The organism is Bifidobacterium sp. ESL0763, assembly GCF_029433395.1.
GTDB lineage: Bacteria > Actinomycetota > Actinomycetes > Actinomycetales > Bifidobacteriaceae > Bifidobacterium.
In genome coordinates, this window is sequence record NZ_JAQTHW010000002.1 from 1326447 (window position 1) to 1557132 (window position 230686).

A 230686-nucleotide genomic window follows, 5' to 3' on the forward strand; every position below is an offset into this window, starting at 1 on the left:
AGATCGTCACCGGCGATTACGACTTCGCCCTCGAGCAGGAGATGCGATTCCCCGAGGAGGTCGAGGCACACCTTGAGGCCATGCAACGCTACCGCGAGCAGTCGAAGGAGGCCAACGCGGCGGCGGCGAGGGAATCCCGGCAAGCCGCCCGGGGGCTTCGCCAGATCGGCCTGACATTGCGGCAGATCGGCCAAGCCCTGGGCATCTCATACCAACGGGCCGGGCAGCTTGTCAAGGGATAGAAAAATAGAAGGTTCCGGCTCGCCGAGACGCCGGAACCGACGCGTCACAGCGAACGGGCGGACTTCATCACCATCTTCTCGGCGCTGAACACCAGCAGTCCGTCGCGCCCCAGCTCGTTGCCATAGCCGGAGGTCTTCACGCCGCCGAACGGCAGCTCGGGCATGCTGCCGGTGGTGTTGTTGACGTAGACCGAGCCGGTGTCGATCTGTGCGGCGACGCGGGCGCCGTGGTCGGGGTCGGCCGACCAGACGGAACCGCCGAGGCCGTACGGGCTGTCGTTGGCCAGATCGATGGCCTCCTGCTCGCTATGCACCTTGTAGACCGTGGCGACCGGTCCGAAGATCTCGTGGTCGTAGGCGGGGTTGCCCGGGGTGATGTCGGTGAGGATGATCGGCCGGACGAACTGGCCCGGCAGGTCGATTTCGGGGTACTGGTAGGCGACGGTGGCGCCGGCCTTGATGGCCTCGTCGATCTGCCCCAGCACCTTCTCCTTGGCGGCCTTGGTGCACAGCGGCGCGAACGTGGTGTCCGGGTCGAGCGGGTCGCCCGGCCGCACCTTGCTGAAGTAGTCGATCAGCGACTCCATGAACTCGTCGTAGACGCTGTCCATGACGATGAAGCGCTTGGCCGCGATGCAGATCTGGCCGGCGTTCTGCAGACGGGCATCGGGGGCCACCTTGTTGACATCGTCCATGTTGGCGTCGCCGAGCACGACGAAGGGATCCATGCCGCCGAGCTCCAGGGTGCTGGGCTTGATGGCCTTGCCCGCCTCCGCGGCGACGATGCTGCCTGCCGAGGCCGAGCCGGTGAGGGTGACGCCGCGCACGCGCGGGTCGTTGATGGCCTTGGCGACCTGGTCGTAGGTCAGGAACATATTGGTCAGCGCACCCTTCGGCACTCCGGCCTCGTTGATGACGTCGCACAGCATCTGCGCGGTGGCGGGGGTGTTGGAGGCGTGCTTGAGAATCATGGTGTTGCCCAGCATGAACGCCGGCGCGAAGGGACGCATGACCTGGTAGAACGGCGCGTTCCACGGCTCGACCGCCATGACGATGCCCATCGCCTGGTGCAGCACCTCGGCCTGCCCGGGGAACGAGGTCTCTACCGGGGTCGGCTTGAGCATCTCCTCGGCGTTGTCGGCGTACCAATCGGCGATCATCGCGGTGATCTCGAGCTCGCCCTTCGCCTCGACGACCAGCTTGCCCATCTCGGTGACGCAGGTCCTCACCAGCTCGTCGGCATGCTTGCGAATGTTGGCGGCCACAGCGTGCAGGATTGTGGCACGCTCGGCGATCGGCTGCTTCTTGGCGGCCTCGAAGGCCTGGTGGGCCTGGGCCAACGCGGTTTCCAGCTCCTCGTCGGTGGCGAATGGATAGGTCTTGACGAGTTCGTTGGTATAGGGATTGATTGTCTGATATGTCATCATTACCTCCTTGTAATTCTTACCATGCTACGCCATCGAGTCCGTCGATTCAGCGATTCTGATGAAATACATCAGTCTAAAATGTCACACTGGAGTAACGAACATTGCAGATCCGGCAGATAAAGCGGAGATCTTCATTAACGAAAGCGGTGTCGCTTGTCAAATTCTCGCTTCATAACCATGAATATTTGGAGAAATCTTTAGTATTCTGGACACAATTCGACATATTGTAAAGTTGTTAGTACGATTGACGTATGACAGCTAAAACTACAACAACAAGCGCAACGACGCGCATAGGCGTGGTCGATGCGGACCCATGCGCCCTGAGCTACATCGGCAATCTGGTGCAGCATCTGCAGAACCTCGACGGCCACCGGTTCGACCTATGGCAGACGACCAAGCCGAAGAAGGTCCTGCACCATTGCAAGTTCGGCCTGCAACCCACCGACATCCTGGTGCTCGACATGCGACTCGCCGGGCTTGTCGAGGAGATCAAGCTCTACGCTCCCGGAACCGCCATCATCGGCACCTCCACCCATGTCGAGGACAGCCTGGAATTCCTGCGCAGCCCCGAGCTGGTCTACACCGTGGTCGACAAGTTCGACATCCGGCGGGAGCTTTCCAAGGCCATCCACAGCGTCTACCAGGACATGGCGTTGAAGGCCAAGCGCAGCCCGGCGCCGCCACCGAGCGAACCCGGAAACCAGCAGACGCCAAGCGCCGACCCGCAAACGCGGCATCGCCCCGCCGACGGCAAGGAAGCCGTGGGTTCATCGGCAACAGGCAAAACGACGAGCGAGAAGAAGAAAAACCGCACTCAGACCGGCGGCTCCGTCGGCCTTCAGAGCCAGAAACTCAAAGCAAACCGGGCCTACCTGTCCTCGGTTCCGCTCTCCCCCAGCGAGAAGCGGATCATGACCCTGAGCCTCGCCAATTACAACCCGAGCGAGATCGCCTCCCAGCTCAAGATCGCCAGCAGCACCATCTATTCGCACCGTCACACCATCAAGCTCAAGCTTCGCGCCCACTCGTGGGCCGAGGCCACGCACATCTACCGGCAACGACTGAACGGCACGGGCTGAGCCCGCGGCGGTGTCGACAGCCGATCCGCCATTCGCTTGATGGCCGCATCCCGGGACCAATCCGGCATGCGGCCATCATCATTGCCATGACGAGCGGGAACAGGCGACCTCAGCGCTGGCCTGGCGAAAGCTCGAAGCCAAGCTCGTCGGCGGCGGCCGTAGGCACCGGGTCCTCGCACCAATATTCCTCGAGGTTCTCGTCGGTGGCCAGCGATCGGATCTCGGCCTTGTCGATGTAGACCTCGCCGCTCAGGTGGTCCGTCTCGTGCTGGAAGATGCGCGCGGGCCAGCCGTGCAGGCGTTCCTCGTGCCTGTTGCCGTCCTCGTCCTGCCAACGGGCGACGATGTCGAGCCAGCGGCGGCGCACGGCCTGGTAGCCAGCGAAGCTCAGGCAGCCCTCGTAGAAGCTGCGTTGCTCGCTTCCGACAGGTTCGTAGGTGGGGTTGATGATGGCGTGGAACGGGAACTCCGCGACCTCACGTGGATCGTCGGCATCGTCGGCCGGAGCCTCGCCACCGTCTTCGTCGGCGACGCGCACATGGTCCTCAACCACCGCGATGCGCAGTCCGAGGCCGATCTGCGGGGCCGCGAGACCGACGCCCGGCGCCTCGAGCATGGTGATGCGCATGGCCTCGATGAGCTTGGCAAGCGTGCGTTTGCTCAGCTGGCCGCGGTATTCCTCGGCGTCCTGGCGCAGCACCGGCTTCCCCATCTGCATGATGGGTAGGATTTTCTCCTTGCCGCCGGTCTTGATCAGGCGCTCGACGGCGCGGTTGAGCCCGAGGTCCACCTTCGCGTTGCGTGAGAACATCAGATCGCCAACTCTTCGGCGACCACGCCGGCCAGGCGCTGGCAGACCTCGTCGGCCTGCTGCTGTGTCTCCGCCTCGACCATCACGCGCACCAGCGGCTCGGTGCCGGAGGGGCGCAGCAGCACGCGGCCGGTGGAGCCGAGCAGCTTCTCCTCGCGCGCCACGGCGTCCTGCACCTTGGCGTTGGTGGGCGCGGCCTTCTTGTCGACGCCGGGAACGTTGATGAGCTGCTGCGGCAGCTGCGGGAAGTCCGCGGCCAGTTGCTTCAGGGACTTGCCGGAATTGACCACCTCACGGCACAGGGTCAGGGCGGTCAGGGTGCCGTCGCCGGTGGTGGCGAACTCGCGGTTGATGACGTGGCCGGACTGCTCGCCACCGAGCGAATAGTCGCCCTTGAGCATCTCCTCGAGCACATAGCGATCGCCGACGTTCGTCTCGACGGTGGCGATGCCCATGTCCTTGAGCGCCAGCTTCAGGCCGAGGTTGCTCATCACGGTGACCACGAGCGTGTCGTGGTTGAGCTTGCCCTCGCGCTTCTTGGCACGCGCGAGGATGCCCATCACCTGGTCGCCGTTGACCATGGTGCCGTCCTCGTCCACCGCCAGGCAGCGGTCGGCGTCGCCATCGAAGGCCACGCCCATCGTGGCGCCGGAGGCCTTCACCATCGCCTGCAGCTGCTCGGGATGGGTGGAGCCGGCCTTCTTGTTGATGTTGTAGCCATCGGGCGAGGCGTTGATCACCAGCACCTCGGCGCCCGCACGGCGCAACGCCTCGGGCGCGACCACGGAGGTGGCCCCGTTGGCGCAGTCGGCCACGATCTTCAGGCCCTTGAGCGGTTTGGGCTGGGTCTTGTCGGCGGCGATCGGCGCGATGGTGGAGACCAGATGGTTGATGTACATGTTGGTGGCGGTGTTGGTGTCGTGGCTCACGCGGCCGACGCCGGCGCCGGTCGGACGGTCCCAGTCCTTGCCCAGCACCGCCTCGATCTCGTCTTCCTTGGTGTCAGGCAGTTTGAAGCCGCCGCGGGCGAAGAACTTGATGCCGTTGTCGGGCATGGGGTTGTGGGAGGCGGAGATGACCGCACCCATCTCGACGTTGAGCACGCTGGTCAGGTAGGCCACGCCGGGGGTCGGGATGATGCCGGCGTCGATGACGTCGAAGCCGCCGGCGCTCATGCCCGCCGCGAGCGCGGAGGCGAGGAAGTCGCCGGAGACGCGGGTGTCGCGCCCGATCAGTGCGCGGCGGCGGCCCTCCTTGTGCTCGTTCTGCGTGCCGGAGGAATCGCCCAGCACACGGACCGCCGCGTCGCCCAGGTCGAGCGCCAGCTTCGCCGTCAGGTCCCTGTTGGCCAATCCACGAACACCATCTGTTCCAAACATATTGGGCATGCTGAGTCATCCTTCGTTTGCACACGAAAACATTTTGCTGGGACCCATCTTACTCAGCGCCCCACGCACCGCCCGCGCTCGCGCCAACACTGCCCCATTTCATCGCATTTCGCCAATCACGGCCATCGGCATCCGGATCGATCGAGCACACATGCAAACGAACACACATAAGAAAACCCTGCCGGGACATTGCCTCGGCAGGGTTTCGTTTCGCTGTTCGAGCCAACGGCGCGAACCGGTTAGCCCAGCGCGTCAACGGCGCGAACGGGTTACTTCAGGGCGGCGTTGTAGGCGGCGACCTTCACGGCGCGGCGGGAGGACTCGACGTTGCCGATGATGATGTTGCGCAGGGCGCGTGCGGCGTCCTGGTGGGCATCGAGCCACCCGTCACCCAGACGAACCAGCTCGGCGGCGTCCGCGTGGGCCGGGTAGAGGTCGTTCAAAAGCGACTCGGCCATGTGGAAGGTGCGGTTCTCCCAGATCCAGTCGGCGGTCTCGAAGTACTTGGCGGCGTAGGGCTCGGCGAGCTTGCCGCCCAGGTTGCCGGAGAAGCCGAGAGCGGCGGCCTCGAGCTGCGAGTTGGTCAGGCTCAGGTCGCGGATGGAGGCGTCCCAGGCCCACGCCTTGGCCTCGGCACTCGGCACGGAGGCCTTGGCGCCGTAGGCAAACTCGCGGTTGTCAGTGGTGTCGCGGAGCTTCAGTTCCGCATCGATCGCCTCGTTGTCCATCTCGCCGACGGCGGCGAGCGCCTTGGTGAGCGCCCAGCGCATGTTGTTGTCGATCTCGAGGCCCTTGAGCTTGAGCGCCCCGGAGAGCAGGCCCTTGACGTTGGAGATGAACGGGGCGTCGCCCTGCGCGCCATAGTCCAGGTAGGCGCTGACCAGCTGGAACTGCTCGTCGCTGCCGGCCTCGGCCTCGTTGGCCAGGTCCCACAGGCCCTCGGCCACATGCTGGCGCACGGCCTCGCGGCGGGCGGGCGCCACATATTGCGTGGCGGTGACCTTCAGGCAGCGCAGCGCGTAGCGGAAGGTGGTGGACTCATGCTCGGTGGAGAGCATCTTCAGGCTCAGGTCGAGGAAGCGCTCGGCCGGGAACTGCGCGTCGCGGGTCATGTCCCAGAAGGCCAGCCACACCACGGCGCGTGCCAGGGCGTCGTCGAACTCGAAGAGGTGCCCGGCGGCGAAGTCGCGCGACTTGGCGTCGAAGCGCAGCTTGGTGTAGGTCAGGTCGTCGTCGTTCAGGAGGATGAAGTCGGGACGGGCCTTGCCGGCGGCGTCGGCGGCCACGGTGGTCTCGCCGGTGACGTCGAGCTCGATGCGGTCGGTGCGCACGATCTTGCCGGTCGCCGCGTCGCGGTTGTAGAAGCCGATGCCCATGCGGTGCGCGCGCAGCACGGGGTGGTCGGCGGGCGCGGTCTGCGTCAGGGTCAGCGACTTGATGGTGCCGTCGCCGTTCTCCTCGACGTCGGCCGAGATGGTATTGATGCCGGATTCCTCGAGCCACTGCTTGCTCCAGGTCTTCAGGTCACGGCCGGACGCGGCCTCAAGCTCGACCAGCAAATCCTTCAACGTGGCGTTGTCGTACTGGTGCTTGTTCAAGTAGCTGTTGATGCCCTTGAAGAACTTGTCGCGGCCGACGTAGGCCACCAGCTGCTTCAGCACGGAGCCGCCCTTGGCGTAGGTGATGCCGTCGAAGTTGACCTCGGTGTCGTGCAGATCGTTGATCGGCGCTGTGATCGGGTGGGTGGTCGGCAGCTGGTCCTGGTTCAGGGCCCAGCTCTTCTCGCCGGAGGTGAAGGTGGCCCAGGAATCGGTCCAGTCGGTGGCCTCGGCGGTCGAAAGCGACGACATGAACTCGGCGAAGGACTCATTGAGCCACAGGTCGTTCCACCACTTCATCGTCACCAGATCGCCGAACCACATGTGCGCCAGCTCGTGCAGGACGGTGACGACGCGGCGCTCGGCCAGCGCGTCGGTGACCTTGGAGCCGAAGACGTAGGAGTCGCGGATGGTGACCATGCCGATGTTCTCCATGGCGCCGGCGTTGTATTCGGGCACGTAGATCTGGTCGTACTTGGCGTAGGGGTAGGGCACGCCCCAGGTCTTCGCGTAGAAGGCGAAGCCCTTCTTGGTGATGTCGAAGAGATAGTCGACGTCGTGGGCGAAATCGTCCTTCAGGGACTGGCGGCAGTACTGGGCCATGGTGACGGTGCGGCCGTCCTCGTTGGCGTAGTCGGTGTGCCACTCGGCGTACGGGCCGGCGCAGATGGCGGTGAGGTAGGAGCTCATCTTGGGGGTGGTCTCGAAGGTCCAGCGCTTGGTGTGCTCGGCCGGGTGCGACTGCAGCGTGCCTTCCTCGGTCATCGCATCAAGCTCGGCCGTGGAGGCGACCGGCATGTTCGAGGTGACCAGCCAGGAAGCGGGGGCGGTGACCTCGAAGTCGAAGGTGGCCTTGATGTCGGGCTGATCGAAGACGGCATAGACGCGGCGGGCGTCCGGCACCTCGAACTGGGAGTAGAGGTAGACGTTGTCGTCGGCCGGGTCGACCGAGCGGTGCAGGCCCTCGCCCGTGGTGGAGTACTGGCAGGAGGAGACGACCTTCAGGACGTTGTGCTCTTTGAGGTTCGGCATCTCGATGCGGCTGTCAACGTAGTATTTGGCCGGATCGAGCGATTCGCCGTTGAGCTCGATGAGGCTGACCTCGTCGGCGATCAGGTCGGCGAAGCTGGAGGATCCGGCCTTCGCATCGAAGGTGATCGTGGTGACCGCGGGGAAGTTCTTCGGTCCCCGGGTCAGATCGAGGTCGACGTGATAGCTGACCGGCCCGGTGATGATGGATTTGCGTTCCTCGGCTTCAACACGGGTGAGATTCGCTCCTGGCATTTCGCTCCTTTTGAGATGGGGAAATAAAGATATACCTCCATTATGCCAGCGGGAGCCGTCACCCCTCATTGCCAACAGCCGAATCGGGACCTCGTGTCCGGTTATCCTTCCACGGCCAGCCACGCCGTGGGGTGGCGGACGGGGCGGCCGGCGCATAATCTGGAATCGTCGTAATGGCGAGAGGGAAGCGGATGGCGCATCGATGAACATCACGTATGAGCGCTCGGGATGCAAGCAGTTCTTCAAGAAGCACCGTGGCGACGAGAAGACGGTCAAGGCCCGCATCGAAAAGGCTTTGGCGACGCAGCTGGAGACCGGGATGTCGAAGGTCAAGCGGGCGGTCTCGGCGCGGGTGGGCGGCCAGTGCGTCTACGAGTGCCGCATCAACCTCAGGCGCACCGGCTCGGCGCGCGTCGCCTTCGTCGTGCGCAATCCGGAGACCACGGGTGCCAGCCAAGGCGGCAACGGGCAGGGAGCCGACATCGACGTGCTGTTCATCTCCCCGGTGCTGCAGAAGGACGAGTTCACCCGCATGCTCGAACGCGACCTGAAGGAGGCCGGACTATGCGATTGATTCCCGTCAAGCAGGCACTGAGCATGATGGAGAACGCGACGCCGGCGAAATCGCAATACCGCAGGATCACCTTCCTGACCGCCAAGAAGGACCGTTCGCTGTGCCTCGAGCACGACGAGCACGGCCTGGTGCTGCATGAGCAGGGCTACCGCGACGAGAGCACGGCGTTCACCTCCGACAAGCACGACGCCCACGAATGCAAGCACGCCATCAAGCAGGCGTTCAAGCGCGAGTTCCCCCGCAGCCACAAGGTCTACTGCGCCACGGTGAAATAGCGATCCGACGGGTTAATGGCAGTCAAGAAACCTTGAGAAGATTTGAAAGACCGACACCGCTATGATAAGTTCGAAACATCGGTTGAGGCCGGTTCACTTCGAGGTATTTGCCCGGGTTCCAAAGCTTTGCCCCGTTGGGCCTCATCGATGAGGCGTCTATTCGTAGACTTCCTGATTATTACACGATTTGTGCGGGTCTCCGGCTTCGGCTGGCGGCCCGCATAAGTTTTTACGGCGAAGGGCGGCAGCCACCGGCATTCCAGTGGCTGCCGCCCTTGAGCGATTGCGCGTTAAAGAATCACCTATTCCCATATTCCTGCGGATAACGCCTGGCAAGCTGTGCGACCAGCAGATGGCGCGCGAGCCAGAGGGCGAGGAAAATCAGCGAGAAGCCGACGGTGACGTCGGAGAGGAAGTGGGCGCCCTGCATCATGCGGCTGACCATGACGACGAGCGCGTAGGCCAGGGCGACGGCGTAGACCACGCCCTCATGGCGATGGCTGCGGGGTCCCGCCAGCGCGAGCAGGCTCAGCGAGAGCGTGGACCCGGCGAACAGGGAGTGGCCCGAGGGGAACGACTTGATGTCGTCGGCGGCAGCGACGGCGGCGCGGAAACGCTTGCCGTTGGGGTGGTACCACGGGGTGAACAGGCCGGTGTCGCCCTGCATCGCACGGAAGCGCACGCGGCCCCAGGCGATCTTGGCGACCTCCAGCACCGCCATCGAGCAGATGAAGACGGCGACGATCGCGATGCCGGCCATGCGGTAGCGCCACCGCAGCTCCTGCGGGATCCGGCGGACGATGCAGGCGATGAGCACGGCGGCGATGACGCCGTAGGCCGCGCCGAAAAGACGGCAGTATTTGTAGCACAGCGCCAGCGCCACGAGCGTGCCGCCCAGGTAGACGAGCCCGGCGAGCAGCAGCCACGAGAGCCGCTCGCGGCCAAACTCGCAGGTCCAGAACACCAGCGCCGCACCGATCATCAGCACGGTCGCGCCGATGACCGGTGCCAGGCGTTCGAAGAAGGCCGAGAAGCCGTTGCCGGGCAGGTAGAGCGCCTGGTCGATGCGCAGGTCGGCGAAGGTGCCGACGACCAGCAGCACCAAGGCGCCGATGGCGGTGGCGGGAAATACTTTTTTCATGGGCTCGTTCCTTGTGATTGACAAATTCCCCGGCAGGCATGGAACCTACCGGGGAAATCATATACCATCACGCTCGGAACCGAGGTCCGGAGCGGGACGTCTCAGCGCACATCAGCGCCAATCGGCAGCGCCTCAGCGACCGGACGGGGTGCCGTCGATCACGTCGTGCGCGATGTCGGCGACGACCGGGACGATCATCGGCTTGCGGTGCAGCTGGCGCGAGACCCAGCTGCCGATCGTGCGGCGCATGATCTGCTGGAGCTTGTGGGTGTCGTGGGTGCCCTGCATCATCGCGTCCTCGAGCTGCTGGACGATCTGGCGACGCACCTTGTCGAGGTCGCTCTCGTCGTCGGGAATCGCGTTCATATAGACCTTCGGCCCGGAGATGACGTTCTTGGCGTCGGTGTCGACCACGGCGAAGATGGAGACGAAGCCCTCGGTGCCGAGGATCTTGCGCTTCTCGAGCTCCTCGTCGGTCAGCTCGCCGACGGTGTCGCCGTCGACGTAGACGTAGGCGCACGGCACGCTTCCGACGACCGCGGCCTGGCCATGGTAGAGGTCGACCACGTCGCCGTCGGTGGCCAGCACCACGTTGTTGGGATCGACGCCGGTCTTGACGGCCACCAGGCCGTTGGCGATCAGGTGGCGGTTCTCGCCGTGGATCGGCATGACGCACTTGGGCTTCAAAATGTTGTAGAAGTAGGTGAGCTCGCCCTGGTTGGAGTGGCCGGAGACGTGGATCTTGGCGTTGTCGCGGTTGACCACGCGCGCGCCCTTCTGGACGAGCTTGTTGATCATGCCGTAGACCTCGTTCTCGTTGCCGGGAATCAGGGAGCTGGCCATCACCACGGTGTCGAACTCGTTGATGGTGATGTCGCGGTGGGTGCCGTCGGCGATGCGGCCGAGCGCGGCCATCGGCTCGCCCTGCGAACCGGTGCACATGTAGACGAGCTTGTCGTCCTGGATGTCGTGGGCCTTCTTCAGGTCGACGACGGTGCCCTCGGGGATGTGCAGATAGCCCAGCTCGGAGGCGATGGACATGTTGCGCACCATCGAACGGCCGACGAAGACGACCTTGCGGCCGACCTTGTGCGCGGCGTCGACGACCTGCTGGACGCGGTGGACGTGGCTGGAGAAGGAGGCGACGATGATCTTGCGGGTGGCCTCCTTGAAGGCGCGCTCGAGCTCGGGGCCGATGGTGCTTTCCGGACGCACGAAGCCGGGGACCTCGGCGTTGGTGGAGTCGACCATCACCAGGTCGACGCCCTTCTCGCCGAGCTTGCCGAACTCCACCAGATCGGTGATGCGGTGGTCGATGGGCAGCTGGTCGAGCTTGAAGTCGCCAGTGTCGATGACGGTGCCGGCGGGCGTGTTGATGCACACGGCCAGCGCGTCGGGGATGGAGTGGGTGACGGCGACGAACTCGAGGTTGAACGGGCCGACCTTGAGCTTGTCGCGGCCGTTGACCTCAACGCAGCGCGGCTTCTGATGGTGCTCCTCGCACTTGGCCTTCACGAAGGCGAGCGTGAGCTTGGAGCCGATCAGCGGGATGTCCGGACGCAGCTTCAGCAGGTAGGGCACGCCGCCGATGTGGTCCTCGTGGCCGTGGGTGAGCACGAGCGCCTCGATGTCGTCGAGCCTGTCCTTGATGTAGTTGAAGTCGGGCAGGATGAGGTCGACGCCGGGCTGCTCCTCGTCGGGGAAGAGCACGCCGCAGTCGACCAGCAGCAGGTGGCCGTTGTATTCGATCACGTTCATGTTGCGGCCGATCTCGCCCAGGCCGCCCAGCGGCACGATGCGCATGGAGCCCTTGCGGTACTTCGGCGGGGCGATCAGCACGGCGTCCTGGGTGGGCGCGGTGCCGGGAGTGCGGTTGGCGCGCGGGTTACGGCGCCCGCCGCCACGGTTGTTGCGGCCGCGCCCGGAGTTGCCGGAACGCTTGGTGGACCTGGACGATCCGCGCTTGGAGCCGCGGGTGGTCGCCTTGTCCTCGCTTTTGCGGGCGCGGGCCCTGTTGGCGCTGCCACGACGGGTCGTGGTGGCCGTTGCTTGTTCTTCTGTATCTGTCATATTGCCTTGTTGATTTCTGTTATTTGGTGCCTGCGCCTATGCGCAGACGAGGTATGAAACGGCGGGTCGGCCAACCGGACGACGTGTCCGCTGACCTGTCCGCATGGTGGGTTCGCCTTCGGCGATGGCCAAGCCTTACCGGCCCGACTCGCCGAGGAGACCGGCCTCGACCATGCCCTGGCGCGCGCGCCAGTATTCGGCGGCCGTGGGGCCGACGTTCGGCAGGCGCATGAAGGTCTCGTCGAGCCAGCCGCGCTCATGCAGCGCGGCCTTGGCCATCACGCCCTGGAATCCGGTGCCGTTGATGGCGTCCACCAGCGGCGCCAGGCGCACCGCGATGCGCTGGGCGGCGTGGATGTCGCCGGTGTCGAAGGCCTTGGCGAGCTGGCGCATCGGCGAGCTGGCCACATGCGCGATCACCGAGATGATGCCCACGGCGCCGATCGACAGGAACGGCAGGTAGAGCGCATCGTCGCCCGAGTACCAGGTCAGCCCGGTCTCCATGCGCTTGCGCACCGCTCCGGCGATGTCGCCGGTGGCGTCCTTGACGGCCTTGATGTGCTTCAGCCCCGCGAGCCTGCGGTAGGTCTCGAGCTCGAGGTGCACGCCGGTGCGGCCCGGGACGTCATAGACGATGATGGGCTTCTCGGCGGATTCGTCGACGGCCTGGTAGTGCCTGAAGATGCCTTCCTGCGAAGGACGCGAGTAATAGGGTGCGACGACCAGCACCGCGTCGGCGCCGGCCTCCTGGGTCTGCTCGACCATGCGCACCGTGTGGGCGGTGTCGTTCGAACCCGCGCCGGAGATCACCGGCACGTCGACGGCTTGCTTGACCGCGCGCACCAGTCCGACCTTCTCGTCCATGTGGGTCACCGGGGATTCGCCGGTGGTGCCGTTGACGAGCAGGCCGTCCGCGCCGTCGGCGACCAGATGCCTGGCCAGCGCCGCGGCCGCCTCGTAATCGACGGAACCATCGCGATGCAACGGTGTGACCATGGCCGGAATGACCCGTCCGAATGGCGCCGGATCAAGAAGATGGATGGAGGACTCACTCATACTTCAACGCTACTTCGCGGGTGGGACGCGCCGGACTCACCGTTCGCCGCCGGCCGCTCCCCCATCGCGCGCGGGCGAGTCCGACTTGGCCGCCCCGCGCTTCCCGGCTGGATGTGGCAGGCCGACGGCCCACCACAGGTAGCGTTTCATCGGCACGACCAGCACGGCGATCGCCGCCATCGCGACCAGGACCAGCACGATGCCATACAGGTCCTGCCGCCATATGGGCCATGCCGGCAGCGCGACGTGCACGAGCCGCGCCGAAACGTGCTCGCACAGGTTGACCATGGGATTGTTGATGCAGTAGTAGATCAGCGTCGACTCCCCCACGAATCTGAAGGCCCGGAGCGGTGGGACCATCCTGGCGAGGCCGATGACCATGCCGATGCCGAACAGCGAGGCGACGACGTTGGCCAGTCCGAGCGCCGTCCATGGGCCGGATGCCGTGACCTTGTCCGCCCACCAAGCCGAGACGGCGAACGCCGCGCCGCCGAGCACGAACAGCAGCGCGCCCCATGCGCGGGTCAGGCGCAGCAGCCGGAGCCTCAGCGCATAGCCCAGCGCCAAATAGGCTGTGGAGCTCAACACACGGTTGAGCATGAAGGGCAGCGGGACCGCCACATAATGCCGCACCACCTGGTCGGCGAGCAGCAGCGCCACCGCGATCGGCACCAGGAAGCGGCCACGGCAGACCTTGAGCACGCACCAGAGCAGCAGCGAGGCGTTGAACAGCGACCAGAGGAACCACAGGCCGTCGGTGGTGTCGAAAAGCACCGGGATCTGGGCCCTGAGCAACACGAGCAGCGACGAGCGGACGCCGGCGCCGTCACCATGGCGCAGCCAGGAAATCAGTATCTCCGCCGCCTTCTTGACGAAGGTCAGGGCCGCGAAGCAATAGTAGGGCACCAGCAGCTGGTAGGCGCGGTGCCTGGCCAGCGCGGCGAAGGAGCGCTTCGTCGAGAAGAAGATGCCGCTGAGGAAGAAGAACGCGGGCATGTGGAACAGGTAGATGACCCAGATCGAGATGCTGGGACCGGGAATCCAGTCGGTGTTGAGATGGCCGTAGACCACCAGGAACATCGTGATGGCCTTGGCGACGTCGATCCACGCGACCCGTCGGCGCGGGGATGCCTTGCCGTCAACCTTGCCGTCGTGCGCAGGCTGTGCGGGTTCCCCGGCCGCCACAGCCGCCGACGAAGGTGCCTGGGCCGTATCCCCATTCATGGGATCTCCGCCCTTCGCCTCGGCCATGCCGTCGCCGTACCCCACGTCGCCTCCCTAACGGTTCAAGGAATCCACATCACCGGTCTCTGACTCACCAGCATAATGTTTCGGCACCACCACAGGCTTCCGGACCTCCTCATTCCTCATTGAACCGATATCGTCCGGCCGTGAAACCACGGCGCCTAATCCCTGCGTCCGCCCCGGCCGAAACGCTGCGGCCCGGGCAGGCCGACGGCCCACCACAGGTAGCGCTTCAGCAGCGGGACGAGCAACCCGACCAGCGCCATGGCGAGCAGGACGACGACCAGCCCCTCAGCGAACTGGCCGACGGCGGGCAGGGCGGCCGAGGCCACCGGAGACAGCTTGAAGACGGCGAGCTTGACGACCTTGAGCACGATGTCGTTGAGCGAATAGTAGATCAGGGTCGCGCGGCCGACGAAGGTGACCGCCCGCAGCGTCGGCAGCAAGCGGGAGATGCCGAGCAGCATGCCGGTGCCGAACAGCGAGGCGAGGATGGAGACCGCCCACGCCGACGTCCACCGGGTGGCGATCCAGGGCCGCGCGGAAAGCCATGCGAGGCAGAGGAAGACCGGCGTGCACACCAGCGCGAGGCAGGCGGCGCGGCGGCGGGTCAGCGCCAGCAGCGCCTTGCGGCAGGCGAAGCCCAGGGCGAGATAGGCCGTGGAGCTGAGCACCTGGTTGAGGGTGAAGGGCAGGGGCCGCGTGAGCACGTGGCGCACGGCGGCGTCGGCCACCAGCAGCACCAGGGCGATGGGGACGAGGAAACGCTCGCCGCACACCCGCACGATGCACCAGAGCAGCAGCGAGGCGGTGAAGAGCGACCAGAGGAACCACAGGCCGTCGGTGGTGTTGAGGATGATCGCCACGATGTCCTGGCCCAGGGTGCCCTCGCGCCCGGGGCGGCCGGCGTAGAAGGCGGGCAGCAGGCTTTTGCCCAGCGTCTGGCCGAGCAGCAGCGCGGAGAACGCATAATACGGTATGAGCAGCTGCCAGGCGCGGTGCCGGAGCAGATGCGGGAAGCTGGACCCGGGGCGGAAGAAGATGCCGCTGAGCACGAAGAACGCGGGCATGTGGAACAGGAAGATGGCGCCTATCGTCGGGGCGAGCGCGGGGAACCACGTGGCGTTGAGATGGCCGAAAAAGACCAGGAACATGGTGATGCCCTTGGCCGTGTCGATCCACGCGACCCGTTGGCGCGAGCCTGATGCGGACGATGACGATGGTACGGCCGAATGCGCGGACGACGGCTCGTCGTCCGCCGGTACGTCTGCAGCGGTATCGGCGGTTTCGGCAGCATCCGCAGTGGCGTCAGAAGAGCGTTCGGCCATGAGCGAGCCTTTCACACCACCTTGGCCATCGGATTTCAGCATATCGGCCTTTGAGATATCGGCTTTCGGCACGCCGGATCCTAGAGGTCGAGCAGCGTGTCGAGCCCCACGCTCAGGCCGGGGTGCGAGCCGGAGGCGATGGCGCGCACGGCCAGCAGGACGCCGGGCATGAACGAGGAGCGTTCGAAGCTGTCGGCGCGGATAACCAGCTGTTCGCCGGTGTTGCCCAGCAGCACTTCCTCGTGGGCGTTGAGGCCCTGCAGGCGCACCGCGTGGACGTGCACGCCGTCGACGACCTGGCCGCGCGAGGCGGCCTCGCCCTGGGTGCCGTCGGGCATCGGGGCCGACCCGGCGTCGCGACGCGCCTTGGCGATGGCCTGGGCGGTGTGGATGGCCGTGCCGGAGGGGGCGTCGACCTTGTCGGGATGGTGCAGCTCGATGACCTCGGCCGAGGTGAAGTACTTGGCGGCCCGGGCGGCGAACACGTCGGCCAGGACGGCGGAGACGGCGAAGTTCGGCGCGATGAACACGGCCTGGTCGGCGCGCGGGGCCTTGGCGAGCGCCGCCTTGACCTGCTCCATCTTTCCGTCGGTCCAGCCGGTGGTGCCCACCACCACGTCGACGCCCTGGGCTACCAGGCTCAGCACGTTGCCGAGTGAGGCGGAGGGGACGGTGAACTCGACGGCCACGTCGGTGTTGGCCGGGCTGACCGCGGCGATGTCGTCGCCGGCGCCAATCGTCTGGGCCACTTCCATGTCGTCGGCCGCCTTGACGGCCTCCACCACGCTGGCTCCCATGCGTCCCTGCGCGCCGATCACCGAAACTCGAATCATCGCAATTCCCTTCGCTGCAATGTGGTTCGCCCGCCCATGGCCAAGCGACAACAATGAATCCACCCGATTATAGCGCCCTACCGCATCGCGGGCGCAACCGGTTCCGCGCCCGCCCAACGAAATTGCCCCGATGCCTCCCAAGCAACAATGCGGCGGGAGGCCAGGGCAACGCCCCGGTCCCCCGCCGCATCGGGAAGAATCGCAAAGCCAGTGTTGGCGCCTACTTGTTCCTGAGCACGGCGTCGACTATGGCGCGGGCCTCAAGGCAGGTGTCCGTGATCCCCGGCCAGTCGTTGGCCTCGTGGCATGACGACGGGACCGCGAAGGAGCCGCCGATGGCGAAGACGTTCTTCTGGCCGATGTATTGGGCGGCATTGCCGAGATCGACGCCTCCGGTCGGCAGGAAATGCATCTCGGGGAACGGGCCGGCGAGCGCCTTCAACGTGTTCACGCCGCCATAGGCCTGCGCGGGGAAGAACTTCACATAGCGCAGTCCGCACTCGAACGCCTTGCCGACGTCGTAGGGAGTGGCCGTACCCGGCAGGATCAGGACGTCGTGTTCCAGGCACCAGTCCACTATCTCCTCGTCGAAGAAAGGCGTGACGATGCCGGAGCATCCCGCCTCCACGGATTGTTTCGCCTGTTCCACGCTACGCACGGTGCCCGCCACGAGGATGGCATCCGGGAACCTCTCATGGACCCTTCTCATCCCCTCGAGCGCATACGGGGACCTGAAGGTGACCTCCGCGACCGGTATCTTGCCGTCGACCAAGGCGCCCACGAGCGGAATCGCCTCTCCAGCGCTCTTCAAGGTGATGAGGGGAACGACCCCTATCTTCCCCACTGCCTCGATGAGCCGCTTGTTGTCATTGCTGTAATCTGCCATTTTCTGTTGCACCATTGTCATTCCTTAGATCTGATTGGACACCGCATACCGCGTCATCGCGCGCATCGTCGGTGCGTTCCGGTGAACTCCGCCAACTCGCGCGGCGTCGGGAGCCCTTCATTGTCGGAGATGGATTGCGTCTGCATGGCCCCAATCGCGCAGCCGCGTTCCATGGCCCGCCCCGCCGAGGCGCCTTCGAGCAACGACGAGAGCACGCCGGCCGCGAACCCGTCACCGGATCCGACGGTGTCGACGACATGGTCGAGGACGAAACCGGGCACATAGAGCCCATGCCCGCCATCCGTGCCATAGCAGCCGCGTGCGCCGTCCTTGACGATCGCATAGCCGGCACCGTTGTCGATGAAGGCCTGGCCCATGTCCTCGACGGATTTCACGCCGAAGAGCCGCTCGCCCTCGTGAACGCCGGGAAGCACCAGATCGGCCTGCGAGCAGAATTCCCGGGTCACCTCGCACATAGTCCGGTCGTCCGGCCACAACGACGGACGCAGATTGGGGTCGAACGAGATGAACACGTTGGATTGACGGGCCTTGCGCACCAGCATCCTCGACGCTTCCAGGGCGGAGGACGAGAGCGCTGGAAAGATACCGGTCAGATGCAGGATGCCCATGCCTTGGAAATCGAGCCTCTCCACATCGTCGCAGGTGATCCTCGAGGCGGGAGACCCCTTGCGGAAATAGAAGGTCTTGGGGTCATCGCCGTCGTATTTCGACTTCAGCATCGAGCCGGTGGGATGCGACGAATCCCTCGTCACCAAATGCGTGTCGACGTGATTGCGCTCCATGAAACCGAGTATCCGGTCCGCATACGGATCGCGGCCCAGTCTGGTCATGAACGCCGCTTCGGCCCCCATGCGCTTCAGCCCGATCGCCACATTGAGCTCGGCTCCCGCCACGGAAGCGGCGAACGAGCGCACCTGGCCCAGGCTTCCTCGCTCCTCGGCGGTGTATAGCGCCATCGCCTCGCCGACAAGCATGACCTTGCCGGCGCCGATGCCGGTGATATGAAAATCTTGTTGTTCCAATTGCTCTTTCCTGCCGTCACGCAAAGCCGATAAACCCCGGAACCGCACATTCCCTCTCCGCGCATCCGCAATGGCGAGGATGGGCGGAGAAGGATTGCCGTTGAGAAAAACAGGGATGTCCTCGGCGCCCGGCCCGCGAGCGGACCGGACGCCGAAGGCGGGAGAAACCTAGAACTTGTGCTCTTCCAGGTACTCACGGTCCACGACGATGCCGGTGCCGGGCGCCGTCGGCGGCACCCAGAAGCCGTTTTCGATGTGGCCGCCGGACTTGAAGATCCGCAGATCGGTCCAAGTGCCTCCGTCGGTCATCTCGGCCGCGTACACGTTCGGCACCGTGGTGATCAGGCTGGCGCACATCTCGAACATGAAGTGCGGGGTCATCGGCAGGTTGTGGGCACGGGCGGCGGCCGCGATGTCGAGATAGCCGGTGATGCCGCCGACTCGCCCAAGGTCGGCCTGCACATAGTCGCAGGAACCCTGCTCGAAGTGCTGGTTGAACTGGTTGAGGGTGTAGGTGTTCTCGCCGAGGGCGATGGGGGTGTTCACCCGCTCGCGCAGGATCTTGTGGCCCACGATGTCGTCGGAGGGCAGCGGCTCCTCGATCCACAGCAGGTTGAACTTCTCGAAGCGCTTGAAGGCACGGAGCGCATCGGGCAGCGACCAGCCCTGGTTGGCGTCCACGGCGAGCGGGAAGTCGGGAACCGCTTCCTGGATCTTGCTCAGGCGCTCGACGTCCTCCTCGAGGTCGGGCTTGCCGACCTTGACCTTCGCCGCCATGTAGCCGGCGGCCTTCCAGCGCTTGACCTGCTCGACGACCTCTTCGATCGACAGGTTGAGGTTGATGCCGGAACCGTAGACGGGGGCCTTCTGGCGGACCTTGCCGAGCATGTCCCACAGGGAGATGCCCAGGGACTTCGAAAGCAGGTCCCAGTAGGCGATGTCCAGCGCCGAAAGCGCATGGGTGGTGACGCCCGCTCCGCCGACGTCATGGATGTACTTGTAGGAGCGCTGCCACAGGCCGCGCGGGGAGACCGGCAGGCCGATCACGTCGGGAATCATCTCCTCGACGAGCTGCTTGATGGTCGCGCCGCACCAACCGGAGGTGTGGCTGAAGCCGGTACCCACGACGCCGTTGGAACCGGTGACGTCGGCGACGACGACCTCGATGTTCTCGACATGGTGGATCTGGTCGCCCCACGGCCCCTGCGGGAGCGGGACCCTCGCGGAGGTAAGCTTGATCGACTTGATCGTTGGCACTTCAGACATGATGATGTCCTTTCTTTTTTACTGCCGGCCCCAGCCAGGCGAGGCCGGCACATCTGTTGTTGGTATTGGCTCGTCCGCTTATGCCGGCCGAATCACTTGTTCTCGGCGGCCGCGGCGGCGAGCTGGCTGTTCTTCGTGTCCGAACCCTCTCCGTGGCCGAAGCCCTCGGGAAGGATGAAGGTGGCGGCGAGGAAGGCGATGATGGGGCCGATGGTGATGATCAGGTCGGCCTTGATGACGCCCAGGTTCTGGTAAAGCGTCGGGAAGACCCACAGCGTGACGAACGAGGCGAGCTTGACGAACACATAGGCGATGCCGCTGGCCGCGCCGCGATAGGCGGGCTTGGCGACCATCGAGCAAATGGTCATGCCGGACTCGGAGGACCAGTAGTGGCCCCAGAGCATGATGGCCGAGCCGATGATGATGATGACCATGCTGTTGTTGCGCCAGATGCCGAACACCTCGAGGAACACGCCGATCGCCACCAGGCCGAAGCCCCACTGGCTCAGGCCCTTGTGGCCGATCTTCGGCAGGGTGAGCGGGCCCATGAACGCCGAGATGGAGGCGATGATGTAGACGCCGAGCATCGCCAGGTTGTTCTGCACGATGGTGGCCACGCCCAGTCCGGCAAGGACGGTGGGCAGGTAGAAGGAGAACGAGTAGTTCTCGAAGGCCTGCACGAAGCAGGAGATCCAGCCGAAGATGGTGGAGTTGCGGGAGAAGGGCTCGCTGAACAGGTCCTTGACGGCCTCGCCCCAGGAGGGGGCGTGGATCTCGACGTCGTGGTCGGGAACGAGGCCGGCGAGCACGTCGCTGCCATAGTAGCTCTTCGCCGTGGCGCGGGCCTGGACGAAGCGGCCATGCTCGACGAACCATGTGGGCGACTCGGGAAGGTCACGCCTCATGAACAGCAGCAGGCCGGCGGGGATGGCGGGGATGGCCAGGATGATGCGCCAGGTGACGTTGGCGGGAAGGCTGCCGAGCTCGAAGAGCGTGACCATGACGATCGCGCAGAGGATGCCCAGAGAGAACATGAACTGCCAGCGGTTGCCCATGATCTCGCGCTTGCCCTTGGGCAGGATCTCCATCATATAGGTGAACCCGTTGGCGACGTCGGCTCCGACGGGGATGCCCGCGAAGCAGCGGATGAGCGCCAGCACCAGCATGTTGGGCGCCAGGCCCTGCAGGATCGCGCACACCGCGAACATCGACATGGAGGCGATGAAGATCTTCCTGCGGCCGAGCCGGTCGGTGAGCCAGCCACCCACGATGGAGCCGACGATGGCTCCGAGCTGGGTTCCGGCGGCGGTGAAGCCGAGCAGGAAGGCGCTGGGGTGGAAGACGTCTTTCAAATGCGTCATGATGAATGACATCGAGTAGATGTCCCAGGACTCGACCAGGAGGGCGGTGACCATCAGCCAACCGGCCTTGGACGAATGCTTGGCGGTGTGCTGTCCGAGGACCGCCTTCGCCTTCTCGATCGTGTCATAGATCGACAAATCAGTACTCATATCGAACCTTTTCAAAAGTAACAACACTGTTATCTATTGATTGGCCTGATCCCGGTCGACAATGCGGGCCCATACGGCTCCATCACCATACAGACAGGCTGTGTGTCCCATCCTTGCCACACGACTTCGATCGCCAATCAACGGCTATTGCATATTTCGCCATCGAAATATCTTTGGGAAATCAGTCCGATCCATGCGCGCCACTGCCGCGTGGACCTTCATTCCTTGATTCCCTGAATCCGACTTCCCTGGTCAAGATGATAACTTTGGCAAAACAGTATATACCTCCTTTCGGGATTCACCTGAGAATCACCTGAAATTTCTCTCGAAATGTGAGGCAACTCTCTTTGTACAGATGATATACATGTGATATACTAGCACCAACGAAGATGTTGTCAAAACAACGGCGTCTCGTATAACTCAACAACAACGAAGTGTAAGCGGATTTCATCTCACGCATATCGAGAACAAACCCATTGCATGGCATCGCTGAATTGAAAGGAAATTCAAGAGATGATTGGGCATCATTCGAACGAATTGGACAAACGAGCAATCGCGATGAGCAAGGCGCTGACCGCGGACGCCGTCGAGCACGCCGGCCATGGGCACCCCGGATCGGCGATTTCCCTGGCACCTATCGTCTACACGCTCTACCAGCGTTTCATCAACCACGACCCCAACGACCCGCATTGGGAAGGCAGGGACCGCTTCATCCTCTCCGGCGGGCACGCCTCGCTCAGCCAATACACACAGCTCTATCTTTCGGGCTACGGCCTGACCCTCGACGACATCAAGCACTACCGCTGCGGCAGCGACACCAGGACCCCGGGGCACCCCGAGTACCGCCTCACCCCCGGCCTGGAGATGACCACGGGCCCGCTTGGCCAGGGCCTGGCCTCCGCCGTCGGATTCGCCTACGGCCAGCGCTATCAGCGCGGCCTGCTCGACCCGGACGCCCCGGTTGGCCGGTCGCCCTTCGACCACCACATCTGGGTGATGGCCGGAGAGGGCGACCTGGAGGAGGGCGTCTCCTCCGAGGCCAGCTCTCTGGCGGGCAACGAGCGCCTGGGCAACCTCACCGTGATCTTCGATTCCAACAGGATCCAGATCGAGGGCGACACGAAGATCACCTTCGCCGAAGACGTGCTGAAGCGCTACGAGTCCTACGGTTGGTACACCGACGAGTTCAGCTTCATCCAGCCCGACGGCTCCTACAAGGAGGACATCGACGGACTGGCCGAGGTGATCGAGAAGGCGGAGAAGATCACCGACCGCCCGAAGTTCATCAAGGTCGACACGGTCATCGCCTGGCCCACTCCCGGCAAGGCGGGAGACGCCTCGACGCACGGCGCCCTGCTGGGCGCGAAGCCGACGGCCGACCTCAAGGCCCTGCTCGGGCTGGACCCGGACAAGACCTTCCAGGTCGACGAGGAGGCGCTGGCCCACGCGCGCGAGGTGGCGCAACGCGGCCTGAAGGCCCATGCGCAATGGGACGCCAGGTTCGACGCCTGGAAGAGCGCGAACCCGCAGAAGTACGCGCTCTACCGGCGCCTGCGCTCCGGCGGCCTGCCGGAGGGCTTCGACCAGGCCCTCGACGACCTGAAGCAGCGGTTCAAGGTGGGCGACGAGATCGCCACACGCCATTGCTCCGGCCATGTGCTCAACGCCATCGCCAAGGTGATGCCCGAGCTCTGGGGCGGATCCGCCGATCTCGGCAGCGCCAACATGACGGACCTCGAGGGCGCCGACTCGTTCGCCCCCGCGCAGTTCGCCACCAAGGAGCACCCGAAGGCCGGCCCCTACGGCCGCCAGATCCACTTCGGCGTGCGCGAGTTCGCCATGGGCGCCATCACCAACGGCATCCTGCTCGACACCGACACCCGGCCCTTCGGCGGGACCTTCTTCCAGTTCGCCGACTACGAGCGCCCGGCCGTGCGTCTGGCGGCGCTGATGAAGCTGCCGAACCTCTTCGTCTGGACCCACGACTCCATCGCCCTGGGCCAGGACGGACCGACCCACCAGCCGGTCGAGCACCTGGCCGCCATGCGCGCGATGCCCGACATGGAGGTCGTGCGCCCCGCCGACATGTTCGAGACCATCGAGGCCTATCGCTACTTCTTCGAACGCAAGCAGACCCTGCCCGTGGCCATGGTGCTTTCGCGCCAGCCGATCCCCAACCTGAAGGAGACCTCCGAGCTTGCGAGGGAGGGTGTGCGGCGCGGCGCCTACGTGCTGCGCGACACCGAGGGCGAGCCCGACGTGATCCTGATGGGCTCAGGCTCCGAAGTGCAGCTCGCCCTCAAGGCCGCCAAACAACTGGCCAGGCAGGGCGTCAAGGCCCGCGTGGTCTCCGTGCCGTCGATCGAGTGGTTCGAGGAGCAAAGCCCCGAGTACCGCGAATCCGTGCTGCCCGAATCCGTCGAGGCCCGCGTCTCGGTGGAGGCCGGCATCGCGATGCCCTGGTACCGGTACCTCGGCTCCTTCGGCATCCCGGTCTCCGTCGAACGCTTCGGCCTGCAGGGCGAGGGCCTGCAGAACCTGAAGGACGTCGGCATCACCGCCGAGCACGTGGCCGACGCCGCCAAGGCGTCCATCGAAAAGGTCGCCGCCCACCATGTTCGTCTGAAGGCATGAGCGCAACGTCTCGACGAAACACTTCATCCCTAAAGTCATCCATAACAGAGAAAGGAACATCATGGCATTCGACATGTCCAGTTTTTCATTGAAGGGCAAGGTGGCCCTGATCACCGGAGCGAGCCACGGCATCGGGCTCGCCATCGCATCGGCCTTCTCGGCCGCCGGCGCCACCATCGCGTTCAACGAGCGCAGCGAGGAAGGGCTGCGGAAGGGCCTGAAGGCCTATAAGGAGGCGGGCATCGACGTGCACGGCTACGTCGCCGACGTGACCGACGAGCAGCAGGTCGCCGACCTCGTCTCCTCGATCGACAAGGAGCTTGGCGGCGTGGACATCCTGGTCAACAACGCCGGCATCATCAAGCGCATCCCCATGCTCGACATGAGCGTGGAGGACTTCCGCCAGGTGGTCGACATCGACCTCAACGGCCCATTCATCGTCTCGAAGGCGGTGATTCCCGGCATGATCAAGAAGGGCCATGGCAAGATCATCAACCTGTGCTCGATGATGAGCGAGCTCGGCCGCGAGACCGTCTCGGCCTACGCCTCCGCCAAGGGCGGGCTGAAGATGCTGACCCGGAACATCTGCGCGGAGTACGGCGAGGCCAACATCCAGTGCAATGCGATCGGACCCGGCTACATCGCCACCTCGCAGACCGCTCCCCTGCGCGAGCGCCAGCCCGATGGATCGCGCCATCCCTTCGACAGCTTCATCATCGCCAAGACCCCGGCGGCCCGCTGGGGCACCACGGAGGACCTGCAGGGCCCGGCCGTGTTCCTGGCCTCCGACGCCTCCGATTTCGTCAACGGCCACATCCTCTATGTCGACGGCGGCATCCTCGCCTACATCGGCAAGCAGCCGGCCTGATAGCGGCGTCCGACAACATCAACATCATTTAAACGAAAGGAAACATCATGAGAATCGGTCTCATCAACGAGAACTCGCAGGCGTCGAAGAACGCCGTCATCTTCAAAGCCCTCAAGGAGGTCACCGACGAGAAGGGTTACGAGGCGGTCAACTTCGGCATGTATGGCAGGCAGGGCGAGCCCGAGCTGACCTACGTGCAGAACGGCCTGCTCGCCTCGATCCTGCTCAACACGCACACCGTCGACTTCATCATCACCGGCTGCGGCACCGGCGAGGGTGCGATCAACGGACTGAACGCGTTCCCGGGAGTCATGTGCGGCTGGGCCGTCGAACCGACGGACGCCTACCTGTTCACCCAGATCAACGACGGCAACGCGCTGTCCCTGCCCTTCGCGAAGGGCTTCGGCTGGGGCGCGGAGCTCAACCTCAAGCTGATCTTCGAGCGTCTGTTCGCCGAGGCTCCGGGCAGCGGCTACCCCAAGGAGCGCGCGGTCCCCGAGCAGCGCAACGCCGGCATCCTGAAGGGTCTGAAGAAGGACAACTACAAGCCGCTCATCCAGATCCTCAAGGAAATCGACCAGGACTTCCTGAAGGAGACGGTCTCGCGCCAGGAATTCAAGGATTACTTCACCGCCCACGCCGACGAGGGGGAGATCAAGGATTATGTGCTGAAGGTCTGCTCCGAGTAAGGCCACGTGCCCGGTCGGCAATCCCGGCCGGGCACCTTTCTTGAGATGGGAATCCGTCGTATGCGCGACCAACGTGCATGCGGCGGATTCGCATATGGGCACTCTCTCCGACCGGCCGGAACAGTCAGTCGAGAAGGAGGTTCACGTTTTCCTGGTAGACGGCCTGGTAGGCGGCGCCGGAGTTGGCGAGGTGGAGCTGGATCGCCTGCGCCGCGCCCTCCTCGTCCTTGGCTTCGACGCAATCGATGATGTCCATGTGCTCGATGTAGGTCTGCTTGATGCGGTCGGCCTCCAGCGAAAGCATGAACCGGGTGCGCTGGCTGAGCATCAGCAGGGAATCCATCATCGTGGTGATGAAACTGTTGCCGGCCACCTTCGTGAAATACATATGGAATCGGTAGTCGGAATCGTCGTGCAGCCAATCAGGGCTCGCTGAATCCCACGTCGACGGCTTCAGCGAGGCGCGGAATTCCTCAAGCGTCTCCCGGTCCACCTTCGCGATCGCCTTCCTGATGATGAAGGGCTCGACCAGCATGCGGGCCTCCAGCATGTCGTTCAGGTCGTGCAGCGACACCGGGCTGACGATGATGCCACGCCGGGCGAAGGACTGGACCATCTTCTCCTCGCCCAGCTTGTTGATCGCCTCTCGCACCGGTGTCCTGCTGAATCCCAGCTCATTGGCTATGCTCTTGTCGTCGATCACGTCCCCCGGCTTGAGCTCGCAGTATACGATTTTCTTTCGCAGATAATCGTATGCCACATCCTTTTTGCTCGCCGTCATAAATCCACACCTTCTCGTCAGAGGTCGCTAGTCAGATACGCCAATGAGTGCATAGTAAAGCAGTCGAATCGAACCTCTGGACCATTACCCACGTTGTCTATCGCAAATACAAACGATATAACACACTAGGAACAAACAATAGATATACCAGCTATTATCCCTTGGCTTTGTGACATTGTACACAGTTGGTCAAAGGAACATCCGCTTCCCCACCTTGCGGCTGCGCGGGACTGTCACCGACTCCGATCGGGGCGACGACGCCACCGCATGACGCCGACGCCAATGGCGAGAATGGACGCGCATGCCGCGATGATCGCCGGCGGAACAATCGACGCGCCCGTCGCGCTCAGCGATCCCTCTCCGCCGGCATTGCCTCGGGTACCCACGCCGGCCGGCACCAGTTCCCACCGGGCCTGCAAGGTGATGTCGGCGGTCACCGGCGTGCCGGTGAAATCGTAGGGCGTGGAAGCGCCCGCTTCGAACCAGCCGACGAAACGGTAGCCCGCGCGCGAGGGATCGGATGTCGGTTTGGTGGCATGGCCAAGGTAGTCGACGTGCTGCACCGGAACCGAGCCATCGCCATGGTTCAGGTCAAAGGTGACGTCGTATTGGTTGACCTTCCAGACGATCCTGGCCGTCACGTCGTCATCCGGCATCGAGGCGGGGAAGCCGGACTGCCAGGAACCCGAGGCACCCACCTTGTATTCCCAGTGGTCGAAGGAATGGCCCGTGGGACCGTCCGGCATACCGGTCGTCGGAGCCGCCAACGCGTCGCCGTAGCCGTGTCGCACCTGCCCGGTCGGCAGGCTGCCGCCCGTGCCACCGGAGATGTCGTAGCTCAGATAGTGCTGGTTGACATGCCACTTGGCATACATCGTCACGTCGCTGTCGGGCACCGTCGTGCCGCCGGCACCGAACGTCCAGTCAACCAGATTGTTTGACCGGTCCCGATATTGCCAACCATCCAGGGTATGCCCCGTCCATGCCGCCAGCGACGGGCCGGAAGCCACCGTGTCGGCATAGTGCACCTGCAGGTCGTCGGGAGCCGTGCCGGCGCCCCAGCCGTTCAGGTCGAAATGCAAGGTATGGTCGTTGCCGACCAAGTGCGGGCGGAACGTGACGTCGTCGCTGGGCATCGTGGAAAGCCAGCCCGAGTTCCAGGCCCCGGAACCGACCTTATGCTCCCACGTGCCGTCGAAATAGTAATGGTTGGGCGGTGTCGGCAGGTCGGCCTGCACCGGTGCCGTGAGTGCCGAACCGGAATCATGGTCCGTGGGCGCAGGCAGGTTGCCGCCCGTGCCGCCGTTGGCATCGAAGGACACGATCGGCTTGACCTTTTGCGTCACCGTGCCGGACAGGCCGGCCCCGGAGTTCGCGAACGCATACGACGCCTCGGTCATGCCCGGCGCGTACTGCCACTCAACCGTATGCGAACCGGCATCGTAGCGGCCGCCGGCCGGAGTGATACCGGAAATGTCAGTGACGTCCGAACCGTCGACGTTCTTCGCCGCGGGCACCTTGATCGGGCGGTCCGCGGTGGCGTCCAACGACACCGTCTGATTGTCGGCATATAGATAATCCTCTATGTGGGCGATTCCGGACAACGGCGAAAAATCGAGGATTTGATTATTGCTCAGGCTCAACAAATTCAAGTGGGTCAGTCCGGACAACGGACGCAAATCACTGATTCGATTCCCGTCGAGCATCAAGTTTCTGAGGCTGGTCAACCCCGCCAACGGAGTCAAATCACTGATCGTGTTGGATGTACCATTGGCATTGCCGTTCAAGACCAACTTGGTCAGGTTGGTCAGGCCTGCCAGCGGAGTCAAATCACTGACCCGGTTATTAGCTAGCCCCAAGCCTTGCAAGCCTGTCAAATGCTCCAACGGACGCAGATCACTGACCTGATCGTTCTCCAACCCTATGGTTTTGAGACTGGTCAGATGTTCCAACGGAGTCAGATCACTGATGGCGTTGTGTCCCAAGGATATTGTTTCCAGATGGGTCAGGTATTGGAACCCTTCCAGACTGGTGGCGCCGATGGGGCCAGGCGACACGTCCGTGGTGCTGTCGACCATGGCCTGGGTGAACACATCCGACGGGCTCGTCGCGCCGTTGACGACCTGCGATATGTGGGCCTGGACACCCGGATCCGGGAAACAATCGGCGATGGTGCTGGAACCCACCGTGCATGTGGAGCGCGGGCCCGCGCTCCCGGACTGGTCGCCGCGCTCCTCGGAAAGCGGCTGCCGCACACGCCGGTTCCGAGCCGTCTCCTGCCCGGTCACGGCCTTCGACCGGGACGGACTCGCGTCGGCGGGCAAACCGACGGCCATCGCCACCTGTGGCACCATCATCGACACCGCCGCCACCAACGCGATCAGTGCGGAAAGCACCTTCCCACGCGCCTCATGGATTCGGCGGCAACCGCGCGACACAGCATCCCTCAGCCAAGCCATAAGCCCATCCTCTCCTCTGAAACGGGCATAACCATCGGAAGTGATTAGTCTTTTATCAAAAGTATAGGACACCTCTTATTGAGACACAAATAGAATTAGACAAAATATGCCAAATGGGCCGCCGGCCGAAACCGACAGCCCATGCGAGCGACAACAACGGAACGACCCACAGACACGGCAGCCCGCCAGCCTATCCGATCCGCTCAGGCAACGTGCCTGCGCGCCAGGAACCAGCCCAGGGCGGCCAGGGGGACGGCGGCGAGGGTGGTGGCGATCGGCAGCAGCAGGCCGACGGAGGGACTCGAGACGTCGAGCACCATGCCCGCCAACGAGGAGCCGAGCGAACCGCCGACCGAGCCGGCGGTGGTGACCCACGAGAGGCCCTCCGTCAGCGAAGTGGGCGGCACGATGTCCTTGACGATGAGGTTGCCGGTGGCGAAGAGCGGCGAGACGAACAGGCCGGAGACCATCGAGCAGGCGCCGAGCAGGATGAGGTTGCCCATCAGCAGGTGGCACATCACGTAGCCGCAGGTCAGCAGCGCCAGGTAGACGACCATATGGCGCCAGTTGGAGCCCTTGGGCTTCTTCGAGCCGAAGACGAACGCGCCGATGCACGAGCCGAGGGCGAACATGGCCAGCTGCAGGCCGAGGAACTGCTCGCGGCCGATGGCCTTCATCATCGCGGTGACCGAGACGTCGAACTCGTTGAAGCTCATGTTGAAGACGACGAACACCACCAGCAGCGGGATCACGCCGGCGTAGAGCAGCACGCTCTTGGGCTTGGCGGCGTGGGTGTGCAGCACCTTGAGGCTCACGCCGTCCTCCTGCCGCTGGGTGCCCTCGGTGCCGCCGCGGTTGGCCAGGGCCTCGCGCACGTCCTCGTCGCTGGATGGGGCCGCGCCCACCGTCACGTTCTCGATGACGGGCGGCTGGGTGGCGTTGAGCGAGAAGAAGAAGGCGCCGCCCACGCCGCAAGCGATGGCGGGCACGAAGAGCTGCGAGACCGGGCTCACCGAGGTGGCGAGGAACGCGGCGAGGATGGGGCCCAGGATGAACACCATCTCGTCGATGCCCGCCTCCAGGGCGTAGGCGGTGTCGAGCAGGTCGGCGTCGGCCGGACCGCGCAGCGCGTAGGCCCAGCGGGTGCGCACCAGGGCGCCAAAGGAGAACTGGGTGAAGCCCATGAGCACCACCAGCACGAAGAGCACGGGAATCGGCACGCGCAGCCATGCGGCGAACGCGAAGACCAGCATCGCCACCACGGAGACCACCAGCGCGGGCCAGCCGACCTTGCGCTGCCCGAAACGATCGAAGAGACGGGCGTAGAACGGCGTGACGGCGGCGACGGCCAGGATGTAGACCGCGCTCATCGTCCCGGCGATGGTCCAGTTGTCGTACATGTGGTTGAGTGCCAGCACGATCCCGAGGCTCATCATCGAGATCGGCAGGCGCGCCACCGCCCCCGAGATGCAGAAGGACCTGGCGCCGGGTATGGAGAACAGGCGGACGTACGGCGACACGTGTTTCACCGAAGCCTCCCCACTACGTACGACAGCACTCACGACACTCCCCTCCCTTTCCTTGATGCGGCGCAATGCAGCCATGGCACCAACTTGCGAACTTGCCGGATCGACCGGCGATAATTGCCTTGATAAGACGACCGGGCCAGGGCGATCGCGATAAACGGATACCGGCCCCTCGATTGCTTATATGGCCAGTCTAGAAGCCACACTTGGACCATTGACAGCCGTGAGCATAATGACCGCATATCCATGCAAACGGCGGAATAACGGTGTTTTCGGGCAAGTGCGGCGATGGCCGGAGAAACCGGCCGGAAGCTCCGGGAAACGGGGACGACCGACCGTCAAAAACCTAGACAGATCAATGGTTTTTGATGAATAGTGAATAAGAGAACGAAACCGCCCGGGCCGCGCTCACTTGTTTGGCGACAGCACCTTCGAGGGAATAGCTGCATAAATATACATGTCGCCCTCGCGCCCGTCGCCGGGGTGGTCCTTGCCGAGACGCTCGGCGACCCGCTTCATGCCGTGGTGGTCGAAGAAGGTCAGGTCGCATGCCGAATCGGCGTGCAGATGGAACATCGGGACCTCGAAGCGCCCGAAGGAGCGCACGGCGCGGCCGAACAGCTCGCCGCCGATGCCCTGCCCGCGCGACTGCGGGTCGACCAGCAGCAGCCCGAGCTCGCCGGGAGCGGACTTCCTGATGCGGGTCTGGCGTTCCATGGCGGAGAGAACGCGACGGGCGGCGACGATGCGCCCCAGCTCCTGATGGCCGGCGGGCGTGGAATTCAGGCGCTCGTCGATCCTCGCCAGCTGTTGGGCGATGTCGGAGAAGAGGCGGGGCTGGCCCTCGACGCGGTAGAGCGCCACACCCAGGAGCCTGCCGCCCTGACGCGCGACCACGCCACCGGTGGAGGCCCCGAGGAGATTCAGGACGAAATGGTAGGAGCGCAGCAGCGAAAGCTTCCGGTCGCCCCTCATGGCCTCGGCGTGGTTCCATGTGCCGTCGAAGAGCCGGACGATCTCGTCGACGTCGCCCCAGATGACCGGCGCATAGATCACGTCCATCTCGATGCCGCCCTTACCGTTCCGTCGCATCCATCCACCTTTCACGGCGCATCCGCCTCAACCCCGGTGGCCCAAGCCCGCCGGGCGATCTCGCTGCCTCACACTTGCTGTCCCGCGCGCTGTTTCATCCACAGGCGCGCCAATACCTTGCCATATCGAATGGTTCTCAAAGAAATAGAAATACAGAGGCTCAATATAATAAACGGCTTCGATTGTTCCACCCAGAGCGCAACGGCGTGGCCCCGCAATCGTTACGGTTGGCGGGAACACGCCGAAAGCGGCCCGGTCAGTCGTTGTCGGAACCGGCGGGGACGCCCACGCGCAGCTCGGCGAGTATCTCGGCCTCGCCCTTGGGCTCGGCGGCGATCTGGCGGTCGCGCTCGTCGACGACGCTGACGTAATAGAGCGCCGCGTCGATCGCGTCGAGGGGCACGCCGGTGATCTTCGAGAACAGCAGGCGGTACATGTCGAGCTGGGCCAGCTTGCGCCCGACGTCCTCGCCCTTGGGCCGGCGGCCGGTCTTCCAGTCGATGATGGTGAAGCGCTTCGAAGCGTCGCGTTCGTCGAGCCCGCCGTGGAAGACGGCGTCGAGCTTGCCGTTGACGATGGTGCCGCCCAGCTGCGGGATCGAGACGACGATCTGCTGCTCGGCCGAATACGGGCGCCGCGTGGCCCAACGGCCCTCGGCCAAGCGCCTCTGCCAGGTGAGGATGCGACGGTCCTCGGCGCTCACGTCGGCGCTGTGCCGCTCGCGTTCGTCCAGGTCGGCGAGCATCGAGGCGCGGGTCTCCGGCTGCGGACCGGCGGCCAACGCCCCGTCCGCCTCGACGCCGAGCGAGGAGGAACCGGCCGGATCCCCTGCCCCGAGACCCGTCGCCCCGCCGCCGTCGAAGGCGTTGACGAAGCGTTCGGCCCAGGCGTGGAAGCGCGTGCCGGCCTGCGCCGCCGGCGAGGCGACGTGCGGGATCGGGCGCACTAGGCCGCGCCAGTATTGCCGGGATTCCCTCTCGCTCATCGTGCCGCTTCCGGCCTGCAGCGACGTGACGTTCTGCCGCCGGCCTTGCAGCACCTGGCGGCCACGGCGGCGCACCTGCTCGTCGAGCGCGGCGGCGGAGGCGGGCTTGCCCGCGATGCCGGCCGACCAGTCGATGGCCCCGGACTCGTCGCGGGGCACGAGGTCCCCGTCGGCCAGCAGCATCCGCGTGCGCTCGGCCAGCGATTGGCGCTGCGGGGAAGCGGCCTGGCCGCCACCGATGCCATTGCCATCTGTGTCTAGCGGGACCGCGGGGACGGTCGGTTCGGCGGCCATGTATTCGGCGGCCAGACGGACCTGACGTGCCGAGTAGTCGAGGCTGGCGCCGAGCCGCGGGCTCAGCGTGGCCGGCCAGGCCATCGTCTCACCGCCGGCCTGCTCGCGCACCGGCTCGCTCCATGCCTCGTCGACGATCAGACGCCGGTAGTCCGCGGCGCCCTCGCCGGCGAACAGGCCGTCGGGACGCGGGCAGCCGAGGGTATCGAGGCTCTGGGCGGCGGTATCGGTTTCGCCGTTGACGTCAGTATCGGTATCGGCATCCTCGGCCGCAACCGTACCGGCTTCGACGCCACCAACTTCACCGGCGCCACCGGCATCCGCGCTCTCCCCCGCCGCGATCTTGTCGTCGCGCATGCAAAGGGCGTCGCACACCTCGTCGAAGAAATTCGACGGCGCCTTGCTCCCCTTGGCGTCCGGGTCGGCGATCCTGCTCGGCGAGCTGTTGCGGCAGTAAGTGATCAGCACGTCCTCGCGGGCGCGGGTCAGGGCGACGTAGGCCAGGCGGCGTTCGTCGGCGTGCAGCCTGCGCCCGTATTCCTCGCTTTGCGACAGGTACCCGTCGCTCCCTTCGAATTCGTCGGCGTCGTCCATGGCGGCCAGGGCGCTGGCGAGGGGGCGCATGAGCCCGTTGGTCTCGTCAGCCAGGCCCTCGGCGTCTTCAATCGCGTCCAGCTGCGCCAACGGGTCTCCCCCGAGATCGGCGTCGTGCGGGAAGCGGGGCAGGATGGCGGCGTCGGCGCGCACGGGCACCGGCACGCTCGAAGGGTCGTCGAGCCAGGTCCGGGCCGTCTCATGGTATTGCGGAGCACGCCAGACACCGTCGACGGTGCCGCCGGGATGCTCCTCGTCGGCCTCGACCTTGAGGCCCTCGCCCTGGTTGCTGGGGAACGCGCCGCGCTGCATGTCGACGATGGCGACCGCGTCCCATTCCAGCCCCTTGGCCTGGTGGATGGTCATCAGCGCCACGTCGGCCGGCTCGCCGGGCTGCGAGGCGCCGGGGTCGTCGACGCTGTCGAGGGAATCGACCCAGCTGACGAACCCGCGCAGGGTGGGCGCCGAACCTTCGGTGATCTCATGGCTATAGGTGTCGCACAGGTCGACCAACGCGTCCATCGGCGAGCGCGCCATCGTCGGCGCCAGCCCCTGCCCGCGCATCGACTGGGCCACCACGGTGTCGACGTCGAGGCCGAGGGCGCGCACGGCGGCCCCGATGGTCTCGCTCAGTGAACGGTTCGCCGTCGCGGCCACCTGGCGCAGCACGGATCCGGCCGCCCGTATGGCCTTTAGCCCGGCCTCGCTGAACGAGCCGGCGACGGCGGGACGGGAGAGCAGTGTGTCCAGGTCCTCGTCGGCGAGCAGATCGGCGAGGAAGACCATGTTGGGCACCTGATCGCGGTGCTCGCGCACCAGCCTGGCGCGTTCCTCGCGAGTGGCGGCGTCGGGCACCACCCCGGCCTGGAGCAGGGCGCGGAAGCGGTAGTCGTCGTTGCGTCGCTGGGCGAGGCCGGCCAGGGCGTCGAGGTCCGGGCCCTCGAGGGCGAAGCGCGGGGTGGCCAGCAGCCGCATCAGCGCGTTGGAGTCGGTGTGGTCGGCCACCACATGCAGCAGGGCGAGCACGTCGCGCACCTCGGGGCGTTCGAGCAGGGCGGAATAGCCGACGGCCTGAGTGCTCAGTCCGGCGCGTTCCAGCCCTTCGACGTAGTCGGCCATCCGGGTCTTGCCGCGCAGCAGGACCGCCACATGCGGCCGCACGTCCTCGGCGTCGGGGTCGCTTGGCGTGTGGCGGGCGATCGCGGCCTTGGCGAAGCGCGCCACGGCGTCGACCTCCTGGCCGAAGGTGTCGAAGCCGAGGGCGGCGAGCGTGCCCTCCTTCGCGTTTTCCAGGGTCTTCAGCGGCGGCACCTGCACCTCGTGCATCACCGAGCTGGACCGGCGGTCGGCGGGCTGGCGCAGCGGGGCGGTCAGGTCGTTGGCGGCCTCGAGCACCACGCGGGCGTTGCGGCGGGTGACGCTCAGGGCGTGGGGCGGCGTGGTGGCGTCCATGCCGAAGTCGCGCTCGAACATGCGGAACGCCCCCGGGCTCGCTCCGCGCCAGGCGTAGATGGACTGGAAGGGGTCGCCCACGGCGTTGACGGCCGAGCGGCGCGGCCCCTGCACACCGGTGGCCTCGCCGCGGTCGGGGTGGAAAAGCGCGGCGATGAGCGCGGCCTGGGTGGTGGAGGTGTCCTGGTATTCGTCGAGCAGCACGTGCGTGTAGCGGCGGCGCAGCCGTTCGCCGATCGAGGGGAAGCGCGTCACCAGGGCATAGGCCGCCACGGTGAAGTCGCTGAACTGGGCCATGTTGAGCTCGCGCTTGCGCCTCTCGAAGCATTCGACCAGGGTGAGCAGGGTCTCGCGCCGGCGGACGATGCCGCGCAGCCCGGCGGCATGGTGGAGGGCCAGGGCGTGGTAGGCCGCCTTCGCCTCGGCCATGCGGCCGCGGTATTGCTCGTCGCTCTCACGCTTCTTGCGCCGCATCTTCTTGGCGCTGGGCACCTTGGGCATCTCCCCGTCGGTCTCCTCGTCGCCGATGAGGCCGTCGATGCGTTCGATGAACGCCTGGTCCCACCGCCGCACGCGCTCGATGCCCTGCGCCACGTCGGTGCAGCCCGGCCCGATCATCGATCCGCCGATGGCCTCGGCGAGCGCCAGCAGCTGCGTGACCACCGTGGAGAAGCCGCCGAATCCCTGGCCTCGCAGCAGGTCCATGTGCTCGTCGATGACGCTGATGGCCAGCTGGCGGGCGCCCGCCTGGCTCAGCGGCTGGGCGTTCTGGTCGAAGCCGACCAGCAGGCCGTATTGGCGCACGATCGACTGGAAGAACGCGTCGTAGGTGGAGACCTCCGGTTTCAGGAACGGGTTGGCCGAGGCGCGACCGGGCCTGGCCGCGACGGCGGCGGAGACGCGGGAGAGCAGTTCGGAGGCGGCCTTGCGGGTGAAGGTGAGCCCGAGGATCCGTTCGGGGGGCACGCCCCGGCCGATCAGCGCGATGATGCGCCGGGTCATGGTGTAGGTCTTGCCCGATCCGGCGCCGGCCACCACCAGCACGTCGGCGTTGTCGTCGGCGTTGACGACGGCGGCCTGCTCGGGGCTGTCGGTCGGCTCCGGACGCTTGGTGGCGTTGGTGTTGTTGGAGGCCATATCAGCCCTTCCTTACTTCGTAGACGGTATCGACCTCGCCGGCGCAGGCCGGGCAGACCGCGCTCATATGGCAGTGGGCCAGGTGGTCGGCCTGCGGGCGCGCCACGATGCGTTCGGAGCGCGAGGCGGCCGCGGTGTAGAAGATGCGGGCGATCATGGTCAGCGCCCAGACGGCCTGGGTGCCACGCAGGGCGACGAACTCGCTCCAGGCGCGCGCGCCCACCTCTTGCGGCGCCTCGGAGGGCAGCTCGGGGATGTCGGTGAGCTTGGCGGAGTCGCGATAGTAGCTGCGGGGCGTGAACGCGGTGTCGTTGAGGTGTCCGCCGGCGAAGAGCGGCGGCTGGAAGGTGCTCTCGTCGCCGCCGCTCTGCGCGGGAGCGGTGGCCTCGTCGACGTCGAACAGGGCGCTCTGGGCGATGTCGGGCATGCCGGCGAGCGCCTCGAGGCCATGCAGGCCGGCGCGTTCGGCGGTGCCGCGCAGCTGCTGCGACCGCTCTTCGTCACTGTTGCCCGCGGCGTGGCGTTCGGCCTCGGGGAAGGCGACGCCCAGCTGGTAGCAGACCAGCTGCAGGTCGTTGAACACCTGTTTGGGCCCGTGCTTGTGGCCGGTCTTCCAGTCGATGAGCCGCAGGCGCTCGTTGCCGTTCCCGCCCACGCGCCATTCCGCGCGGTCGATGCGCCCGGTGAGCCGGATGCGCAGGTCCTCGCGCATCCCCTCCGGCCATCCGCCGTTGAGCGCGCCCATGATGGCGGCGAGCTCGCCGCGGCTGATCGGGGTCACCGAGTCGATGGCGTTGTAGGCTTCCAGGACGTCGTCGAGGCCGAACATGGCGGCGAAGGAACTCTCGCACTGCGCCTGTTCGAGCCGGCCGACGGTGAAGTTCTTGGTGTTGCCATGCGGATAGCCCTGCTCGTTGGAAAGCACGAAGTAGGTGGCGATGTCGCCCAGCGCGTGCCCGGCGCCCTCGTCCTTGCGCTCGGCCTGATAGCGCTGCTCGGGGTCGGCGATCTCGGCTGGGTCGCCCGCCAGGGCGTGGTAGAGGTCCATCATGCGCGTGCGGATGGCCTCGATCCGCTCGGTGTCGTCATGCCCCTGCATGAAGTCGGCGGCGTCCAGTCCCAGCTCGCTGGCACGGCAGGCCACCTCGTGGATGATCGAGCCGAAGCTGGTGGCCGCACTCGAGGGCCGAGGACCGGCGAATTCGCTTTCCAGCATCCAGCAGACCGGGCAGGCCCAGATGCGGTCGACCTGCGAGGGCGAGAGCGTGACCGTGGGGCGGTCGGAGCTTGCGGTCGCGTTCATATCGGACTTGGAAGCGGCACCGGTGGTCTTGCCTGTATCCGTCTGGGAACCGTCACGCCTGCCCGTATGCGCTATGGCTCCCATATAGGGCCACTGGCCCGGGTCGGCCACGTCCAGCCCGGAATCGGCGAGCAGCGCCAGCGATGTGGCGGCGTCACGCACGCCCGCCTGGTCCACGTGTGCGGAGCCTTCCGGTTCCTGCGAGTCGCGCATCAGCTCGGCGCGCGCGGCAGTGACGATGCCGCGCGGGTCGGCGTCGAGCCCGGAGTATCGGTCCGCGCCTTCGAGCACGGCGTAGCGCACCGATTCCGGGTCGCGGTCGAAGCGCTCGGGCATATAGATATAGAGGAAGTCGGAGGGGGCGGTGTCGTCGCTCAACACGGCGCTGACCAGCAGTTTCGAGCCGGCCCGGGTGAGCGCCACCAGGAAGCTCTTCTGCTCGGCGCCCAGCACGCGCGCCAGCTCGGGATCACGGCCGGTGACGGCCTTCTCCCAGTCGTCGTCGAGCCCGCCGTCGAGCACCATGGCGGCCAGGTCCTCGCCGCCGAACAGGGTGTTGCGCGGCTTCAAGTTGGGCCAGACGTCCTGTTGCATCCGCACGATGGCGACCATGGGCCAGTGCCCGCCGGCCGAGCCCGCGGGGGTGGTGAGCGTGACGGCCTGGTCGATGGGCGCGACCTTGGCCAGCGAGTCGGCCTCGATGCGCATCGAACGCACGCCGGCGATGAAGTCGGCGACACTCTGCTTCGCGCCGGATCCGGCGGCATAGGCGAAGAGCCTCATCATCACGTCGAGCCGGTCGTTGGCGGCCCGGCCCTCGGCCGTGTTGGCGAGTGCCCTGACCTGCCAGCCGCGCGCCACATCGCAGGCGTCCCAGGCCAGCCCGAGCGCATATTGCGGCTCGTCGGCGGGCAGCGAGCCGAGCTTGCCCGCCACCTGCCCGACCAAGGCCCACACGTGCGCGAAGGCGCGGGCCGACGGACTGCCGCCGCCCACCTGGTCGATCATCCTGAGGATCATCTGGGCCGGGTCGTCGGAACCGGCTGCGGCGGCATCGACGTTTTCACGGTCGTCCTTGCCGTCATCCACGGCCTGGCGCGTATTCGCGTTACCGTCCTCCTGGCCGCCGAGGGCGAGCATCACATACATAGCCTCGACGCCGAAGGGCATCGGGCGGCCGGCGGCCGGGTCGACGATGCTGTCGTCGACGCCGACCTCTCCGTCGGGTTCGGTGTCGAACCCCTCACGCATCCCGCGCCACCGCTCGCGCAGCTGCGGCAGGGTGGCGGTCACGTCGACGTCCAAGGTCTCTTCGGAACTCGCCGCATCCCCCGTGGCGCCACCGTTCAGACCGGTTTCACCACTGCCCCCGTCCCGCCCCTCGTCCATGACGCGGGAAAGCGAGGCGATGGCCCGCATGATCGAGTCGACCGGGTCGAAGCGCGCAGGCGTCTCGCCGCCACGTTTCGACCGTGCCGCCACCAGCGGGCTCTCCATCAGTTCCCGTGCCCGCGAGCGCACGAAACGCGCCAGCCGCACGGGGTCGTCGGAGCGCGCGGCGGCACCGCGGCGACGCAGCTGGGCGAGCTCCACCAAGGCGAAGAGCCCCTGCACGCTCGGGTCGTCCTTCAGCGGTTTGGTGACCGCCGAGTAGCGCACGGGCACGCCGTCGCCGCGCAGCCGTTCGCCGAAGGCGCGGACCACGTCGTTGTCGTGGGCGATGACGGCCATGTCGTTCCACGGCACGCCCTGGACCAGATGGGCGCGCTTGATCCGGAAGACGATGTCGTCGAGCTCCTCGCGCTCGCTGCGGTAGAGGGCCGTGCCCACGCTGCCGTCGCGAAGTGTCGGCGAGGCGGCGTCCAACGGCGCGATAGGCAGGGCGCCGTCGAGCGCGGGCAGCTTGCCTGGGCGTTGGGCGACGGGCACGTCGGTGTCGCGCTCGCTGGCGATCGACAGGGAGACGCGCGAGGCGACCAGATCGAGATACGAGTGCCCGGCGTCCTTATTAAATGTGGCTGTATTATTCGCATCATTGTCATCGTCGGCATCGTCAGCGTCATCGCCGCCGGACCACGCGTCCAGCTCGACCGCCACCGCCGAGATGGGCGCCTGCCGCGCCCGAGCGAACAGGTATTCTGGGTAGGAGCCGCGGAAGGTCTGCACCGCCTCGTCGGGATTGCCAATCAGCGCAAGCCTCGTCCCACGCGCGGCGAGCGCCTCGAGGAAGGCGAGGCCGGCGAGGGTGAGGTCCTGGAAGTCGTCGGCCACCACCAGCGCCGGCAACGATTCGGCGCCGACACTGCCCACGGCCCGCGCGCCCTCGACAAGCAGCCGCGAGGAGTCGAGACGGAACTCGTCGGGGTAGCTGCGCGCGACCATGGCCGCGTATTCGCCCCGCAGCGCGAAGGCCAGCCGCCATTGCACGCCCAGCCGCTCGGTGCGTTGCGTGTGGTGTTCGGCCTCGCCCAGCGCCTCCAACGCCGCCGATTCGCGCCCGGCGTCGAGGCCGAGCTCGTCCATGCGCGCGAGCATGTCGCGCAGCTGCATCACCAACGTGTCGTCGATGCCCCTGGCGAAGAGCACGTCGCTGCCACCGATGCCCTGCGAGGTGGTCCTGGCCGCGGCGCCGCCGTCGTCGGACCGCTCGCCGTAGATCGTCTGCGCCCAGTCACGGGAGGCGAAATAGCGCCGTAGCAGCTCGCAGGTGCCGCACAACTCGCCGGCCTGCGCGTGGGCGATGTGCACCCCCACCACCGCGCGCAACAGGGCGTCCTGCTCGGCGCCGTTGAGCAGCTTGGGCTGCGGCCGGTCCGCCGCCTTGCGTTCAGCGCCGACCATGCGGAAGGCGATGGCCGAAAGCGTGGTCACCGGCCTCGCCCCGGAGCTCGTCCCGCGCGCCCTGATCACCCGGTCGGAAAGCCTGTCGGCGGCCTGGCGTCCCGAGACCACCATCGACACCCGTCCGTCGCCGAAGCGCCCGATGCCCTCGAGCGTGGCCCGCAGGCCAAACTCGGTCTTGCCACAGGCCGGAGGCCCGGTGACCACCACCGCGTGCGGGGCGTCGCCGGTCCCGTCGCCGTCTCCCCCGATCAGCCGGCGCACGGCGTCCATCGCCGTGCCGCCCTCGAAACGCCCTCGCCTGTTTGTCATCATCGTTCCAGTCTAGGTTCCCTCGTGCCCGAGCGGCAAAAAACGGGCCGGACGTGGTTTGGTCACGTCCGGCCCGATGGATTCAAGCCCCGCCGGCCGTCAATGAGAGCAAACGGCCGGCGGCGTTTCGATCAGATCATGCCTTCTGCTCGGCGAGCTGATCCTGGACATACTTGCCCTTGGCGCCGGTCTCCGGCAGCAGGACGAGCGGGATGAAGCTCAGCAGGAAGAGCACGCTCTCGATGGTGAGGTTGAGGCCCCAGTTGTCACCCGCGACCTTGCCGACGATCAGCGGCAGGAAGTAGGAGAGCAGCAGGCCCACGGTGCCGATGACGCCACCGGCGCTGCCCGCGTACTTGGTGCCGATCTCCTTGATGGCCGGGGTCATCGCCTGGATGATCGGGCCGGAGAGCGCGGTGAAGAAGCCGTTGAGCACGAGCATGGCCCACATGCCGATGCCCATGGGTACGTACCAGTTGGCGATCATGATCACGCCGCCGATGACGGTGGTGATCAGCAGGAACGCCTTGTTCTTGCCCATCTTGGTGCAGAAGGCCGGGCCCACGATGCAGGCGAAGAAGCTGCCGACGGTGATGACCGCCGCGAGGCTTCCGGCCAGCTGGGGGTTGACGCCCTTGCTGATCTGCAGCGCGCTGGGCAGGATGGTGGCGTAGCCGGTGGTCGAGGCCAACGTCAGGCCGTAGGCCAGGGCGATGAACCAGACGTTCTTGCTCTTCATGGCGGTGCCCAGATAGGTCATCACCGATTCCGGCTCGGGCATCTCGACGCCCTCGGGCGCGTCCTTGGCCAGCAGGATCCAGAGCACGAAGGAGACGGCCATGGCGACCGCGCCCACCATGTAGGAGATGAACAGGCTGCCCATCAGCGTCGCGCCGGCCTGCGCCACCACGATGGCCACGCAGGAGACGGCGTAGAAGACGCCCATGGCGAAGCCGGTCTGGTCGGCGAACCAGGTGCCGAGGATCTTGGCCAGGTTGGCGTTGAGGCAGGCGATGCCGAAGCCGATCAGGAACATGGTGATCAGCTGCATCGGCATGGAGCCCAGGGTGAAGCAGCGCACGAAGGCGCCGACCACGGAGACGATGGTGCCGATGGTCACAATCTTCTTGACGCCGTAGCGGTCGGCCAGGGTGCCGGAGGGGATCGAGAGGAAGACGGCGGTCAGCATCGGCATAAGCATCATGCTGGAGAGGCCCGCCGCGTCGGAATGCAGCATCTTCATCACGTCAGGGCCCCAGGCGGAGACCTGGTATTGCAGGAAGTTCGCCACGAAGCAGATCAGGCAGACGACGAACAGCACCGCCCAGCGCTTTGCGGGGAGTTTGTTTTCTTTCATAGCTTGTCCTTTGTCGTTTTCCTACTTGAGAATCGACTCGTCGTACATCGGCGTGAACGCCTTGATGTTGTCGTCGTTGATGTTCTGGCGCACTTCCCACTTCTTGTCGTTCATCACCATGTAGTTGCGATTCGCGTCGTCGAAGGCGGGCCACTCGGGCAGGCCGACGAGCTCCGGGCGCGGCTTGCCGTACTTGGCGAAGCTGTACCAGACGGCGTTCATCTCGTCGCTCAGGTGCTCCGGCGGGTTCGGGCCGGTGAACTCGAGGCCGTCGGAGGTGTCGAGGTTACGCATCACGAACGGCACCTCGATGGCGTGGCAGGAGCCCATGCCCTCCTTGGTGGACTTGTAGGTGAACAGATAGGTGTAGGTCGGACGGTACTGGCTCTGCTCCAGGGCCATCAGGTCGGTGCCGACGCGGAAGCCGGTCTGGTTCATGAACTCGACGTAGTCGTTGTCGAGCTCGTCCTGGCCGTGCAGCTGGGCGAAGACCTTCTCCCACTTCTCCACGGGGGTCTTCTTGTCGAAGTGGAACGGGAACTGGCCGTGCCAGAACGGCTTGAGGTCCTCGAAGTAGAACTTGAAGTAGTTCATCTCGTTCTCGCAGCAGCCGGTCATGATGTCGACGTCCTTGGCGGCGCCCTCGGCCCAGGCCTTCATCGGGTTCTTCGGCAGCAGCGTGCCGTCGCAGACCGGCGAATAGGTCAGGGAGACGACGTTGCGGTCGCGCTCGCACATGATGTCCATGCCGTGGATGAGCTCGTCGGAGCTCTTCTGCTGCAGCTCGTCGACGCTCTTGCAGCCCATGATCTCGGCGAATTCGTGGGCGAAGGGCTCGGCCATCTCCGGGGTCTTGTAGAGCTGGATGGGGCCGGACTCGCAGATCGCGCGGTTGAACAGGCCCTTGGCGGCCGGGCAGATCGCCAGCAGCGCGGCGGAGGAGGAGCCCGCGGACTCACCGAAGAGGGTGATCGAATCGGGGTCGCCGCCGAACTGGGCGATGTTCTTCTTGATCCACTTCAGCGCGAGGATCTGGTCGAGCATCTCGAGGTAGCCGGCCTCCTTGTAGTCCTCGCCGCCGGGCAGGGCGGAGAGGAGCATGGAGCCGAAGACGTTGATGCGGTAGTTGATGGAGACCAGCACCACGTCCTGCTTGGCGGCGAAGTTCTCGCCGAAGTAGAGCGGGTCGGCCGAGCCGCCCGAGAAGTAGGCGCCGCCGTGCACGTAGACCATGACCGGCTGGTTCTTCTTGCTCTTGTCCTTCACCCAGACGTTGAGGTAGAGGCAGTCCTCGCTCTGCGGGTTGAGGCTCGAGGGCTCGTACTTGTCCTTGTCCTGCATGGCCGAATAGCCCAGGCGGCGGCAGGAGATCAGCTCGTCGGACGGCTCCAGCGGCTCCGGGACCTTCCAGCGGCGGTCGCCGATCGGCGGCTTGGCATAGGGGATGCCGAGATAGGTCTCGACGTTCTTCTCCGACATGAAACCATCGAGGACACCGGTGGTCGTTTTCACTCTCTGCAATGTCATCGCATTGCCTCCTGTTCGTTTGGCCGCGGCCCGGAATCGTTGCGATTCCGCGCTTTTCGGCTCTTTTCTCTTGAAAACGCCCTCAGGCTATACCCCTGTCCGACACCAAGGTCAAGGCCTGGCGGAAGTGGTGTGCCCCCTGGCTAAAATAGGCAGAAAGAGCCAAAAAATCCATGATTTTCGGACTCAACTACCGGAAACCGTCGGAACGAACCTTGGAGTCGGACCAAGGATGGTGGAGGTGAGCGGTCATGAGCGAAGCGCGGGAGGACACGGGCGAGGTGCTGACGGGCGCGGACGGGTCGCCGTCGAACATGACGGTCGTGCATCCGTTGCGCGAGGGGAAATCCGTCAAGGAGACCGCCCGAATCTACGGCATCAGCGCCGACACCCTTTATTATTACGAGCGCCAGGGCATCCTCACTCCCCGGCGCAACCCCTACAACTCCTACCGCGTCTACGGTTCGGAGGACTTCTTCAAGCTCAACATCATCACCGAGCTGCGCTCGCTCGGCTTCAGCATCGAGAAGACCGCCCGCTACCTCAAGCACCAGGACTTCAAATCGACCCTGGAGCTCACCTCCGAGGAACTGGAATCCATCAACCGGCAGATCGACGAGCTTTCCGAGCACCGCGCCGCGATCCACGAGGAGCTCACGGTCTTCCTCTCCTCGCTCTCCGACGCGCAGACCTCGCTGACCACCTTCGAGCACTACGACGAACGGTCCTTCGAGCTGGTCTCCAACGACCTGGTCTACGACAAGGACCTGCCCTACACCTTCGCCAAATACAGCGCGCTGAGCAAGCGGGAGCGGCTCAAGGCGCTGCGCAGCATCCCCGCCTACGTGGTCGACGTCACGCAGCTGGCCGACGACTGCTTCCCCGCCAAGAAGACGCTGCTCTACACCGGCGACGCGAACCCCAAGACCCCTTATATCCTGCCGGCCGGCCTCTATGCGGGCAGGACCTTCAAGGGCTCCTTCCCCCGCTGCCCCGAGATCTACCAGCAGATGGCCAGGAAGATCGCCGAGAAGGGCTATGCGATGTGCGGCGACCCGATCGAGTACTGCCTGATCGGCGACTATGAGTCGGCGGACCAGTCCGAGCACGTCACACGCATGGAGATACCGGTCCGGGAGACCGCCAAAGGCAAGGCGGCCTAGCCACTCAGGACCGGCGACCGGCCTTGTCCCGCGACGAGACGGCCCAGCCGACCAGGGCGAGCGCCAGCGTGCACACCGTGGTGAGGCAGGGCAGCGCCAGGCCGGCGTGGTAGCCGGCGGCGTCGAGCACCATGCCGGCGAGCGTGGAGCCCAGCGAGCTGCCGACCTGCCCGGCGGTGCCCACCCAGGAGAGGCCTTCGGTGAGCTGGCCGACCGGCACCATGCCCTGCACGATCAGGTTGCCGATGGCGTAGATCGGCGAGACGCACAGCCCCGAGACCATCGAGAGCAGCGCGAAGAGCACGAGGTGGCCGACGCTCAGCCAGATGAGCAGATAGCCCAGCGCCAGCAGCGTGAGGAAGACGACCATGTGCCGCCAGTTCGAGCCCTTGGGCGCGTGCGCGCCGAACACCAGTCCGCCCACGCACGAGCCGATGGCGAACATGGAGAGCTGCACGCCCAGCAGGCCTTGCCGTCCCAGCGCCTGCATCATGCTGGTCACGGAGACATCGAAGGCGCTGAAGCTCAGGTTGTAGACCACGAAGATGACCAGCAGCGGCACCACGCCGCGGCACAATAGCACCGTCCTCGGCCTGTGGGCCCCATGGCCGCGGTCCTCGAGCAGATGGTTGACCGGCCGTGAGGGCCCGCGGTCCGGGCGCACCACCACCCCGTCGGCACCGTTGGCCCCGGCCACGTCGGCGTCGTCGCGCGAGGCCATAGGCACCTCGACCACGCTGAGCACCGGCGGCTGCGTGCGGCGCAGCGAGAAGAAGACCGAACCGCCGAGCAGGCAGGCCACGGCGGGTACGAAGAGCTGCGAGACCGGGTGCACCGAGGTCGCCAGGAAGGCGGCCAGGATGGGCCCGACGATGAACATCACCTCGTCGATGGCAGCCTCCATGGCATAGGCGGTGTTGAGCAGGTCGGCGTCCTGCGGCCCGCGCAGCGCGTAGGCCCAACGCGTGCGCACCAGGGCGCCGAAGGAGAACTGGGTCAGCCCGGTGAGGATGGCGCAGCCGAAAAGCACCGGCACAGGCAGGCCGGCCAGCGTCGCCACGGCGAAGAGCAGCATGGCCGCCACCTGGATGGCCAGGGCCGCTCCGCCGATGCGATGCTGGCCGTAGCGGTCGAAGAGCTTGGCGTAGATCGGGGCCGAGACGGCGACGGCGAGGATGTAGACGGCGCTCATCGACCCTGCGATCGTCCAGTTGCCGTAGAGCGCGTCGAAGGCGAGGGTGATGCCCAGCCCCATCATGGCCATCGGCAGGCGGGCCACCGCCCCGGAGATGCAGAACGCCTTGGCGCCCGGTATCGAGAACAGCTCCCTGTAGGGATTGGCTTTCCGATGCGGCCCCCCGTTGTTTCCCTCTGGCTTGCAGGCGAACTCATGTGACATCTGGCTGGTCGAAATCGCCGCCGACTGCGCCGTGCTCATACACACCTCCCACTATCCCGTTTACACGCGAATGGGGAATTATGCAAAACAGGGTCCGATCGGCCGTGTTTCCAACGCCGGACGCCCGCTTATTACCTCTTCACTCCGTCACTTGGCCGCGGGCACGTCCCCGGCGTAGATATAGAGGTCGTCGAGGGCGCTGCCGATGGCGCGCACGTCCTCGGGATGCTCGGCGCTCGGACGCTCGGCGTCGCGCGAAAGGCCGTGCGCCTCGTAATAGCCCACGTCGCAGGCGCTGTCGGTGTGCAGGTAGTAGCGGCCCACCGAACGCGAGGCCAGGTGGCGCATCGCCTCGCCCCACAGGTGCCCGCCGATGCCGTGGCCGCGGGCGCCGGCGGCCACCAGGAAGAGCTCCAGCTCGGCCTGCGCGCTCCGCCCGATCTCCGCCGAACGCTCCAGGTCGATCTCCACGTCGCGCCAATACTCGGCGTAGCGCAGCCCCTCGGCGCCGATGGCGGTCGTCTTCAGCTCGTCCGCGGCGCGTTGCCGCTCCCCCTCGGCCTGCGGGAACGCCACCGGGTCGCCGACCACGCGGGTGAGCAGCACGCCCATGAACCGCCCGTCGAGCGTGGCGACCTCGCAGTGGGTGGAGGGCGCGAGGTAGTGCAGCACGTAATAGCGCGACATGAGAAGCGAGACCGGGCTGCCGGCCGTGGGCACGTCGTCGCCCCACATCTGGTCGAAGCGGCCGACCACATCCTCCAGGTCGCTCCACCGCATGGAACGATATACGACTGCCGATGACTCACCCATTGCCGATCCCCCTTTGCATATACGGATACCTCCATCTTAGGGCCGATGGCGCGAAGGCCGGCCGACGAGCCGACAATGCGGCAAAGGCGCATAGCCTGCCCATCCACAGTGTGAGAAAGTTGGCAAAAACAGACCTCGCGCCAAGCCATGTCGAACCGTTTGACACGATACAATGAAAATGTTTACCGATTACTGCAAGGAGGCAATAATGAAGGCTGTTCAATACTATGGCAAGGAACACATCCAGATCGACGAGATCCCCGAGCCCCAGCTCAAGCCCGGCACCATCAAGGTGCATCCGGCCTACACCGGCATCTGCGGCTCCGACCTGCACATGTACTACAGCGGGCCCGAATCCGTGAGCGGCAACGTGCCCGGCCATCCCCATCCGATCTCGGGCGAGAGCATCCCGGTGGTGCTGGGCCACGAGTTCTCCGGCACCGTCGAGGCCATCGCCGACGACGTTCAGACCGACCTCAAGGTCGGCGACCACGTGTGCATCGAGTCGATGATGGTGTGCGGCGAGTGCCCCTCGTGCAAGGCCGGGCACTACAACACCTGCGACAAGGTCGGCGGCATCGGCATCAACGGCCGTGGCGGCGGCATGAGCGAGCATGTGGTGGTCGAGTCGCGCTTCGTGCACGGCGTCGGCGACATCCCGCTCGACCAGGCGGCGCTGATGGAGCCCTTCACCGTGGCCTACCACGCGGTGCGGCGCAGCGGCGCGGAGGCCGGCCAGACCGCGGTGGTCGGCGGCGCGGGCCCTGTGGGGCTCATGCTCGGCGCGGTGCTCAAGGCCAAGGGCCTGAAGGTCATCATGTCGGAGCTCTCCGAGGTGCGCAAGCAGACCGCCAAGGACACCGGCGTGGCCGACGTGGTGGTCGACCCGAGCAAGGAGGACCTGGCCGAGCGCGTCAAGGCCGAGACCGACGGGGCCGGGGCTGATGTGGCCTTCGACGCCTCGGGCGTGGGCGTGGTGGTCCACCAGCTCATCGCCGCCGTGCGCGAGAGCGGCACCGTCATGATCGTGGCCATCCACGTGCGCCCGCTCGAGCTCAACGTCGCCAAGGAGCTGACCCGCACCGAGAAGAGCATCATGACCTCGCTGGCCTATTGCAATGACCACGAGGGCTCCATCAAGCTCGTGCAGGACAAGCACATCGACCTCTCGCCGTTCATCACCGACAAGATCAAGGCCGAGGACCTCGTCGACAAGGGCCTCAAGCAGCTGCGCGACGACGGCGAGCACCATGTGAAGATCCTCGTCGAACTCTAGAATTCAGCCGTCTGCGGCAAGGACGGATACGGTTCCCGCCGCGAACGGCATAAAGGAGAAGGCCCGCGCCACATCCCGGCGCGGGCCTTCCGCTTTGCCCGGCCGGGCCCGACACCACACGCCCGGATGTCTGGGCATCTGCGGTTGGTGAGTCCATCTCATTATCATGGTGGTATCGCACGGCGCATCCGGTGCCACCACGACGTGGCCTCCGGAACAATGGGAGACACAAAAGGAGCGGGATATGGGCATCGCAGGCAACCAGGCGCCGGGGGTGGCCGGCTGCCGGCCCATCCGCACCCTCGGCTCCGGCTCGACGGCCGACGTCTACCTCTACCACCAGCTCAATCCCTCGCGCGACGTGGCGGTGAAGGTGGGCAAGTCCAGGCCCGGCAAGGACTTCAACGCCACGTTCACCCGCGAGGCCGACATCATGGCCGCGCTCTCCACCCATCCCTACATCCTCTCGATCCACGGCTCCGGGCTCACCGACGACGGCCTGCCCTACCTGATGCTCGAATACGCCCCGAACGGCTCCTACAAGCAGATCATGCGCTCGGGTGGCATCGGCGTGCGCGCCATGCTCGACCTCGGCGTCAAGCTCGCCGGCGCCCTGCAGACCGCGCACACCCACGGCGTCATCCACCGCGACATCAAGCCGGCCAACGTCCTGGTGACCGCCCACGGCCTGCCGGCGCTCTCCGACTTCGGCATCTCGACCAGCGTCTACGAATCGCACGCGCGCACCGGCTTCTCGGTGCCCTGGGCCCCGCCCGAGGTGCTCACCGGCGCCGGCGGAGGCGACGAGGCGGCCGACATCTACTCGCTCGCGGCCACGCTCTACGGCCTTCTGGTGGGCAAGTCACCCTTCGAATACTGGTTCCATCCACGCACCCAGCAGCAGCTGGCGCAGCATATCGTCGACGACGCCATCCCCAGGCATTCCCTACCCCAGGTGCCCGACCAGGTCGAGCGCGCGCTGCTCAAGGCCATGGCCAAGGACCCGGGCGCCCGCTACGCCTCGGCGCTGCAGTTCGCCCGCGCCCTGCAGCAGGCCCAGCGCGACTGCTTCGGCTCGATGACGCCGCTGGTGGCCGAGAACGAGCAGCCCTACCCCAGCGACCACAAGCTCGCCGGCAGGCGCGCAGGCGGGCGCGAGGCCAACCCCGCCCTGCCCAAGCGCTCGAAGAAGCCATGGGCCATCGCGGCGGTCGTGGTGGCGGCGTTGGCGGCCATCGCGGCGGTGTTCGTTTTCGTGGTGATGCCGCATATGGACTCCGGCGCCAGCGCCAACCGCACGAGCGTGGGCAACGGCGCCACAACCGAGCGCAAGACGCACGCACGCGACGACGTGGAGGGCAACGACAGGGACGAGTCCGTCGCCGCGCCCGCAAATCTCAAGGGCAGCTCCGACGGCTCCTCCATCACCTTCACCTGGACCAACCCGGACCCGCAGCCGGGCGACACCTACGCCTGGGCCGAGGTCCAGGACGGCGGGGACGGCAAGGGCGCCGGCACCAAGATCGCGCACGGCACCAGCCTGACCATCGACGACCCGGGCACGGCGCAGACCTGCGTGCAGGTGAGCATCGTGCGCGGCGACGGACGGATGTCGCCCACGCCGGCCATCGCGTGCGTGGCGAAATAGGGACAGGGAAACGGCGCGAAGCCATGCGATAGCACCAAATAATAAGGAACGACGGAACAAAGAGACGCATATCTGCACTACGATGGAACGGTAGTGACGAGAAGCAAGGCGGGAACAATGGGCAAGACATCGAACGGACGCGCCAGGCGGCATCGGATCGGCATGGCGTTCAAGCGGCTGAACTCGCAGACCAACCGCCGCTGGCTCACCCCCGTGGTCATGCTGCTCGTGCTGTTGGCGATCGTGGCCGGCGCCATCATCGTCAACACCGTCACCCGCGCCCACGTGCACCTCGACGACGGCACCGTGTGGGTCACCTCCCTGAAGGACCGCAAGGCCGCCAGGTTCAACGTGAGGCTCAAGCAGGCCAACGGCGCGGTCTCGCCGACCACCCCCTCCTTCGACGTCGCCCAGCACGACGACGACACCATCCTCAGCGACGGCACCAAGGCCCAGGGCATCCAGGCGGCCACGCTGGGCATCCACGGCAAAAGCGACACCAAAAGCTCCACCAAGGCGCTGGTCGGCGGCGGCTCGGCGGCGTTCCTCAACTCCAGGACCGGCAACGTGTGGACCGGCAAGGCCAGCGACCTCGACTCCATCGCGCCGACCACCTCGGCCCCGCAGATGCGGCTGGGCGAGGGCGGCAAGGTCGCCGTCACGCACGACGGCGCGATCTACGGCTACCGCCCCTCCGACGGCATGGTGTTCAAAATGGACAACGAGCACGCCAGGGCCGAGCAACTCAAATCGCTGACCGACGGCCAGCACACCAACGCCGACAGCTTCACCGTCATCGGCGACCGGCCGGTCATCGCCACCGGCCACACCCTCGTCTTCAAGGGCGGCAAGGCCGACCTCGATTCCAAGGGCAAGCTCTCACTGCAAGCGCCGCCCACCGACGGCAACCAGGAAGACTGGGTGGCGGCCTCGGCGAGCAACGGCGTGTTCACCCTCGACTTCTCGCACGGCAACAAGGTGGCGAGCTATCCCAACGGCGGCAAGGCCGAGCCGGCGCAGCCCGTCTCCTCCAACGGCTGCCTCTACGCGGCGTGGTCGCAGCAGGCGCACAACTACATCCGCCTGTGCTCCCCTGCCGGCGCGGCCGACGCGACGGGCGCGGGCAAGGCCTCCTACAAGACCCTCGAATCCGTCTCCCCCACCTCGCAGCTCGTCTTCCGCACCAACCACCGGCTCGTCGTGCTCAACGACGTGGTCAACGGCAACGTGTGGAACCCGGACCAGTCCACCAAGGTCATCAAGATCCAGTGGAAGCAGGTGGAGACCAAGAAGGCCACCAACCAGCGCCAGAACAGCGATTCGGCCAACAACCAGAAGGAGTTCAAGCCCACCTGCTCCGCCAAGTCCGGCAGCATCAAGGCCCAGGACGACCAGTTCGGCGCCAGGGTGGGCGGCCAGCAGATCCTCGACGTGCTGCGCAACGACGAGCAGACCGACTGCTCGGTGCTGCACATCACCAAGGTGGGCCCGGTGCAGGGCTCCGGCATCACCGTCTCGCCGATCTACGCCGGCCGCTACCTGCAGCTCGACGCCACCAACGCCAAGCCCGGCAAGACCTCCTTCACCTATGAGATCAACGACGGGCGCGGCCAGAGCAGCGAGGCGACCGTCTCGCTGAACATCGAGGCCGGCGCGGCCAACCAGGCCCCGGCGCAGAGCGACACCCCTCCCGAATACGAGGTGGAGCAGGGCGCGACCATCACCGTCAACGCGCTGGGCTCCTTCACCGACCCGGAGGGCGACCCGCTCACCCTCACCTCGGCCGTGGCCCAGAACAACGACCAGGTGGCCATCTCGACCCGCGCCGACGGCCAGCTCGTCTTCAACACCGGCTCCCTGACCGGCGGGCGCGTGGGCGTGGAGGTGACCGCCTCCGACGGGCGTGCCACCGGCACCGGCCTCGTCTACTTCTCGGTGCGCCCGGCCAACACGCTGCCCGCGCTCATCGACGCGGTGAGCAAGACCACCACCCCCGACACCACCACGACCATCGCCCTGAAGCAGTACGTGCACGGCACCAGCGCCCAGCCGCCGCTGCTCACCGCCGTCAACGCGCCGGAGGGCACCACCACCTCGGCCAATGCCGCCGACCTCTCCTTCACCTTCAAGGCCAGCAATCCCGGCACCTACTACGTGCCCTACACCATCACCCAGGGCAGCATCGAGGCGCAGGGCCTGGCCCGCGTGGAGGTGCAGCCGGTGACCGACCAGTCGGCCAAGCCGATCGCCGCCAACGACGTGGCGCTGCTGGGCGCCGACCGCACGGCCATCGTCGAGCCGCTGAACAACGACACCGATCCGATGGGCGGGGTGCTCTCGGTCACCTCGGTGAGCGTGGACCCGAAGCTCGGCATCAAGACGGGCCTGGTGGCCCACAAGCGCGTCTACATGACGGCCCGCCAGATCCCCACCAAGCCGGTGGAACTGAGCTACACGGTGGCCAACGCCTCCGGCTCCTCGCGCGGCACCATCGTGCTGCAGCCGCCGGCCCTCACCACCACGAACGCCGCGCCCAAGGCGGCCAACATCGACGCGAACGTGCGCACCGGCGGCATCGTCTCGGTGGACGCCATCGACCACGTCTCGCACGCCGACGGCACCACCGTGAAGCTGCAGAACGCGCTGCAGTACAACAAGAAGACCTTCAAGGGCCTGGTCTTCGTCTCCGGCGACAACGTGCGCTACGAGGCCTCCTCCACCCCCGGGGTCTACCCGGTGACCTACACGGTCAAGGACAACGTGGGCAACGCGGCCTCCGGCACCATCACCATCACCGTGCACGCCAAGGACGCCACCACCAAGACCGCCCCCACCCCGCACGACACCCAGGCGCAGGTGGCCTCCGGGCAGAAGGTGCGCATCCCGATCACCCTCACCGGCATCGACAACGACGGCGATGACGACACGCTGCTGGGCCTGGGCAACAAGGCCCCCAAGCTCGGCCGCATCGACGAGGTGGGTGCCAACTACCTGGTCTACCAGGCCTACGCCGATTCCACCGGCACCGACACCTTCTCCTACGCGGTGGAGGACTGGACCGGCCAGCGCGCCCAGGCGCAGATCCGCGTGGGCGTCTACAAGGACACCTCCGGCTCCGGCGTCTACGCGCGCGACGACCAGGTGACCCTGCGGCCCGACACCCGAGCCACCGTGCCCGTGGCGCTCAACGACATCTCCGGCGACAGCACCGACCTCACCGTCTCGCCCAAGCTCGAGGCGCAGGGCATCGACGGCGCCAGCGTCAAGGACAACATGATCAGCCTGAAGACGCCCTCGCAGGCCGGGACCTCCTACGTCATCTACACCGTGCACGACAAGGCCGGCCTGGCCGACACCGGCACGCTGAGCGTCACCACCGACCCCAACGCGCCCATCGAGCCGCCCACGGCCTACGACTATCGTGTGCCCTCGGCCGCCACGCTCGACAAGAAGTCGGTGGACGTCGATCTCTCCCAGTGGATCGCAAACCCCTCGGGCACCGCCGACGAGCTGCAGGTGGGCATCGACCCCTCCGCGCAGGCCCACGCCCGCGTCAAGGGCGGCGCGAAGTCGACCACGGTGAGCATCGACCTGACCAGCGAGGCGCGCAGCGTGCCCTACACCGTCACCAACACCACCTACAACGTCACCTCCACGGCCTTCGTGCAGGTGCCGGCCTACGGCGTCTTCCCTCCGACCCTGCGCCCCAAGGCCCCCAAGATCAAGGTCAACGCCAAGCGCACGGTGACCATCAACATCGCCGACTACGTGCGCGTGGGGCCGGGCAAGACCGCCTACGTCGACAAGGGCTCGGTGAGCGCCACCAAGAGCGCGAACTCCGATTATTACGTCAACGACCAGACGCTCAAGTTCACCGCTCCGCGCGACTACGCCGGCCCGGCCTCGATCACCTTCACCGCCATGGACGGCAAGAAGGACGACCACGCGGTGGGCAAGGTCGACAAGAACGGCGTCAAGCAGGCGAAGATCGTCAACTCCGCGGTGCTCACGCTGCCCATCACCGTCATCGGCCGCAACGTGCCGCCGCCCACCTTCTCCTCGCCGACCATCAACGTGGCCGCGGGCGAGGACGCCAAGACCGTCGATCTGAAGGCGCTCACCCACGCCCCCAGCGGCCTCGACGAGGACGAGAAGGACTACAGCTACTCCGGCGGCGAGGCGAGCGGACCGGTCAGCGCGCACCTGAGCGCGGGCGGCAGGCTTTCGGTGAAGGCCGAGGCGGACGCCCCGGTCGGCTCGATCTCCAGCATCCCGATCACCATCAAGTACTCCAATGGCACCGTCTCGGCGGGCCTGACGGCGCAGGTCTCGCAGTCGACGCGCCCGCTGGCCAAGATCGCCGACGTGCACAAGCAGATCAAGGCGGGCTCGACCGAGACCGTCAACGTGCTCGACGGCGCGTTCAACCCCTTCCCCGGCAAATCGCTGAGCGTGGTGAGCTGCAAGGCCGACGACGCCGCCAAGCTCAAGGTGGACTGCGGGCACAGCGGGTCGATCTCGATCCACGCGGCCTCCGACATCGGCGCCTCGTCGAACACGGTGGTCGTGGGCGTACAGGACGCCACCAAGAGCCACGAGCGCGAGGTGAGCGGCACCATCACCCTTTCGGTAATCGACAAGCCCGACGCACCCCTGCTCTCCCCCATCGCCGGCAAGCCTTCCGACGGCATGGTCAGCCTCTCCTGGACGCCCGGCAGCGCCAACGGCAGCCCCATCACCGACTACGAGGTCAACTGGGGAGAGGGCAGCAAGTCGTGCGGCGCCGTCACCACCTGCCAGGTTACGGGGCTGACCAACGGCAAGACCTATTCCTTCAAGGTCCGCGCCAAGAACGAGGTCGGTTGGTCGAAGGAGTCCGCGGCGGTGGACGGCATGCCCGACAAGGTGCCCGACGCCCCCGGCAACATCAAGGTGACCGGCGGCTACCACAAGGTGGACGTCAGCTGGGACGCACCGACCTCCACCGGCAGCAAGCCGGACTCTTACAGGGTCACCCTGAGCGATGGGCAGAGCGATACGACCAGCGGAAATAGCCTGTCATTCGACATCGCAGACGGTTCCATCAGCGACGGCCAATCGATCAAGGCCAAGGTCCAGGCGCACAACCGCGCCGGCGACGGCGTCGAAAGCGGTTTCGAAGGCGACGCCAAGCCGTGGGGCGACCCGGACGCTCCCTCGGTCAGCCTCAACCAGACCGACGACTCCCACATGACAGTCACCGCGAATGCCGGCAACACCCACAACGCAGGGTGCTCCAGCATCGCCATCAGCGGTGCGTGGACGGGGACCGTTTCCTGCTCCGGCGGCTCACATACCTTCCTCCTCGACGACGGTCAGTACGGCCAGGACGTCACCGTGCACGGCAAGGTGAACGCCTCGAAGTCGGGGACGTCTCCCAAGACCGGCGATGCCAGTGCGCCAGCAACATACCATATCAACGAGCCCAGCAACGTCCAGATACATCTCGAAGGCAACGATACTTGCATGCTGAGCTGGTCGGGCAACGGCAGGCACAACGGCTTCCAGATCGACAAGGAGAAAGTGGGCAGCGGCACGACTTTCAAGCGTTGGCACGTCGATCCTTGGGTCGACTGCGACAATCACACAATCGCACAGACGCTCGGCGACCAAGTCGGTCCCACAGCTTCCGCCAATGGCAGCAATGTGGGCTATTACCCCAAGGCCGACATGAGAGGCATCGGCCTGACATGGCAAGACCATGACCACATCACGGTCTCCGGCACACCGACTACCTATAACCAGGGTTGGCAAGCCAAAATCCACATCTGGGCCAACGGCCAGGAACATGACTACGATTGGGCGTCCTCAATCGACGTGCACGACCTGCCCGACAGCTCCGACTACACCTGGCAGGTCCAGGTCTTCGGCAGCGATTCCCGCCTCAACAACGACACCGGCGACCCCAACCAGCACCATGTCGGCAGCATCCGTCGAAGCATGCAGTCACTGCGGCCTCAAGCGTCCGCACTGAGCCTCGACTCCGATGATGCCTCCGTTATGTCGATGACTCCGTCGTCCCGAAAGCATCCGCGCCAAGCCAATGCCCAATCCAACAACTTCAACCATCGCCAAGACGCAAGGCCAACCACAAAGGAGAACCGATGACCGAGCAGAACCAACAACCAGTCAGTGACGAGACGCAACTGTCGGACGCCACCCACCTGCCGAGCCGCGACGACACCACCGGCTCGAACGGCACCGTGTTCCCCTCGCTGCCCAACCGCGGCGGCGGCCAGCCCATCGACGACGGCACCATCCTCTCGAGCCTCAACGGTTCCCTGCCCGACGCGACCGGCGAATCCGAGATCGGCGAGGAGACCGTGCTGAGCGCCTCGGCGCCGCAGACCGCCTTCCCGGCCGAGACCTCGCTGCCCATGGATGACGGCACGGCAGGCAGCGCCTCCGGCCAGAGCGCCGCCCAGCCGGCTTCGGCATACGATGACCCGGCCCCGGCGATGGCCCCGACGGCCGCTCCGGCGACCGCCACCCCATCCGCAACCGCGGCGACTCCTGCGGCGCCGGCCTCCGCAACCACCGCCACAACTAGCACCACGTCCGCCGCCCCCACCATCATGCGCGAGGCGAGCCCGGCCATCCGCAGCTTCCAGCGCGACTTCACCAAGCTCACCGACAACATCTCCAAGGTGGTGGTCGGCAAGCCGAACCCGATCAAGCTGTGCGTCACCGCGCTGATGGTCGGCGGCCATGTGCTGCTGGAAGACAACCCCGGAACCGGCAAGACCCAGCTGGCGCGCGGCCTGGCGAACTCCATCGAGACCTCGTTCAAGCGCATCCAGTTCACCCCCGACCTCCTGCCGAGCGACGTGGTGGGCGTGACCTTCTACGACCAGAAATCCGGCGAGTTCGAGTTCCGCCGCGGCCCCGTCTTCGCCTCCATCGTGCTGGCCGACGAGATCAACCGCGCCTCGCCGAAGACGCAGTCCGCGCTGCTGGAGGTGATGGAGGAGCAGAAGACCACCGTGGACGGCAAGACCTACGACATGCCCCAGCCCTTCATCGTCATCGCCACGCAGAACCCGCTCGAGCAGCTGGGCACCTACAAGCTGCCCGAGGCGCAGATGGACCGCTTCCTGATCAAGACCTCGCTGGGCGCGCCGAGCCGCGAGACCGCCATCGACATTTTGAAGCAGATCGACGTCACCGACCGCGCCAACGCCGTCTCGCCCGTTTTGGACGAGGACGACATCCTGCGCATGCGCCGGGTGGCCGGCGAGGTGCACGTCGACGAGCACATCCTCGAATACATCGAGCGGCTGGTGGAGGCCACAAGGCTCAGCGAGAAGACCAAGGTCGGCTCCTCCATGCGCGGCGCCCTGGCGCTGACCCGTTGCGCCCGCATCTGGGCGGCGGCCGACGGACGCGGCTATGTGATCCCCGACGACGTGCGCGACCTCGCCGGCGCCGTGCTGGCCCACCGCATCAACCTGACCGCCGAGGCCGCCTTCAAGGGCGAGAAGCCCGAGGACCTGATCGACGAGATCCTCGAGGCCGTCCCCGTGCCGACCATCGGAGCGTGAGGAAGCCCGCATGCAACGAACGCGACAGACATCCCGCGCCTCACTGCGGCTCGGCCGAATGAGGCCGGGCGCGGCGAAGCCAGGTTCCGGCATGCCCGGCCAGGCCAATTCCGGACCCACGCAATCCGGACCGGCAAAGCCCGGCTCCAAGAGGCCCAACCTCAGGATGCCGAACATCACCATGCCCCCGGCCCTGCTCCGCTTCTTCCGCAAGGCACGGCGCTGGCTCGGCAGGGCGCGCAAGGCGGCCCCCGGCTGGCTCACCTCCTACGTCTCGCCCCTGGGCTGGTGCGTGCTGGCGCTCGGTGTGGCGAGCCTGGCGGCCTTCCCGGCCCTGGGCTGGCACGAGCTGCTCGTCATCGCCGTCATCGCGCTGGTGATGGAGGCGGCGGGACTCGTGATGTCGCTGGGCAACACCTCGTTCAAGGCGACCCTCGGCCTTTCCGAAAGCCGCATCACCGTCGGCGAGAGCGTGGACGTGGACGTCGAGGTGGCCAACCCCGGCAAGGTCCCCACCGTCAGCGCCACCGGCGAGCTGCCTTTGGGCGAGGCGCGCAAGACCTTCCGCATCCCGGCCCTGGCCCCCGGCAAATCCAAGCGCCAGCAGGTCCGCTTCCGCGCCGCCACACGCGCGGTGCTGCCCGTCGGCCCCCTGTCGATCCGCAAGGGCGACCCGTTCGGCCTCATCCGCCACGAGCAGTCGCTGAGCGAGACGATCGACGTCTATATCCATCCCAGGACGGTGCGCCTGAGCACCCTGAGCTCCGGGCTGGCGCGCGACCTCGAGGGAGGCCCCACCGAGCAGGTGGTCGACGACGACCTCGATTTCTACGGCCTGCGCGAATACCGCCCGGGCGACGACATGCGCAACGTCCACTGGCTCTCCTCGGCCAAGACGGGCACGCTGATGATCCGCCAATACGACGCCACCAAGCGCACCGACACCTCGCTGACCCTGGCCTGCAACCCCGCCGCCTACCCCGGCGAGCGCGAGTTCGAGACCGCGGTGAGCGTGGCCGCCTCCATCGGCGCGCAGTGCCTGGTCGACGACCGCCCGCTGGTCTGCCGCGCCTCCACGCGCGAGAGCCGGGCCACGCATCCCACCCGTTTCCTCGACTGGTGCAGCGGCATCACGCCCGACGCCGACGAGGACCCGAACCTCGCCTCGGCCACCCTCGAGGGCAGCCCGAACGCCTCGTTCTACTTCTTCGTCACCGGCTCCCTGGCCGATTTCGAGGCCCTGCGCCGCGTCGCCGCCACGATGCCCGGCGAATCGGTGTGCGTCATCTTCCAGGTCGACCCCTCGCAGGACGTCTCGATACGCCGTTACGACGGCTTCACCCTGGCGAGCGTCGACCAGCTCGAGAACCTGCCCCTGGTGATGGAGGCGCTGCGATGAGACTGCATACCCCGCATATTCCGCTTGCCGACATCACCGGTACCGCTGGCACATCCGGCACCACTGGAACCGCCACCGGCCGCGCCAACGGCTCCTGGGCCTCGGAGACCCGCTCCCCCATCGTGCTGAGCGACGGCCGCGGCTATTCCTTCGTCACCCCGCACCGCTCCCGGCGCGCCTGCCTGCTGGGCCTGGCCGCAATCCTGGCGATCATCTGCCTGAGCTCGGCCAACCTCATCGACGCCTACGGCTCCGCCCTGATGTGGGCCGGCGTGGCCATCCCCGCAGCGCTGCTCGGCTGCCTGATCGCCTTCGCGGGCACCTTCCCGGCCCTGCGCCTCTGGTGGCAGCTGGTCTTCCTGGTCGTCGCCCAGTTCGTCGTCGGCCCGGTCATCACGCTCAACGGCACCACGATCGCCCATCTCGTCCCGACGGCGGACACCCTCACCCAGGGCGCGATCGACACGTTCGGCGCGTTCAAGTACGTCATCTCGGTGGCGGCCCCGGTCGGCGGCGCGGACGGCGGGCTCATGGCCCTCTGGACGCTCAACCTCCTCACCGCGCTGTTGGCCGGCGTGCTGGCGGCCGACGAGGCCCACGACCTTTCGCTGGCGAGCATCGTGCCGCTGCTGCTCAACCTAGTGGTCAGCGCGCTGCTGGGCACCTCCACGGGCACGGCCCGCGTGGCCTGCCCCATCGTGGCGATGATCGTCCTGGTCGTCTGGCTGGCCTGGCGGCGCCACTCGCTCAACCTCAACCGGCTGGCGAGCGCCACGGTCATCGTGGTCATCGCCGCGGCCCTGGCGTTCGGCGCGTGCCTGGTGGTCCCGCAGCACCGCCTGACCCTGCGCGAACGCTACAACCCGCCGCTCGACCCGCACCAATACACGAGCCCGATGAGCGACATGCGCTCCTACGTCAAGGACCACAAGAAGGACACGCTGGTCACCGCGCGCGACCTGCCCGCCGGCACGCCCATCCGCCTGGCGGTGATGGACCGCTTCGACGGCAACGTGTGGAACCTCTCCGATTCCTCCGACGCCTCGGATTCCTCGGACTACCGCAAGGTCGGCAGCGCCATCCAGGCCGATGACGAGGGCAGGGGCTTCAAGGCGCGGATCACGGTGCACGGCGGCTTCTCGGAACAGTGGCTGCCGCTGGCCGGCGACGCCACGTCCATCACCTTCGCCGACGGGCAGGGCAAGGGTGCCAAGTCCACCAAGTCCGACGGCCAGGATTCCTATTACTACAACCTCGGCACGCATTCGGCCATCGTCCCCGAAGGCACCCAGGCCGGCGAGACCTACACCGAGACCGGCGTCATCCCCGAGGTGCCCTCGGCGCAGGAGGTGGCGCGCTCCAGCGCCGACCACGTCTCGCAGCCGGCCACCAAGGACGTGCCCGACAGCGTGGGCAAGCTCGCTCCCTCCCTGGTGGGCAAGCAGTCCAGCGACGGCAGGACCGCCGACGCGCTGGCCACGGCGCTGAAGACCAAGGGCTGGTTCTCGCACGGCCTGACCGGCGACTATCCCTCACTGCCCGGCCACGGCAACTACCGCATCGACCAGATGCTCGCCGGCAGCGCGATGGTGGGCGACAGCGAGCAGTACGCCTCCACGATGGCCCTGATGGCGCGCGAGCTGGGGCTGCCCAGCCGCGTGGTGCTCGGCTTCCTACCCAAGGACAAGGACGGCGGCATCTCCAAGGCCCGCACCAAGCAGACCAGGAACGGCACGGTCACCAATTTCACCGGCAACGACATCGAGGCCTGGGTGGAGATCAAGCTCAAGGGCCACGGGTGGGTCGCCTTCTACCCCACGCCCAAGGAGACGAAGGTCCCCAACAAGAACCAGGACCTCACCCCGCCCAAGCCCAAGACGCTGGTGCGCCAGCCGCCGGTGCCGCTCACCGACCCGTTGCGCGACCAGAACCAGGCCCGCAACCGTACGTCGCTCAACGGCGACGAGGTCGACGACTCGCTCTTCGGACGCGTCTTCGCCAAGGTCTTCCACGTCATCGGCGTGGTGGCCTACTACGGCAGCCCGCTGTGGATCGTTCTGGGCATCTGCGGGATCATCCTGCTGGTCAAGGCCGTGCAGCTGGCGATGATGCGGCGCCGTGGCTCGCCGGGCGCGCGCATCGCCTCGGGCTGGAAGGCTCTCGACATGCTGGCCCTGCAAAGCGGCATCCGCACCCACGGCACCCGCCGCGAGCAGTCCCGGCAGATCGCCGAGGCACTGGGAGCCGACAAGACGGACGAACTCGAGACGCTCTGCCACGAGGCCGACTGGGCCGCCTTCTCCGGCGCGCAGCTGGGCGAGGACGCGCCCGAGCGGTATTGGCAGCGCATCGACGAGTCCCGCAGCCGCATCCTCTCCGGGCAGACCCGTTGGCGCAGGCTGCGCACGCGCCTGTCGCTGCGGGGCGTGCTGGGCAGGCCCACCATCGCCGGCCTGGTCGCCGGACTCAAGGCCGCGGCATCCGCCCTGTTGCGCACGGCGAAGTCTATACTGGCTCATACAGGCAAGAGAGCAACCGAGAGGAAAGGCCGCAGATGAACGCTGCATGCATCCACACCGCCATCGGCAGCGACATCGGCAACAAGCGGCGCAACAACCAGGACAACGGCCTGGCGGCGCTCGGGGTCTATGTGGTCTGCGACGGCATGGGCGGAGGCGTCGGCGGCGAACGCGCCAGCGGCCTGGTGGTCAAGCATCTGGCGGCCCTGGCCTCCAGGCACACCCGCGAGCGCGCCGACATCGAGCGGTCACTGGCCGAGGCGCAGGAGGAGACCCGCGGGCTCGGCGAGGAGCTGGGAGGCGTGGCCGGCACCACCGCCACCGGACTCATCGCGCCCTCCATTCCCGGCGACGGCCCGATCGACGCGACCTCACCCTGGTACGTCATCAACGTCGGTGACTCGCGCACCTACCATCTCGACCGCCGTGCCGACGGCACCTGCGTGGCCGGCTCCATCTGCCAGGTGACCACCGACCATTCCCAGCGCCAGGAGGCCATCGACTCCGGGCTGATGCTGCCGGAGGTGGCCAACGCGACCATCCCACGCAACATCATCACCCAGTGCATCGGCTCCCCCGACGGCATCGACCCCGACTTCTTCGCGGTCGTGCCCACCGGCCGGTTCCTCGTCTGCTCCGACGGCCTGCATTCGCTCGTCGCCGAGCGCAGGATCGGCGAGATCTGCGAGGCCAACCCCGACCCGCAGGACGCGGTCACCGCGCTCATCGCCGCCGCGCTCGACGCCGGAGGCAACGACAACGTCACCGTCATCGTCGTGGACCTGGATGATGCCGGCGACAACGCTCCCGAACCGTGGCGGGCCTGCAAGCTCGACCGCGGCGAGGACCTCTCGTCCATAGGCGACACCACCCTCGACGGGCTGAGGACCTGAGGCTTGGCCATCGCGTCGGGCATATTTGAATACATACGATAGAAGCAACACCAAGGAGAAAGCAGCAAGAAATGGTCGATTACGATACCGCCGCGGCTGTCGTGCAGGATCAGCAGGCAGACCCGGTCATGCTCGCCAAGATAGCCTACGAGAACCCCGAGTTCGGCGCCAATGTGGCCGCCAACCCGCGGTGCTACCCGGGCCTGAAGCGCTGGATCGCCGAGTTCGGCGACGAGCGCGCCCGGCAGACGCTGCAGGCCATGGGCTTCGCCGCGCCCGAGGGTGGCCCGTCCACCCCGATCCAGCAGCGTGACGACGCGGCCGAGGCACAGGCTGACGCACAGGCCGGTATGCAGGCCAGCGCCCAGGCGGCTGGCATGCAGGAACAGGCCCAGGCCGGGCAGTTCTATGTGGCCGACCAGCAGATCGCCGCGGGCCAGCAGCCCGTCGTCAGCCAGCAGGGCGGCATGGCGCAGCAGCAGGCCATGGCGGGTCAGCAGGCCGGCATGGGCCAGCAGGCCGCCCAGCCCGCCACCAACCCGTATGGCTTCACCGCCGAGCAGGCCCTGGACCCGAACACCGACCAGATGACCATCGCGCGCATCGCCCAGTACGCCCCGGAGCTGCGCGCCTGCCTGGCACGCAACCCCAACACCTACCCCGAGCTGCTCGACTGGCTGGCCCAGCTCAACGACCCGTCCATCAACGCGGCCCTAGCCATGCGCCAATAAGCGGCCTGCCAATCAGTCGATTCATCGGCTCACGACGACGCCCCTGCCCTGCGGTCCAATCCCGCCAGGTCAGGGGCGTCGTGTTATCTCGCCACTTCATATGCGAACGGCGTGCGGTCGGGTGTTCACCCTTCCGCACGCCGTTTGGCGAAACAGATTTGACGTGGCTCTTATTCGCTCAGCTGGAAGAACTGGTCGCCGATACGCAGCGTCACCGGCGGCTCGATCCTGACCGGCTTGCCCTTGACCTGCGTCTCGTGCTCGTCGACGATGACGTAGGTGCCGTTGAGCGAGCCGTAGTCCTCGATCCACAGCGTGCCGTCCTTGTCGAAGCTGATGGCCGCGTGGTTGCGCGAGACGGTGCGCGTCGGGTCGATGAGCTTCACCGACACCGCGCCCTCGGGGATCGTGGCCGAGACGTGGCGGCCCAGCAGGGTGCTGCGGTCGAGCTCGATGTCCTGCCCGGTGGCGTCGTTGTGCAGATGGTAGGTCTTCTTGGGGGCCTTGGCCATGAACGAGGATGAGAGCACGGTGCCGTCCCAATCCTCGATGTCGCCGTCCTCGTTGAGCGCGGGGCCAGACGCGCCACCGACAGCTGCGGCGGAACCGTCGGTGTCGCCGGTGGATCCGTCAATGGACACACCCGGCTCAGCCGACGTGGTGCCGGCGGTCTCATTGCCGACCGATGGTTCGCCGGACGGTGCGGGTTCCATCGTCGCGGTTCTGGCATCCCCGGCCGCCGACGTACCGGCCTCATGCTCGGTTCCAGCCATCGACGTCGCAGCCTCACCTGCGGTATTCCCAGCAACCGTTTCAGCCCCAGCCGCATCGACCATCGACGTCGTGGCCGCACCGGCCATATTTCCGGCCGCAACCCCAGCGTTCCCGGCCGCCGGCATCGCACCCGTAGCATTCCCGGCCGCGGAATCCGCCGCCGACATTCTGTCCGCGGCAGCGTCGGCAACAGGACTTCCGCCCGTCTGCGACCCGTTCAATTCCGAAAGAACAGTGACATCATCGTCGTACCAGCCAGGCTCTGGCGGTGGCGGAAAAGGCGTATTACTCATGTCCTCATTCTACCGCCCCAACACAACATTCGGACCTGTCGGAACCACCGCCGCGCCGGCCAGACCGGTCTCTGCCGCAAACCAGCCGCCAACCAAGAACCCCGATACTCACGTATACCCGGATACACGAGGAGCGCCCCACCGTGCGGTTGGCACAGTGGGGCGCTCCCCGGGATTTCGGTGACCCGAGACGCTAGGCCTCAGGCACCCGAACCATCAAGACCCTCAGAACCTCAGGCGTTGTCGTCGCTCAGGCCACCGAGGTCGGTCTGGCCGCCCTGGTCGTCGAGGAAGTCGTCGGGGTTGAAGTCGTCGCCGAGCTTCAGGTCGCCGAAGTCGATGTTGGAGAAGTCCACATCGTCCAGGCCGCCCTCGCCGAGCTCGCCACCGTTCTCGTCGCCCAAGCCGAAGTTCGGGTAGATGGTGTCGCGGATGGCCTTGTCGGGTTCGACCGTCGCGTTGCGGTAACGCGCCAGGCCGGTGCCGGCAGGGATGAGCTTGCCGATGATGACGTTCTCCTTGAGGCCCTTGAGCTCGTCGGACTTCTGCTCCAGCGCGGCCTCCGTGAGCACACGGGTGGTCTCCTGGAACGAAGCGGCGGAGAGCCAGGAATCGGTGGCCAGCGAAGCCTTGGTGATGCCGAGCAGCTCGGGGCGTCCGGCGGCGGGCTTGCCGCCTTCCTTCACGGCCTGCATGTTGGCTTCCTTGAACTTCGTCTGGTCCACGAGTTCGCCGGGCAGCAGCTTGGTGCTGCCGGAATCGATCACCGTGATGCGGCGGAGCATCTGGTGGACGATCACCTCGAGATGCTTGTCGTGGATGTCCACGCCCTGGGAGCGGTAGACGTCGTGCACGCCTTCGACGATGTTGATCTGGGCGGCGCGCGGTCCGAGGATGCGCAGCACCTTCTTCGGGTCGACGGAGCCCTCGATCAGCTGGGTGCCGGTGTCGATGTGCTGGCCGTCCTTGACGAGCAGCGGCGCGCGGCGGGTCACCGGGTAGGTGATCGGCTCGACGCCCTGGTCGTCGGGGGTCAGCGTGACCTGGCGGCCGTGGTCGGTGTCCTCCACCTTGACGGTGCCCGGGTACTCCGCGATCGGCGCCTCGCCCTTAGGGGTACGCGCCTCAAAGAGCTCGGTGACACGGGGAAGGCCCTGGGTGATATCGGAGGCCGAAGCCACACCGCCGGAGTGGAAGGAACGCAGCGTCAGCTGGGTGCCGGGCTCGCCGATGGACTGGGCGGCGACCACGCCGATGGCCTCGCCGACGTCGACCAGCCTGTTGGTGGCCAGCGACCAGCCGTAGCACTTGGCGCACACGCCGCGCTTGGACTCGCAGGTCAGCACGGAGCGCGCCTTGACCTCTTCGACGCCGTGGGCGACCAGGTCGCGCAGCACGTCCATCGAGAGGGCGTCGTCGCGCTTGTAGAGCACGGTCTTGCCGTCCTTCGGGTCGAGAACGTCGGCGGCGAGCAGACGGGAGTAAGGACCGCCGTCCGCGTCACGCACGAGCACGAGATTGCCGTCCTCGTCGTGGTCGGCGATCTTGAGCGTCAGGCCGCGCTTGGTGCCGCAGTCGTCCTCGCGCACGATGACCTCCTGGGCCACGTCGACGAGACGACGGGTGAGGTAGCCGGATTCCGCGGTACGCAGTGCCGTGTCGGCCAGGCCCTTGCGGGCGCCGTGCTGGGAGATGAAGTACTCCAGCACCGACAGGCCCTCGCGGTAGTTCGACTTGACCGGTCGGGGGATGATGTCGCCCTTCGGGTTGGCCACCAGGCCTCGCATGCCGGAGATCTGGCGGATCTGCATCCAGTTGCCTCGCGCTCCGGACTGCACCATGATGTTGACGTTGTTGTCGTCCTTGAAGTTATCGCGCATGGCATCCGCGACCTTGTCGGTGCATTCGGTCCACAGGTTGATGAGCTCCTGGCGGCGCTCCTCCTCGGTCAGCAGGCCCATCTCGTACTGCTCGTTGACCTTGTCGGCCTGGCCTTCGTAGTCGTGGATGATGTCCAGGCGCTCCGGCGGCTCGACGATGTCGGAGAAGGACATGGTGACGCCCGACCACGGGGCGCGGGTGAAGCCAAGATCCTTCAGGGCATCGAGCGTGGCGGCCACCTGTGCGGTGGAGTAGCGCGTGGCGATGTCGTCGACAATCTCGGAGAGCTTGCCCTTGGCGACCTGCTCGTTGACGAACGGGTAGTCGGTGGGCAGGGTCTCGTTGAACTTCAGGCGGCCGTACGAGGTGCCGAAGAGGATGGAGCCGTCCTTGAACCGCTCCTCCCTCACCGTCTCGGGGCAGCCGAGTTCGGGATCGACGGCCTTGAACTCCGTGGGCTGCCAATCGGTGGGCAGCACGAAGTCCTTGGGCAGGCGCACCAGCACCTTGGCCTGCACATCGACGTCGTGGCGGTCGACGGCCATGCGCAGCTCCTCGACGGAACCGAGCACGCGGCCCTGGCCCTTGGCGCCCTCGACGACCGAGGACAGGTAGTAGAGGCCCAGGATCATGTCCTGCGAGGGCATGGTGACGGTGTGGCCGTCGGCGGGCTTCAGGATGTTGTCGGAAGCCATCATCAGGCTTCGTGCCTCGGCCTGCGCCTCGACGCTCAGCGGCAGATGGACGGCCATCTGGTCGCCATCGAAGTCGGCGTTGAAGGCGGCGCACGCCAGCGGCGGCAGGTGGATGGCCTTGCCCTCCACCAGGATCGGCTCGAAGGCCTGGATGCCCAGGCGGTGCAGGGTCGGCGCGCGGTTGAGCAGCACCGGGTGCTCGCTGATGACGTCCTCGAGCACGTCCCACACGGAGGCGTCCTGACGGTCGACCAGACGCTTCGCGCTCTTCATGTTCTGCGCGTAGTTCTGCTCCACCAGCTTCTTGATGACGAAGGGCTTGAAGAGCTCCAGGGCCATCGGCTTCGGCAGGCCGCACTGGTGCATGCGCAGCGAGGGGCCGACCACGATCACAGAACGGCCGGAATAATCGACGCGCTTGCCCAGCAAGTTCTGGCGGAAGCGGCCCTGCTTGCCCTTGAGCATGTCGCTCAGGGACTTCAGCGGGCGGTTGGAGGCGCCGGTGACCGGGCGGCCACGACGGCCGTTGTCGAACAGCGAGTCGACGGCCTCCTGGAGCATGCGCTTCTCGTTGTTGAGCATGATCTCGGGGGCGCTCAGCTCGATGAGCCTCTTCAGACGGTTGTTGCGGTTGATGACGCGACGGTAGAGGTCGTTGAGGTCGGAGGTGGCGAAGCGGCCGCCGTCGAGCTGCACCATCGGGCGCAGGTCCGGCGGGATGACCGGGATCGCGTTCAACACCATGGCCTCGGGCTTGTTGCCCGTGGTCAGGAAGGCGTTGACGACCTTCAGACGCTTCAGGGCGCGGGCCTTGCGCTGGCCGGAGCCGGTGTCGATCTCCTCGCGCAGCTGCTTGGCCGCGGCCTCGAGGTCGAAGTCGCGCAGGCGCTTCTGGATCGCCTCGGCGCCCATGCAGCCCTCGAAGTAGTCGCCGTAGCGGTCGCACATCTCCTGCCACAGGTCGACGTCGCCCTCCATGTCGCCGGGCTCAAGGGTCTTGAACCGGTCGAACACGGCGGTCAGGCGCTGCACCTGGTCGTCGTAGCGCTGGCGGATGGCCGCCATCTCGCGCTCGGCGGAGTTGCGCAGCTTGGTCTTGGCGCTGCCCTTGGCCTCGCCGCTGGCCTCGAGCTCGGCCAGGTCGGACTCGACCTTCTTGGCGCGCTCCTCCACCTCGGCGTCGCGGCGCTTCTGGATGCGCGCGATCTCGGTCTCGAATTCCTCGGTGAGGTCGGGCAGGTCCTGGTGGCGCTGCTCGTCGTCGACCTTGGTGACCATGTAGGCCGCGAAGTAGATGACCTTCTCCAGGTCCTTCGGCGCGATGTCGAGCAGGTAGCCCAGACGGCTCGGCACACCCTTGAAGAACCAGATGTGCGTGACCGGCGCGGCCAGCTCGATGTGGCCCATGCGCTCGCGGCGCACGCGGGACTTGGTGACCTCCACCCCGCAGCGCTCGCAGACGATGCCCTTGAAACGCACGCGCTTGTATTTGCCGCAGGCACACTCCCAGTCGCGGGTCGGTCCGAAGATCTGCTCGCCGAACAGGCCGTCCTTCTCGGGCTTCAGGGTCCTATAGTTGATGGTTTCCGGCTTCTTGACCTCGCCGTAGCTCCAGTTGTGGATGTCCTCGGTGGTGGCCAGGCCGATCCTCAGTTTGTCAAATGCGTTGACGTCCAGCACTCTTTTGTCCTGTCTTCCAATTGATGTCAATTACGTATGTTGCGGGCTTCCTGCCCGGCCCACGGGTGGTCGGTGACCATGCGGGGCCGGGCGGAAGCGTCTGACTAGCGGTACTCCGGCTGGGGAGCCGCCTGATCGTCCTTGGCCGCGGCGTCCGGGCGGGCGCCGATGTTGAAGCCGAGATCGTTCGAGTTGCCCACCGGGTCGTCCTCGGCGTCGTTGAGGTCGATGGCCACGCCGTCGGCGTTGAGCACCTCGACGTTGAGCGACAGCGACTGCATCTCCTTGAGGAGCACCTTGAAGGACTCGGGAATGCCGGCCGGCGGCAGGTTCTCGCCCTTGACGATGGCACCGTAGGCGCGCACGCGGCCGTCGACGTCATCGGACTTGGTGGTCATCATCTCGTGCAGCGTGTAGGCGGCGCCGTAGGCCTCGAGGGCCCACACCTCCATCTCGCCGAAGCGCTGGCCGCCGAACTGGGCCTTGCCGCCCAGCGGCTGCTGGGTGATCATGGAGTACGGGCCGGTGGAACGCGCGTGGATCTTGTCGTCCACGAGGTGGTGCAGCTTGAGCATGTACATGTAGCCCACCGAGATCGGCTTCGGGAACGGCTCGCCGGTGCGGCCGTCGAAGAGCGTCGCCTTGCCGTCCTCGCCGACGAGCTTGTCGCCGTCGCGGTTGGGCAGGGTGGACTTCAGCAGGCCCTGGATCACGTCGGGGCGCACGCCGTCGAAGACGGGGGTGGCCACCGGGGTGCCCGGCTCGCCGTGCTCGGCGCCCTGCGGCACGTACTTCTTCCACTCGGCCTCGAGGTCCGGGTCCAGCTTGATGTCCCAGCCGGCGTGGGCGATCCAGCCCAGATGCAGCTCGAGGACCTGGCCCAGGTTCATACGGGACGGGACGCCCAGGGGGTTCAACATGATGTCGATCGGGGTGCCATCGGGCAGGAACGGCATGTCCTCTTCCGGAAGGATGCGGGAGATGCAGCCCTTGTTGCCGTGGCGGCCGGACATCTTGTCGCCCACCGTGATCTTGCGGTGCTGGGCGATGTAGACGCGGATCATGGAGTTGACGCCGTTGGGCAGCTCGTCGCCGTCGTCCTCGGCCTCGTCGCGGGTGATCTCCTTGATGGAGATGACCGTGCCGGTCTCGCCGTGCGGGACGCGCAGCGAGGTGTCGCGCACCTCACGGCTCTTCTCGCCGAAGATGGCGCGCAGCAGGCGCTCCTCGGGGGTCAGCTCGGTCTCGCCCTTCGGGGTGACCTTGCCGACCAGGATGTCGCCGGCCTCGACCTCGGCGCCGATGCGCACGATGCCGCGCTCGTCGAGGTTCGCCACCGCGTCCTCGCCGACGTTCGGCAGGTCGCGGGTGATCTCCTCGGCGCCGAGCTTGGTGTCGCGGGCGTCGATTTCGTATTCCTCGATGTGGATGGAGGAATAGGTGTCGTCCTTCACCAGGCGCTGCGAGATGATGACGGCGTCCTCGTAGTTGTAGCCGTTCCAGGGCATGAACGCGACCAGCACGTTCTTGCCCAGCGCCAGGTCGCCCTTCTGGGTGGCGGGGCCGTCGGCCAGCACGCTGCCGCGCTCGACGCGCTCGCCGTCGTGGATGAGCGGACGCTGGTTGTAGTTGGTGGTCTGGTTGGAACGCTGGAACTTGGCGAGCTTGTAGCTCGACTGGGTGCCGTCGTCGTTGGCCACGCGGATGATGTCGGCCGAGACGTAGCTGACCACGCCCGGCTTCTCGGCCAGGATGGTGTCGCCGGAATCGTAGGCGGTGCGCCACTCGGAGCCGGTGCCCACCAGCGGGCGCTCGGACTGGACGAGCGGGACGGCCTGGCGCTGCATGTTGGTGCCCATCAGCGCTCGGTGGCCCTCGTCGTGCTCCAGGAACGGAATCAGGGAGGCGCCCACGGAGACCATCTGGCGCGGGGAGACGTCCATGTAGTCCACCTGGCTGACCGGCACATCCTCGGCCTCGCCCGCGGCGGAACGGACCAGGGCGGTCTTGGAGACGAAGTTGCCCTTGTCGTCCAGCTCCTGGTTGGCCTGCGCGATGACGTGGTCGGTGTCCTGGTCGGCGGTCATGTATTCGATGTCATTGGTCACGTGGCCGTCGACGACCTTGCGGTACGGGGTCTCGATGAAGCCGAACGGGTTGACGCGCCCGAAGGTGGCCAGCGAGCCGATGAGGCCGATGTTCGGGCCCTCGGGGGACTCGATCGGGCACATGCGGCCGAAGTGGGACGGATGCACGTCGCGCACCTCCATGGAGGCACGGTCGCGCGAAAGGCCGCCGGGGCCCAGCGCGGAGAGACGGCGCTTGTTGGTCACGCCCGAAAGCGGGTTGTTCTGGTCCATGAACTGCGAGAGCTGGGAGGTGCCGAAGAACTCCTTGATCGTCGCGTTGACGGGGCGGATGTTGATCAGGGACTGCGGGGTGATGGCCTCGGCGTCCTGGGTGGTCATGCGCTCGCGCACCACGCGCTCCATGCGGCTCAGGCCGGTGCGCAGCTGGTTCTGGATCAGCTCGCCGACCTGGCGGATGCGGCGGTTGCCGAAGTGGTCGATGTCGTCGGTCTCGACGCGCAGGTCCACGTCCTCGCCGTCGCGACGCCCCGGGAAGGTCTTGTCGCCGGCGTGCAGGGCCACCAGGTACTTGATGGTGGCGATGATGTCCTCGCGGCTCAGGCTGCGGTCGGTCGGCTCGGCCTCCAGGCCCAGCTTGCGGTTGATCTTGTAGCGGCCCACGCGCGCCAGGTCGTAGCGGTGGGTGTTGAAGTAGAAGGACTCGAGCAGGTTCTTGCCGGCCTCGGGGGTCGGGGTGTCCGCCGGGCGGATCTTGCGGTAGAGGTCGGTCAGGGCCTCGTCCTGCGTCTCGATGGTCTCCTTCTCGAGGGCGTCGAGCACCAGCGGGTAGTCCTTGAAGGACTTGGCGATCTCGGGCTTGGTCATGCCGATGGCCATGAGGAAGACGATGGCGGACTGCTTGCGCTTGCGGTCCACGCGCACGCCCAGCACGTCACGCTTGTCGATCTCGAACTCGAGCCATGCGCCGCGGCTCGGGATGATCTTCGCGCCGAAGATCTCCTTGTCGCTGGTGCGGTCGGGGGTGCGGTCGAAGTAGACGCCCGGGGAGCGCACGAGCTGCGAGACGATGACGCGCTCGGTGCCGCCGATGATGAAGGTGCCGTGCGGGGTCTGCAGCGGGAAGTCGCCCATGAAGACCGTCTGGCTCTTGATCTCGCCGGTGTCGCCGTTCTCGAACTCGGCGTTGACGTAGAGAGGGGCGGAATAGGTGTAGTCCTTCTCCTTGCACTCCTGGACCGTGTGGCGCGGCTCCTCGAAGTAGGGGTCGGAGAAGGTCAGGCTCATGGTCTGCGCGAAGTTCTCGATCGGGGAGATCTCGTTGAAGACCTCCTCGAGGCCCGAGGTGTGGTTGACCTCGTTGGTGCCGGCCTTGATGTCGGCCTCGGCACGCTTCTTCCAGCGCTCGTTGCCGATGAGCCAGTCGAAGCTGTCGGTCTGCACGCCCAACAGGTAGGGCACATCGATGGGTTCCCTGATGGAACCGAAATTCACACGGTCGCTCGCCTTATGCACCTTGATGTCGTGCTCGTCGGCGCGTGCGATGACTTGTGTGGTGTTCGTCTTGAGCTTATTTTCAGCCAATGGACGTTCCTTATCGCTCGCTTGATCTTCAATTTCATCCCGAGGAAACGCCCGTAAACGGCTACACTACGCGGGCGCTTCGTCGTTAGAGCATGCCCGCAATATGACACACCTTATGCAAATACAACATTTTACCACCCCGCTGGACATTGCGGGCAGGGCGAAAACGGCGGATTCGTCGGCGCCGGGCCGCCCGCGTCAGTCCACGGAGATGGGGACTCGGCGGCTGACGACCTGCGCGTGGTCCTTGAGGGTGAGCTGCGCGTGGTAGGTGCCGGAGTCGACCTTGGGCAGCAGGTCGTCGCTGACGCATTTGCCGCCGGTCTGGTTGGCGTTCCACGTGATCTTCTGGCTGTCCTTGTCGCCCTTGGCCATCAGCAGCATGCGCTTGTCGGCCGGGCAGGTGTCCGAGCGCCAGATGGTGTCGTCGCCCGAGGTGATGGTGAGCACGCGCGAGACGTTGGAGCCGTCGACCAGGCAGGTCCTGGAGCCCACATGCTCGATGGTGGCGTCGAATTCGAGCGAGCCGCCCACGTCGACGCTCTGCGACTTGGGCTCGAGCTCGAGCCTCAGGTCCTTCACGCCGCACTGGGGGGTCTTGCGCGCCTTCTTGGCGCTGGCCTGCGAGCGCGAGACGCTCTGCTCCTCGTAGTGGCCGATGCTCTTGCTGACCATGCCGATGCCACGGCCGAGGCTGTAGAGCCCGAAGATCACCAACGCCAGCAACGCCAGCAGCACGATGCCCACCACGATGCGACGGCGCAGGTAGATGCGTTGCTGCCGTTTGCTGGGCTTGCGCTTCTTGCCGCGTTTGCGTGGTTGCTGACTGGTCATGGCTTCCAGTGTAGTGGCCGCCCGGGCACAAAGGCGCCCGGGGCTTCAGATCCGCAGGCTCGCATCGGCGCGACGGCGCCATTTGGCGGCACGGACGCTGATGAGCGCGGCGATGGCAAGAGCCAGCGCGAGCGGCAGGTAGCGGCGAAGCAGCGAGCGCCAGTCCGCGCCGGTCAGCGGCATGGAGGTGACTCTGGGAACGGTGAGGTCCAATGGCACGGATACCGAGGCATTCGGATGGTCCACGCCCACGCCGGTCTGGGTGATCGTGCCGGCGGCGGGAGCGTCGTAGGCGATCAGCTCGGCGGTGCCGAAGAACCGCACGCCGGAGGGGATGGGCAGCTTGAACATTCCCGCGTTCGGGCCGCTGGCGAACGACGAGCACGCGGCCGCCGACGAGGGGACGCCATCGACGCTGGCCACGCCGGACGCGCACTTCAGGGTCGTCGACGCCGGCGAGGAACCAGCCGGCCATTCGATTCTCACCGAGAAATCGCTCTCCCCCAAACGGCTTGGCTGGTGGTAATCGCCATCGGCGCTCCAGACCTTGCCGCTGACCGTGCGGTTCCTCTTGTCGAAGACCAGAGTGCTCGGGGACGTCTCGATCGAGGGACGCACCACGTCGACTGTCTTGGTCGGGTAGGTGGTCGATTCGGTGGAATCGCCGTCACTGGTCGTCGTGAGTTTCGCCTTGAAGGCATAGCTCACGCCCTGGCCCGTCTCATCGTCGTCAAAGAACGACGTGGCAGGGAACGTGGCCGTCCACGGGCATGCCGACAACGTGCAGTTCGCGGCGTCGATGGTGCCTTGCACGGCGGAGACGGGATAGGCGCTGGAACCGCTGGCGCGCTCCGGGGCGACCTCGACCTTGTCGGCGGATTCGGTTGCGGCCCAGTCGGAGCCGACCGGCACCGTGCCGGTGACCTTCAGCGTCCTGGTCAGCCCATTGCCCCCGGCCACCGGCACCACATCGCTCACCGTCGGCACCGGCAGCGCCTTCCACACCGCGTAGAGCGTGGTATCAACGTCGTCCAACGGCAGGAACACTTGCTGGTCAGGCACATATTCATTATGCGTGGCAGTATTATCCGAGCTCCAGCCATCCGTTCGATAACCGGATCCATGCCTCGTGATGGCCGAAATGGAAGGTATGGTCACCGCCGGGCCGGGAAAGGTTCCGGTAATTTTGCCGGGCGCGGTGCCGGCACCGCCGTTGGCATCGAAGGTAACCGATACCGGGATACCGGCCAATCCGTACCACGCCGGTCCGGAATGCGCGGCCACGCCGACGCCGTCGACTGCGGGTTGGCCATGCCACGTGCTGTCATCGGAGACCCAGGAGATGCCATTCCAGTTGGCTTGGTAATGGCTAAATGCATCCGCTGGAATCGTCTGTCCCTGTTTGAGCCGCAGCAAGTGCAATCCAGGAATCCTGCCAGTACCCCACACGTCGAACATACCGGCCCAATTGGTTACCTTCGATAGGTCCCAACCGGATATATTGAGTGTGTTCAAGACAAAATTCCGCGCGAACGCCCCCTGGACCACTGTCACGTTGGAGGTGTCCCATCCGCTCAGGCCCGACACCCGTTGCAATGCGTAATCGTCGCAGAACAGATTCATCAGATTACTTACATGGCTGACGTCCAAGTGTTCGAGACCTATGACGGATATCATCGTCGCAAGATCCTCGAACAGTCCATTCATATTGAGATCGGAACCACTGAATTCCCATGACTGTATGCGCAACGCGACGATCTGAGTACGGTACACGTACCAAGGCAGCTGCTTATAGTCGTCCAGTGAATGGGAAAGTCGTGCGGACTGAACGGTGAAGGTGCAGTCCTGAGAAAAATCCCAGACAATCTGATCCGCACCTGTGCCGGACCAAGTTCCGTTCGCCGCCGTACAGGTACCTTCAGGAGAGACTACAGGCACTACCCCACCCCGACTCAAATCATTGGGCAGATTCTTTTCGGTAACCGAAGAAGCGGAAGCGACGGAGACAGACATCACCAGTGAAGCCACGGCCACAAGCACCACCAATAGCATCGTCATATGTCTGACACACAGCTTCACAACCTTGGAACCCATGCAATCCGCCTTATACCAACCCGCTTGTTTTCTGTTGTAATTCTAAAAAACATGTGAGACAGAAAATAGGGCCTCACGCAGACCCCTAATCACGCCTTCGCCCGCCGCAGCGGAACGACGGCGAAATCAGCGCCGAGTTCGCGCCTCACATCCTCAACGGGGCAGGCGCAGGGAGCCGTCGGGGGCGATCTCGATGAGACCGTCGTCGTCGAGGGTGGCGATACAGGCGTCGAGCTGGATGCGGTCGGCCCAGAGCTTCTCGACCTCGGGGCGCGGCAGGCTCGACTTGCCCTCGCCGGCGAGCGAGCGCAACGCATTGAGCACGATGCCGCGCACCTGGCGGTTGGTGCCCTTGAAGCTCTGGCGCGGGCGGGTGCGCCGCTCCCCCATGTGCGGGCAGCCGGCGGCGTAGAACCGGTTGTGGCCGGCCCATGGATCCTCGTCGATCTTCGGGTTCTTGGCGGTGCAGACCAGCGCGCCCAGCTCGATCAGCGCCTCGTTCCACTTCACGCTCTCGCGGGCGTCACGCGGCAGCAGCGCCTCGGCCAGCCGGCGCTCGGCCGGTTTGGTGGCGCCGCCGAGCGACTCCTCGCCCTTGAAGGTGCGCCAGAGCACGCGGCGCACGTTGGTGTCGATGACGGCGATGCGCTCGCCGAACGCGAAGCTCATCACGGCGCTGGCGGTGTAGTCGCCGATGCCCGGCAGCGCGACCAGCTCGTCGTAGGTGCGCGGCAGCTCGTTGCGGTATCGCTCGGCCACCACCTTGGCGCACTCCTGCAGGCGCAGCGCCCGGCGCGGGTAGCCGAGCCTGCCCCACGCGGTGATGACCTCGGCGGCGCTCGCCCTGGCGAGGCTCGCGGCGTCGGGCCAGACCTCCATCCAACTGTTCCAATACTGAACCACGCGGCTCATCTGCGTCTGCTGGCTCATCACCTCGGAGATCAGGATGCCCCACGGTGTGGTGCGGCCGAAGCGCCACGGCAGGTCGCGCGCGTTGGCGTCCCACCAAGCGAAGAGCTCGTCCTTCATCACCGCCAGCTCGTCGGCGTCGAAGCCCTCGACCACCTCGGTGGGTCGCCCGATCTTCGTGCCGGAGCCGCCATTCGCGCCGCCGTTCAAGCCGCCGTCCACCCCGCTCGGACTGCCGCCGGATCTCGCCATATCCATATCCTCCCGAATCATCCGACCATTGTGCCCCGACGCCGCTACAGCCCACGGCTCCACTGCGTTGTGAGCGCTCACATTCCAACTCGGCAAACCGAAAATGCGACATTATAATCGAAACTATTGTGACCTACCTCACATTCAAGTCATGCAAGAGAAGGAGAAGGCAATGGTCTATCGCATGATCTTCAACCAGGAGGCGTACTTCGGACGCGGGGCGATCAAGGAGATCCCGGACGTCGCCAAGGCGCACGGCTTCACCAAGGCGTTCATCGTCACCGACCCGGTGCTGCTCGAGACCGGCACCGTCACGAAGGTCACCGACGTGCTCGACGCGGCCGGCATGCCCTACGAGATCTTCAGCAACGTCAAGCCGAACCCGCCCGTGGAGTGCATCCAGGACGGCGTGGAGAAGTTCAGGTCCGCCGGTGCCGACTTCATGATCGGCCTGGGCGGCGGCTCTCCGCAGGACACCTGCAAGGGCATCGGCATCATCGCCGCCAACCCCGAGTTCGCCGACGTGCTCTCGCTGGAAGGCACCGCCGCCACCAAGAACCCCTCCGTCCCGATCTTCGGCGTGCCCACCACCGCCGGCACCGCCTCCGAGACGACCATCAACTACGTGGTCACCGACACCGCCGCCAAGCGCAAGTTCGTCGCGGTCGACCCGCACGACATCCCGCTGGTCGCGTTCGTCGACCCGGACCTCACCGACACGATGCCGCGCGGCCTGAAGGTCGCCACCGGCCTCGACGCGCTGACCCACGCCATCGAAGGCTTCGTGACCCCGGGCGCCTGGGAGCTCTCGAACTGCCTGTCGCTGCAGACCATCCGCATGATCGCCCACAACCTCGCCAAGTCCGCCGAGGGCGACGTGGAGGCCGGCGAGCAGATGGCCTACGCCTCCTACATCACCGGCATGGCCTATTCCAACGTCGGGCTGGGCCTGGTGCACGGCATGGCCCACGCGCTCGGCGGCCTGCTCGGCGTGGCGCACGGCGTGGCCAACGGCATCCTGCTCGCGCCCGTGATGGAATACAACAAGGACTTCACCGGCGAGAAGTACCGTTCCATCGCCCACGCCTTCGGTGACCCCGACTCCTACACCAAGCCGCTGGACGAGGTGCGCGAGGAGGCCGTGCAGAAGATCCACCAGCTCACCGTCGACCTCGGCAATCCGACCACCATCAGCGAGGTCGGCGCCAAGGAGAGCGACATCGACGGGCTGACCGACAACGCGTTCAAGGACGTGTGCACCGGCGGCAACCCGCGCAAGCCCACGCGCCAGGAGATCCACGCAATCTACGAGAGCCTGATGTGAGACCGCAGAGCGGTTTGACCGCATAGGAACCGGCGAAGCCCGTCGACAACATCGGCGGGCTTCGCCATACCAACCTACCCAGTCCATGGGCACCAATCCGGCATCGCGAACAACCCAAGGCAAGCGCTTCCGTACCGCATCCGTAGCCTTTCATCCGCCCCGGGCTACAAACGCAAGCCGGAGCAATCTCAGGCCTTGCATTCGTAGCCAAATGACGGTCACGCGCTACGAATGCAAGGTCAAGCAACCCCAAACCTCGCATTTGTAGCCCCATGCCCACTGCGCGCGACAAATGCAAGGCCGGGAAGGTTTCGACGCCATGTGCATCATGCACGGATACAACCCATATGCCCCTACGGCCGCGGTGTCGCTTCGCGGAGATAATTTTGAGACTATGACAGACACTGCGAAAACGGCCGGAAACGCCGAGAATCCCGAAAACAAGGTCACCGACATGTACGAGTACGGCTACCGCAAGTCCAACTACGGGCCGGACGAGTTGGTGACCGACGCGCACGGCAACCCGATCAGCGTGGTCGACGCGATGATGAGCGCCCAGGACGCCAGCGAGGCCAAGACCGTGACGCCGCACCTGTGCTACTACTCGCCGCGCATCCCCGGCAACACCGGCTCCGCCATCCGCCTGTGCGCCGTGACCGGCACGATCCTGCACCTCATCGAGCCGCTCGGCTTCAACCTGCGTGACACCAAGCTGCGCCGCGCCGGGCTCGACTACCACGACATGGCCCACGTGGTGCTGCACCCCGACTTCGACGACCTGGTGAAGTCCATGCCCAATTCGCGCATCATCGCCTTCACTGCGCACGCCACCAAGCTCTACACCGACGTGCAGTACCGCCCGACCGACATCCTCCTGTTCGGCCCGGAGCCGGGCAACATCCCCGACCCGATGGACATCATGGAGGGGCCGCACGTCGCCGAGCAGGTGCGCCTGCCGATGCGGCCCTCGCTGCGGTCACTGAACCTCACCAATTGCGCGTCCATCGCGATCTATGAGGCGTGGAGGCAGCTCGGATTCAAGGGCGGCGAGTGAGGGCGACTCACATTTTTTTCGACGCCGAAAAAAATGTGAGCCAAACGAACAGCTTCGAACATATGCCGAGAGCTAAAAACGTTGGATTTCCAACGTTTTCTCAGCCTCTTTGATTTTTGGCTGGCTTACATTTTTTCAGAGGCTTGAAAAAATGTAAGCCTGACTATTCCTATTCATGAAATCGGCGGCAGATTACTCCGCCGCCGACCCTGCCTCATTTCCCGCTAGGGAAACAAGGCGCCGGCGCTACTCAATCCTCCAGATCACCAACATCAGGCAACCTGCGAGGATCGCAGCCTCCCAGAGCGGATCCACCCTGGACACCATCGCGAGCAATACTATTGCCGCGAGCCAGCGAAGCCCGGAACCTCCGGGCTCTTTATTCTGTTTGAATCCCATCGGGGACTCCTTTTACTTTTTCTCCAGCCAGCCTTATGGTCTGGGCCGGTCACGCGCACGTTTTGGTTTCTCCGGTTCAGGGATCCCCCGCCGCGTACGCGCGGCAATATCGAAATTATCCGAAATTGCTAAAACAACCAAACAAAAGGCTCCTGAAATGATGAAAATTGGAGATTTCTTCAGGATATTTGAAGATTGAAAACCAACATGATATGTTGGTCATATTGATTGGGTCGGTTCACTTCGAAACAGGGCTTGGATCTGCAAAACCTGGTTCGTCGGACTCTGTCATAGGGCGTTTTATTATTTTGTCGTCCTTTATTTTTTCTGGAGTTCGGGTCGTTGATTTTCAATCAGCGACCCGATACTTTTTTCACGACACACTTACCCGCACAGAGGCACACGGCGTCAGTTCTTGAAGCTGTGGATCGGGGCGGGAATGCGGCCGCCGCGGGTGACGAAAGCCTCGCAAGAGGTCTGGTTGACGGGGATGATCGGCGCGTAGCCCATCAGCCCGCCGAAGTTGGCGACCTCGCCCACACCCTTGCCGTAGACGGGGATGACGCGCACAGCGGTGGTCTTCTGGTTGACCATGCCGATGGCGGCCTCGTCGGCGATCATGCCGGAGATGGTGGCGGCGCTGGTCTCGCCTGGGATGGCGATCATGTCGAGGCCGACCGAGCACACGCAGGTCATCGCCTCAAGCTTCTCGATCTTCAGGCAGCCGGACTTGGCCGCCTCGATCATGTTGCGGTCCTCCGAGACCGGGACGAACGCGCCGGAGAGCCCGCCGACGTAGGAGGAGGCCATGATGCCGCCCTTCTTCACCTGGTCGTTGAGCATCGCGAGCGCCGCGGTGGTGCCGGGCGCGCCGACCTGGTCGAGCCCGATCTTCTCGAGGACCTCACCCACCGAATCGCCGACGGCCGCGGTGGGCGCCAGCGACAGGTCGATGATGCCGAAGGGCACGCCGAGGCGCTTCGAGGCCTCCTGCGCCACCAGCTGGCCGACGCGGGTGATCTTGAAGGCGGTGCGCTTGATGGTCTCACACAGGAACTCGAAATCCTTACCCTTGGCCGCGTCGAGCGCGTTGGAGACCACGCCCGGCCCGGAGACGCCGACGTTGACCACCACGTCGCCCTCGGTGACGCCGTGGAATCCGCCGGCCATGAAGGGGTTGTCGTCGGGGGCGTTGCAGAAGGCCACGAACTTGGTGCATCCGTCGCTGTCGGTCTCGCGCGTGGCGTAGGCGGCGGCTTTGACCATGCGGCCGAGCAGCTCGACGGCGTCCATGTCGATGCCGGTCTTGGTGGAGCCGACGTTGACCGACGAGCAGACGATGTCGGTGGTGCCCAGGGCCTGGGGCAGCGATTCGATGAGCATGCGCTCGGCGGGCGTCATCGACTTGGAGACCAGCGCCGAGTAGCCGCCGATCAGGTCGACACCGACCTTCTTGGCCGCGCGGTCGAGCGCGTGGGCGATCCTGACGAAATCCTCCGGCGAATGGCAGCAGCTGGCGCCCACCAGCGCGATCGGGGTGACGGTGATGCGCTTGTTGACGATCGGGATGCCGAAGTCGCGCTCGATCTGCCGGCCAACCTCCACGAGGTGGCGCGCCTTGTCGGTGATCTTGGCATAGATGTTCCGGCAGACCGCGTCCACGTCGGCCGCCGCGCAGTCCAGCAGCGAGATGCCCATGGTGATGGTGCGCACGTCGAGCTTCTCGCGCTCGATCATCTGGTTGGTCTCGTCGACCTCCGTGATATTCAGCATGGCGCTCCCCTCAGACCCGGTGCATGCTCGTGAAAATCTCCTCGCGCTGGCAGCGGATGCGCACGCCGATCTTCCCGCCGAGCGCCTCCAGCCCGTCGACCAGCGCCGAGAACTCCTCGTCCGCCTTGGCGTAGTCCACGATCATCATCATGTTGAAGAACCCGTCGATGATAGTCTGCGAGATGTCTAGCACGTTGACCAAATGCCGCGAAAGATGGGTGCATACCTGCGCGATGATACCGACCGTGTCCTGCCCGACCACCGTGATGACCGCTTTGTCCATTCCCGTCCCCTATCCGAACCGTGTTGCGGGGCCATCGGCGACGGATACCCGCATCTCCGTCCAGTATAGGGTGCGACGGCGAGGCGGAAACCTCGATGACCATAATTGCGAAATGGAAACGGAGACGGCCGGGCGACAGCGCATCGCGTTCTTCCGCCGTCCGGCCGATCGACCCACTTCTTCGTGGAGACATGTGCCGTTCGCCGCTGGCCTAGTTTGCCTTCCGTCGTCCGGCCGGCCGCCTCACTTCTTCTTGGGACGGAGCCGGTAGGCGGCCGGCATGCCGAGCGCGGCGATGGCGAAGAACACCACGGCGCTCAACAGGCTGGGCAGGTAGGTGCCGGCCATGTCGAAGACGGCGCCGTGCACCGTGGCCGACAGCGCGAGCGCCATCGTGCCCGCCACCTGCACGCCGCTGAAGATCTCGGCGTAATCACGTGGCCCGAAGCAGCGGCGCACCAGCCACGGCACCGCCACCAGCACCACCCCCTGGCCCAGCCCCGCCAGGAAGCCGAAGACCGTGGCCGGGCCCGGCGAGGCGATCAGCATCATCAGCAGCCAGCCGGCGAGCCCGACCAACGAGTAGGCCGCCAGGACCAGCTCGACCTTGAAGCGGTCGAGGGCCATGCCGATGCTCGCCTTGCCGAGGGCAGCGCCCAGCATGATACCGGAGACCACCAGCGCCCCCTGCGTCAGGCTCAGTCCGCGCGTCTGCTCGTAGCCGGAGACGTGCTGCACCAGCCCGGAGGTGAACTGCAGGAGCACGGAGATGACCGCCAGCAGCACGAAGGTGAGCGTGCGGTAGGCGTCGTGGGCGCTCATGCCCTCGAGGTCGCCGGTGGTGGCAGCCGCCGTGCCCGAGTCTGTTTGTCCGGCCGACGCGGCCACCGGTGCCGGTGTCGCCTTCCGCCCGTGCCCGTAGGCGTATTCGCCGCGCGAGGCGTCCGGCAGGAACTTCAGCACCAGCAGCGAGAACGGCAGGATGCACACGGAGAGCACCAGCGCGGTGAGCCTGTAGGAGGTCCGCCAGCCGAAGTCCGAGATCCACGAGGAGACGATGGGGTTGAAGATCGTGCCGCCGATGCCGGAGAGCCCGAGCGCGATGCCCATGACCATGCCGACCTTCTCCTCGAACCAGTTGGAGAGCAGGACGCTGGGGGCCAGCGAGACGGGGATGACATAGGCGACGCCGAGGACGACGAACGCCACGTAGAACTGCCAGAGCGAGGTGAAATAGGAGCCGAGGAAGAACACCACCGAGCAGACCACTACGCAGCCGCTGATCAGCAGCCGAGAGTCGACGCGCCGCATCACGCGCCCGGCGACGAGCATCGTCAGCGCCCCCACGCCGTTCATGATGGTGGTCGCCAGCGCGACCTGCGCGCGCGTCACGCCAAGGTCGTGGCTCAGCACGGCATAATAGAGGCCCGGGGTGTTGATGACCATGCCGAATCCGACCAGCGACAGCACACAACAACCCACGAACACCAGCCACGGACGGGCCGCGGACCATCGAGAAGACAAGCGAGACGACGACATGAAAAACCTCCCAGCGGTTTCAAGGCAAACCAACGAACCACTGGAAGGCTACGGCTCCTGACGGGCCACGTACACAGGGCGTGACCGTATCTGCACCCGCGGGCACAACCCCTTTACAGAGCGCCCGGTTTCGCCACACACCGACGCGAATCCTCCACATCGTGCACGCGGCGGCATCGGCGACGCTGCCACCGGACGTTCACACGTCTTCATGGAATGTTCATAAGCGGGGCATGCCGGTGCCATCGGTTTCATGCCACCGGCGTGCCCATTCAGGCGCGAGGCTCCATCGTCTCACTTCCTGCCGGACGCGCAGGCTCCTCAGCCCCGCGGCTCCTCACAGGCTCGCGACGATATTGAGCGCCAGGCGCGCGGCGGTGTCGGCGTACTCGGAGATGTCGAATTCCTTGAACTGCTCGTACTCGGTGTCGGCCTCATCGGAAAGCGCACGGATGACCAGCGCGGGCACGTCATTGCGGGCGGCCACATGCGCCACCGCGGCGCCCTCCATCTCCACGGCGTCGGCGTGGGTCTTCTCGGCGACCACGGCGGCGGCCACGGGGGTGCCGATGAAGTTGTTGCCGGAGGCGATCACACCGGTCATGTGGTGGATGCCCATCTCGCCGAGCACCGCGTCGGCCACCTCGAGCAGGTGCCGGTCGCTGTGGAACTCCTCGGTCTCGGGCTTCCACTGGGCGATCATGCGCATGTCGGAATCGAGGTAGCGCAGGGTGCCGCCCAGCACCACGTCGTCGATGTGCATCGACTTGTTGAGCGAGCCGGCGATGCCCGAGAAGATCACGGCGTCGGGATGGTACTGGTCGATCAGGCACTGGGTGGTCGCCGCGGCGTTGACCAGGCCCATGCCGCCCACGGTGGCGGCCACGGTGACCTGTTCGCCGGACTTGGCGGCCACCGTGCCGACGTTGATGTCGAGGCTGGCGACCTTGTTGTGCTCCACCCCGCCGAGCGACTTGGCGATCAGGGCGACTTCCTCTTCCATGGCTCCGATGATGGCGATGGTCTTCATGTTCTGCTCCGTTTGTTGTGTGGCGGGCAGGCCGATTCGGCCCGACCCGCCTGGGTTGGTTTGGTTATGATCGGTTTGGTTACGTCCGGTCTGGCGCGGTTGAGTGTGGTTACATCTGCCGGGTCGTGTTTGGCTTTGCCGAACTTACCCGCGCACGCCGAGCCGTTATCTGGCGCGACGGGCGTCCACCGCCTGCGCCAGCTCGCGCAGCAGCTGCTCGGTGTCGGGCCAGGAGATGCACCGGTCGGTGATCGACTTGCCGTATTCGAGCTGGTCGAGCGGGGCGGCGGGCTGGTTGCCGCCGCGGATGTTGCTCTCCATCATCAAGCCCACGATGTCCGGTTCGCCCTGGGCCAGTCGCGCCGCGAGGTCGCGGACGACCTGCGCCTGACGCACCTCGTCCTTGCCGGAATTGCCGTGCGAGCAGTCGATGACCAGGCCGTGGGCGGCGGCGGATTCGGCGGGCATCTCCTTGCGCACCGCCTCCATGGCCACCTTCACGGACTGCGCGTCATAGTTCGGGCCGTGCGAGGAGCCGCGCAGCACCACGTGGCAGTCGGGGTTGCCCAGGGTCTCCACGGCGCTGGCACGCGCCAGGTGGTCGATGCCGAAGAAGGTGTGCTGCTGGCCGGCGGTGAAACAGCCGTCGATGGAGGCCTTGACCGAGCCGTCCGTGGCGTTCTTGAAGCCGACGGGCATCGACAGGCCGCTGGCCAGCTGCCGGTGGATCTGCGACTCGGTGTTGCGCGCACCGATGGCGCCCCAGCTCACCGCATCCGAGATATATTGCGGGCTGGTCGGTTCCAGGAACTCGGTGGCGGCGGGCAGGCCGGCGTCGAGCACGCCCAGCAGGATCTTGCGGGCGAGCAGAAGCCCCTTGTTGATGTGGTGGCTGCCGTCGATGTCGGGGTCGTTGATCAGGCCCTTCCAGCCGATGGTCGTACGCGGCTTCTCGAAGTAGACGCGCATCACGATCATCAGCCGGTCCTTCAGCTCCTCGTTGGCCTTGGCGAGCCGCTGCGCGTAGTCGAGCGCGGCCTTGGGGTCGTGCACCGAACAGGGGCCGACGATGACCAGCAGGCGGTCGTCCTGGCCGTAGAGGCAGGCGCGGATCTCGTCGCGCGAACGGGCCACCAGGTCCTGGTTCTTCCCGCTCAGCGGCATGTCGGTGAGCACGTCGGCGGGGGTGGGCAGCGGCGCGAGCTCGAAGACGCGGCGGTTGACGATGCGGCTGACGCCCACCTCGTCCTCCCAGCGGCGCATGTCCGTGGTCTTCAGCGGATTCTCGCCGTTCTTGATGGCCTTCTTGATCGCCGCCCGGTTCTTGGCGTCGTTGATCGCGCCCTCGGATCGCGCGGCCACGCTGTCGTTGCCGCCGCCCGCCGTCGCGCCCGCCGTGCCTGCCATACCTTCATTGCCCATGTTCATCATGCTCCACTCGTCGCCTTATCGGCCTACGCGCCGCCATCCGCCAATCCGCGCCGGTTTCGAGGCGCGAATCATGGCATATGGCGGCGTTCACTGTTACTGGTTCCAAGGATAGGCCATAGTCGGCCGCGACCGGCGCCGGCCCTCCGATTCTCTACGCAAAACGCGTCGAAAAGCAGAAAAACGGCCTCTGATATCTGCTTTTCGACGCGCATAGGTCACCGACTGCGTCAAAAAGCAGATTCAGCACGCGATATTGCTGCTTTTCGACGCGCATAAGTCACCAACCGCGTCAAAAAGCAGATTCAGCACGCGATATTGCTGCTTTTCGACGCAAGCGGATCGTCGATCGGTCACTCACCGTCCAGCTTGCGGCGCGCGGTGACGGCGTCGGCGAGCGTGTGCAGCAGCTCGTTGGTGCGGTCCCACGGGATGCAGGAGTCGGTGATCGAACGGCCGTAGACCAGCTGGTCAAGCGGCGCGGGCGACTGGTGGCCGCCGCGGATGTTGCTTTCCATCATCACGCCGAAGATGCCGGGCTCGCCCTTGGCCAGGCGCGCCGCGATGTTCTCGACGACCTCGGCCTCGCGCACCTCGTCCTTGCCGCAGTTGCCATGCGCCGCGTCGATGACCAGACCGTGCTCGCTCGGACCGGTGACCTTCGACTGCTTGAGCATCTCGAGGGCGTCGGCCACCGACTTCGAGTCGTAGTTCGGGCCGGTGTTGGAGCCGCGCAGGATGATGTGGCAGTCCGGGTTGCCCTTGGTCTCCGCCGAGATCACGCGCCCGTCGAGATTGATGGAGAGGAAATGGTGCTCGTTGGCGACCGCATAGCAGGAGTCGGCCGCGACCTTCACCGAGCCGTCAGTGGAGTTCTTGAACCCGATCGGCATCGACATGCCGCTGGCCAGCTCGCGATGCACCTGGCTTTCGGTGTTGCGCGCGCCGATGGCGCCCCAGCTGACCATGTCGCAAAGATACTGCGGGGTGATCGGGTCGAGCCACTCGGTGGCGGCGGGCAGGCCTTGGCCCAGCACGTCGGCGAGCACCTGGCGCGCCAGATGCATGCCCTTGCGGATGTTGAACTCGCCGTCGAGGTCCGGGTCGTTGATCAGGCCCTTCCAGCCCACGGTGGTGCGCGGCTTCTCGAAGTAGACGCGCATCACGATCATCAGCCGGTCCTTCAGCTCCTCGTTGGCCTTGGCCAGGCGCTGCGCATAGTCCTTCGCGGCCTTCGGGTCGTGGATGGAGCAGGGGCCGACGAGCACGAGCAGGCGGTCGTCGCGGCCGTGCAGGATGTCGCGGATCTCCTGGCGGCTCCTGAGCACCAGATCGCCCATCGGCTTGGTCAGCGGCTGTTCCTTGAGAAAGACACGGGGTGCGGGAATCGGGTCGAGCTGGCGGATGTTGACATCCACGGTCTCGGGGTAGACTGCCTCTTTGTCGAATCGCTGGGCATCCTCGGAGCTTCCTGGTCCGCGCATCACCACCATGATTCCCTCCTTCTCCTTCATTCGACGCCGCCATGGCGCCGAAACGATAATGGTGAGTTCATTATAAACGTTTTGCCATGGCGACGGGCGCGACCGCCCAATTTACCGGCCCGGGCTGCTGCGCTCACGGCGATGGGCCACGGTGCCCTTCTGCCTCAATTGCCGGCGGTCCTGTCAGAAACAAGACAATCCCGCCATAAACAAGACAGTCCTGCTAGAAAACGTACGGAATGACCCCTCAAAACGTACGTTTTCTCGCAGGATTGTCTTGTTAGTAGCGGGATGTGTGGGTTATGGGCTCGACTGGTTGCCTGTGGCCGGAAGCTTTCGACCACAGGCGCGTATTGGCCGAAAATAGCCCACCGGGCTATTGTCCTCAGGCCAATGCGCCCATCGGATCCCACGCCGGGAGCATGGTGGCGGGCTCATTGAGCGCGGCCTGGTAGTCGGCGGGGAGCATCGACTTCGGGACGGCGACCTCGTAGACGTACTCGGTGAACCAGTCGTCGGCCATGGTGAAGTAGCCCTTGTCGGCCACCTTGCAGCCCCAGGAGTTCTCGACGCGCCAGCGGTTGGTGGTCTTGCCGTCGTCGGCCACATCGACGCCGACGAACGCCATCGCGTGGTTCATCGCGGAGTCGCCGTAGCGCACGCGCTGCTCCTTGCTCATGTCGAAGTCGACGTCGTAGACCTTGCCGTACTCGAAGAGGTCGGTGGCCCAGGCGCCGCCGTCGCGGTCCATCATCGGATGGCAGTCCGCGCCGAACCACACGGGGATGCCCTGCTCGGCCAGGATGCGGCGCACGCAGTCCTTCATGAACGCGTTGTCGACGTTGAGGTACTCGGTCGGGTCTCCCCCGGCCACGTTGCCCAGGTGCTCGATGCCGATCTTCCTGCCCTTGGCGTGCTCGGCGCGCGGATCGTCGACGAGGCAGACGTAGTCCTCAAGATGCGCCGGGCCGACGTATTTCTTCCAGAACTCGACGGGAGTGATCTCGCCGTCGCGGTGGAACTCGCCGTCCTTGTCTTTCCACTCCCAGTCGAAGCTCTTCGGCGGCTCGCCCAGGTGGATGGTGAGCATGCGGTGGCCGGCCTCGACGCCCTTCGCCACGATCTCGTCGATGGCGGAGGGATCGGCGTACATGTGCGCCACGGCGGTGTGCAGCATGCGGCGCAGCTGCGTGTTCATCTCGCCGGTGTTCTTCGAGGAGGCGGTCTCGGGGAAGAAGTCCTTCGGCACGGCGCCGTACTTCTTGTAGACGTTCATGGCCATGGTCCACTGGCCGCCGTCACCCATCACATCGGCGAAGAGGTGGAGCATCAGCTGCGAGTCCGCGGGCTCGCCGGCGCGCACGAGGGCGGCGACGTCGCGCAGGAAGTAGTTGATGCGCTCGAGCTTGTCGAAGTACATCGCGTAGTTCTGCGAGAACTCGAACTTGTCGAGATTGAGGTTGCGCTTGGCGACGAAGCGCGCCACGTTCAGCGAGCTGAAGAGCCAGCAGCGGCCGGAATGGTTCTGGTTGGTGACCTCGCCGTTGTCGACGGTCACGGAGAACCGACGCTGCAGGGTGCGGGCGCGGTCGTAGTTGTGGGCCACCGGGTTGATGCCGGAGGTCGTCACGGCGTTCATCGCCATGCGGTTGGAGCGCGAGGCGTCGAAGCCCTCGCGCAGTTGGTTGAGCCTGTCGTCGTCCAACGGCGTGATCTCACTCATCACAAACAACTCCTTCAATATCTTCATGGGTAACAACCATGGCGCGCGACGTCATCGAACGTCACGCGCCAACGATACATGGGCCGGCATATCACCGCCGCCGGCAACGGGCACGCAAGGCCTTTCGCGAAACGGCATCCGCCCCGCCCGCAAAGGGACGTGGAACGGATGCCGTTTCATCATTCACGCTCAGCGAGAGCCGCCCGCCGGCTCGCCGCCGCGGTTGAAGTCCTCGTCCGGGTAGCTGCTGGCCGTGCGGCCCTTGTGGTGCTGGGTCGGCTGGATGGACGGCGGAAGCGGCTGCTGCTGCGCGGGCTGCGCCTGAGCGGGTGCCGCCTGGGCCGGAGCCTCCTGCGCGGGAGCCGCCTGGGCCGCGGGCTCGGCCTGCTGCGGCTGGGGCGCGGCCTGCGCCTCGTTCGCTTCGCCCGACTCGGCCTGCGCCGCCTGCTCGTCCTGCTCGGCGGCCTGGTCGAGGTCGTCGGCCACGGCGTTCATCACCGGCACGTCCGCGCCGGCCTGCTTGTCGTCGGTGAAGCCGAAGCCGGAGAAGGCGTTGGAGAACATGGAGCGCAGCTCGGTGACGCGCTGGGTGATGGTCGCCTCGCGCTCCTGCAGCTCCTTGATGCGCTTGTCGAGCCCATCGAGCTCGCCCTGGGCGGCCTGGCGGCGCTCCTCGATGCGGGAGGCGGCTTCCTCGTTGGCCTTCTCCATGAGCTCCTTGGCCTGCTTGTCGGCCTCCTGGCGCTTGGAGACGGCGTAGGAATCGGCGTCGTCACGCACGTCCTTGGCGTCGGCGATGAGCTTGTCGGCCTCCTTCTTGGCGGAGGCGCGGCTCTCGCTCAGGGTCTTCAGCAGATCGTTGACCTTGGCGGTGGCGTCGTCCTGCTGCTGGGTGATGTCCTGGCGGATCTGCTCCACCTCGGCGTCGAGCTCGCTGAGGGTCTTGGTGCGCTTGACCTCCACCTCGTCGGTGATGGCCTGGGCCTTGGACTTGGCGGCGTCGGTGATCTCGACGGCCTTGCGCTGGGCCTCGGTGGTCATGTGGGAGACCTGCTCACGCACGTTGGCGAGCTTCTTGTTGGCCTCGGAAAGCGCCGTCTCGATCTGGTCGCTGGCGTCGCTCTTCATCTTCGTGATCTCTTCGTTGGCGGACTTGCGCTGGTCGGCGACCTGCTGGGTGGCCTTCGCCTTCATCTCGGAGATCTCGCGGTCCTGCTTGGCCTTCTCGCTGGCGAGGCGCTTGCTGTGCTCCTCGCGGTTGTTGCTCAGCTCGATCTCGACGGTGTCGCGCTGCTCGGTGACGGTCTTGGCCGTCTCCTCGCGCAGGCGCGTGGCGTCCTGCTTGGCGGAGGTGGTGATGGACTCGGATTCGGTCTGGGCCTTGGCGAGCACGGTGGCGGCCTTGGCGTTGGCCTCGTCGCGGATGTGCTGGGCGTCGAGCTTGGCGTTGTTGATCAGGGTCTCGACCTTGGCCTTGGCGGAGGCGCGGGTGCTGGCGGCGTCCTGCTTGGCGCGCTCGATCAGCTCCTTGCTGGTCTGCTCGGCGCTGGCGAGCATCTGCTGCGCGTTGGCGCCCAGGGACGCGAACGAGTTGCCGGAGACGCTCTTGGCCTTCTTCTTCTCTTCCTGCAGCTGCGCCTGCAACTGGAGGATGGAGTCGTCGCTCGAGCTGACCTGGGCGCGCATGCGGTCGAGCGTCTCCTGCATCGCCGCGAACGACTCGTCCACCTTTTCCTTGTTGTATCCGCGCAGCTCCGTCGGGAAGCGGTCCACCATGGTTGTTCCTTTCACCCTGCGACCAAAGCCGCAAATTTCAACACTGTGAATCAGTGTAGTATACCGGCCGGCGCGACGGGATGGGAAACGCCCAATCCACACAGAGACGACGCGAAACCGGGCCCGCGATTCCGGTTTCCGGCTTGCGATAATACGTAAGGCCCGTCATCATTGGCGGGCCTGGGAACGTTCATCCGTGTATAGCCGGTGGAATAGGCGGATACGGCCACGACGCGGCGACGGCACCGCCTACGCGATCAGGATGTCGGAGGATGAAGGATCGAGATAGTACCTGGCGGACTGGCGCACCACCGCGCGGCAGGCCTCGACCTGCTGGTCCAGGCTGAGCCCGTGGCGCGGGTGAGGCTCGTCGGTGATCACCGGGAAGCTTACGAGCCCGGCGAGGCAGCGCTCCTGGCCGGTCGACCAGCGCATGAGGTTGTAGAAGACGAGGTTGCCGAGGAAGGTGCCGGCGTCGGAGCTCAGGGCCGAGGGGATGCCGTGCGAGCCGAAATCGTCGAGGATGGCGCGCAGCGGCAGGCGGGTCCAGAACCCCGCGGGGCCCTGCGGGTCAACCGGTTTGCGCGAGGTCGCGTCGGAGCCCTGCGCCGGGGCTGACGGGACATAGCCCTGGGCCAGGCGGCGCGAGGTGTCGATGACGTTGGTGGCGCAGCGCTCGAGCAGGATGCCGCGAGCCTCCTTCTTCATCCCGGTGGCGATGACGATGTCGGGATGCGTGGCGTCGAGCGTCTCCTTGAGCCGCGGCCAGGCCTGCTCGAGGCTGACCGGCAGCTCGACGGTGTTGACGCTCAGGTCCACGTCGTCGAGCAGGTCGTCCGGCTCGTCGCCCAGTCCGGCCTGCGCGAAGGCCTGGGGCACCTCATGCGAGGGATTGCGCTCCACGCCGGGGTAGGAGGCGAAACCAGAGATCACGACACTTAGTTGTTTCATGGTTCCCAGTCTAGCGCCCCGGGCGAAACGCCGCGGCGCTATTGCCGCACGATCAGCGCGAGCAGGCGGCCCTCGTGCTCCTTGTGCGCCAGCGAGGTGCGGCGATGGGAGTAGAACAGCGGGTTTTCCAGGGTGCAGAGGCTGTGGCGGACCGCGCCGATGCGCTCGGCGAGATCCTCGGGGCCTTCGCCGTCCTTGGCGCACAAATCGGCGAGCTCGGCGTCGTGGTCGAGGTACTGGGTCGCGGCACGCACGCGCGGGGCCGAGTCGATGACGCGCTCGCGCGGGACGCCGGCCTTGGCGAGCTCCTGCAGGGCCGCCTTGGCGATGTCGATGCCGGGGCCGCCGAAGCGGGTGAGGGTGAAGGTGCCGGGGAACTGCGCGTCGAACTCATCGGCGATCTCGTCGCCCACCTCGTAGCAGTCGCCGCAGATGCACGGGCCCAAGGTGGCCACGATGCACTCGGGCTTGGCGCCCTTGGCGACCATCAGTTCGACGGTGGAGCCGATGACGCCGCGCTGCAGGCCCTTCCTGCCGCAATGACAGGCGCCGATGACGCCGGCATCCGGGTCCGCCAGCAGCACCGGCAGGCAGTCGGCGGCGAACATGCCCAGGGCCACACCCTTCTGCGAGCTGACCTGGCCGTCGGCTTGCAACATGGGGAAATGGTCCGCGTCGGCCTGTTCGATGTGTTCGGCGGAGTCGGCGTTGGCGGTGGAACCGACGTGGCCGGCGCGCTCGACCACCGTGGTCTCCTCCGCGACGACGATACCGTCTGCCGAAGCGATGGTCTCGGTCTCGCTCGTCTCTTCGACCTCGGTCTCGATTTCTTCATCGTCATCGCCGGCATAAGGCCGCGCCGGATCGGCCAGCGTGCCCGACAGGTCCGAACCATAGGAGGCGTTGCGGCGCATGGCCTCGTCGGCGTCGATGGCATGGCCGGAATGCACCTGCCCCACCAGCGAGAGCGGCGCGCCGAGGGTCGCGGCCAGCGCCTCGCGGTTGGAGCGCACATGCGCCGGGTCGTCGCCGGATTTGCCGCCGAGATTGCAATCGCCCCAGTCTCCGGCGCTCAGGCCGCCGAGCCTGGTGGTGTAGACCACCCTGACGCCCGGCGCCAGGTCGATGGGAATGGTGACGGGGATCGGGTTGCCCGCCTTGTCGGTCGCCGCGATGGCGTTGCTGCTGAGAATCGTGCCGTCTGAAGTTTCGCTCATGCCGCCACTCTATCGCAGGGCGGGTGCACGGGTGCCTGCCCTATTCCGCCTTGAGCGTGGGATGCAACGCGTGCGAGCGGATCATCGCATGCTCGGGCACCGCGAACGGCAGGGGCATCGAGAAGACGTGCGCCGGGTTGTTGACCATCTCGACCGGATTGCCGTCGGCGTCCTCGATGCCGTCCGGCGCCACCGTGTAGTCCACAGGCCTGCGCCCCGGCATCAGGAACTCGACCAGCTGGCCGGGCTCGATCTTGTTGCGGCTCATCAGGGTGAGGCGTTTGGTCGCCTCGTCGTAGCCGATGACCTCGCCGACCACCAGCCAGTCGCGGAAGTAGCCGCCGCGGTCGGTGTTCTGGCCGGCCTTGTGCTCCGGGTAGTAGAAACCGGTGGAATAGTCGCGGTGCGAGACCTTGTAGGGTTCGTCCTTGAGCCATTGCGGCAGCTCGACATGCTTCGGCCCGTCCCCGCCCTGCAGCGCGGTAGCGTCCCGGCCGACCAGCGCGGGCACGGAGGCGGTGACGGTCGTCTTCGCGGCGGCCTCCGCACCGGCGGCCTCGACGCCATGGAAGCCGATGGAACCGGCCGATTCGAGCTGGCCGACGGCACGGGTGACCTTGACGACGTCCGAGCGGCGGACCATGTCGTGGAACGGCTTGAGCCGCCTGCCGTCTCTGCCCTCGAAGCCGCGCTGCACCATGTATTCGTCGACGGCGCACTTGTAGGCGTTGGTGATCGAGGCGACGTAGTAGGCACTTTTGGCACGGCCCTCGATCTTCAGACTCGAGGCGCCGGCGTCGATCATGTCGTCGACGTGCTCGAGCATGCACATGTCCTGCGAGTTGAAGAGGAAGGTGCCCTCGTCGTTCTCCTCGACCGGGAAGAACTGGCCAGGCCGCTTGCGTTCGACGACGCTGTATTTCCAGCGGCAGGGCTGCGAGCATTCGCCGTGGTTGGCGTCGCGCCCGTTCATATAGTTGGAGATCAGGCAGCGCCCGGAGAACGCCATGCACATCGAGCCGTGCACGAAGGTCTCGATATCCATGTCCTCGGGGATGTTGGCGCGGATGTCGCGGATGGCCTGCAGGTCGAGCTCGCGGGCCAGCACCACACGGCGCGCGCCCAGCTCGTAGAGCGCGTTGGCGGCCAGATAATTGGTGACGCCGGCCTGGGTGGAGACGTGCAGCTCGAGCTGCGGGGCGATGGAGTGGGCGGCCATCAAGACACCGATGTCGGTGACGATCAGCGCGTCGATGCCGGTGGCGGCCAGGTGGGCGATATAGGTCTTGATATCCTCCACCTCGTTGTTGCGCGGCAGGACGTTGCAGGTCACGTAGACGCGCGCGCCGTGCCCGTGGGCATACTGCGCCCCGGCCTTCAGGTCGTCCATCGAGAGGTTCTTCGGCGCCGAGCGCATGCCGAATTCCTTGCCGCCGCAGTAGACGGCGTCCGCCCCGAAGTCGATGGCGGTCTTCAGACTGCGCAGGCTGCCCGCAGGCGCCAGCACCTCGGGCCTGTGCCGTCGCACCATCGTCGTCTGGATCGGTTCGTCCGTCTCGCTTGCGTTCTTGCCATCGTCAGCCATCACGCGCTCCACAGCTTTCTCCCTTGCCCATGGCCGTTTCGGCCGTAACCGTTTCAGTCTAGACCGCGCCACCCCACGTTCCTGCCTCTAAAAAACCAATCCTGCCCTTTTTAGTACATTTTTTACCCTGAAAATGTACTTTTAGAGGCAGGATTGATCTGTTAGGGGCAGGAAGGAACGGCGTCTGAGACTCAGGCATCACTCAACCGAACAAGCAGCCGTTGACGCCGACGCACCCCATCCAATCAGGCGTTGAGCTTGGCGAGTTCCTCGTCGGTGAGCCTGAGGTCGCCGGACTTTAGGCTGTCGAGGATGGTCTCGGGGCGGTGCGCGCCGGGGATGACGAAGACATGACGCCCCAGGCTCAGCTCCCAAGCGAGCACGACCTGCTGGTGGCTGACCCCATGGGCGCGGCCGACCTCGCGGAACGGATCGTACTTGCTCTCGTCCTTGGCCTTGCGGTAGCCGCCGAGCGGGCTCCAGCAGACGAACGGCAGGCCGAGCTTCTCGCAATAATCCAAGGTGTCACGGGTGGACTGGTAGGTGGGCGAGAACTGGTTCTGCACCGCGACGAGCTTGTCGCCCAGTATCTTGCGCGCGATGTCGATCTGCTCGACCGATGCGTTGGAGATGCCGGCGAGTTTCGCCACGCCCTCGTCCAGCAGCTGCTTGATGGCCTCGACGGACTCGTTATACGGCACGTTCGGGTCCGGACGGTGCAGGTAGAGCAGGTCGATGGTGTCGACGCCGAGCGCGAGCGCCGACTGCTTGCCGGCCTCGATCAGATGCTCGGGCTGGCCGTTGACGCCCCAGGTCGGGGTCTTGCCGTCGTCGGCGAAGTTGCGGAAATGGCCGACCTTGGTGGCGATGGTCACCTCGTCCTTGGGGCCGTCCCAGCTGGCCATGGCACGGCGCACCAGCTTCTCGCCGGTCTGTTCCTCGCCGCCCGAGCAGTAGTAGGACCAGGCGGTGTCGATGTGGCGGCAGCCGGCGTCAAGCGCGGCATGGATGGTCTCGATGCCCTTGGCCTCGCCGAGGTTGTTCTCGATGGTCAGCGGCATCTCACCCAAACCGATGGCGGTGGTGTCGAGCGGACCCAGATTGCGATGCAGTACCATAGTGCTCCTTTGTCGTGATGGTGTGAACCGTTACCTCAAGGATAGGCGGGCAAAGGGATTTTGAGGCCGCCGCATCGCGGACACACGACCTTGGCCGGGTAAAGGAAAACCTTCACGCACCCGACAGAGGCCGCTTACCCTTGCTGCATTCCTGCCCTGGGGGGATTGGGCGACATAACGCCACGTGAAGGCTTTACCAGTATACCCCAGCCCCGGACCCCGCCGGCGGATACGCGAGCGCGGCGAATCCAGCCTGGTAAACCCACGGCGAGCGCCACCGGTGTATGTAGTATGGAATCGGCGAGCGCCGCGAAAGCGCATGGCGCCGACATGAAACAAGCTGGGAGGAAACGGATGACCGACAACGACAAGAACACGAAACTGCCCGACCTGGTGGTCGTGGGAGCCGGGCTTTTCGGCCTGACGGTGGCCCAGCAGGCGGCCGAGCACGGCCACAGCGTCGAGATCATCGACGTGCGCGAGCACATCGGCGGCAACGCCTACTCCTATATGGACGAGGAGACCGGCGCCGAGATCCACCAGTACGGCGCGCATCTCTTCCACACCTCCAACAAGCGCGTGTGGGACTATGTCAACCGTTTCACGAGCTTCACCGACTACCAGCACCGCGTCTACGCCACGCACGACGGCGAGGTCTACCCCATGCCGATCAACCTGGGCACGATCAACCAGTTCTTCCACGCGCACTACACGCCCGCGCAGGCCAAGGCGCTCATCGAGGAGCAGGCGGGCGAGCTGGCCGGCACCGACCCGGAGAACCTCAACGACAAGGGCATCCAGCTGATCGGCCGGCCGCTCTACGAGGCGTTCATCAAGAACTACACCAGCAAGCAGTGGCAGACCGCGCCGGAGGACCTGCCGGCGTCGATCATCAAGCGCCTGCCCGTGCGTTTCAACTACGACAACCACTATTTCAGGGACACCTGGGAGGGCCTGCCCACCGACGGCTACACCGCCTGGATGCAACGCATGATCGACGACCCGAAAATCCATGTCACCCTCGGCGTCGACTTCTTCGATGAGAGCCAGCCGTTCAACAAGAAGGCCGTCGTCGGCCGCGTGCCTGTGGTCTACACCGGCCCGGTCGACAAGTACTTCGACTACCGGCTCGGCGACCTGAAATGGCGCACCGTCGACTTCAAGCAGCGGCGCTACGACGAGGGCGACCACTTCGGCTGCCCGGTGATGAACTTCGTGGACGCCGACGTGCCCTATACGCGCGCCATCGAGTTCAAGAACTTCAACCCGGAACGTCGCGAGTCCCAGAACCCCGACAAGACCGTGGTCTGGGAGGAGTACAGCCGCGCCGCCGGCCGCGACGACGAGCCCTACTACCCCATCAACACCGCCGACGACCAGAAGCTCTACCAGGGCTACAAGGACCTGGCCGCGCGCGAACCACAGGTCGTCTTCGGCGGCAGGCTGGGCACCTACGCCTACTACGACATGCACCAGGTCATCAACAGCGCCCTGATCGCCTACGACAAGCAGGTCGGCCCGCTGCTGAGCAAGTAGCCGCCGGCCACCAACGCAACGATTCCGCCATTTTTACGCCGCTGAGGACTTCCCAGTGGCGTAAAAATGGCGGAATCGGTTTATACGGTATGGCACCTGCGCTCAGGCGTGCCAGACGTCCTTGCCGTTGGCCTTGGCATCCCTGAGGTCGGCGTCGAGCCCGGCCTCGTCGGCCTCGACCTTGCCGGCGATGTATTCCTCCACCAGCTCACGCGCCTCGTTGTCCTCGTGCTGCACGGCCGGGGACTTCATGAAGTAGGAGCTCGGCGCGAGCACCGGGCCGGAGAGGTGGCGGTCGAGCGCGATCTTGGCGGCTCGCACGGCGTCGATGACGATGCCGGCGGAGTTCGGCGAATCCCAGACTTCCAGGCGGTACTCGAGGTTGAGCGGCACGTCGCCGAAGGTGGTGCCCTCCAGGCGCACGAACGCGAGCTTGCGATCGTCGAGCCAGGCCACGTAGTCGGACGGGCCGATGTGCACGTCGCGGCCCTCCATATCGTGGGGCACAATCGAGGTGACGGCGCGGGTCTTGGAGACCTTCTTGGACTCCAGGCGCGAGCGCTGCAGCATGTTCATGAAGTCCATGTTGCCGCCGACGTTGAGCTGGTAGGTGCGGTCGAGACGCACGCCGCGATCCTCGAAGAGACGGGCCATCACGCGGTGGGTGATGGTGGCGCCGACCTGGCTCTTGATGTCGTCGCCGATGATCGGCACGCCGGCGTCGCGGAACTTCTGCGCCCATTCCGGGTCGGAGGCGATGAAGACGGGCAGGCAGTTGACGAAGGCGCAGCCGGCGTCCATCGCGGCCTGCGCGTAGGCCTTGTCGGCCTTTTCGCTTCCCACGGGCATGTAGCTGACCAGCACGTCGACCTTCTTGTCGCGCAATACCTGGGCCACGTCCACCGGCTCGGCGTCGGACTCGGTGATCATCTCACGGTAGTACTCGCCCAGGCCGTCGAGGGTGGGCCCGCGCAACACCTCGACGCCCTTGTTCGGCACGTCGCAGAACTTGTAGGTGTTGTTCTGTGAGGCGCCGATGGCCTCGGAGATGTCCTTGCCGACCTTGAGCGCGTCGACGTCGAAGGCCGTGACGAACTCGATGTCGCGCACGCGGTAGCCGCCGAAGTTGTTGTGCATCAGGCCGGGGATCTTCTCGTCGTCCTTGGCGTCCTGGTAATATTCGACCCCCTGGATCAGCGACGAGGCACAATTGCCGATGCCCGCGACTGCCACTCGAATGCTCATGGTCACTCCTTTGTCCAACATGTCAATTCCATTGCTCACTGTAACGCAGAACAACGAAAAAAGATACAACGTCACCACGTGTTCGCCCGTTGCTTATCGCCGCGCATATCGAACCTATCGCAATGAAAAAAGAGACGCCAGAATGACGTCTCTTTTTTTAAGCGTTGCGCTTGGACTACCGGCTACTCGGCGGTCTCCGCGCCACGGTGGCGAGCCACGATGAAGTCGTCACGGCGCTTGATCGCGGCGGCGATGGCCAGGAAGGCGAGCAGAAGCAGCAGCGGGATCCACAGCGGCATGTGCCTGGTGGCGTCGGTCACCTGGGTAACGGTCGCCTCGGTCGCGCAGACGGCGGCGGCCGGAACCGTGGAGCCGGCGACGTAGGCGGTGGGTTCCACGCACTTGGGCCTCACGCTGTTGCGCACCAGCGGATGGGGCGTGACGTCGATGGTCTGGTCTGCGCCACCCAGCTGCGGCGTCGCGACGGGAATGGCGGGCGCGGAAGGCGTGGCCGGAGCCGGGGCCGCAGGGGCCTTGGGCGCCGGAGCCGCAGGAGTCGCGGGCGTCGGAGCGGCAGGTTCCACAGGCGCCGGTTCCCACACTTCGTAGAGCGTCTTGTAGGCGATGCCGAAATTCACATCCACCTTTTCGCCCGACTGATAGACATGCCGCACACCGCTCGAGCGCACATCGGCCCAGCCGGCAAAACGATACGTGTTGACAACCCTATTGTTGGTATCCAAAAGCTGGAACTGGCCAGCCGGTGCCGGCGTGTAGAAGAAGGGATGTACATACACGTCGTGCGCCGAGACATCGGAAAGATCGGCATTGCCACCCAGCACCGTGACGTCATGCTCGTCCGCATCGGCATGGAGCCCCGCAGGCAACGATGCGGACGGCTTAAGCTTGAGCGTCTCCGCCTCCTGCCACACATAAACACCCGACTTTGAGGAATTCGTCTCCATGGTCCTCTCCGACAGGGAGGCCGAGGTATAGGTCTTAGATAGATCCACGTTCGCGGACTGTGTGTCCATGACAGGCACTTGTATCCAGGCACCCGTATAAGTGGCATCCCTATGCCCCGAAGTGCCCTGATCAGGCTGCGGTATCCCCGCATCACCGGCCAACTCCGCAGAGCTTCCGACGGAGAGCTGCGACAGCTTCGCGCAACCCGAGAACATGCCGCTCATGGAGGTGACATGGCTGGTGTCCCAGCTCATCGTGTTGAACTTTCGCAGGTTGCTGTCGCCCTGGAACATACCGGTCATATTGACGACCTGACTGGTATCAAGTAGTCCCGAACCGAGGACCTGATCGATATGGGGCATATTGGCGAAGAGGAAACTGGAATCCGCTGGAAGCTTGGTCATACCGCCTGTGAACTGAATATCGGTGACTGCGGACGGACCGCCTTCCACAGTTGCCCTCTTCGCGATGAAATCGTCCTTGTCGAGCTCGCTGCCGGCACTGAATGCGGTGATGGTGATGCTCGTATGCCTCACATCGATTGAACTCTTCGGCTCATCCTGCGTGGAGGGCTGGCCGGCCTGGGCCTGCGGCTGCGCGGCGGCAGTGGCCTTGCTGGTCGCTCCGTCATTGGCCTTCGACTGCGCTGCGACATCGGCGGCCGAAGCCTGGACTGGGGCCTTGCCCTGCTGGTCGGCCTGAACCGGGGTCTTGGACTCGTCAGCGGATGCCGGAGCGGCGGCCTGCTGCGCCTGCGTCGCCCCGTCGCCCTCGGCGGGCGAACCCTGGGTGGTATCGGCCTGCGAGAACGCCGGCACCGCCAGCATCGCCGCGGCGGCGAGCACACCCGTCAGTGTCTTCATTGTCCTGTTGAACATTGAGACCTTCCCTTCAATGCGCCTGAACGCAATCGACCACAACCTCTACTCTTCTAAAAAGGTTTTCATCAAACCTTCGTAACGTACTACATCATAATGTACTACACTCGACAAGCCCAGAAAGCCTCTTGCCCACTGCCCTACGGACACAACGGATACAGCCGCGAAACGCCCGGAAATACGCCAAAATCACCCTCACGATTTATAACAGAGCACTGTAATAAAACGTTAGACATATCCTCTTTCTCCGTCCATTTGCAACGATGCCAGCGGCACACAGACGCACACCATGGACGCGGAACGGGCAACCGCGCGAACAACGGCGACATGGCCCGATATCCCGAAACGGAACGAGCCGAGCCAAGACGGGCCGATTCCCCCGATACACCAACGCAACAGGGCGCCCACACGGATCAGAGGGGGGCATACAGATACCGCATATATATAAAGGACCGTGCAACCTCCAGCCTGCCTTTTCTCTACGGGAATAAAAAACACTCCCCCGAATCCCCCATATGGCCCCGATATGACCCGTTTGACCGGCAGGATTTCTCAGGGGCAGCGGTTACGGTTGTTCCCATGGCTTCCAGGAAAAACATGAGCTCCGCACGGTCCAGGACCGCCGCCTCGCGCGGCTCCCGCCGTTCAGGCAGGCACACCTCCGCCCCCCGCCGACGCAGGGGGCGCGGCGGCAGCGCGACCATGCCCAGAAACAACCATGGCCCGCGCCGCAAGGCACCGAAACCGAAGAAGCGCCATCTGCTGCTCAAATGGATAATCGGCATCGTCCTGGCCGGACTGGTGGCGGGCATCGCCGCATTCGTCTATCTCTACGTGACCACCGAGGTGCCACAGCCCGAGAAGATCGCGATGGCAGAGAAGACGACCCTCTACTATTCCGACGGCACCACCGAGATGGGCCATTTCGCCACGCAGAACCGTGAGATCATCAGCTGCGACGCGCTGCCGAAATACGTGGGGCAGTCCATCGTGTCTTCCGAGAACCAGACCTTCTACAAGGACAAGGGCGTGGACCTCAAGGGCATCGCGCGCGCGTTCCTCAACAACGTGACCGGCGGGGCGCGGCAGGGCGGCTCGACCATCACCCAGCAGTACGCCGAGCGCTACTACATGGGCGACACCCACACCTACCTCGGCAAGCTGCGCGAGGCGATCCTGGCCGTCAAGATCACGCAGACGCAGAGCAAGGACCAGGTGCTCTGCAACTACATGAACACCATCTACCTCGGGCGCGGGGCGTACGGCATCCAGGCGGCCGCCAAGGCCTACTACAACAAGGACGCCAAGGACCTCACCATGCCGGAGGCGGCCATGCTCGCCGGCATCATCCCGGCCCCCTCGACCTGGGACCCGGCGGTGAACTCCAAGCGCGCCGACCAGCGCTTCAACCGCGTGATCTCGATCATGAAGAGCCAGGGCTACATCACGCCGGGAGACGCCAGGAGCGCCAAGCCGCCCCAGACCATCTCGCCGCAGGCCCAGGAGAACTCCTACGCCGGGCAGAACGGCTACCTGCTGCAGATGGTGCGCGAGGAGCTGACCGCCGACGGCACGTTCAGCCGCGACGACCTCGACACCGGCGGCTACAAGATCGTCACCACCATCGACAAGAACAAGCAGGACCTGATGTTCAAGGTGGCCAGCCCCTCGCAGGGCGGCGACGGCATCGTGCCCGCGGGCGTGCAGATCGGCGGGATGAGCGTCAACCCCAAGGACGGCTCGATCGAGTCGGTCTACGCCGGCGACGACTACCTGACCAAGCAGCTCAACAACGCCACGCAGGCCACCTACGAGCCCGGGTCGACCATGAAGCCTTTCGCGCTGCTGGCCACGGTGCAGGCCGGGGTGAGCCTCAACACGACCTTCAACGGCAACTCGCCGCGCACCTACACCAACATCACCCAGCCGGTGCAGAACTTCGGCAACCAGAGCTTCGGCAACGCCAACCTCTACAGCGCCACGGCCAACTCGGTCAACACCATCTACATGGACCTCCAGCAGCACCTGGGCGCCAAGAAGGTGGCGCAGACCGCGCAGGCGGCGGGCATGAACCCCAAGCTGGTGACCGGCAACAACCCCTTCACCGTGCTGGGCAACGACGGCGTGCACGTCGAGGACATCGCGCAGGCCTACTCCACGATCGCCAACCAGGGCAACAAGCCCACGCTGCACATCGTCTCGGCGGTCAAGGACCCGAAGGGCAAGGACATGTACCGCGCGCCCACCGACACCGAGCGCGTCTTCAACGCCAACGACACCGCGCTGGTGACCAAGGCGATGCAGGGCACCGTGCAGTACGGCACCGCCACCGAGGCGCGGGGCATCGGCAAGAGCGTGGCCGGCAAGTCCGGCACCGCCAACGACGGCACGGCGGGCAGCTTCGCCGGCTTCTCGCCCAACACGGTCACCGTCTTCGCGATGTGGGACCCGGATGGCAACGGCGCGCCGCAGGAGCTGCCCAACATCGGCCGCTACGGCACGGGCAGCGACTACCCGGTGCACCTGTTCACCCAATACATGAAGCAGGCGCTGGCCGACACCCCCAACGAGGCGTTCCCCGTAGCCAAGGACACCGGCAAGGTCGGCGGCCCGGACGGCTCGTGGGGCACCGGCGGCGGCTCGCGCTCCTACACCTACACGCCGAAGGACGACGAGTCGACCGGTGAGTCCAACGGCGGCTCGAGCACAATCTCCGGTGGCGGGATGAGCGGCGGCAGCGACGGGAACGACAGCAGCGGTACGACGACGCCGAACGAACCGTCCGCACCTTCGGCTCCAGGAGAGGGCGGCACTCCCCAGAGCACAGGTAACTGAGATCCGTAGGTAAACGAAAAGTGGTGGCAACCGACCTAGAGCCGGTTGCCACCACTTTCGTTATTTGTCGCCATCTATCCGTTATCTACGAATCAGCCCTCTTCCGCCATCATCGGTCAGCTTTTGAACGGCATGATCGTGGAGGCGGAAGCGAGCTCACGGACCTTCGGACCCTCAGACCTTCAGCGCCGCGAACGGTTGATGGCCGAGATGACCGCCTTCAGGGAGCTGGTGGTGATCGACGAGTCGATGCCCACGCCCCAGATGATGCGCTCGTTGCCCTCGCCGCCGATCTTGCACTCCACGTAGGAGGCGGCCGTGGCGTCGGTGCCCGAGGTCATCGAATGCTCGGCGTAGTCCATCACGCTCACCACAAAGCCCATCGAGGCCAACGCGTTGAGGAAGGCGTCGAGCGGACCGTTGCCGGCGCCACTGACCTCGCGCTCGATCGGGTCGGCGCCGGGCTCGGCGCCACGGTCGAGCAGCCTGGCCTTGAGCACCGTGTCGGAACCGTCCTCGCCCGAGGTGACCGAGACGTTGAGCAGGCGCAGGCGGCCCCAAGTCTCGAGGCTCTCGTCGGCCTCGTCGGAGACGGCCTCGCCGTTGACCAGCGCGCCCGACTCCCCGACCGGCAGGTACTCGTCCTTGAAGAGGCGCCAGATCTCGTCGTCCTTGACCTCCTGGTCGGTCTTGTCGGCGTAGTTCTGCACCACCTTCTCGAACTCGATCTGCAGACGCTTGGGCAGGTCGAGGTTGTGGTTGGTCTTCAAGAGGTAGGCCATGCCACCCTTGCCGGACTGCGAGTTGACGCGGATGATGGCCTTGTAGCTGCGGCCGATGTCCTTGGGGTCGATCGGCAGGTAGGGCACCAGCCAGACGAAGTCGTCGAGGTTGGCTCCGGCGCGCTCCGCGGCGTCCTGGCGGGCCTCGAGCCCCTTCTTGATGGCGTCCTGGTGGGAGCCGGAGAAGGCGGTGAACACGAAGTTGCCCGCGTAGGGGTGGCGCTCGGAGATGGTGAGCTGGTTGCAGTATTCGACGGTCTTGCGGATCCTCGGCACGTCGGAGTAGTCAATCTGCGGGTCGACGCCCTGGGTGAGCAGGTTGAGGCCCAGCGTGACCAGGTCGACGTTGCCGGTGCGTTCGCCGTTGCCCAGCAGGCAGCCCTCGACGCGGTCGGCGCCGGCCAGCACGGCCAGCTCCGCGGCGGCCACGCCCATGCCCTCGTCGTTGTGCGGGTGCAGGGAAAGCACGATGGAATCGCGGTTCTTCAGGTGGGTGGAGACGTACTCGACCTCGTCGGCGAAGACGTTGGGCGTGGTCATCTCGACGGTGGCGGGCAGGTTGATGATCATCTTGCGCTCGGGCGTCGGCTTGATGACGTCGCTGACCGCGTCGCACACCTCGACGGCGTAGTCGGGCTCGGTGCCGGTGAAGGATTCCGGGGAATACTCGTAATAGAGCTCGGTGTCGCCGGCCGCGCCCTCGAGGTCCTTGCAGAGCTCCGCGGCGTCGGTCGCCAGCTTCTTGATGCCTTCCTTGTCCTTGCGGAAAACGACCTCGCGCTGCAGCACGGAGACGGAATTGTAGAAGTGCACCACGGCTCGTTTGGCGCCGCGCAGGCACTCGTAGGTCTTGCGGATCAGGTGCTCGCGCGCCTGGGTGAGCACCACGATGGTGACGTCGTCGGGGATGAGCTCGCGCTCGATGAGCATGCGCACGAAATCGTAGTCGGTGTCGGAGGCGGACGGGAAGCCGACCTCGATCTCCTTGAAGCCCATCTCGATCAAGAGGTTCCAGAAACGCAGCTTGCGTTCGGAATCCATCGGGTTGACCAGCGCCTGGTTGCCGTCGCGCAGGTCGACCGAGCACCAGCGCGGGGCGCGGCGCAGCCTCTTGGACGGCCACGTGCGCTCGGGGTAGTCGAACGGGATCTGCTTGTCGTAGGCGACGTACTTGCCATAGGGCATGGCGCTGGGCTTCTGCGGCTCGCCGATGAACCGTGCGGGAGGCAGCAGCAGGTCGTTGTTACCTCCATTGGATTGTGCGGCGATTGCCGCGAGATCAAATACCGAAGATTGATCCTGACCCATCACTCCTCCTTTTCCTGATTCCATGCGCCGCGCTCTGCGGCGTAACTTCAGACAAAACCCACGCTGCGCCTGTGTGACAGCCTAGGCGGCCGTGCCCATGCAAGCGACATCGCGGGATAATCCTCAATGATACCGACCGAACGCGGAACGCACCGTTGCCGTTCCGGGATGCGGCTATGAAAATTTGGCATGGCCGCGCCTTTGCGGGAGCGGCCGGGCGGACGCGGCTAGCGGAACAGCGAGACGCCGCAACGGGAGCGGCAGTAGGCGTTGCCCAGCCAGGTGTGGCGCGAGTTGGGCCACACGGAACCGAGGCGCGGGGCGTCCTGGCTCATCCAGATGCTGGGGAAACGGCCGTCGGCGCTGCGCGAGCCAAGCAGGTTGAAGCCGTTCTTGCGCACCAGCCAGTCGGGGTGCTGGGTGGCGATGGCGAGGCCCTCCTCGAGGGTGAGCGGCACACGTTCGTCGGATTCGATGAGCTTGCGGGCCACGTCGGGCTCGCGGTTGACGTAGGCGGTGCCGGTGTGGGGACTGACCACCAGGTAGAACGGGCCCTCGGGCGGCTCGAAACCGTCCTGCGGCAGGAAGCTGGCGACGTCGCGCGGGGGCATGGTGGTGAAGCCGGCCATGCGGTTGATGCTGGTCCTGGAGATCAGGGACTCGGGGCTCACCAGCTCGTGGGTGGGCACCAGGAGGATGTCGGTGCCCAGGTCGCTGTCCTCGAGCGCCTCGATCAGCGGCCGGGCCAGCGAGCGGAACACGGCCTCGCTCATATCGGCCACGTCGGGATAGCCCAACGCGGTGATCCGGTCCAGTTGCCTTTGCGCTTCTTGAGATGCCTTCGACATATCTCCAGTATGTCACGCGGACGCGTCAGGCTTCCGGCACCGCTGTATCTCCGGCACTTATGCAAAGGCAATCACACTTTTAGGCCGTTTTCTGAGATTATCTCCGCACCTCCGTCACTTATGCAGAGATAATCACATTTTCGAGCCGTTTGCTGAGATTACGGTCACATCGGCGATGGGCGACGCAGACGATGGCTACGCGCCGAAGTGCTTGCGGGCGATGATCTCGGCGAGCTCGACGGCGTTGAGCGCGGCGCCCTTGCGCAGGTTGTCGTTGGCGATGAAGAACGCGAGGCCCTTCCTGCCGTCGACGGCCTGGTCCTGGCGGATGCGGCCGACGAAACTCGGGTCCTTGCCGGCGGCCAGCTGCGGGGTGGGGATGTCGGCCAGCTCGACGCCCGGCGCGGCTTTCAGAACCTCGCGGGCCATGTCGGGGGTGACGTCGCGCTCGAACTCGGCGTTGACGGACATGCCGTGGGCGGTGAAAACGCCGACGCGCACGCAGGTGCACGAGGCGGCGAGATTCGGCAGGTGCAGGATCTTGCGGCTCTCGTTGCGCAGTTTCTGTTCCTCGTCGGTCTCCTCGCTGCCGTCGTCGACGACCGCGCCGATGAAGGGCACGGCGTTGAAGGCGATGGTGCGCGCCACCTTGGTGGGCTCGGGGAAGTCGATGGCCGAGCCGTCGAAAACTAGCTTGTCGGCGCCCTGGTCGACGGCGGCCTTGGCTTCGTTCATCAGCTGTTCGACGCCGGCGCGGCCGGCCCCGGACACGGCCTGGTAGGAGCTGACGATCAGGCGCTTGAGGCCGAAGTGGGTGTCGAGCGCCTTCAGGACGGGAATGCAGGCCATGGTGGTGCAGTTGGGGTTGGCGACGATGCGGCGCGGGATGTCGTCGAGGTCGTCGGGGTTGGCCTCGGCCACCACCAGCGGCACGTCGTCGTGCATGCGCCACTGCGAGGAGTTGTCGACCACGTAGGCGCCGGCCCCGGCGAATTTCGGCGCCCAGACCTTGGAGGTGCCGCCGCCCGCGGAGAAGATGGCGATGTCGATGCCGGAAAGGTCGGCCTTGGCCACGTCCTCGACCACGATGTCGTGGCCGCGCCAGGTGAGCCGCGTGCCGGCGGAACGGGACGACGCCATGAACCGCAGGTCCGCCACCGGGAAATCACGCTCGTCGAGCACCCGGCGCATCACCATGCCGACCTGGCCGGTGGCCCCCAGCACCGCGACGTTGACCCCACGATCATTGATCCGAACCATCTCTAATCCCCTTTGCGTTTCAGCTTGGCGCACGCACGCCACCATGCCTCGGCGGTGCGTTACCTATGACTATAACGGCACAGCGGACCAGACGCCGGCGATGTCCGAAGTGCGCGCGGCGGGACGATATGACATGACGATAGCTGTTGAAGCGCGATGGGAATGGCGGAATATGGCACACTCAAGCTGCGCCGCGACGCACACCGCCTATGGGTATGAGAGAAACCGGACTCAGCGGCCGGTGCCGCCGTAGACGACCGCCTCGATCTGGCTGGCGTCGAGGCCGTAGGCGGTGTGCAGGGCGCGCACGGCGTCGTCGAGCTGGCCGAGCGGCACCAGCGCGGCGATGCGGATCTCGGAGGTCGAGATCATCAATACGTTGATCTGTTTCTCGCTGAGCGCCTCGAAGAACTTGGCGGCGAGGCCGGAATGGGTCTTCATACCCACGCCCACCACGGCGACCTTGCCGACCTCGGTGTTGATGTCGTAGCTGCGGTAGCCGAGCTCGGCCTGCTTGGCAGCGAGCACGGAGTCGACCTTCCCGATCGCGTTCTCGGGGACGGTGAAGGAGATGTCGGCGGTGCCGGTGGAGGCGCCCGCCTGCACGATCATGTCGACATTGACGCCCGCGAGCGCCAGCTGGGTGAAGACCTTGGCGGCCATGCCCGGCTCGTTGTCCACACCACGCACCGTCGCCAGCGCCTCGCTGCGGTCGTGGGCCACCCCCGAGATAACCGGCGCCTCGGGGCCGAGGTCGGGGAAGAGGTCGCCCATGGAGGCGTTGCCGCCGTTGTTGTTGCCGTTGCCGGTTGTTTCGTTTGTGGCGTTCATGCTCTCATCACTCCGCTTCGTTTCCTGGTTGTTGTCATGGTCTTTGCCGGTCATGCCGTCGCCTAGCCGAGGTTGGGCAGGTTGCGCGCGCTGACCCCGTTGGGGATGACCAGCGTGCCCGGGCGGTGCGAGAACGAGCTGCGCACGTGCAGCGGCATGTTGAAGCGCTGGGCGTATTCCACGCAGCGCAGGGCGAGCACCTTCGAGCCGCACGACGCCATCTCGAGGATCGCCTCGTAGCTGATCTCGGGAATGCGGCGGGCGGTGGGCACGATGCGCGGGTCGGCGGTGAAGATGCCGTCGACGTCGGTGTAGATCTAGCAGATGTCGGCGCCCAGCGCCACCGCGAGCGCCACCGCCGAGGTGTCGGAGCCGCCGCGGCCGAGGGTGGTGTAGTCACCGTCGGCGTTGATGCCTTGGAACCCGGCGACGATGGCCACGCTGCCCAGCCCCAGCGCGCGGCTGACGCGTTCGGGCTTCACCGAGCGGATGTGGGCGGCGCCGAACCGGGCGTCGGTCATGAATCCGGCCTGGGAGCCGGTGAAGGAGTAGGCGTGCTCGCCGGCGGCGTGGATGGCCATCGCCAGCAGGCTCATCGAGATGCGCTCCCCCGCGGTCATCAGCATGTCCATCTCGCGGGCGGGAGGGTTGGAATCGATGCTCTTGGCCTGGTCGATCAGGTCGTCGGTGGTGTCGCCCATCGCCGAGACCACCACGGCCACGTCGTTGCCGGCGCGCTTGGTCTCCACGATGCGTCTGGCCACACGTTTCAGCGATTCCGCGTCCGCCACGGAGGAACCGCCATACTTCTGCACGATAAGAGCCACTGCCATTCCTGTCTTCGTCAATCGTCGGATCGTCCGCCATCGTTCGGGCCGTGTGCGACGCGTTTCCGGGCGCCGCACCCGCGCGCGAACGGAGCCGGGCGTAGGACCCTCATTATAGGAACGGCGCACTACCTCGGGCCGCGCGTCTCCGTCATGCGGGCAAGGACGTCCGACAGCGTGCGAAACACGCTGGACGCGGGCAGGACCGGTACAAGCGAACGAGGGACGAATCCCCGGGGCAGGCCATGACCGACAAACCAGTGGACGAGGGTTACTGACGAACCGGCGAACAGAGCGACATACGGGAGCCACCGAACTCCCATACGGCGGATGGACTATGCCTCGCGACGCCCCGCCAGCGCCCGGCCGAGGGTGATCTCGTCGGCGTATTCCAGGTCGCTGCCCACCGGCAGGCCGCTGGCCAGGCGGGTGACCTTGAGCCCCAGCGGCGAGAGCAGGCGGCTCAGGTAGGTCACCGTGGCCTCGCCCTCGATATTGGGGTCGAGCGCCAGGATGATCTCCTTGACCTCGTCGGTCTTCAGGCGGTCGAGCAGCTTGGGGATGGCGAGGTCGCCGGGGCCGATGTTGGCCATGGGGTTGATCGCCCCGCCGAGCACATGGTAGACGCCACGGAACTCGCGGGTGCGCTCGATGCTCATCACGTCCTTGGGTTCCTCCACCACGCAGATGGTGGTGTGGTCGCGGCGGGGGTCGGCGCACACCGGGCACGGGCTGGTCTCGCAGACGTTGCCGCAGATGTCGCAGAAACGCACCTTCTCCTTGACCTCGCGGATCGCGTCGGCGAGCTCCTGGGCCTCCTCGTCGTTGGCGGAGAGCAGGTAGAAGGCGATGCGCTGCGCGCCCTTGGGCCCGATGCCCGGCAGATGCGCGAACGAGTCGATGAGCCTCTGGATCGCGCCGTCATAGGCCAATGCCATGGATGTTCCTCCTAGTGCTGCTCGATGTCATGCCGTTCGGCCGGCTTGACGTTCTTGGGATTGTGGGGGTCGTTGGCGTCGAAACGCTCGACCTTCTTCACCTCGAAAAGCTTCGAGAGCTCGTCGATGCCGAGTGCCGTGGCCTGCCCCAGCGACTGGTCGTCGAGCGAGTACTCGTCCTCGTCGGCGTCCACCTGCGGGCGTTGCGCGGCGGCGCCGGCCTCCGGGGCGCTGAAGCGTCGCTTGAGATCGGCCATGCCGGGACCACCGGGGCCACCGGCCGCCGAAGGTCCGTTTTGTTCGATCGGACCGTGTTGCGCCGCTTGACCGGGCGCTGACATCTGAGGGACGCCGTCCTGTACCGGATCCGAGGCTCCACCGAAATCGCCACCGGCTTGCCCCTCTCCCGGAACGGCTGCGGCGCCACCGGCCTGAGCGTTCATGTTGGACGCATTGCCGTTACCCGCACCGTTGGCACCACCGTCGGCATCGCCGCCGGCACTCTGGGATTCGGAGACCGCCCACGGGTCGACCCCGTCGCTCGTGTCCGGCACGGCGACATGCTTCTTGTGGTGGGTCTGCGATTCGGCCGCGGCGTCAAGCGCCTTCTCGGTCGCCGTCTGCCCATCTGCCTCGTCACCATTGGCCATATGCAGCCATGGGTCGTAATCGTCGTCCTCCGGTTGCGGACCGCCAGCCGTCGTGTCCGGAGCCGCCGCGCCACCCTTGTGGCCATCGGCAGCATCGGTCGACTTTCCGGATTCCGCTGCATCGCCGGGGCCACCGGATGCCGTGGATTCCCGCGAGCCCGCGGTGTTCCCTGAGCCAGCGGATTGCGCAGAATCCGCAGACCTTTGCGAGCTTACGGACTCCGATGAGTCGGCAGCCTTGCCGGAACCGACTCGGTGGGAGGAATCGTCGCTTTCGTCGTCGCCGGCCTCACCCTTGGACGGGGTCTTGGACTCGGAGGCGGCGTGCGGAGCCGAGACGATGGAGCCGCCGTCGACGAGTCCGGCCTTCGAAAGCGCGATCTTGCGCTTGACCTGGGCGAGGTCCTCGGGCCTCATGCGCTTGGTGGAGACGACCTTCTCGCCGTTGGCCGCCACGCCGGTCGGCGCGATCATCGTATGCTGGCCGAACACCGAGCGAACCGCGTCGAGGACCACGTTGGCGGCCTTCTCGCCGTTGTGTGCGGCGTCGGAGGCGATCGCCAACGCGAAGGCGTGCTGGCTGAGCGCGGTGTCGAAGGTCATGGCCAGACGCGACTTGCCGGCAGCGTTGGTCATGAACGCGATCTGCGGCACCTTGTCGCGGGTGACGTATTCGCGCACGCCTTCGGGCAGTGCGGAGAGCACCACGTCCCATTTCTCGTCGGGGGTGGCGTTCGGGTCGACGTGCGGTGCCGGGGCCGCGGCTTTGGCGGCGCCGCCGTCCTGGGGCGCCGAAGACGCCTGAGCCGCCGCGGCCTGGTGCTGCGCAGGCCGATCCTGCGGGACCGGTTGGCCGGCGGCTGGCGCGGACTGACCATTGCCCTGCATGGCCGGTGCGTTGCCTTGGGCACCTTGTGCCGGCATGGATTGGCCGGATCGGTTACCGGTCGGCTGGGCCTGTGACCCGCCGATGAAACCACTCTGACCATTACGGCCATTACGGCCATTCCTGCCGCCCTGCGGACCGGCTCCCTGCGTCGGCGCATTGCCATTCACGGCGGAAGCGCCACCACGGTTCGAGCCGATGAAGCCTCCCCTGCCCGCAGCCTGGGCAGTCGGGCGTCCGCCATTCGACGGCTGTCCGGAGCGACCGGCGGCTTCCTGCCGCACAGCCGGCTGCGCCGAGCCGAAACCGTTCTCACGGCCGGAAAGCAGACGGGCGGCCAGAAGCTCCAGCCGCATGCGGGGCGAGATGGCACCGGTCATGCCGCCGAGCGCGGTGTTGATGACCTCGGCCATCGCGCTGAGAGTGGCGAGCCCGAGCTCGGACGCCTGGCGATGCAGGTCGGCCATGTCCTGGGCCGCCGAATCGTCGTCGAGCACGCTTTCGGCCTTCTCGCCTCCCAGGGTGAGCACCAACAGGTCGCGCACACGGGCCAGCAGGTCCTCCACGAACCGCCGCGGTTCGAAGCCGCCGACCACGACCTTCTGCACCACGCCGTAGAGCTTCTCACCGTCGGCGTCGATCACGGCGTCGATGGCCTCGCCGATGAGGGCGTCGGGGGTGAAGCCGAGCAGCGCCACCGCCGAATCATACGAGATCTCGCCGTCGACCGCCCCGACCATCAGCTGGTCGAGCACAGAGAGGGTGTCGCGCACCGAGCCGCCGCCCGCGCGCATCGCCAGCTTGAGCACGCCCGGCTCCGGCTCGATCTTCTCCTGTTCGCAGATCCGCTCGAGGTAGGGGCCCATGACCTCCGGGGAGACCAGGCGGAAGGGATAGTGGTGGGTGCGCGAGCGGATGGTGGAGATGACCTTGTCGGGCTCGGTGGTGGCGAAGATGAACATGACATGCTCGGGCGGCTCCTCCACGATCTTCAGCAGCGCGTTGAACCCCTGCTGGGTGACCATGTGAGCCTCGTCGAGGATGAAGATCTTGTAGCGGTCGCGGGCGGGCGCGAAGGCGGCGCGTTCACGCAGCTCGCGGGCGTCCTCCACGCCGTTGTGGCTGGCGGCGTCGATCTCCACCACGTCGATCGATCCGGGGCCGCCGGTCTCCAGGTCCTTGCAGCTGTCGCATTCCCCGCAGGGGTGCGAGGTGGGGCCCTTGGCGCAGTTGATGCACCGGGCGAGAATGCGCGCGGAACTGGTCTTGCCGCAGCCGCGCGGCCCGGAGAAGAGGTAGGCATGCGTCAGCTTGCCCTCGTCCAACGCTCTGGACAGGGGGACGGTGACCTGATCCTGACCGATGATCCCATCAAAAGTGTCCGGCCGATATCGCCGATACAATGCAAGTGCCATATCCTCTAACCTACCTTCACCCGACTATCTTCACACCCACCGGCGGACGGAATCGCCCTGCCGGCCATGGCGTATATGACGCATGGCGTCTATACACCGCACTCCACCGGTCCGGCCCGCGCGGCACGCACGACCTGCGGAGCCACGGGCACCGACGTGGCATACGAGACCTTGACGACCACGTCCTCGCCACGCACCTGGCAGGAGACCAGGTTGCCGTCGTTGGCGCGCGCCGTCAGCCCCGCCCGCACGCACGGGTCGCCCTTGCCCTCCCACTGCGAGACGGCACCGGCGATGGCGGCCTGGTCGGCGACGCTGCGAGCGTGGGCGATGCAGATGAGCACGCGTCCGCCGGCGGCGATCACCGTCAGCAGGATGGCGGTGACGGCCACCAGCATCACCCCGCTGACGGTGCCGGAACCCCGGTCCTCGCCGGCCAGCCAGACGCGCCATGACCGCATCGTCCGGGCGCCGGCCGAAGGTCCGTCGTTGACGGATTCGGCATCCGAGCCATCGGACGGCCGCGAATCGACATCCACCATGCTTTTGTCTCCTTCCAAGACCGGATTCGCCCGCGCTATTGCAGCAGGCCTGTCGCCTTGCCCGTGACGTGCGTGGGCAGCACGTGCATCGGATCGGGGACGACCGGGCAGCTGACCACCACGTCGACCTTGCCGACGCCACGGCTGACCGAGACCTGCGCCCCGTGGTCGGCAGCCTCGATCGCGGCGGCACGGGCACGGCCGTTGTCCTTGGTGGTGACGGCCACGCGCGCGCCGGCCGACGCCGCGTCCTGGCAGTTCATCTCCACGGTCACCGCCCGCGCCAGCATCAGCAGCAGTGCGGCGATGGCCACCACGGCCGGCAGCACCATGGCGAACTCGGCGGTCACCGCACCGCGGTCCTCACCCCTGACGGCCGCGCGCGCCTTGCCCGCAAGACGACGCACGCCATGGCATATCCATCGCATAGCCACCCTCCTGACCTTGTCGGCATTTCGCATCTTTCAGCCCACCCGGGCCCGCGGCCGGACGAACCACATTCGACCACAACCCGGTCCTCGCTAGATCTTCAGGGCCTTCTTGATGATGTTGAGCAGCAGCGTCCTGACCTCGCCGGATTTCAGCAGCGCGATCAGCACCGCCGCGAAGCCCGTGGCGGCGACCAGCACCACGGCGTACTCGGCCGTGACCGCCCCCTCGTCCTCGCCGGACAGCCAGGCGCGCACCCTCGCGTCGGTGAGGCACACCTTGGTCCTGACGCGCTCCGGTATCGTCGCCAGGCCACGCCCCTGGCGACCCGGGATGGTGACCAATGCGTTCGCGCTTCCCATGTTCATGTTCATGTCTCCTCCTTGTCGATGACGCGACCCCTGTGATCGCGTTACGACCATTCTTCGGCAAAATGCACGGCCAACAAAGCGATTTCGGGTACTGTGGTCGAACGGTTTGAGTTATCCACATTCCGGGCGTGTCGTCCACATTCACGAGACGAACGAGCCAATGGAGGGCACCACGCCGATGAGCATGAACGACGGCAGGAAGCACATGGCGGTGGGCAGCAGCAGCCGCACCGAAAGCCTGGAGGCGCCGCGTTCGATGAGCGCGCGCTGCCGGGCGTCGAGCTGCTCGATGGTGCTTTCCAAGCGTGATATCGGCGAGATGCCGTAGGTCCATGACTCCTCGAGGGCGTCGGCGAAGATCGCGAGCGCCTTGGCGGTGCCGCTTCCGCCGGCATCACCCATGCCATCGCCCGGTTGCCGAAGCGAATGACGCGCCTTCCCCGCGCTCGAAGACCCGCCGGTCGCATCCTTGCCCAGCGCGGCCAGCAACCATGCGTCGCGCCAATCCAGGCCTTCGGCAAGCGCCTTGGCCGCGCCCCGCAGCCCCTCGCCCAGCTCGCCGCCGACCAGCGAGCCCACCAGGTCCAAGGCGTGCGGGATGGAGGCACCCTGGCGGATGGCGACGACCATCATCTCCAGCACCAGGTTCAGCGATATGGCCACCTCGTCGTGGCGCGCGAAGGCGGCGAGCCTGGCCTCCACCGTCCTCGCCGATCGTCGGAACGCCACAAGGCAGCAAGCCGCCGCCCAACAGGCCGCCAGACATGCCATCACCATCCACATAGCCGATTCCTTCCGCCAGTATCGTCGCCACGGTTCGCCGGCCGACGCATCACGTCCATGTCGCGCTGTCTGCGCCGAAACCGCGCCACCGCCACACGGCACGAACCACCGCATTCATCCCGTCTTGGTAACCATGAGGCGGAGGCGCCTGTCCCATGGCCGCGCCCACGGTCTTCTCCGCCCATCATCCGTCCGACACCGGCACCGTGAACGCCTTGGCCGCCTCCTGCATCTCGCGCATCATCGCCCGCATCCACATCAGCCCGATCGCGTACGCCGCCAGCCCGAGCGTCAGGCAGATCCGCCCGGCACCCGTGCCCAGCAGGAACGCCAGCGAGTCGGCACCCATGAGCTCGCCGAACACCAGGGTGGCGAACGGCAGGGCGGAGAGCAGCTTGACGGTCGACTTGGGCATGGCGAACGCGTTGCCGCGCAAGGTGCGCATCATCCGGTTGCGCCTGTAGGAGTCGGCGACCGCGTCCATGCAGCGCAGCGCGCCGTAGCCCAGCTCATGGCTCACCCTGCAGGCGAGGTCCAGCTCGGCCGCGGTCTCGCCTGCCTGCTCCGCGGTCTCGTCGTCATCGAGGTGCTCCACCAGCAGGTCGCGCAGCGCACCACGGCCGGGCAACGTCGCCACGCCGGCCATCACCCCGCCGCAAGCCTCGCCGAAGGCCTGCTCCAGCGACGAGCCGGTGCGGATGCGCGCCTTCACGTTCTCCAGCACCGCGAGGATGCCCTCATGCTCCGGCCGCTCCGGCTCGTCCCGTCCGTCCGTATCCGTGGTCCATGCCTCCAACCGAGAGGCGGCGGGACGCGACCTGGCCGCCAGCCACAGCATGGCCAGGGCGAGGGCCGCCAAGGGCCAGCGCCAACCTTGCGTCACCATATCCATGGGCCTCCTCTCCTCATTGCCTCTCCTTCCGGCATATTCCGATTCCCCGGCGGATACGGACGCGCCAACAGCATCGCCAACACCACCAGGCCGGCCTCGGGCCAGCTATGTCCACTGGCTGACGAACCGGGCCCACATGGGTCCGGGAACCGCGCCCTCCCTGCCGTTCCACGTGGCGATCGGCACGCCGACGAACTCGTCGTGGGCGACCACCAGCCGGCCGATCTGCACGATGTGGCGACGGCCCTCGATGCGTTCCAGATGCAGCACCACGTCGAAGGCGTTGGCGGCCAGCATCATCAGCGCCTGCCGGTCGAGGCCGGCCAGCAGGCCCAGCGCCACCAGCCTGGACGGCACCCTGGCAACGTTGTCGGCGTGCAGGGTGACCATGCCGCCGTGGTGGCCGGAGTTGAAGGCGCGCAGCAGGTCGGCGATCTCCTCGCCACGGCATTCGCCCAGCACGATGCGGTCGGGACGCATGCGCAGCGTCGCCTTCACCAGTTCGGGCAGGCCGACGGCGCCGGCCCCCTCCACGTTGGCCTCGCGGGCCACCAGGGAGACGTAGTCGCCGCGCTTCAAATCGCCGAGCTCGCGCACCTCCTCGACGCTGACGATCCGCTCGTTGGGGTCGCACTGGCCGAGCAGCGCCTTCATCAGCGTGGTCTTGCCCGACCCGGTGCCTCCGGTGATCAGTATCGTGGCCCGTTTGCGCACCAGTCCGCACAGCAGCGGGAACCACGAGACGGGGTAAAGCCCCTCGGCTCCCAAGCCGCTGAGCCGGGGCACGAATCGGCTGGGGAAACGGATGGAGATCGCGGCGCCCTCGTTGACCAGCGGTGCGATGACCGCATGCACGCGGATGCCTTCCGGGCTCGACGCGTCGGCGATGGGGCACGCCTCGTCCAGGCGCCTGCCAAGCTGCGAGCACAGCTGCGAGGCGTACTGGCGCACCACCTGCGGCGAGCGGAAGGGGATGGCCGGATGGTATTCGCGCATACCCTCGCCGCGGTCGGCCCACACCCTGCCCTCGCAGGTCACCGCGATGTCGGTCAGCTTCGGGTCGGCGGCCAGCTGCTGCAACGGACCGAACATCATGTCCGACCACCTCCCTTCCTGCCAGACTTGCCGGAGCCATGCCCGCCATCGCCGGCCAGTCGGGCGCACAGCCTGTTGAGCACCGGGCGTTCCGAGCGGTTGATGCCGGCGATGCCGAGCCCCTCCAGGATGTCGCTGGCACGGCGGGCGTCAGCGGAGAGCGGGCCGATCACCTCACGGCCCAGGAACGAGGACGCCTCGCCGACGTCGACCACGCCCCGCCCGTGCGAGGTGCCGCGTGGCTCGGCGCCCACCACGGCCAGCACCCCGCCCCCGTCGTCCCGCCCCGATGCCGATACGAAATGCGCGATCAACGATTTGGCGCGGATGAGCCCCAGCACCGAAAGCTCGGCGACGACCACCTTGCCCATGTTCGCCGCGTCGGGCAGCTGGCTGAGCAGCCGGCCCCGGCCCGCGTCGACGATGACGAGGTCGCTGACCGACGCAAGCCCCGCCAACGCCGCCGAGGTCTCCCACCATTCCGGCTTGGCGCCATTCCACGGGTCGCTGGCCAGCACGGGGATGCCGTGCCACCGCGGCAGCTGGGCGACAAGGGCATGGCCGTCCACGCGCCCCAGCGGAGTGTTGAGCGTGCTGAAGCGCAGTCCCTTGTCGTTCTCCAGGCCGAGCAGCACGTCGAGGCCGCCGCCTTCGAAATCGCCGTCGACCAGCGCGCAATCCATGCCCTCACCCGCGCAGTGCGAGGATGCCAGGGCGCTGATGACGCTCACCCCCACGCCTCCGCTGGCGCCCACGAAGGCCACCACATCGCCCGCGATGCCCGTCTCCCCCGCGTTGTCGCCGTCATCGGCGAAGGCCACTACGGCTCGTGCGGCCGCGGGCACCGGAGCGTCGGTCACCAGTTCGGCGGGGGCGAAGACGGGCTCGTCCACCCGCACCATCTGCCCGGCCGATCCGCTTTGGCCGACCGGGTGCCGTTGCCCAGCCGTCAGTCCCGTGGGATTGGGCGCCGCCACCATCGGCCGCCCTGGCGGAGGCATGGAGGAACCATGCCGGACCAACGCCCGTCCGGGCCCCGAAACTTCCAGGGCGGTTCCGGCCGGCACGCGCGGCGAGGGCATGGGCACCGGCACGGATACGGAAGCGGACTGCCCCGGATTCCCCGGCCACCGTGATTTTCCGCCGCCGGAGCGCGAGGGCAGCCTCCGGCCATTGCTATCGATGAAATCTCTCATGGCCCCATTGAAACGCCTGACGCATCGGCGAGTAAAGCCAATCGGGCCACTGTGGTCGAACGGTTGGGGTTATCCACATTTGAGGCGTGTCGCGGTCCCCACGCCCGACTTATCCACAATTCGCCCACTTTCTCGACATCCGCGATTCCATAATCATCCCCAACATCGCCCTGCCCCCTCCCGAAATACGGCATAGCAAAAGGCCCTGCGGACCAAGCTGACTTCTCAGCTGGCCCACAAGGCCTTCATCGATTCCGATTCACACGGCGCGCCATTGGCTAATATCCACAGCGACCGACCGCAAACAGAGCCTTGACCATCAACAGCCTCGGCTCATCGGCCGGCCGCCCCGGACTCACTCAGCCCCGGTGCGACGCGCCCCAGAACTCACTCGTCGAACGGGTCGAAGTCGCGGCGGATGCGGCGGCGCGGACGCTCGCTGCGCTCCTCGCGGTCCTCGCGGTACTCGTCGTAGTGGTCATCGGTGGCGTAGCGCGGGTTGCGACGGCTGCCACGGTAGCCACCGGAACGGTGGGAGTCGCGACGGCCGGAACGGCGGTCGTCATGGCGACGGTCATCGTAACGGTCCCCACGCTCCTCGCGCTCGTCACGGTCCTCGTGGCGGCGACGCGGACGATCCTCGTAATCACGGTCACGACGGTCATCGCGGCGGTCACGGCGGTCGTCATGACGGCGGTCGTCGTAACGGTCCTCGTGGCGGCGGTCATCGCGCTCGTCACGGTCGTCGTGACGGCGACGCGGACGATCCTCGTAATCACGGTCACGACGGTCATCGCGGCGGTCGTCATGGCGGTGGCCACGATAGCCACGATCGTCACGGCGTCCATGCCCACGGCGGTCGTCACGGTCGCCACGGCCATGGCCGCGTGCGCCGGACTGCTGGCCTTCGAAGCCGGGGATGGCCAGGGAGATCTTGCCACGGTCGTCCACGCCCTGCACGATCACCTCGACGGTGTCGCCTTCCTTCAGGACGTCCTCGACGGCGTCGATGCGCTCGCCGTTGGTGAGGTTCCGGATCTGCGAGATGTGCAGCAGCCCGTCGGTGCCGGGGGTCAGGTTGACGAACGCGCCGAAGCTCGTGGTCTTGACGACCTTGCCGTTGAAGGTCTCGCCGGCCTCGGGGATGTGCGGGTTGGCGATGGCGTCGATGGTCTCCTTGGCCTTCTCGGCGCCCTCGCCGCCTTCGGAGGCGATGTAGACGGTGCCGTCGTCCTCGACGCTCACGTCGGCGCCGGTGTCCTCCTGGATCTGGTTGATCATCTTGCCCTTGGGCCCGATGATCTCGCCGATCTTGTCGACGGGGACCTTGGTGGTGAGGATGCGCGGAGCGTAGGGGCTCATCTCGGCCGGGGCGTCGATGCACTCGTTGATGACCTCGAGGATCGTGGTGCGCGCTTCCTTGGCCTGCTGCAGGGCCGCGGCCAGCACGTCGGCGGGGATGCCGTCGAGCTTGGTGTCGAGCTGCAGGGCGGTGATGAACTCGGAGGTGCCGGCGACCTTGAAGTCCATGTCGCCGAAGGCGTCCTCGACGCCCAGGATGTCGGTCAGGGTCTTGTAGACGTGCTTGCCGTCGACGTCACCGGAGACCAGGCCCATCGCGATGCCCGCGACGGGGGCCTTCAGCGGTACGCCGGCCGCGAGCAGCGACAGCGTGGAGGCGCAGACGGAACCCATCGAGGTGGAGCCGTTGGAGCCGAGGGCCTCGGAGACCTGGCGGATGGCGTAGGGGAAGTCCTCCCTGCTGGGCAGCACGGGCACGAGGGCCTTGCGGGCCAGGGCGCCATGGCCGACCTCGCGGCGCTTGGGCGAACCGATGCGGCCAGCCTCGCCGGTGGAGAACGGCGGCATCTCGTAATCGTGCATGTAGCGGCGCGTGTCGGGCCCGGAGATGGCGTCGATCTTCTGCTCCATCTTGAGCATGTTGAGGGTGGTGGCGCCCAGGATCTGGGTCTCGCCACGCTGGAAGAGCGCGGAGCCGTGGACGCGCGGCACCACGTCGACCTCGGCGGAGAGCGTGCGGATGTCACGCAGGCCGCGGCCGTCGATGCGGAAGTCCTCGCTCAGGATGCGGCGGCGCACGATCTGGCGCTGCAGCTCCTTGAAGGCGTTGCCGAGCTCCTTGTCCTTCTCCATCTCGTCCATGTCGGTGAACTCGTCGGCGAGACGAGCGCGGACGTCTTCCTTGATCTCGTGGATGCGCTCCTGGCGCGGCAGCTTGGCCGCGATCGAGAGGGCCTCGTTGAGGTCGTCGTGGGCGATCTCGTCGATGCGCTTGTAGAGCTCGTCGGTGTACTCCGGGAAGAGCTTGAACTCCTTGGTGCTCTGCTTGCCGGCCTTCTTCGCCAGCTCGCTCTGCGCCTCGCAGATGACCTTGATGAACGGCTTGGCGGCCTCGAGGCCACCGGCCACGACTTCCTCATCGGGCTTGGTCTGGCCCTCGTCGTAGATGAGCTTCCAGGCGTTCTTGCCGGCACCGGCCTCGATCATGGCGATGGCCACGTCGCCGGACTCGACCACACGGCCGGCCACGACGATCTCGAAGACCGCGCGCTCGCGCTCGCTCCAACGCGGGAAGGCGACCCACTGGCCGTCCACCAGCGCCAGGCGCACGCCGGAGACCGGGCCCTCGAAGGGCAGCCCGGAGATCATGGTCGACATGGACGCGGCGTTCAGGGCGATCATGTCGTAGGCGTCATCGGGGTTGCAGGCGAGCACCGTCTCCACGACCTGCACCTCGTTGCGCAGGGTGTGGGGGAAGAGCGGGCGCAGCGGCCGGTCGATGATGCGGCAGGCGAGGATCGCGTCGTTCGAGGGGCGGCCTTCGCGACGGAAGAAGGAGCCGGGGATCTTGCCCGCGGCGAACATCTTCTCCTCGACGTCGACGGTCAGCGGGAAGAAGTCGTAGTTCTCCTTCGGGCTGGAGCCGGCGGTGGTGGTGGAAAGCACCATCGAATCGTCGTCCAGGTAGGCGGCAACGGCGCCGTCAGCCTGCTGGGCCAGCCGGCCCGTCTCGAAGCGCAGCGTGCGCTTGCCGAATGTTCCATTGTCTATTACGGCCTCAACGGCCTTGATTTCGGGACCCTCCAAGGGTTCCTCCTTTGTCTGTTTGTTTCTTGTCTACCACTTCAAAATGCTCTATCGGCATCGGGCGCCACCATCTTCCTTACGGCAAACCTGGCCGCAGCGCGCCCCACATGTCTTCGTTCACTTCTCAGTTTCGTTTTTCATTATCGGCCTTCACCTTAAGGCCGTCCGGCGTTTCTTCACCCGCGAACATCACCGACGGTCATTCACCGTCGCTTCGTGTCTTTCGCCCAACATCCGATCCGTCGTCCACCATCTACCAAAACGCCCGAGCGCGAGCCCGGGCATAAGATGAAATCATCGACGCAGACCAAGGCGCTCGATGAGGGAACGGTAGCGGTTGATGTCGATCTTCTTGAGGTAATCGAGAAGACGACGGCGGTCGCCGACCATCAGCAGCAGGCCACGACGGGAGTGGTGGTCATGCTGGTGGGTCTTCAGGTGCTCGGTCAGATCCGAGATGCGCTTGCTCAGCAGCGCGACCTGAACCTCGGGAGAACCCGTATCGCCTTCGTGCGTCGCGTACTTCGTGATGATCTCGTGCTTTTCGTCAGCCGTAAGTGCCACGGCATCCTCCTTGTTGTTGCTGCGCGGTGCCACCGGCTCAGTGCCGGAGCGCTCTCTATCCGCGGGCGAGTTCACGCCAAGTTTCAAGTATACGTGCCGGTATGGATGAACCGTAATTCGCCTCCGTACGGCGCGCCGGCGGCACGGCCGCGACGCTCAGACGGCGTAGAGCAGGCCGCTGAAGAGCACGACCAGCAGCGCCACGGCCTCGATGGCGAAGAAGAGGATGAAGGCGGCCCAGCTGTGGGTGAGCACGTTGAACGGCGAATCCTTGTCGACGCCGATGAGCAGGCCCACGAAGACCACCGCGAAGACGGCCACCGCCGCCAACGCCGCGATGATGCCGAGGTTGGCCGCGTTGGCGAGCACCGACGAGGGGCCGTAGACCACGTAGGTGGAATACCAGAACCTGAAGCGCAGCAGGCACACGCCGCCGATCAGCTGCTCGGCGAAGAGGGTGAGCACGAAGAGCACGCGCCAGAACCAGCCGTGCTCCTCGACCACCGAAAGCGCGATGCAGGCCAGGCAGACCACCGTCACCGTCCACGAGACCAGCGCGATGCCCTGCGGCGAGAACGGGCTGAACGTCCTGATGACCCGGGCGGTGTGGTCCATGGCCAGCGTGCGGCCGAACCAGTACGGTCCGATGATCGCGGCGAGCAGGAGGACGGTGAAGACGACCCAGCGCACCGGGTGTGAGCGCCGGCGCTGGATGTCGGCCAAAGAGAGTTCGGTTTCGGGGATGGAGGCCTCGGGATGCTTGGAGACGTTGACCGTCTCGACCTTGCCCTCCACGATCTCGACGGCCTTGTTGCCGCCATCGCCATGGTCGTTTTCCGACGATCTGCCCGCCATAGAACATCCGCCTCGCTCGTGCCATCGAAAGAACAGAATCAGCGGTGCACCACACCGCGGAGAGCGGATGACGGGAATCGAACCCGCGTAATCAGTTTGGAAGACTGAGGCTCTACCATTGAGCTACATCCGCGTGTTGGTTTCGCCTTGCGTTCCGGCCCGCGCTGGGCAGGCCGCACAAAACGACAACCGCCAGTATACACGAGCCACGGAATCGGCGGCACGCGGGATGGCGTGGCCGGACGGCGCGCATGGGTTCCGATACGGAACGACCCCGAACCGGCTCGGGGCCAATTCGGGGTCGGTTCGGGGCTGGTTCATGGCCAGCGACGAATCCGCCGATTGCTACTTGCGATGCGCGCGGTAGAAGCGGATGAGGCTCTGGGTGGAGGCGTCCTGCGCCGCCAGCGCCTCGTCGTCCTTCGAGATCGCCGGGGTGATCTGCAGGGCGAGCTGCTTGCCCAGCTCCACGCCCCACTGGTCGAAGGAGTCGATGCCCCAGACGGTGCCCTCGGTGAAGACGATGTGCTCGTAGAGCGCGATCAGCTCGCCCAGCGAGAACGGGGTGAGCTCGTCGCCGAAGATCGAGGTGGTCGGGCGGTTGCCGGCGAAGACGCGGGCCGGCACGATCTCCTCCGGCGTGCCCTCGGCGCGCACCTCGTCGGCGGTCTTGCCGAACGCGAGCGCCTTGGTCTGCGCCAGGAAGTTGCCGAGGAAGAGCTCGTGGACGTCCTGGTCGCCGTCATTCGCCGGGTTTGGGGTGTTGGCGAAGGCGATGAAGTCGGCCGGGATGAGCTGCGTGCCCTGGTGGATGAGCTGGTAGAAGGCGTGCTGGCCGTTGGTGCCGGGCTCGCCCCAGAAGACCTCGCCGGTCTCGGTTGTCACCGGGCTGCCGTCCCAGCGCACGGACTTGCCGTTGGACTCCATCGTGAGCTGCTGCAGGTAGGCCGGGAAGCGGTGCAGGTACTGGTCGTAGGGCAGCACGGCGTGGGTGGCCGCGTGGAAGAAGTTGTGGTACCAGACGTTGAGCATGCCCATCATCGCCACGACGTTCTTCTCGACTGGGGTGTTGGCGAAGTACTCGTCGATCTCGTGGAAGCCGGCGAGGAACTGCTCGAAGCGCTTCGGCCCGTAGACCACGGCGATGGAGGTGCCGACCGCGGAGTCGACGGAATAGCGGCCGCCGACCCAGTTCCAGAAGCCGAAGGCGTTGGCCGGGTCGATGCCGAACTCCTCGACGCCCTTGAGGTTGGTGGAGACGGCGACGAAATGCTTGCGGATGGCCTCGGCCCGCTTGGCGTCCGAGCCGTCGATGGCGCCGGAGGCCTTGAGGCCGTTCAGCAGCCAGGTGCGGGCCTCGCGTGCGTTGGTCAGCGTCTCGAGGGTGGTGAAGGTCTTGGAGACGACGATGAACATCGTGGTCTCGGGGTCGAGATCCTTCGTCTTCTCGGTGATGTCGTTGGGGTCGATGTTGGAGACGTAACGGGCGGAAATGCCGGCGTCCGCGTACGGCTTGAGCGCCTCGTAGACCATGACCGGGCCCAGGTCGGAGCCGCCGATGCCGATATTGACCACGGTCTCGATCTTCTTGCCGGTCACGCCGCGCCATTCGCCGCTGCGTACCTTGTCGGCGAAGTCATAGATCTTCTCGAGCGTGGCGCGCACGTCGCCGACCACGTCCTGGCCGTCGACGATGAGCTTGCCCTTGTCGCTTGCGGGGCGGCGCAGCGCGGTGTGCAGCACGGCGCGGTCCTCGGTGGGGTTGATGTGCTCGCCGGAGAGCATCTGCCCGAAGCGCTCCTCGAGGCCGACGGCCTTGGCGAGGTCCGCGAAGAGCCTGAGCGTCTCGGGCTTGATGAGGTTCTTGGAGAGGTCGAAGTGCAGGTCGCCGGCCTCGAAGCTCAGCGCCTCGACGCGCTTCGGGTCGTCGGCGAACCACCGCTTCAGGTCGATGCCCTGCTCGTGCAGTTGGTCGAAGTGCTGTTTGAGCGCCGCCCACTCGGGGGTCCTGGTGACGTCGATAGGAGGCTTGATGGCCATGGTATAGGGTCCTTTCATCACATGTCGCGGGGGTTTCGCAGCTTCGTCTTATGTTCTCACACGCCTGTGGGTTCCGTGCCCGTCGTTTGTTGTGCCATTGGTTATACGGCCCGATTCTACTCACGAAATCAGACACGGCGCCCCGCGATTCCACCCGCCGCCACCGCCCCGCTCCGGCCCGCCATGGCGCTTGTGGCCCATGCCCCTATAATGAGGCACCATGAGCCTCGCCTTACCCGATTTCCCCAGCGTCGCGAGCGGCGCCGCCACCGCGCCGGCCACCGCCGCCAAACCGATGACGCGCGCCGCCAAAACCCCAGAGAGCGACGGAGCCGACCGGGGCGAGGCGGAACCGGAGGACTCGGGAACCACGGCAACGGCTGGCAACACGACCGCCAGACCCGCCAAGCCCGGCAGCCTGCGCGCCATCCTCCGCCACGACTGGTTCATCCTCCTGCCGCTCCTGGTCAACCTGGCCACCTACCTCGTCACCTTCCCGGGCGTCGACTCCCCGGACGCGGCCGACCAGCGCGAGCAGTACGCCACCTGGACGTTCAACAAGCAGCATTCCGTGCTCGACACCTTCTTCCTCGGCTTCGTGGCGCGCGACCGGCTGTGGCTGGCCAACCTGCTGCAGGTGCTCGTCTTCTCGGCCTGCATCGTCGTGGCGCTGGCCGTCCTCTCCCGGCGCGTGGGCCGTCGCGCGCTGCTGGTGGCCACCCTGTTGTGGAGTTTCTACCCGCTCTTCCCCGCCTATTCGGTGGCTTGCACCAAGGACGTGCTGTGCGCCGGCTTCACGCTGCTGCTGTGCGTGGAGGTCTTCGAGGCGATCGACACCAAGGGCCGGGCGCTGCTCAGCCCGTGGTTCCTCGCCGGCCTCGCGCTCACCCTGTTCGTCACCAACGAGCTGCGCAAGAACAACTTCATCTTCGTCTTCGCCATCATCGTCTTCATGCTCATCCGCTTCCGCCGCGAATACCGGCGGATCCTCGCCTCGCTGCTCGCCTTCGTGGCCCTGAGCGCGGCCTGGGGCGCCTACTGCGACTATGGGCTGAAGGCCAGCCCCTCCCCCACCAGCGAGATGCTGGGCGTGCCGCTGATGCAGGTGGGCTACATCTATTACCAGGATCTCCACGGCTCGCCGCAGCGCCTGGACCCGCAGGCCGACGCCTATTTCACCGCCATCCGCCCCGCGCAGAAGTGGGCGGGCAACTACGACGTCGAGCGACTGCTGGTGATGAGCAACAAGGTGCCCCAGATGACTGGCAAGGACCTGGGACCGTTCCTCTCCAACTGGTCGAAGCTCTGCTTCGCCAACCTCGGCACCTGCGTGGCGGCGTATGCGAAATTCGAAGGCTCGATCGTCAATCCGCTGCAGGAGACCGACGACCAATACACCATCGCCGCCTCGCTGCTGCACACCAACAAATACATGGCCGAGCAGTCGAGGCTGGGGCCGGTGGCACACACGGTCTTCAACCTGGCCCTGCTCGACTGGGCCGTCGTCGCACTGGCGGTCCTGGCCTGGCGGCGTGGCATGCGCGAGCTGCTGCCCCTCTTCCTCATACCGTTGGGCATCGTGCTGTCGCTGGCGCTGGCGGCCCTGGCGGTGCAGATACGGCTGATGCTGGGCTCGATCATCCTGATCCCGTTCCTCGGCGCGCTCGTCTTCGGCCGCAAGGCGCGGGCCCGCAAGACCGGCAAAGCCACCAAGGTTGTCAAGGTCGCCGAGCTCCGCCAATAGTCCCGCCGGTAGTCCCGTAACGCCCGGTACGCCCCGCGTTTCGGCACGCCATGGACAAAATCTAAGGCATCCGGTACTATCATTGTCTTGTGCGCGGGTGGTGTATGCCGCTCGGGCCATCGCCGCTTTAGCTCAGTCGGTAGAGCGTCTCACTCGTAATGAGAAGGTCGACAGTTCGATTCTGTCAAGCGGCTCTTCATCTCCGTGTTATCAGACTCTTCCAAACCTGCGTTAAAAAGCACGAAAACAACCCCTCAATCATGCTTTTCGACGCGGCGAACCTCAAACTTGCGTCGAAAAGCAGCAAATCGTCCCTGAAAAGCTGCTTTTCGACGCAATAAGTCCGCGCGTCACCGGCTGGCAGCGGCGACGGCCTTGTGTTCCGCAGACGCGCCCGGCAGGAAGCACGAGGCGACCAGGCCGATGAGCGCGAAGACGACCATCAGGATGAAGCCCCAGTTGTAGCCGATGGCCTGCGCCGCCGCCCTGCCCGCGGAGGCCCACGAGACCGCCGCCAGCGAGATGACCAGCATCGCCAGCGCCGTGCCGAGCGACCCGCCGATCTGGCGGACCGTGGACGAGGCGGCGTTGGCGTGCGCGGCGAGCCCGGCGGCACTCATGTTGATGCCGGCGGTGAAGGTGGTCATCATGGTGAAGGAGATGCCGACCATGCGCAGCGCGTAGCACAGGCCGATCAGCGCCAGGCTCGTCTTCGCGCTGAACCAGAGCATCGGCACCGAGCCGGCCAGCAGCATCACGAAGCCGAAGAGCGAGAGCCTGCGGATGCCAAGCCTATCGTAGAGCACGCCGGAGATCGGGTTGCAGGCCACCATGACCAGCGCGCCCGGCATCATCACCAGGCCGCTCGTCAGCGCCGATTCGCCGCGCGTGGTCTGCAGGTAGAGCGGCAGCACCAGCTCGATGCCGACCATGGCGATGTTGGAGATGGTGCTTAAGAGCGTGCACAGGTCGAAGCGAACGTTGGCGAAGACGCGGACGTCGAGCAACGGCTTGGCGAGCCTCAACTGTCGGACGCAGAAGAGGGCCATGATCGCCACGCCGAGCACGAACGCCACCGCCAGCACCAGGGTGACATGGCCGGTGTTGCCGACCTCGGACAGCGCGTAGAGCATGAGCCCGAAACCGAGGATGGACTCGGCGAAGGAGATGACGTCGGTGGTGCCGCGGGCCGGCGAGGTGATGTTGCGCACCAGCGGCAGGGCGAGGAGGACGGCGACGACGCTGGCGGCGGCGAGGATGGCGAAAAGCGTCCGGAAGCCCGAAACCTTGAGGATGAGCCCGGAGATCGTGGGGCCGACCGCCGGCCCGAAGCCGATGACCAGGCCGGTCACCCCCATGGCCAGGCCGCGCTTGTCGGGCGGGAACATCATCAGGATGACGTTCTGGATGAACGGCATGAGCCCGCCCGCAGCCGCCGCCTCGACGATGCGCCCGGCCAGCAACACCCAGAAGTTCGGCGCGAACACGCAGACCAGGGAGCCGACGAAGAAGACGGCCATCAGGGTGACGAAGGTGGTACGCAGATTGAAGGACTCGAAGACCCACGCGGACATCGGGATCATCAGCCCGACCACGAGCAGGTAGGCGGTCGTGAGCCATTGCGCCGCGGCCTGGGTGACGCCGAACGCGCCCATGATGGTCGGCAACGCGTTGTTGAGGAACGTCTCGGCCATCAGCGCCGTGAACGAGCCGAAGAGCAGCACCGCCATCATCGCCGCCCGCTGCCCCCCGGCGATCGACGGCGCGGCATGTCCGTGGGCTCCGGTCGAGGCGGATGACGTGGACGCCAGACGGTCGTCCTGTTTCGATTCGGCCGGGATGGGCTGCCCGGATATCGGCTTCGCCTCCGAGACATCCCCCTGCCCCTTGTTGTCATGTGCCGATTGCCGATTGGTCATTGATGGCCTCCCCTTGATTTATAGCAAGCTACAGTTTGTTGAAAAAAAATTTGATATATATCGTCGAGGCGAGAAACGCCTAGGCCCTTCTGCCATGGCCGCGCTCACGGTCACGCACAAGGTCGCACGGACATGGCATCACGGCCATGGAGCCGAACCCATCTTCCCGACTCATCGCACCGCTCCGTCCGAAAAATTCGTGACGATCCGCTGCAGCGCGGCGACCAGCCCCGTCTGCTCGGCCGGCCCCAAGCCGTCGGCGATCCGGGCGTTGATGCGCGCCATCACCTGGTGGATATCGTCGATGCGCGCGTCCATCAACCGTCGGCCTTCGTCGGAAAGCGCGAGCACGATCTGCCGCCGGTCGCTTTCCAGCTGGGACGTTTCGACAAGCCCCGCGGTTTCCAGGCGCTTGACGATGCCGCGGATGGTGGGATGGCTCAGCACGAACCGGTCGGCGATCTCGCGCTGCGTGACGACATGGCCATGCGCGTCATGCAGGTAGACCATCAGCGTGATCTGCGGGCCGGTGAGGCTGTAGCCTGCGAACATCGAGGCGACGCGGTTGTTGAGCTCCTTCTCGATCAGGGTGTTGGCCACCTTGATCAGCGGGCCGAGCCCGTCGGCTCCGTGGCCGTCCGCAAGTTCGTCTTCCATATCCATAGCTTGCTACACTAATGGCAACCGACGACGCAAGCCAGTTCCACAAGTCCGATGTGCGCGCAAAGGGACTCGAACCCTCACGAACAAAGTCACAGGAACCTAAATCCTGCGCGTCTACCAATTCCGCCATGCGCGCGACGCCACCCAATCTATCAGACGCCGGCCACAAGAAGCCCCATGGCTGCCAGCGAACAAACAGGGGAGCGAAAACGTTATCCCCCTCACAGCCGATGACGCCATGGCGCCAACGTAACGGCCATTTGCCAACGATTCGGCAACCAGGCGCCGACCATGCGCCGCCGGCTTGCCACCATTTGCAATACTTTCGGCGGCCGCAGACAGCTGTCGGTCTATGATATGCAAGAAAGACAAACCCCGGCGCGCCCGCCGAGCCCACCAAAAGCCTACAGAACACAGGAGAACCACAGCCCATGTCAGCACTCATCCAACCGGCGACGCTGTTGTTGATCATCCTGATCGGATACCTCTTCAAACGCTTCGGCATCCTGGGGGCGAAGGACTACCACGTGGTGCAGGTGATCGAGTTCGACATCGTGCTGCCCGGGGCCATCATCTACTCGTTCGCCACCAACCCGCACCAGATCAGCCTGCTGCTGCTCTCCGCGTTCTCGCTGTGCGCCGCCGCGATCCCGCCGCTGCTGGTCTTCCTGGCCACGCGCCACCGGCCCGTCTCCGACCGCGCGTTCCTGATGCTCAACAGCAGCGGCTTCAACGTTGGCTGCTTCGGCTTCCCCATGCTTCAGGCCTTCCTCGGCCCCGCCGCGCTGGTGCCCGCCGCGATGTTCGACATCGGCAACAACATCATGGTCGCGGCCGGCACGAACGTGCTCATGCAGAACCTGCTGCACATCGCCCCCGGCAAGACGCTCGCCGAGCAGAACGCCGGCGACGCGCCCACGCTGCCCCGCGTCAAGGCCACCGACCGCGACGCACGCCGGCTGCAGCGCCGGGCGCTCATCGCCCACATCATCAAGGGATTCGTCATCTCCCCCGCGTTCGACACCTATATCCTGATGGTCGTGCTCATGCTCTTCAACTTCCACTTCCCCACCTGGATCGCGCAGGTCTCGCAGCCTTTCTCGGCCGCCAACGCCTTCTGTGCGATGGTGATGGTCGGCATGCTCACCGACCTGCCCGCTTCGAAGCGCGACCTGAAGTTCGTCGGCGAGGTGATGGCCTGGAGGATGCCCTGCGCCATCGTCTTCGCGCTGGCCGCCTGGTTCCTGCTGCCCTTCGACCCGCTGGTGCGCGAGGCCGCGGTGATGTGCTGCCTGGCGCCGACCGCCATCTTCGCCACGATGTTCACCGACAAGGTGCTGGGCAATGCCAAGCTCGCCGGGTTCATCCTGTGCCTGACCGCGGTGGTGGGCACCGTGATGATGAGCGTGGCGCATCTGATCATCCACATGTGATCGCGGATTCGCCCGATGGGTCCTGTGGGTTCCGGGCGATGGCGGGATTCCGGGGCTCCCAAAACCTATCGGCCTACTCTGAGATGACGCTCCTGACCGCCGGGGCCAAGGCGACGAACGCCTTGTGGCGGTGCGAGATCGCGTTCTTCTCTTCCGCGCTCATCTCGGCGCTGGTGAGGCCGCCCTTCTGCTCGTCGGGCACGAAGATCGGGTCGTAGCCGAAACCGTTGGCGCCGCGCCGTTCGCGGATGATCGTGCCGTGCATCTCGCCGAGCCTGGCGACCTCCCGCGCCTGAGGCGCCGAGCCGTCACCGCGCCTGGCCACGCAATGCTCCGGCACCACCAGGGCCGCGTCGCAGCAGAACCTCGCGCCGCGTTTGGCGTCGGGGATGTCGGCGATCTGGGCGAGCAGCAGGTCGATGTTGGCCTCGTCGTCGCCGTGCACGCCAGACCAGCGCGCCGAAAGGATGCCGGGGGCCGCGCCGAGCACGTCGACGATGAGCCCGCTGTCGTCGGCGAGCGCCGGCAGACCGGTGCGATTCGCCACGTCGCGGGCCTTGAGCAGCGCGTTCTCCTCGAAGGTGACGCCGGTCTCGACGGGGTCCGGCAGGTTCAGCGACCCGGCTGACACCAGCTCGACGTGCCGGGCGTCATCGCCCAGCTCGGCGGCGATGATGGTGCGGATCTCGGGCAGCTTGCCCTCGTTGTGTGTGGCGACGACGATCTTCATCTTCCATTCCCTCCAATTATCGTTAAAAGGAAATGCGCCATAAACGGGCCGCTCACTTGCTCTCAGCGGCCCGTTTATGGCGCATTCGCGTTCAGTCCTTGGCGAGCGCCGCGTTCTGCGCGCGCTGCAGCTCCTTGTTGCCCTTCTCGGCGAGGTCGAGCAGCGTGCCCAGCTCCTCGCGACTGAAGGGGCGGTGCTCGGCGGTGCCCTGGATCTCGATGAACTTGCCGGATCCGGTCATGGCCACGTTCATGTCGGTCATGGCCTGGCTGTCCTCGACGTAGGGCAGGTCAAGCATCGGCGTGCCGTTGATCACGCCGACGGAGACCGCGGAGATCTGGTCGGCGATGGCCTTCTCGGCCGAGCGGATGTGCCTGTGCTCCTCGGCCCAGTGCAGCGCGTCGACCAGCGCGACGTAGGCGCCGGTGACGGAGGCGGTGCGGGTGCCGCCGTCGGCCTGCAGCACGTCGCAGTCCAGCTGCACCTGGTTCTCGCCCAGCGCCTTCATGTCGATGACGCCGCGCAGGCAGCGGCCGATCAGACGGCTAATCTCGTGGGTGCGGCCGCCGATCTTGCCCTTCACCGATTCGCGCGGGGTGCGTTCTGAGGTGGCGCGCGGCAGCATCGCGTATTCGGCGGTGACCCAGCCGAGGCCGGAGTCCCTGCGCCAGCGCGGCACGCCGGGGGCGAAGGTGGCGGTGCACATCACGCGGGTGTTGCCGCATTCGATGAGTACGGAGCCTTCGGGAGCGTCGGTGAAATGACGGGTGATCCTGACGGGGCGCAGCTCGTCGACGGCGCGTCCGTCGGGGCGCACCACGGTGTTTTCGTTGAGCAAATCCTTGATTTGAGCCATACCGTCAACCTATCATCAGCCGCGCACGGAGCCGATCAGCGGCTTCTTCGGCAGGATCCGGTCGATCACGTAGAGCACCAGCCCCAGGATGGCGAAGCCTATGATACACAGCACGATGTTGATCCACATCTGGTTCCAGCCGATCTTGCCCACGTCGATGAAGCCATATGGATAGGGGTTGCCGTGCGCCTCCGGGCCGGAATGGGGCCAGAGCTGCGCGCGGATGAGCACGAACGCCAGATAGAACGGGAAGTAGATGAGCCAGGTGAGCACATAATGCCACTTGAAGCGTTTGTGGGCGTCGAAGAGGATGAAGTCGATCGTGGCGAGGATCGGCGCGGCCTTGTGCAGGATGACGTTGGTCATGACGCCGAAGACGTACTTCGAGGTCAGCGGGTTGGCCGGCGGCAGCAGCGTGGCCGCCACGATGCCGGTGATGAGGATATAGAGCGTCAGGATGCCCTTGAGCCAGGCCGGAGGCTGCTTGCCGTCGATCAGGCAGGCCACGCCGGCCCACAGCATCACCAGGCCCAGCAGGAAGTTGGTCTCGTAGGTGAAATAGACCCAGTAGCTGGGCTCGCCCCAGGCCACGCTCGTCCACGCCAGGCACAGGAACGCGATGACGATACGGTAGATTCCGACAAAATATTTCATGCCGGCCAGTTTAGGGAAACCGGGCGAAAACGGGGCCCGCGCGGCCTGCTGACACGCCGGGAATCCGGCGGAATGTCTACTTATAGTCATTGCCACTAAAAATCGGAATCGCACGCTAGACTGGGGTCTTGATACGCAAGGCGGCGCCCGCGATGGCGTCACACGCGGCGCCCCGGCACCTCGCGTCGCCGGGCACCGCTTTCAGGGAGGTATGGGATGTTCGAAGGTTCACCGGCCCTTATGACCGATATGTACGAATACACGATGCTCGACGCGGCGCTGCGGGACGGCACCGCCCAGCGCAAATGCGTCTTCGAGGTCTTCACCCGCCATCTGCCGGCCGGCCGGCGCTACGGCGTGGTGGCCGGCACCGGGCGCATCCTCGACGCGCTCGAGGACTTCCACCTGGGCGAGGCGGACCTGAAATTCCTCGCCGACCGCAAGATCGTGAGCCCCGAGACCCTCAAGTGGCTCGAGGACTTCAGGTTCACCGGCTCGATCAAGGGCTACCGCGAGGGCGAGATGTACTTCCCCGACTCCCCCATCCTCGAGGTGGAGGGCACCTTCGGCGAGTGCACGCTGCTGGAGACGCTGCTGCTCTCCATCCTCAACTACGATTCCGCCATCGCCGCCGCGGCCTCGCGCATGTCCAGCGCCGCCGGCGACCGACCCTGCATGGACATGGGCGGACGCCGCGCCAACGAGTGGGCCGCCGTGGCCGCCGCACGCGCCGCGGTGGTCGGCGGGTTCCAGGGCACCGCGAACCTGCTCGCCGCCCAGCTCTACGGTCTGAAGGCCATCGGCACCTCGGCCCACTGCTTCACCCTCGTCCACGATTCCGAGCGCGACGCCTTCGCCTCGCAGATCAGGGCGATGGGCACAAACACCACGCTGCTGGTCGACACCTACGACATCAAGGAAGCCATCAAGACGGCCGTCGATGTGGCGGGCCCGGAGCTCGGCTGCGTGCGCATCGACTCCGGCGACCTCGCCGCGCTGGCCCAGCAGACACGCAACCAGCTCGATTCCCTCGGCGCCAAGGACACCAAGATCACCGTGACCAACGACCTCGACGAGTACGCGCTGGCCGCCCTGCAGGCCGCGCCGGTCGATTCCTATGGCGTGGGCACGATGCTGGTCACCGGCTCCGGAGCGCCCACCTGCGCGATGGTCTACAAGCTCACCGAACGCGAGGGCAAGGACGGCGAGATGATCCCGGTGGCCAAGAAGTCCGAGGACAAGGCCACCGTCCCCGGCCGCAAGCTGGCCTTCCGCTCCTATGAATATGGCCTGGCCAACGGCGAGCACGTCATCTCCGGTTCCGAACAGAAGCTGGCCGGCTACCGGCCGCAGGACGGCTGGAAGGACCTGATGGTCAGCTATATGGACCACGGCGAGGCCAACAAGAAGTACCAGGGCCACGACGCCATCACCGCCGCGCACGACCACCACGCCAAGGCGCTGGCCGAGCTGCCGATCACCGCGCAGTCGCTGATGAAGGGTGACCCCTCCATCCCCACGTCGATCGACGTGCTCTGAGGGCGCACCCGTCTCAGAACCGCAGAATGCCTCCGACCCGCACAGGCCGGAGGCATTCGCATATCAACGCCATATAAAAGGGCCGACAGAAAAACTCAGCCCATCATCTCCTCATAGATGCGCTTGCAGTCCGGGCACACCGGATACTTCGACGGGTCGTGCTTGGGCACCCAGATCTTGCCGCACAGCGCCACCACGGGCCTGCCGGTGAGCTGCGACTCCCGCATCTTGTCGCGCGAGACATAGTGCGCGAAGCGGTCGGCGTCGCCGTCGTCGCTCCGCTTCGTCTCCTCCTTGGTCTCGGGGCGCTCGAGCACCGCGGTGCCCGCCCCCGAATCCGGATCCGACGAGGGGTTCCGGAAACCGGCCTCGTCCCAAGCCAGCCCGGCCATCCTGTCGTCAATTCCCATACGTTCCTCGTTCATCGCGATCTCCTTGCCATCCGTATCCGTTATCCTCCATGATTCTAACAATCCATGCGGCCATGCGTGACGGCCGAAGGGCCATAAATCAGCATCAGGCGCTACCCTTGGGAATATGACTATTGCAGTATGTCCAGGTTCCTATGATCCAGTTACCGCGGGTCATCTGGACGTGATCGAGCGCTGTGCGCGCATCTTCAGCGAAGTGCATGTGGTGGTGGCGGTCAACGCAGCGAAAACGCCGATGTTTTCGGAGTCGACCCGTGTCGACGTCATCCGCAGGGCGCTCGTCAAGGACGGATATCCCAACGTGAAGGTGGCCTCCACCACCGGGCTCATCACGGACTACTGCACCAAGGTCGGCGCGACGGTCATCGTCAAGGGCCTTCGGCAGAACGGCGATTACGAGGCCGAGCTGGGCATGGCGCTCGTCAACCGCAGGCTCTCCGGGGTCGAGACCCTGTTCCTGCCCGCCGATCCGATTCTCGAGCACGTATCCAGCACCATCGTCAAGGACGTGGCGCGCCATGGCGGCGACGTCACCGGCATGGTCCCGGACTGCGTGGTCTCGATGCTCGACGAAGCACTGAAGAAGGAAAAGAGTCACCATGACTGATCAGACGAACCTCACCGACGAGGACGAGCAACGCGACGCCACCGTCGTGCCCATCGACGCGCTTTCCGCGGCTCCGGCCAAAAGCGGGGACGAGAACCGGGACGAGGACGACAAGACCGGGCCGATGGAGGCCTCGAAGCTCCACGTCGCCGGTACGCGGACGGACAATGCGACGGATAATATCGACGACGCGGACGATGCCGACGCGCAGGCTCCCGCCAAGCCCGAGGTCCACTTCACGGCCGACAACCTCCCCGACCTGCAGGAGCACAACCATCCCATCGACGAGACCGAGGACGAGGCCGCGCAGGACGACGAGGCCGAGATGGATTACGCGACGAGCAGAAGCCGCGACGAGTTCACCACGGTCTATGACATCATCGACCAGCTGAGTGAAACCGTCGAGGACGCCAAGGCGAGCATCTTCACGCCCAACACCGTGCGCCTCGACCGCGACGAGCTCACCGACCAGCTCGACCAGCTCAAGACGATGCTGCCGGTCCAGCTCGAGCGCGCCTCGTCGCTGATGAGAGAGTCGGAACGCCGGCTCGAGAACGCCCAGGCCGAGGCCGACGCCATCGCCGCCGACGCCAAGAACCAGGCCACGCAAATCGTGCAGGACGCGCGGGCGCAGGCCGAATTCCTGGCCGACCACGAGCGCGTCACCGACCTGGCCCACCAGAAGGCGGACGCGATCATCGAGGCCGCGCAGGTCAAGGCCACCAAGCTCACGCAGGGCGCGAACGCCTATTGCGCGGACGTGATGAAGAGCCTCAAGGAGCAGCTGGCCACCTACGGGCGCGACGTCGACGCCGGCATCAAGGTCATCGACGAGCGCCAGCGCGCCGCGGCCAAGAAGCTCGTCGACGACCAGCAGAACGACAACGATTCGGAGCAATAAGCAGCAATGGCAAGACCAGAAGATTCGCAATGGGCCATCCCCGTCGGCCAGATCTCCGCGCGACCGGGCATGAGCAAGCCGGTGGACGGCGATTTCCCGGCGCCCAGCGGCATCGGCGACAACATCGTGGGCGTGCGCGAGGGCGATTCGGTCCGGGTCCACGGCTCGTTCGATTCCATCGCGGACGGACTGGTGTTCATGGGCCGCTTCACCGCGCCGATGCACGCCGAGTGCACCCGCTGCCTGAAGCCGATCGACAGGGACTGGGACCTGGACGTCACCGCGTTCTTCCCCTATGACTCCTCCCAGGCCGCCGATACTCGCCATGGCAAGCACGGCGAGGTGGACATCGTCGCCGGCGAGGACGAGGCGGAAGACACCTACCCGCTCAGCCACGACGGCGGTTTCGCCGACATCGAGGCCCTGCTGCGCGACACCATGGTGGAGCATCTGCCGCTCCAGCCGCTCTGCCGCCCGGACTGCAAGGGGCTATGCTCCCAGTGCGGCGTCAACCTCAACGACAATCCCGGCCACCACCACGACGTGATCGACAACCGCTTCGCCGCCCTGGCCGGCCTCAAGGCCCAGCTGGACGAAGAGGCGCAGGCCAAGAAGAGCGACTGAGACCGGCGTTGCGGCGAACCGTCCGGCACATGGTACGCAGGCCGTCGGCTTGTACCGATGGTGCTGTATGATTTAACACGCTTAAGCTCAAGTTTAGTTCGAACGAAATAGAGGAATACCATGGCACTGCCAAAGTACAAGACTTCGCGAGCCAACACGCATTCGCGCCGCTCCAATTGGAAGGCCAGCGCGGCCAAGACCGTCGCCTGCCCCAATTGCGGAGCGCCGACCCTGCCCCACATGGCTTGCCCGAGCTGCGGTTCGTTCCGCGGCCGCGTCTATCGTGAAGCCATTGACTCGAATCTGAGCAAGTGAGTCTTGTTCATCTTTCATAGGTGACCCTGCCATCGACGGGTGGCGGGGTCATTTTTATTGATTCTGTTTTTGTCATCTACCAGTACCGCAACCACGCAGACGTGTCACCTGCCCCAATCACCGGCCCCGGCCATCCATCCGGCCGCATGCGATTGGTGCCCGCGATATGTGCGACGTGGCCCGAACGCAAAGGAAGCCCCATGTCCAACGAACCCGAACAGATGTCCAAGCCGGAGTCCGGCGCCGAAAACGATGCCGCACGCAAGGCCGCACCGGTAGGCAAGACGGAGCCGCGCCACGACGCCGCCCGGAACCCGCAGCAGGAGCTGCTGGAACGCCTCGGCACCCAGCTGAGCCCCAGCACGCTCGTCATGGCGCTCACGCACCGCTCCTTCTCGCATGAGCACGAGGGCGCCCCGAACTACGAGCGGCTCGAGTTCCTGGGCGACGCCGTTCTGGAGTTCGTCTCCACCGAGACGCTCTACCGCGTCCACCCCGACATGAACGAGGGCCAGCTGGCCAAGATGCGCGCCATGGCCGTCTCGGAGAAGGCCCTTTCGCAGATCGCGCGCGAGAAGCTCCAGGTGGGCCCCTACATCCTGCTCGGGCGCGGCGAGGCGGAGTCCGGCGGTGCCGACAAGAGCTCGATCCTCTGCGACATCGTCGAGGCACTGATCGGCGCAACGTTCATCGAGCACGGCATCGACGAGGCGCGCAGGGTGGTGCACCGTCTGGTCGACGACGAGCTGAAGAAGGTCGCCACCGAGGGCCCGGCGCTGGATTGGAAGACCTCGCTGACCGTCAAGGCGCACGGCATGGGCCTCGAGGACCCGCGCTACCGCATGGCCGTCAGCGGCCCGGAATACGCGCAGGTCTTCACCGCACGCGCGGTGGTCGGCGACGATGACGAGGTGCTGGGCGTCGGCACCGGTTCCAGCAAGCGCAAGGCCCAGCTGGCCGCGGCGTCGGCGGCCTGGCACGAGCTCGACGACCATCCCGGCAGGCACCGGGCCAAGAAGCACCGCCACTGAGGCGTCCTCTCCCTGGGGCGGCGGAGCCGACACGCCATCGACCGAATCGGCAACCCCTGGCACGCCGGCACCATGATGCCGGACGATGCCAGTATTCGGGCAGCGCTTGCCGTCCAAAGACACCGGACACTATGATGTCTAGCACAACGGCATCGCGTTCCGGCCTGCCACAAGCGGCATACGCGCGCCGAGCGTCCCTGCCACGCGCGCGTACACCATATGCGGCTGGTCACCGACAATCCCCAACAAGCCCGAAGAGATAGAGGAATGATGGTGTCACCAACGCCTTTGCAGGCATTCAGCGGGGTGCAGAAAGCATCCAAGGCAACGAACAAGCAGCATCTTGTCGACGGCGAGAAGATGACCGGCGCGCAGGCGCTGATTCGCACGCTGGAGGATCTGGGCGTCCAGGACGTCTTCGGCATCCCCGGCGGTGCGATCCTGCCGGTCTACCACCAGATCCACGACGACACCAAGTTCCGCTTCGTGCTGATGCGCCATGAGCAGGGCGCCGGCCACGCGGCCGAGGGATATGCCGTCGCCACGGGGCGCGTGGGCGTGTGCATCGTGACCTCCGGGCCGGGCGCGACCAACATGGTCACCCCCATCGCCGACGCGAACATGGACTCCGTGCCGCTGGTGGTCATCTCCGGGCAGGTCGGCGTCGATTCGATCGGCACCGACGCCTTCCAGGAGGCGGACACCGTGGGCATCACCTACCCGGTGGTCAAGCACTCCTACCTCGTCACCGACGCGCAGGACATCCCCCGCGTGCTCGCCGAGGCGCACTATATCGCCCGCAGCGGCAGGCCCGGCCCGGTCGTGGTCGACGTCTCGAAGACCGCGCAGGTCGGCGAGATGTACTATTCATGGCCGCAGCGCATGATCCTCCCCGGCTACAATCCCACCACCAAGCCCCACGGCCATATGCTGCACGAGGCGGTCCGGCTCTTCGAGCGCGCCTACCGTCCGGTGCTCTACGTGGGCGGCGGCGCCATGCGTTCCAACGCCGGAGCGCAGGTCAAGGAGCTCGCCGACCTCACCGACACCCCAATCGTCACCACGCTGCCCGCGCGCGGCATCGTGCCCGATTCCGACCCGAAGGTCCTCGGCATGCCGGGCATGCACGGCACCTTCCCCGCCACCGCGGCCGCGCAGAAATGTGATCTGCTGGTCGCCATCGGCGCGCGCTTCGACGACCGCGTCACCGGCGACATGGCCACGTTCGCCCCCTCGGCGCGCGTCATCCACATCGACATCGACCCGGCCGAGATCGGCAAGCGCCGCCATACCGACGTGCCCATCGTCGGCGACGTGGCCCAGGTGCTCGACGCCCTCAACGACGAGATCAAGCACGACCCGGCCATCCACAACAAGCCCAAGCTCGAGCCGTGGTGGAAGCTCATCAACTCGTGGCGCGAGCGCTATCCGCTCCCCTACGACGACAAGACCCCCGACGGCACGCTCTCCCCGCAGTGGGTAGTGGGCGAGCTCTCGCGCCAGGCGGCGCCCTCGACCATCTGGGTCTCCGGCGTGGGTCAGCACCAGATGTGGGCCTCGCAGATCGTCGACTTCGAGAACCCCCATTCCTGGATCTCCTCGGGAGGCCTGGGCACGATGGGCTTCGGCCTGCCCGCCGCGATCGGCGCCAGCGTCGGCTCCACCCGTGATTTCGGCGGCAAGAAGCCGGTCTGGCTCATCGACGGCGACGGCAGCTTCCAGATGACAAGCGAGGAGCTGGCGGCCGCGTTCATCGACAACGCACCGGTGAAGATCGCCATCCTCAACAACTCGGTCTACGGCATGGTGCGCCAGTGGCAGACCCTCTTCTACGAGAAGCACTATTCGCAGACCAGCCTGCGCGACGGCGAAAACACGCCCGACATCATGGACGTGCCCGATTTCGTGAAGCTGGCGGAGGCCTACGGCTGCGTCGGCATCCGCGCGCGCGACGAGGACGAGGCCAAGGCCGCGATCAAGCGCGCCAACGAGATCAACGACCGTCCGGTGCTCATCGACTTCCGCGTCTACAAGGACGCCATGGTCTGGCCGATGGTGGCCGCCGGCAAGTCCAACGACACGGTGACCTACCAGCCGGGCGTCCAGCCGCTGCTCGACGGGACGACGGACGAGGGCCAGGAGGATGACGCCTCCCGGCAGCCGCAACCGCAGACGGCATCGGAAGAGTAGGCGAAAGGAACATCATGGCAAACTATCCCGCATCCCAGCCCACCAGCTCGTTGCACACCCTGTCCGTGCTCGTGGAGAACCGCCCGGGCGTGCTGGCGCGTATCGCCGGCCTCTTCGCCCGCCGCGCCTTCAACATCAACTCGCTTTCGGTCTCCCCCACCGAGCGCCCCGACATCTCGCGCGTCACCGTGACCGCCGACGTGGAGCAGACCCCGCTGGAGCAGATCATCAAGCAGCTCAACAAGCTGCTGCACGTCCTGAAGATCGTCGACCTCGACAAGGCGACCACCGTCGAGCGCGAGCTGGTGCTCATCAAGGTCTCGGCCGACCAGACCACCCGTTCCGACGTGCTCGAGATCGTGCGTCTCTTCCGCGTGCGCGTGGTCGACGTGCACCCCCAGTCGCTGACCATCGAGGCCACGGGCGCCGAGGGCAAGATCGACGCGCTGCTCGGCCTGCTCGAGAACTACGGCATCATCGAGCTGGTGCGTTCCGGCGCCGTCGCGGTGACGCGCGGCCCGCACGCCCTGAGCGAGAAGGGCGTCGGCAGCGAGATAAGGGGCCGCTGACGGCGCAGCGTTTTCGGCATCGCCGCGACTATCGAACATCGGGTGGATATGGCTTCCGGGCCGTATCCACCTTTTTTATTGCTCACGCGCCTCAGCATCATGACGTACCACCCATGCGTTTGACAGTATGCTAGCATTTTGCTAGCATACATATTGACAAGCAAGAGCAAGGAGGCAAAATGAAGACGCTCATCATCCACGGCGTTCCCAGCGACCAACTGGAAACACTGAAATCCGCGGCAAAAGCCAATCACCAATCCCTCGAAGCTCAAGCGAAAACGATCATAGAGGAAGCGGTTGTGGCGAAAACCCATCACACGACCTCTGAGGAACTATTCGCCCAATGCCGCACCCTGTTGGAAGATGGCGGACTTGGACCCAACGAGGAATTGGTTCCGCCACGAGAAAAGGACGACGCGCGTCCAGTCAGCTTCCATTAATCGCCACGTCGACGCTGCTTCGTCGTGACATATCTTTCATCCGTGAAATCAAGAAAAACGATAAAGGAGAGACTCATGCCCACACTCACCATCAGGAAAGTCGACGATGAGACAGTCGACAGGCTCAAGGCCATCGCAAAAGAAAACAACCGCTCGACCGAAGCCGAAGTGCGTTCCATCGTAGAGGATTTCACGGCAGGCTTGCTGGTCCGCCAAGAAGTCGAAGAGACCAACTTCTACGATGACCTACGAAATTACATGAAGCAGGAAGGCATCAAGGGAATCAACGATTTCCACTTGCCATCCCGAGACCAAACCGCCGAACCCATGACCTTCGAGTGATCATGATTATCCTAGACACCAATGTCGTCAGCGAGACATTCAAGGAAGACCCCGATAGTCACGTTGCGCAATGGCTTAAAAAGCAACAGCCGAGCTCGCTTCGACTGTGCTCAATAACCGTTGCGGAACTTCTGTATGGACTTCGTCTCATGCCCGAGGGACGCAAGAAACGAGATTTGTCGATATTGATCACTCGAACATTGCTGAAATACAACGGTCGCACGCTCTCTTTTGATGCCGCATCCGCCAACAACTATGCGGCAATCGCCTCACAACGCAAACGCGCCGGGCACAATGTCAGCATATTCGACACCCAAATCGCCGGCATCGCAGCGGCCAACCATTGCTCCATCGCCACCAGGAACACCAAGGACTTTGAGGATTCGGGACTGGACATCATCAACCCCTGGGAATACGAGGGATAGCGAGCAGTCCTATTCCACCTGCTCGGAGAGGTCCATCCATTCGGCTTCCAGGGCGTCCTTCTCATCCGCATTGGCGGAGAGCTTGCCGTTGAGCTCGTTCAGGCCCACATAGTCGGCCGGGTCGTGCTCGGCCATCCGCTGCTCGATCTTCGCCTTCTCGCTTTCGAGCTTGGCCAGCTTGCGCTCGATGGCGGAGATGCGGCGAGTGGCGTCGTGGAAGGCCTTGCCGGTCAGCTTCGGCTCGCCGGACGAGGCGTTGTCATCGCCATGGCCGCCGTCGGCGTTGCCAGCGGCATCCATCGACTGCGATCCGGTCGTTCCGCCATTCGACGCCGTGCCCTTGCGCTTTGCCTTGCCACCACGGTTGTCGCCGGCGATCTCGTCGAGAGTGGCGCCGTTCTCGATCCTGCGCACCATCTCGAGGTAGTCGTCCACGCCGCCGGGCAGGTGCCGCACCTTGCCGCCGATCAGCGCGAACTGCTCGTCGGTGACGCGCTCGAGCAAGTAGCGGTCGTGGGAGACCACGATCAGGGTGCCCGGCCAGGAATCCAGCAAGTCCTCCATCACGGCGAGCATGTCGGTGTCGAGGTCGTTGCCCGGCTCGTCGAGGATGAGCACGTTGGGCTCGTCCAGCAGGATCAGCAGCAGCTGCATGCGGCGCTTCTGGCCGCCGGAGAGGTCGGCGATCGGCGTCATCAGCTGCGCGGCCGAGAATCCTAGCCGCTCCATCAGCTGGCTGGTGGAGACCTCCTTGCCATCGACCACATAGGTCGGCCTGTAGCGGCCCAGCACTTCCTTGATCTTGTATTTGCCGAGTTTCTCGAGCTCGTCGAGGCGCTGCGAGAGCACCGCGAACTTCACGGTCTTGCCGATCTTCACGTGACCGGCGGTCGGGGTGAGCGTGCCGTCGATGACCTTGAGCAGCGTGGACTTGCCCGCGCCGTTGGCGCCGACGATGCCGAAGCGGTCGCCCGGCCCGATCAGCCAGGTGACGTCGTCGAGGATCTTTCGGCCGGATATGGTCACCTTTTGGGCGGCCGAGGTGACGGCGGGAGCGGCTGTGGCGCCATCATCCGCCTGCGCACCCTCGTCAGTCTTGTTGTCCTCGGACAAGGTCCGGGCCGCCTCATCCGCGTCAGCCGTGGTTCCGGTCGCCGTGACCGGCGCGCTGCCGGCATCCACCAGCCGCTCGTCGTCCAGGTCGTCCACGGCCAGCCGCACCGACCCCATGACCTTGGGCTCCTCGTAGAGCGCCGGCACCTTGCTCACATGCGAGGCGGAATCGGCGCCGGCTCCGTCACCGGCCGAGGCGTCCTCAAGCGCATTTGGAGCTCCGCCATTTGATACCGCAATGTTGCCACTGGCAACATTGCCTTGGAGGCGCTCGAAGATCTGGGTGACGTCGTTGAGGTCGACCACCTGCTTGCCCAGCCGCGAGGTCGCCATCTGCTTGAGTTGCAACGTGTTGCGCATCGGCGGCACATCGTCGATCAGCTCGTGTGCCTGCTTGACGTGGAACTTCTGCTTGGTAGCGCGGGCGCGGGCGCCGCGGGTCAGCCACGCCAGCTCCTTGCGCGCCAGGTTGCGCCGGCGCTCCTCGCGGATGTCGGCCTGGCGGTCACGCTCGACGCGCTGGAGCATATAGGCGCTGTAGCCACCTTCGAACGGGTCGATCACCCCGTCGTGCACCTCCCACATCGACTCGCAGACCTCGTCGAGGAACCAGCGGTCGTGGGTGACCAGCAGCAGCGCGCCATGGCCCGAGGCCCAGCGGTTCTTCAGGTGCTCGGCCAGCCAGTGGATAGTGACGATGTCGAGATGGTTGGTGGGCTCGTCGAGCGCCAGGATGTCCCAGTCCTTGAGCAGCAGACGGGTCAGGTCGGCGCGACGGCGCTGGCCACCGGAAAGCGAGCCGATCCTCGCCTCGAGGCTCAGCCCTCCCAGCAACGCCTCGACGATCTCGCGGGAACGGGTGTCGGAGGCCCACTGGTAGTCCTCGCGCCCCTCGAGCGCGGCCTGGCGCACCGTGGCGTCATCGTCCAGAGGGTCGCGCTGGTCGAGCATGCCGAACGTCAGCCCGTTGCGCATCGTCACACGGCCGGAATCGGGCTGCTGGGCGCCGGACAGCAGGCGCAGCAATGTGGATTTGCCGTCACCGTTCTTGCCGACGATGCCGATGCGGTCGCCTTCGAAAATCCCCTGCGTCACATCGGTGAAGATGGTTTTGGTCGCGAAATCGAGCGAAACGTGTTCAAGTCCCAAGTCATAAGTCGGCATAGTGACTCGATGGTACCGCCGCCTATCAACACCTTTCGGCCCACACCCGAATCAGGTTCCGCCCATGCGCCCCGTCGTCCCGAGGGCGAACCCGCGTCGAAAAGCACCCTTTTCCATGCTTTTCGACGCACCATAACCGAACTTGCGTCGAAAAGCACGTTTTGGGGCCGGATTTCGTGCTTTTCGACGCATCGATGCAAAGGAACATGCAGCGCCCCGCCGCTCAGCACCTTTCGGCCTCGAGGATGGCACGGGCGCAGTTCTCGCAGCGCACGGCGAACCCGGAGAACACCTGCTCGGCCAAGGGCTGCAGCTGGGCGTCGTACCGTTGGAAGTCCATCCGGATCCGCGAGATCTCGCTCTTCTTCATCCCCTCGACCATCGACGGTTCGGCCAGCCATTCGTCGAGCAGCGTGGGCGTGACCTCCAGGTGGAACTGCAGGCCGAGCGCGGATTTGAAGCGGAAGGCCTGGTTGGCGGTGTGCTTCGAGCTGGCCAGCAGCTGCGCGCCCTGCGGCAGCGAGACCACGTCGTTGTGCCAATGCAGCACATGCGTCTTCGGACTCCACATGCGGAAATAGTCGTCGCGCGCCACCTGTCTGATCGTCCCGAACCCGATCTCGGAGCATGCGCCGCTTTCGAGCGTGGCGCCCAGCGCGGTGGCGATGATCTGGTGGCCCAGGCAGATGCCCAGCACCGGCTTGCCCGCCTTGACGGCCTTTCGCACCAGCTTCGCCTCGACCTTCAGCCCCGGGTACTCCTTGAAATCCTGCGCGCCCATCGGCCCGCCCATGATCACGATGCCGGCCACCTCGTCGCGCTCCGGCAGCTGCGGATCGGCCTGCTCGGCGATGGACAGGGTCGTCGTCGACATGCCAAGGTCATCGAGACTGTCCAGTATCCTTCCCGGCTTCTCACAGGGGACATGTTGCAGAATGAGCACTTTCGGCGTAGTCATGTCTCCCATTGTGACATTCCGTCACCCCAAATGATCGTCCGGGCCCCTCGTGCTCCTGCCGGGCGCGAATTGTCGGTGAAAGCCAATATTCTTTAAGTTATGGATAACGCCGAAAACCCGCAGAATTCCAACCGTCACGAGTCATACGCCGTGCCAGGCACCGCCGCCGGCAAGCCGATGGCCCAGGCCGCTGGCGCGCTGAGGCTCTACGACACCGCCACCCACGAGATCTCGCCGTTCACCCCCATCGTCGCGGGCAAGGTCGGCATCTACGTGTGCGGGGCCACCGTGCAGAGCTCGCCGCATATCGGCCACATCCGCGCCGCCGTCGCCTTCGACATCGTGCGTCGCTGGCTCGAACGGCTCGGCTACCAGGTCACCTTCATCCGCAACGTCACCGACATCGACGACAAGATCCTCGACAAGGCCGCCGCCGCGGGCCAGCAATGGTGGGCGCGCGCCTACCATTACGAGCGCGAGTTCACGCAGGCCTACGACGCGCTCGGCGTGCTGCCGCCCACCTACGAGCCGCGCGCCACCGGCCATATCGGCGACATGGTCGAGCTCATCCAGCGCATCATCGACAACGGCCATGCCTACGTGATCAAGGACGGGGACGGCAAGCCGACCGGCAACGTGTTCTTCGACGTGGCGAGCTGGCCGTACTATGGCGAGCTGACCCACCAGAAGCAGGGCGGTGGCGAGACCCACGACGAGGCCAGCGCGGTCACCGACAATATGGGCCCGAGCGTCGACCGGTCCGGCGACGACAAATACAATCCCGTCGATCCGGCCGATTACGACCCGGCCAAGCGCGACCCCCGCGATTTCGCGCTGTGGAAGGCCTCCAAGCCCAGTGACCCCGAGACCGCCCGTTGGTCCACCCCCTTCGGCGTGGGACGGCCGGGCTGGCACATCGAGTGCTCGGCGATGAGCCACCGCTACCTGGGCGACATGTTCGACATCCACGGCGGCGGCCTCGACCTGCGCTTCCCCCACCACGAGAACGAGATGGCGCAGACCCGCGCGGCCGGCTGGAAGTCCGCCGGCACCTGGATGCACTCGGCCTGGGTGACGGCCAAGGGCGAGAAGATGTCGAAGTCGCTGGGCAACGGGCTTTCCGTGCCCAGCGTGCTGGCGCACAACCCGGCCTGGGTGGTCCGCTATGCCCTGGGCGGCGTGCAGTACCGCTCGATGCTCGAATGGAGCGACCAGACGCTGGCCGAGGCGAAGGCCGCCTACGAACGCATCGCCAATTTCATCGGCCAGGCCGAGCGCCTGCTGGGTCCCGACGAGATGCCGGGCCTCGACGAGGTTCGGGCCGTCGGCGCCGACCAGCTGCCCGGGCAATTCGTGGACGCGATGAACGATGACATCAACGTCTCCGGGGCCACGGCCGCGATCTTCACCGCGATCCGCCAGGGCAACACGATGGTCTCGCAGCTGGAGGCCAAGCGCGCGGCCGCCGGCGACATCGACGACCAGCAGCTGCATGCGGCCGTCAACGAGTTCCGCGAGACCCTGGACTGCGTGCAGGGCAAATACCCGGACCTTCCCCAGGAGACGCTGCTGCAGGATGCCAAAGCCCGCTTCGCGCTGGCCCACGGCTCCCTGTCGGCCGCGCTCATCGACATCCTCCCCTCGTTCACGGCGCTGCGCGGCACCCTGCTTGAGGTGCGCGCGATGCTCGACACCCTGGGCCTCGACCCGCTGGCCGAGCCCTGGAGCGGCGAGGACGCGAACGCCACGGCCGGCGAGGAAGGCGAAAACGGAACGAAGAGCGAGCACGAGCTGCTCGACGCGATGGTCAACCACCAGCTCGAGGCAAGGAACGCGGCGCGCAAGGCGAAGGATTTCGCCACGGCCGACCGCATCCGCGACGGGTTGACGGAGCTGGGCATCGTCATCGAGGACAAGCCGTCAGGCTCCACCTGGAAGCTGAAGTAGGAAGCCGAAAGCAGACAGCCGGGGCGAACGCACGGCAACCTCAACGAGCCGCTGGATATGCAAGTATCCGGCGGCCCTTACATTCTCAGGATGTCGTCGCGGCCGTAATAGACGGTGCCGGCGCGCGGGTATTCGCCCGTGAGCTCGGGCACGGTGACGAACCGGTATCCCTGCCCGTGCAGGTGCGCGAGGATGTCGGGAAGATCGTCGAGCGTGTGCCGGTAGACGTCGTGCATCAGCACGATGTCGCCGGGCCGCACCTGGGCCTCCACCTCGTGCCTCACCGACGAGTCGGTCGCGCCGTTGGCCCAGTCGTAGGCGTCCACGCCGTATTCCACCACCGACGAGCCCAAATGTTGGCCGATGTACGTCCGGCTCGCCTCGTCGACGGCGCCGTGCGGCGGACGCACCTCGTTGGCCACGTGTCCGGTGGTGGTCTGGATAGCCTGGGCCGTGGCGTCGAGCTGCTGGGGCTCGTCGTGGTTCTTCATGATCTTCGGCAGGTCCTCATGGCTCCAGGTATGGCTGCCGACGGGCATGTCGAGCCGATGCGGCGACGAGGCGATGACACTTCCGTTGCCGCCGACCTTCTGCCCGATGGCGAAGAAGGTGGCATGGGCATGGTTCGTGCGCAACAGTTTTGCGATGCCGGGGGTCGTAGAGGCGGGACCGTCGTCGAAGGTCAGCGCCACGCAGCGCTGGTGGCCGCAGTCGATGCCCTCACGCCTGTTGCGCGAGGCGACCATGGCGTCGGCCGCCTTGTAGAGCGCGTCCTGGTCGCCGACATACCGGCCATAGGTGGCGTGGGCGTCGCCGAGGTCGGCCTCGCTGCGCGTGATCGCGCCGTCCAAGGCGTGGCGCAGGCCCTCGTCGGCCAGCAATCCCGCTGATTCCCCGTCGAAGCAGCGGATGCCGGGCAGCAGTGCCGCCAGCTGGTCATGCTGCTGCGCCGTGCGCACGGGGTCGCCGTCGAACAGCGCCAGCTCAAGCGGCCTGAAGGCGGCATCGAGCCTCGCCACGGCCTCGCCTGAACGACGGGTCAGCGCCTCGAAGCGCTGTCCGGTGCCTCGGAGCGTGGTGGGCAGCTGGTGCGCCGCGCAATCGGCCTGCGGCAACGTCTTCGCCGCAGTGGTATCGATGTCGCGCTCGGCACGCACCGCCTTGGACGCGGCCTCGGCGCGGGAGTAGAACTTGCCGTCGAGCCTGCCCTGGGCCACGGCGTTCGATGACTTCGCCTGGGCGAGCAGGGCGTCGTCGCCTTGCTGCAGGGTGGCGAGGTGCTGCTCGTCGAGCATATAGGAGTTGCCCCATTGGATGCACTGCGCAATCGCCTGGCGGTAATACCGGTACGCGGGCCTCACGCCGGCCAGGCATCCGACCATGGCGACCACCACGAGCGCCGCGACGACGACGGCGATCCGACCTCTGCGTTTCATACCCGCCATGTCTCTCTCCCGCACATCGGCTTTATGGTATCGATTGCCAAACAGGCAATCCGCGTCCATTTTAATATGCAAAAACCTCTCGCCGTCCAGGCGAGTTTCAGGGCCTCCGCATCCAGCGTACCCCGTGGCCCGCGCACGCTCCACCAAGCGCCCACAACGGGGTAAAAGTGCTGAAACGCCGGGCTTTTGTCACATAAAACTAGGCAAATATATGGTGTGTCGCTCAGCCCACATTTGTCCCGGTTTTTGTGTTACAGTTCAACTGTCATAAGAAAAAGCTTTCGTTCGCGATCAAGCAACGCTTGGGGGAATCGCGGATAGGCACGAAACAGACGATACAAGGAAAAGAGCTGATTGAATATGAGCAAGAACCTCAGAATTCTCTTGGCAGCGGCGGCGGCCACGGCTTTGCTGGGCGCGCCGGTTCTCTCGCAGGCGGCCGACATGGAACCGCAGCCGGTCAACGAAACGGCCACCACGCAGCCCGACACGTCCAAGCAGGACGCGCAGCCGGATGCTGGCACCAAGAGCGACACCACCAAGACGGACGAGGCGCAGAAGCAGGCCACGCCCGCCCCCGCACCTCAGGTGGGGCCCCAGTCCGACCCAGCCGGCAATTGCAACACCACCGGTGCCATGAGCCACGGCAAGTGGACGCTGGCTCCGAGCGCCGAATACAACGGCGAGTGCACCCTCACCTTCACGGCCACCGATCCGGCCGTGGAGAACGACCTCACCGTTCTCAATACGGGCGATTCCACTTATCCCTATAGCCATATCCATACGGAATTCGGTTTCGACCAGGCCACGCACATCGTCTTCGACGGCGTGAACAAGACGAAGCTGCCCGTCAATTCGGCCTTCCTGTTCGGCGACTGGGGAAGCAACTCCTATGGAACGTTGAAGACGTTCAAGAGCAACAACCATGTCGACACCAGCGAAGTGAAGACCATGCAGGGCATGTTCCAGCTCTCCAGCTCCCTGACGAGCCTGGACCTGAGCGGCTGGGACACCAGCAACCTTGAGAACATGCGGTCGATGTTCGATGGCACCGCGCTGACTTCGATGGATCTGAGTGGCCTGAACGTCAGCCATGTCACCGACATGCAGCAGCTGTTCTGGGGACAGAACCTCAGCCTGCTGGACCTGAGCGGCTGGGACACCACCCACGTCACCAACATGTACGGCATGTTCAACTGGGCGCACGTGCAGACCCTCACCATCGGCCCGAAAACGAAGATCGACGTCTCCGGAAACGACTGGCAAGGCAACGTAACCCGCATCACCAAGCTCTCCGACGGCACCACCGGTGTCACCGAAGTGACCGGCGACACCTCCGCGATCTCCCCTGACAGCGTGACCAACACGATAAAGACCGACGCCAACCGCGCTGGCACCTACACCTCAGGTGCCCTGACCAACCGCGCCCTCACCCTCAACGCGAACCTGCCGCAGGGAGTCGACTTCAGCGCCTCGGCCGCCGGCTATACGGCAGATGGCAACAAGAACCTGACCCAGACCTTCCCCATGATCAACGCCTCGGGTGTGCCGATGCCGACCTACGACGCCAACGGCGCGATGACGAACCACAACATCTCGCACAACGTGACGTCCTCCAACCCGGTGCTGCCGACCACGGACCCGTTCAAGCCCCACGCCAGCGCCCAGGACAGGACGGCTTACGTGTTCGAGGGCTGGTCCACCGATCCGTCGGCAACCACCGCCACCTACGCCAACGGCGACACCTTCCCGTTCACCGCGGATAGCGTCACGCTCTATGCCGTCTGGCAGAAGCACGTGATTCCCGCCACCACGGATGGCGGCAACCTGGAAGGCCAGACGCACCACATCAACATGTCCGCCGGCACGAATGGCGGAAGCATGGAAGGCCAGACGACCCACATCGTGTCCCCCGGCACGAATGGCGGCAACCTGGAAGTGCAAGCCCACCCGCAAACCAACTCCACCCCGCAGCAATCGGGAACGTCTCAGTCCACAATGCCGTCAACCCAGAATTCGCCGGTGGCCGCACCAGCGGCTCCGACCGGGGCACTGGCCGCGACGCCTCTGATGGGTGGCGACCACAGCGTGGGCAACGCCCCGCACGTCGCCCGCCACGGCAACAGCCAGAAGCAGCGCACCTGCGCCGCCGCCTATCTGCAGAACGGACTGATCTCACCGGCCGCCTACACGCAGTGCGTCGGTGGCGAGACCGCCGTGGCGTCGGCCACCTCGCCGACGTCCACCAGCCAGCGTTCGCCGTTCTTCATCGGTCTGCTGGCCATACTGGTCGTCCTCGCCGGATGCGCGATCACCTACATGCGCACCAACGACGAGATCGTCTCCCGCCATCGTCTTGAGATGTAGCGGCAACGAGACCAGGGGCTGAAAGGCCCACAACCACAGGGAGCCTCCCCGGCGGGAAACCAAGCCGGGGAGGCTCCCTGTCTTTCTCCCTACGAACCGGTAGAATGGGGCACATTATGGCAGCATTCAGTTCTTTGACAGACAGGCTCTCCGGCGCGTTCAAGCACCTCAAGAGCAAAGGCAAGCTCACCGAGGCGGACATCGACGGCACGATCCGCGAGATCCGGCGCGCCCTGCTCGACGCCGATGTGGCACTCGACGTGGTGCGCTCCTTCACCTCGCGCATCCGCGAGCGCGCGCTCGGAGAGGAGGTCTCCCAGGCACTCAACCCCGCGCAGCAGGTGGTGAAGATCGTCAACGAGGAGTTGACGCAGATCCTCGGCGCCGGCGTCGACCGTCCGCTGAACTTCGCCAAGAACCCGCCCACCGTCATCATGCTCGCCGGCCTGCAGGGCGCCGGCAAGACGACACTGGCCGGCAAGCTCGGCTATTGGCTCAAGGATTCGGGCCACACCCCTCTTCTGGTCGCGGCCGACCTGCAGCGCCCCAACGCCGTCACCCAGCTCGAGGTGGTCGGCCAGCGCGCCGATGTGCCGGTCTACGCTCCCGAGAGGGGCGTGCAGTCCGAGGGCGGCGAGGCCGTGGCGGCTCCCGGCCAGACCAGCGGCAACCCCGTGCAGGTGGCCCGCGACTCCATCGAGTTCGCGAAATCCAAGCTCTACGACACCGTCATCATCGATACCGCCGGCCGCTTGGGCGTCGACGAGGAACTGATGGCGCAGGCGCGTGGCATTCGCGACGCCGTGAATCCCGACGAGATCCTCTTCGTCATCGACGCGATGATCGGCCAGGACGCCGTGAAGACCGCCGAGGCGTTCGACGAGGGCGTGGACTTCACCGGCGTGGTGCTCTCCAAGCTCGACGGCGACGCCCGAGGCGGCGCGGCCCTCTCTGTCGCCAGCGTGACCGGCAAGCCGATCCTCTTCGCCTCCAACGGCGAGGGGCTCAAGGACTTCGAGGTCTTCCATCCCGACCGCATGGCCTCGCGCATCCTCGACATGGGCGACATCCTCACCCTGATCGAGCAGGCGCAGAAGGAGTTCGACGAGCAGGAGGCCATGGAGTCCGCCAAGAAGATGGCGAAGGGCACCTACGGCCTCGACGACTTCATGGCGCAGCTGGAGCAGGTGCGCAAGCTCGGATCGATGAAGAGCCTGCTGCGCATGATCCCCGGCATGGCCAGCCACAGCAAGGAGCTCGAAGCCCTCGACGAGCACGAGATCGACCGTACCGAAGCCATCATCCATTCGATGACGCCCGAAGAGCGGCGCGACCCCTCCATCATCGACGGCTCCCGCCGCGCCCGCATCGCCTACGGCTCGGGCAACACCGTCTCGGCGGTCAACGGACTGCTGCAGCGCTTCGAGCAGGCGGCCAAGATGATGAAGCGCATGACCAACAAGGTCGGCGGCGGCATCCCCGGCTTCGGCGGCCCCGCGATGGGCGGCGGCTACGGCGGCAAGAAGAAGGGCAAGAAAGGCAAGAAGAAGCGTTCCAAGTCGGGCAATCCGATGAAGCGCGAGGCCGAGGAGAAGGCGTTGCGCGACAAGCTTTCGGGCAAGTCCAAGAAGTCCGGTGGCTCCGCCTTCGCCAAGAAGCCCCAGAATCCCGCGCTGCCCGCGGGCCTGCAGGAGGCGATGGACGCCGGCAACGGCATGCCCGACCTCCCGCCGAACCTGGGCGGCGGGCTCTCCGGCCTCTTCGGCTGACGAGCGCCCCTACCTCACTTCCGAAGGCTGCGACAACATGACCATCGCACTGAGCATCCCGCTCAGCCTCATCGCGCTCTGGTGGGCGCTGCGCTTCCTGCCGGCGGGCGCCGACGGCCATCGTCCGGTCCCCTACCTGCTCGCGTTCGCGCGCTTCCTCTGGATGCCCTCGTGCCTCATCGCCCTGGTGGCGCTCGTCTCGCGTCATTGGCCCGTCGCCGTCGTGGCGGTGGCGCTGACCGTCGGCACCGGTCTGTTCGCCTCGCCTTGGTATCGCAGATGGCTCGATCGTCGCGCCCCGACCGGCAACGACGACCGGCAAGGCCACGATGTGGCGTCATCCGTGGAGGGCGCCGAAGCCACGGACGCCATCACCGTCATGACCCTCAACTGCCGTTATGGCCATGCCGGCGCCGAAGCCATCGTCGATGCCGTGCGCCAACGGCATGTCTCGCTGCTGGCCCTGCAGGAGCTCACCACGGGATTGGTCGAGGAACTGGATGCCGCTGGCCTGTCGACGCTGCTGCCCCATCGGCAGCTGGGCCGCAGGAGCCACGACGACAACGGCGGATTCAACGGCATCTTCACGAGCCTGCCGGTCACAGCCCAAAAAGATGCGACGCTGGGCATCGAGGCGGCCGACGTGCCGGGCATTATCGCCGGCGGCATCGCCTTCCACAGCGCGCACCCCAAGTCGCCGATGCGCGGCTGCCACGAATGGTCGTACGGCATCCGTGCACTGGGCGAACTCGCCCATCATTTCTCCTTCGTAAACGAGCCAACCGCAACCGACAACTCCGGTCACGCACCAGGCCAGGCGCCGTCGCAGTCCGCCACCGCGGCATCCGCACCCAACGCACCTACTCCGGCAGCCCCCGCCACCATGCGCGCGACGGTCATCATGGGCGATCTCAACTCCAACGCCGACCATCCCAGCTTCCGTGCCCTGCTGCGATACGGGCTGCGCGACGCCGGACTCACCGCCGGCCACGCGCGGGTGTCGAGCTTCCCCACCTGGCTGCGCTGGCCCCGCCTCGAGCTCGACCACATCCTGACGACCCCTGGCGTCGCTGCCACAGACGCCGAGACCTTCGTCGTCCCCGGCAGCGACCACCTGGCCCTGGCCGCCCGTCTGCGCACACGCTGACCCTCCACGAAACGCACCGTCCCGTAAGTAGAGCAGCGCACACGCCTTGCCGGCATGCCGGACCCATCCGAAACTGGTGACGCTCCCCGTCGCCATACCCCCATCCATACGCCCTCGCCCTCCGGCGCAAACCATCGTTCACAGGCGGCAAAACCGTTCGCCGTGCATGAAAAAACACCCGGAACTCGAGACCCTGTTGACAAACGTCCTACGTGTCCATATTGTGTCTTGTTGGTTGCCTTCCAGAAGGCTTGAACCAATACTAAAAGTAAGGGTTCAATGTCGAATGCAAAGAAGAATGAATATGAATAAAACACAAAATGCAGATATTCAGTTTGTTATTCCTCTGACGGCCGACCAACTCGCACTCATGAAGCGAGCAGCGGCCCTGGAGGAGATGCCCATCAAGGACTGGGCGACGCAGAAACTGTGCGATGCCGCCGATGACGGCGTCGAGCAGGAGGTGACGTTGCAGGAGGTGAACGAGGAGTTCGACAAGATCCTCGCCAGCTTCAGGCAATCCTCGGCCTGCGCCTGATGAATATTTGAGAAAAGAATAGTCTGTGAGAGGGCCATGGGAACATTCCCGTGGCCCTCTCGCCATGTCCGCCCGGTGCCGGTTCCGCTCCCGCCCCGGCCCTATCCAGCCGGCGCGCTATAGTTGAAAAGTTATTCATGGGTGCGGGGCCCTCTCAAACCCGCAGGCCATGAGGAACACGTGGACCGACGTTCGTGTGCCCCACACGCGAGTGGACGTCCGCACTCAAGTAACAAGGAGAGCCATAATGGCCACCAAGATTCGTCTGAAGCGCATGGGCAAGAAGTTCTATGCGTTCTACCGCATCGTCGTCATGGATTCGCGCAAGAAGCGTGACGGCAAGTCGATCGAGGAGATCGGCCTGTACGATCCTAACAAGCAGCCTTCCATGATCAAGATCGATTCCGAGCGCGCCCAGTACTGGCTCGGCGTCGGCGCACAGCCGAGCGATCCGGTGCTCAAGCTCCTGAAGATCACCGGCGACTGGCAGAAGTTCAAGGGTCTGCCGGGTGCCGAGGGCACGCTGAAGACCGCCGAAGACGGTCCGGATGCCGCCGCCCGCGTCGAGGCCGTGGAAGCCGATGCGCAGAAGCGCAAGGCCAAGCAGTCCGAAGCCAAGGCGAAGGCCGAGGCCGAGAAGGCCGCCGAAGCCGCCGCCGCTGACGAGGCGAAGGCCGACGAGGCCGGCGCCGAGGAAGCCAAGGCCGAGGAGCCTGCCGCCGACGAGGCCGAGAAGACCGAGAAGGCCGAGTAATCATGCTCGCGCAAGCTGTGGAACACCTCATTTCCAATATCGTCGATTTCCCCGATGATGTGTCGGTGAAGTCCCACGAGAACGCCCGCGGCGAGCTGTTGCGGGTGCGTGTGAACCCCGAGGACATCGGGCGCGTGATCGGCCGTTCCGGCCGCACCGCCAACGCGATCCGCACCGTGGTGCAGGCCCTGGCCGACCACAAGGTGCGCGTCGACATCATGGATGTCCGCCGGTGAGCGCCGAAACCATTTCGCAGCAGGCAGACCCTCAGCAGCGTGAACTGTTGAGGGTCTGCCGTATCGGGCGTGCGCAGGGGCTCAAGGGCGAGGTCAACGTCCTCACGTTCACCGACGAGCCGGAGCGCAGGTTCGCGCCCGGCGCCGAGCTTTGCACGCGTGACGGCCAACGTACCTATGCCGTCGCCCACTCGCGCACGTTCAAGGACCGCTGGATCCTGCATTTCGAGGGCGTGGACGACCGTGACGCCTCCGAGGCGCTCAACGGGCTGGACCTCTACGCCGAGGCCGACGACCCCGAGGCGATGGCCGAGGAGGACGCCTGGTACCCCAAGGACCTGATCGGGCTCGAGGCCCGCGTCGCCGAGGAGCCTTCCAACGGGGTCGATGCCGGCAAGGCCGGGCAGGTCATCGGCAAGGTCGTCGACGTCATCGACGGGCCGGCGCAGTCGCTGCTGAAGATCCGCCTGGCCACACCCATGGCCGAGCTCAAGGATGGCGGTTTCAGGCCCTTGGACACGTCCGCGCCGACGTCCGCAAGCGACACTGGCGATGCGGGCAAGGCCGGCAAGACGAACGACCAGCGCATCGTCAAGACCGCGTTGGTGCCGTTCGTCGACGAGCTGGTGCCCGAGATCGACCTGGATGGCCGCTATCTCACCGTGGATCCGCCCAACGGGCTGGTTCCCGGCCTCTAGACCATATTTGCCGTGTATTCCGTGCGTCGTTCCGATTGAGGGGCGGCGCACGGTTTTTATGTTCCCGTTCCGGCGATATGCCCATCGGCCACGTTTGCGGTTTTCGCAATGCCACGCGTCATTCGCGCTTCCATGCCATCGGCAATGGTGCCATGGGCCACGCCGGTGCTTTTCACGCAGAAACGGTGCACGGGCGCCTTCCACGGCGGGCGTGGAACGGCGGCCACGATACACTGGAAACCATGAAGATCGATATCGTGTCCGTATTCCCCGAGTATTTCAAGGCCCTCGACGTGGGCCTCTTTGGCAAGGCGATCGAGCGCGGGCTGCTCGACGTCAGCGCCCACGACCTGCGCGACTGGACCCACGACGTGCACCATTCGGTCGACGACACCCCGGTCGGCGGCGGCGCCGGCATGGTGATGAAGCCCGAGGTCTGGGCCGAATGCCTCGACGACCTGCTGGGGCTCGAGCCCGTCGAGATGGCGGATGACGGCAGCGAAACGCCCGACCCGCCTGAAGCCGATCTTTCCAAGCCCGTCCTCATCTTCCCCAACCCTTCGGCGCCGCTCTTCACACAGCGCGACGCGACCGAGCTCTCGCGGGCCGGCCATCTCGTCTTCGGCTGCGGCCGCTACGAGGGCTACGACGCGCGCATCCCCCGCTACTACCGCGCGCAGGGTGTCGACGTGCGCGAATACTCCATCGGCGACTACGTCCTCAACGGCGGCGAGGTGGCCGTCTCAGTGATGCTCGAGGCCATCACGCGCCTGATGCCCGGATTCATGGGCAACCCCGACTCCATCGTGGAGGAATCCTACACCGGCTCGAACGCGCTGCTGGAGCACTACCAGTACACGAAACCGGCCGTCTGGCGCGGCATGGGCGTGCCCGACGTGCTCACGAGCGGCGACCACGGCAAGGTCGACCGCTTCCGCCGAGACGAGGCCATCGCGCACACCGACCGGCTGCGCCCCGACCTCATCGAACGGCTCGACTGCAAGGCGCTGAACAAGGCCGACCGCAAGACCCTGATGGCACTGGGTTGGGAGGTCTCCGGCCCCCACCCCCGCAAACGCGCCGACTGACCGCCCGTTCCCAATAGTCAGCCCGATCATCGCGCTGCCCAAAAACGTCAAGCATAACTTACATAATCCCGGGCAGCAAAGCGCCCTCACGCCATTTCGAGGTAGTAGACGGCGGTCTCGCCGTAGTCGCGTTGGTCGGCGGTGTGCCAGCCTTCGGGCAATGTAAGCGCCTCGGAACGGGTGGAGCGCTCGAAGACGATGAGCGTGCGCTCGTCACTCGCCGGGGACGCGGCCAGGTCGGCGATGAGCCGGTCGCATTCCTCGGTGGTGAGCGCGTAGGGCGGATCGGCGAAGATGACGTCGAAGGCGGGACCATCGTAGCCGGGGGCGATGCGCTCGGCGCGCTTACGCATCACGCGTGCCCTCATCGTGCGGGCGTCCCATGAGCGGTTGCGCTTGAGCTTGCCCAGCGTCTTGTCGATCAGCGCGGCGGCCGGTCCGGCCGATTCCACGGCCACCAGCTCGTCGGCGCCACGCGAGAGCGCCTCGATGCCCAGCGCGCCGGTGCCGGCGAAGAGGTCGAGCACACGGCCACCGTCGAGCATGCCCCATGCCTCGAGCTTCGAGAAGATGGCCTCTTTGGTCCGGTCGGTCGTCGGCCTGGTGCCCGGCTTGGCCTTCGCCAGTTCGAAGCCCTTGAATCGTCCCGCAATCACACGCATGTTGCTACCCTATCCCGCGGCAACGATAGCCCCGTGACGATCCCACCACACCAACAACCGTTGTACGCCGCCATCGTCAGCGACAACGAATCGCATTCGCCTTCTACCGCAACCCACCCAACAAACGGCCATTCGTACAATAATGACAGTCAGCGGCCGTACATAGCCATTTTCCAACAACGTCGCCAAAATGATGACACTTGACGACCGTACATGGCCATTTTCCAACAACATTCTCAAAAGGGTGACAGTCAGGAGTCGTATCTGTCACTATTCTTTGAACGGTGTTGGAATAGTGCCCAATAGCAGGCACAGCAGCTGGCCAAGTCGCTCAGTTGCTGAGGATCTCGGACTCGCCACCACGCGTGAAGTCGAGGACGGCGCCGGCCAGCTGGGTCTCGCCGGCCAGGCCCGAATCGCGCTCGAGCAGCGCCTCGGCGGCCTGCCGCGCATCGGCGATGATCTTGGCGTCCTTGACCACACGCAGCAGCTTCAGGCCGGACTTGCCGCCGGACTGGGCGTCACCCAGCACGTCGCCGGCGCCGCGCAGCTCGAGGTCCGCCTGCGCGATCTCGGCGCCGTCGAGCGAACCCTCGATGACCTTCAGCCGCTGCTCGGCGATGCTGCCCGGCTCGGCGCGCGAGACGAGGAACGCCCATGAATCGGTACCGCCACGGCCCACACGGCCGCGCAGCTGGTGCAGCTGGGAGAGCCCGTAGCGGTCGGCGTCGAAGATGGTGATGCAGCTCGCCAAAGGCACGTCCACGCCCACCTCGATGACGGTGGTCGCCACGAGGACCGGCGTCTTGCCCGACTCGAAGTCGGCCATCACGGCCCGCTTGGTCTCGTCGTCGTCGCGCCCGGTCAGGGTGGCGAACCTGATGCCCTGGAACTGCGGCAGGCCCGAGAGCCGGCGCGCGATCTCGTCGACGGCGTGCAGCGGCGGCTTGGGTTCGCTCGGCGTGCCGTCACCGTTCTCGTCGCCGAAATCGTCGACCTCCACGAAGCCGCTTTCCACGTCATCGGCCCCGGCGCCAGCGGTGGCTCGTCGGCCTCCGCGGCCGCCAGCCCTACCGGCACCAGCCACGTCGGCATCGTCCCCGGGGTCGGCGTCGATGCGCGGACAGACGATATAGGCCCGCTCCCCCGCGTCGATGCGCCGGCGGATGTGCACGAACATCTGGCCCATCATCCGTCCGTCGGCCTCGGGCACGATGAACGTGCGGATCGGTTTGCGGCCGCCGGGCAGCTCGGTGAGCCACGAGATGTCGAGGTCACCGAACCATGTCATCGCGGCGGTACGCGGAATCGGCGTGGCGGTCATGACCAGCAGGTGCGGCGTCTTCTCGCCTTTCTCGCGCAGGATCTCACGCTGTTCGACGCCGAAGCGATGCTGCTCGTCGATGACCACCAGCGCCATGTTCGGCGCCTGGAATCGCTTGGAGAACGCCGCGTGCGTGGCGACGATGATGCCTGGCTCGCCACTGGCCGCCGTGGCGAGCGCCTTGCGCCGGGCAGCCAGTCTCATCCCGCCGGTCAGCAGCGTCACCGGCACCGTGGCGTCGTCGTCCTCACCGGCCCCGCCGATCTTGGCGACCATGCCGCTGATGGTCTGGAAATGCTGTTCGGCGAGCACCAACGTGGGTGCCACCAGCACGGCCTGATAGCCGGCGCCGACGGCCTGGAGCATGGCCGCGAGCGCCACCACGGTCTTACCCGAGCCGACCTCGCCCTGCAGCAGCCGTTGCATCGGGTAGGCGCGGGCCATGTCCTCGCAGATGGTGTCGATGACGTCGTGCTGACCGTCGGTGAGCGTGAACGGCAGAGAGTCGACGAACCGTGCGCGCAGCCCGGAATCCCCGCATTCGAAGGTCTTGGCCTCGCGGGCGCGCTCGCGGTCCTGCAGCACGGAGACCTGCGAGACGAACGCCTCCTCATAGCGCAGGGTGGCCAGCGCCTCGTGGAAGGCCTTGGTCGAGCGCGGGTCGTGGATGGCGGCGAAGGCGTCGGCCCGGTGCATGAGGCCCTTCGAGGCAATGACGTCCTGCGGCAAAATGTCGGGAATAGCGGCGCGCAGGGCGAGGGTTTTCGTCTTGCTGTCGGCGACTTGATTCTCGGCAACATTATCGGCATTGTCGGCGTTATCGGCAACGGCGGCATCAACCGCTGTATTATCGGTAACAACGTCATCGTCGGCACCGCCGGTTTCCTGAAGTTTCGTCTTTCCGCTGGCGCGCAGGGCGTCGAGCATCGCGACGATGGACTCGTGGATGTGCTCGCTGGAGATGCGCGAGGTGGCGTGGTAGACCGGACGCGGCCGGCAGACGTGCTGCAGGGCCTCGTAGGCGCTCGAGGCGTCGAATCTCAGGGCGTTGGCACGCGCGGCGACATCGGCGACGCCGGGGCGCGCGGAACCGCTGGAAGACGGGTTCGTGCCGGCAGGTGCGGACGGGTCGGCAGACTCGCCAACGGCTTGCGACGCCGGCTGGGAATGCGCAGCGGAATCACCAGAACCGGCGGGGGCGGCACCGGCATTCGAACGTCCATCAGTCTGGCTGGGAGTACCGTCGAGGGAAAGCTCGCCCGCGCTGGCGGCAACGGCCGCAACGGAACCGCTGGCGGGATCGGCGAACACGGCCGCGCCTTCCGGCATCACGGTGAGCACCTCGGGATGGGTGAACTGCAGCTGGCCGTTGAACTCGGTGGGGGTGCCGGCGAGCACGACGTCCGCGCCCTGGTGCAGGCGCCCACTCATCCAGTTCATGTACGGTTTCTTGTGCGAGAAGAAGACCAAGCGGCAGCTCGACGCGGCCACCTGCCTGCTCTCGGCGAACGCGCCGTCGTCGACGACGGCCTCGAGCCGGTAGCCACGGCGGGCGCCCATGGGGATGACCCGTACGAAGCGCACCACGGCGGCGAACGCCATCGGAGCGCCGACCCTGGCCTCGCGGATGGCGCGCAGCGGCACCGGCTCGGTGACGCGGAAGGGATAGTAGGTCAACGCGTCGCTCACGCTCACCACGCCGAGCCCCTTGAGCGCGCTGACCCGCCGTTTGTTGGCGATCAGCGAGGAAATCGGGGTTGCGGTGGTGACGGTGTTGCTCATGGTCCCATTCTATAGGCAGCGAGCAACGAAAAAGAGGGCGCACAACCCGCGATGCCAGCGGGTACACCTCGGCCCCGATACCCATTGCGGGCACCGGGGCCGACGGTCAAACAATAAGAAGGACACTGTCCAACATCGGTTACAACCTCACCGGATAAAGCTTGAATGACGGCAATGTTCCCATGAGTCATCGTGTCATAACCAATACCAGCAGTATAGCATCCACGACAAATATTCGCATTACAGGATACGATATATTCATCGCCAAACCTTTTCATCGGAGGCAAGGCGATCGTGCGACTGTTCGGCCGCATGACCTCGCCGCGTCCATCGTGGCGCGGTCTAACAATAAGGAGGACATGGAATCATGTCCCAACAGAAGAAGGACTCCGACAGTCCCGAAATCATCCAATTCGTCGTGACATTGGCGGTCGCGCTGTCAGCGAAAGCCGACAGCCTCATCGCCGATATCCTGCTCACGACATTGACCGGCTGTGCGCTGGCCACGTATTGGAGGCATCGTCGGAACTAGCGGAGCCACGCCTTGCGCCGGCGGATTCCCAGATGGATCCTGCCGGCGCAAGGCGCTTCGTTCATTGCGCTTCTCAGCGCTTCGCGGCGTCGTCCGCCTTGGTCTGGCGGGCCATGCCGAAGGAGACCAGGAACGCGATGACGGCCAGCGCCAGCGCGAAGGCGAAGCCCCAGCGCGAGCCGGTGACGAAGGCCATCGCCTTGCCGCCGGTGTGCGAGGAGGCCTGGCCGGCCGCCAGCAGGATGGTCGCCACGGCGGTGATGACCGCGCCGAGGACCTGCTGCATGGTGTTGAGGATGGTGGAGCCGTCGGTCGACAGGTGCTGCGGCAGCGAGGCGAGCGCCGAGGACTGGGCCGGATTCATCGCCATCGGGATGCCGACCATCAGCACGACGTGCGCGAAGATGATGTAGGCGATGGAGGTCTGCGGGCCGGCGAGCATCAGCAGGACGACGCCGATCATGGAGAGCACCAGGCCGCCGCGCACCAGCCACTTCGGGCCGGCGATGTCGAAGAGGCGGCCGGCGAGCATGGAGACCAGCGCGTTGACGACGCCGCCGGGCAGCATCACCAGGCCGGTCATGGCGACCTTGACACCCATGCCGTTCTGCAGCTCCTGGGGCATCAGGTACATGGTGGCCAGGGTGATGCCGAAGTTCATCATCACGATCAGCGCGCCGACGGTGAACTGGCGGATGCCCAGCGCATGCAGGTCGATGATCGGGTTCGACATATGCAGCTGGCGGTAGCTGTAGAAGGCGACGGCCACGACGCCGACCACGAGGATGAGGATGACCTGCCAGGTGAAGCCGAGGTCGCTGATGAGGCTCACGCCGAGCACCAGGCCGCCGAAGCCGAGGATGGAGGCGATGCAGGAGATGAGGTCGATCTTCGGACGGGTCAGCGCGTAGGCGTTGACCATCCAGATGGCGGCGGCGACGAAGGCCACGGCCGCGATCAGGGCGAAGAAGTAGAAGATCGCGCGCCAGGAGAACGCGCCGATGAGCGCGCCGGAAAGGGTGGGGCCGATGGCCGGGGCGAACATGACCACGAGGCCGGCCATGCCCATCGCGGCGCCGATCTTGTTCAAGGGGAAGACCTCGAGGATGACGGCGAACATCATCGGCAGCACCAGGCCGGTCGAGATGCCCTGGATCATGCGGCCGATGAGCAGCACGACGAACATGCTGCTCGGCGCGAAGCCGGAGACCAACGAGCCGATGAAGAACATCGCCAGCGCGAAGAGCAGCAGCGGCTTGGCCGGGATCCACTTTAAGAGCAGGCTGGTGAACGGCAGCACGATGCCGATGACGAGCATGTAGCCCACCACCATCCACTGCGCGGTGCCCGGCCCGATGCCGAAGCTCTTGCTCAGTGCCGGCAGCGCGATATTCATCGCGGTCTCGCTGAGCATGCCCAAAAACGCGCCCAGATAGAGGCCGAGCATCGTCAGGTTCGGATGCTTCACATCCACGCGCGCCTTCATCGCTCCCTGCGGTGCCTGCGGCTTTTCATTGCGCTGCGATTCCCCGTTTTCGGGCGCAGCAGTCTGCGACATGGCAGAACCCATGTTGTTCTTCTCCATTTCATACCCGCGTCTTATCGCCGTTTTACGGTCGCACGGGCCATTCGTGTACACGCGTTTATACGCGCTGTCTTATAAGGGGCGGCGCATCCAGCGCCCACTGTTGACCGGGAGCCCCTCAACTCCCGAAGCAAAGCTTGATTATTAGCGTGGCGCTGGACATTCGTCCGCCTGCCGTCCATACCACCGCCATCACGCGGCTACCTCGCGGGCAACAAAAAACCTCCGGCGTCCGAGGACGTACGGAGGTTTCGAAAGTTACTACTCGCTTTCACGCGGCCACGCGCTGAACCTTGCCTGCCTTGAGGCATTTGGCGCACACACGGATGCGGACGTTCTGCCCGTCGATGGTGGTGCGAACCGGCTGCAGGTTCGGGCTGAAGGTGCGCTTATTGCGAATATGTGAATGCGAAACACTGTAACCGGATTGCGGTCCCTTGCCGCACACTGCGCAACGAGCTGCCATAATGGACTCCCTATACTGTTTTGACTTGCAAGTCTCGATGCCGCCGACCCGCGTTTTGGCGCGCGAAGGCAACACACAACTTATCAAGTATACAACCGGTGCCGACTTAGGGCAAGTACCGTCCGATTCCCGTTCCGGCCGACATCCCGCGCGCGTCCGGGGATCGCTTTTGGACGACACGCTTGGGGGACGGAAGCAAATTACGCTATCAGTGTCAATTTGCGATATATTTGGTCAATGTTTCGCGACACTTCGTCCGACACTCCGGAACCGCGGCACCGCAACGAAAAACGGCGGAAAATATCATTTCTTCAATCTTTTTATCCTCTCAGCATAATAACAAAAAGTGTGACCTGTACGACAGTTTTTGCGTTTTTCCTAGGCAACTCTCATTATCTATATGGTTAAATAGTCATTACATACGAAGAGTATCTATTGGTGAAAGGTTGCCGTATCATTGTTTTTCGTTTTCGGCCATCTTTCACGATATTCGGCGCAAAGAAATAAACAAGGACCTCATCCTTTAAAATTATCAATAGGTTTGCTTTTGTGAAAGACTCGTTTCGTTAAGGGGATACTCAATGTCAAGACCACGACAGGATTCAGGCCAGCTGCCGGCGACGGTACGGATGGAGAACTCGTTCTGGAAGCTGCTGAGCGAGCGCGACTACGGCAAGGTGACCGTCACCGACATCGTGGATCTGGCGGGCGTCAACAGGAACTCCTTCTATTACCACTACTGCAAGCTCGACAACCTGGCCGAGTCCGCCATCAAGCACAGCGTGCAGAGCATCAACAACTCCATGCCCGAGTTCACCGCCAACCCGTCGAGGGCCTGGAACGGCATCGTCATGCAGCTGCTCGGCGTGCCCAGCAGCCGCACCAACATCGACCGCCTGGCGCTCACGGTGGGCCCGCACACCTCGCCCGCGCTCATCCAGACCGTCCACGACGCGCTGCGCGAGGGCTTCATGCAGTGGCAGCACCTCGACCCCGAAATGTCGGCCACGCAGGACGTCCTGTTGGAGTTCTCCATCGGCGGCCTGATGGCGATCCTGGGCATGTGGCCCCGCCTCTCCAAGGAGACCTCACTCGAGCAGTGGAGCAACCTCGACGCCGCCGTGGTGGCGCGCACCCTCTACCTTTCGGTCTCCAGCAACAGCATGCCCAGCTTCTGGGTGCAGATGTTCCGCAACACCCTGGAGCGCGGCAACGAGTCGCTGCTCAAGGGCATCGCGGCCGCCGAGACCAACGACCTCGACTTCAAGCAGCAGGTCGACCAACTGATCACCGAGCTGCAGGCCCTGCAGAGCGGCCAGCAGGCGGACGATGGCAAGACGTCCGGCCCGACGCCGTCAGCCGGTTCGGGCGCCAACGTACGCTAGCCGTTCGCCTTCGGCGTTTCCATCACTTGGTGCGCCTGCCTTCCTCACCGCCGCTTCCGGCAGTGGGCACGAAGACAGGCGCACCAAGTAGAATCTAAGGCATGGAAACCGTTCGGAACTGGCTATGGACCAACGAGCTGAGGATCGCCCTGCTCGTCGCCGTGCTCGTGGTGGCGTTCGTGATCTCGAAACTCGTCACACGCGGGCTTCGACGCCTGCTCGGCCACTCCAACATCCCCAACGCCTCCATCTTCATCAACCTCACGCTGGCCGCCATATGGATCATCGCGGCGGCCATGGTGCTCCAGCCGGTCTTCGGCATCAACCCCACCACCATCATCACCGCCCTGGGCATCGGCGGCGTGGCGATCTCCCTGGGCCTCAAGGACACCATCGCCAACATCTTCTCGGGCTTCGGGCTCATGCTCGGCCACGTCATCCACCCCGGCGACCAGGTCGTCGTCTCGGGGGTCACCGGCACCGTGGAGGACATCACCTGGCGGCAGACCATGGTGCGCGAACGCAACGGCAACCAGTTGATCATCCCGAACTCGGTGCTCAACACCTCCGCCCTCGAACGCATCACCCCCGCCGGCGAGGCGTGCGTGGGCGTCGCATTCACCGTCAAACCCGGCAGCGACCTGGGCGAGGTGACCAGGCGCGTGCTGGAGCAGGTCGGCCGCGCCACCACCGGGCTGACGGTGCGCAAGAACCAGCCCCATGTCAATTTCACCGGATTCTCGGCCACCGGCATCGAGGCCGAGGTGCTGCTCTTCGCCAAGCCCGGCATCAATCCCGACCAGATCCGCGACAAGGCGGTGCGCGCGCTGGCCAAGGAGGATTTCATCGCCTGAGGCGTGCCGGCGGGAAAGCCGTGGGGCGGTTCAACCCTATTGGGTTCACCAACCATGGGGCCGTCAGCCAGGGGCAGCCGCCGCAAGTGACGGCCTGTAACGGCCGCTCAGCGCACGAACAGGGCGAGTATCATCTCCAAGGCGCACAGCACGATGAAGATGTTGACGCCGACGTTGCCGAGCACCGTTCTGGCGCGCATGCCCTTCGGCAGCTCCCCGGGCGTGCGGTAGAACACGATCTTCTTGCGGTTGACGATCGCCACCACGATGCCGACGACGATCATGATCATGTTGAAGGCCGCGTAGAGCAGGATGGGCACCAGCTCGCCGCCGTGGCCCGAGACGATCAGCTTCTCGATCGCGTCGGAGGATCCGTCGGAGATGGCCTTGCTGGCCTCGGAGCCCATGGCGGAGAGCGCCATCTCGGGCAGGAATCCGCCGCAGAAGTTATAGGTCATGTGCATGGCGATCGTATAGCGCAGCTTGCCCGTGCGCACGTAGACGTAGCCCTCGATCAGGCCGAAGCCGAAGACGTAGAAGAACTGGAAGAGGTTGCCGTGGAAGAGCGCGAAGGCGGTCGCCGAGACCACGATCGCCGTCACCTCGCCGTACTGCTGGATGTGGTCGATGAGCAGACGGCGGAAGAGCCATTCCTCGAAGATCGGGCCGATGATGACGGTGGTGAGCAGCAGGGTGACCGGGTCCATGGCTTCCATCATCTCGTTGATGCTGCTTTTGGCCTGGCCGTTCGAGAACATGCTCGAAAGGATATTGCCGATCCAATTGCCGACGTAGGAGACCGGGAAGGTGATGGCCATGGCGGCCAGGAACATGCGCAGGCTCATCTTGCCGGGCTTGCGCCTGACCGTCGGCCGCGTGCGGAACACGAGCACGGAGAGCGGGATCGCGACCAGGTAGAGAGGGCCGTTGCCGGCGAGGAACGTGGCCCATTGGGGCAGCTTGGCGCCGGGCGCGAACGCGTCCACCACCACGCTGACGGCGATGGCCAGGAGGTTCCAGACCACCATCACCATGGCCAGCGCCAGGCCCACGCGGGAGAAGCGCTTGCGCACCACGTTGACCCAGTGCGCCAGTCGGGGCCAGTCCGGGCGGGACTGGTAGATCATGCGCCATTGCTTGCCGGAGATGCGTCCGCCAGGGCTGAACGGCACATAGCCGGGCGCGACGGGCTGCTGCGGGTACTGCTGCTGGAAAGCGGGCTGCTGGTAGGCAGGCTGCGGGTATTGCTGCCACGGGCCGGGCTGCTGGCCGGGGACCAGCTGCTGGTAGGCGGGCTGGCAGGCCGGTATCCACTGGACCGGCTGCTGGTAGGCCGGCTGGGGCGCGGGTTGCGGCTGGCCGGCGAGCTGGCCGGGAGCCTGCTGAACGTCACCATACTGCTGCGGCGCCGGCTGGGGCTGGTAGGCATACGGCTGGGCCATCGGCTGCCGATACTCATACGGCTGCGCCACTGGCTGCTGCTGCATCGCCGGCTGGTAGCCATATGCCTGTGCGGCAGGCTGCTGCCGGTAGTTGAATGACTGGTCCGCAGGCTGCTGGCCACCAGGCTGCTGGACACCGTAAGGTTGCGCCGAAGCCCGCACTGCCCAATCGCACTGCTGGTCGGAGGACCGAGGTAGCAATGATCCGTTCTGCGGTTGATCCAGCGGCCGCTGCGAGCCGTATGGGTCCTGATCGTACTCGATGTCCTGTTGCGGAGCCTGCTGCCGGGAGCCGGCCTCCTGCGCGGCGGATTGGCTATCATACCGGCTCTCGGACGGCGACGCGCCGGTCGAAGTGTCTTCGGTGGACGGCGCATTGGCCGATGTACCTTCGAATGGCCGGCTCTCGGACGGCGAAGCGCCGAGGTCGGAACCCGCGACCGAATGACCCTCGGGCAACTGGCTTTCCGGCGACGGCACTCCGGAGACCGTACCTTGCCCTGACGCCCCATCAGAGCTCTGAGACCAGGCCGACTGCCCCTCCTCCGGCTTGACCCCATCCTGCCGGCCGTCGCCCATGCGCCCATCGGCCGCCGGCCGCTCCTGTGCAGGCCGCGCCTGCGCTCCATCGGTGCCATGCGCGTCCGAAGAAGCGAGGGGCCAGGTGACGTCCTCGATGCCGAACGGCGCGGAGATGCCGCCCTGCCCCTCCTGGTGCGGCGCCGACGTCTCCAGTGCCGCGTCGTCGCGGCCCTTCGCCTGGTTGTCGTCATTCATATTGACACTTGACCTTTCCTTCTCGGCTTGGCCGGTCGGTTCCCCACGACCTTCCGGCCATCGCGCTCCGCCACCCAGTCTCGGTGGCGCAACCCGCGAATCTAACGCGCCACGCCGTCGATGAGCTTGCCGATCAGCTCGGCATAGCTGATACCACTGGCCTCCCATGCCTTGGGATACATGGAGATCGGCGTGAACCCGGGCATGGTGTTGATCTCGTTGACCATCACCTCGCCCTTCGGCGTCACGAACGTATCGACGCGCGAAAGTCCGGCGCCGTCGACGGCCTTGAACGCCTTCACCGCGATTGCGCGCACCTGCTCGAGGGTCTCCTGGGGCAAATGGGCGGGCGCCTCGACGTGCGAGGCCCCGGCGTCGGTGTATTTGCTGTCGAAATCATAGAACTGGTCGCCGCCGGCGGCACGGTGGTCGAGCACGATCTCACCGGGCTGGCTGGCCTTCGCGGTCTCGCCCTCCACCGGAGCGAGCACCCCGCACTCGATCTCACGGCCGTCGACGCCCTGCTCGACCAGCACCTTCCAATCGTGGTGCGACGCCTCGTAGAGCGCGGCGGCGAGCTCTCCGGCGTCGCCTTCGCGCTCCAACTTGGTGACCCCGAAGCTCGAGCCCGCACGCGACGGCTTGACGAAGAGCGGATAGCGTAAGCCCTTGGCCGCGATCTGGTCCATCACGGCCTTGGCGTCGGCGGCGAACCGGTCGGCAGGGTCGAAGTCACGGGTGTCGACGGTGACGTCGGGGGTGACGGGGATGCCTGCGGCGCGCAGCAGCACCTTGGTGAACACCTTGTCCATGCACGCGGCCGACGCGAAGACGCCGCAGCCGACGTAGGGCACGCCCATCATCTCAAGCAGCCCCTGCACGGTGCCGTCCTCGCCGAACGGGCCATGCAGCACGGGGAACACGACGTCGATGAAGCCCAGCGAGGCCAGCGAGCCGTCGGGATGGCGCACGAAGAAACCGTTGTTGCCACGGGCCATGTCGAGCACGACGGGCATGGCGTCCTCGCCGTCATCGACCACGGGCATGGCGCCGTCGGCAACGTCGAAATCGCGCGGATCCTGGCCGCCCATGACCCATTCGCCGGCCTTGGTGATGCCGATCGGCACAGGCTCGAAACGTTCCATGTCCATGGCAGCCAGCACCCCGGCGGCGGAAATGCAGGAAATCGAATGCTCGTCGGCTTTCCCGCCATACAATACCGCCACACGTTTTCTGCGCATCATTCCTCGCTTCGCCTTCGTTTTCCGATTGAGAATCTACAGGGAAAGCCTACTCGCCCATGGCGAACGCGCCCGGCAATCGCCGTCTCTTTCACCAAGCCGATGCACAACGGCGCCGCCACCCGGCGGATGGGCCTTGGCCCGGTCTGGAACGTTTTATTCCTCGGTGACCCCGCCGCCGAGGAACTCGGCGATCATCTGCCCGCAGCCCAGGCCATGCTCGAGCACGTCGTCCATCGCCTTCGCCAGCGGTGTGGTCACGCCGAGCCGCCGGCCCATGCGCACCACGGCGCCCACGGTCGCCACGCCCTCGGCCACGCCGTTGCTCGCCTGCGTGGCCTCGTCAACGCTCATGCCGCGCCCCAGGTTCGCGCCGAAGGTGTAGTTGCGGCTCAGCGGCGAGCCGCAGGTGGCGATCAGATCGCCCACGCCGGCGAGCCCGGAGAAGGTCCTGGCCTGCGCGCCCGCGGCCTGCCCCAGGGCGCTCAGCTCCACCAGCCCGCGCGTCTGGATCATGGCGGCCGTGTTCTCGCCGTAGCCGGCGCCGCGTGACATGCCGACGGCGAGCGCCACCACGTTCTTGAGCGACCCGCACATCTCCACGCCGATGACATCGGTGGTGACGTATGCCTTGAAATAGTCGGTGGAGCAAGCCTCGGCCACCAGGCGGGCGTTGTCGATGCTGGCGCAGGCCACCACGGTGGCGCCCGGCTGCCGGTCGGCGACCTCGCGGCTCAGGTTCGGCCCGGAGACCGCGGCGAAGCGCTCCTGTGGCAGGTCCAGCGCCTCGCGCACGACCTCGTCCATGCGCTTGCCGGTGGCATGCTCGATGCCCTTCATCAGCGAGACGACCACGGCGTCGCCGGCGATGAGCGGCCTGAACGCCTCCAGCGCCTCGCGGGCGTGCTGGGCGGCGATGGCCACCACCACGACCTTCGCGCCGCGCACCGCTTCGGCACGGTCGCCGGTGGCGGTCATGGTCTCCGGCAATCGCTCGACGCTCGGCAGCCTGACCCCGTTGCGGTGATGGTCGCGGATGTCCGCCACGATCTGTGGCTCGCGGGCCCACATGGTCACCTGGTTGCCGGCGTCGGCAAGCACCTGGCCGAACGCCGTGCCCCACGCGCCGGCTCCGAGTACCGCAATGTTCATAGGTTCCGCCCTTTATTCGTCATATCGTTTGTACCAACGGTAGCGCGTGCGTCCCGGACGCCAAAATCCGACCGCACGCACCGACCCGCTCATGCCCGTTCCGACCGCCCGTTTCGGCGGGGCTTGCGGCTCATCGTCGCGTAGTCCCAATAGCCTTCCGCGGGAGGCTCCTCGCCACGGATCTCGGCCATCACGACCTCCATGCGCTCACGCACGCGCGTGGCCAGCTCGTCGGCCAGCTCCTTGGGCGGCTCCTCGCCCCACGTGCCCTGGCTGGCAAGCAGGTCGGCGTAGTCCAGCCGCTCGTCGAAGCACATCACCACGTTCTTGCGCGGGTAGGGCAGCCAATGGTTGATGCTCGCCGCCCCCCAGGTGACCGACGGGTAGAGCGGCACCTGATGGCCCAGGCGGCGCGAGGACTCGAGGGCGATGACGCCCACCCCGTTCTTGAGGCTCATCGGCCATTTGAGCGGGTCGCGCGAGAGGGTGCCTTCCGGCCAGATGGTCAGCGGACGGCCGGAGGTGAGGATGTTGATCGATTCGCTTTCGATGGCGCGGGCCTTGCCGGAGCGGCGCGGCACCGGCTGCATGCCCACCAGCTGGAACCACTTGCCGATCACCGGCCAGTGCGCCATCTCGGCCTTGGCCATGTAGCGCGGGCGACGGCCCATGTGGAAGAGCGCGTCCATCGGCACGAACACGTCGTACATCGTCACGTGCGTGGCGGCGGTGATGAACGGGCCGGTCTCCGGCACGCGCTCCAGGCCCCAGGCGCGCACCTTGCTGTGCTGGCGCAGCACGAGCGAGACCGCGTCCAGCAGTCGCTTGGTCGCCTTCGGATTCTGCGCCTCGATCTCCGCCTCGTTGACCTGGCGCGGGCCGGTCGGGCAATAATAGGTCGGATCGACGAGGTGATGGCGCTGGTCCAGCAGCCTCACCTGCTCGTCGCTGAGCGGCTTGACGGCCGAGCGCGGCGACGGTTTTCCCTTGGAAGTCATGCCTCCATTGTGCCGCAAGGCCGCAACGTCACGATTTCGCCATGGGACGCACACACTAACGGCACTTATGAAAATCGACCCCTTGGAATCATTGGGGTCGATTTTCGTTTCTCGAGTTAGTGTGTGCGTCAGTTCGCTGACACCCCGCTCGCTTGCCCATACCGACCGTTGGTATGTATAATGGTCCATACGACTCGCCCCCACACGACACCATCCCTGCCGCGACCGAGAGCGCCGAAAGCAAGGAGAACGCCATGGCCCGCAACGCTCACCCCGAGATCACCGAACGCCGCATCCTCGACGCCGCGCAGAAGCTCTTCCTGCGCGACGGTTACGAGCACACCTCCATCAAGAACATCCTCAACGAGCTCGGTGACCTGTCGAAAGGGGCCATCTACCACCATTTCGACTCCAAGCAGGCCATCCTGGAGGCCATCGGCCGGCGCGACAACGCCAAGACCATGGCCCGCTTCGACCAGATCGCCGAGCGCGACGACCTCACCGGCCTGGAGAAGATCCACGAATACCTGTGGACCGACGACGAGGCGCTGGAGCACATGAGGATCACCGGCATGTTCGCCCCGAGTCTCGCCGACCCGCAGATCCTGCGCGACAACATCGTCTTCTGGGCGCAGCGGCTGCCCACCCAATGGCGCCGGTTCATCGACGAGGGGCTGGAGGACGGCTCCATCGCCACCGACCACCCGCAGCAGGCGGCGCAGATGCTGGCGCTGCTGCCCAACCTCTGGCTGGTGCCCTCCGTCTACCCCGCAACGGCGTCGACCATGGCCGGCGAACTGCGCGAGCGCATCGCCTGCATCGGCGCCATGCTCGGCGCGCTGGGCCTGCACGTCTTCGACGACGAGCTCACCGGCAACCTCGCCGAGGCCGTCATGGCCATGATCGAGGCAAGCGGGCGGCGCAACGGCCATGCGGAAGCAGCGGAGCGATGAAAACCCATCCGTGCGATGAGATGCCACTACAAAGCGAAGGACACGACGCTCGACGCACCATCGATTATCGGCACGGGACATGGCCCAAAGCGATTGCGACCGCAGACGGCATCGGCGACATAAACCATCCGCATGCCGGCACCCCCCCCCGAACAAGACGCTGCCACGCCGCTCGGCGACCGGCACCTCTCCACGATGACCCGGCACACGATCCGGGGCAGGCCGTTCGTCACCGATGCGTCCAGGTCGCCAGTCGCCGTCCACCATGACTTATCGCGCATGATTCGATGCGGAGGCACGACGCCGCAAAAGAGCAGGAAACAAACGGATAACCGCGGCGACGGCTTCATCTGAACTCAAACCGATTCGAGACGATCCATGGAAATTCGCCAACGACAATAGGCTGCTCGAAACCGACCATCCGAATACACATCAACTCATCATTGCCTTATTTACATACCGCCGGTCGGTATTATAAAGAGAAAGCACGAACACATGACACGACTCACTCCCGCCGCCATCAACGGTTCCCGGCAGCGCTCCCCTCTGCTGACGCCGAATTTCGTCCTGCTCGTCGCCGGGCTCGGCGTCTCGCTGTTCGGCAACATGACGCTGCGTTTCGCGATGTCGATGTGGACGCTCGACGCGACCGGGTCAGCGACGACCTTCGCCTCGCTGCTCGCTGTCTCCATCGTCCCGACCATCGTCTGCTCGCCCCTCGGCGGCATCATGGCCGACCGCGTCAACCGCCGGACGATCATGGTCGGCCTGGACGCGCTCTCCGCGCTGGCGACCCTGGCCGCGACGCTCTATTTCGAATCGCACAAGTCCTTCAACATCGTGGCGGTCGGCGCGCTCATGGTCGTCCTCGCGGTGCTCGACGCCTTCGAGACGCCCACCGTGCAGGCCGCGCTCCCCCAGATTGTGGGGACCGGGGACGAGGGGCTGCTGCGCCGGGGCATGGCGGTGGTCAACCAGGTGCAGCAGCTCGCCTCGCTGCTCCCCTCGTTCATCGGCGGCATCTTCTATGCGGCCGTGGGCATCAAGCCGACGATGCTGATCACTGTCGCCTGCTTCGCGGCGGCCACGACGGGCGAATGCTTCCTGAGACTCGGCGATCCGAGAGCCGGCGAATGCCAATTCGAACCATCCGAGACGGCACAGACGGCACCATCGATTGCCACTCCCGGAACCTCAGAATCCACCGCTTTGCCCAGGCAAAGCCCCGCCCGGCCGCCGCAGCCCACACCGTTCGACGACGCCAAGGCCGCCTGGCGCTTCCTCACCCGCGAGAGGCCCAACATCCTCAGGCTCATGGCCACCGCCACGCTGCTCAACTTCTTCACGGCGGGCTATTCCGGCGTCGGCTTCCCCTACATGGTGCGCAACGTCCTCGGCTTCGGCGCCACGGCGTACGGGACCTGCGACGGACTGGTCGGCGCAGCCGGACTGCTGGGTGCGTTCGCCGCCGGCGCGTTCGCCGCCGGCGCCTTCGCCGCGCGTCTTTCCATCGAGCGCTTCCCCGCCACCTGCCTGGCGCTGGCCGCCACCATCGTCCCCTGTGGCGTCGCCTTCGTCCTGCCGGTCGCCAACGGCGCCAAGCTCGCCATCGTCGTCGTCTCGATGTGCGGCAGCACCGTCGCCGCCGCCTTCACCAACCTCGCCAGCGTGCCCGCCATCCAGCTGGCCACCCCGCAGGCGCTCAGTGGCAAAGTGCTCGCGCTGCTCTCCAGCTTCGTCACCGCCGCCCAGCCCTTCGGACAGCTGGCCTACGGACTCGCCTACGACCGCTTGCCGGCCCAATGGCCCACCTGGCTGAGCGCCGCCGGCATCGCTGCGATGGTCCTGCTCTCCGCCCCGGTCTTCCTTGATTTCGACGGGGATCGAGACGTGTCTGCGCTTTCACGCACACAGTAACTGGCGAATGAAAAAAGAGGCCAAGGAATTCCAAGGTCTCTTTTTTGTTTCTCGAGTTAGTGTGTGCGACTCAGTCGATGTCGGCGCCCAGCGCGGCGAGCTTGCCGCGAAAATCGGCGTAGCCACGGTCGATCAGGCTGATGCCCTGCACGTTCGAGGGCCCCTTGGCCGCCAGCGCCGCGATCAGGTGGCTGAAGCCGCCGCGCAGATCGGGCACGTCGATGTCGCGGCCGGTGAGCGGGGTGGGTCCGAAGATGACGGCGGAATGCTTGTAGTTGCGCTGCTGGAAGCGGCACGGCAGGCTGCCCAGGCACTCGCGGTAGAGCTGGATGGTCGCGCCCATGGCCACCAGCGGCTTGGTGAAGCCGAAGCGGTTCTCGTAGACGGTCTCATGCACGATCGAGAGGCCATTGGCCTGGGTGAGCGCCACGACGAGCGGCTGCTGCCAGTCGGTCATGAAGCCGGGGTGCACGTCGGTCTCGATGGCCACGGGCTTGAGGTCCCCGCCCGGATGCCAGAAGCGGATGCCCTCGTCGGTGACGTCGAACTCGCCGCCGATCTTGCGGTAGACGTTGAGGAAGGTCATCATCTCGGGCTGCGTGGCGCCACGAACGAAGATGTCGCCGTGGGTGGCCAGAGCGGCCGAGGCCCAGCTGGCGGCCTCGATGCGGTCGGTCAGCGCGGTGTGGGTGAAGCCCTTGAGTTCCTTCACGCCCTCGATGCGGAAGGTGCGGTCGACGTCCACGGAGATGATCGCGCCCATCTTCTGCAGCACGGCGACCAGGTCCATGATCTCGGGCTCGGTGGCCGCGCCGGAAAGCTCGGTCTTGCCCTCGGCCTGCACCGCGGCGAGCAGGGTCTGCTCGGTGGCGCCGACGGAAGGATAGGGCAGGTGGATCTTCGCGCCGTGCAGGCCGTCGGGCGCGGTGATGTGGATGCCATGCTCATGCTCCTTGTCGACGTTGGCGCCGAGCTTGCGCAGGGTCTCCAGATGGAAGTCGATGGGACGGCCGCCGATGTTGCAGCCGCCGAGCTGCGGGATGAACGCCTCGCCCAGGCGGTGCAGCAGCGGGCCGGAGAAAAGGATCGGGATGCGCGAGGAGCCGGACAGCGTGTCGACGTCGGCCACATCGGCCAGGCGCACGTTGGTGGCGTCGATCTTCAGCTCGCCGGACTTGCCGTCGAAATCGACGCTCGCGCCGTGCAGGCGCAGCAGGTCGGAGACCACATGCACGTCGCGGATCTCCGGGACGTTGCGCAGCACCGAGACGCCCGGGGCGAGCAACGCCGCCACCATCGCCTTGCTTACGAAATTCTTCGCGCCACGTACCTTGATCGTGCCGTGCAGGGGCTTGCCGCCCTCGACATGCAGTACGTCCTGTGTTCCTTCGGCCATGAGACCTCCTCTTGCGTCGTCATCACCATGCTACCCAAGCGCACCAATAATGCCAATACGGATGCCGGCTTCGGGCTGGTTACCCCCAGTGTGCCATAGGTGTTGTGAGGGCCGCGTGAAGTGGGACCGAAATGCGCCGCGAGCGGATAATGCGACACCTCCGGCGCGACAGTATCGTTCGCGCTCAGTCCATGCCGAGGTCGAAGGCGGCGGCGTCCTTGGCGGAGTATTGGCGGAAGGCCATCAGGTTCTGGGTGGTGGCCACGCCCTCGACGGCCGCGATCTTGCCGGGGATGACCTCGGCTAGCCGGTCGAACCCGGCGGTGTGGACCGGGGCGACCAGATCGACGTCGCCGGCCACGGAGTAGACCCGGGTGACGCCGTCGATCTCGACGATCTTGCGCGCCGCCTCGGCGGTCTTGTCGGACTCGGTATTGATCAGAACCACCGCGTCGGCCATAACGACTCCTCCATCATGCTGCCCAAGCGCATTGAATGTCCGTTCCCATATAAGTTATCGGGCCGCGTCACGGCTGCTGGATACCACTATTGCGGGGCGGTTGGGGAGAATGTTTCGGATGGTAGGTGAATGGGAGCCGAGAGGCAAAATATTATTGGGTATGGGCCCAGGAAGTTCCGACCGCCAGGCGAGATCGGGAAGGACGCCTTGGTGAACCGTTGTTACTGGTGAATTCAATCGCACGGTACCGGTTATGAGGGACCGGGTCCGTGCGATTGGGTGTATTGGCGGAAGATGACTCAGTGCCTTGATGCTGGCTCGGCGTGCACAGCCAGGACATGGGTGGCCGGACGCACACCTATCGGTCCCGGTCCTGCAATCAGAGACCGTCCCTTTCGGGACAAACCATCACTTTGCGAATGGCGCTGCGTGCACGAACACGACATAGGTAGCCAGGCGCACATCTATCGGCCCTGTCCCGCAATTAGGGACCGTCCCTAAAGGGACGGGCTCAACATTGGCGAGCGATTCCGCTCGCGCAGGACCGATGCATAGCCCACAGGGCTATGCATTTATCGGTCCTGCCCAATTAACCTCGACCTCGGGGGCGGAGGCGACGGGCTCTTCGGGGGCGTGGAGGGCCGGGAGGGTCTTGGGCTTGAAGGGGAAGCGCTCGGCGCGCATCTTCTCGTAGGCGGCGATGTCGTCCTCGTGCCGCAGCGTCAGGTCGATGTCGTCATAGCCGTTCATCAGGCGCCAGCGCGTGTAGTCGTTGACCTCGAAGGGCAGCGTCACGTCGCCGCAGGTCACCGTACGCTCCCCTAGGTCCACAGTCATCGGACGACCGGGCTCCTCCTCCAGAAGCTTCCAGAGCAGCTCGACGCTCTCCTGCGGCATGACCGCCGCCAGCACGCCGTTCTTGGCGGTGTTGCCATAGAAGATGTCGGCGAAGCGCGGGCTGATGACCACCCTGAACCCGTAGTCCTTGAGCGCCCACACCGCATGCTCGCGCGAGGAGCCGATGCCGAAGTCGGGGCCGGCTACCAGCACCTTGCCCTTGGCGTACTCGGACCTGTTGAGCACGAAATCCGGGTCGCGACGCCACGCGTAGAACAGCGCGTCCTCGAAGCCCGTCTTGGTCACGCGCTTCAAAAAGACGGCCGGGATGATCTGGTCGGTGTCGACGTTCGATCGGCGAAGCGGCACGCCCACGCCGCTCACCACAGTAAGCTTTTCCATAATCGTTCCTTCTTATCACGTATGTTCCGGTAATCCAATGCCATTGCCCGCGGCGCCGACTTTTTCGTCAATGAGGCCGGTCGTCGCATCGTCAGCCGAAGCGACGTCCCGCCGGCGGAAGCGGGCGGCCGCTCAGAGGTCGGCCGGGCTGGAGATGGTGCCGCGGATGGCGGTGGCGGCGGCGACCAGCGGCGAGGACAGGTGCGTGCGACCGCCCTTGCCCTGACGCCCCTCAAAGTTGCGGTTGGAGGTCGAGATCGAGCGCTCGCCCGGCACCAGCTTGTCCGGGTTCATCCCCAGGCACATCGAGCAGCCGGCGTTGCGCCATTCGGCCCCGAAGTCCTTGAAGACCTTGTCGAGCCCCTCCTTCTCGGCCTGCAGGCGGGCGCGCGACGAGGCGGGCACCACGAGCACGCGGTGGATGGACTTGGCCTTGTGGTGGCCTTTCATCACCGAGGCGGCGGCGCGCAGGTCCTCGATGCGGCCGTTGGTGCAGGAGCCGATGAACACGGTGTCCACCGGGATCGACTTGAGCGGCGTGCCGGGCTTGAGGCCCATGTAGTCCAGCGCCGATTCGACCGACCGGCGCTGCTCGGCGTCGGCGATGCCGGCCGGGTCGGGCACGTCGGCGGTGATCGGCGAGCCCTGGCCGGGGTTGGTGCCCCAGGTGACGTAGGGCGCGAGGTCGGCGGCGTTGATGGTGACCTCCTTGTCGAAGGTCGCGTCGTCGTCGGTCTTGAGCGTCTTCCAGTAGGCCACGGCCTTCTCCCACATCTCGCCGGTGGGCGCGTGCGGACGACCCTTGAGGTAGTCGAAGGTGGTCTGGTCGGGGGCGATCATGCCCGCGCGGGCGCCGGCCTCGATGGACATGTTGCAGATGGTCATGCGCGCGTCCATAGACAGCGAACGGATGGCCTCGCCGCGGTATTCGATGACGTGGCCCTGCCCGCCGCCGATGCCGATCTTGGCGATGATGGCCAGGATGATGTCCTTGGCGGTGACGCCACGGGGCAGCTTGCCATCGACGTTGACGGCCATGGTCTTGAACGGCTTCAGCGACAGGGTCTGCGTGGCCATGACGTGCTCGACCTCCGAGGTGCCGATGCCGAAGGCGAGCGCCCCGAACGCGCCGTGCGTGGAGGTGTGCGAGTCGCCGCAGACGATGGTCATGCCCGGCTGGGTGAGCCCCAGGTTGGGCGCGAAGGCATGGACGATGCCCTGGTCGGCGTCGCCCAGCGGATGCAGTCGCACGCCGAACTCCCTGCAGTTGCGCTCAAGGGTGGAAAGCTGCTTGGCGGAGACCTTGTCGGGGTTGGGCTTGTCGATGTTGAAGGTCGGGGTGTTGTGGTCCTCGGTGGCGATCAGCAGGTCGGTGTGGCGCGGTTTGCGCCCGGCCAGTCGCAGGCCCTCGAACGCCTGTGGACTGGTGACCTCGTGCATGAGCATGAGGTCGATGTAGAGCAGGTCCGGGGCACCGTCCTTGCCCTGGTAGACCAGGTGGTCCGCCCAGACCTTTTGCGCCAATGTGCTTACCATACGACCTCCTTCGTCGGTTTTCGGGCCGCTTCCCGAGCTGGGGAACCACGCGGATTTCGTGGTCCGATGTAGTTCCGAGTATCGGTGCCGTTCAACAATGTGGACATAAAACGTTCAAAATATGAGACGATAGTGATTTCACCTGCCGTAAAACCGCCCGAAACAGGTTTTATCGGCGTTTCGGCATATGAGACGAACTCGCCGTCTGTATAATAATTGCGTATGAACTCACCATCGAAGGACCCAACGGCAGCGCGGCGAACTCATGCCGTGCCAGCGCAACGCAGCAAATCAATCGTCAACGACGTCCCCCACGATGAGGAGATTCACTCCGGCGTCGGCGTCCTCGATAAGACCGTTCGCATTCTCGAGGCCCTGGAAAGCGGGCCATCCACACTCGGCCAGCTCGTGGCCGCCACGGGGCTTGCGCGCCCGACCGCGCACCGTCTCGCCATCGCGCTGGAACGCCATCGTTTCGTGCTGCGCGACCAGCATGGGCGCTTCGTGCTCGGCTCCCGGTTCGCCGAACTGGCCGCGGCTGCCGGCGAGGACCGCCTACTGAGCGCCGCCGGGCCGATCCTGCAGACTTTGCTCGACCGCACGGGCGAGTCGGCGCAGATCTACCGCCGGCAGGGCGAGCAGCGCGTCTGCATCGCCGCCGTGGAGCGCGCCTCGGGCCTGCACGATTCCATCCCCGTGGGCGCCATGCTCTCCATGCACGCGGGCAGCGCCGCGCAGATCCTCGTGGCCTGGGAGGACCAGGAACGCCTGCACCAGGGGCTGCGCCATTCGAAATTCACCACGTCCACCCTGGCCTCCGTGCGTCGGCGCGGCTGGGCCGATTCGGTCAACGAGCGTGAGGAGGGCGTCTGCTCCGTCTCCGCCCCGATCCGCAACGCCTCCGGGCAGGTCATCGCCGCCATCTCGATTTCCGGGCCGTCCGGGCGCATGGGCCCGACCCCCGGCCGCCGTTACGCGCCGTTCGTGATGGCCGGCGGCAAATATCTCACCAACGCGCTGATCAAGGCGAGCGCCGGGCGCTGAGCACCGGATTCTCGGGCTCGCCGCCCCATCTTCGATGAATGGCAAGTGACCGCATCAGGTCGCTTGCCATTCGTCCTATTTACGCAGGTGCATCCTGCGCAGCAGCTGGGCGATCAGCTTGGGGCGGCGCAGCAGGTTCGTGCCCTCCTCGGCGGCGTCGGGGGCGTCGTTGAGCGCGTAGGTATAGGCCTTGTGCGATCCGGGCTTGCCCACCAGCTCACCGTATTCCAGCAACTGGGTGCGTGGGTTGTGCGGGTGGCGGATGTCGAACTCCACGAGCCTGGTCGCGCGCTGGGCCGGAGCCGGGCCGTATGAGCCGAACCCGCAGGTCGGCGTGGCGACGAGGGTGAGGCCCTGCGTGGAGCCGACGAAGCGGTTGCGGTGGTCGTGGGCCGCGAGCAGCGCGAAGTAGCCCTCGGAGGCCTTGAGGATGCCGAACTCGCCGGTGTCGCTGTCGGGGCAGCTCACGCCCTCCCCCAGGAAACTGCCCGGCTGGGTCTTGGTCTCGTCGATCACATAGTTGTGCCCGGCGTAGTTGCGGTAGCCTTCGACGGCGTGCGCGGCGGTGGCCGGCACCTCCTTGAGCAGCTCGTAGTACTGCGGCACCGGGATGTGCTGGAAGACCATGGATTTCGCGTCGATGAGCCCGGGCACCGCCTTGAGGAAGCCGAGCGCGCCGGGCGTGGGGGCGCCGTAGCCGCCGAGCCTGCCGTAGTCTCCGGAATTGCAGAGCACCAGGCCCAGCACCGTGCCCTTGTGGTCGACGTCGCTGACCGGCAGCGCGAAGGTGCCGGGCTCGCAGGCGTAGATGGGCTGGTCGGGCAGACCGCTGCCGGGCTGCTTGCGCGGACGCTCGGAATGGGCCGCGGCGGGCTCGGGGTTGAGGCAGCCGGGGAACTCGCGGTAGATGGCGTCGAGCTCGGCACAGCTCAGCCCGCACTGGAAATCGTGGTTGCCGTAGGTCACCGCCCAGGGGATGCCGCGCTCGTTGAGCGGCGTGACGACCTGCGCGATGGACTTGCGCACCAGGTCGCGGGTGTGCTCCAGGCGCTCGTCGCGCAGGCTGGCGGCCTGCGAACCGATGGACCACTTCTGCGGGGTCCAGGTGCGCTTGCGGAAGGTGGGGTCGTAGGCCTTGTCGTAGCCGGCGATCTGGTTGCCGGTGAAGATGACGATGTCGGGGCGCACGGCGTCGAGCGAGGCGGTCAGCAGCTTGATGGTGTCGCCGTTGACCTTCGGACCGTCCTGGATGTCGGCGGCGACGAGCACGCGGAACTTGCCGGACTCGTGGAACTGCAGGCGCCCGAGGCGGGCGGAGACGGAGACGGGACGGGTGTCCCAATCATGGGCCGGCTGTATGCGCGGGCGCGAGAGGGCGTTCTTGTTCGTCAGAGAATGTTCAGTCATCGTACAACCTCTCGCCAATACCGTTCCTTGTGAAACAAGAAAGCCTCGCAACCGTAAGGCCACGAGGCTCCGCATCTTTGCTGGGGTACCTGGACTCGAACCAAGAACAACTGAACCAGAATCAGCCGTGTTGCCAATTACACCATACCCCAATTGGCTTGGTGCCGTAGCCGATTGACAACTATAGCACTTCGTACCTCCAACCGGATTTGAACCGGTGTTGGCGCCGTGAGAGGGCGTAGTCCTAGACCGCTAGACGATGGAGGCTTAACTTATCTGCTGCCCTTCCCAAGGCAACAAAAAAGAAGTCTATATGAAGTTGCGGATAAACGCAACTCGGCGTGTTCCGCCCCGGATCGGGGATTGCGGAACCGCACCACACCGCCGAAAACCGCGCCACGGCGCACCCACGACCCCGTTTCCCCACCGACCCACACTATGTCAGTGAAGAAACGGAATCTTGGCGGCCGCAGGATGCGGTTTCTTCACTGGGGCAGACATGAACAGTTGAGAAACAGGACCCTGCGTATGGCAAGAGCCCGTTTGCCGACGGACGATTTCTCGGTCCTGTCGGTACACGGACTCTTGGGAACGCTTGCCGGCTTTGCCCGCCGGCGCAAACGGAGGCCTTCGCCTCACAGGTGGGCGCGCAGACCCTTGAGGCGGGCGAGGGTCAGCGGCTTGCCGACGATCTCCATGGATTCGAAAAGCGGCGGGGAGACGCGGCGGCCGGACATGGCCACGCGCACCGGGCCGAACGCCAGGCGCGGCTTGTAGCCACCGTCCTCAACGAGCGCCTTGGTGAGCGTCTCATGCAGGCTGTCGGTCTTCCAGTCGGCGTCGGCGACCTCGGAAAGCGCGGCGATGGCCTTATCGAGTACCTCGGGCGCGGAGTCCTTGAGCTGCTTCTTGGCGTCGTCGGCTGGGGCGATGTACTCGTCGTCGCTCAGCAGGCTGCCGACCATGCCGGCCACCTCGCCCAGCAGGCGCACGCGAGGCTGGACCAGCGGCGCGGCGGCGGTCAGAACCGTGCGTTCGCGGTCGGTGAGGCCATCCCAGGAATCGGCGGAGACCACGCCGTCGCGGTGCAGATAGGGCACGGAGCGGTCGAGGAAGTCCTGGGGCTCGAGCATGCGGATGTGCTCGGCGTTGATGGAGATGGCCTTGTCGATGTCGAAGTGGGCCGGGTTGGCCTTCACGTCGCGGATGTCGAACTTCTCGACCATCTCGTCCATGCTGAAGACGTCGCGGTCGGGCGCGATCGACCAGCCGAGCAGCGCCAGGTAGTTGAGCAGGCCTTCGGGGATGAAGCCGTTGTCGCGGTGCAGGAAGAGGTTGGACTCCGGATCGCGCTTGGAAAGCTTCTTCTTGCCCTTGCCCATCACGTAGGGCATGTGGCCGAAGAGCGGCATCTCCTTCGCCACACCGATCTTGATGAGGTATCGGTAGAGCACGACCTGGCGCGGGGTGGAGCTCAGCAGATCCTCGCCGCGCAGCACCACGTTGATGCGCATCATGGCGTCGTCGACGGGATTGGTGAGCGTGTAGAGCGGGTCGCCGTTGGGGCGCACGATGACGTAGTCGGGCACGCTGCCGGCCTTGAACTCGATGTGGCCGCGGATGAGGTCGTCGAAGGCGATGTCCTCGTCGGGCATCCTGATGCGCAGCGCGGGCTTGCGACCCTCGGCGCGGAAGGCGGCCTTCTGCTCGTCGGTGAGGTTGCGGTCGTAGCCGTCGTAGCCGAACGCGGCGGGACGGCCGGCGGCGAGGTTGCGCTCCTTGATCTCGTCGGAGGTGGAATAGGATTCGTAGGCATAGCCGGCGTCGAGCAGCTTCTGGGCGACATCGCGGTAGATGTCGCCGCGCTCGGACTGGCGGTACGGGCCGTCGGGGCCACCGACGTCGATGCCCTCGTCCCAGTCGATATGGAGCCAGTTCAGGGCCTCGATGATCTGGTTGTAGCTCTCCTCGGAATCGCGCTCGTTGTCCGTGTCCTCGATGCGGAAGACGAAGGTGCCGTGCGTGTGGCGGGCCTCGGCCCAGTTGAAGAGGGCGGTGCGCACCATGCCGACATGCGGGGTGCCGGTGGGCGACGGGCAGAAGCGCACACGGACGTCCTTGGGCAGTTCAGGTCTTGAATCAGTAGCGTTTTCAGTCATGCCTCCATTATGCCGCGCGTGATTGACGGGAGGCGGCGGGATGCTGGCAACAAGACGGAAAGAGGGAGACACCAAACAGGAGTAAAGGTGTCTCCCCCATCGGGAAGGCTTCCGTCTCGGTCGAAACGCTGACCTCGACAGCGGCCATATCGGCGATCGGCGCAAGCCTCCCGGCCCACGCGCGACCGCCCTGGTGGTTCCAGCGATGCAAGGGACCACAAGAATATCCTCATCGTGGCTTTCCAACCGCCATATGCTCAGCGGAGTCGCTTCAGGACGATGTCCGCGAGCTCCTCGGGGCTGGCGTTCGACAGGAGCCTGAACCCGTCCTCGTCGGCGTCCAGGGGCTCCAGGGTGTCCAGCTGGGAACGCAGCAGGGAGACGGGCATGAAATGGTCGCGCTGGGCCATCCGCTCGCGCAGGTCCTCCTCGTCCAGGTCGAGCTCGACGAAACACACGCGTGCCCTGGCCTGCCGCAGCACGTCGCGGTAGGCGCGCTTGAGGGCCGAACAAGTCACCAACGTCGAATGGCCGGTGGCGGCCTGCTCGCCGATCCAGTCGCGCAGGGCACGCAGCCACGGCCACCGGTCGTCGTCGTTCAGGGGCTGCCCAGAGGCCATCTTGTCGATATTGGCCTGGGGATGGAAGTCGTCGGCCTCCGCATACGGCCAGCCGAGCCGCTTCGCCAGCTGAACCGCCAGCGTCGTCTTGCCCGTGCCGCACACCCCCATCACCACGATGCACAGCGGCTCCGACCCCTCATCGCGTCGTCCAGTCACGCCACACCCTCCATACCCATTACCTATTTACCCGCTCACCAAAAGCACGCTTATACAGAGCGTCGGAGCGAGATATACGATGCTCGGGCGTAGGCTTGGCCGAACAAAATCAAAGATTTCGCCTTCGCGCTCGATACATCGCGCTCACTTCGGCTACGAGAAGTCCACAGGACTTCCCGCTTAACGCCTCAGCCAAAGTGTCCCCACATTATCCGCTCACAAAAAGCACGCTTATACAGAGCGTCGGAGCGAGATATGCGATGCTCGGGCGTAGGCTTGGCCGAACGGCCTTGAGTGTCCCGAGCATCGCATATCTCGCTTCGACGCGGCAGCTACAAGAAAATCACCACTCGTGCATGGTACCGTCAAGCAGCCTGTCGACCGGCAGCGGAGCCGGCTGGTAGGGATACTTGGCCGCGAGCTTCTCATCGAAGTCGACGCCGAGGCCCGGCTTGTCGCCCGGATGCAGGTAGCCGTCCTTGAAGGTGTACGACGTGTGGAAGACCTCGAGGGTCTCGTCGCTGTGCTTCATGTACTCCTGGATGCCGAAGTTCGGGATCGCGAGGTCGAGGTGCAGGTTCGCCGCCATGCCCACAGGCGAGACGTCGGTGGGGCCGTGGAAGCCGGACTTCACGCCGAAGAGCTCGGCGAAGGCCATCAGCTTCTTCATGTGCGTGAGGCCGCCGGTGTGGGTGACCGCCGAACGCACGTAGTCGATGAGCTGCTCCTCGATCAGGGTGATGTAGTCGGTCCAGGAGTTGATAATCTCGCCGATGGCGATCGGGGTGGTGGTGTGCTCACGCACGATGCGCAGGAACTGCTGGTTCTCCTCGGCGGGGGTGGTGTCCTCCATCCAGAAGAGGTCATAGGGCTCCAGGGCCTTGCCGAAGCGCGCGGCCTCGATCGGGCGCAGGCGGTGGTGCGAGTCGTGCAGCAGGATCAGGTCCTTGCCGTACTTGTTGCGCACCTCCTCGAAGACGCCGGGGATGGTGTTGAGGTAGGTGCGGGCGTCCCACACCTCCTCGACCGGCACGCTGGTGCGGCGTGCGGGCTCGTAGTCGTAGCGCATGCCTTTCTCGCCCTTGCCGGTCTGCGCGTTGGCCGAGGCCGCCACGCCGTAGGTCGAGGGGATGCCGGGCAGCGCGTACTGGATGCGCGTGGCCTTGAAGCCCATGTCGCGGTACATGTCGATCGAGTCGAACAGGCTCGGCAGGTCGGTGCCGGAGGCGTGCGCGTAGGTGAGGATGCCCTTGCGGGAGGCCCCGCCTAAGAGGTCGTAGACCGGCACCCCGAGCTTCTTGCCCTTGATGTCCCACAGGGCCACGTCGACGGCGGAGATGGCGGCCATGGTCACCGGTCCGCGCTTCCAGTAGGCGCCCTTGTAGAGGTACTGCCACATATCCTCGATGTTGTCCTCGTCCTTGCCGATCAGCGCAGGGGCGATGGTCTTCAGGTATTCCGCGGCGACCAGCTCGCGACCGTTGAGCGTCGCGTCACCGAGCCCCACGATCCCGTCGGTCGTGGTGAGCTTGAGGACGACGAAATTGCGCCCCGGGCTCGTCACGAATACCTCGGCCTTTTCGATAGCCATATCGATTCCTTTCTGTTGTACAGTTTCCGGCTTCCTGCGCCGTCTGCTTGTTGGTTTCCGAAGGTGGTGCGGATGCCGGTCAGCGAGCGGACGCGACCTTGCCCACCTCGCCGATCTGCGCGACGACCTCATCGACGAAGTGCGACGAGGAGGCGAGCGCGCGGTCCAGGTAGGCGGCCACATGCTTCACCGCCTCGCGGTCGACGCTGCCGTCGGAGGCCACGCAGGCCTTGGCGAGCGGCACGATCTCGTCCTTGTTGACGTCGGAGAGCTCGTCGGTGAACCGCGTCAGGAACAGGATCCACGCCGCGACCGCACGGGCCGGGGCCGCGACCGATTCCCCGTATTTCAGGGCCTCGCGGGCGGCGGGCACGATGCGCACCGGCAGTTTCTCGCTGCCGTCGGTGGCGATCTGCATGAGCTTGTGGCGGATGTTCGGGTTGGCGAACCGGTCCAGCAGCTGCTTGCGGTAATCATCGGTCGGCACGCTGACATAGCGCCCGGCCAGGTCCCACCACTCGTTGATCCAGCCGCGCAGGGTCGGGTCGTTGACGGCGTCGGCCACGGTCATCACACCCAGCAGCGGACCGCAATAGGCCAGCGTCGAGTGGGAGCCGTTGAGCATCCACAGCTTGCGCTGCTCGTAGGGAGTGACGTCGTCGGTGATGACGGCGCCGGCCTCGTCCCACGCGGGCCGTCCGCCCGGGAACTGCCCGGCGATGACCCATTCGCGGAACGGCTCGGTGCGCACCGGCGCGTTGTCGTGCCAACCCTTGGCCTGCTCGACGATGTCGATCTCGGCCTGGGTGGTGGCCGGCGTGATGCGGTCGACCATCGAGGTGGCCCAGGCCACGTTGTCGCGCGTCCAGTCGAGCAGCGAGGAATCGACTCCCTCGATGGCCTGCTCGACGACCTTGCGGAAGGCCTTGCCGTTGCCCGCGAGGTTGTCGCAGGGCAGGATCGTGATCGGGCCCGCCTTCGCGTCGCGGCGGGCGAGCAGGCCGGCCGCCACGCGCACCGGGATGGTGGTGAGCGACTCCGCCTGCGGGTCCTCCTTGAGCCTGGCCAGGTCGCCGGCCACGTCGGCGTTGGAAACGTCGAGGTCGCCGTTGTGGTCGCGCATGTAACCGGCCTCGGTGACCGTGGAGGTGACGATGGAGGTGGCCGGATCGGCGAAACGCTCGCGCAGCGCGGCCATGTCGGTGCCGATGTGCATGGAGGAGATCGACGAGATCACCTCGAACTCATCGCCGTCGGCCCCCGAGGTGATCAGCGTGTAGACGTCGTCCTGCGGGTCCAGCAGCTGCTCCATCTTCGGCCCGCGGCCGGTGAATCCCGCGATGCCCCACTTCTCGGCGTCGGGGGCATGCTGGGTGTACCACGCCTGGTGGGCGCGGGTGAAATTGCCCAGCCCCAGGTGGATGATCCGCTCGGGCGCCGCCGGCCGTCCCTGGCTGGCGCGGTGCAGTGCTTTGATATCGGTGGATTCAGCCATGATCACGCTTCCTCGAGCTTGAAGACCTTGCGCGGCTGATCATAGACGGCGTTGCGCACAATGCGGTGTCCGTCCTCCATGGTCAGGCGATGGTCGGCGACGAGGGAGGCGATGAAGCGCGCGGTCAGCCTGCGGTTCATGTCGTGGCGCGCCGGAATCGAGCAGAGCGCGCGCGTGTCGTCGATGAAGCCGGAGAGCTTGGAGAACCCGGCCGCGGTCACGGTGGCCTGGAAGTAGCGCAGGATCGGATCCGGGGCGTCGATGAACCACCAGGGAGCGCCGACATAGAGCGAGGGATAGAATCCGGCGAGCGGACCCAGCGCACGCGAGTACTCGGTCTCGGCGATGGTGAACGCCACGAAGTGGAAGTCGGGGTTGTTGCCGTACTCGTTGAGCAGCGGACGCAGGTCGGCGGCGAAGTCGACGTTGCGGGGGATGTCCGAGCCGGTGTCGGCGCCGTACTTGACGAAGCTCTTGTAGTCGTAGTTGCGGTAGACGGCGGGGTGAACGGTCATCACCAGACCGTCGTCCTGGGCCATGCGGGCCTGGTCGTTGACGAAATGACGGCGCAGCCTGTCGGCGTCATCGTTGCCGATGCATCCCTTCATGGCCTGCTCGTAGAGTGCGCGGGCCTCCTGGTCGGTCAGGCGCGCGGTGCCCGCGTCGGCGTGCGAATGATCGGAGAGCACGGCGCCGTGGTCCTTGAAGTAGAGGCGGCGCTGGCGCATGGCCTCGTAGAAGCCGTCATAGGTCGAGATGTCCACGCCCGTGGCCTCGCCCAACGCGGCCACCAGCTGCGGCCAGTCGGCGCGGCCGGGCTCCAGGTACTTGTCGGGGCGGAAGCAGGGAGCCACACGCGGGAAATCGGGATCCGCATTGATCTTGTCGTGGGTGCTCAGGTCGGCGAGCGGATCCTCGGTGGTGGAGATGAACTCGATGTTGAAGCGCTTCACGAGCTTGCGCGTGGTGAAGTCGTCGGACTTGAGCAGCTCGTCAAGCTCGTCATAGATCTCGTCGACGGTGTCCGGCCCGAACTTCTTGTCGATGCCGAAGACGCCGGCCAGCGAGTCCTCGAACCAGTAGCGCATCGGGGTGCCGGCGAAGGCGTCCCAGTGCTCGCCCATCAGATGGAAGGCGTGCTTGGCCTGCTCGGCGCTGAAATGCTTCTGGTTGACGCCCAGCTCGCTCAGCTGCACGCCCTGGGCATGCAGGTTGCGCGTGACATAGTGGTCGGGCGTGATGAACAGACTCGTGGGGTTGTCGAAGTGCAGATCGTTGGCATACCATTCCACGGGCACATGGCCGTGGGGCGAGATGATCGGCATTTCCTTGACGTCCTCGTACAGCTCCCGGGCGATCTTCTCGACGGTGGGCTCTCCCGAAAGGAGCCTGTTCGGATCAAGTGCGTAACTCATTTTCTATTCACCTTTCTCGTTCTCCCGTCCCCGTCGTTGGGAACAAGGTTGGGAACGACCTTCACTACTCAAAACTCACAGATTGTCGACGATCAGCTTGGCGAGGTCACGGTATCCGTCCTCGTCCAGGTGCACCCTGTCGGGGTTCATGGCGAACACGCTGCCCCATTCGAAGGAGTCATCGGCGTACTTCGGGCACAGATGGCAATGGAGGTGATGGCCGCCGTCGCCATAGGCGCCGTAGTTGATCTTGTCGGGGTGCAGGGCCTTGTGCATGGCATCGGCCACGTGCACGATGTCGTCGACGAAGGCCTTGCGTTCGCTCTCGCTCAGGTCGACGATCTCGGAAACGTGATGGGTGGAGGCCACGATGAGACGGCCGCGATGGCTTTGCTCCTTGAACAGCACGAGTTTCGAGGCGGGCAATTGCGCGATCTTGATGCCAAAAGCGTCAAGCAGCTCGCCTTCGTCGCAGTACGCGCAGCCCTCTTCTTTCTTATCACTTGATGACATATATTCTCCTTTGAAATAATCGAATCGCGGTTCTCATGATATGTTCGGTTTGGCAACGCTCCGGCAAGTTGCCACGTTTTGTCTTAGACCCGAACAAAGCCCGAACAGGTCAAATGATGCCAAAATCGACAATCCCCTCCCCCATGCCCGCACCAAGGCAAGGTGAAAAAGCTAAAATTTAACGATAAGGCCAAAGGAGGCATATCGTGGCTACGAATCAGCACTCTCAGGAAACGACAATTCGCGATGTCGCGAAGGCAGCGGGCGTCGCCCCCTCGACCGTTTCACGTGCATTCTCGAGACCCGGACGCGTCAAGGTCGAGACGGCCCAGCACATCTTCGACATAGCCGACGCGCTCGGATACCGGACCAAGCGCATACACTCGTGCCCGCCGGCCGAGGAGTCGAAGCGTTTCAACAACCTCATCGCCATCGTGGTGGCCGACCTCGCCAACCCCGTGTTCGCGGGCATGGTGAAAAGCGTGCTGCACGAGTGCTCCGACAAGCAACTGGGGCTGCTGGTCCTCGACTCCGAGGAGAACGGGCCGCTCGAGCGCGACATCCTGCGCCAGACCAGCAACCACGTCGACGGCGTCATCCTCGCCTCGTCGCGCCTCGCCGACTCCTCGGCCCGCAAGATAGCCGAGATCAAGCCGGTCATCACCATCAACCGGCCCATCCGCGGCATCCAATCCATCGTCGCCGACATCCACATCGGCCTGCTGGAAGTCGTCAACCACCTGCATGCGCTCGGCCACACGGGCATCACCTACCTGGCCGGGCCGGACGCCTCCTGGCAGAACGGCATGCGCTGGCGCTCGCTGACCATCGCCTGCAAGCAGTACCGGATGAAGCTGCACCGCATCACCTGCCCCTCGCCCAACTACAGCGGCGGCTATCGCTGCTTCGAGGCGTTCCGGCAGAACCCCACCACCGCGGTCGTGGGCTATAACGACCTGGTCTCCATCGGCTTCATCGCCGCCCTGAAATCGAAGAAGATCAACGTTCCCGGAGAGGTCTCGGTGGTCGGGATCGACAACACCTCGATCAGCACCCTGACCACACCGGCGCTCACGACCATCGACATGCCGCACCGGATGGCCGGCAAGATGGCCGCCCAGAAACTCATCGCCACCCTGCTGCATTGCCCGGTGAAAACCAGCAAGCCGAACATGAAGCCCGTCATGCTGCCCACGCACATCATCAAGAGGACGAGCACCGGCCAGGCGTCCAAGGCTCTCATTTCCAAATAGAAATATCCATAAAAACAAAATTTGGCAACAACAAACCCAACTCCCCGCTTACCACTTATGGTGTTGATGTACCGCAGAAGGCAAGGGGCCCGTCGATGACGTCAAGGCAATTCCCGAGCTTTTCGGTTGTCATCCCGACACGATGATGTATCACAATAGAAGTTTACTCAACGACTGAGTAGGAGAAGAATCCTTATGAGTACTCTTATCAAAGGAAACATCAGGCCATTTGGCTTGAGGGACAAAATAGGTTACGCATTCGGCGATTTCGGCAATGATTTCATGTTCTATCTTGCCAGCTCGTTCCTGATGGTCTTCTACACCAAGATCATGGGAATCTCCGGAGGCATCGTCGCGGCGCTCTTCCTGATCGCGCGAATCGTCGACGCCTTCTCTGACGTGACCGTCGGCGTCGTGGTGGACAAGGCCAAGCAGCATCCGAAGGGCAAGTACCGCGTCTTCATCCTGCGCATCGCCCTGCCGGTCACGATCGTGTCGTTCCTGATGTACCAGACCTTCACCATCAACTCCCCGATGATCGTGCGCATCGTCTACATGTATGTCACCTACATCCTCTGGGGCATCCTCTACTCCTGCATCAACATTCCTTACGGCACCATGGCCTCCGTCATCTCGCCCGAGGCCAAGGACCGCACCTCGCTCTCCACCTTCCGTTCCATCGGCAGCACGATGGGCCAGATGGTGGTCACCGCGCTCGTCCCGCTGATCGTCTACACCTCCGACGCCAACGGCAACCAGGTCATCCGCGGCGGCCAGCATTCGCAGATCTTCGCCGTGGTCGCCGGCATCTTCTCCATCTGCTCGATCATCTGCTACGCGATCTGCTACAAGCTCACCCGCGAGCGCGTCGCCTCCGACAACCACAAGGGCGGCGGCATCGGCTCCGTCTTCCGCATGATCAAGTTCGCCGTCTCCTCTCGCGCGATGATCGGCCTGCTGCTCGGCGCGCTGTCCCTGCTCATGGCCTTCCTCTACCTGCAGCAGATGGCCAACTACGTCTATCCCGATTACTTCCGCTCCGCGTCCATGCTCTCCGGCGTGATGAGCATCGGCCCGCTGATCACGCTCTTCGTGTGCGCGCCGCTGGCCATCCCGCTCGGCAACAAGTTCGGCCACAAGGCCCTCGCCCTCGCGGGCGCCGCGCTCATCGCCGTGCCCATGTACATCGCGTTCGTGATCCGCACCAAGAACGTCTGGATCTTCTCGGTGCTCTTCATCATCGCCTACGCCGGCATCGGCCTGTTCAACACCATCGTCTGGGCCATGGTGGTCGACGTGATCGACGACATCGAAGTGACCAAGGGCATGCGTGAGGACGCCACCTGCTACTCCATCTACTCCTTCGCCCGCAAGCTGGGCCAGGCGGTGGCCGGTTGGTTCGCAGGCGTCTCCCTGACCTGGATCAACTACAAGCCTGGCGCCAACAGCGTGCAGTCCAAGGCCACCCTCAGCGGCCTCTACACCTACAGCACGCTGCTGCCCGCGCTCTTCGCCACGCTGCTGTTCGTGTTCATCGCGTTCGTCTATCCCCTCGGCCATAAGAGGGTCATGAAGAACGTCGAGACCCTCAAGCAGAAGAAGGCCGCGAACGTAGAGGCCTAGCCTCGGCCAACGGCTCCGATCATTAGGGCGGTTCCTCGTTATAGGGGAGCCGCCCTATTCCATTGTCCGGGCCATGTTCCCATTAGCCGGGCACGGCACCGACGGCCCCCATCCCGTTTTCTCCGTCCGCATCGAGCGAAATCATCGGTACGGCTCGCCGCCTATAATAAGGAGCGTTCGCGCGGTTGGTGGCAGCAGCTGCGCCAGACGATAATCCAGCACACGCACAGGTGTGGATGCGGCATCGCCACGTCCGGGTTTTGGCCGCTCATGGTCCCCGGTCCCGCTATTGGCATTCCGATGGCAGACGTCGGCACGCCCCGTCCCGTCCTGTGCATCGGTCTGATTCGTCGCGCGGACTCCTCACCTTTCCGCATGCGTCGCACCAGGCCGCAATAAGCAAGGCAAGGTGATTCATCATGCGCATCGGCGACGGCCCATCGCAGCCACTCGGCAGCCTCATCCATGGCGGGAAGCGGCACGATACCGCTAGAAACAAGACAGTCCCGCTAGTTTTCGTGCATTCCAGGGCCCAAAACCATACGTTTTCTCGCAGGACTGTCCGATTTCTCACAGGACATCACCTGCACACGGGTTCGAAGCGGAAACGGCTCGCCACCAAGGCGGTGGCGGCCATAGGGGCCGGCGCGCTCGGACTCTCGCTGGCGGCCTGCGGCAACGCCTCCGACGGCGGCGGCAACGCGGGCGCCAACGGCGACCCCACGCTGACCTTCATGCTCGACTGGACGCCCAACACCAACCACGTCGGCCTCTACGTGGCCCAGCAACTCGGCTACTTCAAGGACGCCGGCGTGAACGTGAAAATCCTGCCGACCGCGCAGGCCGGGGCGGAGACCAGCGTGGAGAACGGCGTGGCCGACATCGGCTTCTCGAAGCTCACCGACCTGGCCAACGCCGACGCGCACGGCGCGCATCTCAAACTCGTCTTCGACCTGACGCAGAAGCCCATCGCCCGCTGGTGCGCCCTGAAAAGCCGCACCGACATCAAAACCCCCAAGGACCTCGCCGGCAAGACCTTCGTCACCTTCGGCTCGGCCGAGCAGAGCGCCTCGGTGCGCCAGATGATCCGCGGGGCGGGCGGCTCCGGCGACTTCAAAACCGCCACGGCCGGCACCAACACCTTCCGCACATTGACCAGCGGCAAGGGCGATTTCGCGGGGTTCTACGCCAATTGGGAGGAGGTGGAATCGCAGCTCGACGGCCCGGCGCTCAACTGCTTCGCCGCCGACCAATGGGGCGTGCCCGGCAACCCCGACCAGCTCGGTTTCGCCGTCAAGGACTCGTGGGCCGCCGACCCGAAGAACGCGGCCAACCTGCGGAAGTTCATCAAGTCGGCGAGGCGCGGCTACGACTACGCCCTGGCCCACCCCGACCAGGCCGCCGACATCCTGGTGGACCAGACCAAGTCCTCGCGCCTCGACCCGAAACTGGCGCGCGCGTCGATGGAGAAGATCGTCAGGGAACGCTACTGGACCGACGGCGACCCGACGTCGCTGCCCGGCACGGTCAACGTCGCCGAAGGCCAGCAATACCTCGACTTCCAATACGACGCCGGCACCTACACGGACTCGCACCACCGCAAGCTCGCGAAGGCGCCCCAGGCCAGCGAGCTGTCGACCAACGCCTACGTCACCGGCAAGGCCTGACACGGCCGTGCGCCGACAATGAGCCGAAACCGCATGCGATGGACGCGGCGAGCCGTTGTGACGACTTTCCCGAGACGGCAACCCGCCCGCCTATCGCATGATGATCCGAACCTCATATATGGAACACAGATCCCACACCATGCCATCTCCCGCACATCATCAATCGAGGCAACCGATGCAGCACCACACCACGGCATCTGCCACACAGCGCCACCGCGATCCGGCCGAAAACCAAGACCTGGACCGCGATCCGAGCCGCAACCCGGGCCGCGCCCGCAACCATCGCCGCTGGGCCGCCATCGTTCCCCCGGCGATCACCATCGCGCTGGTGCTGCTCGTCTGGCAGCTCGCGGCCGACGCCCACCTCGTCTCGGCGACCACGCTGGCCTCCCCCGCCCAGATCGTCTCGTCGCTGGCCGACACCTGGCCCGACCTCCTCGCGGCGGCTGCGATCACCACCGGCGAGGCGCTCTGGGGCTTCGCGATCTCGATCGTGGCCGGCGTCGCAATCGGCATGGGCCTCTATCTCTCCAAGACGGTCAACCGCGCGCTCTACCCGCTGCTGGTGGCCGCGCAGACCATCCCGATCATCACCGTCGCACCGCTGTTCATCATCTGGTTCGGCTTCGACGAGCCCGGCAAGATCATCCTGATCGCCGTCTTCGGGGTCTTCTCCATCGCTGTGGAGACCTCGCGCGGACTGGGCGCCGTCCCCCGCTTCTACCAGGACGTGGCGCTGACCTGCGGAGCGGGCAGGGCATGGACGTTGTTCCACGTGAAACTTCGCGTCGCCGCCCGGCAGATCTTCTCGGGCATCCGCATCAGCGCCGCCTACGTCTTCGGCACGGCCGTCACCGCCGAATACCTCGGCGCGCGCAACGGCATCGGCGTATGGCTGCAGGGGGCGTTCAACTCCTTCCAGACGCCGATGATCTTCTCGGCGGCCGTGGTGGTGGTCTCCGAGACCGGCATCCTGCTGGCGCTGGTCTCGCTGGCCGAACGCCTGCTGCTCGGCCCTGCGGACGACGATGACGCCGCATCCGTGGATGAGAGCGAGGCCTAGGGCAACCGTCGTCTTGACATCGCGATGATTCCCCGTCAACTTTCAGCCAATCGGACTATGCTTGGGTTTACGGCTGATTGACCCGCTCCGTCGCAGCGAAACGGCGGTGGAAACAATGATGCCCCAAGCAACACTCCCGATGAAAGGAAGCCGATGAGCGACACCAATCCGAACTTCGGCCCATACAACAATGCGACGCCGTCGCAGGGCGGCCAGAACGGCGCCCCCGGCACCAATCCCGCCCAAGGCTATGGCACCGCCCAGCCGCATGGCGCCAACGCGGCCCCCGCCTACGGCCAGAACGGCCAGCAGGCCCAGCAGCCCGGACAGACCAGCCAGGCACCGCAGCCCGGCCAAGCCAGCCAACCCAGCAGCCCACTGCCTGGCATCCAGAACATGCAGGGCGGCGCCAACTCCAATTACCAGCGCCCGCAGCAGGGATACACGCCCCGCCCCTCCATGGCGCAAGGCCAGCCCATGGGCGGTGCAAGGCCCTATCAGGCGGCCGGTGCCGCGCCGAGCTTCGGCATGGCCGGCATCGTCCCGTCGAGCATGCCCTACTATGGCTGCTCCTTCCCGGAGGCGGTCAAGCGCTTCTTCACCAAGTACGTCGTCTTCTCGGGCCGCGCCTCGCGCAGCGAGTATTGGTGGACCCAGCTCTTCCTTGGCCTCGCGGCCATCGTCATCTCGATCTTCAACACGCTGATCTTCGGCCAGCGGGCCTACCTGCAGGGGATATGGGACCTCGTGGTGCTGATTCCCACGATCGCCCTGACCATCCGCAGGCTGCACGACTCCAACAAGTCCGGCTGGTGGATTTTTCTTCCCTACGGCCTGCTGTTCGGCGGCATCGTGCTGGTCATCGTCTTCGTGGTCCTCGGCGTATCGATGGGCGAGGAATCGATTGAGGATGAGGGCGCGGGCTTCGTGATCGTCTTGCTCGGCATGCTGGCGTGCATGCTCGCCTATTTCGTCACCTGGCTGGTGCTGATGATCGCCAAGTCGGACCCGGCGGGCGCCCGGTTCGACAACAACGTCCTGAATCCCATGGCCTTCAACGCCGCCACGACCGCGATGCCGATGAACCGTCCCGCCGCGCAGCCCAGCACCATGGGCTCGTTCGGCACGGGCGCCACCCGCACCCCGGCGCAGCCGACCCAGTTCAACACGGCCGCACGCCCGACGCAGACCCCCGCCACCTATACCCAGAAGCCGGCGCAGCCGCAGACCCCCGGCACGCAGGGCACCGGCACGGCTCCGACCACCGGCCAGACGCAGTACGGCCAGCCCAAGCAGCCGTCCGCGGCTCCGCAGTATGCGAACCCGGCCAGCACGCCGCAGACCTACAAGGCCCCGCAGTACCCGAGCCAGCAGAACCAGCCCGGCCAGTCGGCCCCGCAACCCGGCACTTCGGCCCCGCAGCCCGGCACTTCGGCCCCGCAACCCGGCCAGCCGGCACCGCAGCAGGGATATCGCCCCTATGGCACGCAGAATGGCACTCCCGCACCGAACGGCAACACGACGCCGAACGGAGGCCAACCGAACGCCGGCAACGGGTACGGCCAGACTCCGCGCCAGTGAGCGTCGGGCACCGAACGCCTAGGCTCCCAATCCAAGCCCCCGGCGTTCGGTGCCTGTCTGAAGCATAGGAAAAGGGTTCCGTCCCATGGATGATGGAGACGGAACCCTTTCGCGTACCTGCCGCCTGACTCCTGCGAGCCGGACGCGGCGGCCTAGAGATCGATGTGCGGCTTGTTCGGATCCTCGGGAATGTCCTTGAACTTCTCGGCGAGCTTGGCGCGCTTGCGCTTGTCGTCCTCCTCCTTGGCGGCCTTCTTGGCTGCGACCGGGTCGAAGATGACATCGTCGTAGTGCTTCTGCCATTCCTTCTGCGCCAGCGGGGCGATGGCCTTCGCCAGGGACTTCGCGTCCTTGCCCGCGCAGGCGGCCAGCAACGCCTCGAATCCCTCGCTGTCGAAGCACATGCGCGGAATCGAGAGCCTCTCGCACAGCTCGTTGAGATAGAGCAGCACCGGGGTGAGGCCGCTGGCGGTGGCGCGCTGGCTGGCCGAACCGTCGTCGGAGACGATGCCGAAGAGCCCCGCCAGCCCCGCGATCACCACGGCCAGGCGGCGGGCGACGCTCTCCTCGTCGCTGCCGTTGCCACCCTCGCCCTTCGCGGCGGCCTCGATGGCCTCGAGCGCACCGGCGAAGGCGGACGTCTTCTCCTCGCTCCAATCGAGTCCGAGCGCGCCGACCGCGTCCATCACCTTCGAGGTGTCGCCGCTTTCGGCATACGGTTCCAGCTGTTCGTAGGCGTCGTTGACGCTCAGCAGCGCATCGACGATATGCTGCGGACGGCCGGGGATATCGACGGCTCCCTCATAGACGAACTCGGCGTCGGGCATGGTGACTTCCTCGCCGATGAGCAACTGGGCCGCGGCCTGGGTGACGCGCACCTGCAGGTCCTCGGCGTACTTGGCGTCGTTGCCCAGCTGCTGCGCGGTCTGCAGCGGCCACAGCGCGATGAGCTCGCCGCCCACCTTCGCGGCCGCGCGCACCTCGGGCATCGCCGCGATGCCGGCCAATTCGTCGTCTTCGATCTGGAATGTCATATCCGCTCCCTTGCCTCAGCGCCTTCTCGGCGACCTCGCAAAACCTCTTCCATATTAACAACGCTCTCGTCCGCGCGACACTCTGCCCCACGGCGCGCGGCGCGGCACCGACGACAGGCGGACGGCGAGCTATCGGGTACGGCTCAGCTCACGTCGGCCGCGGGGTCGACGTAGGAGATGTCGAGCACCTTGCCGCTCTCGCAGTCGAAGGTGACGGAGGTGACGGAGGCGAGCGCCGTGTGGCGCAGCAGCATGTTGTGCTCGGGATGGCCGGTCTCGAGCTTGTGGCGGAAACTGAAGATGGGCGACTCGTGGCTGACGACGATGAGGTGCTCGCCCGGGTGCTCCATCGTCATCTCGTGGGCAAACGCGCCGACCCTGGCGGCGATGTGCCGGTAGCTCTCGCCCCAGCTCGGCCGCCACAGGTTGCTCAGCAGCCTGATGTTGCGCGGACGCCACAGCGCGCCCTGGCCGTGGCCGACCCTGGTGCCGCGGAAGTTGTTGCCGGCCTCGATGAGCCTGACGTCGGTGCTCAGGGCCAACGGCGCCTCCCCGCGGCCCTGGCGCACCGGGTTGAGCTCCTTGAGAATCTCGCCGGCGGTCTCGCGGGTGCGTTCCAGCGGCGAGGAGATCACCGTGGCGGCCTGGCTCATCCCGGGGTCGGCGGCGATGTAGCGCGCGGTGGCCTGCGCCATCCTCACCCCGAGCTCGGAAAGATGGAAGCCGGGCAGGCGCTCGTAGAGCAGGTGGTCGGGATTCTCGACCTTGCCATGGCGGACGAAATGCAATGTGGTTGACGGCATATGACCCTCCGGTCCTTTCTCACTCGGGTTCGGTGGCGACGGCCTGCGGCACGGCCGGCCCTACTGCCAGCCCTTGGGCGTGTGCTCGATGGACCACTCGCCGAGCTTCTGGGCGAAGGTTCTGCGGGCGGTGCCGGAGGTCCCGGACGTGGCGGACTCAGCCGCCTTGCCATCCTTGCCGGCTTGGTCGGAATGGTCGGAATGGTCGTCGAGCAGCCACTTCCGGATGATGAAGTTCCAGATGGCGACGACCACCGTGGCCACGATCTTGCCGATGTTGGTGCGCAGCACATACATGCCGTGCTGCACCACCGCGGCGTTGGCGGCCATGCCCAGCGTGCTCATCCAGATGATCAGGTCGTTGATGAACAGGCCCACCACCGCGGCGGACAGGAAGATGAAGCCCTCCATCCAGCGGGCCATGTCGGCGCGGCGCTTGAAGACGTACTTCATGCTCGCCCAGTAGTTGAACGCCAGGGAGACCAGGAACGAGATGGTGCTGGCCACCACGTTGTTGACGTGGAAGGCCGCGACCAGGACGTTCAGCAGGCCGAAATCGATCACCGCGGCGATGACACCGACGACGCCGAACTTCACGAGTTGTTCGATAAGCTTTTTCACAGTAGCCCATTTAACTCCATAAACCCGCCAAATGGGCTCCGGACGGCGCAATAACCACCGATTCATCGCATGAAACGCCATACGCCGGTGCCGGTGCCGCCGCGAACCATGAGGCGGCGGAAATGAACCCTGCGCCGGCCGGGCCGCTCGCGCGAGTTAGAATGAACGAAATCCATCAACGACGAAAGGAACACCATGCCAGTCATCCACACCCACGTCTCCGTCTCCACCACCCCCGAGCAGCGCGAGGCCCTCAAGACCGCCTACGGCAAGGCGATCACGGCCGTCCCCGGCAAGACCGAGGAGTGGCTGATGTGCCCGTTCGAGGACAACATGCCCATCTATTTCGGCGGCAAGGACGACCGGCCGGCCGCCTACGTGGAGGTCAACGTGATGGGCAGTGACGTCGACCGCTCGGTGTGGGAGTCGATGAGCAAGCAGATCATGGCCGCCCTGCACGAACAGCTCGGCGTGCCGGCCGACCGCACCTACATCCGCTACACCGCCACCGGCGACTGGGGCTGGAACGGCGGCAACTTCTAGGCCACCCGCCGCATCGCACCGATCAAACGAATTCCGCCATATTCACGCCGCCTGGCACTTGTCAGCGGCTCGAATATGGCGGAATTCCTGTGTTGTGACCGGTAGGTCGCTCAGACGATCTTCGGCATGGGGGTGGTCAGCGAGGTGGTGAGATTGACCTGCACCACGCCGGCGCCCAGATGAGGCTCGACCTTCTTCAGGGTGACGGTGCGTTCCCCGGCGGCGGCCGAATCGTCGTCGGTCATGGTGGCCGGCGACTTCACCGCGACCACCACCAGGTCGTCGACGCTGGTGCCGACGCCGTTGCACAGCTCGGTGGCCGCGGCGAGCGAGGCGGCGAAACCGTCCTTGCAGAGCACCCGGTCGCCGGGCACGCCATAGGCGCTGGCGGCGATCCACTTCACGTCCTCGACCAGTCCCATGCCCCTGTGGCTGTCGTGGCCGCTCGCCGATTCGCCATCGTCCGGAGCCTGCGTGGCGGCCGGCTCGCCGAGCGCGTCCACGAACCCGTCGAGCTGCGGGGCGAGCGCCTCGCCACCGTCGCGGAAAAGGTTGCCGATGACCGGATCGCGGAACCCGAGTTCGCGCGCCGTGGCCTTGAGCGTTTCGATCTGGTCGTCCTCGCCGTCCCAGAGGTTGACGAGCGGGAAGGTGGGGATGCCCAGCCCCTCGAGCCGGCGGACATGGAACGGATAGCGCCAGGAGAGCTTCGGGTCGTCGCGCCAGGTCGAGGCGCGGGTGACCACCACCGCGGCGGCCGGCCACTGGGCCCCGTATTCGCGGCAGGCGATGTCAAGCCATTTCTGGGCCCCGGCGTCGGCGCCGTAGCCGGCCTCGACCACAACCACGTCGTGCAGCGCGCAGGCCATCTCGACCGAGACCAGGCTCGGGATGCCCAGGGAAACGTTGGCGAACGGGCCGCAGTGCACGTAGACCGGAGAGCCGTTGACGGTCTCGGTCTTGGCAGGCTTCACCGCGTCGCCGAGGATGCCGGTGATGCGCCACAGGTCGATGAACTCGCCGAAGGTGACCGGCGTGCCGTCCTTGGTACCCGCGACCATCGCCGAGACGCGCTTTGAGATCTCGTCCATGGAGCGCGAGAGCACCACGATCTGCATCAGCTCGCAGGTGGGGGTGAGCACGACGCGCTCGGGCACGTTGTTCCTGTTGCGGTCGACAGCGATCTGGCGTAGCAAGCGCGAGGGGACCTCGGAGACGCGTGGCACGAGCACCGTGTCGATGAGCCCGTCGTCGACGGCCTTCTCGGCAAAGGAGACCAGCAGGTTCTGCGCGCATTCGATGGCCGCCATCTCCCCACAGAGGCCCCAGTCGATGAGCTCGGGGTGCGAGAGCGAGGACTTGCCGCCTCCCGAGGCGCCGCCCTTGGAGCCGGCCGCCGTGATGCCCATGCTCGGCTGGCGCAGCACCGCCGTGGCGTCGATGCCGCGGGCTCGCAGGGCGTCGATGAGCGCGATGGTGGTGGTGGTCTTGCCTTCGCCGCGCGAGGCCTTGAGCGGGGTGTCAGCCGTCACCAGGATGACCTTGCCGTGTTTGCGCGGGGCGTCGGCGTGCTGGCCAAGGTAGTCGAGATAACCGAACGCGTCGATCTTCTCGACGAGACCGTACTGGGTGGTGAACCGATCGATGAGTGCCATGCTCTGCCTGCTTCCGTCGTATGCCTGTGGACGCCGATCTCAGACGGATGAGTGCCGGCGATCCTGCCGAGCGCAGGAACCGGGCACGCCTGCCGTCGCGACGATACTTGGAGTCTATCATCGGCGCGCCCGGAACCGCAGGCACCGCTCGCGGGCTACGACACTCTTCCTTATGGCATGGTCCTGGATTCGAGGAACCGGCCCATACCCGCGACTCTGGCCGGGCCCGAACCTGCTGCTGGGACTGCGCCTACGGCTGAACCTGCGCCTGCCCCTGGGCCGAGGCCAGCTCCTGCGAGAGCTGGTCGAAGAAGCGGGCGATGTTCTTGCGGTTGCGGGAGCCCTGGAACAGGGTCGCGAACTTCGCGTTGACGCTCACCGCGACCATCGACCCGTCGCCGTCGGGCGTCACCGCGGCCATCATGTTCTCGCCCCAGGTGTAGAGACTCACATGCGTGGAGAAGATACAGGTCATCGGCGGATTGCCGCTGGATTGGAGGATGAAGGCCTTGGACTGCGCGAGCATCTGCAGCATCAGCGGGTAGAGCTGCATGGGCGGCACGTCGTAATGGCACTGCTGCATGCCGGCTTGTTCGAACGGTCTCATTGGTCTCTTGGTTTCCTTCGCTTATACGCTAATCGTTTGACTCTGCGATGCCCGCCATACGTCCCCTGCGGATGCCATGGCATGGCCACTGGCTCCTCGGCGTTCAACGATGACCCAATATAGCCGATGCACCCATACAAACGGAAGCGCTACCGCCCGATAGCCAGACGAATCGACCGGAACCATGGGGATTGACCGGGCTGACCGGGCAATCCCCCACTATCCAATCAAACGACGGAGCAATCGATTGACTGCTCCGCTTGGCCACTTGTCCGCTCCCTGGTATCGGCCGGCTGACGGCATCACCACCTGCCAGCCGGCCAGGCCCGCAGTCAGCCCGCGATCAGTTGTCGGAGCGGTTGAAGCCGTTGGACATCTTCATCGAGACGGTGTAGAGCACCGTGTCGAGCAGGGCGTCGGTCTCGGCCTTGATCTGGTCGGCCATCGACTGGTTGGCGGCGGCGAGCACCTCGCGCACCTCGGCGTTGCGGGTGGCGGCGATGATCTCGTCGGGTTCCATCGGCTCCACGTCACCCTCGGCGTTGTCGGCCTCGAACTCGGCGCTGGCCTTGCCGCCCAGGCGCGCGACCTGCTCGTCGGTGGCGGCGACCATGCGGTGCGCCATGCCGCCGGTGAGCTCCTGGTAGCGCTCGATGGCGTTGGAGGTGTCGTCGAACGCCGAGTCGCACAGCGCCGCGATGATGCGGTTGGCCCAGTAGAAGTTCTCGCTGGTGACGCGCGTGGTGGTGTCCTCGAGATAGGCCGGGGTGGTGTCGACGTTCGGATAGAACGGCACGATGGTGTTGAAGGGGTTGGAGCCGTAGGAGATCCACTGGATGGCGCGGCTGGCCTGCGGACGGTAGGGGCGGATCTGCATGAGCGCGAGCTGGCTCTGGCGGTTGATGCCGATGTTGCGGTACATGTGGCGGGTGTGCTCGTCGCCGCGATGGCCGTAGGGGTCGAACGGCGTGCCCTGGTAGTGCGAGCTCAGCACGTACTTGACGTCCTCGATGGTGATCTTGCGCTCCGGCTGGCGGGCCCACGGGATGTCGTCGGACTCCGGGCTGTGGTCGGCGTCGGGGCCGTCCCAGACCTCGTCGTAGGGGTTGAGGAACCGCTGCATGTACCAGGCGCGCGGGGTGTTGTAGACGTGGTCGGAGTCGGAATGCGAGCCGAAGGCGTCGCGCGGGTTGAAGGGCGTGGTGGCTTCGACGGCGAGGTCGAGGTGGTTGGCCTCGATGAACTCGTTCAGGTCGGCGGAGCACATGTGCTCCTTGCGCTCGCCCAGCGCGTCCTCGAGGTCGAACTCGTCGATGCCCAGCTGGTTGGGCATGGTGACGTAGGCGCCGTCGGGCACGCGCTTGGCGATCCAGTGGTGGCCGCCGACGGTCTCCATCCACCAGATCTCGTCGACGTCGCTGAAGGCCACGCCGTTCATCTCGTAGGTGCCGTAGCGCTCCAGCAGCGCGCCCAGGCGCTCGACGCCCTCGCGTGCGGTCTTGATGTAGGGAAGCACGAGCGTGAGGAAGTCCTCCTCGCCGATGCCGCCGGCCACCTCGGGCTCGTAGCCCTTCTCGCCCTTGGTGCCCTTGGCCTTCGCCAGCTCGACGAACGGGTCGGCGCCGAGCACGCGCTCGTTGGTGGTCAGCGTCTCGGTGGCGCTCATCGCCACGTTCGCCTCGTTGACCCCGGCCTCGCCCCAGATGCCGTCGGTGGTGTCGGCGTTGGGCAGGGAGCTATATTGCATCGGGTCGTCCGGCAGGTCCACCTCCACGTGGCTGAGCACGCTGCGGTAGTGGCGCGGCTGTTCCCCGGGCCTGACCACGACGAAGCGCTTGGGATTGAACTCCCCGTTCGCCGAGTCCTCGTTGCGGGCGATGAGGGTGGAGCCGTCGTAGCTCGCGTCCTTGCCGACCAGAATGGTGGTGCATGCCATGGAAGATGTGTCCTTTCCTCGGGCGTCGGCCGAGCGTGGGCTCCGGCCGGCGTTGGTTATATAAACGTATGGTGAGATTGGTTGGGCTGGTGGGCCATGGAACGCGGCTCGCGCAAGCCGCATGCGCGGATCGCGGGCCCTTCGCCGCGGGCCTTCCGCGGGGTCAGGCGGGCTCGCCCATCAGGGTGATCTCGGCCTCGTCGACCTGGCCGTCGTAGTCGCGGATGGCGTGCTGCAGCTCGTTGAGCCAGAAGCCCTGGTTGAGGCCGGGCAGCGGGTTGGCGGTGGCCCAGACGTGCAGCTGGTAGCCGTGCGGCTTGTCGGGAGGGGTGGGACCGTTGTAGCGCATGGTCACAGCGGGATCGGTGCCGCCCACGAACTTGCTGGCGGCGCTGGTGCGGCCCTGTGCGGATTCGGGGATCATCGCCGGCAGGGTGCGCGAGAAGTCCGGCGGGATCTGCAGGGCGTGCGAATCGTTGAAGTCGAACATGATCGCGTCGACCGGCACGTTCGCGGCCGACCAGTGGATCCACTCGAAGCCGCAGACGGGGATGGAGTCCGGGTCCGTGAGCTGCCAGTGCAGGTAGCCCATGCCGTCGGCGAGCTCGTCGATGTAGAACGGGAAGGAGATCACCGGCGTGCCGTCCGTCTTGTTCTGCACCGGGGCGGCGCCCGTGAAATCAGCGGGAATGGTCGTGAAATCAGCGGAAATCTTCATACCTCAAGTATCGCGCGAAGAGCTGACGTATGGGCGCGGTTGCGCCGAAGGCCGCCAAGATGGCCATGACTTGCAACGGGCCGGGATGGCTTGTTCCCGCGGCCATTCGCGGCTCACGGCAGCAGCGAGCAGAAGAGCGCCTCGAAGAGCAGGGTCTGGTTGCCGTTGCCGTTCAGGCGCCGGCGGGCCGTGGCAATGGATTCCAGCCGCCGCACCGCGCCCTGGCGGGTCAGGCGCACCGACAACTCGGTGATGGCGGTGCGGTTCTCGAGGTTGACCAGGCCCACCACGTCCTCGGCGCCGTTCTGCAGCACGGCCACGTCGCGGTAGACGCTGGCGACGGTGTTGAGCTCGCGGTCGAGCACGTCGCGGCTGCGCCGGGTGGCACGCCTTTTGATGTCGGCCTTCTTGCCGATCTGGTTGAACGCCCCGCGCAGTTTCGGCGGTATGCGGTCCTTGGGGCCCAGCCCGTTGACGCGGCGGAAGTCCTCTTCCTGGCGCTGGGCGCGCTGCTCGACGTCGGCCTGCGCCTGCGCCTTGGCGCTTTCGATGAGCCTGCCGGCGAGCAGGACGGCGTCGGAGGCCTTGGCAAGCCCGAGCACGCCGACCACCAGCTCGTCGCGGTCGCTCATCACCTGCTTGTTCTCGGCGTAGAGACGGGCCACGCCGATATGGCCTTCGGCGAGCCTCGCAGCGCGCTGGGCGACCTTGGGCTCGACGCCGGTGGCACCTACGAGGAATTCAGCCACGGCCTTGGTGGAGGGGACCGCGAGATTGACCACCCTGGTGCGCGAGCGGATGGTCGGCAGCACGTCCTGCGCGCTCGGGGCGCACAGCAGCCAGATCGTGTGGGGGCTGGGCTCCTCAATCTCCTTCAAAAGCACGTTGGTGGTGCGTTCCATCATCCGGTCGACGTCCTCGATGATGATGACGCGCCACGGGGCGACGCTCGGCGTCTGCTCGGAGGTCTCGATCAGGTCGCGCACCTGGTCGATGCCGATGGTCACCTTGTCGGTGGCGAGCACAGTGACGTCGGGATGGGAGCCGGCCAGCACCTGCTGGCTGGTCTTGCTCGGCTCGTCGCCGAGGCCGTGGTCCGGGCTCTCCAGCGCCGCCGCGAAGGCGCGCGCCACGTTCGAGCGCCCCGATCCGGGAGGCCCGCAGATCAGCCATGACTGCGCGATGGCCTTCGGATCGCCGGAGGCGACGGCACGCAGCTGGCCGACCACCTGGTCCTGGCCCACTATCGAGTCCCATACGCTCATCGTCGCCTCCCTTGTCTTCCTCAACCCTATTGCCTCTCGCCGATATGCCGGTGATGGCCGATTGCCTGGCGCCTATCGCGCCAGCAGCCCGTCGATGTCGCTGCGGATGCCGCGCCAGACCTCGTCCACGCTGCCGGCGGCCTCGATGACCCTGAAGCGCGCGGGTTCCTGGGCGGCGAGGTCGAGAAACGCCTGACGGGTGCGCTGCTGGAAGCCGTCGCCGGCCGATTCCATGCGGTCCTCGCTGTGCTCCAGGCGCGTGTGGGAGGCCCGGGGATCCATGTCGAGCAAGTAGGTGCGCGCTGGCAGCAGGTCGTTCGTCGCCCACATGCTCAGCTCGCGCACCTGGTCCTGAGTCAATTCGCGCCCCCCGGCCTGGTAGGCCAGCGAGGAGTCGAGGTAGCGGTCGGAGATCACCAGGGCCCCGCGTTCGAGCGCCGGACGGACCACCTCGGCGACGTGCTGGGCGCGGTCGGCGGCGAAGAGCAGCGCCTCGGCCCGCGGCGCGATGTCGGCGTCATCGCCGGAGACCCCATGCAGCAGCAGCTGGCGCAACGCGGCGCCCAACGGCGTGCCTCCCGGCTCGCGCGTGACCACCACCTCGTAGCCAAGCCCCTCGGCATAGTCTTTCAGACGCCCGACCTGCGTGGTCTTGCCCACGCCGTCGACGCCCTCGAACGAAACGAACACACCACTCGTCATTGCCAGTCCCACCTCAAGCCATAGGTATTTCAGTAATCTCGATTGAATTCGTCGCTATCATTGTATTCCCGGACCGGCGGCATCCAACACAGCCATCCAAGCAACACCGAACACCTCACCTGTCGAAGTGATGGCTCCCGAACGTCCTGTCCCATGCGCCAACGATAAGCGTGTACCGTCGCGCAAGATCGTTGCGGATCTTCCTCAACGTTCTCGGCGGCAGTTTGCCCCTGTTGTGCGACAACACTATATCGCCATCCTCGGCGAACACGAATTTCGCCATATCCCTGTTTCGGCCCTGGCAGACGTGGACGTGCACCCCATGCTCGCCATCACGGTCGTTGAACGAGACCTCATAGCCCTTGATAAAGAATTTCTCAGTCATCGCCGTACTTCCGATCATCGTCACGGGAGCCCTGCACCAGGTCATAGTTCAACTTGTAGTAGTTGAGCAGGAACGGCATGAAGTCTTCGGGAAAATTCGACGAGAGCAGGTTGCCCCTGTTGTCAAAGACCGCCTTACGGCCATAGTCGACCTCGGTGATGGTCACGGTATCGTCGGTGTAGCCCAGCCGCACGCCGTCCATCTCAAAGAGATCATCACATCGCATCGCGCACCTCCTTTCCTCCTGCGATACCGCCAATTGTAGCGGAAAAGCAGGAGCGCGAGAAGGCCTCGCGACCGGCCGGCGCGGGACCTTGCGCCTGCGATGCCTCAGCCCGCCCGTGGATATCCGATTGGCCATGCCAGCTCCCTTCGCCTCGATGTCATCGCCATCGATTCCATTGAAGCGCGGCGGCAAAGGCCGTCAAAGCGGAACGGGGCACTGTGGTCGAATGGTTGGAGTTATCCACATTCCGGGCGTGTCGCATCCGTGGGCGCACTCCTCCGGGAGCGGAGTCAAGCCCACATGCACGGAAACGGGTCCGGCGCCGGCCGGTCTCGCCTTACTTGGCGGTCTTGCGCGCGGCGGCCTTGGTCGACTTAGTTGACTTGGTTGACTTGGTCGCCTTGGTCGACTTGCGTGCGGTCGTCTTCTTTGCGGCGGCCTTGCGCTTGGCGCCGGTCTTGCGCGCGGTGGAGCGCTTGCGTCCGCGGCGCTTGGACGGTCCGGCGGCACGCTTCTCGCTTAAGAGCTGGAAGGCGGTGGCGGGCTCGATCGACTCCGGGGTGTACTGCTTGGGCAGCGTGCGGTTGGTCTCGCCGTCGGTGATGTAGGCACCGTAGAAACCATCCTTGATGGTCACGTTCTTGCCGTTCTCCGGGTCCGCGCCGAGCTCGCGCAGCGGCGGCTTGGCGGCTCCCCTGCCACGTCCGCGGCCGTACTTCGGCTGGGCGAAGAGCTCCTTGGCGCGGGTGACGTCGACGGTGAAGAGCTCCTCTTCGCCGCCCAGCGAGCGCGTCTCGGACTTGCCGTCGGCGCTCTTCTTGGTGAGGTAGGGGCCGTAGCGGCCGTTGGAGGCGGTGACGACCGATTCGCCGGTCTCGCCGGTCTTGGCGTCCGTCTCCTCGTACCGGCCGACCTCGCGGGGCAGGCTCAGCAGCCTCAGGGCGTCGTCGAGGGTGACCGTGTCGGGGCTCATCGTCTTGAACAGCGAGGCCATCTTGGGCTTGGGCACCGTGGACTTGGCCGACTTGCGGGCGCGCGACCTGCCGGTCTTGCCGGACTTGGCTTTCGCGCCGTCCTTGGCGTCCTCGGCGGCGGCCGCGGCCTTGGCCTCCTTCTCGGCCTTCATCGCGGCCTGCGCCTCCGGCGAGATCAGAGCGACATAGGGGCCGAACCTGCCGGTGCGCACCTCCACGGTGCCGCCGGTCTTCGGGTCGAGGCCGAGCACGCGGGGCCCGCCGGCGTTGGTCTTGATGAGCTCGTGGCCCGCCTCGACGCTCAGCTCGTCGGGGGCCATGGTCTCGGGGATCGAGGCGCGCTTGGGATTGCCCTCGGCATCCAGGTTCTTCATGTCCTCGAGGTAGGGGCCGTAGCGGCCGACGCGCACGTGCAGGCCGTCGCCGATCTCGATGGTGTTGATGGCGCGGGCGTCGATGTCGCCGAGCTGCGCGACCTGCTGCTGCAGGCCGGCGTGCGCGTCGTCGGTGGATTTCGCGGTGTCCTCGCCGTCGCCGAAGTAGAAGCGGGTGAGCCACTCCTTGCTGGTCTCCTTGCCCTGGGCGATCTTGTCGAGCCCGTGCTCCATGTCGGCGGTGAACTGGTAGTCCACGTACTTCGGGAAGTTGGTCTCCAAGAGCTTGGTCACCGCAAAGGCGAGCCAGGAGGGGATCAGCGCCCGGCCGCGCTCGTAGACGTAGCCGCGGTCGATGATGGTGGAGATGATGCTGGCGTAGGTCGAAGGCCTGCCGATCTCCTTGGCCTCGAGCGTCTTGACCAGCGACGCCTCGGTATAGCGTGCCGGGGGCTGGGTCTCGTGGCCGTCGGCCGCCACCGAGGTGGCCCTCAGCACGTCGCCGGTCCTCATCGGCGGCAAAGCGGCGTCGGTGCGGGCGGACTTGCCGGCCTTGCCCGTGGCCTTCGAGGCGGCGGACGACTTGCGCGGCCAGCCGGAGGCCTTGAGGAATCCGGGGAACTCGATGACGGTGCCGGAAGCCTGGAAGATGGCCTCGCCGCGGTCGCCGGCGGGGGCCGAGAGACGCACGGTGGCGGTGAAGCCCTTGGCGTCGGCCATCTGCGAGGCGAGCGTGCGCTGCCAGATCAGGGTGTAGAGCTTCAGCTGGTCCGGCGGCACCTTGGTGGCCAGTTCGGCCGGGTCATGGAAGCTCGAGCCCGCGGGGCGGATGCATTCGTGGGCCTCCTGCGCGCCGGCGGTCTTGGTGGCATACTGCTTGGGCTTGTCCGAAAGGTATTCGGCGCCGAAGTTCCTGGTGACCGACTGGCGGGCGGCGGCGATGGCCTCCTGCGAAAGCGTCACCGAATCGGTACGCATGTAGGTGATGAAGCCGTTCTCGTAGAGGCCCTGCGCGGCGCGCATCGTCTGGCGCGAGCTCATCGAGAGCCGGTTGCCGGCGGCCTGCTGCATGGTCGAGGTGGTGAACGGCGGGACCGGACGGCGGTGGTAGGGCTTGGATTCCATCGACACCACGGTGAACGGCGCATGCTCCAGCGCGTCGGCGACGGCCTTGCCCTGGGCCTCGTCCAGCTGCAGGGCGTGGTCCTTCCTCGCGGAGGCGGTCAGCTCGCCGGTGGAGGTGAAGTCGCGGGAATTGGCCAGCCTCGAGCCACCAAGCGAGACCATGCGCGACTCGAATTCGACGTCCTCGCCCTGCGCGTCGGCGGCGACGAGGTTGGCGATCACATCCCAGTAGGGCGAGCGCACGAACGCCATGCGCTCCCGCTCGCGCTCGACGATCAGGCGCGTGGCCACGGACTGCACGCGGCCCGCCGAGAGCCCCGGGCCGACCTTGCGCCAGAGCACCGGCGAGAGCTCGTAGCCGTAGAGCCTGTCGAGCACGCGGCGCGTCTCCTGGGCGTCGACCATATGCGCGTCCACGTCGCGGGTCTTGCCCACGGCGGCACGAATGGCAGTGGGGGTGATCTCGTGGAAGACCATGCGGTGCACCGGCACCTTCGGCTTGAGCGTCTGCACCAGGTGCCACGCGATGGCCTCGCCCTCGCGGTCCTCATCGGTGGCGAGGTAGAGCTCGTCGGCGTCCTTCAGCGCCTTCTTGAGCGCGGCGACGGTTTTCTTCTTCTCGGGGCCGACGATGTAGTAGGGTTCGAAGCCGTCGTTGACGTCGACGCCGAAGCGGCCGAACTTCTCCTTCTTGCCGGCCGGCACCTGGCTGGGCTGCGCCAGGTCGCGGATATGGCCGACGGAGGCCATGACCGTATAACCCTTGCCGAGGTACCCGCCGATCTTCTTCGCCTTGGTCGGAGACTCCACGATGACAAGTTTGTTACCAGCCGCCATAACCGCTCCCTCACGTTCCTAAAGAGTTATATGCAGTCATATTACTCATGACTCATGGCGCCACGTTATCACAGCGCGTGGCGGACCCAGCAATAAGGTATCGCCACGCGGCGGCGCCGACGGATGCGCCCTCGGCCGCGCACGGCATCGCGCTCAGCGGCGGGGCGGGGCCGGCGGGGCGCCGATCAGGCCGAGGCGGGTGAGCGGGGAGGCGGTGAGCTGGCGCACCGCGAGCGCCAGGCCGAAAAGCAGGCACGCCAGGCCGATCGTGGCGGCGGCGAACGAGGCGTAGGCGGCACCGTAGGTCCACTGCGCGCCGATGTCGAGACCGGGGTAGAGCTGCCAGAACAGGTAGCCGGCGTAGCAGCACGAGCAGATGCCGAAGGTGATCATGACGCTGGCCACGATCTGGATGCTGGCGGACGGCGCGCAGCTGCCCAGGTCGTCCATGCCCGACTTGCGGGTGAGGGCCATCGTCAGCAGCGCCATGCCGGCGGCGATGAGCATCGACATCAGCACGTCGCTGGGGCGGTGCCATTGCGCGTCGACCAGCGAGACGGCCACCAGCACGGTGTAGGCGGCGCCGAGCACGCCGACGAGCGCACGCCAGACGCGCGGGACGGCGAGCAGCAGCGCCAGGCTCGCGCCGGCGGCGAGCAGCGTGTGGCCGGAGGGCGCGGAATTGGCGTGGTCGGAGATGGTGTTGATGATGAAGGGTCGGGGCAGCAGGCGCTTGAGCCATGCCAGCGCGTAGCAGACGACGCCGAAGACGACGATCTGGCCGAGCAGCCACCAACGTTTGCGCACGGCGGCGACCGCCAGCGCCGCCACGGCCACCACCAGGCTGATGACGACGACCACGCCGTTCATCTTGAGCACCTGGGCCACGGCGGCGAACCAGCCGGGCACGGCGCCCTTGAGTCCGTTGAAGGAGATCTCGTCGTAATTCTGGCCGTGCAGGGTGTGCACGCCGAAGAAGTAGATGCCGGCGGCACCGGCGAGGCACAGCAGCCCCAGCACCACCGCGAGCACGAGGCTCGAGATGCGTGGACGCACGGTCAGCGGGTCGATTTCGGCCAGTCCCGCGGCGACGTCATCGTCGTCGAGCGAGCCGTCGCCATCCGTGGCGGCGAAGATGTCGGTAACCTGCGAGGAGGAGCCACGCGCCGGGCGGGAGCCCACCACGCCGTTGAAGATATCGTCATCATCCCGTTCGGGTTGGCTGATCGGATCGGCCTGGCTCGCCGGGGCATGCGCCTCGGTCTGCGAAGGCATATAGGCGCCGGAACCTTCGGCCGCGATCGGCTTCCACTGCGCGCCACCCTGTCCGGCCGCCTCGGCCGTTCCGGTCGGCGGGACGGCGGGCTGGGGATCGTTCCCCGTCGTCGGTGCGGGCGGCATCGGCGGGACGCCTCCGCCTTGCGGAGTGCCGGTGGTGCCGGTTCCGGAAGCCGCCGTGCCGTTGCCTTGCTGCATGGATTCGTCGCTCATATCTATGACTTTAGAAGACAGACCCAGACAGCGCCGCCGGGGCCGTCACCTCGGGGCAAAACGTCCACAAACAAAGATAGATAAGGAAAGCGCCGAGCCGGCACCGCGCAAAAGGGAGACCCACCGAAGTGGGCCTCCCTACAAGTCCGACCTACTGGCAGATTCTCGGCACAACACCATCGTCGCAACGGTAAGCTTCAACTATCGCCCGTTCAACGTCAAGATCGAAAGGATCTTTATTTTCTTGTGGGCTCTGCCTTTTCGGTTTTCGTTGTACTTCCCATTATCGCCATGGTCCACGCGAAATCAAGCCGGAAGAGCCGTTTGTGCGCTAATGGTCGCAAACGTCGCCTATCGGCTTGTAATGCACACGTAATGTCATGTTTTGATATCTTATACAGCCTGAATGTGCGATTGTGTCGCTTCGCTTTACCCACAGCAAAACGGACATCGCGACGAAGCAGAAAACACGAATGAACACCATCGCGAACCTGCCGGAAACGCCGTCATTGCAACCCTTCCGGCGACATCGCACAACCGTCCGCGAAGCCGAGGAAACGCACGATCATGCGCGCCCGATAACTCCCCACCCCTGCTTAGGCTGGAACCATGGCACAGATTTTTGACGCACCCTCCAAGGCGTTGCTGCGCAGCCAGATCGCCGAGCACATCGCGGAGACCGAGAAGACCGACCGTCGCCAGGCGCGGCCGGAGGAACGGCCCCTGCCCGAAAACCGGTATTTCGACCGCGAGCTCAGCTGGCTGAAGTTCAACCAACGGGTGCTCGAACTGGCGGAGGACCCCGAGAACCCGATTCTCGAGCGGGCCAATTTCGCCGGCATCTTCGCCTCCAACCTCGACGAGTACTTCATGGTGCGCGTCGCCGGGCTCAAGCGCCGCATCGACACCGGCATCGCGGTGACGGCCGCCTCCGGGATGAGCCCGCGCCAGCAGCTGCGCTCGATCAGCGAGACCGCCCACCGGCTGCAGACCGAGCACGCCAGGGAGGTCATCGACCACATCCTGCCGCGGCTGGCCCGCGAGCACATCATCCTGCTGAGCTGGGACCGGCTCACCAGCGCCGAGCAGGAACGCCTCTCGCGCTACTACCGCCAGCAGGTCTTCCCTGTGCTCACGCCCCTGGCCTTCGACCCGGCGCACCCCTTCCCCTATATCTCCGGCGGCTCGCTCAACCTGGCCGTGCTGGTGGAGAACCCGAACAGCGGCAAGACGCATTTCGCGCGCGTCAAGGTGCCCGACAACCTCAACCGCCTCGTCTCCGTCGATGACCTGACCGACGAGGAGGGCCGCGAGGAACGCTACGGCTTCATCACCATGGAGAACCTCATCATCGCCCACCTCGAATCGCTGTTCCCGGGCATGATCATCCGCGAGGCGCGCTCGTTCCGCGTCACCCGCAACGAAGACATCGACGTGGAGGAGGACGACGCCGAGAACCTCCTCAACGCGATGGAGGAGGAACTGCTGCGCCGCCGCTTCGGCCCGCCGATCCGCCTGGAGATCAGCGACGCCACCAGCCCCTTCCTCTCGCAGCTTCTGGCCCGGCGCCTGCGCGTCAACGAGGAGGAGATCTTCCGCCTGCCCGCGCCGCTGGACATGACCCTGCTCTTCGAATTGCAGAACATCGACCGGCCCGACCTGAAGAACAAGCCGTTCATCCCCACCACCAACCGCCAGATCGCCACCGTGGAGTCGAGCCGCGCGCAGGACATCTTCGCCGCCATCCGCGAGCGCGACATCCTGCTGCACCACCCCTATGACTCCTTCTCCACCTCGGTGCAGGCGTTCCTGGCGCAGGCCGCGGCGGACCCGAGGGTGCTCGCCATCAAGCAGACGCTCTACCGCACCTCCAGCAACTCGCCGATCATCGACGCGCTGGTCGACGCCGCACACGCCGGCAAGCAGGTGCTGGCGCTGGTCGAGATCAAGGCGCGCTTCGACGAGGACGCCAACATCGCCTGGGCGCGCAAGCTGGAGCGGGCCGGCGTGCACGTGGTCTACGGCATCGTGGGACTCAAGACCCACTGCAAGCTCTCGCTGGTGGTGCGCCAGGAGGCGGACGGGCTGCGCCGCTACTGCCATGTGGGCACGGGCAACTACAACCCGAAGACCGCGCGCATGTACACCGACCTGGGCCTGCTGACATGCAGCCCGGTGGTCGGTCAGGACCTCACCCGCCTGTTCAACCAGCTTTCCGGCTATGCGCCGCGTTCGAGCTTCCACCGTCTGCTCGTCGCGCCGCGCACCGCCCGCAGCGGGCTCGTCAAGCGCATCCGCCGCGAGGAGGACGCCGCACGCGCCGGCCACGAGGCGTGGGTGAAGATCAAGGTCAACTCCATCGTCGACGAGGAGACCATCGACGCGCTCTACCGCGCCAGCCAGGCCGGGGTGAAGGTCGACCTGGTGGTGCGCGGCATCTGCTCGCTGAAGCCGGGGGTCGCCGGGCTGAGCGAGAACATCCGCGTGCGCTCGGTGCTCGGCCGGTTCCTGGAGCACAGCCGCGTCTACGCCTTCGCCAACGCCGCCGGCCCGCAGATCGGCGAAGGCCCGGCGGCCGGCCCCGAGGTCTGGATCGGCTCGGCCGACCTGATGCACCGCAACCTCGACCGGCGTGTGGAGGCCCTGGTGCGCATCACCGACCCGGAGGAGGTCTCCCAGCTGATCGACTACGTGGACCTGCAGATGTCCGATCGCATATCCTCCTGGCACATGCGCGCCGACGGCACCTATGCGCACCACAGCCACGGCGAGGACGGCAAGCGGCTGGCAGACTGCCAGGAGCTGCTCATCAAGGCGCACCAGCGCGGCAAGCGCCGGTAAGACGGAAGGGGAGGAAGCATATGGGCGCGAGGCCATCGCATATCGTCGAGGCGGCGGGCGGCATCCCCTATCGTTGGACGCGGCCCGACGGCGTACCGGCCGAGGCGTATCCGGTGCCGCTCGGCATGGACGCGATGCGCGCGCTGGCCTCCGGCGGTGACGCGGACACGGCTCCGGAAGGCAATGGCGCCACAGGGCAGGCCGAACGCCACGGCGACCGGCATGGCCACCACGGCCGCCACCACAGGAAGCACGGGAAACGACGCCACGGCTCCCCCGCCGCCCAGGCCACCTTCCCCGGCCTCGAGGTCTGCATGGTCCACCGGCCGAAATATGACGACTGGAGCTGGCCGAAAGGCAAGATCGAAGCCAATGAATCCGACCGTCACGCCGCCGTGCGCGAGATCGAGGAGGAGACCGGGGTGCCGGTCGCGCTGGGGCCGGCGCTCGGCGAGGTGAGCTATCCGCTCAACGCCGAGGGCGTCGACGCCAGACGTACCAGGACCCGCGCGGTGTCGGTCAAGCACGTCACCTATTGGATGGCACGGCCCATCCCCGACGAGGACCGGCGGCGCCGCACGAGCGCGATCGGCCCGATAATGCGCGCCGGCACCGACGAGGTCGACGAGGTGCGCTGGATGTCGATTCCAGAGGCGCGCAAACGGCTCTCGCACGCCCATGACCGCGATACGCTCGACCTGTTCGTCGACCGCGTGCGCCAGGGGGCGCTGGGCAGCAGGGCGGTCATCATCGTGCGCCACAGCAAGGCCGAGGTGCGCAAACACTTCAAGGGCGGCGACCCCGAGCGGCCCATCACCCCCAAAGGCGCCTCGGCGAGTTTCGCGCTGACCCGGGAGCTGGCCTGCTACAACCCCTTCCGCCTGTTCTCCTCGCCGTGGCTGCGCTGCATGGAGACCATCGAACCCTACGCCTGGCACACCCGACTTGCGGTCACGCCGGTACCCGAGCTGACCGAGGCGCGCTTCGCGGCCGATCCCGACGGGGCCTGGAACCGGGTGAAAGCGGGCATCGAGGCCCTGATCGCCGACGGCGAACGGCGGGACGATGACGGCGACGGAAGCAGCCACGACAATGGTGACGGCCACGACGGCCCGCAAACCCCGGGCGCGGTGGCCCTTTCGCCCCGCGAGATCCGCGACGGCCGCGCGAGCGTGGTGTGCATGCACCGTCCCGTCATCGGCGGAATCTTCGAACATCTGCGTACAATGTGTGTGTCCAAGGCGCTGGCCAGGCGACTCATCGCGAAATCACCGTACATGCCCACGGGCAGTGCTGTGGCGTTGTTCGTGATCGGCACCCCCGAAGGCCCGCGCATCATCGATATCCAAAGAATGGCGCCCCTTGTCTACTAATTCAGTGCACTACAGCTCCGGTTCCGTCAACTCAAGCCACCCGGGCTTCGCCCCCACCCGCCTGGGTTCCTCGCGCCCTTCGCGCCCGGCCCAGCTCGATCCGGCGCTCACCGAGAAGATGGCCGGCGGCATGGACCCCGAGGAGATCAGCGAGATGAGCCACGCCTCGGCTTCGGCCCTGCTCGACCGCGTGCACCACACCCAGGACCCGCAGGTCGTGCAGCGCGTACTGACGCTGGTGGACCGCGAGGGCGTGGACATCATCGCCGAACTGTGGAGCCATTCCGAGCCGGATTCGCTACCGGGCATCCTATGGCGGCTCTACCTGCTGCGCACCTGGATGCGCCGCAACCAGGCCTCCATCGCCCGGCTCTGGCGCGTGGCCGAGCCCGAGGAGACCGCCGCGTCGGCCATCGCGGGCGTCGACACCCCACCGAGCGAGGCCGACATCACCGCCACCGCCGACTCCATCCTCTCCGGCGCCTTCACCGGCGATTTCGCCGTGGCCATGGAGCGCGCGGCGGCGTTCGTGGACGTGGTCGCCAAGGGCCTCGGCTTCGAGGCGAAGGTGCTCACCATGCGCGCCCGCAAGCAGGAGGCCGCGCGCAACGCCAAGCGGCAGGCCCGTCTCGAGCAGCTGCGGCAGGACATCGAACGCGCCGAGCGCGACGGCCTGGGCGAAGACGGGCCGCAGGCGGCCGCGACGCAGGTTCCCGATGGATCCGAACGGCCCGCGAACCGCTACGACTCCACGCTGGAGCACGCCGACGCCCGGTTCCGCAAGGGCATGGGCCCGGCCAGCACCGCGGGGCCGGCCTCGAAGGACCCGCGCACGGTGGCGGCGCGCCTGATGCACACGGCCAGCAACCTGATGACCACCTCGCGTGATTTCCGTCACGGCGCCAGCCTCTGGCGCCAGGGCAAGCTCGAATAGAGGGGCGACACACCCTCACTTTTACGCGCTCGGCGTGGCTGGGCACGGCGGGCTGTTATGCTGGGAGTCGCGCTGAGCCGTGCTTAAGCCCCGGGCTTCATTTTTTGCCGCTGCGAGCGGCGTTCGCGCCGACAGGCGCTTTCACGGTTCAGCGTTTTACTTCCTGTTCACCGCTTCCGCCGGTTTCCGGCTCTGTTTCGCACCGGTACGCGGCAATCGCACGTTTCGGCTCTCGGCCTGTGAACACATGACGGCCGGTTTCCGGGCCTCCAATATGGTCACCTCGTGATATTCCTGACCAAAATTTCACAATAACCATGGTTCGGCATATTCTTGAAGTATGCAACTTCATGTTTTGGATCATCCGCTGGTTGAGCATAAGCTCACCGTTCTGCGCGACAAGAACACACCCTCCAACATCTTCCGCGAGCTCGTCAGCGAGCTGGTGACGCTCGAGGCCTACGAGGCGACCCGCAACCTCGACGTCGTCGACCGCGAGATCGAGACCCCGATCTGCAAGATGACCGGCAAGCACCTGGACAGGCCCCGCCCGATGGTGGTGCCGATCCTGCGCGCCGGCCTCGGCATGCTCGATGGCATGACCCGCCTGCTGCCCACCGCCGAGGTCGGATTCCTCGGGATGAAGCGCGACGAGGACACCCTCGACATCATCACCTACGCGAACCGCCTGCCCGAGGACCTGACCGGCCGCCAGTGCTTCCTGCTCGACCCGATGCTCGCCACCGGCGGCACCACCGTCGCGGCGACCCACTACCTCGCCGAGCGCGGCGCGAAGGACATCACCTCCATCAACATCCTCGCCGCGACCGAAGGTCTCAAGCGCGTCGAGGAAACGCTCGACCCGTCCATCGACTTCAAGGTCGTGGTGTGCGGCGTCGACGAGAAGCTCAACGAGCACGGCTACATCGTGCCGGGCCTCGGTGACGCCGGCGACCGTCTCTACGGCCTGATCGACTGAGCGCCAGCCACTTAGTTCATCATCCATCCGCGCGGTTCCCCATCGAGGGCCGCGCGGATGTTTGTTATTCCGGCACGCGGGCGCGGCAATCAGCGGCGCCGGGCGGCCTTGGCGGCCTTCCTGGCCTTGCGCCCCTTGAAGTAGATGTCGAAGACGATCCATGCCGAGAGGATGAAGGCGACGACGTATCCCATGAAGCCGACCACCGGGATACCGAAGATGATCGGCTTCATGCCGGCGAAATAGATGATCGACGAGCCGACGAACAGGCCGACGACGATCAGCGCCATGGTCAGGCGGTTGATCATGTCGGAGACCTGACGCAACGGCTCCTCGCCACCCACCACCTCCATGTTCATGCGCAGCTTGCCGCGGGTGAGCATCCTGGCGGCGACCTGGCTCTCCGCGAGCGCCGAAAGCGCGCCGTGCAGCGCCTTGTCGCCCTCGATGCCCAGCGTCCTGGCCTCGTCCTTGACGGCCTTGGCGACCGGGGTGCTGGAGGTGATGTGGTCGGTGATGATCTGGATCATGTTGACGTCGGGGATGAACTCGTCGAGCAGCCCCTCGAGGGTGACCAGCGCGCGGCCCATCGTGGTGATCGAGCTGGGCACCTCGATGCCGTGGCGGCGCGCGAGGTTGGTCAGGGAGGCCATGAAGTCGGCGATGTCGAGCTCGGAGAGGTCCACCTTGCCGTATTCCTCCACGATCACGTCGAGGTCGGCGAGCAGCTGGGGGTAGTCCTCCGGGTCCTGCTGCATGCCGGCGAAGCGCAGGAGCCCGTCGGCGAGCGCGGGCGAGTCCTGCTTGCCCACGGCGAAGACCATCCGTCGCAGCAGCGCGCGCGACTTGCGGTTGAGCCGGCCGGTCATGCCCAGGTCGATCAGTACGATCCGGCGCCCGGAGATGATGACGTTGCCGGGGTGCGGATCGGCGTGGAAGAAGCCGCTGTCGAGAATCTGGGCGGCGTAGTTGTCGACGAGCTTGGTGCCGATCTCCTTGAGGTCGTAGCCCGCCGCGCGCAGCTCGTCGGTGTGCGTCAGCGAGATGCCGTCGACGTAGTCCATCACCACCACGTGCTCGGTGCAGAAGCGCGAGTAGGGCTTGGGGCAGTCCATATAGCGGTAGCGGCTGCAGAAGGACTTGAATTCGGCGAGGTGGCGCGCCTCCACCAGGAAGTCGGTCTCGTCGGAGAAGGTGCTCCACAGCTCCTCGACCACGCCGAGCAGGTCGACCACCTGCAGGCTGTCGCCCATCACCCTGGTGGCGGCCTTGGCGATCGAGCGCATGATCGAGATGTCCTGCGCCATCGTCTGGCGCACGCCGGGGCGCTGGACCTTGACGGCGACGTCCTCGCCGGTGACCAGCGTGGCACGGTGCACCTGTGCCAGGGAGGCCGAGCCGAGCGGCGTCGGGTCGATGGAGGCGAAGACCTCGTCGACGGGCCTGCCGTATTCGCGCCTGAGGGTGTCGAGGACGGTCCGGTAGGGCATCGGGTCCACGTCGGCGCGCAGCTTCGCCAGCTCGTCGCAATATTGCTGCGGCAGAATCTCCGAGCGCATCGAAAGCATCTGGCCGGCCTTGACGAAGGTGGGGCCGAGCGCCTCGAACATCAGCCGCATCTTGACCGGAGTGAGCCCGTGCCTGATGTCGAACTGGCGCATGATGCGGGCGATCTCGCCTAGCCTTTTGATCTTGCCGCGACGGGTGAGATGGTAGCGCTGCGAGAAGGATTCGCGCGGCCCGAACAGGCTGGGCTGCTTGACAGTCTCCGTGGTGGCGGGCTTGGCATAGGGCAACGTGTCGGCCTTGGCATTGGACGGGGCGTCCGCAGTGGCGCTGGCGTCATCTCCGCCATTCGCCATCTTCGAATCGTCGGTCTGACCGCCGGTCATGGCATCGGCCGTTTCGGCTTCGTCGCCTCGCCTGTCGGCGATGGCATCAGAGACACCGGTGGCCACATCGCCATCCCGGTTCCGGCCGATCGCATCATCCGCGGTTTGCCGAATATCGTCCGCGCCCTTCGAAACCGAAGACTCAGCCTGGCCGCATACGGCGTTCCGGCCCAGGCCGTCGGAGGGCATACCGTTCCCCTCGCCGCCATCCTGGCCATCGTTCTTGGCCAACTTTGCGTTGTCGACCATCGCCACCACCCGTCACTCGCAACATCCGCCGCCAACCGGCCGCGCTCGAACCGCCGGGCGCCACCGGCCGGCCCGGACGCATAAACGATCGCCACGCCTTCACCGCGCCCAGCACTCCGCCAAGACGCGACGACGACGAAACCCATCGTCGTCAATCAGAACATCAGAACCCGGGAAATCAGTCGGCCGTTTTCTCGCCTTCGGCCTTGTCGGCCTTGTCCGCCGGCGCATCGGCCTCGTCGTCCTTGCCTGCCTGGTTCCAGCCGTCCCTGGCCCCCTGCGCCTTGCGCTTGAGCTCGCTGTTGAGCGACTTGCCCTGCTCGACGGTCAGCTCGCCCTTGCTCACCAGCTCGTCGACGATCTCCTGGCCCTTCTCGACGGTGGTCGCCAGCGCGCCGACGCCGGCCAGAAACACCTTGCGCATCCCGTCACCCAGTTTGTAGTCCGCCATGATTCCTCCTCGATGATCGATGTGATTACGTGGTACCAAATGTAGTCCATGAACCTATGAATCCACTGGGCGCGAACGCCATTCGGGCACGCTCCCCCATTCGGCGACGCACCGGCGCGCCTGGGTTCCAGATAGAACTCAGAATCCAAGTCGGACATAATCGATTACCCTCACAAACTAACGCAAAGCAACGGAGAACATCGGAGAAAACGGGACGAATACCCAATGCAACAAGCAGCAAACCACCCACAGCGACTCTTCTATCGGCGTACTTTCCGACGGTTGCCAAACAGCTTCGTAAATAGTAGAATCATAATTTAGTAAATTACGATTCTACTATTTGCGGAGGTGCGGTCATGTTTGTCGGAAGAGAAAAAGAACTTTCGCTGCTGCAACGCCGCTGGGACTCCGGCCGATTCGAATGCGTCGTCATCTATGGGCGTCGGCGCATGGGCAAGACCACGCTTATCGGCCACTTCCTGAAAAACCGTCCGGCAATTTTTTTCTCGGCCCTCGAATCCAGCGAATCCAAAAACCTCGAGACGTTCAGCCGTAGCATAGCGTTGTTCGAAGGCGGGCCGTCCGCAATGGATTCGGCACCGCTCCACCGCAGTCTCGCCGACGCGGTGGAAGCGGTGTTCGCATTGGCCAAACAGCGTAGGATCGCCCTGGTCATCGACGAATATCCCTATCTCGCGAGCGCCGACCACTCCGCCAATTCCGTGCTTCAGCATGCCATCGACCGACACAAGGACGACAGCCGGCTCATGCTCATCCTGTGCGGGTCTTCGATGTCGTTCATGGAACGTCAGGTGCTCGGCTACCAGAGTCCGCTCTACGGCAGGAGGACCGCACAGATCAAAGTGGAACCCTTTGGTTATGCGGACGCGCGGAAATTCCTTCCCAGCTACGGCAGCGAGGATGCCGCAACCGCTTATGGTCTGACCGGTGGAGTGCCGCAGTATCTCCTCCAGTTCGACGACACGATGAGTCTCGAGGACAACATTCGCGTGAACTTGCTCGACCCGGGATGCTATCTGTTCGAGGAACCGGATAACCTGCTCAAGCAGGAACTTCGCAACCCCGCCGAATACAATGCCGTCATCCAAGCCATCGCCACCGGATCGTCACGGCTCAACGCAATCGCGACGGCATGCCACATGGAAACCTCGTCATGCTCAACGTATCTGCGCAATCTTATCAATCTCGGCATCGTGCGCAAGGAAACCCCATTCGGCCAAAAGACAAGTCGCAAGACAATCTACCGCATCGAGGACTCGTTCTTCCGATTCTGGTACCGCTTCGTGCCCTCCAACATTTCACTGATTCAGTCAGGACGCGTCGACCTCGCCGCCACACGCGTGATGAGCGGCATCAGCGATTTCATGGGACCGGTGTTCGAAGACATATGCAGGCAATGGCTGCGGGCGCGCAACGGCACCGACAAGCTTCCTTTCCTCATGCTCGGCGCCGGCAGATGGTGGGGCGCCGACCCCCGCACCCGCCAGCAGGAGGAAATCGATATCGTCGCAACCGGCGATGACCCGGACGACATGCTGTTTTGCGAATGCAAGTGGCGCAGCATACCCAGCAGCGTAAAGGAATGGGAGACGCTGAAACGTCGCTCCGCACTGCTGCGCCCGAAGCATGGCCATTACATGCTGTTCTCCAAAAATGGATTCGACAAGCCCTTGCGAACAGAAGCGCAAAATGATCCGAACACCAACCTCGTCGCCTTCGAAGACATGGATTAGACGGCGGAACAACGGCTGTATCGCACTTATCGGTAGAACTCGAGCGTCGCCACCCCCGCGGTATAGCCTAGAGACAGATAAACGACCAAGATACGAACGAACAAGGAAAGCGAAACGATGCGGGACACGATCATCTATCTGGCACGGCACACCGAGACGACCTCCAACGCGATGAGGATCATGCAGGGATGGTCGGATTTCCCGGTCACCCAGAGGGGGCGCACGATCATCAGGCGCTTCGGCCTCGGCCTGAAAGGCGTCACCTTCGAGGCGGCCTATTGCGGCACGCTGACACGCCATTACCTGACCGCCCGCGGCGCGCTCGACTACTCCGGCAACGAATCCGTGGACATCCAGCGCGACCCGGACCTGCGCGAGGACAACTTCGGCAGCTTCGAGGGGCGCGGCATCGCCGAGACCGACCTGGCCGGCGTGAGGCACATGGGCTACGCCTCCGTGGACGAGGCGCTGGCCGAGCGTGGCACCACAATCAACCTCGACCTGCAGGACGCCTGGCATGAGCTCGACGCCGCGAACACGCTGGGCACCAACCTCGACGCCAAGGACCGCGCGGAGAGCTCGGCCGACGTGCGCGGGCGCATGGGCCGCGCGCTGCGCAAAGTCGGAGAGGCCACGCAGGCCAACGGCGGCGGCAACGTGCTCGTGGTCAGCTCCGGGCTGAGCATCCGGCAGTTCCTCTTCACCGTTGACCCGAGCCTCGATTTCACCGGCCCGACCAACCCGGCGACCACCAGGCTGCGCTATGAGGACGGAACATTCACCATCATCGGCACGCCCTATTCCACCGAATACTATGAGTGCGGCGAGCGCGAGGAACTGGCCGGCGTGGCGGAAGGCGACGGCGGGCGCACGGCCGACTGAGCGCGCCGGCAAAAAGGCTCGGCGGATTTCCGGAAGCCGCAGACGCGCATCCGATTCGTCGCATCATCGCCAAGCTGCCGGCAAACGCGATGCCGAACTCGGCCTTGACGGCCTCCGACCGACCGACGCTAGCGGGGCCTCGACGCGGCGACGCGGCGGGCGTTGGCGGCCGTCTCGTCGATGCGTGCGAGCTCGGCCTTCTGGCCCTCCTCCTGCCACGGGCGGAACTCACCGTAACGGCGCGTCGCGGCGGCGGCGATGAGGAAGTCGGAGATCTTGGGGTTCTTGGGCAGCAGCGAGCCGTGCATGTAGGTGCCGATGACGTTATGCACGCGCGCGCCTTCGGTGCCGTCCTCGCCGTTGTTGCCCCGGCCCTCGCCCTCGACGTGGCCGAGCGGCTCGACCCCGTCGCGCAGGAAGGTCTGCCCGGAATGGTTCTCGTAGCCGATGATGTCGCCGAACTGGTCGGAATGCTCCACGAGGTTGCCGATCATGCGTTGCTCGCGGCCCTCGGTGTAGACGCCGAAGACGCCGATGCCGTCGAGCCTGGTGCCGTCGATGGTCTCGAAATACTCACCGAAAAGCTGGTACATCCCGCAGATCATGAGCATCGGCACGTCGTCGGCGACCAGGGCGCGCAGGGTGTCGGCGCGCTTGAAGAAGTCGTCCGAGATCTTCTCCTGGCCGCTGTCCTGCCCGCCGCCGCCAAGCACCATGTCGACCTGTTCGGGCCACGGGTCGCCCTGGTTGTAGGTGTGGATGCGCGGCTCGTAGCCGTAGAGCTTGAGACGGCGCCTGATGGTGAGCACGTTGCCCCAGTCGCCGTAGATGTTCATGTCCTTGGGGTAGAGCGAGACCACGTCGATCGGCCGCGACTGGCCGAGCGGACCGGCCTGACCCGCGCCGTTCGCCTCGTCCATCGGCTTCGTCCCTTGCGTTCGCTGTGTCATATCGCCATCGTCCTTCTTCATCAGCGCCCGACGCCGGCGTCGGCGACCTGGGTGAGCCTGCCGAGCGCCGCACGGACCTGCAGCATGGATGTGTAGGTGCAATAGATGTGCTTGGGCACCGCGGGGTCGACGTCCACGAAGGCGCGCACCGCCGCGGGGATGTCGGGGTCGACGCGGCCCACCTCGACGCCGTCGTATTCCAGCCGCAGCGCCATGTCCCAGGCGCGCACGCCGGAGACCTGCCGCACGCCGGTGGCGCGCAGGGAGGTGAAATCGACGTCCCACAGCCAGCTCATGTCGCGGCCGTCGGCGTACTCGTCGTTGATTACGATCATGGTCTCGTGGCTGCCGGGCGCGAAGCTCGCCAGCGAAAGGCGGAAGCCCATCGGGTTCTTGACCAGCAGCAGCTCGACCGGGGTGCCGCTCACGGTGATGACCTCGCCGCGCCCGAACGCCGGGGTGACCCGCGAGACGGCCCGCACCAGCGCCTGGTCGTCGGCATCACCACCGGCCTTGCCGGGCTCGCCACGCCGCCCCGTCACCGCGCGCACCACGGCGAGCGCGGCTGCGGCGTTGAAGAGGTTGTAGACTCCTTCGAGCCTCACCGTGGTGTCGAACTCCTCGCCGTCCATGACGAACGAGGCCTCGTGGTCGCCGGCGGAGGCCAGCACCACGTCGGCCTGCCGGCGCGAGCCCGGGGCGTCGGGCTGGGGCTGGCCGGCGGCAGGCCGCGGGGCGTCTTCGGATTGAGCGGCACCGTCCACAGACGAAGCGGCCGCGCCGGACGCGCCATCATCCGCCCGCGTCTGCCCCGCCGTCTCGCCGTCGTGCATCTCGTCGTCGGAGGGGAACAGCGAACGCAGGTCGTCGGAAAGGCCGAAATAGCGCACCTGGGTGCCTTCGGGCACCAGACCAGCCAGCGCCGCGATGCGCCGGTCCTCGCGGTTGAGGACCACGGTGCCGGTGGTCGCCTCGGCCACGTGGCCCAGCAGCCGGGCGGTGTTGTCGATCTCGCCGAAACGGTCGAGCTGGTCGCGCATCACGTTGAGCAGCAGGGCATAGCGCGGCTTGACCTGCTTGACGAAATGAACCGCGTAGGCCTCGTCGAGCTCGAGCACGGCGATGTCGGCGTCAAGCCGTCCGCCGGCGGAGACCTCGGTGAGCAGCGCGGAGACGACGCCGCGCGTGAAGTTCGAGCCGGTGGGGTTGGTGAAGACCCTCAGCCCCAGGTCGCGCAGCATCGAGGCGACCATGCGCGTGGTGGTCGTCTTGCCGTTGGTGCCCGAGACCAGCACCACGCCCTGCGGCAGCCGGCCGAGCGTGCGGGCCAGGAAGCCCGGGTCGATGGCCTCGACGACCTTGCCCGGGAAGGCGCTGCCTCCGTGGCGCAGCAGGCGAGACAGGCCGCGCACCGCCTTGCCGATGGTCGGGGTGGCGAAGGCGTTCCACGGCTTTTTCGTAGTTGGCATGCTCATACCCCTTGGTTGTAGTCCTGCGGCATATCCTTGAATTTCGAGGTGGCTCCCAGGAAGGCGAGATTGAAGGTGTCGGTCGGGCCGTTGCGGTGCTTGGCCAGGATGATGTCGGCCTCGCCCGGGCGGTCCTCCTTGTCGTAGACGTCGGGGCGGTTGACCAGGAAGACCACGTCGGCGTCCTGCTCGATCGAGCCGGACTCACGCAGGTCGGCGAGCTGGGGTTTGTGGTCGCCGCGCATCTCGGAGCCACGGTTGAGCTGGGAGAGCGCCACCACCGGCACCTCCAGCTCCTTGGCCAGCAGCTTCAGCGCGCGCGAGAACCCGGAGACCTCCTGCTGGCGGCTCTCCTCGCGCTTGCCCGAACTCATCAGCTGCAGGTAGTCGATGACCACGAGCTTCAGGTCGTTGGTCTGCTTGAGCCGGCGGCATTTCGCGCGGATCTCCATCAGGCTCATGTTGGGGCTGTCGTCGATGAACAGCGGCGCGTCCTGCAGCTTGCTCCAGAAGTTGTTGAGGGTGTTCCAGCGCTCCGGGGTGATGTCGTCGGCGTGGCGCATCACGGCCAGGGGGATGTTGGTCTCCGCCGAGATGATGCGCTGGGCGAGCTCCACCTTGCTCATCTCCAGCGAGAAGATGACCGAGGTCATGCCGTGGTGCAGGGCGGCGGAGCGCGCGAAGTCGACGCCGAGGGTGGACTTGCCCATGGCCGGACGGCCCGCCACCACGATCATCTGGCCGGGCTGCAGGCCCTGGGTCACCTCGTCGATGTCACGGAAGCCGGTGGGCACGCCACGCTCGAGGGTGCCCTTCTGCATGGCGTCGAGCTGCTCGAGGGCGTCGTGGACCACCACGCCGATCGAGGAATAGTCCTGGCGCACCTTGCCTACGCTCATCTCGTAGACCTCGGACTGGGCCAGGTTCACCACGTCCTCGGCCTGCGAGCCCTCGGCGGAATAGCCGAGCTGGGCGATCTTGGTGCCGGCGGCGATGACGTTGCGCAGGATCGCGCGCTGGTGCACGATCTCGGCGTAGTACGAGGCGTTGGCGGCGGTCGGCACCGCGGCGACGAGGCTGTGCAGGTAGTCGGCGCCGCCCACCTTCTCGAGGTTGCCGGCCTTCATCAGCTCGTTGGCCACCAGCACCGCGTCCACGGGCTGCGAGGCGGCGAACAGCGTGACGATCGACTCGTAGATGGTCTGGTGCTTGGGCTGGTAGAAATCGGTGACGTCGATCATCTGCGAGACCTCGCCGATGGCGTCCTTGCTCATCAGCATGCCGCCGAGCACCGCCATCTCCGCCTCGTCGTCATGCGGGGGGATGCGGTCGAACAACGTCATGTCACCCGCCGACGAACGCGACGAATCGAACTTGTCGCCTTGGTGGGAGCCGGACCAAGAATTTCCTTCTGCCATGCCGCCAGTATAAGGAGGAGAACGGAACTGCGCGTCGCGTTCGGCGAAAACTCCACAAGGCCGGCCATTCATGGCGGTTCGCGTCGGCTTGTCGGTCTTGCCGGCGGTTCGAGGCGATTCATGGCGGAGGGTTGAGTGCCGACCACACTTTCTCGGTTCGATCTATTTTTGGAATGAACAAATGGGGTTTCGACGATAGACAGCCCTCGACATCCGCCCACCGTTTTCGTCTCTCGGCGGGACACGCTCGGATTCTGCAGTGTGGATGAAAAAGATGGGTTATCCACATTTTGGGGATACTGCAGTGGATAATCCACAAAGTTATCCACACCATGGGGATAACTCTGTGGATAGCATGGGGACAAGCGCCTGACAATTATTCGACGACTTGCATCACAGCGCATCTTGTGATAGCACAGCCCGGTCACGTTCGACACGGCCTGTATGATGGAAAATAGCGTATGAATCCCACATAATGAAACGCGGCGTCTCAATATACAGACATAGCTGCGACGGATTTATCAACCCTAGCCTCGAAGCGGAAAGATGACACCAGCATGACCACAGACGCGCCCCAACGAACGCCGGACGACGAGGCCACCGGCCCGGCAGGCGCCATCGACGCGGCCGAGCGCCACCGCATCAACCGGCAGATCCTCGCGCTGGCCATCCCCACCTTCGGCCAGCTGATCGCCGACCCGCTCTTCGTGCTGATCGACACGGCCATCGTCGGCCACATCGGCGACACCGCTCTGGCCGGGCTTTCCATCGGCTCCACCGTCCTGCTCACCGTGGCGGGGCTCTGCAACTTCCTCGCCTACGGCACCACCTCGCGCGTGGGCCAGCTCATGGGCGCGGGGCGCAAGCGCGAGGGGCTCGAGACCGGCGTCGACGGGCTGTGGCTGGCGCTGATCATCGGACTGGCGATCTCGGCCGCCTTCTACGCCTTCGCCACACCGCTGTGCCGGCTGATGGGAGCGAGCGGCGAGGTACTGGCCAACGCGGTCGTCTACCTGCGCGCGGTCATCTTCGGGCTGCCCGGCATGCTGCTGGTCTACGCGGCCAACGGCATCTTCCGGGGGCTCAAGAAAGTGCGCATCACACTCGTCGCCGCCGTCCTGGGAGCGGCGCTCAACACGGCGCTCGACTTCCTCTTCGTCTTCGGCATGAACCTGGGGATCATGGGCTCCGGGCTGGCGACGCTCGTCGCGCAATGGTTCATGGGCATCTACCTGGTCGTCCCCTCACTGAAATGGGCGCACGACGCAGGGGCGTCGCTGGCTCCCAGGCTTTCCGGCATCACCGGCACCGCCGCCGACGGACTGCCGCTCTTCATCCGCACGCTGGCCCTGCGCATCTGCCTGGTGGCCACCGTCGTGCTCGCCACCCACATGGGCACCGAGGTGCTCGCCGGCTACCAGGCCGTCAACTCGAGCTGGAACTTCGTGCTGAACATGCTCGACGCCATCGGCATCTCCGGCCAGGCGCTCATCGCCACTGAGATTGGCGCGAAACGCTACGGCCGCGCCCGCGAGATGACGCGGATCTCGGCGAAGGCCGGCTTCTACGGCGGCATCGGCATCGCCGTGGCGCTCATCGTCTTCGGCATCTTCGCCGCCCCGATGTTCAGCCCCAATCCCGCCATCCAGCACCTCATCGTCATCGGCACCATCGTCGTGGCCATCTTCCTGCCGCTCGCCGGCTGGATGTGGGCGCTCGACGGCATCCTCATCGGCGCCGGCGACTACCGGTACCTCGCCATCACCTGCTCGGCCGTCACCGTGGTCTACCTGCCGCTGGTGCTGGCCCTCAACTTCATCGACAACGCCTTCGATCCCAGCGCCACCGTGCGCATGGTGCTGCTCTGGGCCGTCTTCAACGTCGTCTTCATCGGCGGCCGCTCGCTGTTCAACGGCCTGCGCGCCCGCGGCGACAAGTGGATGAGGAAATAGGCCGGAGTCGTTGCCGAGGCACACCCAATACGCCCTTCTCCATCCTGCCCATTCGACCTACCCATTCGATCTCGCGGCCAAATTGTTCGATTAACCGAACAATCGCAACATGTTCGGAATTCCAAACATTTTCAGAATGTTTCGAATTTGGCACATTGCGAAATTGTTTTGAATTCGAAACATTTCATCCTACAATTTTTACCTACGAAGCATTTCGCACAGGGAGGCATTATGGATACGTTCACCACACAAATACGCTCCATCCCGCAACTCTCGGTCAATCTTCGCGACGCAAGAAAAGCCAAAGGCCTTACGCAATCGCAACTCGCCCAGAGGACCCGCATTCCTCGCTCATGGCTCAGCAGGATGGAAAACGGAAAGATAGAGGATCCAAGCACCCAAAAAATCCTTGCCCTTTTCCGCGAACTAGGCATCACCGCCATCATCCAATATCCATTCTCGCGATCCGTTTCCCAGCCCGAACAATCAAGAGCAGCCAAATCACGGGCGAATCAATCGGAGAACAATACCAAAAGCGCTACGTCCCATAGCGCTCAGGCCAAGTCTCCCACAGGAGAGAAAACACTTGCGGAGCTGGCGGCAAACGGACAGCGCAAGGCCCAGGCATTCCTCGAGCGCATGGCCGAACAAACCAAAAAATAAAAAGATGGGGATTCCCGATACCATGGATACATCCGCCACCATCAATGAAGATAACCGCGAACGGAAGAAACGATGAGAACCAAGGAACTGCGCGTATACCTCGAAGGAAAGCCGATCGGAACATTACGCGAAGACAAAAACGGCAAGCATAGTTTTCTATATGACCAGGGCACCAAAGGGCAGCTGTCGCTATCGATGCCGCGGCAACTGGAACCTTGGACCGGCAAACCCGTCGAAGCCTACATTGACGGGGTGCTGCCCGACGACCGCACCATGCGGCAGCGCATCGGCAGGCTTTACGACGTCAGCACCAATAATCCTTTTGCGCTGCTTGCCTCGATTGGGCTCGACTGCGCAGGAGGAGTCCAATTCGTATCTTCAGAGAATCTGAATTTACTCGAGAAAGCCGAAATGCTACAGCCAATCTCCGAGAAGGAAATCGGGATACGCCTCACCGATCTTGCAAAAGACGCGCCCACAACCTGGCAAGGGCCAAACGAGCATTGGTCATTGAACGGCGCACAAGGGAAAATCGCGTTACGTCAAAAGAACAATCAGTGGTTCGAGGCGCTGGGAGCAGCGGTGACCACGCACATACTCAAACCAGGCGTCTCACAGTTGCATGAACAAGCCTTCGACGAATATATCTGCATGAAAACGCTTGAGAAACTCGATGTTTCCGTTTCAGAATCGACATTTCAAAGTTTTTCGGGCACCCCGGCCATAATCAGCACACGTTGGGATCGCAGACAACGAGTTGACGCCGATGGACAAACCCATATCACGAGAATCCATCAGGAAGACCTTTGCCAGGCCATGAGCTATATGACTCGGCAAAAATACCAGTCCGACGGGGGGCCGAGCGCGAATTCCATCATCGATTTCCTGCACGCCAATGCGTTCGCCGAAACCGACATCCTGCAGTTCGCCATCGGGCTGATGCTGAACTTCCTCATCGGCGGCACGGACGCGCACGCCAAGAACTACGCCATCCTGGAGCCCGTCGGCGAGGCGCCGAGATTCGCGCCGTTCTACGACATCGCCTCGATCTTCGCCTACGACGCGCGCGGCGACCGCAAGGGCGAGCGCAAGATGGCCATGTCGATCGGTGGCGAATACCACTATGAGCGCATCGGTCTGCGGCATTGGCTGCGCCTGTGCCAGGACACCAAGCTGGACGCCGAACTCGTCGCCGCCCTGCTGAAACACTATGCCGAGATCCTGCCCGACGCCTTCGCCGACGCCGCCAAGGCCGCCCTCGCCGACGCCGCCGGACTCGACATCGCACCTGAGTCGCGCACGACGCCCAACGGCAGCTCGGCCGGCGAGCGCCAGGAGCTGGTCAACCGCATCGGGGCGGGCATCAAGAGGCAGTGCGACGCCGTACTGGGCTGGTGACGCGCGCACTTTGGCGTCGACGTGAAACGCGAATCGGCCATTGCCCAAGGTTGTACGGTTGGTTCCTCGCTTAAGTGCGAGCGCGCGGCACGCCCAAAGTAGGGTATTCAAATCAGAAACCGCCATTTTCCGGGGTTCGGTTTTTGCATACCCCACTTTGAATGTGCCGCCAGCCGACTTCCCCGACCAATGTCCCGGCCCTCGATAGTATTTGTTAGTTAGCTAACGAATTAATTGTTGTCGAGAAAGTACGTGGACACATGACCGATACGCCGGACGGACGGCCGGAGAACTACGGCCGGCTGCTGCAGCAGGCCTCGAGCAGCATGGGCCAGGAGCTCGGCCGCTTCGCCGCGCGCTACGGGCTCACGGAAGTGCAGATGGCCGTCATCAACTTCATGAGCTCACAGCCCGGCGGGCAGGTGCCCCAGCACGCCATCGAGGCGGAGTTCCACATCCGGCGCTCGACGGTGACCGTCACCCTGCAGCGCATGGAGGCGCGGGGGCTGCTCACCCGCTCGCAGGCTGCCGACGACGCGCGGCGCAAGATCGTGCGTCTCACCGCCCGCGCCACACGCGACGTGGAGGCCATCCACCATTACATCGACCACGAGCAGCGCGAGTTCGAGCGACGCTTCTCCCCCACGCAGATTGACGATTTCAAGGCCGCGCTGGCCTTCTTCGGACGCGTGCACGACGACGAAGAGGCAGATCGGGACATGGCCGGCCTCGACGAGAGCCAAGACACAAACGTGGGCACCGGCGAACGCGGCAAAGCACCATCGCCGGCCACAACGACCACGACCACAACCGGTCCCACTACGATTCCGCCCACCCGCAAACGCGAATGCGCCGCAGACGTCGACCAGCTGCCGCCACGATAATTGCCAGGTCGCACGACCGTTGAGACAGCGCGAATCCCGTCGCCATCCTGCCGGCCACACCGGCCCGAAGCAAGCCTCTCGGCGCAACAGGCGCATCCGGCATCCCAATCACGTCAACACACAGACATCGATACAACAAACATCAATAACCTAACATCCAAAGGACCACAACAAGCAATGACATCCCCCTCATCAAC

The 230686-nt window shown here is 65.6% G+C and carries 172 protein-coding genes, 5 tRNA genes, 1 other RNA gene and 3 pseudogenes (2 of these 181 only partly in view); 67 read left to right on the top strand and 114 right to left on the bottom strand.

Annotated elements, in window-relative coordinates; genetic code table 11:
• A protein-coding gene (locus tag PT282_RS06210; RefSeq protein WP_277168662.1) for a type II toxin-antitoxin system HicB family antitoxin crosses the window boundary here: on the top strand, nt 1–242 show its 3' portion. The gene continues 190 nt to the left of window position 1, outside the view; only the last 242 of its 432 coding nucleotides appear in the window; its start codon lies beyond the left edge, outside the window; it ends in the stop codon at nt 240–242.
• A gap of 44 nt (nt 243–286) precedes the next feature.
• Here PT282_RS06210 and PT282_RS06215 read toward each other — a convergent pair whose 3' ends face one another.
• Nucleotides 287–1666 carry an NAD-dependent succinate-semialdehyde dehydrogenase gene (locus PT282_RS06215; RefSeq protein ID WP_277168663.1) on the bottom strand — a complete coding sequence of 460 codons (1380 nt, stop codon included), beginning with the start codon at nt 1664–1666 and terminating at the stop codon, nt 287–289.
• A gap of 254 nt (nt 1667–1920) precedes the next feature.
• Between PT282_RS06215 and PT282_RS06220 the strand changes: the two genes are divergently transcribed.
• Nucleotides 1921–2748, top strand: coding sequence for a LuxR C-terminal-related transcriptional regulator (locus PT282_RS06220; RefSeq protein WP_277168664.1), 828 nt, complete (start codon nt 1921–1923; stop codon nt 2746–2748).
• Nucleotides 2749–2857: 109 nt separating this feature from the next.
• Here the strand turns inward: PT282_RS06220 and PT282_RS06225 are convergent, their stop codons facing one another.
• The 3 genes from PT282_RS06225 to pepN form a co-directional block, all read right to left on the bottom strand.
• Nucleotides 2858–3559 carry a peptide deformylase gene (locus PT282_RS06225; RefSeq protein WP_277168665.1) on the bottom strand — a complete coding sequence of 234 codons (702 nt, stop codon included), beginning with the start codon at nt 3557–3559 and terminating at the stop codon, nt 2858–2860.
• Entirely contained in the window at nt 3559–4947 is a 1389-nt protein-coding gene (glmM, locus tag PT282_RS06230; protein ID WP_277168666.1) for a phosphoglucosamine mutase, read from the bottom strand. The genes PT282_RS06225 and glmM overlap by 1 nt, the downstream gene beginning before the upstream one ends.
• A 269-nt stretch (nt 4948–5216) precedes the next feature.
• On the bottom strand, nt 5217–7829 hold the full coding sequence (gene pepN / locus PT282_RS06235; protein WP_277168667.1) for an aminopeptidase N: 2613 nt from the start codon (nt 7827–7829) through the stop codon (nt 5217–5219).
• A gap of 202 nt (nt 7830–8031) precedes the next feature.
• Here pepN and PT282_RS06240 point away from each other — a divergent pair, with 202 nt between their 5' ends.
• Nucleotides 8032–8403 (top strand): hypothetical protein, encoded by a 372-nt coding sequence (locus PT282_RS06240; RefSeq protein ID WP_277168668.1) that lies wholly within the window; start codon nt 8032–8034, stop codon nt 8401–8403.
• Nucleotides 8394–8678 (top strand): hypothetical protein, encoded by a 285-nt coding sequence (locus PT282_RS06245; RefSeq protein ID WP_277168669.1) that lies wholly within the window; start codon nt 8394–8396, stop codon nt 8676–8678. Before PT282_RS06240 ends, PT282_RS06245 begins: the two co-directional genes overlap by 10 nt.
• Before the next feature lie 298 nt (nt 8679–8976).
• On the opposite strand, the gene PT282_RS06250 is transcribed toward PT282_RS06245, so the two are convergent.
• The 10 genes from PT282_RS06250 to PT282_RS06295 all read right to left on the bottom strand — a co-directional run bounded on the left by PT282_RS06250 (nt 8977) and on the right by PT282_RS06295 (nt 21057).
• Nucleotides 8977–9819, bottom strand: a complete 843-nt coding sequence (locus PT282_RS06250) for a phosphatase PAP2 family protein (RefSeq protein ID WP_277168670.1) — start codon at nt 9817–9819, stop codon at nt 8977–8979.
• A 132-nt stretch (nt 9820–9951) separates the two neighbouring features.
• Nucleotides 9952–11889 (bottom strand): ribonuclease J, encoded by a 1938-nt coding sequence (locus PT282_RS06255; RefSeq protein WP_277168671.1) that lies wholly within the window; start codon nt 11887–11889, stop codon nt 9952–9954.
• A gap of 135 nt (nt 11890–12024) precedes the next feature.
• Complete coding sequence (gene dapA, locus PT282_RS06260) at nt 12025–12945, bottom strand: 4-hydroxy-tetrahydrodipicolinate synthase (RefSeq protein WP_277168672.1); 921 nt, start codon at nt 12943–12945, stop codon at nt 12025–12027.
• Nucleotides 12946–12981: 36 nt separating this feature from the next.
• Nucleotides 12982–14214: an acyltransferase family protein gene (locus PT282_RS06265; RefSeq protein ID WP_277168673.1), complete on the bottom strand. Its 1233-nt coding sequence runs from the start codon at nt 14212–14214 to the stop codon at nt 12982–12984.
• Nucleotides 14215–14351: 137 nt separating this feature from the next.
• A complete protein-coding gene (locus PT282_RS06270; protein WP_277168674.1) occupies nt 14352–15560 on the bottom strand; it encodes an acyltransferase family protein in 1209 nt (402 codons plus the stop codon).
• 38 nt (nt 15561–15598) lie between these two features.
• Nucleotides 15599–16351 (bottom strand): 4-hydroxy-tetrahydrodipicolinate reductase, encoded by a 753-nt coding sequence (gene dapB, locus PT282_RS06275; RefSeq protein ID WP_277168675.1) that lies wholly within the window; start codon nt 16349–16351, stop codon nt 15599–15601.
• Nucleotides 16352–16571: 220 nt separating this feature from the next.
• Nucleotides 16572–17252 (bottom strand): bifunctional 4-hydroxy-2-oxoglutarate aldolase/2-dehydro-3-deoxy-phosphogluconate aldolase, encoded by a 681-nt coding sequence (gene eda / locus PT282_RS06280; RefSeq protein WP_277168676.1) that lies wholly within the window; start codon nt 17250–17252, stop codon nt 16572–16574.
• Nucleotides 17253–17290: 38 nt separating this feature from the next.
• Nucleotides 17291–18280: a sugar kinase gene (locus PT282_RS06285; protein WP_277168677.1), complete on the bottom strand. Its 990-nt coding sequence runs from the start codon at nt 18278–18280 to the stop codon at nt 17291–17293.
• 168 nt (nt 18281–18448) lie between these two features.
• Nucleotides 18449–19546, bottom strand: a complete 1098-nt coding sequence (locus PT282_RS06290) for a mandelate racemase/muconate lactonizing enzyme family protein (RefSeq protein ID WP_277168678.1) — start codon at nt 19544–19546, stop codon at nt 18449–18451.
• A 92-nt stretch (nt 19547–19638) separates the two neighbouring features.
• Nucleotides 19639–21057 (bottom strand): MFS transporter, encoded by a 1419-nt coding sequence (locus tag PT282_RS06295; RefSeq protein ID WP_277168679.1) that lies wholly within the window; start codon nt 21055–21057, stop codon nt 19639–19641.
• 513 nt (nt 21058–21570) lie between these two features.
• Between PT282_RS06295 and tkt the strand changes: the two genes are divergently transcribed.
• The 3 genes from tkt to PT282_RS06310 all read left to right on the top strand — a co-directional run bounded on the left by tkt (nt 21571) and on the right by PT282_RS06310 (nt 25248).
• Nucleotides 21571–23691 (top strand): transketolase, encoded by a 2121-nt coding sequence (gene tkt, locus PT282_RS06300; protein WP_277168680.1) that lies wholly within the window; start codon nt 21571–21573, stop codon nt 23689–23691.
• Between the two features lie 61 nt (nt 23692–23752).
• A complete protein-coding gene (locus tag PT282_RS06305) occupies nt 23753–24559 on the top strand; it encodes a gluconate 5-dehydrogenase (RefSeq protein ID WP_277168681.1) in 807 nt (268 codons plus the stop codon).
• A 47-nt stretch (nt 24560–24606) separates the two neighbouring features.
• Nucleotides 24607–25248, top strand: coding sequence for an RpiB/LacA/LacB family sugar-phosphate isomerase (locus PT282_RS06310; protein ID WP_277168682.1), 642 nt, complete (start codon nt 24607–24609; stop codon nt 25246–25248).
• 124 nt (nt 25249–25372) lie between these two features.
• Here the strand turns inward: PT282_RS06310 and PT282_RS06315 are convergent, their stop codons facing one another.
• From PT282_RS06315 to PT282_RS06350, 8 genes are all read right to left on the bottom strand, one after another.
• Nucleotides 25373–26029, bottom strand: a complete 657-nt coding sequence (locus PT282_RS06315) for a GntR family transcriptional regulator (RefSeq protein ID WP_277168683.1) — start codon at nt 26027–26029, stop codon at nt 25373–25375.
• Between the two features lie 233 nt (nt 26030–26262).
• The gene (locus PT282_RS06320) at nt 26263–28488 is read right to left on the bottom strand and encodes a leucine-rich repeat domain-containing protein (RefSeq protein WP_277168684.1); all 2226 of its coding nucleotides are present in this window, start codon (nt 28486–28488) and stop codon (nt 26263–26265) included.
• 203 nt (nt 28489–28691) lie between these two features.
• Entirely contained in the window at nt 28692–30050 is a 1359-nt protein-coding gene (locus tag PT282_RS06325) for an MFS transporter (RefSeq protein ID WP_277168685.1), read from the bottom strand.
• Between the two features lie 372 nt (nt 30051–30422).
• Nucleotides 30423–31106 carry a GNAT family N-acetyltransferase gene (locus PT282_RS06330; protein ID WP_277168686.1) on the bottom strand — a complete coding sequence of 228 codons (684 nt, stop codon included), beginning with the start codon at nt 31104–31106 and terminating at the stop codon, nt 30423–30425.
• Nucleotides 31107–31362: 256 nt separating this feature from the next.
• A complete protein-coding gene (locus tag PT282_RS06335; RefSeq protein ID WP_277168687.1) occupies nt 31363–35568 on the bottom strand; it encodes an ATP-dependent DNA helicase in 4206 nt (1401 codons plus the stop codon).
• A 1-nt stretch (nt 35569) separates the two neighbouring features.
• Nucleotides 35570–39985: a PD-(D/E)XK nuclease family protein gene (locus tag PT282_RS06340; RefSeq protein WP_277168973.1), complete on the bottom strand. Its 4416-nt coding sequence runs from the start codon at nt 39983–39985 to the stop codon at nt 35570–35572.
• A 175-nt stretch (nt 39986–40160) separates the two neighbouring features.
• Nucleotides 40161–41381: a nitrate/nitrite transporter gene (locus tag PT282_RS06345; protein ID WP_277168688.1), complete on the bottom strand. Its 1221-nt coding sequence runs from the start codon at nt 41379–41381 to the stop codon at nt 40161–40163.
• A 21-nt stretch (nt 41382–41402) separates the two neighbouring features.
• A complete protein-coding gene (locus PT282_RS06350; RefSeq protein WP_277168689.1) occupies nt 41403–42908 on the bottom strand; it encodes a carboxylesterase/lipase family protein in 1506 nt (501 codons plus the stop codon).
• Nucleotides 42909–43159: 251 nt separating this feature from the next.
• On the opposite strand from PT282_RS06350, the gene PT282_RS06355 reads away from it, so the two are divergent.
• Nucleotides 43160–44071: a MerR family transcriptional regulator gene (locus tag PT282_RS06355; protein ID WP_277168690.1), complete on the top strand. Its 912-nt coding sequence runs from the start codon at nt 43160–43162 to the stop codon at nt 44069–44071.
• 4 nt (nt 44072–44075) lie between these two features.
• On the opposite strand, the gene PT282_RS06360 is transcribed toward PT282_RS06355, so the two are convergent.
• Together PT282_RS06360 and PT282_RS06365 are read right to left on the bottom strand one after the other, a co-directional pair.
• Complete coding sequence (locus PT282_RS06360; RefSeq protein ID WP_374114166.1) at nt 44076–45470, bottom strand: MFS transporter; 1395 nt, start codon at nt 45468–45470, stop codon at nt 44076–44078.
• A gap of 147 nt (nt 45471–45617) precedes the next feature.
• Nucleotides 45618–46283, bottom strand: coding sequence for a GNAT family N-acetyltransferase (locus tag PT282_RS06365; RefSeq protein ID WP_277168692.1), 666 nt, complete (start codon nt 46281–46283; stop codon nt 45618–45620).
• A 208-nt stretch (nt 46284–46491) separates the two neighbouring features.
• On the opposite strand from PT282_RS06365, the gene PT282_RS06370 reads away from it, so the two are divergent.
• The 8 genes from PT282_RS06370 to PT282_RS06405 all read left to right on the top strand — a co-directional run bounded on the left by PT282_RS06370 (nt 46492) and on the right by PT282_RS06405 (nt 62329).
• Nucleotides 46492–47559 carry a 2,3-butanediol dehydrogenase gene (locus PT282_RS06370; RefSeq protein WP_277168693.1) on the top strand — a complete coding sequence of 356 codons (1068 nt, stop codon included), beginning with the start codon at nt 46492–46494 and terminating at the stop codon, nt 47557–47559.
• 244 nt (nt 47560–47803) lie between these two features.
• A complete protein-coding gene (locus tag PT282_RS06375; protein WP_277168694.1) occupies nt 47804–49207 on the top strand; it encodes a serine/threonine-protein kinase in 1404 nt (467 codons plus the stop codon).
• Between the two features lie 117 nt (nt 49208–49324).
• Complete coding sequence (locus PT282_RS06380) at nt 49325–55354, top strand: Ig-like domain-containing protein (protein ID WP_374114151.1); 6030 nt, start codon at nt 49325–49327, stop codon at nt 55352–55354.
• Nucleotides 55351–56787, top strand: coding sequence for a MoxR family ATPase (locus PT282_RS06385; protein WP_277168696.1), 1437 nt, complete (start codon nt 55351–55353; stop codon nt 56785–56787). Before PT282_RS06380 ends, PT282_RS06385 begins: the two co-directional genes overlap by 4 nt.
• Before the next feature lie 175 nt (nt 56788–56962).
• A complete protein-coding gene (locus PT282_RS06390) occupies nt 56963–58186 on the top strand; it encodes a DUF58 domain-containing protein (RefSeq protein WP_374114167.1) in 1224 nt (407 codons plus the stop codon).
• Nucleotides 58183–60744: a transglutaminase domain-containing protein gene (locus PT282_RS06395; RefSeq protein WP_277168699.1), complete on the top strand. Its 2562-nt coding sequence runs from the start codon at nt 58183–58185 to the stop codon at nt 60742–60744. Before PT282_RS06390 ends, PT282_RS06395 begins: the two co-directional genes overlap by 4 nt.
• Nucleotides 60741–61598, top strand: coding sequence for a PP2C family serine/threonine-protein phosphatase (locus PT282_RS06400; RefSeq protein ID WP_277168700.1), 858 nt, complete (start codon nt 60741–60743; stop codon nt 61596–61598). Before PT282_RS06395 ends, PT282_RS06400 begins: the two co-directional genes overlap by 4 nt.
• A gap of 71 nt (nt 61599–61669) precedes the next feature.
• Nucleotides 61670–62329, top strand: coding sequence for a hypothetical protein (locus PT282_RS06405; RefSeq protein WP_277168701.1), 660 nt, complete (start codon nt 61670–61672; stop codon nt 62327–62329).
• A gap of 170 nt (nt 62330–62499) precedes the next feature.
• Here PT282_RS06405 and PT282_RS06410 read toward each other — a convergent pair whose 3' ends face one another.
• From PT282_RS06410 to PT282_RS06435, 6 genes are all read right to left on the bottom strand, one after another.
• Nucleotides 62500–63102: an FHA domain-containing protein gene (locus PT282_RS06410; RefSeq protein WP_277168702.1), complete on the bottom strand. Its 603-nt coding sequence runs from the start codon at nt 63100–63102 to the stop codon at nt 62500–62502.
• A gap of 527 nt (nt 63103–63629) precedes the next feature.
• Nucleotides 63630–67652 carry a DNA-directed RNA polymerase subunit beta' gene (locus PT282_RS06415; RefSeq protein WP_277168704.1) on the bottom strand — a complete coding sequence of 1341 codons (4023 nt, stop codon included), beginning with the start codon at nt 67650–67652 and terminating at the stop codon, nt 63630–63632.
• A gap of 104 nt (nt 67653–67756) precedes the next feature.
• Entirely contained in the window at nt 67757–71323 is a 3567-nt protein-coding gene (rpoB, locus tag PT282_RS06420; protein WP_277168705.1) for a DNA-directed RNA polymerase subunit beta, read from the bottom strand.
• Nucleotides 71324–71521: 198 nt separating this feature from the next.
• Nucleotides 71522–72157: a hypothetical protein gene (locus PT282_RS06425; protein WP_277168706.1), complete on the bottom strand. Its 636-nt coding sequence runs from the start codon at nt 72155–72157 to the stop codon at nt 71522–71524.
• A 45-nt stretch (nt 72158–72202) separates the two neighbouring features.
• Nucleotides 72203–74251, bottom strand: coding sequence for a BspA family leucine-rich repeat surface protein (locus PT282_RS06430; RefSeq protein WP_277168707.1), 2049 nt, complete (start codon nt 74249–74251; stop codon nt 72203–72205).
• A 153-nt stretch (nt 74252–74404) separates the two neighbouring features.
• Nucleotides 74405–75280, bottom strand: a complete 876-nt coding sequence (locus tag PT282_RS06435) for an A/G-specific adenine glycosylase (RefSeq protein WP_277168975.1) — start codon at nt 75278–75280, stop codon at nt 74405–74407.
• A gap of 304 nt (nt 75281–75584) precedes the next feature.
• Between PT282_RS06435 and fucO the strand changes: the two genes are divergently transcribed.
• From fucO to PT282_RS06450, 3 genes are all read left to right on the top strand, one after another.
• Nucleotides 75585–76736, top strand: a complete 1152-nt coding sequence (gene fucO / locus PT282_RS06440; RefSeq protein WP_277168708.1) for a lactaldehyde reductase — start codon at nt 75585–75587, stop codon at nt 76734–76736.
• A gap of 394 nt (nt 76737–77130) precedes the next feature.
• Nucleotides 77131–77790, top strand: coding sequence for a tRNA (cytidine(34)-2'-O)-methyltransferase (locus tag PT282_RS06445; protein ID WP_277168709.1), 660 nt, complete (start codon nt 77131–77133; stop codon nt 77788–77790).
• Between the two features lie 175 nt (nt 77791–77965).
• On the top strand, nt 77966–78388 hold the full coding sequence (locus PT282_RS06450) for a hypothetical protein (RefSeq protein WP_277168710.1): 423 nt from the start codon (nt 77966–77968) through the stop codon (nt 78386–78388).
• Nucleotides 78389–78597: 209 nt separating this feature from the next.
• On the opposite strand, the gene PT282_RS06455 is transcribed toward PT282_RS06450, so the two are convergent.
• The 13 genes from PT282_RS06455 to ffs form a co-directional block, all read right to left on the bottom strand.
• Nucleotides 78598–79962 (bottom strand): PFL family protein, encoded by a 1365-nt coding sequence (locus tag PT282_RS06455; protein ID WP_277168711.1) that lies wholly within the window; start codon nt 79960–79962, stop codon nt 78598–78600.
• 10 nt (nt 79963–79972) lie between these two features.
• On the bottom strand, nt 79973–80245 hold the full coding sequence (locus PT282_RS06460) for an ACT domain-containing protein (protein ID WP_277168712.1): 273 nt from the start codon (nt 80243–80245) through the stop codon (nt 79973–79975).
• Between the two features lie 243 nt (nt 80246–80488).
• A complete protein-coding gene (locus PT282_RS06465; protein WP_277168713.1) occupies nt 80489–81769 on the bottom strand; it encodes an MFS transporter in 1281 nt (426 codons plus the stop codon).
• A gap of 352 nt (nt 81770–82121) precedes the next feature.
• A complete protein-coding gene (gene mtnN / locus PT282_RS06470; RefSeq protein ID WP_277168714.1) occupies nt 82122–82814 on the bottom strand; it encodes a 5'-methylthioadenosine/S-adenosylhomocysteine nucleosidase in 693 nt (230 codons plus the stop codon).
• A 165-nt stretch (nt 82815–82979) separates the two neighbouring features.
• On the bottom strand, nt 82980–84077 hold the full coding sequence (locus PT282_RS06475) for a 3-deoxy-7-phosphoheptulonate synthase (protein ID WP_374114168.1): 1098 nt from the start codon (nt 84075–84077) through the stop codon (nt 82980–82982).
• Nucleotides 84078–84595: 518 nt separating this feature from the next.
• Complete coding sequence (locus tag PT282_RS06480) at nt 84596–85735, bottom strand: 3-deoxy-7-phosphoheptulonate synthase (protein WP_277168976.1); 1140 nt, start codon at nt 85733–85735, stop codon at nt 84596–84598.
• Nucleotides 85736–86111: 376 nt separating this feature from the next.
• Complete coding sequence (locus PT282_RS06485) at nt 86112–87449, bottom strand: C1 family peptidase (protein ID WP_277168716.1); 1338 nt, start codon at nt 87447–87449, stop codon at nt 86112–86114.
• Between the two features lie 189 nt (nt 87450–87638).
• On the bottom strand, nt 87639–89225 hold the full coding sequence (locus PT282_RS06490; protein ID WP_277168717.1) for a cell division protein: 1587 nt from the start codon (nt 89223–89225) through the stop codon (nt 87639–87641).
• 249 nt (nt 89226–89474) lie between these two features.
• Entirely contained in the window at nt 89475–90176 is a 702-nt protein-coding gene (locus PT282_RS06495) for a pyroglutamyl-peptidase I (protein WP_277168718.1), read from the bottom strand.
• A 38-nt stretch (nt 90177–90214) separates the two neighbouring features.
• Complete coding sequence (locus PT282_RS06500; protein ID WP_277168719.1) at nt 90215–91393, bottom strand: polyphenol oxidase family protein; 1179 nt, start codon at nt 91391–91393, stop codon at nt 90215–90217.
• A gap of 40 nt (nt 91394–91433) precedes the next feature.
• Nucleotides 91434–92924 carry a U32 family peptidase gene (locus PT282_RS06505; RefSeq protein ID WP_277168977.1) on the bottom strand — a complete coding sequence of 497 codons (1491 nt, stop codon included), beginning with the start codon at nt 92922–92924 and terminating at the stop codon, nt 91434–91436.
• A 299-nt stretch (nt 92925–93223) separates the two neighbouring features.
• On the bottom strand, nt 93224–94096 hold the full coding sequence (locus PT282_RS06510; protein ID WP_277168721.1) for an aldo/keto reductase: 873 nt from the start codon (nt 94094–94096) through the stop codon (nt 93224–93226).
• A 100-nt stretch (nt 94097–94196) separates the two neighbouring features.
• Nucleotides 94197–94293: signal recognition particle sRNA small type (gene ffs, locus PT282_RS06515), an RNA gene on the bottom strand.
• A 157-nt stretch (nt 94294–94450) separates the two neighbouring features.
• On the opposite strand from ffs, the gene glf reads away from it, so the two are divergent.
• Entirely contained in the window at nt 94451–95632 is a 1182-nt protein-coding gene (glf, locus tag PT282_RS06520; RefSeq protein ID WP_277168722.1) for a UDP-galactopyranose mutase, read from the top strand.
• Between the two features lie 102 nt (nt 95633–95734).
• On the opposite strand, the gene PT282_RS06525 is transcribed toward glf, so the two are convergent.
• Together PT282_RS06525 and PT282_RS06530 are read right to left on the bottom strand one after the other, a co-directional pair.
• Nucleotides 95735–96877 carry an inositol-3-phosphate synthase gene (locus PT282_RS06525; protein WP_277168723.1) on the bottom strand — a complete coding sequence of 381 codons (1143 nt, stop codon included), beginning with the start codon at nt 96875–96877 and terminating at the stop codon, nt 95735–95737.
• 182 nt (nt 96878–97059) lie between these two features.
• A complete protein-coding gene (locus tag PT282_RS06530; protein ID WP_277168724.1) occupies nt 97060–98721 on the bottom strand; it encodes a BspA family leucine-rich repeat surface protein in 1662 nt (553 codons plus the stop codon).
• Nucleotides 98722–99300: 579 nt separating this feature from the next.
• Between PT282_RS06530 and PT282_RS06535 the strand changes: the two genes are divergently transcribed.
• A complete protein-coding gene (locus tag PT282_RS06535) occupies nt 99301–101556 on the top strand; it encodes a transglycosylase domain-containing protein (protein ID WP_277168725.1) in 2256 nt (751 codons plus the stop codon).
• Nucleotides 101557–101738: 182 nt separating this feature from the next.
• On the opposite strand, the gene leuA is transcribed toward PT282_RS06535, so the two are convergent.
• The 19 genes and pseudogenes from leuA to pgi all read right to left on the bottom strand — a co-directional run bounded on the left by leuA (nt 101739) and on the right by pgi (nt 123176).
• Entirely contained in the window at nt 101739–103646 is a 1908-nt protein-coding gene (gene leuA / locus PT282_RS06540) for a 2-isopropylmalate synthase (RefSeq protein ID WP_277168726.1), read from the bottom strand.
• Between the two features lie 227 nt (nt 103647–103873).
• Nucleotides 103874–104494, bottom strand: a complete 621-nt coding sequence (locus PT282_RS06545) for a DUF5701 family protein (RefSeq protein ID WP_277168727.1) — start codon at nt 104492–104494, stop codon at nt 103874–103876.
• Between the two features lie 195 nt (nt 104495–104689).
• Complete coding sequence (locus tag PT282_RS06550) at nt 104690–105754, bottom strand: aspartate-semialdehyde dehydrogenase (RefSeq protein WP_277168728.1); 1065 nt, start codon at nt 105752–105754, stop codon at nt 104690–104692.
• Between the two features lie 231 nt (nt 105755–105985).
• Entirely contained in the window at nt 105986–106528 is a 543-nt protein-coding gene (locus PT282_RS06555) for an ACT domain-containing protein (RefSeq protein ID WP_277168978.1), read from the bottom strand.
• A 119-nt stretch (nt 106529–106647) separates the two neighbouring features.
• Nucleotides 106648–107412: pseudogene (locus tag PT282_RS06560) on the bottom strand (aspartate kinase).
• 335 nt (nt 107413–107747) lie between these two features.
• Nucleotides 107748–108350, bottom strand: coding sequence for a recombination mediator RecR (gene recR, locus PT282_RS06565; protein WP_277168729.1), 603 nt, complete (start codon nt 108348–108350; stop codon nt 107748–107750).
• An 11-nt stretch (nt 108351–108361) separates the two neighbouring features.
• Nucleotides 108362–111301, bottom strand: coding sequence for a DNA polymerase III subunit gamma and tau (locus PT282_RS06570; RefSeq protein ID WP_277168730.1), 2940 nt, complete (start codon nt 111299–111301; stop codon nt 108362–108364).
• 89 nt (nt 111302–111390) lie between these two features.
• A complete protein-coding gene (locus PT282_RS06575) occupies nt 111391–111843 on the bottom strand; it encodes an Rv3654c family TadE-like protein (protein WP_277168731.1) in 453 nt (150 codons plus the stop codon).
• Nucleotides 111844–111878: 35 nt separating this feature from the next.
• A complete protein-coding gene (locus tag PT282_RS06580) occupies nt 111879–112271 on the bottom strand; it encodes a TadE family type IV pilus minor pilin (protein ID WP_277168732.1) in 393 nt (130 codons plus the stop codon).
• 93 nt (nt 112272–112364) lie between these two features.
• Nucleotides 112365–112640, bottom strand: a complete 276-nt coding sequence (locus tag PT282_RS06585; protein WP_277168979.1) for a DUF4244 domain-containing protein — start codon at nt 112638–112640, stop codon at nt 112365–112367.
• A gap of 144 nt (nt 112641–112784) precedes the next feature.
• Nucleotides 112785–113420 carry a tadC protein gene (locus tag PT282_RS06590; RefSeq protein WP_277168733.1) on the bottom strand — a complete coding sequence of 212 codons (636 nt, stop codon included), beginning with the start codon at nt 113418–113420 and terminating at the stop codon, nt 112785–112787.
• A gap of 190 nt (nt 113421–113610) precedes the next feature.
• Nucleotides 113611–114312, bottom strand: a complete 702-nt coding sequence (locus PT282_RS06595) for a type II secretion system F family protein (protein WP_277168734.1) — start codon at nt 114310–114312, stop codon at nt 113611–113613.
• A 111-nt stretch (nt 114313–114423) separates the two neighbouring features.
• Nucleotides 114424–115413 (bottom strand): CpaF family protein, encoded by a 990-nt coding sequence (locus PT282_RS06600; RefSeq protein ID WP_277168736.1) that lies wholly within the window; start codon nt 115411–115413, stop codon nt 114424–114426.
• Nucleotides 115410–116414: a hypothetical protein gene (locus PT282_RS06605; protein WP_277168737.1), complete on the bottom strand. Its 1005-nt coding sequence runs from the start codon at nt 116412–116414 to the stop codon at nt 115410–115412. The genes PT282_RS06600 and PT282_RS06605 overlap by 4 nt, the downstream gene beginning before the upstream one ends.
• A 582-nt stretch (nt 116415–116996) precedes the next feature.
• On the bottom strand, nt 116997–119717 hold the full coding sequence (locus PT282_RS06610) for a polyribonucleotide nucleotidyltransferase (protein WP_277168738.1): 2721 nt from the start codon (nt 119715–119717) through the stop codon (nt 116997–116999).
• 294 nt (nt 119718–120011) lie between these two features.
• Nucleotides 120012–120281 (bottom strand): 30S ribosomal protein S15, encoded by a 270-nt coding sequence (rpsO, locus tag PT282_RS06615; protein WP_277168739.1) that lies wholly within the window; start codon nt 120279–120281, stop codon nt 120012–120014.
• A 156-nt stretch (nt 120282–120437) separates the two neighbouring features.
• The gene (locus PT282_RS06620; protein ID WP_277168740.1) at nt 120438–121136 is read right to left on the bottom strand and encodes a hypothetical protein; all 699 of its coding nucleotides are present in this window, start codon (nt 121134–121136) and stop codon (nt 120438–120440) included.
• Between the two features lie 62 nt (nt 121137–121198).
• Nucleotides 121199–121269: transfer RNA gene (locus PT282_RS06625), tRNA-Gly, on the bottom strand.
• A gap of 212 nt (nt 121270–121481) precedes the next feature.
• A complete protein-coding gene (gene pgi / locus PT282_RS06630) occupies nt 121482–123176 on the bottom strand; it encodes a glucose-6-phosphate isomerase (protein WP_277168741.1) in 1695 nt (564 codons plus the stop codon).
• Nucleotides 123177–123396: 220 nt separating this feature from the next.
• Between pgi and PT282_RS06635 the strand changes: the two genes are divergently transcribed.
• Both PT282_RS06635 and PT282_RS06640 read left to right on the top strand, forming a co-directional pair.
• A complete protein-coding gene (locus PT282_RS06635; RefSeq protein ID WP_277168742.1) occupies nt 123397–124920 on the top strand; it encodes a DUF6020 family protein in 1524 nt (507 codons plus the stop codon).
• Nucleotides 124921–125041: 121 nt separating this feature from the next.
• Nucleotides 125042–125114 (top strand) — tRNA-Thr (locus PT282_RS06640).
• Between the two features lie 156 nt (nt 125115–125270).
• Here the strand turns inward: PT282_RS06640 and PT282_RS06645 are convergent.
• From PT282_RS06645 to PT282_RS06655, 3 genes are all read right to left on the bottom strand, one after another.
• Nucleotides 125271–126839, bottom strand: coding sequence for a DHA2 family efflux MFS transporter permease subunit (locus tag PT282_RS06645; RefSeq protein ID WP_277168743.1), 1569 nt, complete (start codon nt 126837–126839; stop codon nt 125271–125273).
• Nucleotides 126840–127010: 171 nt separating this feature from the next.
• Nucleotides 127011–127496 (bottom strand): MarR family winged helix-turn-helix transcriptional regulator, encoded by a 486-nt coding sequence (locus PT282_RS06650; protein WP_277168744.1) that lies wholly within the window; start codon nt 127494–127496, stop codon nt 127011–127013.
• Between the two features lie 60 nt (nt 127497–127556).
• Nucleotides 127557–127638 (bottom strand) — tRNA-Leu (locus PT282_RS06655).
• Nucleotides 127639–127933: 295 nt separating this feature from the next.
• Here PT282_RS06655 and PT282_RS06660 point away from each other — a divergent pair.
• Complete coding sequence (locus PT282_RS06660) at nt 127934–128935, top strand: AEC family transporter (RefSeq protein ID WP_277168745.1); 1002 nt, start codon at nt 127934–127936, stop codon at nt 128933–128935.
• A gap of 73 nt (nt 128936–129008) precedes the next feature.
• On the opposite strand, the gene rdgB is transcribed toward PT282_RS06660, so the two are convergent.
• The 3 genes from rdgB to PT282_RS06675 all read right to left on the bottom strand — a co-directional run bounded on the left by rdgB (nt 129009) and on the right by PT282_RS06675 (nt 131175).
• Nucleotides 129009–129665, bottom strand: coding sequence for an RdgB/HAM1 family non-canonical purine NTP pyrophosphatase (gene rdgB, locus PT282_RS06665; RefSeq protein WP_277168746.1), 657 nt, complete (start codon nt 129663–129665; stop codon nt 129009–129011).
• 91 nt (nt 129666–129756) lie between these two features.
• Entirely contained in the window at nt 129757–130521 is a 765-nt protein-coding gene (rph, locus tag PT282_RS06670; RefSeq protein WP_277168747.1) for a ribonuclease PH, read from the bottom strand.
• A gap of 15 nt (nt 130522–130536) precedes the next feature.
• A complete protein-coding gene (locus PT282_RS06675) occupies nt 130537–131175 on the bottom strand; it encodes a Pr6Pr family membrane protein (protein WP_277168748.1) in 639 nt (212 codons plus the stop codon).
• Between the two features lie 216 nt (nt 131176–131391).
• Between PT282_RS06675 and PT282_RS06680 the strand changes: the two genes are divergently transcribed.
• Entirely contained in the window at nt 131392–132714 is a 1323-nt protein-coding gene (locus PT282_RS06680) for a nicotinate phosphoribosyltransferase (RefSeq protein ID WP_277168749.1), read from the top strand.
• A gap of 95 nt (nt 132715–132809) precedes the next feature.
• On the opposite strand, the gene PT282_RS06685 is transcribed toward PT282_RS06680, so the two are convergent.
• On the bottom strand, nt 132810–133106 hold the full coding sequence (locus PT282_RS06685; RefSeq protein ID WP_277168980.1) for a DUF3039 domain-containing protein: 297 nt from the start codon (nt 133104–133106) through the stop codon (nt 132810–132812).
• A 145-nt stretch (nt 133107–133251) separates the two neighbouring features.
• Between PT282_RS06685 and coaD the strand changes: the two genes are divergently transcribed.
• The 10 genes from coaD (at nt 133252) to PT282_RS06735 (ending at nt 140589) form a co-directional block, all read left to right on the top strand.
• Nucleotides 133252–133752 carry a pantetheine-phosphate adenylyltransferase gene (coaD, locus tag PT282_RS06690; RefSeq protein ID WP_277168750.1) on the top strand — a complete coding sequence of 167 codons (501 nt, stop codon included), beginning with the start codon at nt 133252–133254 and terminating at the stop codon, nt 133750–133752.
• Nucleotides 133745–134653 carry a cell division protein gene (locus PT282_RS06695; RefSeq protein ID WP_277168751.1) on the top strand — a complete coding sequence of 303 codons (909 nt, stop codon included), beginning with the start codon at nt 133745–133747 and terminating at the stop codon, nt 134651–134653. The genes coaD and PT282_RS06695 overlap by 8 nt, the downstream gene beginning before the upstream one ends.
• Nucleotides 134654–134659: 6 nt before the next feature.
• On the top strand, nt 134660–135277 hold the full coding sequence (locus PT282_RS06700) for a DUF177 domain-containing protein (protein ID WP_277168752.1): 618 nt from the start codon (nt 134660–134662) through the stop codon (nt 135275–135277).
• Between the two features lie 120 nt (nt 135278–135397).
• On the top strand, nt 135398–135592 hold the full coding sequence (rpmF, locus tag PT282_RS06705) for a 50S ribosomal protein L32 (RefSeq protein ID WP_277168753.1): 195 nt from the start codon (nt 135398–135400) through the stop codon (nt 135590–135592).
• 200 nt (nt 135593–135792) lie between these two features.
• Nucleotides 135793–136623 carry a ribonuclease III gene (gene rnc / locus PT282_RS06710; protein WP_374114152.1) on the top strand — a complete coding sequence of 277 codons (831 nt, stop codon included), beginning with the start codon at nt 135793–135795 and terminating at the stop codon, nt 136621–136623.
• A 270-nt stretch (nt 136624–136893) separates the two neighbouring features.
• Entirely contained in the window at nt 136894–138813 is a 1920-nt protein-coding gene (locus PT282_RS06715; RefSeq protein ID WP_277168982.1) for an acetolactate synthase large subunit, read from the top strand.
• Nucleotides 138814–138827: 14 nt separating this feature from the next.
• Nucleotides 138828–139382: an acetolactate synthase small subunit gene (ilvN, locus tag PT282_RS06720; RefSeq protein WP_277168754.1), complete on the top strand. Its 555-nt coding sequence runs from the start codon at nt 138828–138830 to the stop codon at nt 139380–139382.
• A 179-nt stretch (nt 139383–139561) separates the two neighbouring features.
• Nucleotides 139562–139822, top strand: a complete 261-nt coding sequence (locus PT282_RS06725; RefSeq protein ID WP_277168755.1) for a hypothetical protein — start codon at nt 139562–139564, stop codon at nt 139820–139822.
• 75 nt (nt 139823–139897) lie between these two features.
• The gene (locus PT282_RS06730) at nt 139898–140164 is read left to right on the top strand and encodes a DNA-binding protein (RefSeq protein ID WP_277168756.1); all 267 of its coding nucleotides are present in this window, start codon (nt 139898–139900) and stop codon (nt 140162–140164) included.
• A 2-nt stretch (nt 140165–140166) separates the two neighbouring features.
• A complete protein-coding gene (locus tag PT282_RS06735) occupies nt 140167–140589 on the top strand; it encodes a type II toxin-antitoxin system VapC family toxin (protein WP_277168757.1) in 423 nt (140 codons plus the stop codon).
• 9 nt (nt 140590–140598) lie between these two features.
• On the opposite strand, the pseudogene PT282_RS07615 reads toward PT282_RS06735, so the two are convergent.
• From PT282_RS07615 to PT282_RS06745, 3 genes and pseudogenes are all read right to left on the bottom strand, one after another.
• Nucleotides 140599–140829, bottom strand: a pseudogene (locus PT282_RS07615) (ABC transporter C-terminal domain-containing protein); the annotation flags it as partial.
• 153 nt (nt 140830–140982) lie between these two features.
• Nucleotides 140983–142866: pseudogene (locus PT282_RS06740) on the bottom strand (ABC-F family ATP-binding cassette domain-containing protein); the annotation flags it as partial.
• 223 nt (nt 142867–143089) lie between these two features.
• Entirely contained in the window at nt 143090–143824 is a 735-nt protein-coding gene (locus PT282_RS06745; protein WP_277168759.1) for a type 1 glutamine amidotransferase, read from the bottom strand.
• A 99-nt stretch (nt 143825–143923) separates the two neighbouring features.
• Here PT282_RS06745 and cysS point away from each other — a divergent pair, with 99 nt between their 5' ends.
• Nucleotides 143924–145771 carry a cysteine--tRNA ligase gene (gene cysS, locus PT282_RS06750; protein ID WP_277168760.1) on the top strand — a complete coding sequence of 616 codons (1848 nt, stop codon included), beginning with the start codon at nt 143924–143926 and terminating at the stop codon, nt 145769–145771.
• 77 nt (nt 145772–145848) lie between these two features.
• Here the strand turns inward: cysS and PT282_RS06755 are convergent, their stop codons facing one another.
• Nucleotides 145849–147207, bottom strand: a complete 1359-nt coding sequence (locus tag PT282_RS06755) for a polysaccharide deacetylase family protein (RefSeq protein ID WP_277168761.1) — start codon at nt 147205–147207, stop codon at nt 145849–145851.
• Between the two features lie 369 nt (nt 147208–147576).
• Between PT282_RS06755 and PT282_RS06760 the strand changes: the two genes are divergently transcribed.
• From PT282_RS06760 to trmD, 8 genes are all read left to right on the top strand, one after another.
• Nucleotides 147577–149583, top strand: a complete 2007-nt coding sequence (locus tag PT282_RS06760; RefSeq protein ID WP_277168763.1) for a BspA family leucine-rich repeat surface protein — start codon at nt 147577–147579, stop codon at nt 149581–149583.
• 116 nt (nt 149584–149699) lie between these two features.
• A complete protein-coding gene (ffh, locus tag PT282_RS06765; RefSeq protein WP_277168764.1) occupies nt 149700–151352 on the top strand; it encodes a signal recognition particle protein in 1653 nt (550 codons plus the stop codon).
• 37 nt (nt 151353–151389) lie between these two features.
• On the top strand, nt 151390–152499 hold the full coding sequence (locus PT282_RS06770) for an endonuclease/exonuclease/phosphatase family protein (protein WP_277168765.1): 1110 nt from the start codon (nt 151390–151392) through the stop codon (nt 152497–152499).
• A gap of 370 nt (nt 152500–152869) precedes the next feature.
• Nucleotides 152870–153037: a hypothetical protein gene (locus tag PT282_RS06775; RefSeq protein ID WP_277168766.1), complete on the top strand. Its 168-nt coding sequence runs from the start codon at nt 152870–152872 to the stop codon at nt 153035–153037.
• Between the two features lie 247 nt (nt 153038–153284).
• Nucleotides 153285–153791, top strand: coding sequence for a 30S ribosomal protein S16 (gene rpsP, locus PT282_RS06780; RefSeq protein ID WP_277168767.1), 507 nt, complete (start codon nt 153285–153287; stop codon nt 153789–153791).
• A 2-nt stretch (nt 153792–153793) separates the two neighbouring features.
• Nucleotides 153794–154027 carry an RNA-binding protein gene (locus tag PT282_RS06785; protein ID WP_277168768.1) on the top strand — a complete coding sequence of 78 codons (234 nt, stop codon included), beginning with the start codon at nt 153794–153796 and terminating at the stop codon, nt 154025–154027.
• An 11-nt stretch (nt 154028–154038) separates the two neighbouring features.
• Entirely contained in the window at nt 154039–154725 is a 687-nt protein-coding gene (rimM, locus tag PT282_RS06790; RefSeq protein ID WP_277168983.1) for a ribosome maturation factor RimM, read from the top strand.
• A gap of 242 nt (nt 154726–154967) precedes the next feature.
• Nucleotides 154968–155813, top strand: coding sequence for a tRNA (guanosine(37)-N1)-methyltransferase TrmD (gene trmD / locus PT282_RS06795; RefSeq protein ID WP_277168769.1), 846 nt, complete (start codon nt 154968–154970; stop codon nt 155811–155813).
• A gap of 86 nt (nt 155814–155899) precedes the next feature.
• Here trmD and rsmD read toward each other — a convergent pair whose 3' ends face one another.
• Both rsmD and PT282_RS06805 read right to left on the bottom strand, forming a co-directional pair.
• Nucleotides 155900–156475 (bottom strand): 16S rRNA (guanine(966)-N(2))-methyltransferase RsmD, encoded by a 576-nt coding sequence (gene rsmD / locus PT282_RS06800; RefSeq protein ID WP_277168770.1) that lies wholly within the window; start codon nt 156473–156475, stop codon nt 155900–155902.
• Between the two features lie 331 nt (nt 156476–156806).
• Complete coding sequence (locus PT282_RS06805; RefSeq protein ID WP_277168771.1) at nt 156807–159581, bottom strand: ATP-dependent DNA helicase RecG; 2775 nt, start codon at nt 159579–159581, stop codon at nt 156807–156809.
• Between the two features lie 367 nt (nt 159582–159948).
• Here PT282_RS06805 and PT282_RS06810 point away from each other — a divergent pair, with 367 nt between their 5' ends.
• Nucleotides 159949–160113 carry a hypothetical protein gene (locus PT282_RS06810; RefSeq protein WP_277168772.1) on the top strand — a complete coding sequence of 55 codons (165 nt, stop codon included), beginning with the start codon at nt 159949–159951 and terminating at the stop codon, nt 160111–160113.
• 73 nt (nt 160114–160186) lie between these two features.
• On the opposite strand, the gene PT282_RS06815 is transcribed toward PT282_RS06810, so the two are convergent.
• Together PT282_RS06815 and rpmB are read right to left on the bottom strand one after the other, a co-directional pair.
• Nucleotides 160187–161683, bottom strand: a complete 1497-nt coding sequence (locus tag PT282_RS06815) for an MFS transporter (protein WP_277168773.1) — start codon at nt 161681–161683, stop codon at nt 160187–160189.
• A gap of 286 nt (nt 161684–161969) precedes the next feature.
• Nucleotides 161970–162164: a 50S ribosomal protein L28 gene (gene rpmB, locus PT282_RS06820; protein WP_277168774.1), complete on the bottom strand. Its 195-nt coding sequence runs from the start codon at nt 162162–162164 to the stop codon at nt 161970–161972.
• 581 nt (nt 162165–162745) lie between these two features.
• Between rpmB and PT282_RS06825 the strand changes: the two genes are divergently transcribed.
• Together PT282_RS06825 and PT282_RS06830 are read left to right on the top strand one after the other, a co-directional pair.
• The gene (locus PT282_RS06825) at nt 162746–163549 is read left to right on the top strand and encodes a TetR/AcrR family transcriptional regulator (RefSeq protein ID WP_277168775.1); all 804 of its coding nucleotides are present in this window, start codon (nt 162746–162748) and stop codon (nt 163547–163549) included.
• Nucleotides 163550–163650: 101 nt separating this feature from the next.
• Nucleotides 163651–164403 (top strand): mechanosensitive ion channel family protein, encoded by a 753-nt coding sequence (locus PT282_RS06830; protein WP_277168776.1) that lies wholly within the window; start codon nt 163651–163653, stop codon nt 164401–164403.
• A gap of 107 nt (nt 164404–164510) precedes the next feature.
• Here the strand turns inward: PT282_RS06830 and PT282_RS06835 are convergent, their stop codons facing one another.
• From PT282_RS06835 to PT282_RS06850, 4 genes are all read right to left on the bottom strand, one after another.
• On the bottom strand, nt 164511–166622 hold the full coding sequence (locus PT282_RS06835) for a type II CAAX prenyl endopeptidase Rce1 family protein (RefSeq protein WP_277168777.1): 2112 nt from the start codon (nt 166620–166622) through the stop codon (nt 164511–164513).
• A gap of 101 nt (nt 166623–166723) precedes the next feature.
• On the bottom strand, nt 166724–167863 hold the full coding sequence (locus PT282_RS06840) for a D-alanine--D-alanine ligase family protein (protein WP_277168984.1): 1140 nt from the start codon (nt 167861–167863) through the stop codon (nt 166724–166726).
• A 156-nt stretch (nt 167864–168019) separates the two neighbouring features.
• Nucleotides 168020–169015 carry an NAD(P)H-dependent glycerol-3-phosphate dehydrogenase gene (locus PT282_RS06845; protein ID WP_277168778.1) on the bottom strand — a complete coding sequence of 332 codons (996 nt, stop codon included), beginning with the start codon at nt 169013–169015 and terminating at the stop codon, nt 168020–168022.
• An 89-nt stretch (nt 169016–169104) separates the two neighbouring features.
• Complete coding sequence (locus PT282_RS06850; RefSeq protein ID WP_277168779.1) at nt 169105–170013, bottom strand: 1-acyl-sn-glycerol-3-phosphate acyltransferase; 909 nt, start codon at nt 170011–170013, stop codon at nt 169105–169107.
• Between the two features lie 173 nt (nt 170014–170186).
• Here PT282_RS06850 and PT282_RS06855 point away from each other — a divergent pair, with 173 nt between their 5' ends.
• Both PT282_RS06855 and PT282_RS06860 read left to right on the top strand, forming a co-directional pair.
• Nucleotides 170187–170966, top strand: coding sequence for a TetR/AcrR family transcriptional regulator (locus PT282_RS06855; RefSeq protein ID WP_277168780.1), 780 nt, complete (start codon nt 170187–170189; stop codon nt 170964–170966).
• 495 nt (nt 170967–171461) lie between these two features.
• A complete protein-coding gene (locus tag PT282_RS06860; RefSeq protein WP_277168781.1) occupies nt 171462–172883 on the top strand; it encodes an MFS transporter in 1422 nt (473 codons plus the stop codon).
• A 70-nt stretch (nt 172884–172953) separates the two neighbouring features.
• On the opposite strand, the gene murA is transcribed toward PT282_RS06860, so the two are convergent.
• The 4 genes from murA to leuC form a co-directional block, all read right to left on the bottom strand.
• Entirely contained in the window at nt 172954–174279 is a 1326-nt protein-coding gene (gene murA / locus PT282_RS06865; RefSeq protein WP_277168782.1) for a UDP-N-acetylglucosamine 1-carboxyvinyltransferase, read from the bottom strand.
• A 184-nt stretch (nt 174280–174463) separates the two neighbouring features.
• Complete coding sequence (locus PT282_RS06870) at nt 174464–174739, bottom strand: Lrp/AsnC ligand binding domain-containing protein (protein ID WP_277168783.1); 276 nt, start codon at nt 174737–174739, stop codon at nt 174464–174466.
• A gap of 564 nt (nt 174740–175303) precedes the next feature.
• Nucleotides 175304–175978 (bottom strand): 3-isopropylmalate dehydratase small subunit, encoded by a 675-nt coding sequence (leuD, locus tag PT282_RS06875; protein WP_277168784.1) that lies wholly within the window; start codon nt 175976–175978, stop codon nt 175304–175306.
• 132 nt (nt 175979–176110) lie between these two features.
• A complete protein-coding gene (gene leuC, locus PT282_RS06880; protein WP_277168785.1) occupies nt 176111–177514 on the bottom strand; it encodes a 3-isopropylmalate dehydratase large subunit in 1404 nt (467 codons plus the stop codon).
• Nucleotides 177515–177736: 222 nt separating this feature from the next.
• Between leuC and PT282_RS06885 the strand changes: the two genes are divergently transcribed.
• Complete coding sequence (locus PT282_RS06885; RefSeq protein WP_277168786.1) at nt 177737–178558, top strand: IclR family transcriptional regulator; 822 nt, start codon at nt 177737–177739, stop codon at nt 178556–178558.
• A 75-nt stretch (nt 178559–178633) separates the two neighbouring features.
• Here the strand turns inward: PT282_RS06885 and PT282_RS06890 are convergent, their stop codons facing one another.
• From PT282_RS06890 to PT282_RS06930, 9 genes are all read right to left on the bottom strand, one after another.
• Entirely contained in the window at nt 178634–179965 is a 1332-nt protein-coding gene (locus PT282_RS06890; protein WP_277168787.1) for a metallophosphoesterase, read from the bottom strand.
• 80 nt (nt 179966–180045) lie between these two features.
• Nucleotides 180046–180117, bottom strand: a tRNA-Gln gene (locus PT282_RS06895).
• Nucleotides 180118–180159: 42 nt separating this feature from the next.
• Nucleotides 180160–180232: transfer RNA gene (locus PT282_RS06900), tRNA-Glu, on the bottom strand.
• Nucleotides 180233–180600: 368 nt separating this feature from the next.
• Nucleotides 180601–182124, bottom strand: coding sequence for a glutamate--tRNA ligase (gene gltX / locus PT282_RS06905; protein ID WP_277168788.1), 1524 nt, complete (start codon nt 182122–182124; stop codon nt 180601–180603).
• Between the two features lie 257 nt (nt 182125–182381).
• Entirely contained in the window at nt 182382–182903 is a 522-nt protein-coding gene (locus PT282_RS06910; protein WP_277168789.1) for a gluconokinase, read from the bottom strand.
• 343 nt (nt 182904–183246) lie between these two features.
• The gene (gene manD, locus PT282_RS06915) at nt 183247–184494 is read right to left on the bottom strand and encodes a D-mannonate dehydratase ManD (RefSeq protein WP_277168790.1); all 1248 of its coding nucleotides are present in this window, start codon (nt 184492–184494) and stop codon (nt 183247–183249) included.
• A gap of 79 nt (nt 184495–184573) precedes the next feature.
• Complete coding sequence (locus tag PT282_RS06920) at nt 184574–185989, bottom strand: mannitol dehydrogenase family protein (protein WP_277168791.1); 1416 nt, start codon at nt 185987–185989, stop codon at nt 184574–184576.
• A 2-nt stretch (nt 185990–185991) separates the two neighbouring features.
• Nucleotides 185992–187404, bottom strand: coding sequence for a glucuronate isomerase (uxaC, locus tag PT282_RS06925; protein ID WP_277168792.1), 1413 nt, complete (start codon nt 187402–187404; stop codon nt 185992–185994).
• Between the two features lie 75 nt (nt 187405–187479).
• Nucleotides 187480–187917, bottom strand: a complete 438-nt coding sequence (locus PT282_RS06930) for an HIT family protein (protein ID WP_277168793.1) — start codon at nt 187915–187917, stop codon at nt 187480–187482.
• Between the two features lie 206 nt (nt 187918–188123).
• Here PT282_RS06930 and PT282_RS06935 point away from each other — a divergent pair, with 206 nt between their 5' ends.
• From PT282_RS06935 to PT282_RS06955, 5 genes are all read left to right on the top strand, one after another.
• Nucleotides 188124–189170 (top strand): LacI family DNA-binding transcriptional regulator, encoded by a 1047-nt coding sequence (locus PT282_RS06935; protein WP_277168794.1) that lies wholly within the window; start codon nt 188124–188126, stop codon nt 189168–189170.
• A 234-nt stretch (nt 189171–189404) separates the two neighbouring features.
• On the top strand, nt 189405–190793 hold the full coding sequence (locus tag PT282_RS06940) for an MFS transporter (RefSeq protein WP_277168795.1): 1389 nt from the start codon (nt 189405–189407) through the stop codon (nt 190791–190793).
• 626 nt (nt 190794–191419) lie between these two features.
• Nucleotides 191420–192460 (top strand): ABC transporter substrate-binding protein, encoded by a 1041-nt coding sequence (locus PT282_RS06945; protein ID WP_277168796.1) that lies wholly within the window; start codon nt 191420–191422, stop codon nt 192458–192460.
• Nucleotides 192461–192635: 175 nt separating this feature from the next.
• The gene (locus PT282_RS06950; RefSeq protein ID WP_277168797.1) at nt 192636–193523 is read left to right on the top strand and encodes an ABC transporter permease; all 888 of its coding nucleotides are present in this window, start codon (nt 192636–192638) and stop codon (nt 193521–193523) included.
• 153 nt (nt 193524–193676) lie between these two features.
• On the top strand, nt 193677–195104 hold the full coding sequence (locus tag PT282_RS06955; RefSeq protein WP_277168798.1) for a DUF805 domain-containing protein: 1428 nt from the start codon (nt 193677–193679) through the stop codon (nt 195102–195104).
• 152 nt (nt 195105–195256) lie between these two features.
• Here the strand turns inward: PT282_RS06955 and PT282_RS06960 are convergent, their stop codons facing one another.
• The 3 genes from PT282_RS06960 to PT282_RS06970 all read right to left on the bottom strand — a co-directional run bounded on the left by PT282_RS06960 (nt 195257) and on the right by PT282_RS06970 (nt 197562).
• A complete protein-coding gene (locus PT282_RS06960; RefSeq protein WP_277168799.1) occupies nt 195257–196138 on the bottom strand; it encodes a hypothetical protein in 882 nt (293 codons plus the stop codon).
• A gap of 143 nt (nt 196139–196281) precedes the next feature.
• Complete coding sequence (locus tag PT282_RS06965; protein WP_277168800.1) at nt 196282–196941, bottom strand: histidine phosphatase family protein; 660 nt, start codon at nt 196939–196941, stop codon at nt 196282–196284.
• A gap of 60 nt (nt 196942–197001) precedes the next feature.
• Nucleotides 197002–197562: a GtrA family protein gene (locus tag PT282_RS06970; RefSeq protein ID WP_277168801.1), complete on the bottom strand. Its 561-nt coding sequence runs from the start codon at nt 197560–197562 to the stop codon at nt 197002–197004.
• A 195-nt stretch (nt 197563–197757) separates the two neighbouring features.
• Here PT282_RS06970 and PT282_RS06975 point away from each other — a divergent pair, with 195 nt between their 5' ends.
• Entirely contained in the window at nt 197758–198105 is a 348-nt protein-coding gene (locus PT282_RS06975) for a phenylpyruvate tautomerase MIF-related protein (protein WP_277168802.1), read from the top strand.
• Between the two features lie 110 nt (nt 198106–198215).
• Here PT282_RS06975 and PT282_RS06980 read toward each other — a convergent pair whose 3' ends face one another.
• The 10 genes from PT282_RS06980 to PT282_RS07025 all read right to left on the bottom strand — a co-directional run bounded on the left by PT282_RS06980 (nt 198216) and on the right by PT282_RS07025 (nt 210400).
• On the bottom strand, nt 198216–199760 hold the full coding sequence (locus PT282_RS06980) for a formate--tetrahydrofolate ligase (protein ID WP_277168803.1): 1545 nt from the start codon (nt 199758–199760) through the stop codon (nt 198216–198218).
• A gap of 250 nt (nt 199761–200010) precedes the next feature.
• The gene (locus PT282_RS06985; RefSeq protein WP_277168804.1) at nt 200011–200367 is read right to left on the bottom strand and encodes a hypothetical protein; all 357 of its coding nucleotides are present in this window, start codon (nt 200365–200367) and stop codon (nt 200011–200013) included.
• A 343-nt stretch (nt 200368–200710) separates the two neighbouring features.
• A complete protein-coding gene (locus PT282_RS06990; protein ID WP_277168805.1) occupies nt 200711–202303 on the bottom strand; it encodes a C69 family dipeptidase in 1593 nt (530 codons plus the stop codon).
• Between the two features lie 163 nt (nt 202304–202466).
• A complete protein-coding gene (locus tag PT282_RS06995) occupies nt 202467–203021 on the bottom strand; it encodes a YbhB/YbcL family Raf kinase inhibitor-like protein (RefSeq protein WP_277168806.1) in 555 nt (184 codons plus the stop codon).
• 113 nt (nt 203022–203134) lie between these two features.
• Nucleotides 203135–204286, bottom strand: coding sequence for a DNA polymerase III subunit delta' (locus tag PT282_RS07000; RefSeq protein ID WP_277168807.1), 1152 nt, complete (start codon nt 204284–204286; stop codon nt 203135–203137).
• Between the two features lie 72 nt (nt 204287–204358).
• Complete coding sequence (gene tmk, locus PT282_RS07005) at nt 204359–204988, bottom strand: dTMP kinase (RefSeq protein ID WP_277168808.1); 630 nt, start codon at nt 204986–204988, stop codon at nt 204359–204361.
• Nucleotides 204989–205103: 115 nt separating this feature from the next.
• Nucleotides 205104–205373, bottom strand: a complete 270-nt coding sequence (locus tag PT282_RS07010; protein ID WP_277168809.1) for a DUF4160 domain-containing protein — start codon at nt 205371–205373, stop codon at nt 205104–205106.
• The gene (locus PT282_RS07015) at nt 205366–205599 is read right to left on the bottom strand and encodes a hypothetical protein (RefSeq protein ID WP_277168810.1); all 234 of its coding nucleotides are present in this window, start codon (nt 205597–205599) and stop codon (nt 205366–205368) included. Before PT282_RS07015 ends, PT282_RS07010 begins: the two co-directional genes overlap by 8 nt.
• Nucleotides 205600–205936: 337 nt before the next feature.
• Nucleotides 205937–208909 carry a type I DNA topoisomerase gene (gene topA, locus PT282_RS07020; protein WP_277168811.1) on the bottom strand — a complete coding sequence of 991 codons (2973 nt, stop codon included), beginning with the start codon at nt 208907–208909 and terminating at the stop codon, nt 205937–205939.
• Nucleotides 208910–209062: 153 nt separating this feature from the next.
• Nucleotides 209063–210400 (bottom strand): phosphatase PAP2 family protein, encoded by a 1338-nt coding sequence (locus tag PT282_RS07025; protein ID WP_277168812.1) that lies wholly within the window; start codon nt 210398–210400, stop codon nt 209063–209065.
• A 609-nt stretch (nt 210401–211009) separates the two neighbouring features.
• On the opposite strand from PT282_RS07025, the gene PT282_RS07030 reads away from it, so the two are divergent.
• The 4 genes from PT282_RS07030 to upp all read left to right on the top strand — a co-directional run bounded on the left by PT282_RS07030 (nt 211010) and on the right by upp (nt 216527).
• Nucleotides 211010–213241: an RNA degradosome polyphosphate kinase gene (locus PT282_RS07030; RefSeq protein WP_277168813.1), complete on the top strand. Its 2232-nt coding sequence runs from the start codon at nt 211010–211012 to the stop codon at nt 213239–213241.
• Between the two features lie 20 nt (nt 213242–213261).
• The gene (locus tag PT282_RS07035; protein ID WP_277168814.1) at nt 213262–214614 is read left to right on the top strand and encodes an NUDIX hydrolase; all 1353 of its coding nucleotides are present in this window, start codon (nt 213262–213264) and stop codon (nt 214612–214614) included.
• Nucleotides 214615–214675: 61 nt separating this feature from the next.
• A complete protein-coding gene (locus PT282_RS07040) occupies nt 214676–215548 on the top strand; it encodes a hypothetical protein (RefSeq protein ID WP_374114169.1) in 873 nt (290 codons plus the stop codon).
• Nucleotides 215549–215888: 340 nt separating this feature from the next.
• Nucleotides 215889–216527 carry a uracil phosphoribosyltransferase gene (gene upp, locus PT282_RS07045; RefSeq protein ID WP_277168816.1) on the top strand — a complete coding sequence of 213 codons (639 nt, stop codon included), beginning with the start codon at nt 215889–215891 and terminating at the stop codon, nt 216525–216527.
• An 89-nt stretch (nt 216528–216616) separates the two neighbouring features.
• On the opposite strand, the gene PT282_RS07050 is transcribed toward upp, so the two are convergent.
• Both PT282_RS07050 and PT282_RS07055 read right to left on the bottom strand, forming a co-directional pair.
• A complete protein-coding gene (locus PT282_RS07050; protein ID WP_374114170.1) occupies nt 216617–218419 on the bottom strand; it encodes an ABC1 kinase family protein in 1803 nt (600 codons plus the stop codon).
• A 427-nt stretch (nt 218420–218846) separates the two neighbouring features.
• Complete coding sequence (locus PT282_RS07055) at nt 218847–219119, bottom strand: phasin family protein (protein WP_277168818.1); 273 nt, start codon at nt 219117–219119, stop codon at nt 218847–218849.
• Between the two features lie 356 nt (nt 219120–219475).
• Between PT282_RS07055 and PT282_RS07060 the strand changes: the two genes are divergently transcribed.
• Both PT282_RS07060 and PT282_RS07065 read left to right on the top strand, forming a co-directional pair.
• Nucleotides 219476–220873 carry an ATP-binding protein gene (locus PT282_RS07060; protein ID WP_277168819.1) on the top strand — a complete coding sequence of 466 codons (1398 nt, stop codon included), beginning with the start codon at nt 219476–219478 and terminating at the stop codon, nt 220871–220873.
• A 117-nt stretch (nt 220874–220990) separates the two neighbouring features.
• Complete coding sequence (locus tag PT282_RS07065; RefSeq protein ID WP_277168820.1) at nt 220991–221755, top strand: histidine phosphatase family protein; 765 nt, start codon at nt 220991–220993, stop codon at nt 221753–221755.
• Nucleotides 221756–221883: 128 nt separating this feature from the next.
• Here the strand turns inward: PT282_RS07065 and PT282_RS07070 are convergent, their stop codons facing one another.
• Genes PT282_RS07070 through dnaB form a run of 3 tightly spaced genes read right to left on the bottom strand, consistent with a single transcriptional unit; the run spans nt 221884 to nt 225517 of the window.
• On the bottom strand, nt 221884–222675 hold the full coding sequence (locus tag PT282_RS07070) for a type 1 glutamine amidotransferase (protein WP_277168985.1): 792 nt from the start codon (nt 222673–222675) through the stop codon (nt 221884–221886).
• A gap of 50 nt (nt 222676–222725) precedes the next feature.
• The gene (locus PT282_RS07075) at nt 222726–224180 is read right to left on the bottom strand and encodes a Mur ligase family protein (RefSeq protein ID WP_277168821.1); all 1455 of its coding nucleotides are present in this window, start codon (nt 224178–224180) and stop codon (nt 222726–222728) included.
• Nucleotides 224177–225517, bottom strand: a complete 1341-nt coding sequence (gene dnaB, locus PT282_RS07080) for a replicative DNA helicase (protein WP_374114171.1) — start codon at nt 225515–225517, stop codon at nt 224177–224179. Before dnaB ends, PT282_RS07075 begins: the two co-directional genes overlap by 4 nt.
• A 632-nt stretch (nt 225518–226149) precedes the next feature.
• Between dnaB and PT282_RS07085 the strand changes: the two genes are divergently transcribed.
• From PT282_RS07085 to PT282_RS07105, 5 genes are all read left to right on the top strand, one after another.
• On the top strand, nt 226150–227544 hold the full coding sequence (locus PT282_RS07085; protein WP_277168824.1) for an MATE family efflux transporter: 1395 nt from the start codon (nt 226150–226152) through the stop codon (nt 227542–227544).
• Between the two features lie 231 nt (nt 227545–227775).
• A complete protein-coding gene (locus tag PT282_RS07090; RefSeq protein ID WP_277168825.1) occupies nt 227776–228207 on the top strand; it encodes a helix-turn-helix domain-containing protein in 432 nt (143 codons plus the stop codon).
• Between the two features lie 72 nt (nt 228208–228279).
• A complete protein-coding gene (locus PT282_RS07095; RefSeq protein ID WP_277168826.1) occupies nt 228280–229605 on the top strand; it encodes a type II toxin-antitoxin system HipA family toxin in 1326 nt (441 codons plus the stop codon).
• 260 nt (nt 229606–229865) lie between these two features.
• The gene (locus PT282_RS07100) at nt 229866–230489 is read left to right on the top strand and encodes a MarR family winged helix-turn-helix transcriptional regulator (RefSeq protein WP_277168827.1); all 624 of its coding nucleotides are present in this window, start codon (nt 229866–229868) and stop codon (nt 230487–230489) included.
• Between the two features lie 177 nt (nt 230490–230666).
• Nucleotides 230667–230686: the beginning of an MFS transporter gene (locus tag PT282_RS07105; protein ID WP_277168828.1), read on the top strand. It continues 1414 nt past the right edge of the window; only the first 20 of its 1434 coding nucleotides appear in the window; its start codon is at nt 230667–230669; the stop codon falls past the right edge of the window.

Excerpts from the sequence above, each read along its gene's own strand:
- PT282_RS06215 (WP_277168663.1), bottom strand. The coding sequence starts at position 1,666 with ATGACATATCAGACAATCAATCCCTATACCAACGAACTCGTCAAGACC.
- PT282_RS06220 (WP_277168664.1), top strand. The coding sequence starts at position 1,921 with ATGACAGCTAAAACTACAACAACAAGCGCAACGACGCGCATAGGCGTG.
- PT282_RS06225 (WP_277168665.1), bottom strand. The coding sequence starts at position 3,559 with ATGTTCTCACGCAACGCGAAGGTGGACCTCGGGCTCAACCGCGCCGTC.
- glmM (WP_277168666.1), bottom strand. The coding sequence starts at position 4,947 with ATGCCCAATATGTTTGGAACAGATGGTGTTCGTGGATTGGCCAACAGG.
- pepN (WP_277168667.1), bottom strand. The coding sequence starts at position 7,829 with ATGCCAGGAGCGAATCTCACCCGTGTTGAAGCCGAGGAACGCAAATCC.
- PT282_RS06240 (WP_277168668.1), top strand. The coding sequence starts at position 8,032 with ATGAACATCACGTATGAGCGCTCGGGATGCAAGCAGTTCTTCAAGAAG.
- PT282_RS06245 (WP_277168669.1), top strand. The coding sequence starts at position 8,394 with ATGCGATTGATTCCCGTCAAGCAGGCACTGAGCATGATGGAGAACGCG.
- PT282_RS06250 (WP_277168670.1), bottom strand. The coding sequence starts at position 9,819 with ATGAAAAAAGTATTTCCCGCCACCGCCATCGGCGCCTTGGTGCTGCTG.
- PT282_RS06255 (WP_277168671.1), bottom strand. The coding sequence starts at position 11,889 with ATGACAGATACAGAAGAACAAGCAACGGCCACCACGACCCGTCGTGGC.
- dapA (WP_277168672.1), bottom strand. The coding sequence starts at position 12,945 with ATGAGTGAGTCCTCCATCCATCTTCTTGATCCGGCGCCATTCGGACGG.
- PT282_RS06270 (WP_277168674.1), bottom strand. The coding sequence starts at position 15,560 with ATGCTGAAATCCGATGGCCAAGGTGGTGTGAAAGGCTCGCTCATGGCC.
- dapB (WP_277168675.1), bottom strand. The coding sequence starts at position 16,351 with ATGATTCGAGTTTCGGTGATCGGCGCGCAGGGACGCATGGGAGCCAGC.
- eda (WP_277168676.1), bottom strand. The coding sequence starts at position 17,252 with ATGGTGCAACAGAAAATGGCAGATTACAGCAATGACAACAAGCGGCTC.
- PT282_RS06290 (WP_277168678.1), bottom strand. The coding sequence starts at position 19,546 with ATGTCTGAAGTGCCAACGATCAAGTCGATCAAGCTTACCTCCGCGAGG.
- PT282_RS06295 (WP_277168679.1), bottom strand. The coding sequence starts at position 21,057 with ATGAGTACTGATTTGTCGATCTATGACACGATCGAGAAGGCGAAGGCG.
- tkt (WP_277168680.1), top strand. The coding sequence starts at position 21,571 with ATGATTGGGCATCATTCGAACGAATTGGACAAACGAGCAATCGCGATG.
- PT282_RS06305 (WP_277168681.1), top strand. The coding sequence starts at position 23,753 with ATGGCATTCGACATGTCCAGTTTTTCATTGAAGGGCAAGGTGGCCCTG.
- PT282_RS06310 (WP_277168682.1), top strand. The coding sequence starts at position 24,607 with ATGAGAATCGGTCTCATCAACGAGAACTCGCAGGCGTCGAAGAACGCC.
- PT282_RS06315 (WP_277168683.1), bottom strand. The coding sequence starts at position 26,029 with ATGACGGCGAGCAAAAAGGATGTGGCATACGATTATCTGCGAAAGAAA.
- PT282_RS06320 (WP_277168684.1), bottom strand. The coding sequence starts at position 28,488 with ATGGCTTGGCTGAGGGATGCTGTGTCGCGCGGTTGCCGCCGAATCCAT.
- PT282_RS06330 (WP_277168686.1), bottom strand. The coding sequence starts at position 31,106 with ATGCGACGGAACGGTAAGGGCGGCATCGAGATGGACGTGATCTATGCG.
- PT282_RS06335 (WP_277168687.1), bottom strand. The coding sequence starts at position 35,568 with ATGGCCTCCAACAACACCAACGCCACCAAGCGTCCGGAGCCGACCGAC.
- PT282_RS06340 (WP_277168973.1), bottom strand. The coding sequence starts at position 39,985 with ATGGACGCCGTGCGCCGGCTGATCGGGGGAGACGGCGACGGGACCGGC.
- PT282_RS06345 (WP_277168688.1), bottom strand. The coding sequence starts at position 41,381 with ATGAAAGAAAACAAACTCCCCGCAAAGCGCTGGGCGGTGCTGTTCGTC.
- PT282_RS06350 (WP_277168689.1), bottom strand. The coding sequence starts at position 42,908 with ATGACATTGCAGAGAGTGAAAACGACCACCGGTGTCCTCGATGGTTTC.
- PT282_RS06355 (WP_277168690.1), top strand. The coding sequence starts at position 43,160 with ATGAGCGAAGCGCGGGAGGACACGGGCGAGGTGCTGACGGGCGCGGAC.
- PT282_RS06360 (WP_374114166.1), bottom strand. The coding sequence starts at position 45,470 with ATGTCACATGAGTTCGCCTGCAAGCCAGAGGGAAACAACGGGGGGCCG.
- PT282_RS06365 (WP_277168692.1), bottom strand. The coding sequence starts at position 46,283 with ATGGGTGAGTCATCGGCAGTCGTATATCGTTCCATGCGGTGGAGCGAC.
- PT282_RS06370 (WP_277168693.1), top strand. The coding sequence starts at position 46,492 with ATGAAGGCTGTTCAATACTATGGCAAGGAACACATCCAGATCGACGAG.
- PT282_RS06375 (WP_277168694.1), top strand. The coding sequence starts at position 47,804 with ATGGGCATCGCAGGCAACCAGGCGCCGGGGGTGGCCGGCTGCCGGCCC.
- PT282_RS06380 (WP_374114151.1), top strand. The coding sequence starts at position 49,325 with ATGGGCAAGACATCGAACGGACGCGCCAGGCGGCATCGGATCGGCATG.
- PT282_RS06385 (WP_277168696.1), top strand. The coding sequence starts at position 55,351 with ATGACCGAGCAGAACCAACAACCAGTCAGTGACGAGACGCAACTGTCG.
- PT282_RS06395 (WP_277168699.1), top strand. The coding sequence starts at position 58,183 with ATGAGACTGCATACCCCGCATATTCCGCTTGCCGACATCACCGGTACC.
- PT282_RS06400 (WP_277168700.1), top strand. The coding sequence starts at position 60,741 with ATGAACGCTGCATGCATCCACACCGCCATCGGCAGCGACATCGGCAAC.
- PT282_RS06405 (WP_277168701.1), top strand. The coding sequence starts at position 61,670 with ATGGTCGATTACGATACCGCCGCGGCTGTCGTGCAGGATCAGCAGGCA.
- PT282_RS06410 (WP_277168702.1), bottom strand. The coding sequence starts at position 63,102 with ATGGCTGGAACCGAGCATGAGGCCGGTACGTCGGCGGCCGGGGATGCC.
- PT282_RS06425 (WP_277168706.1), bottom strand. The coding sequence starts at position 72,157 with ATGACCAGTCAGCAACCACGCAAACGCGGCAAGAAGCGCAAGCCCAGC.
- PT282_RS06430 (WP_277168707.1), bottom strand. The coding sequence starts at position 74,251 with ATGGGTTCCAAGGTTGTGAAGCTGTGTGTCAGACATATGACGATGCTA.
- PT282_RS06435 (WP_277168975.1), bottom strand. The coding sequence starts at position 75,280 with ATGAAGGACGAGCTCTTCGCTTGGTGGGACGCCAACGCGCGCGACCTG.
- fucO (WP_277168708.1), top strand. The coding sequence starts at position 75,585 with ATGGTCTATCGCATGATCTTCAACCAGGAGGCGTACTTCGGACGCGGG.
- PT282_RS06445 (WP_277168709.1), top strand. The coding sequence starts at position 77,131 with ATGACAGACACTGCGAAAACGGCCGGAAACGCCGAGAATCCCGAAAAC.
- PT282_RS06450 (WP_277168710.1), top strand. The coding sequence starts at position 77,966 with ATGAAATCGGCGGCAGATTACTCCGCCGCCGACCCTGCCTCATTTCCC.
- PT282_RS06455 (WP_277168711.1), bottom strand. The coding sequence starts at position 79,962 with ATGCTGAATATCACGGAGGTCGACGAGACCAACCAGATGATCGAGCGC.
- PT282_RS06460 (WP_277168712.1), bottom strand. The coding sequence starts at position 80,245 with ATGGACAAAGCGGTCATCACGGTGGTCGGGCAGGACACGGTCGGTATC.
- mtnN (WP_277168714.1), bottom strand. The coding sequence starts at position 82,814 with ATGAAGACCATCGCCATCATCGGAGCCATGGAAGAGGAAGTCGCCCTG.
- PT282_RS06475 (WP_374114168.1), bottom strand. The coding sequence starts at position 84,077 with ATGCGCCGCTGGGAGGACGAGGTGGGCGTCAGCCGCATCGTCAACCGC.
- PT282_RS06480 (WP_277168976.1), bottom strand. The coding sequence starts at position 85,735 with ATGGTGGTGATGCGCGGACCAGGAAGCTCCGAGGATGCCCAGCGATTC.
- PT282_RS06485 (WP_277168716.1), bottom strand. The coding sequence starts at position 87,449 with ATGAGTGAGATCACGCCGTTGGACGACGACAGGCTCAACCAACTGCGC.
- PT282_RS06490 (WP_277168717.1), bottom strand. The coding sequence starts at position 89,225 with ATGGTGGACCGCTTCCCGACGGAGCTGCGCGGATACAACAAGGAAAAG.
- PT282_RS06495 (WP_277168718.1), bottom strand. The coding sequence starts at position 90,176 with ATGAAACAACTAAGTGTCGTGATCTCTGGTTTCGCCTCCTACCCCGGC.
- PT282_RS06500 (WP_277168719.1), bottom strand. The coding sequence starts at position 91,393 with ATGAGCGAAACTTCAGACGGCACGATTCTCAGCAGCAACGCCATCGCG.
- PT282_RS06505 (WP_277168977.1), bottom strand. The coding sequence starts at position 92,924 with ATGGTGCGACGGCACAGGCCCGAGGTGCTGGCGCCTGCGGGCAGCCTG.
- PT282_RS06510 (WP_277168721.1), bottom strand. The coding sequence starts at position 94,096 with ATGGTACTGCATCGCAATCTGGGTCCGCTCGACACCACCGCCATCGGT.
- glf (WP_277168722.1), top strand. The coding sequence starts at position 94,451 with ATGACCGACAACGACAAGAACACGAAACTGCCCGACCTGGTGGTCGTG.
- PT282_RS06525 (WP_277168723.1), bottom strand. The coding sequence starts at position 96,877 with ATGAGCATTCGAGTGGCAGTCGCGGGCATCGGCAATTGTGCCTCGTCG.
- PT282_RS06530 (WP_277168724.1), bottom strand. The coding sequence starts at position 98,721 with ATGTTCAACAGGACAATGAAGACACTGACGGGTGTGCTCGCCGCCGCG.
- PT282_RS06535 (WP_277168725.1), top strand. The coding sequence starts at position 99,301 with ATGGCTTCCAGGAAAAACATGAGCTCCGCACGGTCCAGGACCGCCGCC.
- leuA (WP_277168726.1), bottom strand. The coding sequence starts at position 103,646 with ATGGGTCAGGATCAATCTTCGGTATTTGATCTCGCGGCAATCGCCGCA.
- PT282_RS06545 (WP_277168727.1), bottom strand. The coding sequence starts at position 104,494 with ATGTCGAAGGCATCTCAAGAAGCGCAAAGGCAACTGGACCGGATCACC.
- PT282_RS06550 (WP_277168728.1), bottom strand. The coding sequence starts at position 105,754 with ATGGTTCGGATCAATGATCGTGGGGTCAACGTCGCGGTGCTGGGGGCC.
- PT282_RS06555 (WP_277168978.1), bottom strand. The coding sequence starts at position 106,528 with ATGGGCGACCTCTTCCCCGACCTCGGCCCCGAGGCGCCGGTTATCTCG.
- recR (WP_277168729.1), bottom strand. The coding sequence starts at position 108,350 with ATGGCATTGGCCTATGACGGCGCGATCCAGAGGCTCATCGACTCGTTC.
- PT282_RS06570 (WP_277168730.1), bottom strand. The coding sequence starts at position 111,301 with ATGGCACTTGCATTGTATCGGCGATATCGGCCGGACACTTTTGATGGG.
- PT282_RS06575 (WP_277168731.1), bottom strand. The coding sequence starts at position 111,843 with ATGGTGGATGTCGATTCGCGGCCGTCCGATGGCTCGGATGCCGAATCC.
- PT282_RS06580 (WP_277168732.1), bottom strand. The coding sequence starts at position 112,271 with ATGCGATGGATATGCCATGGCGTGCGTCGTCTTGCGGGCAAGGCGCGC.
- PT282_RS06585 (WP_277168979.1), bottom strand. The coding sequence starts at position 112,640 with ATGAACATGGGAAGCGCGAACGCATTGGTCACCATCCCGGGTCGCCAG.
- PT282_RS06590 (WP_277168733.1), bottom strand. The coding sequence starts at position 113,420 with ATGGTGATGGCATGTCTGGCGGCCTGTTGGGCGGCGGCTTGCTGCCTT.
- PT282_RS06595 (WP_277168734.1), bottom strand. The coding sequence starts at position 114,312 with ATGGTGACGCAAGGTTGGCGCTGGCCCTTGGCGGCCCTCGCCCTGGCC.
- PT282_RS06600 (WP_277168736.1), bottom strand. The coding sequence starts at position 115,413 with ATGATGTTCGGTCCGTTGCAGCAGCTGGCCGCCGACCCGAAGCTGACC.
- PT282_RS06605 (WP_277168737.1), bottom strand. The coding sequence starts at position 116,414 with ATGCCTCCGCCAGGGCGGCCGATGGTGGCGGCGCCCAATCCCACGGGA.
- PT282_RS06620 (WP_277168740.1), bottom strand. The coding sequence starts at position 121,136 with ATGGCGGGCAGATCGTCGGAAAACGACCATGGCGATGGCGGCAACAAG.
- pgi (WP_277168741.1), bottom strand. The coding sequence starts at position 123,176 with ATGGCCATCAAGCCTCCTATCGACGTCACCAGGACCCCCGAGTGGGCG.
- PT282_RS06635 (WP_277168742.1), top strand. The coding sequence starts at position 123,397 with ATGAGCCTCGCCTTACCCGATTTCCCCAGCGTCGCGAGCGGCGCCGCC.
- PT282_RS06645 (WP_277168743.1), bottom strand. The coding sequence starts at position 126,839 with ATGACCAATCGGCAATCGGCACATGACAACAAGGGGCAGGGGGATGTC.
- PT282_RS06650 (WP_277168744.1), bottom strand. The coding sequence starts at position 127,496 with ATGGAAGACGAACTTGCGGACGGCCACGGAGCCGACGGGCTCGGCCCG.
- PT282_RS06660 (WP_277168745.1), top strand. The coding sequence starts at position 127,934 with ATGTCAGCACTCATCCAACCGGCGACGCTGTTGTTGATCATCCTGATC.
- rdgB (WP_277168746.1), bottom strand. The coding sequence starts at position 129,665 with ATGAAGATCGTCGTCGCCACACACAACGAGGGCAAGCTGCCCGAGATC.
- rph (WP_277168747.1), bottom strand. The coding sequence starts at position 130,521 with ATGGCTCAAATCAAGGATTTGCTCAACGAAAACACCGTGGTGCGCCCC.
- PT282_RS06675 (WP_277168748.1), bottom strand. The coding sequence starts at position 131,175 with ATGAAATATTTTGTCGGAATCTACCGTATCGTCATCGCGTTCCTGTGC.
- PT282_RS06680 (WP_277168749.1), top strand. The coding sequence starts at position 131,392 with ATGTTCGAAGGTTCACCGGCCCTTATGACCGATATGTACGAATACACG.
- PT282_RS06685 (WP_277168980.1), bottom strand. The coding sequence starts at position 133,106 with ATGGCCGGGCTGGCTTGGGACGAGGCCGGTTTCCGGAACCCCTCGTCG.
- coaD (WP_277168750.1), top strand. The coding sequence starts at position 133,252 with ATGACTATTGCAGTATGTCCAGGTTCCTATGATCCAGTTACCGCGGGT.
- PT282_RS06695 (WP_277168751.1), top strand. The coding sequence starts at position 133,745 with ATGACTGATCAGACGAACCTCACCGACGAGGACGAGCAACGCGACGCC.
- PT282_RS06700 (WP_277168752.1), top strand. The coding sequence starts at position 134,660 with ATGGCAAGACCAGAAGATTCGCAATGGGCCATCCCCGTCGGCCAGATC.
- rpmF (WP_277168753.1), top strand. The coding sequence starts at position 135,398 with ATGGCACTGCCAAAGTACAAGACTTCGCGAGCCAACACGCATTCGCGC.
- rnc (WP_374114152.1), top strand. The coding sequence starts at position 135,793 with ATGTCCAACGAACCCGAACAGATGTCCAAGCCGGAGTCCGGCGCCGAA.
- PT282_RS06715 (WP_277168982.1), top strand. The coding sequence starts at position 136,894 with ATGGTGTCACCAACGCCTTTGCAGGCATTCAGCGGGGTGCAGAAAGCA.
- ilvN (WP_277168754.1), top strand. The coding sequence starts at position 138,828 with ATGGCAAACTATCCCGCATCCCAGCCCACCAGCTCGTTGCACACCCTG.
- PT282_RS06725 (WP_277168755.1), top strand. The coding sequence starts at position 139,562 with ATGAAGACGCTCATCATCCACGGCGTTCCCAGCGACCAACTGGAAACA.
- PT282_RS06730 (WP_277168756.1), top strand. The coding sequence starts at position 139,898 with ATGCCCACACTCACCATCAGGAAAGTCGACGATGAGACAGTCGACAGG.
- PT282_RS06735 (WP_277168757.1), top strand. The coding sequence starts at position 140,167 with ATGATTATCCTAGACACCAATGTCGTCAGCGAGACATTCAAGGAAGAC.
- PT282_RS06745 (WP_277168759.1), bottom strand. The coding sequence starts at position 143,824 with ATGACTACGCCGAAAGTGCTCATTCTGCAACATGTCCCCTGTGAGAAG.
- cysS (WP_277168760.1), top strand. The coding sequence starts at position 143,924 with ATGGATAACGCCGAAAACCCGCAGAATTCCAACCGTCACGAGTCATAC.
- PT282_RS06755 (WP_277168761.1), bottom strand. The coding sequence starts at position 147,207 with ATGAAACGCAGAGGTCGGATCGCCGTCGTCGTCGCGGCGCTCGTGGTG.
- PT282_RS06760 (WP_277168763.1), top strand. The coding sequence starts at position 147,577 with ATGAGCAAGAACCTCAGAATTCTCTTGGCAGCGGCGGCGGCCACGGCT.
- ffh (WP_277168764.1), top strand. The coding sequence starts at position 149,700 with ATGGCAGCATTCAGTTCTTTGACAGACAGGCTCTCCGGCGCGTTCAAG.
- PT282_RS06770 (WP_277168765.1), top strand. The coding sequence starts at position 151,390 with ATGACCATCGCACTGAGCATCCCGCTCAGCCTCATCGCGCTCTGGTGG.
- PT282_RS06775 (WP_277168766.1), top strand. The coding sequence starts at position 152,870 with ATGAAGCGAGCAGCGGCCCTGGAGGAGATGCCCATCAAGGACTGGGCG.
- rpsP (WP_277168767.1), top strand. The coding sequence starts at position 153,285 with ATGGCCACCAAGATTCGTCTGAAGCGCATGGGCAAGAAGTTCTATGCG.
- PT282_RS06785 (WP_277168768.1), top strand. The coding sequence starts at position 153,794 with ATGCTCGCGCAAGCTGTGGAACACCTCATTTCCAATATCGTCGATTTC.
- trmD (WP_277168769.1), top strand. The coding sequence starts at position 154,968 with ATGAAGATCGATATCGTGTCCGTATTCCCCGAGTATTTCAAGGCCCTC.
- rsmD (WP_277168770.1), bottom strand. The coding sequence starts at position 156,475 with ATGCGTGTGATTGCGGGACGATTCAAGGGCTTCGAACTGGCGAAGGCC.
- PT282_RS06805 (WP_277168771.1), bottom strand. The coding sequence starts at position 159,581 with ATGAGCAACACCGTCACCACCGCAACCCCGATTTCCTCGCTGATCGCC.
- PT282_RS06810 (WP_277168772.1), top strand. The coding sequence starts at position 159,949 with ATGTCCCAACAGAAGAAGGACTCCGACAGTCCCGAAATCATCCAATTC.
- PT282_RS06815 (WP_277168773.1), bottom strand. The coding sequence starts at position 161,683 with ATGGGTTCTGCCATGTCGCAGACTGCTGCGCCCGAAAACGGGGAATCG.
- rpmB (WP_277168774.1), bottom strand. The coding sequence starts at position 162,164 with ATGGCAGCTCGTTGCGCAGTGTGCGGCAAGGGACCGCAATCCGGTTAC.
- PT282_RS06825 (WP_277168775.1), top strand. The coding sequence starts at position 162,746 with ATGTCAAGACCACGACAGGATTCAGGCCAGCTGCCGGCGACGGTACGG.
- PT282_RS06830 (WP_277168776.1), top strand. The coding sequence starts at position 163,651 with ATGGAAACCGTTCGGAACTGGCTATGGACCAACGAGCTGAGGATCGCC.
- PT282_RS06835 (WP_277168777.1), bottom strand. The coding sequence starts at position 166,622 with ATGAATGACGACAACCAGGCGAAGGGCCGCGACGACGCGGCACTGGAG.
- PT282_RS06840 (WP_277168984.1), bottom strand. The coding sequence starts at position 167,863 with ATGCGCAGAAAACGTGTGGCGGTATTGTATGGCGGGAAAGCCGACGAG.
- PT282_RS06845 (WP_277168778.1), bottom strand. The coding sequence starts at position 169,015 with ATGAACATTGCGGTACTCGGAGCCGGCGCGTGGGGCACGGCGTTCGGC.
- PT282_RS06850 (WP_277168779.1), bottom strand. The coding sequence starts at position 170,013 with ATGACTTCCAAGGGAAAACCGTCGCCGCGCTCGGCCGTCAAGCCGCTC.
- PT282_RS06855 (WP_277168780.1), top strand. The coding sequence starts at position 170,187 with ATGTATAATGGTCCATACGACTCGCCCCCACACGACACCATCCCTGCC.
- PT282_RS06860 (WP_277168781.1), top strand. The coding sequence starts at position 171,462 with ATGACACGACTCACTCCCGCCGCCATCAACGGTTCCCGGCAGCGCTCC.
- murA (WP_277168782.1), bottom strand. The coding sequence starts at position 174,279 with ATGGCCGAAGGAACACAGGACGTACTGCATGTCGAGGGCGGCAAGCCC.
- PT282_RS06870 (WP_277168783.1), bottom strand. The coding sequence starts at position 174,739 with ATGGCCGACGCGGTGGTTCTGATCAATACCGAGTCCGACAAGACCGCC.
- leuD (WP_277168784.1), bottom strand. The coding sequence starts at position 175,978 with ATGGAAAAGCTTACTGTGGTGAGCGGCGTGGGCGTGCCGCTTCGCCGA.
- leuC (WP_277168785.1), bottom strand. The coding sequence starts at position 177,514 with ATGGTAAGCACATTGGCGCAAAAGGTCTGGGCGGACCACCTGGTCTAC.
- PT282_RS06885 (WP_277168786.1), top strand. The coding sequence starts at position 177,737 with ATGAACTCACCATCGAAGGACCCAACGGCAGCGCGGCGAACTCATGCC.
- PT282_RS06890 (WP_277168787.1), bottom strand. The coding sequence starts at position 179,965 with ATGACTGAACATTCTCTGACGAACAAGAACGCCCTCTCGCGCCCGCGC.
- gltX (WP_277168788.1), bottom strand. The coding sequence starts at position 182,124 with ATGACTGAAAACGCTACTGATTCAAGACCTGAACTGCCCAAGGACGTC.
- manD (WP_277168790.1), bottom strand. The coding sequence starts at position 184,494 with ATGGCTATCGAAAAGGCCGAGGTATTCGTGACGAGCCCGGGGCGCAAT.
- PT282_RS06920 (WP_277168791.1), bottom strand. The coding sequence starts at position 185,989 with ATGGCTGAATCCACCGATATCAAAGCACTGCACCGCGCCAGCCAGGGA.
- uxaC (WP_277168792.1), bottom strand. The coding sequence starts at position 187,404 with ATGAGTTACGCACTTGATCCGAACAGGCTCCTTTCGGGAGAGCCCACC.
- PT282_RS06930 (WP_277168793.1), bottom strand. The coding sequence starts at position 187,917 with ATGTCATCAAGTGATAAGAAAGAAGAGGGCTGCGCGTACTGCGACGAA.
- PT282_RS06950 (WP_277168797.1), top strand. The coding sequence starts at position 192,636 with ATGCAGCACCACACCACGGCATCTGCCACACAGCGCCACCGCGATCCG.
- PT282_RS06955 (WP_277168798.1), top strand. The coding sequence starts at position 193,677 with ATGAGCGACACCAATCCGAACTTCGGCCCATACAACAATGCGACGCCG.
- PT282_RS06960 (WP_277168799.1), bottom strand. The coding sequence starts at position 196,138 with ATGACATTCCAGATCGAAGACGACGAATTGGCCGGCATCGCGGCGATG.
- PT282_RS06965 (WP_277168800.1), bottom strand. The coding sequence starts at position 196,941 with ATGCCGTCAACCACATTGCATTTCGTCCGCCATGGCAAGGTCGAGAAT.
- PT282_RS06975 (WP_277168802.1), top strand. The coding sequence starts at position 197,758 with ATGCCAGTCATCCACACCCACGTCTCCGTCTCCACCACCCCCGAGCAG.
- PT282_RS06980 (WP_277168803.1), bottom strand. The coding sequence starts at position 199,760 with ATGGCACTCATCGATCGGTTCACCACCCAGTACGGTCTCGTCGAGAAG.
- PT282_RS06985 (WP_277168804.1), bottom strand. The coding sequence starts at position 200,367 with ATGAGACCGTTCGAACAAGCCGGCATGCAGCAGTGCCATTACGACGTG.
- PT282_RS06990 (WP_277168805.1), bottom strand. The coding sequence starts at position 202,303 with ATGGCATGCACCACCATTCTGGTCGGCAAGGACGCGAGCTACGACGGC.
- PT282_RS06995 (WP_277168806.1), bottom strand. The coding sequence starts at position 203,021 with ATGAAGATTTCCGCTGATTTCACGACCATTCCCGCTGATTTCACGGGC.
- PT282_RS07000 (WP_277168807.1), bottom strand. The coding sequence starts at position 204,286 with ATGAGCGTATGGGACTCGATAGTGGGCCAGGACCAGGTGGTCGGCCAG.
- tmk (WP_277168808.1), bottom strand. The coding sequence starts at position 204,988 with ATGACGAGTGGTGTGTTCGTTTCGTTCGAGGGCGTCGACGGCGTGGGC.
- PT282_RS07010 (WP_277168809.1), bottom strand. The coding sequence starts at position 205,373 with ATGACTGAGAAATTCTTTATCAAGGGCTATGAGGTCTCGTTCAACGAC.
- PT282_RS07015 (WP_277168810.1), bottom strand. The coding sequence starts at position 205,599 with ATGCGATGTGATGATCTCTTTGAGATGGACGGCGTGCGGCTGGGCTAC.
- topA (WP_277168811.1), bottom strand. The coding sequence starts at position 208,909 with ATGGCGGCTGGTAACAAACTTGTCATCGTGGAGTCTCCGACCAAGGCG.
- PT282_RS07025 (WP_277168812.1), bottom strand. The coding sequence starts at position 210,400 with ATGAGCGACGAATCCATGCAGCAAGGCAACGGCACGGCGGCTTCCGGA.
- PT282_RS07030 (WP_277168813.1), top strand. The coding sequence starts at position 211,010 with ATGGCACAGATTTTTGACGCACCCTCCAAGGCGTTGCTGCGCAGCCAG.
- PT282_RS07035 (WP_277168814.1), top strand. The coding sequence starts at position 213,262 with ATGGGCGCGAGGCCATCGCATATCGTCGAGGCGGCGGGCGGCATCCCC.
- upp (WP_277168816.1), top strand. The coding sequence starts at position 215,889 with ATGCAACTTCATGTTTTGGATCATCCGCTGGTTGAGCATAAGCTCACC.
- PT282_RS07050 (WP_374114170.1), bottom strand. The coding sequence starts at position 218,419 with ATGACCGGCGGTCAGACCGACGATTCGAAGATGGCGAATGGCGGAGAT.
- PT282_RS07055 (WP_277168818.1), bottom strand. The coding sequence starts at position 219,119 with ATGGCGGACTACAAACTGGGTGACGGGATGCGCAAGGTGTTTCTGGCC.
- PT282_RS07060 (WP_277168819.1), top strand. The coding sequence starts at position 219,476 with ATGTTTGTCGGAAGAGAAAAAGAACTTTCGCTGCTGCAACGCCGCTGG.
- PT282_RS07065 (WP_277168820.1), top strand. The coding sequence starts at position 220,991 with ATGCGGGACACGATCATCTATCTGGCACGGCACACCGAGACGACCTCC.
- PT282_RS07070 (WP_277168985.1), bottom strand. The coding sequence starts at position 222,675 with ATGGACGAGGCGAACGGCGCGGGTCAGGCCGGTCCGCTCGGCCAGTCG.
- PT282_RS07075 (WP_277168821.1), bottom strand. The coding sequence starts at position 224,180 with ATGAGCATGCCAACTACGAAAAAGCCGTGGAACGCCTTCGCCACCCCG.
- dnaB (WP_374114171.1), bottom strand. The coding sequence starts at position 225,517 with ATGACGTTGTTCGACCGCATCCCCCCGCATGACGACGAGGCGGAGATG.
- PT282_RS07085 (WP_277168824.1), top strand. The coding sequence starts at position 226,150 with ATGACCACAGACGCGCCCCAACGAACGCCGGACGACGAGGCCACCGGC.
- PT282_RS07090 (WP_277168825.1), top strand. The coding sequence starts at position 227,776 with ATGGATACGTTCACCACACAAATACGCTCCATCCCGCAACTCTCGGTC.
- PT282_RS07095 (WP_277168826.1), top strand. The coding sequence starts at position 228,280 with ATGAGAACCAAGGAACTGCGCGTATACCTCGAAGGAAAGCCGATCGGA.
- PT282_RS07100 (WP_277168827.1), top strand. The coding sequence starts at position 229,866 with ATGACCGATACGCCGGACGGACGGCCGGAGAACTACGGCCGGCTGCTG.